Annotated in this window: 213 protein-coding genes, 1 other RNA gene and 1 pseudogene (2 of these 215 cut by a window edge); 111 read left to right on the top strand and 104 right to left on the bottom strand. The window is 34.7% G+C overall.

Going from position 1 to position 230686, the window contains the following annotated elements; translation table 11 throughout:
* On the top strand, positions 1 to 166 hold the end of the coding sequence (locus SIB89_RS01610; protein WP_412560890.1) for a fibronectin type III domain-containing protein. It extends 4226 nt beyond the left edge of the window; only the last 166 of its 4392 coding nucleotides appear in the window; its start codon lies off the left edge, out of view; its stop codon occupies positions 164 to 166.
* Positions 167 to 268: 102 nt separating this feature from the next.
* Here the strand turns inward: SIB89_RS01610 and SIB89_RS01605 are convergent, their stop codons facing one another.
* Together SIB89_RS01605 and SIB89_RS01600 are read right to left on the bottom strand one after the other, a co-directional pair.
* Positions 269 to 775, bottom strand: a complete 507-nt coding sequence (locus SIB89_RS01605) for a lipocalin-like domain-containing protein (RefSeq protein ID WP_412560889.1) — start codon at positions 773 to 775, stop codon at positions 269 to 271.
* A complete protein-coding gene (locus SIB89_RS01600; RefSeq protein WP_412560888.1) occupies positions 756 to 1358 on the bottom strand; it encodes a peptidoglycan DD-metalloendopeptidase family protein in 603 nt (200 codons plus the stop codon). The genes SIB89_RS01605 and SIB89_RS01600 overlap by 20 nt, the downstream gene beginning before the upstream one ends.
* Before the next feature lie 228 nt (positions 1359 to 1586).
* On the opposite strand from SIB89_RS01600, the gene SIB89_RS01595 reads away from it, so the two are divergent.
* The 5 genes from SIB89_RS01595 (at position 1587) to SIB89_RS01575 (ending at position 8823) form a co-directional block, all read left to right on the top strand.
* Positions 1587 to 6521, top strand: coding sequence for a PQQ-dependent sugar dehydrogenase (locus tag SIB89_RS01595; protein WP_412560887.1), 4935 nt, complete (start codon positions 1587 to 1589; stop codon positions 6519 to 6521).
* 156 nt (positions 6522 to 6677) lie between these two features.
* Complete coding sequence (gene hpf, locus SIB89_RS01590) at positions 6678 to 6980, top strand: ribosome hibernation-promoting factor, HPF/YfiA family (RefSeq protein ID WP_155087534.1); 303 nt, start codon at positions 6678 to 6680, stop codon at positions 6978 to 6980.
* 3 nt (positions 6981 to 6983) lie between these two features.
* Positions 6984 to 7430: a hypothetical protein gene (locus SIB89_RS01585; protein WP_412560886.1), complete on the top strand. Its 447-nt coding sequence runs from the start codon at positions 6984 to 6986 to the stop codon at positions 7428 to 7430.
* 23 nt (positions 7431 to 7453) lie between these two features.
* Positions 7454 to 8266: a DUF1853 family protein gene (locus SIB89_RS01580; RefSeq protein WP_412560885.1), complete on the top strand. Its 813-nt coding sequence runs from the start codon at positions 7454 to 7456 to the stop codon at positions 8264 to 8266.
* On the top strand, positions 8263 to 8823 hold the full coding sequence (locus tag SIB89_RS01575; protein ID WP_412560884.1) for a pseudouridine synthase: 561 nt from the start codon (positions 8263 to 8265) through the stop codon (positions 8821 to 8823). Before SIB89_RS01580 ends, SIB89_RS01575 begins: the two co-directional genes overlap by 4 nt.
* On the opposite strand, the gene SIB89_RS01570 is transcribed toward SIB89_RS01575, so the two are convergent.
* Both SIB89_RS01570 and SIB89_RS01565 read right to left on the bottom strand, forming a co-directional pair.
* Complete coding sequence (locus SIB89_RS01570; protein ID WP_412560883.1) at positions 8813 to 9520, bottom strand: hypothetical protein; 708 nt, start codon at positions 9518 to 9520, stop codon at positions 8813 to 8815. The two genes, SIB89_RS01575 and SIB89_RS01570, sit on opposite strands and share 11 nt — an antisense overlap.
* Before the next feature lie 149 nt (positions 9521 to 9669).
* Entirely contained in the window at positions 9670 to 11178 is a 1509-nt protein-coding gene (locus tag SIB89_RS01565) for a DEAD/DEAH box helicase (RefSeq protein WP_412560882.1), read from the bottom strand.
* Positions 11179 to 11317: 139 nt separating this feature from the next.
* Between SIB89_RS01565 and SIB89_RS01560 the strand changes: the two genes are divergently transcribed.
* A complete protein-coding gene (locus SIB89_RS01560; RefSeq protein WP_412560881.1) occupies positions 11318 to 11884 on the top strand; it encodes an ExbD/TolR family protein in 567 nt (188 codons plus the stop codon).
* Here the strand turns inward: SIB89_RS01560 and SIB89_RS01555 are convergent.
* Positions 11881 to 12258, bottom strand: coding sequence for a 3D domain-containing protein (locus SIB89_RS01555; RefSeq protein ID WP_412560880.1), 378 nt, complete (start codon positions 12256 to 12258; stop codon positions 11881 to 11883). The genes SIB89_RS01560 and SIB89_RS01555 overlap by 4 nt on opposite strands.
* 482 nt (positions 12259 to 12740) lie before the next feature.
* Here SIB89_RS01555 and SIB89_RS01550 point away from each other — a divergent pair, with 482 nt between their 5' ends.
* A complete protein-coding gene (locus SIB89_RS01550; protein WP_412560879.1) occupies positions 12741 to 14039 on the top strand; it encodes a dipeptidase in 1299 nt (432 codons plus the stop codon).
* Positions 14040 to 14109: 70 nt separating this feature from the next.
* Here SIB89_RS01550 and SIB89_RS01545 read toward each other — a convergent pair whose 3' ends face one another.
* Together SIB89_RS01545 and SIB89_RS01540 are read right to left on the bottom strand one after the other, a co-directional pair.
* Positions 14110 to 14589: an Hsp20/alpha crystallin family protein gene (locus SIB89_RS01545; protein ID WP_412560878.1), complete on the bottom strand. Its 480-nt coding sequence runs from the start codon at positions 14587 to 14589 to the stop codon at positions 14110 to 14112.
* Between the two features lie 142 nt (positions 14590 to 14731).
* Positions 14732 to 16732, bottom strand: a complete 2001-nt coding sequence (locus SIB89_RS01540) for a thiamine pyrophosphate-dependent enzyme (RefSeq protein WP_412560877.1) — start codon at positions 16730 to 16732, stop codon at positions 14732 to 14734.
* A 147-nt stretch (positions 16733 to 16879) separates the two neighbouring features.
* Between SIB89_RS01540 and SIB89_RS01535 the strand changes: the two genes are divergently transcribed.
* From SIB89_RS01535 to SIB89_RS01515, 5 genes are all read left to right on the top strand, one after another.
* The gene (locus SIB89_RS01535; RefSeq protein WP_155087544.1) at positions 16880 to 17830 is read left to right on the top strand and encodes an isopenicillin N synthase family dioxygenase; all 951 of its coding nucleotides are present in this window, start codon (positions 16880 to 16882) and stop codon (positions 17828 to 17830) included.
* Between the two features lie 83 nt (positions 17831 to 17913).
* Positions 17914 to 18240 carry a translation initiation factor gene (locus SIB89_RS01530; RefSeq protein ID WP_155087545.1) on the top strand — a complete coding sequence of 109 codons (327 nt, stop codon included), beginning with the start codon at positions 17914 to 17916 and terminating at the stop codon, positions 18238 to 18240.
* 3 nt (positions 18241 to 18243) lie between these two features.
* The gene (locus SIB89_RS01525; RefSeq protein WP_412560876.1) at positions 18244 to 19185 is read left to right on the top strand and encodes a DUF1835 domain-containing protein; all 942 of its coding nucleotides are present in this window, start codon (positions 18244 to 18246) and stop codon (positions 19183 to 19185) included.
* On the top strand, positions 19175 to 20047 hold the full coding sequence (locus SIB89_RS01520; RefSeq protein WP_412560875.1) for a nucleoside phosphorylase: 873 nt from the start codon (positions 19175 to 19177) through the stop codon (positions 20045 to 20047). Before SIB89_RS01525 ends, SIB89_RS01520 begins: the two co-directional genes overlap by 11 nt.
* A gap of 39 nt (positions 20048 to 20086) precedes the next feature.
* Positions 20087 to 20941 (top strand): substrate-binding domain-containing protein, encoded by an 855-nt coding sequence (locus SIB89_RS01515; RefSeq protein WP_412560874.1) that lies wholly within the window; start codon positions 20087 to 20089, stop codon positions 20939 to 20941.
* 373 nt (positions 20942 to 21314) lie between these two features.
* On the opposite strand, the gene SIB89_RS01510 is transcribed toward SIB89_RS01515, so the two are convergent.
* Positions 21315 to 21989, bottom strand: coding sequence for a uracil-DNA glycosylase (locus SIB89_RS01510; protein WP_412560873.1), 675 nt, complete (start codon positions 21987 to 21989; stop codon positions 21315 to 21317).
* Positions 21990 to 22097: 108 nt separating this feature from the next.
* Between SIB89_RS01510 and SIB89_RS01505 the strand changes: the two genes are divergently transcribed.
* The 4 genes from SIB89_RS01505 (at position 22098) to SIB89_RS01490 (ending at position 29245) form a co-directional block, all read left to right on the top strand.
* Positions 22098 to 24263: an endonuclease MutS2 gene (locus SIB89_RS01505; RefSeq protein WP_412560872.1), complete on the top strand. Its 2166-nt coding sequence runs from the start codon at positions 22098 to 22100 to the stop codon at positions 24261 to 24263.
* A 156-nt stretch (positions 24264 to 24419) separates the two neighbouring features.
* Positions 24420 to 26312 (top strand): tetratricopeptide repeat protein, encoded by a 1893-nt coding sequence (locus tag SIB89_RS01500; protein WP_412560871.1) that lies wholly within the window; start codon positions 24420 to 24422, stop codon positions 26310 to 26312.
* Positions 26313 to 26333: 21 nt separating this feature from the next.
* Entirely contained in the window at positions 26334 to 26756 is a 423-nt protein-coding gene (locus SIB89_RS01495; protein ID WP_412560870.1) for a thiol-disulfide oxidoreductase DCC family protein, read from the top strand.
* A gap of 374 nt (positions 26757 to 27130) precedes the next feature.
* Positions 27131 to 29245 carry a mucoidy inhibitor MuiA family protein gene (locus SIB89_RS01490; protein ID WP_412560869.1) on the top strand — a complete coding sequence of 705 codons (2115 nt, stop codon included), beginning with the start codon at positions 27131 to 27133 and terminating at the stop codon, positions 29243 to 29245.
* Positions 29246 to 29512: 267 nt separating this feature from the next.
* Here the strand turns inward: SIB89_RS01490 and SIB89_RS01485 are convergent, their stop codons facing one another.
* The 7 genes from SIB89_RS01485 to aroC form a co-directional block, all read right to left on the bottom strand.
* Positions 29513 to 30553 carry a glutathione synthetase gene (locus SIB89_RS01485; protein WP_412560868.1) on the bottom strand — a complete coding sequence of 347 codons (1041 nt, stop codon included), beginning with the start codon at positions 30551 to 30553 and terminating at the stop codon, positions 29513 to 29515.
* A 13-nt stretch (positions 30554 to 30566) separates the two neighbouring features.
* Positions 30567 to 32411: a flavohemoglobin expression-modulating QEGLA motif protein gene (locus SIB89_RS01480; RefSeq protein ID WP_412560867.1), complete on the bottom strand. Its 1845-nt coding sequence runs from the start codon at positions 32409 to 32411 to the stop codon at positions 30567 to 30569.
* A gap of 3 nt (positions 32412 to 32414) precedes the next feature.
* Complete coding sequence (locus SIB89_RS01475; protein ID WP_412560866.1) at positions 32415 to 33242, bottom strand: N-formylglutamate amidohydrolase; 828 nt, start codon at positions 33240 to 33242, stop codon at positions 32415 to 32417.
* The gene (locus SIB89_RS01470; RefSeq protein ID WP_273292479.1) at positions 33242 to 33577 is read right to left on the bottom strand and encodes a hypothetical protein; all 336 of its coding nucleotides are present in this window, start codon (positions 33575 to 33577) and stop codon (positions 33242 to 33244) included. The genes SIB89_RS01475 and SIB89_RS01470 overlap by 1 nt, the downstream gene beginning before the upstream one ends.
* 54 nt (positions 33578 to 33631) lie before the next feature.
* The gene (gshB, locus tag SIB89_RS01465) at positions 33632 to 34669 is read right to left on the bottom strand and encodes a glutathione synthase (RefSeq protein ID WP_155087557.1); all 1038 of its coding nucleotides are present in this window, start codon (positions 34667 to 34669) and stop codon (positions 33632 to 33634) included.
* A 64-nt stretch (positions 34670 to 34733) separates the two neighbouring features.
* Positions 34734 to 36176, bottom strand: a complete 1443-nt coding sequence (locus tag SIB89_RS01460; RefSeq protein WP_412560865.1) for a dicarboxylate/amino acid:cation symporter — start codon at positions 36174 to 36176, stop codon at positions 34734 to 34736.
* A gap of 82 nt (positions 36177 to 36258) precedes the next feature.
* A complete protein-coding gene (gene aroC, locus SIB89_RS01455) occupies positions 36259 to 37329 on the bottom strand; it encodes a chorismate synthase (RefSeq protein ID WP_412560864.1) in 1071 nt (356 codons plus the stop codon).
* A 205-nt stretch (positions 37330 to 37534) separates the two neighbouring features.
* Between aroC and SIB89_RS01450 the strand changes: the two genes are divergently transcribed.
* Positions 37535 to 38389, top strand: a complete 855-nt coding sequence (locus SIB89_RS01450; RefSeq protein WP_412560863.1) for a UDP-2,3-diacylglucosamine diphosphatase — start codon at positions 37535 to 37537, stop codon at positions 38387 to 38389.
* Here SIB89_RS01450 and SIB89_RS01445 read toward each other — a convergent pair.
* The gene (locus tag SIB89_RS01445) at positions 38381 to 41302 is read right to left on the bottom strand and encodes an FAD-binding and (Fe-S)-binding domain-containing protein (protein ID WP_412561868.1); all 2922 of its coding nucleotides are present in this window, start codon (positions 41300 to 41302) and stop codon (positions 38381 to 38383) included. The genes SIB89_RS01450 and SIB89_RS01445 overlap by 9 nt on opposite strands.
* 144 nt (positions 41303 to 41446) lie before the next feature.
* On the opposite strand from SIB89_RS01445, the gene SIB89_RS01440 reads away from it, so the two are divergent.
* Both SIB89_RS01440 and SIB89_RS01435 read left to right on the top strand, forming a co-directional pair.
* On the top strand, positions 41447 to 41929 hold the full coding sequence (locus tag SIB89_RS01440) for a hypothetical protein (protein WP_155087561.1): 483 nt from the start codon (positions 41447 to 41449) through the stop codon (positions 41927 to 41929).
* 71 nt (positions 41930 to 42000) lie between these two features.
* The gene (locus tag SIB89_RS01435) at positions 42001 to 43713 is read left to right on the top strand and encodes an FAD/NAD(P)-binding protein (RefSeq protein ID WP_412560862.1); all 1713 of its coding nucleotides are present in this window, start codon (positions 42001 to 42003) and stop codon (positions 43711 to 43713) included.
* A 1-nt stretch (position 43714) separates the two neighbouring features.
* Here SIB89_RS01435 and SIB89_RS01430 read toward each other — a convergent pair whose 3' ends face one another.
* Together SIB89_RS01430 and SIB89_RS01425 are read right to left on the bottom strand one after the other, a co-directional pair.
* The gene (locus SIB89_RS01430; RefSeq protein WP_412560861.1) at positions 43715 to 44488 is read right to left on the bottom strand and encodes a TIGR03915 family putative DNA repair protein; all 774 of its coding nucleotides are present in this window, start codon (positions 44486 to 44488) and stop codon (positions 43715 to 43717) included.
* Positions 44489 to 45751, bottom strand: coding sequence for a putative DNA modification/repair radical SAM protein (locus tag SIB89_RS01425; protein ID WP_412560860.1), 1263 nt, complete (start codon positions 45749 to 45751; stop codon positions 44489 to 44491).
* Between the two features lie 189 nt (positions 45752 to 45940).
* Here SIB89_RS01425 and SIB89_RS01420 point away from each other — a divergent pair, with 189 nt between their 5' ends.
* Entirely contained in the window at positions 45941 to 46504 is a 564-nt protein-coding gene (locus tag SIB89_RS01420; protein ID WP_412560859.1) for a hypothetical protein, read from the top strand.
* Here the strand turns inward: SIB89_RS01420 and SIB89_RS01415 are convergent.
* Positions 46501 to 48027, bottom strand: coding sequence for a GH3 auxin-responsive promoter family protein (locus tag SIB89_RS01415; RefSeq protein ID WP_412560858.1), 1527 nt, complete (start codon positions 48025 to 48027; stop codon positions 46501 to 46503). The genes SIB89_RS01420 and SIB89_RS01415 overlap by 4 nt on opposite strands.
* Positions 48028 to 48602: 575 nt before the next feature.
* Between SIB89_RS01415 and SIB89_RS01410 the strand changes: the two genes are divergently transcribed.
* The 7 genes from SIB89_RS01410 to SIB89_RS01380 all read left to right on the top strand — a co-directional run bounded on the left by SIB89_RS01410 (position 48603) and on the right by SIB89_RS01380 (position 54047).
* Positions 48603 to 49664: an endonuclease/exonuclease/phosphatase family protein gene (locus SIB89_RS01410; RefSeq protein WP_412560857.1), complete on the top strand. Its 1062-nt coding sequence runs from the start codon at positions 48603 to 48605 to the stop codon at positions 49662 to 49664.
* Positions 49661 to 50170 carry a DUF421 domain-containing protein gene (locus SIB89_RS01405; protein WP_155087568.1) on the top strand — a complete coding sequence of 170 codons (510 nt, stop codon included), beginning with the start codon at positions 49661 to 49663 and terminating at the stop codon, positions 50168 to 50170. Before SIB89_RS01410 ends, SIB89_RS01405 begins: the two co-directional genes overlap by 4 nt.
* 110 nt (positions 50171 to 50280) lie before the next feature.
* On the top strand, positions 50281 to 51366 hold the full coding sequence (gene gcvT, locus SIB89_RS01400; protein ID WP_412560856.1) for a glycine cleavage system aminomethyltransferase GcvT: 1086 nt from the start codon (positions 50281 to 50283) through the stop codon (positions 51364 to 51366).
* Between the two features lie 27 nt (positions 51367 to 51393).
* Positions 51394 to 52227: a sugar nucleotide-binding protein gene (locus SIB89_RS01395; RefSeq protein ID WP_412560855.1), complete on the top strand. Its 834-nt coding sequence runs from the start codon at positions 51394 to 51396 to the stop codon at positions 52225 to 52227.
* Positions 52228 to 52381: 154 nt separating this feature from the next.
* Positions 52382 to 52669, top strand: a complete 288-nt coding sequence (locus SIB89_RS01390) for a 4a-hydroxytetrahydrobiopterin dehydratase (RefSeq protein ID WP_155087571.1) — start codon at positions 52382 to 52384, stop codon at positions 52667 to 52669.
* Positions 52670 to 52893: 224 nt separating this feature from the next.
* Entirely contained in the window at positions 52894 to 53637 is a 744-nt protein-coding gene (locus tag SIB89_RS01385) for a YebC/PmpR family DNA-binding transcriptional regulator (RefSeq protein WP_273292500.1), read from the top strand.
* A 20-nt stretch (positions 53638 to 53657) separates the two neighbouring features.
* The gene (locus SIB89_RS01380) at positions 53658 to 54047 is read left to right on the top strand and encodes a VOC family protein (protein ID WP_412560854.1); all 390 of its coding nucleotides are present in this window, start codon (positions 53658 to 53660) and stop codon (positions 54045 to 54047) included.
* Between the two features lie 15 nt (positions 54048 to 54062).
* Here the strand turns inward: SIB89_RS01380 and SIB89_RS01375 are convergent, their stop codons facing one another.
* Positions 54063 to 55130 carry a tyrosine-type recombinase/integrase gene (locus SIB89_RS01375; RefSeq protein ID WP_155087574.1) on the bottom strand — a complete coding sequence of 356 codons (1068 nt, stop codon included), beginning with the start codon at positions 55128 to 55130 and terminating at the stop codon, positions 54063 to 54065.
* Positions 55131 to 55314: 184 nt separating this feature from the next.
* On the opposite strand from SIB89_RS01375, the gene SIB89_RS01370 reads away from it, so the two are divergent.
* From SIB89_RS01370 to SIB89_RS01320, 11 genes are all read left to right on the top strand, one after another.
* Entirely contained in the window at positions 55315 to 55773 is a 459-nt protein-coding gene (locus SIB89_RS01370) for a hypothetical protein (protein ID WP_336129363.1), read from the top strand.
* A 179-nt stretch (positions 55774 to 55952) separates the two neighbouring features.
* The gene (locus SIB89_RS01365) at positions 55953 to 56369 is read left to right on the top strand and encodes a hypothetical protein (RefSeq protein WP_412560853.1); all 417 of its coding nucleotides are present in this window, start codon (positions 55953 to 55955) and stop codon (positions 56367 to 56369) included.
* The gene (locus SIB89_RS01360) at positions 56366 to 56668 is read left to right on the top strand and encodes a hypothetical protein (protein ID WP_412560852.1); all 303 of its coding nucleotides are present in this window, start codon (positions 56366 to 56368) and stop codon (positions 56666 to 56668) included. The genes SIB89_RS01365 and SIB89_RS01360 overlap by 4 nt, the downstream gene beginning before the upstream one ends.
* Before the next feature lie 343 nt (positions 56669 to 57011).
* Positions 57012 to 57974 (top strand): DNA cytosine methyltransferase, encoded by a 963-nt coding sequence (locus SIB89_RS01355; protein ID WP_412560851.1) that lies wholly within the window; start codon positions 57012 to 57014, stop codon positions 57972 to 57974.
* A gap of 46 nt (positions 57975 to 58020) precedes the next feature.
* Positions 58021 to 58278 (top strand): DNA cytosine methyltransferase, encoded by a 258-nt coding sequence (locus SIB89_RS01350; RefSeq protein WP_412560850.1) that lies wholly within the window; start codon positions 58021 to 58023, stop codon positions 58276 to 58278.
* A complete protein-coding gene (locus SIB89_RS01345; protein WP_412560849.1) occupies positions 58275 to 59354 on the top strand; it encodes an HpaII family restriction endonuclease in 1080 nt (359 codons plus the stop codon). Before SIB89_RS01350 ends, SIB89_RS01345 begins: the two co-directional genes overlap by 4 nt.
* Before the next feature lie 289 nt (positions 59355 to 59643).
* Entirely contained in the window at positions 59644 to 59937 is a 294-nt protein-coding gene (locus tag SIB89_RS01340; protein WP_412560533.1) for a hypothetical protein, read from the top strand.
* Positions 59934 to 60314 (top strand): hypothetical protein, encoded by a 381-nt coding sequence (locus SIB89_RS01335; RefSeq protein WP_412560532.1) that lies wholly within the window; start codon positions 59934 to 59936, stop codon positions 60312 to 60314. The genes SIB89_RS01340 and SIB89_RS01335 overlap by 4 nt, the downstream gene beginning before the upstream one ends.
* Positions 60315 to 60459: 145 nt before the next feature.
* Positions 60460 to 61494 (top strand): DUF2268 domain-containing putative Zn-dependent protease, encoded by a 1035-nt coding sequence (locus tag SIB89_RS01330; RefSeq protein ID WP_412560848.1) that lies wholly within the window; start codon positions 60460 to 60462, stop codon positions 61492 to 61494.
* Positions 61495 to 62127: 633 nt separating this feature from the next.
* The gene (locus tag SIB89_RS01325) at positions 62128 to 62493 is read left to right on the top strand and encodes a hypothetical protein (protein ID WP_412560847.1); all 366 of its coding nucleotides are present in this window, start codon (positions 62128 to 62130) and stop codon (positions 62491 to 62493) included.
* Entirely contained in the window at positions 62490 to 62951 is a 462-nt protein-coding gene (locus SIB89_RS01320) for a hypothetical protein (protein ID WP_412560836.1), read from the top strand. The genes SIB89_RS01325 and SIB89_RS01320 overlap by 4 nt, the downstream gene beginning before the upstream one ends.
* Before the next feature lie 260 nt (positions 62952 to 63211).
* On the opposite strand, the gene SIB89_RS01315 is transcribed toward SIB89_RS01320, so the two are convergent.
* Complete coding sequence (locus SIB89_RS01315; RefSeq protein WP_412560846.1) at positions 63212 to 63583, bottom strand: hypothetical protein; 372 nt, start codon at positions 63581 to 63583, stop codon at positions 63212 to 63214.
* 219 nt (positions 63584 to 63802) lie between these two features.
* Between SIB89_RS01315 and SIB89_RS01310 the strand changes: the two genes are divergently transcribed.
* The 31 genes from SIB89_RS01310 (at position 63803) to SIB89_RS01160 (ending at position 93920) form a co-directional block, all read left to right on the top strand.
* Positions 63803 to 64309 (top strand): hypothetical protein, encoded by a 507-nt coding sequence (locus SIB89_RS01310; protein ID WP_412560845.1) that lies wholly within the window; start codon positions 63803 to 63805, stop codon positions 64307 to 64309.
* 232 nt (positions 64310 to 64541) lie between these two features.
* Positions 64542 to 65867 (top strand): AAA family ATPase, encoded by a 1326-nt coding sequence (locus tag SIB89_RS01305; protein ID WP_412560844.1) that lies wholly within the window; start codon positions 64542 to 64544, stop codon positions 65865 to 65867.
* The gene (locus SIB89_RS01300; protein ID WP_412560843.1) at positions 65867 to 66355 is read left to right on the top strand and encodes a hypothetical protein; all 489 of its coding nucleotides are present in this window, start codon (positions 65867 to 65869) and stop codon (positions 66353 to 66355) included. The genes SIB89_RS01305 and SIB89_RS01300 overlap by 1 nt, the downstream gene beginning before the upstream one ends.
* A gap of 163 nt (positions 66356 to 66518) precedes the next feature.
* The gene (locus SIB89_RS01295; RefSeq protein ID WP_412560842.1) at positions 66519 to 66938 is read left to right on the top strand and encodes a hypothetical protein; all 420 of its coding nucleotides are present in this window, start codon (positions 66519 to 66521) and stop codon (positions 66936 to 66938) included.
* Between the two features lie 149 nt (positions 66939 to 67087).
* Positions 67088 to 67906, top strand: a complete 819-nt coding sequence (locus SIB89_RS01290; RefSeq protein WP_412560841.1) for a hypothetical protein — start codon at positions 67088 to 67090, stop codon at positions 67904 to 67906.
* Positions 67907 to 68052: 146 nt separating this feature from the next.
* Positions 68053 to 68859 carry a TIR domain-containing protein gene (locus SIB89_RS01285; RefSeq protein ID WP_412560840.1) on the top strand — a complete coding sequence of 269 codons (807 nt, stop codon included), beginning with the start codon at positions 68053 to 68055 and terminating at the stop codon, positions 68857 to 68859.
* A 171-nt stretch (positions 68860 to 69030) separates the two neighbouring features.
* Complete coding sequence (locus SIB89_RS01280; protein WP_412560839.1) at positions 69031 to 69528, top strand: hypothetical protein; 498 nt, start codon at positions 69031 to 69033, stop codon at positions 69526 to 69528.
* Between the two features lie 246 nt (positions 69529 to 69774).
* A complete protein-coding gene (locus SIB89_RS01275) occupies positions 69775 to 70656 on the top strand; it encodes a DUF488 family protein (protein ID WP_412560838.1) in 882 nt (293 codons plus the stop codon).
* A gap of 3 nt (positions 70657 to 70659) precedes the next feature.
* Positions 70660 to 71481 (top strand): hypothetical protein, encoded by an 822-nt coding sequence (locus SIB89_RS01270; RefSeq protein WP_412560837.1) that lies wholly within the window; start codon positions 70660 to 70662, stop codon positions 71479 to 71481.
* A 492-nt stretch (positions 71482 to 71973) separates the two neighbouring features.
* A complete protein-coding gene (locus SIB89_RS01265; protein ID WP_412560836.1) occupies positions 71974 to 72435 on the top strand; it encodes a hypothetical protein in 462 nt (153 codons plus the stop codon).
* Positions 72436 to 72732: 297 nt separating this feature from the next.
* Complete coding sequence (locus SIB89_RS01260; protein WP_412560835.1) at positions 72733 to 74076, top strand: DNA adenine methylase; 1344 nt, start codon at positions 72733 to 72735, stop codon at positions 74074 to 74076.
* On the top strand, positions 74066 to 75031 hold the full coding sequence (locus SIB89_RS01255; RefSeq protein ID WP_412560834.1) for a DNA adenine methylase: 966 nt from the start codon (positions 74066 to 74068) through the stop codon (positions 75029 to 75031). The genes SIB89_RS01260 and SIB89_RS01255 overlap by 11 nt, the downstream gene beginning before the upstream one ends.
* 3 nt (positions 75032 to 75034) lie before the next feature.
* The gene (locus SIB89_RS01250) at positions 75035 to 76603 is read left to right on the top strand and encodes an AlwI family type II restriction endonuclease (RefSeq protein WP_412560833.1); all 1569 of its coding nucleotides are present in this window, start codon (positions 75035 to 75037) and stop codon (positions 76601 to 76603) included.
* A 413-nt stretch (positions 76604 to 77016) separates the two neighbouring features.
* Positions 77017 to 77919, top strand: a complete 903-nt coding sequence (locus SIB89_RS01245) for a hypothetical protein (protein ID WP_412560832.1) — start codon at positions 77017 to 77019, stop codon at positions 77917 to 77919.
* A 161-nt stretch (positions 77920 to 78080) separates the two neighbouring features.
* Positions 78081 to 78587, top strand: a complete 507-nt coding sequence (locus tag SIB89_RS01240) for a hypothetical protein (protein ID WP_412560831.1) — start codon at positions 78081 to 78083, stop codon at positions 78585 to 78587.
* Between the two features lie 138 nt (positions 78588 to 78725).
* Positions 78726 to 79208, top strand: a complete 483-nt coding sequence (locus SIB89_RS01235; RefSeq protein ID WP_412560830.1) for a hypothetical protein — start codon at positions 78726 to 78728, stop codon at positions 79206 to 79208.
* Positions 79209 to 79385: 177 nt separating this feature from the next.
* Positions 79386 to 79907 carry a hypothetical protein gene (locus SIB89_RS01230; RefSeq protein ID WP_412560829.1) on the top strand — a complete coding sequence of 174 codons (522 nt, stop codon included), beginning with the start codon at positions 79386 to 79388 and terminating at the stop codon, positions 79905 to 79907.
* 161 nt (positions 79908 to 80068) lie between these two features.
* Positions 80069 to 80971, top strand: coding sequence for an alpha/beta hydrolase fold domain-containing protein (locus SIB89_RS01225; RefSeq protein WP_412560828.1), 903 nt, complete (start codon positions 80069 to 80071; stop codon positions 80969 to 80971).
* Positions 80972 to 81281: 310 nt separating this feature from the next.
* A complete protein-coding gene (locus SIB89_RS01220) occupies positions 81282 to 84359 on the top strand; it encodes an Eco57I restriction-modification methylase domain-containing protein (protein ID WP_412560827.1) in 3078 nt (1025 codons plus the stop codon).
* Positions 84360 to 84742: 383 nt separating this feature from the next.
* Positions 84743 to 85381 (top strand): SLATT domain-containing protein, encoded by a 639-nt coding sequence (locus tag SIB89_RS01215; RefSeq protein WP_412560826.1) that lies wholly within the window; start codon positions 84743 to 84745, stop codon positions 85379 to 85381.
* 233 nt (positions 85382 to 85614) lie between these two features.
* Positions 85615 to 86067: a hypothetical protein gene (locus SIB89_RS01210; protein ID WP_412560825.1), complete on the top strand. Its 453-nt coding sequence runs from the start codon at positions 85615 to 85617 to the stop codon at positions 86065 to 86067.
* Between the two features lie 4 nt (positions 86068 to 86071).
* The gene (locus tag SIB89_RS01205; RefSeq protein ID WP_412560824.1) at positions 86072 to 86344 is read left to right on the top strand and encodes a hypothetical protein; all 273 of its coding nucleotides are present in this window, start codon (positions 86072 to 86074) and stop codon (positions 86342 to 86344) included.
* A 176-nt stretch (positions 86345 to 86520) separates the two neighbouring features.
* Positions 86521 to 86784: a hypothetical protein gene (locus SIB89_RS01200; protein WP_412560823.1), complete on the top strand. Its 264-nt coding sequence runs from the start codon at positions 86521 to 86523 to the stop codon at positions 86782 to 86784.
* Between the two features lie 11 nt (positions 86785 to 86795).
* Positions 86796 to 87152 carry a hypothetical protein gene (locus SIB89_RS01195; protein WP_412560822.1) on the top strand — a complete coding sequence of 119 codons (357 nt, stop codon included), beginning with the start codon at positions 86796 to 86798 and terminating at the stop codon, positions 87150 to 87152.
* A 170-nt stretch (positions 87153 to 87322) separates the two neighbouring features.
* Entirely contained in the window at positions 87323 to 88084 is a 762-nt protein-coding gene (locus tag SIB89_RS01190; RefSeq protein WP_412560821.1) for a DUF6090 family protein, read from the top strand.
* A gap of 157 nt (positions 88085 to 88241) precedes the next feature.
* On the top strand, positions 88242 to 90884 hold the full coding sequence (locus SIB89_RS01185; RefSeq protein ID WP_412560820.1) for a carboxypeptidase-like regulatory domain-containing protein: 2643 nt from the start codon (positions 88242 to 88244) through the stop codon (positions 90882 to 90884).
* Between the two features lie 192 nt (positions 90885 to 91076).
* A complete protein-coding gene (locus SIB89_RS01180; protein ID WP_273291683.1) occupies positions 91077 to 91328 on the top strand; it encodes a type II toxin-antitoxin system ParD family antitoxin in 252 nt (83 codons plus the stop codon).
* Positions 91321 to 91620: a type II toxin-antitoxin system RelE/ParE family toxin gene (locus SIB89_RS01175; protein ID WP_412560819.1), complete on the top strand. Its 300-nt coding sequence runs from the start codon at positions 91321 to 91323 to the stop codon at positions 91618 to 91620. Before SIB89_RS01180 ends, SIB89_RS01175 begins: the two co-directional genes overlap by 8 nt.
* Positions 91621 to 91759: 139 nt before the next feature.
* Complete coding sequence (locus SIB89_RS01170) at positions 91760 to 92497, top strand: DUF6090 family protein (protein WP_412560818.1); 738 nt, start codon at positions 91760 to 91762, stop codon at positions 92495 to 92497.
* A 291-nt stretch (positions 92498 to 92788) separates the two neighbouring features.
* Positions 92789 to 93568 (top strand): alpha/beta hydrolase, encoded by a 780-nt coding sequence (locus SIB89_RS01165; protein WP_412560817.1) that lies wholly within the window; start codon positions 92789 to 92791, stop codon positions 93566 to 93568.
* A gap of 1 nt (position 93569) precedes the next feature.
* Complete coding sequence (locus SIB89_RS01160; protein ID WP_412560816.1) at positions 93570 to 93920, top strand: ribose-5-phosphate isomerase; 351 nt, start codon at positions 93570 to 93572, stop codon at positions 93918 to 93920.
* On the opposite strand, the gene bshA is transcribed toward SIB89_RS01160, so the two are convergent.
* The 12 genes and pseudogenes from bshA to SIB89_RS01100 form a co-directional block, all read right to left on the bottom strand.
* Positions 93913 to 95052: an N-acetyl-alpha-D-glucosaminyl L-malate synthase BshA gene (bshA, locus tag SIB89_RS01155; protein ID WP_155087590.1), complete on the bottom strand. Its 1140-nt coding sequence runs from the start codon at positions 95050 to 95052 to the stop codon at positions 93913 to 93915. The genes SIB89_RS01160 and bshA overlap by 8 nt on opposite strands.
* 183 nt (positions 95053 to 95235) lie before the next feature.
* Positions 95236 to 98194, bottom strand: a pseudogene (locus SIB89_RS01150) (glycoside hydrolase family 3 N-terminal domain-containing protein).
* Between the two features lie 117 nt (positions 98195 to 98311).
* Entirely contained in the window at positions 98312 to 99538 is a 1227-nt protein-coding gene (gene serB / locus SIB89_RS01145; protein WP_273291697.1) for a phosphoserine phosphatase SerB, read from the bottom strand.
* A 124-nt stretch (positions 99539 to 99662) separates the two neighbouring features.
* Positions 99663 to 100148 carry an ABC transporter ATPase gene (locus SIB89_RS01140; protein WP_412560815.1) on the bottom strand — a complete coding sequence of 162 codons (486 nt, stop codon included), beginning with the start codon at positions 100146 to 100148 and terminating at the stop codon, positions 99663 to 99665.
* Between the two features lie 35 nt (positions 100149 to 100183).
* Positions 100184 to 100297, bottom strand: a complete 114-nt coding sequence (locus SIB89_RS01135) for a hypothetical protein (protein WP_412561867.1) — start codon at positions 100295 to 100297, stop codon at positions 100184 to 100186.
* A complete protein-coding gene (locus SIB89_RS01130; protein WP_412560814.1) occupies positions 100248 to 101684 on the bottom strand; it encodes a PH domain-containing protein in 1437 nt (478 codons plus the stop codon). The genes SIB89_RS01135 and SIB89_RS01130 overlap by 50 nt, the downstream gene beginning before the upstream one ends.
* Positions 101677 to 102189 (bottom strand): PH domain-containing protein, encoded by a 513-nt coding sequence (locus tag SIB89_RS01125; protein ID WP_412560813.1) that lies wholly within the window; start codon positions 102187 to 102189, stop codon positions 101677 to 101679. Before SIB89_RS01125 ends, SIB89_RS01130 begins: the two co-directional genes overlap by 8 nt.
* A gap of 8 nt (positions 102190 to 102197) precedes the next feature.
* Positions 102198 to 102980, bottom strand: coding sequence for a (Fe-S)-binding protein (locus SIB89_RS01120; protein ID WP_412560812.1), 783 nt, complete (start codon positions 102978 to 102980; stop codon positions 102198 to 102200).
* A gap of 5 nt (positions 102981 to 102985) precedes the next feature.
* On the bottom strand, positions 102986 to 103156 hold the full coding sequence (locus tag SIB89_RS01115; protein ID WP_412560811.1) for a hypothetical protein: 171 nt from the start codon (positions 103154 to 103156) through the stop codon (positions 102986 to 102988).
* The gene (locus SIB89_RS01110) at positions 103149 to 104462 is read right to left on the bottom strand and encodes a 4Fe-4S dicluster domain-containing protein (RefSeq protein ID WP_412560810.1); all 1314 of its coding nucleotides are present in this window, start codon (positions 104460 to 104462) and stop codon (positions 103149 to 103151) included. The genes SIB89_RS01115 and SIB89_RS01110 overlap by 8 nt, the downstream gene beginning before the upstream one ends.
* A 13-nt stretch (positions 104463 to 104475) precedes the next feature.
* On the bottom strand, positions 104476 to 105423 hold the full coding sequence (locus tag SIB89_RS01105; protein ID WP_412560809.1) for an MlaD family protein: 948 nt from the start codon (positions 105421 to 105423) through the stop codon (positions 104476 to 104478).
* Between the two features lie 54 nt (positions 105424 to 105477).
* Entirely contained in the window at positions 105478 to 106593 is a 1116-nt protein-coding gene (locus SIB89_RS01100; RefSeq protein WP_412560808.1) for an N-acetylmuramoyl-L-alanine amidase family protein, read from the bottom strand.
* Positions 106594 to 106703: 110 nt separating this feature from the next.
* Between SIB89_RS01100 and SIB89_RS01095 the strand changes: the two genes are divergently transcribed.
* Both SIB89_RS01095 and SIB89_RS01090 read left to right on the top strand, forming a co-directional pair.
* Positions 106704 to 109505: a putative LPS assembly protein LptD gene (locus SIB89_RS01095; RefSeq protein WP_412560807.1), complete on the top strand. Its 2802-nt coding sequence runs from the start codon at positions 106704 to 106706 to the stop codon at positions 109503 to 109505.
* Positions 109506 to 109797: 292 nt separating this feature from the next.
* The gene (locus SIB89_RS01090) at positions 109798 to 110178 is read left to right on the top strand and encodes a RidA family protein (RefSeq protein WP_412560806.1); all 381 of its coding nucleotides are present in this window, start codon (positions 109798 to 109800) and stop codon (positions 110176 to 110178) included.
* Positions 110179 to 110324: 146 nt separating this feature from the next.
* Here the strand turns inward: SIB89_RS01090 and SIB89_RS01085 are convergent, their stop codons facing one another.
* The 30 genes from SIB89_RS01085 to SIB89_RS00940 all read right to left on the bottom strand — a co-directional run bounded on the left by SIB89_RS01085 (position 110325) and on the right by SIB89_RS00940 (position 137924).
* On the bottom strand, positions 110325 to 111296 hold the full coding sequence (locus SIB89_RS01085; protein WP_412560805.1) for a hypothetical protein: 972 nt from the start codon (positions 111294 to 111296) through the stop codon (positions 110325 to 110327).
* A 294-nt stretch (positions 111297 to 111590) separates the two neighbouring features.
* Positions 111591 to 112637 carry a proline iminopeptidase-family hydrolase gene (locus SIB89_RS01080; protein ID WP_412560804.1) on the bottom strand — a complete coding sequence of 349 codons (1047 nt, stop codon included), beginning with the start codon at positions 112635 to 112637 and terminating at the stop codon, positions 111591 to 111593.
* Positions 112638 to 112915: 278 nt separating this feature from the next.
* Complete coding sequence (locus tag SIB89_RS01075; RefSeq protein WP_412560803.1) at positions 112916 to 113818, bottom strand: nuclear transport factor 2 family protein; 903 nt, start codon at positions 113816 to 113818, stop codon at positions 112916 to 112918.
* Positions 113819 to 113851: 33 nt separating this feature from the next.
* Complete coding sequence (locus SIB89_RS01070) at positions 113852 to 114508, bottom strand: DinB family protein (RefSeq protein WP_412560802.1); 657 nt, start codon at positions 114506 to 114508, stop codon at positions 113852 to 113854.
* A 223-nt stretch (positions 114509 to 114731) separates the two neighbouring features.
* Positions 114732 to 116135 (bottom strand): serine hydrolase domain-containing protein, encoded by a 1404-nt coding sequence (locus SIB89_RS01065; RefSeq protein ID WP_412560801.1) that lies wholly within the window; start codon positions 116133 to 116135, stop codon positions 114732 to 114734.
* A gap of 182 nt (positions 116136 to 116317) precedes the next feature.
* A complete protein-coding gene (locus tag SIB89_RS01060; protein WP_412560800.1) occupies positions 116318 to 117226 on the bottom strand; it encodes a hypothetical protein in 909 nt (302 codons plus the stop codon).
* 207 nt (positions 117227 to 117433) lie between these two features.
* On the bottom strand, positions 117434 to 117865 hold the full coding sequence (locus SIB89_RS01055; RefSeq protein WP_412560799.1) for a hypothetical protein: 432 nt from the start codon (positions 117863 to 117865) through the stop codon (positions 117434 to 117436).
* 260 nt (positions 117866 to 118125) lie between these two features.
* Positions 118126 to 118839 (bottom strand): DUF6090 family protein, encoded by a 714-nt coding sequence (locus tag SIB89_RS01050; RefSeq protein WP_412560798.1) that lies wholly within the window; start codon positions 118837 to 118839, stop codon positions 118126 to 118128.
* On the bottom strand, positions 118836 to 119585 hold the full coding sequence (locus SIB89_RS01045) for a DUF6090 family protein (RefSeq protein WP_412560797.1): 750 nt from the start codon (positions 119583 to 119585) through the stop codon (positions 118836 to 118838). Before SIB89_RS01045 ends, SIB89_RS01050 begins: the two co-directional genes overlap by 4 nt.
* Positions 119586 to 119589: 4 nt before the next feature.
* On the bottom strand, positions 119590 to 120279 hold the full coding sequence (locus SIB89_RS01040; protein ID WP_412560796.1) for a DUF6090 family protein: 690 nt from the start codon (positions 120277 to 120279) through the stop codon (positions 119590 to 119592).
* A 189-nt stretch (positions 120280 to 120468) separates the two neighbouring features.
* Positions 120469 to 121365: a polysaccharide deacetylase family protein gene (locus SIB89_RS01035; RefSeq protein WP_412560795.1), complete on the bottom strand. Its 897-nt coding sequence runs from the start codon at positions 121363 to 121365 to the stop codon at positions 120469 to 120471.
* Between the two features lie 20 nt (positions 121366 to 121385).
* Positions 121386 to 122168 carry an ATP-binding protein gene (locus SIB89_RS01030; protein WP_412560794.1) on the bottom strand — a complete coding sequence of 261 codons (783 nt, stop codon included), beginning with the start codon at positions 122166 to 122168 and terminating at the stop codon, positions 121386 to 121388.
* Between the two features lie 170 nt (positions 122169 to 122338).
* Entirely contained in the window at positions 122339 to 123076 is a 738-nt protein-coding gene (locus tag SIB89_RS01025) for a DUF6090 family protein (RefSeq protein ID WP_412560793.1), read from the bottom strand.
* An 11-nt stretch (positions 123077 to 123087) separates the two neighbouring features.
* A complete protein-coding gene (locus SIB89_RS01020) occupies positions 123088 to 123864 on the bottom strand; it encodes a DUF6090 family protein (protein ID WP_412560792.1) in 777 nt (258 codons plus the stop codon).
* Positions 123857 to 124507 (bottom strand): DUF6090 family protein, encoded by a 651-nt coding sequence (locus tag SIB89_RS01015; RefSeq protein ID WP_412560791.1) that lies wholly within the window; start codon positions 124505 to 124507, stop codon positions 123857 to 123859. Before SIB89_RS01015 ends, SIB89_RS01020 begins: the two co-directional genes overlap by 8 nt.
* A gap of 109 nt (positions 124508 to 124616) precedes the next feature.
* A complete protein-coding gene (locus SIB89_RS01010; RefSeq protein ID WP_412560790.1) occupies positions 124617 to 125369 on the bottom strand; it encodes a DUF6090 family protein in 753 nt (250 codons plus the stop codon).
* Between the two features lie 58 nt (positions 125370 to 125427).
* On the bottom strand, positions 125428 to 126135 hold the full coding sequence (locus SIB89_RS01005; RefSeq protein WP_412560789.1) for a DUF6090 family protein: 708 nt from the start codon (positions 126133 to 126135) through the stop codon (positions 125428 to 125430).
* Between the two features lie 32 nt (positions 126136 to 126167).
* Complete coding sequence (locus SIB89_RS01000; RefSeq protein WP_412560788.1) at positions 126168 to 126908, bottom strand: DUF6090 family protein; 741 nt, start codon at positions 126906 to 126908, stop codon at positions 126168 to 126170.
* Positions 126901 to 127590, bottom strand: coding sequence for a DUF6090 family protein (locus SIB89_RS00995; RefSeq protein ID WP_412560787.1), 690 nt, complete (start codon positions 127588 to 127590; stop codon positions 126901 to 126903). Before SIB89_RS00995 ends, SIB89_RS01000 begins: the two co-directional genes overlap by 8 nt.
* A gap of 35 nt (positions 127591 to 127625) precedes the next feature.
* Entirely contained in the window at positions 127626 to 128342 is a 717-nt protein-coding gene (locus tag SIB89_RS00990) for a DUF6090 family protein (protein ID WP_412560786.1), read from the bottom strand.
* A gap of 39 nt (positions 128343 to 128381) precedes the next feature.
* On the bottom strand, positions 128382 to 130196 hold the full coding sequence (locus tag SIB89_RS00985; protein ID WP_412560785.1) for an ion channel: 1815 nt from the start codon (positions 130194 to 130196) through the stop codon (positions 128382 to 128384).
* Between the two features lie 279 nt (positions 130197 to 130475).
* Positions 130476 to 130982: a serine hydrolase domain-containing protein gene (locus tag SIB89_RS00980; protein WP_412560784.1), complete on the bottom strand. Its 507-nt coding sequence runs from the start codon at positions 130980 to 130982 to the stop codon at positions 130476 to 130478.
* A gap of 1 nt (position 130983) precedes the next feature.
* Entirely contained in the window at positions 130984 to 131541 is a 558-nt protein-coding gene (locus tag SIB89_RS00975) for a serine hydrolase (RefSeq protein ID WP_412560783.1), read from the bottom strand.
* Positions 131542 to 131747: 206 nt separating this feature from the next.
* Positions 131748 to 132239: a DUF2306 domain-containing protein gene (locus tag SIB89_RS00970; protein ID WP_412560782.1), complete on the bottom strand. Its 492-nt coding sequence runs from the start codon at positions 132237 to 132239 to the stop codon at positions 131748 to 131750.
* Between the two features lie 198 nt (positions 132240 to 132437).
* Positions 132438 to 133454, bottom strand: coding sequence for a peptidyl-alpha-hydroxyglycine alpha-amidating lyase family protein (locus SIB89_RS00965; protein ID WP_412560781.1), 1017 nt, complete (start codon positions 133452 to 133454; stop codon positions 132438 to 132440).
* 58 nt (positions 133455 to 133512) lie between these two features.
* A complete protein-coding gene (locus tag SIB89_RS00960) occupies positions 133513 to 134283 on the bottom strand; it encodes a DUF6090 family protein (RefSeq protein ID WP_412560780.1) in 771 nt (256 codons plus the stop codon).
* A gap of 292 nt (positions 134284 to 134575) precedes the next feature.
* The gene (locus SIB89_RS00955) at positions 134576 to 135388 is read right to left on the bottom strand and encodes an alpha/beta fold hydrolase (RefSeq protein ID WP_412560779.1); all 813 of its coding nucleotides are present in this window, start codon (positions 135386 to 135388) and stop codon (positions 134576 to 134578) included.
* A gap of 154 nt (positions 135389 to 135542) precedes the next feature.
* Positions 135543 to 136280, bottom strand: a complete 738-nt coding sequence (locus SIB89_RS00950; protein WP_412560778.1) for a hypothetical protein — start codon at positions 136278 to 136280, stop codon at positions 135543 to 135545.
* Between the two features lie 230 nt (positions 136281 to 136510).
* Entirely contained in the window at positions 136511 to 136957 is a 447-nt protein-coding gene (locus tag SIB89_RS00945; protein ID WP_412560777.1) for a hypothetical protein, read from the bottom strand.
* A 226-nt stretch (positions 136958 to 137183) separates the two neighbouring features.
* A complete protein-coding gene (locus SIB89_RS00940) occupies positions 137184 to 137924 on the bottom strand; it encodes a DUF6090 family protein (protein ID WP_179343187.1) in 741 nt (246 codons plus the stop codon).
* A gap of 251 nt (positions 137925 to 138175) precedes the next feature.
* Between SIB89_RS00940 and SIB89_RS00935 the strand changes: the two genes are divergently transcribed.
* From SIB89_RS00935 to SIB89_RS00925, 3 genes are all read left to right on the top strand, one after another.
* The gene (locus SIB89_RS00935; RefSeq protein ID WP_412560776.1) at positions 138176 to 138946 is read left to right on the top strand and encodes a TIGR02757 family protein; all 771 of its coding nucleotides are present in this window, start codon (positions 138176 to 138178) and stop codon (positions 138944 to 138946) included.
* A 134-nt stretch (positions 138947 to 139080) separates the two neighbouring features.
* A complete protein-coding gene (locus tag SIB89_RS00930) occupies positions 139081 to 140568 on the top strand; it encodes a S10 family peptidase (protein WP_412560775.1) in 1488 nt (495 codons plus the stop codon).
* A 214-nt stretch (positions 140569 to 140782) separates the two neighbouring features.
* A complete protein-coding gene (locus SIB89_RS00925) occupies positions 140783 to 141121 on the top strand; it encodes a GIY-YIG nuclease family protein (RefSeq protein WP_273289848.1) in 339 nt (112 codons plus the stop codon).
* A gap of 252 nt (positions 141122 to 141373) precedes the next feature.
* Here the strand turns inward: SIB89_RS00925 and SIB89_RS00920 are convergent, their stop codons facing one another.
* Positions 141374 to 143266 (bottom strand): peptidase M61, encoded by a 1893-nt coding sequence (locus SIB89_RS00920; protein ID WP_412560774.1) that lies wholly within the window; start codon positions 143264 to 143266, stop codon positions 141374 to 141376.
* A gap of 85 nt (positions 143267 to 143351) precedes the next feature.
* Here SIB89_RS00920 and SIB89_RS00915 point away from each other — a divergent pair, with 85 nt between their 5' ends.
* From SIB89_RS00915 to SIB89_RS00895, 5 genes are all read left to right on the top strand, one after another.
* Positions 143352 to 144359, top strand: a complete 1008-nt coding sequence (locus SIB89_RS00915; protein ID WP_412560773.1) for a glycosyltransferase family 2 protein — start codon at positions 143352 to 143354, stop codon at positions 144357 to 144359.
* 102 nt (positions 144360 to 144461) lie between these two features.
* Positions 144462 to 146387, top strand: a complete 1926-nt coding sequence (locus SIB89_RS00910; RefSeq protein WP_412560772.1) for a BatA domain-containing protein — start codon at positions 144462 to 144464, stop codon at positions 146385 to 146387.
* Complete coding sequence (locus tag SIB89_RS00905; protein ID WP_412560771.1) at positions 146384 to 147637, top strand: dihydroorotase; 1254 nt, start codon at positions 146384 to 146386, stop codon at positions 147635 to 147637. Before SIB89_RS00910 ends, SIB89_RS00905 begins: the two co-directional genes overlap by 4 nt.
* Positions 147637 to 147969, top strand: a complete 333-nt coding sequence (locus tag SIB89_RS00900; protein ID WP_273289843.1) for a hypothetical protein — start codon at positions 147637 to 147639, stop codon at positions 147967 to 147969. Before SIB89_RS00905 ends, SIB89_RS00900 begins: the two co-directional genes overlap by 1 nt.
* A 2-nt stretch (positions 147970 to 147971) precedes the next feature.
* Positions 147972 to 148616: an alpha/beta hydrolase gene (locus SIB89_RS00895; protein WP_412560770.1), complete on the top strand. Its 645-nt coding sequence runs from the start codon at positions 147972 to 147974 to the stop codon at positions 148614 to 148616.
* A gap of 63 nt (positions 148617 to 148679) precedes the next feature.
* On the opposite strand, the gene SIB89_RS00890 is transcribed toward SIB89_RS00895, so the two are convergent.
* Positions 148680 to 149186: a hydrolase gene (locus SIB89_RS00890; protein WP_235898263.1), complete on the bottom strand. Its 507-nt coding sequence runs from the start codon at positions 149184 to 149186 to the stop codon at positions 148680 to 148682.
* Between the two features lie 6 nt (positions 149187 to 149192).
* Positions 149193 to 149954, bottom strand: coding sequence for an MBL fold metallo-hydrolase (locus tag SIB89_RS00885; RefSeq protein ID WP_412560769.1), 762 nt, complete (start codon positions 149952 to 149954; stop codon positions 149193 to 149195).
* A gap of 90 nt (positions 149955 to 150044) precedes the next feature.
* Between SIB89_RS00885 and SIB89_RS00880 the strand changes: the two genes are divergently transcribed.
* On the top strand, positions 150045 to 151496 hold the full coding sequence (locus SIB89_RS00880; protein WP_273289840.1) for a TonB-dependent receptor: 1452 nt from the start codon (positions 150045 to 150047) through the stop codon (positions 151494 to 151496).
* A gap of 84 nt (positions 151497 to 151580) precedes the next feature.
* On the opposite strand, the gene bcp is transcribed toward SIB89_RS00880, so the two are convergent.
* Positions 151581 to 152036, bottom strand: coding sequence for a thioredoxin-dependent thiol peroxidase (gene bcp, locus SIB89_RS00875; protein WP_412560768.1), 456 nt, complete (start codon positions 152034 to 152036; stop codon positions 151581 to 151583).
* Between the two features lie 38 nt (positions 152037 to 152074).
* Here bcp and SIB89_RS00870 point away from each other — a divergent pair, with 38 nt between their 5' ends.
* Entirely contained in the window at positions 152075 to 152737 is a 663-nt protein-coding gene (locus tag SIB89_RS00870) for an endonuclease III domain-containing protein (protein ID WP_412560767.1), read from the top strand.
* Between the two features lie 231 nt (positions 152738 to 152968).
* Here SIB89_RS00870 and SIB89_RS00865 read toward each other — a convergent pair whose 3' ends face one another.
* Positions 152969 to 153553 (bottom strand): RNA polymerase sigma factor, encoded by a 585-nt coding sequence (locus SIB89_RS00865; protein WP_412560766.1) that lies wholly within the window; start codon positions 153551 to 153553, stop codon positions 152969 to 152971.
* Between the two features lie 232 nt (positions 153554 to 153785).
* On the opposite strand from SIB89_RS00865, the gene uvrA reads away from it, so the two are divergent.
* Positions 153786 to 156575 (top strand): excinuclease ABC subunit UvrA, encoded by a 2790-nt coding sequence (gene uvrA / locus SIB89_RS00860; protein WP_412560765.1) that lies wholly within the window; start codon positions 153786 to 153788, stop codon positions 156573 to 156575.
* 104 nt (positions 156576 to 156679) lie between these two features.
* Positions 156680 to 157372: a hypothetical protein gene (locus SIB89_RS00855; protein WP_155087634.1), complete on the top strand. Its 693-nt coding sequence runs from the start codon at positions 156680 to 156682 to the stop codon at positions 157370 to 157372.
* Here the strand turns inward: SIB89_RS00855 and SIB89_RS00850 are convergent.
* Positions 157369 to 158439, bottom strand: coding sequence for a DUF3667 domain-containing protein (locus SIB89_RS00850; protein ID WP_412560764.1), 1071 nt, complete (start codon positions 158437 to 158439; stop codon positions 157369 to 157371). The genes SIB89_RS00855 and SIB89_RS00850 overlap by 4 nt on opposite strands.
* Positions 158440 to 158669: 230 nt before the next feature.
* Between SIB89_RS00850 and SIB89_RS00845 the strand changes: the two genes are divergently transcribed.
* Positions 158670 to 159353, top strand: coding sequence for a hypothetical protein (locus tag SIB89_RS00845; RefSeq protein ID WP_412560763.1), 684 nt, complete (start codon positions 158670 to 158672; stop codon positions 159351 to 159353).
* Between the two features lie 69 nt (positions 159354 to 159422).
* On the opposite strand, the gene SIB89_RS00840 is transcribed toward SIB89_RS00845, so the two are convergent.
* Entirely contained in the window at positions 159423 to 160022 is a 600-nt protein-coding gene (locus SIB89_RS00840) for an HD domain-containing protein (RefSeq protein WP_412560762.1), read from the bottom strand.
* A complete protein-coding gene (locus tag SIB89_RS00835; RefSeq protein ID WP_412560761.1) occupies positions 160022 to 160912 on the bottom strand; it encodes a YitT family protein in 891 nt (296 codons plus the stop codon). Before SIB89_RS00835 ends, SIB89_RS00840 begins: the two co-directional genes overlap by 1 nt.
* A 146-nt stretch (positions 160913 to 161058) precedes the next feature.
* Between SIB89_RS00835 and SIB89_RS00830 the strand changes: the two genes are divergently transcribed.
* Positions 161059 to 162351 (top strand): hypothetical protein, encoded by a 1293-nt coding sequence (locus SIB89_RS00830; RefSeq protein ID WP_412560760.1) that lies wholly within the window; start codon positions 161059 to 161061, stop codon positions 162349 to 162351.
* 183 nt (positions 162352 to 162534) lie between these two features.
* On the opposite strand, the gene SIB89_RS00825 is transcribed toward SIB89_RS00830, so the two are convergent.
* The 4 genes from SIB89_RS00825 to SIB89_RS00810 form a co-directional block, all read right to left on the bottom strand.
* Complete coding sequence (locus SIB89_RS00825; RefSeq protein WP_412560759.1) at positions 162535 to 163995, bottom strand: oligosaccharide flippase family protein; 1461 nt, start codon at positions 163993 to 163995, stop codon at positions 162535 to 162537.
* Positions 163996 to 164037: 42 nt separating this feature from the next.
* Positions 164038 to 165321 (bottom strand): glycosyltransferase family 4 protein, encoded by a 1284-nt coding sequence (locus SIB89_RS00820; protein WP_412560758.1) that lies wholly within the window; start codon positions 165319 to 165321, stop codon positions 164038 to 164040.
* 76 nt (positions 165322 to 165397) lie between these two features.
* Positions 165398 to 167845 (bottom strand): YfhO family protein, encoded by a 2448-nt coding sequence (locus tag SIB89_RS00815; protein ID WP_412560757.1) that lies wholly within the window; start codon positions 167843 to 167845, stop codon positions 165398 to 165400.
* Between the two features lie 74 nt (positions 167846 to 167919).
* Entirely contained in the window at positions 167920 to 168213 is a 294-nt protein-coding gene (locus SIB89_RS00810) for a DUF4834 family protein (protein WP_412560756.1), read from the bottom strand.
* A 107-nt stretch (positions 168214 to 168320) separates the two neighbouring features.
* On the opposite strand from SIB89_RS00810, the gene SIB89_RS00805 reads away from it, so the two are divergent.
* Together SIB89_RS00805 and SIB89_RS00800 are read left to right on the top strand one after the other, a co-directional pair.
* Positions 168321 to 169286: a transporter gene (locus tag SIB89_RS00805; protein WP_273289824.1), complete on the top strand. Its 966-nt coding sequence runs from the start codon at positions 168321 to 168323 to the stop codon at positions 169284 to 169286.
* 8 nt (positions 169287 to 169294) lie between these two features.
* Positions 169295 to 170467, top strand: coding sequence for a GTP cyclohydrolase (locus SIB89_RS00800; RefSeq protein ID WP_412560755.1), 1173 nt, complete (start codon positions 169295 to 169297; stop codon positions 170465 to 170467).
* Between the two features lie 3 nt (positions 170468 to 170470).
* On the opposite strand, the gene SIB89_RS00795 is transcribed toward SIB89_RS00800, so the two are convergent.
* The 3 genes from SIB89_RS00795 to SIB89_RS00785 all read right to left on the bottom strand — a co-directional run bounded on the left by SIB89_RS00795 (position 170471) and on the right by SIB89_RS00785 (position 175112).
* Positions 170471 to 171730 carry an aminotransferase class I/II-fold pyridoxal phosphate-dependent enzyme gene (locus SIB89_RS00795; protein ID WP_412560754.1) on the bottom strand — a complete coding sequence of 420 codons (1260 nt, stop codon included), beginning with the start codon at positions 171728 to 171730 and terminating at the stop codon, positions 170471 to 170473.
* Between the two features lie 209 nt (positions 171731 to 171939).
* Positions 171940 to 172977, bottom strand: coding sequence for a PLP-dependent cysteine synthase family protein (locus SIB89_RS00790; protein WP_155087647.1), 1038 nt, complete (start codon positions 172975 to 172977; stop codon positions 171940 to 171942).
* Positions 172978 to 173051: 74 nt separating this feature from the next.
* Positions 173052 to 175112: a S9 family peptidase gene (locus SIB89_RS00785; RefSeq protein ID WP_412560753.1), complete on the bottom strand. Its 2061-nt coding sequence runs from the start codon at positions 175110 to 175112 to the stop codon at positions 173052 to 173054.
* Between the two features lie 78 nt (positions 175113 to 175190).
* On the opposite strand from SIB89_RS00785, the gene SIB89_RS00780 reads away from it, so the two are divergent.
* Entirely contained in the window at positions 175191 to 175514 is a 324-nt protein-coding gene (locus SIB89_RS00780; protein ID WP_412560752.1) for a YbaB/EbfC family nucleoid-associated protein, read from the top strand.
* Positions 175515 to 175792: 278 nt separating this feature from the next.
* On the top strand, positions 175793 to 176995 hold the full coding sequence (locus SIB89_RS00775) for a hypothetical protein (RefSeq protein ID WP_273289819.1): 1203 nt from the start codon (positions 175793 to 175795) through the stop codon (positions 176993 to 176995).
* Positions 176996 to 177136: 141 nt separating this feature from the next.
* Here SIB89_RS00775 and SIB89_RS00770 read toward each other — a convergent pair whose 3' ends face one another.
* From SIB89_RS00770 to SIB89_RS00755, 4 genes are all read right to left on the bottom strand, one after another.
* Positions 177137 to 178144 (bottom strand): glycosyltransferase, encoded by a 1008-nt coding sequence (locus SIB89_RS00770; RefSeq protein WP_412560751.1) that lies wholly within the window; start codon positions 178142 to 178144, stop codon positions 177137 to 177139.
* Positions 178145 to 178151: 7 nt separating this feature from the next.
* Positions 178152 to 179183 carry a glycosyltransferase gene (locus tag SIB89_RS00765; RefSeq protein WP_412560750.1) on the bottom strand — a complete coding sequence of 344 codons (1032 nt, stop codon included), beginning with the start codon at positions 179181 to 179183 and terminating at the stop codon, positions 178152 to 178154.
* Between the two features lie 87 nt (positions 179184 to 179270).
* A complete protein-coding gene (locus SIB89_RS00760) occupies positions 179271 to 180290 on the bottom strand; it encodes a threonine aldolase family protein (RefSeq protein ID WP_155087653.1) in 1020 nt (339 codons plus the stop codon).
* A 3-nt stretch (positions 180291 to 180293) separates the two neighbouring features.
* A complete protein-coding gene (locus SIB89_RS00755; RefSeq protein ID WP_412560749.1) occupies positions 180294 to 182696 on the bottom strand; it encodes a zinc-dependent metalloprotease in 2403 nt (800 codons plus the stop codon).
* A gap of 103 nt (positions 182697 to 182799) precedes the next feature.
* Between SIB89_RS00755 and prfB the strand changes: the two genes are divergently transcribed.
* The 4 genes from prfB to SIB89_RS00735 all read left to right on the top strand — a co-directional run bounded on the left by prfB (position 182800) and on the right by SIB89_RS00735 (position 187375).
* A protein-coding gene (gene prfB, locus SIB89_RS00750) for a peptide chain release factor 2 (protein WP_155087655.1) occupies positions 182800 to 183901 on the top strand; the annotation gives its coding sequence in 2 pieces (ribosomal slippage) (positions 182800 to 182862 and positions 182864 to 183901; 1101 coding nt in all).
* Positions 183902 to 183920: 19 nt separating this feature from the next.
* On the top strand, positions 183921 to 184262 hold the full coding sequence (gene arsC, locus SIB89_RS00745; protein WP_412560748.1) for an arsenate reductase (glutaredoxin): 342 nt from the start codon (positions 183921 to 183923) through the stop codon (positions 184260 to 184262).
* A 1-nt stretch (position 184263) separates the two neighbouring features.
* Positions 184264 to 184722 (top strand): hypothetical protein, encoded by a 459-nt coding sequence (locus SIB89_RS00740; RefSeq protein WP_155087657.1) that lies wholly within the window; start codon positions 184264 to 184266, stop codon positions 184720 to 184722.
* Positions 184723 to 184840: 118 nt separating this feature from the next.
* Positions 184841 to 187375: a TonB-dependent receptor domain-containing protein gene (locus SIB89_RS00735; RefSeq protein ID WP_412560747.1), complete on the top strand. Its 2535-nt coding sequence runs from the start codon at positions 184841 to 184843 to the stop codon at positions 187373 to 187375.
* A gap of 123 nt (positions 187376 to 187498) precedes the next feature.
* Here the strand turns inward: SIB89_RS00735 and ahr are convergent, their stop codons facing one another.
* The 6 genes from ahr to SIB89_RS00705 form a co-directional block, all read right to left on the bottom strand.
* On the bottom strand, positions 187499 to 188503 hold the full coding sequence (ahr, locus tag SIB89_RS00730) for an NADPH-dependent aldehyde reductase Ahr (RefSeq protein ID WP_273289811.1): 1005 nt from the start codon (positions 188501 to 188503) through the stop codon (positions 187499 to 187501).
* A gap of 63 nt (positions 188504 to 188566) precedes the next feature.
* On the bottom strand, positions 188567 to 189229 hold the full coding sequence (locus SIB89_RS00725) for an HAD family hydrolase (protein ID WP_412560746.1): 663 nt from the start codon (positions 189227 to 189229) through the stop codon (positions 188567 to 188569).
* Positions 189230 to 189389: 160 nt separating this feature from the next.
* On the bottom strand, positions 189390 to 191297 hold the full coding sequence (acs, locus tag SIB89_RS00720) for an acetate--CoA ligase (RefSeq protein WP_412560745.1): 1908 nt from the start codon (positions 191295 to 191297) through the stop codon (positions 189390 to 189392).
* 8 nt (positions 191298 to 191305) lie between these two features.
* Complete coding sequence (locus SIB89_RS00715; protein ID WP_412561866.1) at positions 191306 to 193060, bottom strand: sodium:solute symporter family protein; 1755 nt, start codon at positions 193058 to 193060, stop codon at positions 191306 to 191308.
* A gap of 19 nt (positions 193061 to 193079) precedes the next feature.
* Positions 193080 to 193337, bottom strand: coding sequence for a DUF4212 domain-containing protein (locus SIB89_RS00710; protein ID WP_155087662.1), 258 nt, complete (start codon positions 193335 to 193337; stop codon positions 193080 to 193082).
* Positions 193327 to 194715: an alanine/glycine:cation symporter family protein gene (locus tag SIB89_RS00705; protein WP_412560744.1), complete on the bottom strand. Its 1389-nt coding sequence runs from the start codon at positions 194713 to 194715 to the stop codon at positions 193327 to 193329. Before SIB89_RS00705 ends, SIB89_RS00710 begins: the two co-directional genes overlap by 11 nt.
* A gap of 169 nt (positions 194716 to 194884) precedes the next feature.
* Between SIB89_RS00705 and SIB89_RS00700 the strand changes: the two genes are divergently transcribed.
* Positions 194885 to 195208, top strand: a complete 324-nt coding sequence (locus tag SIB89_RS00700) for a TfoX/Sxy family protein (RefSeq protein ID WP_412560743.1) — start codon at positions 194885 to 194887, stop codon at positions 195206 to 195208.
* A 10-nt stretch (positions 195209 to 195218) separates the two neighbouring features.
* On the opposite strand, the gene SIB89_RS00695 is transcribed toward SIB89_RS00700, so the two are convergent.
* The gene (locus SIB89_RS00695) at positions 195219 to 195935 is read right to left on the bottom strand and encodes a hypothetical protein (RefSeq protein WP_412560742.1); all 717 of its coding nucleotides are present in this window, start codon (positions 195933 to 195935) and stop codon (positions 195219 to 195221) included.
* A 410-nt stretch (positions 195936 to 196345) separates the two neighbouring features.
* On the opposite strand from SIB89_RS00695, the gene SIB89_RS00690 reads away from it, so the two are divergent.
* The 4 genes from SIB89_RS00690 to SIB89_RS00675 all read left to right on the top strand — a co-directional run bounded on the left by SIB89_RS00690 (position 196346) and on the right by SIB89_RS00675 (position 199925).
* The gene (locus tag SIB89_RS00690) at positions 196346 to 197590 is read left to right on the top strand and encodes an alpha/beta hydrolase-fold protein (protein ID WP_412560741.1); all 1245 of its coding nucleotides are present in this window, start codon (positions 196346 to 196348) and stop codon (positions 197588 to 197590) included.
* A 90-nt stretch (positions 197591 to 197680) separates the two neighbouring features.
* The gene (locus SIB89_RS00685) at positions 197681 to 198778 is read left to right on the top strand and encodes a heparan-alpha-glucosaminide N-acetyltransferase domain-containing protein (RefSeq protein WP_412560740.1); all 1098 of its coding nucleotides are present in this window, start codon (positions 197681 to 197683) and stop codon (positions 198776 to 198778) included.
* 50 nt (positions 198779 to 198828) lie between these two features.
* Complete coding sequence (locus SIB89_RS00680) at positions 198829 to 199281, top strand: hypothetical protein (RefSeq protein WP_412560739.1); 453 nt, start codon at positions 198829 to 198831, stop codon at positions 199279 to 199281.
* Between the two features lie 167 nt (positions 199282 to 199448).
* Positions 199449 to 199925, top strand: a complete 477-nt coding sequence (locus tag SIB89_RS00675) for a nuclear transport factor 2 family protein (RefSeq protein WP_412560738.1) — start codon at positions 199449 to 199451, stop codon at positions 199923 to 199925.
* Positions 199926 to 200133: 208 nt separating this feature from the next.
* On the opposite strand, the gene SIB89_RS00670 is transcribed toward SIB89_RS00675, so the two are convergent.
* The 7 genes from SIB89_RS00670 to SIB89_RS00640 are packed head-to-tail and all read right to left on the bottom strand — an operon-like array spanning position 200134 to position 205905.
* On the bottom strand, positions 200134 to 200682 hold the full coding sequence (locus tag SIB89_RS00670; RefSeq protein WP_412560737.1) for a 1-acyl-sn-glycerol-3-phosphate acyltransferase: 549 nt from the start codon (positions 200680 to 200682) through the stop codon (positions 200134 to 200136).
* A 1-nt stretch (position 200683) separates the two neighbouring features.
* A complete protein-coding gene (locus SIB89_RS00665; protein ID WP_412560736.1) occupies positions 200684 to 201766 on the bottom strand; it encodes an iron-containing alcohol dehydrogenase family protein in 1083 nt (360 codons plus the stop codon).
* Between the two features lie 45 nt (positions 201767 to 201811).
* The gene (locus SIB89_RS00660; RefSeq protein ID WP_412560735.1) at positions 201812 to 202429 is read right to left on the bottom strand and encodes a CatA-like O-acetyltransferase; all 618 of its coding nucleotides are present in this window, start codon (positions 202427 to 202429) and stop codon (positions 201812 to 201814) included.
* Positions 202429 to 203130, bottom strand: a complete 702-nt coding sequence (locus SIB89_RS00655; RefSeq protein ID WP_273289792.1) for an HAD family hydrolase — start codon at positions 203128 to 203130, stop codon at positions 202429 to 202431. The genes SIB89_RS00660 and SIB89_RS00655 overlap by 1 nt, the downstream gene beginning before the upstream one ends.
* Positions 203121 to 203834 (bottom strand): 3-deoxy-manno-octulosonate cytidylyltransferase, encoded by a 714-nt coding sequence (kdsB, locus tag SIB89_RS00650; protein ID WP_412561865.1) that lies wholly within the window; start codon positions 203832 to 203834, stop codon positions 203121 to 203123. Before kdsB ends, SIB89_RS00655 begins: the two co-directional genes overlap by 10 nt.
* A gap of 48 nt (positions 203835 to 203882) precedes the next feature.
* Positions 203883 to 204458: a DUF4126 domain-containing protein gene (locus SIB89_RS00645; protein WP_412560734.1), complete on the bottom strand. Its 576-nt coding sequence runs from the start codon at positions 204456 to 204458 to the stop codon at positions 203883 to 203885.
* A gap of 4 nt (positions 204459 to 204462) precedes the next feature.
* Positions 204463 to 205905, bottom strand: a complete 1443-nt coding sequence (locus tag SIB89_RS00640) for an ATP-dependent DNA helicase (RefSeq protein ID WP_412560733.1) — start codon at positions 205903 to 205905, stop codon at positions 204463 to 204465.
* 144 nt (positions 205906 to 206049) lie between these two features.
* Here SIB89_RS00640 and SIB89_RS00635 point away from each other — a divergent pair, with 144 nt between their 5' ends.
* From SIB89_RS00635 to SIB89_RS00615, 5 genes are all read left to right on the top strand, one after another.
* Positions 206050 to 206775, top strand: a complete 726-nt coding sequence (locus SIB89_RS00635) for a hypothetical protein (RefSeq protein WP_412560732.1) — start codon at positions 206050 to 206052, stop codon at positions 206773 to 206775.
* A gap of 3 nt (positions 206776 to 206778) precedes the next feature.
* Positions 206779 to 207585, top strand: coding sequence for a DUF3822 family protein (locus tag SIB89_RS00630; protein ID WP_412560731.1), 807 nt, complete (start codon positions 206779 to 206781; stop codon positions 207583 to 207585).
* Positions 207585 to 208124 carry a 16S rRNA (guanine(966)-N(2))-methyltransferase RsmD gene (gene rsmD, locus SIB89_RS00625; RefSeq protein WP_412560730.1) on the top strand — a complete coding sequence of 180 codons (540 nt, stop codon included), beginning with the start codon at positions 207585 to 207587 and terminating at the stop codon, positions 208122 to 208124. Before SIB89_RS00630 ends, rsmD begins: the two co-directional genes overlap by 1 nt.
* Before the next feature lie 139 nt (positions 208125 to 208263).
* Positions 208264 to 209031 carry a hypothetical protein gene (locus tag SIB89_RS00620; RefSeq protein ID WP_412560729.1) on the top strand — a complete coding sequence of 256 codons (768 nt, stop codon included), beginning with the start codon at positions 208264 to 208266 and terminating at the stop codon, positions 209029 to 209031.
* Positions 209032 to 209053: 22 nt separating this feature from the next.
* A complete protein-coding gene (locus SIB89_RS00615) occupies positions 209054 to 209563 on the top strand; it encodes a hypothetical protein (RefSeq protein WP_412560728.1) in 510 nt (169 codons plus the stop codon).
* 51 nt (positions 209564 to 209614) lie between these two features.
* Here SIB89_RS00615 and rnpB read toward each other — a convergent pair.
* Positions 209615 to 209944, bottom strand: an RNA gene (gene rnpB / locus SIB89_RS00610) — RNase P RNA component class A.
* A gap of 102 nt (positions 209945 to 210046) precedes the next feature.
* Here rnpB and SIB89_RS00605 point away from each other — a divergent pair.
* Positions 210047 to 211771: a DNA polymerase III subunit gamma/tau gene (locus tag SIB89_RS00605; RefSeq protein WP_412560727.1), complete on the top strand. Its 1725-nt coding sequence runs from the start codon at positions 210047 to 210049 to the stop codon at positions 211769 to 211771.
* Positions 211772 to 211786: 15 nt separating this feature from the next.
* Entirely contained in the window at positions 211787 to 212368 is a 582-nt protein-coding gene (locus SIB89_RS00600; RefSeq protein ID WP_412560726.1) for a tRNA-(ms[2]io[6]A)-hydroxylase, read from the top strand.
* Positions 212369 to 212415: 47 nt separating this feature from the next.
* On the opposite strand, the gene SIB89_RS00595 is transcribed toward SIB89_RS00600, so the two are convergent.
* The 4 genes from SIB89_RS00595 to SIB89_RS00580 form a co-directional block, all read right to left on the bottom strand.
* Positions 212416 to 212946, bottom strand: a complete 531-nt coding sequence (locus SIB89_RS00595) for a porin family protein (protein ID WP_412560725.1) — start codon at positions 212944 to 212946, stop codon at positions 212416 to 212418.
* 108 nt (positions 212947 to 213054) lie between these two features.
* Entirely contained in the window at positions 213055 to 213960 is a 906-nt protein-coding gene (locus SIB89_RS00590; RefSeq protein ID WP_412560724.1) for a Ppx/GppA phosphatase family protein, read from the bottom strand.
* Position 213961: 1 nt separating this feature from the next.
* On the bottom strand, positions 213962 to 216016 hold the full coding sequence (gene ppk1 / locus SIB89_RS00585) for a polyphosphate kinase 1 (RefSeq protein WP_412560723.1): 2055 nt from the start codon (positions 216014 to 216016) through the stop codon (positions 213962 to 213964).
* Positions 216013 to 216501, bottom strand: a complete 489-nt coding sequence (locus tag SIB89_RS00580; RefSeq protein WP_412560722.1) for a SixA phosphatase family protein — start codon at positions 216499 to 216501, stop codon at positions 216013 to 216015. Before SIB89_RS00580 ends, ppk1 begins: the two co-directional genes overlap by 4 nt.
* 311 nt (positions 216502 to 216812) lie before the next feature.
* On the opposite strand from SIB89_RS00580, the gene SIB89_RS00575 reads away from it, so the two are divergent.
* The 4 genes from SIB89_RS00575 (at position 216813) to SIB89_RS00560 (ending at position 227996) form a co-directional block, all read left to right on the top strand.
* A complete protein-coding gene (locus SIB89_RS00575) occupies positions 216813 to 224537 on the top strand; it encodes a gliding motility-associated C-terminal domain-containing protein (RefSeq protein WP_412560721.1) in 7725 nt (2574 codons plus the stop codon).
* Positions 224538 to 224546: 9 nt separating this feature from the next.
* On the top strand, positions 224547 to 225482 hold the full coding sequence (locus tag SIB89_RS00570) for a type IX secretion system membrane protein PorP/SprF (protein ID WP_412560720.1): 936 nt from the start codon (positions 224547 to 224549) through the stop codon (positions 225480 to 225482).
* A 12-nt stretch (positions 225483 to 225494) separates the two neighbouring features.
* Entirely contained in the window at positions 225495 to 227399 is a 1905-nt protein-coding gene (locus SIB89_RS00565; RefSeq protein ID WP_412560719.1) for an OmpA family protein, read from the top strand.
* A 327-nt stretch (positions 227400 to 227726) separates the two neighbouring features.
* On the top strand, positions 227727 to 227996 hold the full coding sequence (locus tag SIB89_RS00560) for a hypothetical protein (RefSeq protein WP_412560718.1): 270 nt from the start codon (positions 227727 to 227729) through the stop codon (positions 227994 to 227996).
* 76 nt (positions 227997 to 228072) lie between these two features.
* Here SIB89_RS00560 and SIB89_RS00555 read toward each other — a convergent pair whose 3' ends face one another.
* Entirely contained in the window at positions 228073 to 228567 is a 495-nt protein-coding gene (locus SIB89_RS00555; protein ID WP_273291668.1) for a CAP domain-containing protein, read from the bottom strand.
* A 232-nt stretch (positions 228568 to 228799) separates the two neighbouring features.
* On the bottom strand, positions 228800 to 229447 hold the full coding sequence (gene pdxH, locus SIB89_RS00550) for a pyridoxamine 5'-phosphate oxidase (protein WP_412560717.1): 648 nt from the start codon (positions 229445 to 229447) through the stop codon (positions 228800 to 228802).
* Between the two features lie 87 nt (positions 229448 to 229534).
* Here pdxH and SIB89_RS00545 point away from each other — a divergent pair, with 87 nt between their 5' ends.
* Entirely contained in the window at positions 229535 to 229948 is a 414-nt protein-coding gene (locus SIB89_RS00545; protein ID WP_412560716.1) for a hypothetical protein, read from the top strand.
* Here the strand turns inward: SIB89_RS00545 and SIB89_RS00540 are convergent.
* Positions 229945 to 230686 carry the 3' portion of a ribonuclease Z gene (locus SIB89_RS00540; protein WP_155087712.1) on the bottom strand. The gene runs 164 nt beyond the window's last position, so only the last 742 of its 906 coding nucleotides appear in the window; its start codon lies beyond the right edge, outside the window; its stop codon occupies positions 229945 to 229947. The genes SIB89_RS00545 and SIB89_RS00540 overlap by 4 nt on opposite strands.

Genomic DNA, 230686 nt, shown 5'->3' with positions numbered 1-230686 from the left:
TTTTAAGCTTTATGATATTAATGGAAGGATTGTTAGCTCTAATGAATTAGATATAAATACTAATAGGCAATCAATAGATGTTTCAAATTTAAGCTCTGGTATATATATAGTAGAACTGTTGTCAACTACAAATGAGAAACGAATACAAAAACTTATAATACACTAATTAAAAAAGCGTACTTAAACAGTACGCTTTTTTTGCAAAACCAATCAAATCCTCATCAATCCAATCATTATCGTTATTCTCTTTTTAGCCTGAATTTTATTTTTAATTTTTTGTACCATTCAGGCTTTTTTCCATGGGATAGGTTTCATCATAAATCACCAATTCTAAAGTATCATCTACTAACTTCATTCGATAATGTTGCTGACCACCCTCAAACCCAGGGACTTTAGCTATATCTGCTCTTGTGCTAATAATGTTGTCTTCAATAGAGTAGCTTCCAGTATTAAAAACGAGACTCCTAAAGGCATTGATTATTTCTTCATTTTCTGGTTTTGATAAATCTTTGAAAGGCTTTGGTTGCTGCATTCTGGGGTTATACATTAAAGCATAATTTTCATCAGTGAATATAAAGCGTCCATGATCATTTTCTTTCATAATATATGTGGTGTCTTTATACTCATAATGGATTTCATATAGTTTCCAAGATCCTTTAATCTTATCGACTAAGTCTTCTTGAGATATTAATACACATGGTATTAGAAACAAAAGCAACAGGATAGACTTATTTAGTATTTTCATAGCATTAATTTTAATAAGGCATAGCTTCATAAGGTTTATAAGATTCTAGACTATTGGGATTAGGGTCAGTATTATTAAAAGTAACAGGTATAGACTGATAAGGATACTCCCATCCATTAGAAGAAGTAACCACAAAATGTAAATGAGGATAGCCTGCCAAACCTGTAGCACCGCTATAACCAATAAGTTGACCTTTGGTTACAACGTCGCCAACTTCTACTTCTGAACCGTCATTCGTTATATGCATATACTGCACATAGATATCACCTGTTTTTATCACAATCAGATTATTGGGAAAGTTATAATCAACACCATTTTCAACAACATAGATAACTTCGCCTCCTATACTAGCAGTAATTTCAGAACCAATAGGCATATTAAAATTAACAGCATACTGGTCTGGTCTTCCAACACCATGATATGAAGAGCTGCAGGCGCTTAAACCAGTATTATAGGTTTTTCCGACAGGAAAAGGAAGCACAAAATTTGATGCTGCCCAATCTGGAAATAATGAACTTGGACAAGTTAAAGAACCAGAATCATCTTGCGTGCTATCATTTGCTACACAATTAATAAAAGTTAGGCAAATAAAAATGCAAAGTACTTTCTTCATAATTTTAAAATATTGACTCAATATCAGTATAATATGGCTTACTAGCACAAGCACTTTGATTGGTAACCGTTAACAATAATTATATTTTACATATAGCTTTCGCTCTTAATCCTATTTTACTGATTCCCATTTGATTACAGTCAACGTTTTTAATTAACCTTTATCGATTTGTTTGATTAGTTATTCATAATAAGATTACTTTAGTACTGCTATTAATTAATACATCTAATGAATTACTTTTCCAAAAAACCTATTGGAGTTATAAGCTTTTTTATAAAACCCAAATCAAAACGATTAAAATTAACTTTTGTAATCTTTTTTTCTCTTTTGCTGTTTGGTTACCTGCCTTATTTTACTGGCTCAGGTTTATCATCAGCAAAAACTATTGCGCCATACTCTAATGGAGTGTTTCCGCAAGCAATAGATACAGACTTAGATGCAACCTATAGAGTTGCATTTCCCAACCTTACGTTTTTCTACCCAATAACCTTTAGAATGGTCCCTAATCAAGACAAAATTGTATTAGGACAACTTAATGGTATCATATATTGGTTTGAGAATGATGAAAGCACAATGAACAAAAATCTGTTGCTCGATCTTTCTGCTGAAGTTGGTTTAGTGTCAGATGGTGGATTTTTAGGGTTGACCATACATCCAGATTTTGATGCGGCTGTAAATCCTCAAAACTATTTTTATATCTATTATGCAACTAAGAATGGAAGTGGTCAGGATTCCCCACCTTTTGGTGGATACACCAGTCAAGGCTGTTCTTATAGCGATAATGAATATGAAGGCAACTATTTAATTCTAGAACGATTCGAAGTAAATCCTACTACGATGACTTTTGTCAATAACTCCAGAACCACACTATTAAAAAACAGAATGTACGGTACTACACACTATGGTGGCGGCATGGATTTTGGTGATGACGGATTCCTATATCTCACTACTGGTGATATGGCTTCATGGAAAAGATCCCAGGATATTATAAATAATCTCGCTGGTGGAGTTTTGAGACTAGATGTAGATAAAGACCCAACAAAAAGTCACCCACCAATAAGAACCAAGCCTAACGATGCTGGTTACCCTGGTGAAATAACTGGTGTTGAATATTGGATACCAAATACCAATCCTTTCTCTGATACTTCACCTGGTTCTACAAGCAATATATATGGGCAACCTAATTTAACGACTTCAAACCCAAGTGATGTTTATGCACCTGGTGATTTCTTTGAAGAGTACTATAGTATTGGCCTAAGAAATCCTTTTAGGATGACAAAAGATAGTCAAACTGGTACTTTTTATATTGGCGATGTAGGTTTAAATAATCGTGAAGAAATAAATGTACTTGGTGTAAACTCAAATTTTGGATGGCCACTCTATGAAGGTGATATTACTGGGCCTGGCTGTTATTCAGACCTGTTCAATGGAATGGATCATCAAGGACCATTGGTTGATTTTGGGCATGATATAGTAAACTCAATAACTGGCGGATATGTTTACAGAGGAACTGGCATCCCTGAATTATTTGGAAAATATATTTGTGCTGATTACGGAGGAGGTGATGAAATATTTTCTGTAGATGTAGGTTCTGGTGATTATGAGCAAATTGGAACATTCTTACCCGAAGATATTATTTCTTTTGGTGAAGATGACGAAGGTGAACTTTTTATATTAAGACTAGGCTTTGCCACAAATATCTATAAACTGATTCATGATGATTTAGATTATGGCCCACCGCCACAAACACTTTCGCAAACAGGTATTTTTTCTGATTTAGCAACACTAGATGTCATTGATGGTTATGTGCCTTACGAACTCTATGAATCTTTCTGGTCTGACGGAGCTTTAAAAAAACGATGGATTGCTGTTCCTAATAATGACGGAATACATAGTGGGCCTAACGAACAAATCAAGTATTCTGAATATAGTGACTGGGAATTCCCACCAGGTACTGTTATAGTTAAGCATTTCGATTTACAAATAGATGATAACGATCCTTCAGTTACGAGGAAAATTGAAACAAGGGTGTCTGTTGTTGATGAAGTTGGTGAACTATACTTTTTAACTTACAATTGGAATGAAGAGGAAACCGAAGCTTATCTACAAGCCTCAAGCTTAGATGAGCCTGTTGACATTGCAACTACTACTGGAGGAACAAGAACACAAACTTGGCATTTTCCTTCAAACTCAGACTGCATCAATTGTCATAATCATGCGAATAACGGTGTACTTGGTCTAAAATCAAGATACTTAAATACCGATTATACTTATGATGAAACCGGTCTTACCGCAAATCAATTGGTAACATTGAGTCATATAGGTGTTATTGATGAATCCATTGTAGATTCTGACACACCAAATATTTTCACAAACAAATCCCTACAAGATTCAAACGCTACTTTAGATGAGAAAGCAAGGTCTTATATGGACTTAAACTGTGCCTATTGCCATAGACGCGATAACAGTATTAGAACAAATTTCGATCTAAGATCTTTTAATAATCTCGAGTCTACTGAGTTATTAACAAGTGGTATTTTAACGCCCTTAGGTATAGATCCTAACGAAGAAATAGTATTTCCTGGTGATGCCTCTAAATCTATATTACATCACAGAATGAATAGTGTAGATGTGGCCGTAATGATGCCACCAATATCAAAAACTATTATAGACCAACCAGCCGTAGATCTTATAGAGCAATGGATTAACCAGCTTGATGGCGACAGCATGGATACAGTTAATAATCCAAATCCCTTAATTAATTTAGCACTACTGCCTTCTGCAGAGTTAAGTGGATATGTTGCTCCCGGTGAAGACCGAGGCACACCGTTGGATATCCTTTACGATCCACTGGCTATGGAATACAAAGTTACCTCAAGTTTTGCTGAATATGGAATTCCATATAATGGGTCAGGTAATAATTTAGGAACAGTAGATGCTGAAAATGGATTTTATTGGCAGGTTGACTGGCCAGAGCCAAAATTTGTGAATTACATAACATTTGGCGGTTCTTATACAAATCAACCACAACCCTATACTATGTGGAGAGTAAGTTACTTGAGAGATGGTGATTGGATTACAATTGAAGAAGGTCAAGGAGGTTGGATAAATAATGATACTGGTCAGAATTTCATCAACACAGCTATTTATGAATGGGGAGATGAAAACCAAATCCCAATATATGCTGAAGCAATACGGCTACAATTATATAGTGATGGAATTCATGATTTATATCGTATTCACTTAAGAGGAAGAGGTGGCAGTACACAGTCAAGTGATGATGCAGACATAAACACAGAACCAAAAGCATCCTTGATTCAATTTAAACCGTTTAATAACCCTACTTCAATAGATAATATAGTCGTTGGTCAACAAACACCTTGTGATGCCGCTGATAATTCATATTCGCAAGAATTAATCGTAACCTATACCAATCCACCGGCAACAGGGTCTTTAATTGTAAATGGTCAATCTTTTCCAATAACTGCAAGTCCACAGGCTATAACATTGACAGGGTTGGATTCTGATAGCAATGGTGTAGAGGTTACGGCAGAATTCACGGATGGTTATAACACACTTTATAGAAGTAATAGTGTATTGTTTACAGCTCCTGATGATTGCAGTAATCTAATTGTAGGTGTTGATGAAAGTATGACTATCAATGGTGATTATACCGTCTCTTCTACAGGAAGCATTCAGATTTTAGAAGGTGGCAGTTTAACAGTTAATGGAAATTTAACTATCGACGGAGATGTGACTTTAAATTCTATATCTACCAAATATTCTAGTTTAATAGTTACAGGAACAACAACTGGAACTATCAATTATAAGAGATATGTCAATGCCTTTAACGGATCCACAGGAAACGATTTAATATCGCCTCCATTAAAAAATGAAAACTTTGGTAATTTCGCTGCGGACAATCCAAATATTTTTGAAAACCCAAGCGATCCTGACCAAAAGTTATATGGTCCATTTAATGAAGCAGCTGGTAATTATGAGATATATTCAGTTTCGGTCAATTCTGGTACAGATCTAACATCTGGTGTTGGTTATAGAGCAGCAAGGGATAGTTCATGGGATGGAACTTATGGTAATACGTTCACCTTTACTGGAGAAATAGAAACAGGAATTGTCAATGTTCCTATAACAGCATCTGGAGCTTCATTTGACGGCTGGAATTTAGTTGGAAACCCATATCCTTCGTATATAGATTTTGATACCTTCTTTGCACTTAATGGTGATGAATTGGATGTCGCTTCGTATAAAGCTATTTATGGATATGACGGTAATGCATCAGATGGTTGGACCATATTAAATAATGCTACCACAGGTAATTTGATAGCTCCAGGACAAGGATTCTTTATAAAAAGTAAATCTGGTGGAGGCACAATAACTTTTACACCTGAAATGAGAACGTCTGGAAATACTGACGATTTTATACAAGGACGAGAGTCTTCATCCGCTCATCATGGTTATTTAAGGTTAACAGCAAATTTTAATACATCATCACATTACAGTACAGATTTCTATTTTAATGACAATGCTTCCCTTGGGCTAGATCCAGGTTATGATGCGTCATTCTTTAATAATAGTGTACCTGCATTGTCAATTTACTCTCATTTGGTTGAAGGAGATTCGGGTGTTGCTCTAGCAATACAGGCATTAGAAAGTAATGCAATAAATGATGTTACTATTCCACTTGGTTTAAACGCTAGTCAGGGACAGAATATAACCATTAATATAGGAGAAACTGATTTAGACCCTTCCATCAGTGTATATTTAGAAGACACCGTTAATGACACATATACTTTGTTAAATGACAGTAGTTATAGTTTCACTACAGATACAGCTTTAAATGGTATTGGTAGGTTTTATCTAAGGTTTGAAGGAGACGCTTTAAATATTAATGAGACTCATCTAGATGCTTTAAAGATATTCACCAATCAGAATGATAGAAGCATTGTTATTAATGGACTGTTAGAGCCAAAAACTGATTTTAGACTGTATGATATTAATGGTCGTATGATATTAAATAACTCTTTAAATTCTGCAAGTACTAAGCAAGTGATTAATGTAGAACATCTAACAAGTGGAGTATATATTATTGAAATTACATCAAATAAAAACAGAAAAAGAGTACAGAAACTGGTTGTTAACTAATGTAATAGAATATTTTGATTTCAAAAAGCACGACACTATGGTCGTGCTTTTCTATTTGGTATCACTTAAGATTCATATAAGTTAATCATCTTTTTAAATAAGCTAAAAGCATTTTATTTAAATATTTAAATTTGAGTAAACCTCAAAAAAGATAAAATGGAAATTATTTATGAATATCATGATGTAGAGTCTAGTGATAGATTAGAAGCATTTACAAAGGAAAAATTGGACGTCATTAAAGAACGATATGATTTTGTAATTAGAGCAGATGTATTTTTTAGAACAGAAAACACAAGCAGTGATGAAACCGGAAAAAAATGCAGTATAAGGCTAAGCGCACCAGGTCCTCGCCTATTTGCAGAATCATCTCATGACAATTTTACTGATGCCATATCAGAAACTGTAGATGAACTCATTAGACAATTGAAAAAGAGAAAAGAAAAAATGAAAACCTATTAAATTATGGGAGTAATAAGTAGAGATAAAAATCAAATTAATTGCATTTATGCTAGTGTATCTGACTTTGGTAAACAAATACCAGGTTATCTAAAGTCTAGCGATAAAGACATACTTCTTAAGGATATTTCTAAAACAATGCCAAGCACTACGCAGTGGCATGAATTGATAGAGAATGCCAGTATTGATGCAAAAGATATTGTAGATTTTTCGCAAGTTGAAAATATATCAGAACAGTCGGATCTAGATCAATCTGGCTACGTTAATGTTATAGAAAACAACCCAAAAGCACTTAGTGGTGCCTTTATAGTTAATGGAGACAAAACTAGTTACATGAAAACCGTAACAGAAGTCCTAAAACATTTTGATGTAGATAGTGCAGGATTGGAAAAAACCTTCCATACAGAAGATCCTACAATTAGTAAAACAACAGATGACGATAAATTCGTTTGATTTAATATTATATTTAGCGCATAATGAAACAAGAAGCATTATTGCGTTATCAAGGATTTAGCAAGACTCCTCTCCTTTGGAAAGAGTCTTTTCCTTTTCCATATAAGCAACTAGACTTTAACTTAGAGCGTACCACTATTGGAGAATCTCTATTTAAAGAAAATATACGTTTAGGTAAACTGGTAGAGGAATTTACTTTTGCCCAGTTAAAACAGCACACTAATGTCAATTGGATTGCCGAGAACATTCAAATACAAAAAGGTAAGGCAACTATTGGAGAAATAGACGCCTTGTTTCATTTTAACAACCAACCCATACATTTAGAAATTGCCTACAAATTTTATCTGTATGATACATTGAGTGATTATGATAAATCGCTCTCCTATTGGATTGGTCCAAACCGAAAAGATTCACTAGTTTATAAATTGAACAAGTTAGAGAATAAACAATTTCCATTGCTCTATAACCCAAATACAAAAGCTTATATAGAGGATTATGGGCTTAAGGTTGATGACCTTAATCAACTAATCTATTTTAAAGCACAGCTCTTTTTACCATACAATAAAAGAAGCATTCCTATAAAACCACTGAATACTAATTGCGTTAATGGATATTATTTTCCATACAACACATTAAGAAGTTTTTCAAGATTAACATTTTATATTCCTGAAAAGTTGGATTGGTTAGTTGTTCCTCATAACGATGTGGATTGGGTGAATTACGAACAAGCTCAAATAGAAATTGAACAACACATCAACCAAAAGCGTTCTCCGATGGTTTGGATACGACATAACAAAGATGAAATCCATAAATGTTTTATAACTTGGTGGTATTGAAACATAGTTACTTCAAAATATATAAACCTTATGGCTATTTAAGCCAATTTGTAAACAATCAGAACAAAAGAAGAAATAAAAAGCTACTGAACGAACTGCATGAGTTTCCCGAAGGTATTATGGCTGTTGGCAGATTAGACGAAAAATCGGAAGGCTTATTGCTGCTTACCACAGATGGTAAATTCAGCAACCATATCACAAGCTCTAAAATTGAAAAAGAATACCACGTTCTGGTTGATGGTATAATCACTCAAAACACTATTGACAAGTTAACAAAAGGCGTAGAAATTTCAGTGAATGGAAAACCGTATCTCACAAAAAATTGCAAAGCCAAATTATTGAATGACACCTCACATATCGTTGAGCGTTTTGTTAGAGACAGTAAACATGGACCAACCTCTTGGTTGAGTATTACGTTGACAGAAGGAAAGTTTAGACAGGTCAGAAAAATGACGGCAAAATTGGACTTTCCAACGCTTCGTTTGGTACGAGCACGAATTGGTGATTATAAATTAGACACTATGAAACCAGCCGAAGTTATAAAGATTAGTTGTTAGAAGCTTGGTCTCCACTACTCTTGTCCTCCTCAGAAGTTTTTTCTTCAATAGTTACTTTTTCGTTGTGAAAAACAATAATGGCCTTAACGCCTGTGAGTAAGTTCCATTCTTTAGAAGAAATAACTTTTCCTTTATCATCATAAACAATAAATTCAGCAGTGTTAGGACCCGATTCTCCTTGGTTTAAAGCTTCAATTTCAATAGTGTTTTTACCTTCAGATAAATTAACCTCTACGCGTCTATAATCACTTCTTAGCAATAAATTGTTTTGAACAATGTAGCCATTAATATATATTCTTACACGGTCACCATCAGGATATTCGTGATCTCTACAAACAATATTCACAAATTTGGTATCTACGCGGTGCTCACCAAGAAACTGATCAGACATAGTTTTTATGACGCCACCCTTTTCTAAGTCCTTACTCCATCGCTTTTCAAAAATCTCACCTGGATCCTTCAGACCATCTTGTTCGGTCATTGAAAACGGTTTTTCAGACTCCTTGAATATGAATTTCTTTTTTTCTTCAGACTCACCACTAGACTTGTCTTCTTCCTTATCGAGCTTTGGAGCTACCTTTATCTTAACTGGTATGGAATCTTTCTTTATCTTAGAAGGTTCAGCCGGAATACGAATAGATTTGTTTTCCTTATCCTTAACTTCTTTTTCCTTTTCCTTTTCTTGAGAAAAAGCCATACTGCCGCATAATATGCAGAAAAATAGTAATATGAGTTTAATAGGTCTCATTTGTATATTAGACGAGTTTATGTTTGTAAACTTGTGGTACAAAAACCATACCTACTTCAAAATAAACGTATAAAACTGTAATTCCTTACAAAAAAACGTTAAAACTTACCGTTGAAACTTATACGGAGTTTACGGTTATACTCCTCAAACAACCAATCTTTATAATTCTGAGTACTGTTCATTATACAGTAACAGTATTGCTTTATACGGTAGGCTATTTCATCCTGGAGATGTTTGGTTAAATCTCGAGCATCAAAGACATCTTCACTGTTTTCAATACATATTTTTGAGTGCTGCTCAATAGACCGTTCTATAACCGTAAAGGATTTTTTACCTGAACCTATGACCTCTTTATATTCAGCTTTCACATCAAAATCCAGGGATTCTGAGTTTTTAAACTTCTCTTTTAGACTGTCTGGCATTACGTAAACAAAATCACGCTCTAGGTCTTCATCATCAACAATATTCTCTAAATATAAATCAGGATATTTAAAAATATGTTTCCAATCCACGGGTTGGCTCCAAGGTCCAAAACGTGCTATGTTATTTCCTAAATCTATAACCTGAAACGTCGTTCTGTCCTTATAAATTCTACTTCCACGACCAATCATTTGAAAATACAAGGTCAATGAACGTGTCGCTCTATTTAGGATAATGGACTCAACAGAAGGCTCATCAAAACCTGTGGTTAAAATACTAACGGAAGTCAACACAGCATCAGGTGTATGCTTAAACCATTTTAAAATATCTTTTCGCTCTTGCTTACCAGCTGTGTTATCTAAATGGCGAACATTATATCCCGCTTTTTTAAACGTGTAGTAAACTTCCTTAGAAGTGTAAATACCATTGTTAAAGATTAAGGTTTTCTTTCCTTTGGCCAATTCCTCATAAGCCGCAAGTAGTTTGGTCTGCATTAAACTATTGGTGTATAATGCCTCGGAAGATTTTACGGTATAATCACCATTAATGCCAATCTTTAATGTGGTTAAGCCCACATCGTAATGATAAACATCTGCATTCGCCAAAAACCCGTTTTTTATTAATGTAGAAATATCGTCACCAACAATTAGCTTATCGTAATTGTCTTTCATTGGTAACTTTATATTACTACTCAGAGGTGTAGCTGTAACTCCAAGAATAAAACAGTTTTCAAAGAACTTAAATAGTTTTCTGAATGAATTGTAATGGGCTTCATCAATAATAACTAAACCTACATTCTTTAATTCAAAATCCTTGTCTGAAAGTCGATTGTTTAAGGTCTCGACCATGGCGACGAAGCATTGGTACTCGTCTTGGTCTGGTAAGGTCTTAACCTTGCTGTTAATCACTTTATTCTTAACCTTGAAACCAGAAAGCACATTAGAAGTTTGTTTGCACAGTTCAATTCTATGGGTAAGAATGACCACCTTCTTTTTATGCGTCTCTATATAACGTCTAACGATTTCAGAAAAAATAACGGTCTTACCACCACCGGTTGGTAATTGGTAGAGTAGATTAAAATCGTCAGACTCTTCTTCCATCACATCAAAAATGCGATTGAGGTCTTTGATTTGGTAATCGTAAAGTCGCTTTTCTGTTATAGTTTCGTTTATCGCTTCTGTTGACATATAATTTTTTCCCTCCAAGGTTAATTTTGCAAAAATAGCATATTGTAAGGGTTTTTGGAATGAATTGTTAATAACCTTTAACAAGATTGGTACTGTTATTGTGCTTAAGAAAATATTAACATTTTAAATATTTTATATTATGAAATCATTTCGAAGACATTCTGCGACGGTCAACGCAGGATCCATGGCAGACATTGCCTTTTTGTTACTCATTTTCTTTTTGGTAACCACGACCATCTCAGCAGACAAGGGCATTTTAAGACAATTGCCACCAGATGACTGCCCAACGGGTAACTGCTCTGATGTTATCCGCGAGAGAAATTTGCTAAGGATTAATTTAAATTCTAGTCAAGAAATTTTTATTGAAGATGAAGTTGTAAAGCTTGAAGATATTCAAGAATTGGTAAAAACATTTGTAGATAACAATGGTTTATCAAATTGTGATTATTGTAAAGGAGACAAATTAGCGGAATCGTCAGAACATCCGACTGAAGCTGTAATTTCCTTGAGTCATGATGCCTTAACAAAGTACCATTTGTTCATCTCCGTACAAGACGAAATAAGCAAAGCTTTTTACGATTTAAGAAAGCGGTACATTAAGGAAACGTTCAATAAAACACCTGAGCAGATTACCGATGCAGAATTCAAAATGGTGAAAAAAGCCTATCCGTTTATTGTTTCTGAAGTGATGGTAAAACGCGATTAATGGATTGAATCTTGTATGGGAATGCAATATTCTATGTTTACCTTTCTTTTGCCCCAATTTCTTGCTTTTTTTACATCCACTCCCATATAAATATCGATGCGTTTTCGCCAACGTCTGTTCATTTTATCTTTTACAAGAAACAAACTATCGAAGCCTTCAATTTTTACAACGGTGTTATGCACCAGACCAGAATCCAATAAATCTCTAGACACAGCAATATATCTAAGACCTGGCTTAAGGCTGTCACCAAATGCGGTAATATTAGGATTAGAATTGGTTTGGTATGCCAAGGAATTATATGCAGTCGCCGTAACTTCAAACGAATTAAAAACGCACTTCTCCTCTACTTCGTTTTTACAACAAACTAAAAACATAATTAATAGTAAAGGGTACAATCGCTTTCCCATTCAATAAATATACGCTTTATAGTTAAAATTTGTTAAATCATTACCTTGTTATGCAAAGTACTGTAACATTTTAATTTACGGGTCGTCTATTAAGTACAAAACAATTAAAATCAAATCAATTAAAAAACGAGAAATCATGAGAACTTTAAACAGCAATCAATTATCAAGTACATCAACGGAAACTAAAAGTTTCAATTGGAACAGTAAAAGACGTTATAGATAATAGCGTAATTCATAAATCAGCGCTGAATTTGTTTCAGCATCTAAATCAAATCAATTATGAGAAGTTTATCTAAAATTGTCAATACATCTAACAGTTTAGATGATGACTTAGAAACCATTAAATTATGAATTGGATTAATCGCCCAATTGAGTTTAAATAAAGAAACCAATACAGTAAATGTGTTGGTTTCTTTGTTTTTGGCTATTTTTATTGAAAACTAACTCACATGAAAACCAAACTACTCCCTTTTATTTTTTTACTATCAATTTGCTTTACCAACTGCAAGTCTGAAGTCTCAGAAAAAGAGCAACTCATTGCCAATGCTAAAGAGATACATGAACGTGTGATAACACTAGATACACACTGCGATATCAACGTAAAAAACTTCACTGATTCCTTAAACTATTCCCAACGATTAGATAATCAGGTAAATCTCCCAAAGATGAAAGAAGGTGGATTGGATGTCGCTTGGTTTATTGTTTATACTGGTCAAAATTCTCTTACCAAAGCTGGTTTTGAAAAAGCTTATAATAACGCCATGTCTAAATTTAATGCGATTCACAAACTCGTTGATGAGATTGCGCCCAATGAAATTGAATTGGCCTTGACTTCTGATGATGTTAGGCGTATTAATGCCAAAGGTAAAAAAGTAGTCATGATTGGTATTGAAAACGGCTACCCTGTTGGTTTAGACATTAATAACGTTGAAAAATTCTATAATCTTGGTGCACGTTATATGTCCTTGTCCCATAATGGTCATAGCCAACTTTGTGACAGCAACACTGGTGAAAAGGATGATGAATGGTTGCACAACGGGCTAAGCGATATGGGAAAAAGAGTCGTGGCAGAAATGAATCGTTTGGGTATGATGATAGATGTATCGCATCCTTCAAAAGAGGCGATGCGACAAATGGTGGAAATAAGTAAAGCTCCAATAATTGCCTCCCACTCTTCCGCGAGAGCATTGTGCAATCACAGCAGAAACTTGGATGATGAGCAATTGGGCTGGTTAAAAGAAAATGGTGGAGTTGTACAAACAGTAGCTTTTAAATCTTACCTCAATACCGAAAAGTATGAAACGCGTAATGAAGCCTTAAAAGCAGTTGAAGCGAAAGTAATGGATTCTTTAGGCACACCAATGATAGAACGTAGCGAAGCAAGAAAATTACCTGAAGCTGAGCGAGAGGCTTACTACAATAATTATGTAACCATGAGAAGTATTGTAAGAGAGAAAGCTAAATCCATGCCTGACTTACCTCCTGCAGTTGATGTTGGAGATTTTGTAGATCACATTGATTATTTAGTAGAGAAAATCGGGATTGACCATGTAGGTATCAGTAGTGATTTTGATGGTGGTGGTGGCATTGAAGGTTGGAGCGATGCTTCAGAAACCTTTAATGTAACTTTAGAACTGGTAAAACGTGGTTATACAGAAGACCAAATAGAACAATTGTGGAGTGGTAATCTATTACGTGTTTTGAATGAGTGTGAGGCTGTGGCTAAAAAAATTCAAGCAATAGAATAACTTATTTCAGTACTTTAAAAAACAAAAGCCAGCGTTTGCTGGCTTATTTTATTAACAGTAATCTCAAAAATTAAGAAATCTTTATTTGTTTTAAAGGTTTCTTTTTGGCTTCTTCTCGTTTTGGTAACATTACCTTTAAAATACCTTCTTCGTATTTGGCTTCAATCTTATCTGTTTCAACAGTTTCAGGCAATGAGAATGTACGCTTAAATGATGAGTAACCAAATTCACGTCTCGTGTAGTTTTCATTGGTATCCTCTTTTTCTGTATTTGACTCAGCAGAAATGGATAATAATTGGTTGTCTATGTTGACATCAAAATCAGACTTTTTTAAGCCTGGAACAGCCATTTCCACAATATATTCGTCATCATTATCTAATACATTAACCGCTGGTAATGTAATACCAGTATTAAAATTTGAAACAAATTCGTTCCCAAAACTTTTGTTGAAAATATCATCCATCCAAGATGATAAACTCGGTAACGATCTAAAACCTAAACTTGTATTTGAGTCACTACCGTTGTTAGAAGTTTTAACTAAATTACTCATAAGTTTTAAAATTTTAAATTAAACATTTATTTCACTCTATTAAATGCAAAATAAATGCCATTCAAAAAAGACTGAAAAAATTTCATAAAAACTGACATTTTTTCAGTTAACTTACTTGTTAACAGATGTATATGGTGAATTTCTAATAACTCAATAAATCCCTTAAAGCACTTTCAAACTTGCCCTTTGCTAAGTACTGATCCTCCAACTGCCCAATAAAAGGAATTGGCGTTTCCATACTCGCTACACGTTTTACAGGTGCATCTAGGTGTTCAAAACACTCTTCCATAAGCATGGCAGAAATATCACTGGCAATACCGCCAAATAAGGAGTCTTCTTGCAGTATAATGGCTTTGCCTGTCTTTTTTACGGAATTTATTATAGCTTCCTTATCCAAAGGTTGTAATGTTCTTAAATCGATTAAATCCGCAGAGATATCAGAATTATTTTCTAAAACTTCTAAAGCCCAATGTACACTAGCGCCATAAGTTATAATAGAAACGGATTCTCCTTCCGTTAATAATGCTGCTTGTCCAAATGGCAAAGTGAAGTAATCCGTTGGTACATCTTGCCTTATACTTCTGTATAAAGCCTTGTGCTCAAAGAATAACACAGGATTTGGATCATTTATAGCCGTAGCCAACAACCCTTTGGCATCATAAGGAAATGCTGGATATACCACTTTTAAACCTGGCGTTTTGGTAAACCAAGCTTCGTTGGTTTGTGAATGAAACGGTCCTGCTGCTACTCCTGCTCCACATGGCATTCGTACAACAACATCCGCATTTTGTTCCCATCTATAATGTGATTTTGCCAAATAATTCACAATTGGGTTAAATCCAGAGGTTACAAAATCCGAAAATTGCATTTCAACAACTGATTTTATTCCAGCAATGGATAATCCCATACCGACTTCTACAATGGCAGATTCGCAAATGGGAGTATTGCGAACACGGTCTTTTCCAAACTGTTCAACAAAGCCTTCAGTAATCTTAAAAACACCACCATATTCGGCAATGTCCTGTCCCATAATGACCAAGTCTTTATGCTTTTCCATGGATTGCCTCAACCCTTCGGAAATAGCATCAATTAAACGTAATTCCTTTACATTTGAATTAGGTTTAATATCTTGATATTCAAATTTTTTATATACGTCATTTAATTCAATGGTTTCATTCGGAATAATGTTCTCTTCAGCATAAGCAGAGTCTAAGGCAGCATCTATTTCTACTTTAATTTCTGAAGTATATTGGTCTTCGATCTCAGCAGACAAAATCTTTTTACTGAATAGATAGCTTCTGAAATTTTCAATAGGATCTTTAGCTTCCCATTCGCTCATCAATTCTTGTGGAACATACTTTGTACCACTCGCCTCTTCATGTCCACGACGCCTAAAAGTTTTAAATTCAATTAAGATTGGTCTTGGTCGTTTTCTTATGCTTTCTGCTAATTTTTTAACCTTAGAATAGGTTTCAATAATATTATTGCCATCCAGAATGAAAGAATCCATACCATATCCTTTACCTCTATCGGCTAAATGCTTACAGTGGTATTGTTCGTTTGTTGGTGTAGAAAGTCCATAACCATTGTTCTCAATGCAGAAAATGACTGGTAATTGCCAGACTGATGCTACGTTCAACGCTTCATGAAAATCCCCTTCACTTGTACCTCCTTCTCCAGTAAATACAGCTGTTACTTGTCCATTTTTCTTTAAAAGATTTGCTAAAGCTATGCCATCTGCAACACCAAGTTGAGGACCTAAATGCGAAATCATTCCAACGATATTATAGTCTTGCGTCCCAAAATGGAACGATCGATCCCTCCCCTTGGTAAAGCCACTCGCCTTGCCTTGCCACTGGCAAAACAAACGATGCAACGGAATCTCACGTGTTGTAAAAACACCAAGATTTCTGTGCATCGGTAAAATGTACTCGCTGGGTTTTAAAGCCATGGTTACACCTACAGAAATCGCCTCTTGCCCAATACCCGAAAACCATTTGGAAATTTTCCCCTGACGCAATAGGATCAACATTTTTTCCTCTATTAATCGAGGTTTAAGCATATTGTAATAAAGCTTCAAGAGTGCTTTATCGCTCAAATTACGTTTATCGTAGTCTATATTGCTTTTGGTTATTGTGGGCATAATTGTTAGTTCAAGTATTGCATCAAATGTAAATAAAATGCGTCAAAATTGCTGTATTAGTATTTAATTTCTGAATATTTCATTTCTGATTTTTTGGTACTATTTTCCTTACCTTTGTATATTGACGAAAATTAAAACCACATAGCAATGGACAGAATACCTAGCGTAGATTTAAAAGACTTCTTGTCTGAAGACCCAAATAGAAAACAAAAATTTATAGATGAAATTGGCAAAGCCTATCAAGATATTGGCTTTGTAGCATTAAAAGGTCATTTTTTGGATGACGAATTGGTGGATAGATTATATGGAGAAGTTAAGAACTTTTTCGACTTGCCATTAGAGGTAAAAGAAAGCTATGAAATACCAGGCATTGGTGGTCAACGTGGCTATGTGTCGTTTGGTAAGGAAAGTGCTAAGGGTAAAAAGGAAGGTGACTTAAAGGAATTCTGGCATTTTGGACAATATGTAGAAGATGACGAAGAACGCAGAAAAGAATATCCGGAAAATGTTGAAGTAAAAGAACTTCCAGAATTTAATAAAGTAGGTAAGGAAGCTTACCAGATGCTTGAGAAAACTGCAAAATATGTGTTGCGTGCATTGGCCCTACATTTAGATTTAGAGGAAACTTATTTTGATAACTATATCCATAACGGCAACTCTATCCTAAGACCAATTCATTATCCGCCAATTACACAAGAACCTAAAAATGCGGTAAGAGCTGCTGCGCATGGAGACATTAATTTAATTACCCTTTTAATGGGTGCCCAAGGACGCGGACTGCAAGTACAACGTCATGATGGTGAATGGTTAGATGCTATCGCAGAGCCTGATGAATTAATGATCAATGTTGGAGATATGCTATCTAGGCACACTAACAATAAGTTAAAATCTACAATACACAGAGTGGTTAACCCACCTAGAGAGCTTTGGGGAACTTCGAGATACTCCATTCCTTTCTTTATGCATCCAATAAGCGAAATGAAATTGGATGTTTTAGATAGTTGCATCGATGAAGACAATCCTAAACAATTTGAAGATATCACGGCTGGCGAATTCTTAAATCAACGTTTGGTTGAGCTTGGACTGATAAAGAAGTAAGCAGTATATAGTGTAAAGTAAAATAGTCCATAGGATTTTTTTGACTTTACACTTTACACTTAGTAACTCGACACTATAACAGAATGGATCTACAAGACCAGTTAAAGAATTTATTTCCAGACCATGTACCGGAACCCTCAAAAGAAGAAGATGCTAAGAGTGATATTTGGTTACAGGATGAGCCTATTATCTGCAAATATGAAAAGCGAAAAGGTAAACCAATCACTATATTAGAAGGATACACTGGTGCTACAGACGATTTTAAAAAACTTGCAAAAGAATTAAAGACCAAGCTTAGTGTTGGCGGTAGTTTTAAAGATGATAAGATTATTATTCAGGGTGATTATAGAGATAAAATCATGGATATTCTAAAAGATAAAGGGTTTAAGGTTAAACGTGTTGGTGGTTGATATATGTCTAAAAAAGTACTTCATATCACAAATGGCAATACGCTCACAGACTATTTAAGGGAATTAGATTTTACCGATGATATTTTAACGTGGCAAGAAATGTTATGTGAAGGACCTACGATTCCCGCTATCGATTCGGAAGAATTTTTTGACTTAAGATCAAAATTCCTTAAAGAGTTCTATGATATTGAAGTTGATACAAACGAGCTTAAAAAAGAGTTGTCTAAACTAGATAATATTGATGACTACTCAGAAATTAATCTATGGTTTGAATATGATTTATTTTGCCATATTAATATGATTGGAGTCATTAACCTTCTGCATCAAAAAGAAATAAAAAAACCGCTTTACCTTGTTTGTAGCGGACGTGTGGATGGTGAAAAAAACCTAAAAGGTCTAAGCGAGTTAGATGCAGATCAGATAAAAGAACATTACGATAATAAGGTATTGCTCACCCAAGAAGATATTGATTTGGCTAAAGCCCTCTGGAGAACCTATTGCGGCACAGATCATAATATTTTAAAACCCTATATAGTTACCAACTCTAACTTTAAGTACATGACCAATTGCTTAAAGGCGCATTTAAAACGTTTTCCACACCAAAAAAGTGGACTCAGTGTATTAGAAGACAATATTCTTAGACTTGTAAGGGATAATGATATAAAATCCAGACACCATTTATTGGGCTACAGTTTAAATTACCAAGGCTACTATGGGTTTGGTGATTTACAACACAAAAGAATGATTGATAAACTTTCTATATTTTTTGACGAAACAGAAACCAGTATTAAACTCAATCGAAAAGGTCATGAAGCTTTACTGAGGCGTTATAATTTTGCTTCAGAAATGAATAACAACATGACCTACGGAGGTGTAAAGCGTTTAGAATTTCAATTCAATGTAGATCAAAATAAGCTAGTTAAAACCATATTGCATGCCAATTAAAGACTCAGAATTAATTTTAAATCCAGATGGCAGTGTCTATCATTTAAATCTTAAACCAGAAGATATTTCTGATACCATCATTTTTGTCGGTGACCAGGATCGTGTAGAGAAGATTACCAAGCACTTTGACAGTATTGAGTTCAGCACCCAAAAGCGCGAATTCAAAACACAAACGGGATATTATAAAGATCGTAGGATTACCGTTATTTCTACTGGTATTGGGCCAGACAACATCGATATAGTTTTAAATGAACTAGATGCTCTGGTTAATATTGATTTAAATACACGCCAACCAAAGACTGAACTCTCTAGCCTAAATATTATTAGAATTGGCACCTCTGGTTCCTTGCAAGCAGATATTCCTGTGGATGCCTTTTTAATCAGTACACATGCTTTGGATGTTAATGGCATGTTGCATTTTTACCAAATTGATGGCATTAGCAATCCTGAAATTGAAGATGCTTTTATTGCACATACAGGTTGGGATAAAAACAAAGCCAGACCAATCATTATCAACAACAGCAAATATCTCGAAAAGTACTTTGCAAGCGATGTTATCTTTAAAGGTATGACAGGTACTGCTGGTGGCTTTTATGGACCACAAGGACGTGTACTGCGATTGCCATTGCACGATCCTGGTTTAAACTCAAAACTCGATAATTTCAGTTACAGGGATTTTAGAATCACAAATTTTGAAATGGAAACCTCTGTAATCTATGGGCTTTCAAAATTATTGGGTCATGAAGCGTTATCGCTTAATGCCATAATTGCCAATAGAGCCACAGGAGATTTTAGTAAAGACCCAAAGAAAACGGTTGAAAAGCTGATTTTATATGCTTTGGAACGGATTGTTAATATATAAAACACACTTACTTTCTATTAGAAAGGATTAATTGTCAAGATGAAAAAAGTAAATATAGGAGGCGTACCAGAGCATTTTAATTTAGCATGGTACCTCACTTTAAAAAACGGCGAATACAAAGCCGAGGACATTAATCTAAGATGGCACGACTATTATGGTGGTACGGGCGATATGTGCAAAGGTTTACGCAATGGTGATATTGATATTGCCGTTATCCTAACAGAAGGTATCATAAAAGATATCATTTCCGGGAATCCTTCTAAAATCGTGCAAACCTTTGTAGAAACCCCTTTGATTTGGGGTATTCATGTAGCAGAACATTCAAAGTTCAAAACCACTGAAGACATTAGAGGTACAAAAGCTGCAATTAGCCGTTACGGATCAGGATCGCACTTAATGGCCTATATCAATGCCAAAAATAATGACTGGAATTTAGACAAAGATCTTAATTTTGAAGTTATTAAAAACCTAGATGGTGCAGTTGAAGGTCTTACCAATGGTGATGCTGATTATTTTATGTGGGAAAAATTTACCACAAAACCGTTGGTCGATGATGGCATTTTTAGAAGAATTGGAGAATGTCCTTCTCCTTGGCCTTGTTTTGTCATAGCGGTCAGGGATGAATTTATTGAAAACAATGAAGACCATTTAAAGACCATTTTAGACATTATTAACCAAACTACTCTAGAGTTTAAATCCATTCCCAGTATTGACAGAACTATTGCCAATCGCTACGAGCAAGAATTAGAGGATGTGCAAGAATGGTTATCGCTCACAGAATGGTCCCAAGAACTTATTGACAAAAAGACCCTAAACAATGTACAAGACCAACTTTTTAACCTAGATATCATTCCTAAAAAAGTCGGATATTCCGAGTTGATTCATAAACTCTAAACTTGAATTGAGCTAAAAAAGCAGCTAGTTTTCAACAATTTTGTAAGTTTTTTCAAAATATTTGTAAAATACCTTAAATCGCCAAAACACCAGTAAATACCGCTTAAATGTGTTAATTTTTGTTAAAGGTTTTAAAGTCAAATCTTACAGTTTTTGTTCATAACTTTCAGTATTTCAAATTTTTAGTTACATTTGTTTTAACCAAATCGAAGCTATTAACAATATAATGAGCCTAATATGATTCTAACCATTACGCTGATCTTATCATTTTTAGTTGCTGTTAACTTTTTATTATTGATTTTTAGTTGCAACAAGACGTCTAAACAGGTGAAGAGCAAAAAGCCACGTGTTATAAGAACTCAAAAGCCTACCACTACTCTAGTTTCCAGTCAATTACAGACTCGCCAACTCGCTGCAACAGGGAGTTAGTTTTACTAAAATGCTTATTGCCAAACCAATAGCCTCTATTTGCACTTAATGGAGAGGGATGACCTGTTTCTAAAACTGAATGTAACGCCGTATTGATTAATTTCTTTTTCTTTTTGGCAAATCCTCCCCAAAGAAGAAAAACCACATTTTGCTTTTCTTGGCTAATAAGCTCTATGACTGTATCTGTAAATTGCTCCCAACCTTTTTTTTGATGACTACCAGCTTGGTGTGCTCTAACGGTTAATGTAGCATTTAACAGTAAGACTCCTTGGTCTGCCCAAGGTATAAGGTTACCACTTTTTGGATATGCAATACCCAAATCTTGTTCAATTTCTTTAAAGATATTAATCAGTGAAGGAGGATGAGGAATACCATCATTAACAGAAAAACATAATCCATTGGCCTGCCCTATTCCATGGTATGGATCTTGACCAATAATGACAACCTTAACATCATCAAAAGTACAATGGTTAAATGCATTAAAAATCTCTGAGCCTTTTGGATAACATGTATGGTTACGATATTCATTTTTCACAAATTCGACCAAATTTTTAAAGTATGGTTTTTCAAATTCTGGTTTTAAATAGGGTTTCCAACTTTGATGGATATCAACATTCATAAACAATAAAAGTTTATTCAAAAATAAGGATTACAATACTAAAATTACACGTTAGGCATATCGTTACATTTAAACTAAATTTGCATCTTTAGAAACGAACTACAGTCCATGATACGAATTCATGAAAAGACCTTAAAGGATCTTGAGTTTTTTACGGTTTTAGAACAAATTAGTGAACATTCTATTACAGCTTTAGGAAAAGAGGCTATCTTGGCTTTGCTACCTGTTGAAGCAGAGTCTCAGCTTATACGTGAGTTGGACTACGTGAATGAGTACTTGTCTTCTTTCGATAACGATAATCGCATTCCCAATCACGGCTTTGAGACCATATCAAAGGAACTCAAACTTCTTGGCATTGAAAACACCTACCTAGAAGTTCCTAGCTTACAGAAATTGGTAAGCATATCTCTTACCGTAAATAGCATTGTTAAGTTTCTAGAAAAATTTAAGGAATATTACCCAAAACTTCATCAATACAGTCAACATATAGAAGTAACCACAACAATCATAGAACAGGTAGATAATGTTGTTGACCGTTTTGGAGATATCAAAGACGATGCCTCTCCACAATTAGCTGTACTGCGACAAGATATTAATAAACTTAAAGGGAAAATAAACAGCAGTTTTTCTTCTGCCTTGAGCAGATATCACGGGCTTGATTACCTAGATGATATCCGTGAATCTGTAGTTGAAAATAGACGTGTTTTAGCGGTTAAAGCAATGTACCGTAGAAAAGTTAAAGGTGCCATAATGGGAGGTAGTAAAACGGGTAGCATAGTTTATATTGAACCAGAGACAACGCTGCAACATACCAGAGAACTCAATAATTTACAATATGAAGAGAAGGAGGAAGTCATTAAAATTCTCAAGGAGTTAACAGATTATATCAGACAGTTTCTTCCACTTTTAAATGATTATCAGTCCTTTTTAACTAAAGTCGATGTGATTTCTGCCAAGGCAAAATATGCAAAGCGTATTAATGCCATTTTACCAGAAATTACAAACGAGCGTAATATCCATCTGCGAGATGCCTACCATCCTCTACTCTATTTAACCAACAAAGAAAAAGGTGAAAAGACATTTCCTCAAACCATTGATTTAAGTGAAAACAATAGAATTATCGTTATTTCTGGGCCAAACGCAGGTGGAAAAAGTATTACTTTAAAAACGGTTGGACTGTTACAAGTAATGCTACAAAGTGGAATGTTGATTCCTGTTCACGAGCGCAGTAGAACTTGTTTGTTTGACAGAGTGCTTAGTGATATAGGAGATAACCAATCCATAGAAAATCATTTGAGCACGTATAGTTATCGCTTAAAACAGATGAATTACTTTCTCAAAAAGGTAAACAAAAAGACCCTTTTCTTAATTGATGAGTTTGGTACTGGAAGTGATCCGGAACTTGGTGGAGCTTTGGCAGAAACCTTTTTAGAAGTATTTTACGATAGAAAAGCTTTTGGCATCATCACTACACACTACTCTAATCTAAAGCTTTTGGCAAATGAATTACCCAATATGCAAAATGCCAATATGCTGTTTAATGAAAAAAGTCTAGAGCCAATGTACAAATTGGCAACTGGCCAAGCTGGTAGTTCCTTTACGTTTGAAGTCGCTCAAAAAAACGGCATTCCTTATAGCTTAATAAATAAGTCCAAGAAAAAGATAGAGCGTGGAAAAGTACGTTTTGATGCTACTATAGCTAAGCTTCAGAAACAACGAAGTCGATTAGAAAAAACCGAGCAATCCTTAAAAGCCAACGAAAAGAAAAAACTTTCTGAAGCGGAGAAACTGGAGGAAACAAATACTAAGATCCAAAAGAAATTAGAGAGCTTTCAAGAGTTATACGATAGCAATCAACGCTTAATCTATTTAGGTCAAAAGGTTAACGACTTAGCAGAAAAATTTCAGAATAACAAGAAAAAGCGAGAGCTGATGGCTGAGTTATTCAGATTGGTTCAAATTGAAAATTCTAAACGAAAGAAGTTATCCACAAAACAAAAACGTGCTGAAAAAGCCAAGGAAAAACAGATAAAACAAGAAGCCGAAAAGAAAGTTGAAGTCATTAGGAAAAAGAAAAAAGCAGCTAAGAAAAAAGAGGTTAAAGTAGAAAAACCAAAACCTATCCTAAAAGTTGGTGACCGTGTACGCATGCATGATGGCAGAGCTGTGGGAAGTATCGATTCTATTGAAAAAGGAAAAGCCAACGTTAATTATGGTATGTTTACCACCAACGTTGGCTTAGATTTATTGGAATTGGTTGAGGCTAAAAAATAGCTACTAATTCAATATCTGGTCGCAAATCAAGTTATAAATCTAAAATTCTATCTAATATTTTTAGATTCAATATTTTTACTTTCACTATTGCAGTTTATTAAATCAGTTTTTAGTTAAATTTTATAACTACCTTAGTTAAAGCTAAATAACCATCTCATGAAAAGAACAATTTTCATTTTAATATTCGCTTTATTAACGCAATTAGGGTTTTCCCAGCACAAAGAATTAATCGACAGTTTAAAACTTGAATTAAAAAAAAGGATCACTGACGATTCCATTAAAGTCTCTATTTTAACTAGGCTTCATGAAAAGTTAATGTTTTCTAAGCCAGAAGAGTCTAAACAATATGCTCTGGAAGAACTAAGAATTTCAAAAAAAATAAACTACAAACGTGGACTAGGTGTTGGCAATTTGCACTTGGGGAACTACCACTCCAATAGAAGCGAAAATGATTCTGCCTTATACTACTACAATAAGGGGAAAGCATATTTTAAAGAGATAAAAAGTACAAGGGGAATTATCTTTACAAATCATTCAATATCTAGTATAAAACAAATTAATGGTGAACTAGATGGGGCCATTGCTCTTACAAAGGAAACTCTAAAATCCATACAAGATAATGAGGAAGATGGTAAGTCTAAAACCAAATTTATTGGAGCACAACACAGTGCGTTAGCTAATATCTATATTGAAAAAGGAAGCTATAGAATTGCATTAACAGAAGCTCTTAAAGCCTTAAAATGTTTTGAAGAGATAAATCACGAATCAAGAAAAGCAGATGTTTTAAAACAGATTGGTGATATTGAATCTGCTTTAGAAAATCACAAAGCTTCAATTGATTACTTTAAGGAAGCTATAGAAATTTATGAGCGGATTGATGATAAGATGTACGCTGCTTACGCTCATAATTCTTTAGGGATCTCCTATCAAAACCTAAAAAACTATGAAGAAGCAAAAAAACACTTTGATACAGCTATACAGTATGCTAAAACGGTGGAAGACAAACTTTCGCTTTCAAATAGCATGCATAATTTAGCTGAGTTAGAAATAATCAACTCAAATTATGTAGAGGCAAAAACGCTCTTGATGAATGCTAAGCAAATATCTGAAAAAGAAAATCTGCAATTAAGTTTGGTTAATATTTATAGTGGATTATCTCAAATCGATTATCATACCAATAATTTTCCTGCTGCTCTAAATAATAATGATAAAGCCATAGCACTCAGCAAGTCCATAGGTGCATTACCACATTTAAAAGATCTTTATAAGTTCCGATCAGAGATACTATTAAAAACCAATAGGGCCGAAAGGGCTGTCTATTACTTAAAAGAATCTCAAAAACTAAATGACAGCTTATTTAATTCTAAAAAATCACAACAAATAGAAGAGTTAAAAACCATTTACGAAACTGAAAAGAAAGAAACCGAAATTGCGCTACAGCAAGAGGAAATTAAAAGTTTAAGTCAAGAAGTAGAGATTAGTAATCTGCGAAAAGGGCTTTATTCTGGTGGTATGTTTGCCTTTGTTGCCATATCTGGCTTACTATTTTTTGGATTTAGACAACGTATAAAAAAGAATAGGATTGCTCGCGAAAAACAAGAAGAAATCTACAAACAAGAAATAGAATTCAAAAAGAAAGAACTAGCCTCACAAACACTTCATTTAGTACAGAAAAATACGTTTATTCAAGAGTTAAAAGAGAATCTAGAAAAAATCAAGGCATCTCCAGAACTGTTTAAAGTAGAGTTTAGACGTCTCGTAATGTTGCTAAAAAAGGAAAGTGCGGAAGACAAAGACTGGGAGGTTTTTAAATCCTATTTTGCTGAAGTACATAATGATTTTGATGAAAAAATTAAATCCATTTCTAATGATATCACGGAGAAAGAAATTAGGCTGTCCGCATTTATAAGAATGAATTTATCTACCAAGGAAATTGCTTCAATGCTCAACGTATTGCCAGATAGTGTTAAAAAATCCAAATACCGATTAAAGAACAAACTTTCTTTAGGCAAAGAAGACGATTTAACGCAGTTTTTAAATACTTTGTAACTTTAGGCTTATCTTTGCATTGTGATAGAAAAAGTACCTCAAAATAAGCAACTGATACTATTTGATGGTGTATGTAACCTCTGTAATAGCAGCGTACAATATGTTATAAAGCGGGATGATAAAAATGTGTTTTTGTTTGCACCTTTGCAAAGTGAAATAGGTGAATGTATAATAGATACTTTTAATATAGACACTAATAAGACGGATTCCATTTTACTTTATAATCCAAAGACCAATTCAATTAAGCAAAAATCTTCTGCGGCATTAGGTATAGCCAGGCATTTAGGTTTCCCTTTAAATTTATTGGTAGTATTTTATATTATACCACCCTTTATAAGAAATTGGGTTTATAATTATATCGCCAAAAATCGTTACAAATGGTATGGAAAAAAAGATGACTGCATGATACCGACACCAGAACTGAAATCTAAATTCATCTCATAAAAAAGCCTTTTAGCATCCATTCTAAAAGGCTTTTTTAAATTAACAACTTACTTAAAACTAATTTAATCTAAACAAAAAATTTAATTTCAATTCTATGGGTTTGAGGGAAAATAACGAATTGAGTTAATAGCACATTTTTTGTTACCATAAAGATATTTCATTATAAAACCACAGAGGAAAAAACTCGATATAAGCCCAATAATAATTGATTAAAAAGTTAAAAGTGCAGATAATATCTATGAGGTGCATTCAAGAAAACTTTGCTAACTAATTCAAATATATCTTTCACTTTATACAATTGTGCACTCACTCATTTCAGATTTAATTAAGTTTTGTTTAGCCCTAGTTTTGAGAGAAACAAATACAAAACCATTATGAAAACCTTATCCCAATTTTTATTCATTCTATTATGTGCCACATTTTTACATGCTCAAAAATCTAGCAAAATTACTGATGTTATTGTGTATTTAGATGGTGCAGAAATAAATAGAAACGCCAAAATAAACCTCAAACCTGGTACTACTGAGTTTACTTTTAACAAATTATCACCACAGATAGAAGAAAGTAGTATTCAAGTATCCGGTCTCAAAGGTGCTTCAATTTTATCCATTAACTATGGGATTAATTATTTGTCTAAACAAAAGCCAAATGACTCTATTGAAGCATTAAAAACAGAACTTAAGTCACTAGATGATAATATTCAAAACGAATTTGATTTAATAGCTGGATTTAATGAAGAAATGAGCTTAATTCAAAATAATAAAAGACTAGGTAATGAGACAGAAGTTGTAAGTATAGAACAGCTAAAATCTTTTGCTAAATATTACAGAACAAGAACGACCGAACTGAAAATGGCAATCCATAAATCGAATAAAGTAATTGAAGAATATAAGGAGGTGCAAAATGACATAAGACAACAATTAGCAGAGTTAAATGTTGATGAAAAAGTACAGACTGGCGAGATAACCTTAAAACTAAACAGTGACAAACCATTAGACCTAGATTTAAAATTATCTTATAATATCAAAAATGCTGGCTGGTTTCCTATATATGATTTAAAAGCAGAAAAAATCAATAGTCCCATAAATTTAGAATACAAAGCACATGTGTTTCAAAACTCCGGATGTGATTGGACCAATGTAAAACTGGTATTATCTACGAGTGATCCTAATACAAACAATGAAAAACCAATAGTAAATCCAAAATACTTAAACTTTATCAGTGCTTACAGTAATTACCAATCGCAACGTGCCACAAGAAGCTACAATTACAAATACAACCCTTTGGTGAAAACAGTTTCAGGTGTAGTTACTTCTGCAGATGACGGTTTGCCATTGCCTGGAGCAAGTGTTTTAGTAAAAGGAACAACTACTGGTGCCCAAACTGATTTTGATGGCAGATACGCATTAAATACTACCAATGGAAACACCTTGCAATATTCTTATGTAGGTATGAAAACCGAAGAACTCCCTATACATTCCAGTATTATGAATGTGGCATTAGATTCGGATAATACTTTAGATGAAGTCGTTGTTATTGGTTATGGTACAACTACCAGTAGAGCTTATGCAGGTACAACATCTGTAGTAAAATCTGAAGAAATTGTAAATGGTTTATATGGTGCAGCATCAGGAATAAATATAAGAGGTGCTAGTACTTTGGAAAGTAAAAGTAATATCCTATATGTAGTTGATGGTGTTCCTGTAAAAGCTAGCGCAGCAAGTAAAATTAATCCAGATAGTATAGAGTCAATTGAAGTGTTAAAAGACAATCAAGCCACTGCAATTTATGGTAGCAGAGCCGCAAATGGTGTAATAATTATTACCACTGGGAATACTTCACAAAGAAGAACTAATGAGTTAGGTGTTGTTATAGACACAGGAATAACCAATACACGCTTTGAAATTGACAAAGCATATAGTATTCCATCAGATGGTGATGTAACTGTTATAGAAATCGATAAATTCAGTGTACCTGCAAAATACAATTACTTTGCTGCACCAGTTTTAAATGAGAATGTGTTTTTAACTGCAAAAGTTGGCAACTGGGAGCAGTACAACTTGCTACCAGCAGAGGCTAATGTCTATTTTGAAGGCAGCTATTCTGGTAAAACAAATATTAATCCTGGTGCCACAACAGACAGTTTAACTATTTCGTTAGGAGTTGATCCAAATATTGTTGTAAAGCGCACTCAGAAAAAAGACTTTAAGAAGACCACATTTATAGGGAATAATAAAGTTGTTTATAAGGGTTTTGAAATTGAAGTTAAAAATAATAAGCAAGCCAATATTCAGTTAACACTTATAGATAGAATTCCTATTACACAAAACAAGTCCATAAAACTTGATGATATTGAAACTGGCACATCTGATTTTGATAAAGAAAAAGGATTATTAAAGTGGATTATTGATTTAGCATCTGGAGAAATAAAGAAGGTTGAGCATTCTTATTCTGTAAAATACCCAAAAGGAAAACGTGTTAATCTTTAACTCATTAGGATAAAGACTTAACTTATCAAAAAAGCCAATACACTCAGTATTGGTTTTTTCATGCCTACATCTAGACTACTTTAGATATAGCTTATTTTAAGTTAATGGTTTTAAGCTTAGTAATTTTAAGCCTCAAAGCGAGATGATGTTGGTTCGACCCTAGCTTCTGTTAGTTAGGAATGAGTCGGACTCTATTAAGAATTAAGTCTAACTTCTTAATAGTGTCAATGAAAATGATAGACAGAAACATTTAGCTTTGAGGTTTTTTTATAAGGTTGCTAATCTACTGTTAAACAAATAGTCGTCATACATTTCTTTGTAATACACCTTCTTTTCAATGGACTCTATTACTGGAGTGCAAAAGTCTTCATCATACATTTGATTGGAAATATTCAATCCACCAGGACTAAAAACATTGATCTCCATGAGTTTGTTACCCACAATATCCAAGCCTACTAGAAACATTCCATCCTGAACCAATTTAGGTCTTACAATCTCGGCAAGTTCCTTAATTTGATCTGTCATCTTCGCAGATTCTGGTCTTCCGCCAGCATGGACATTACTTCGAATATCTTTTGAAGTATTCACTCGTTGCATCATGGCATATTTTCCATTGACCTCTAACGGCTCACCATTCATTAAAAATACACGAGTATCACCATCAGTCGCTTCCTTTAAATATTCTTGAGCAATTACAAAACCGTCCCTAGCTATGGCATCTATAGTTTGTGTGAGATTATGCTCATTTTTTTTATCCATCAAAAACACATTGGTTCCGCCAGAACCTTGAAGGGGCTTAAGAATCATTTTTTGCTTTTGCTCCTTAAAGAACTCCTTAATCTCATCGTGGTCTCTAGATATAATAGTTTTTGGTCTTACAACTTCAGGGAAATGCTGAAAATACATTTTGTTTACAGCTCCTGCCAAACTCAATGGATGGTTGAGTACCAACACACCATTACGCATGGCAATTTCACCAAATATAAAAGCTGCATTCTGTGCCCAATCACGTACACCAATTTCATCCGCAGGATTGTTTCTTAAAAACAAAACATCCAACTCTTCTGAACTTATGCGTGTAAACTTTTCTTTCTGAACGGCTTTAAAATAGGTTTCCTGTGAGTTGAATTTTGATTCACTTATGGTTTTACAGCGCACAGATAAGTGCCCTTTAGAGGCATAAGCCAATTCGCCAACACCAATAAAATAGACATCGTGACCGCGTTTGTATGCGGCATAACCCAAACCAGGAGTGGTATAATTTGGTTTTTCGGTGGTGTGGTCATTTATTATAAATGCAAGTTTCATAGCTTTTGTTGTGTTAATTTACCAAGTCTGTAATATCCATACCTTTTCGCAATTTCTTTAACCTTTTTTGTACACTTTTGCGCTCTAAAAATCTTGGCAGTTCAGCTTTAACCAAAACTTTTCTGTATAGTAATTCTTCTATAAGGTCAATATGTGTTATGTTGAATTTACCAGTATAAAGATGCTCTAAGGCACCTCCTTTCTTTATATAGTCCATTAAATCAATGAGTCCTGCAAGGTAAACCGCATCTTTTGTAAGACCGCCTCCTCTATAAACACGCATTGAGATATAATAAGAAATACGTTCACTAAAAGAATACTTATCACGCAATAGATTGAACGTTTTGATGAAGTTTGCACCATTAACCATAGATTCCACTGCAATCACACGGCCTGCCAATAGTCGTAAACGGTTTACGGTTAATCCTCCAACCAGATATTCAGCAATTACGGCTAATCCTTCCTGTAACTGATCATAACCTTCAAAACCTTCATACATTTGCCTAAGCGGTTGGCGTCTTCCATTACAGTAAGTTAAGATATGTGTACCTACTTCATGCTGAATTAAAGCATCACATCTATTGGCATCAAAACTTATTTCGTCATTTATAAGAAGTTTTGTTTTAGACACCATAATACCAGCAACATCATTTCGTATTTCTAAGGATAAATCTAGATCTGGGAATTTGTCGTTATAGTAATCCAATTCATTTTGGGCATGCTCGGCAAATTCATAGCAACTATAGCGCTTTTTACTCTTCTGTTCTTCACGTTTTGGATAGACCGCTAAAATATGCTTGGCCTGCTCTAAGACTTTCTTCTTGATAACTCCATATAAACTCTCACCAACAAACCTAAAATTCTTTGTACCACGCTCTTCGAGCATCGTTAATTGCTTTTCAATTTCAAGTCGTTTTCCACGTAGAATAAAGGCTATGGTTGGATCATCTACTTCATCGATTGGAATATTGTAAAGTTTTCGTTTTTGCAACTCAGGATCTAATGCAATCAATCTGTATTTGAATGAAGGTATTTTATCAAACTTGTTTTTCTTAAAGTTTTTCCATTCTTCATTACTGTTTACAGGAGTTGTTCGTAACAAAAAGGACATGCCTTCACTTACTTCAGCTAGTTCTCTGTCGGATTGTAAAGTAACCTCGTCAATATTTGTTTTGCCAAGCATTAAAAAGTGCTCAAAATCGTCTGTAGTCTGTACCCTTATAAATTCAAATACAGCGCGTTTAACGGTTTCAGAAAATACCGAATAGTATTCTCTAAAAAACAAGGAATAGAGTTCGTTGCTTTCAGCATTTTTATACAAGATTGGCAAGGTCACTCCTATTACCAAGGTTCCTTTTTTCTTAGATTCATCTATATCGAAAATAGGCTCTAGGTGTTTAGGGTGCCTTTTGTGTGTGTCGTCAATTTCTACATCTATATTTGGGTAGAAGTCCTGTAAGGATTCAAACCCTTCCTTTAAAGCTGCTACAGTAGCCGGAGCTTTCCCTTTAGGGCAAGAGATATGGAAAGTATTACTTTTATCGTCTTTTTCTGGCCAAAACTCCAAAATCAAGAACGTTTCAAATTTATTTGATACAATAATTCTAATGGCTTCGAGTAAATGGGTAATATCCACATCATCACTAACAATTAGATATGAGGCTTGTGTTTTAATGATTCGGGAGAAGTAAACATCCAATTCACTGTATCTATATACACAGATAAAAGGTAATAATTTGTCTATATGAAGAAGACCGTTTTCTGGCAAAGTAGCATTCACGGGTTTTCCTTCTGATATATGGTTACATATATCCTCTATGATTGAGGAATCTATATTATGCAATTTTGTGGTTTCCATTAATTAAGAATACGAATTATAAAAATTTAGGGCATGCTCTTTTAAAAGAAATTTTAACTGTTCTTCAACAGCACTAACGACTTCTGGATAAATAACCTGATTGTACTCATCACAATACACCTTGGCAATTTCGGTAGCCAAAACTAGGGTGTTTTTAAAGTTTGTGGTAATATATTTTAAAAAATAGCCATTACCTTGAAACGTGTCGTTAATTTTAGCGGTTTGTTTGATATTATGAGGAAGTTCTATAGTTGATAGGGCTTGTCTCCAAGCTTCTACCTGGTTACCAAAGCGCTCGTTGTCAATATTGGATGTACCCAAATTCCAAGTAGGCACTTCCCTATCCCAACGTTTCCAGTTATAGCTGTGCATATCGTACACTATACAAATACCATATTTCTCTTCTATTTTTGAAATTAGAGCATGTACCACTTTATAGAAACTGGCGTGTTTCTTTAAACTTTTTTCTTTTTGTGCTTCTGGCAAAGGCTGTTTCCATAGTTGCTTTCCCCAAGCGGTTTCAAAAACTGCATTTTCAGGGTCACGGTTGAGATCATATTCAAAACGCGAATCGCAACCAGCAATGAGAATAGGATGCGAAATCACCATGTTTTTGGATTCAGGATCCTCCTCGTACCAACGCTCATATTCGGTATGGAGGCAATTCTCCCAAAGTTCTTTTCTAAATTGATGGCCATCGTGTACAGCACCACACACATAAGGTACATATTCATCAATTTTTAATGTGAATGAATAATCTTCGGAAACGGCACTAAAGGTTTGTTCTGCTTTAATTTTTGAAATAATGGAATCTATCGATAGTCGTTGCATCACACCGTTTTAAATAAGCGCTTTAATGATTTCATCATATTGCGCTCTAAAATATTAAATTCACCATCTGAGAAAAACAGTATTTTGATATCTGCCAAAAGCATATCTATATCATCTTTACTGTAATTATGTTGCTCTAGACTGACCATGATTTTTTTAATGCCCTGATAATCGTTGTCTGCATCAAATTCATCATGGATTTCCTGAAATGTTTCTCTATCTACTTTAGATATAATAACATCACGTTCTTTATTGTCTTCCTTAAAATCTGAGTTTGCGGCAAACAACAAAATGTAAGCTACAAGTTCATCTCTTGTCCAGTCGATTGTTTTCATTTATAAGTCAAAAAAATTAAAATTTACTACTAAGTGTAACTGAAGACTGCAAAGTTACGCTTCATCTACCGTTTTACGCAATCTTGTACGCCTGTCAAATGCTTGAAGCTTATCTAAGACCTTGCTTTCTAAAAAGTCTATAACCTTCTCTTCTACTTTTCGCTTATTCTTATAGACTTTATTAATATAGGTTATGCCACCTGGCGACATTACGTTAACTTCAACCAGTTTGCCTCCGATAACATCTATACCAACAAAATACAAACCGTCTTTTACCAATTTTGGACCTATTTGCCTGCATAATGCTTTTTCATCTTTTGATAAGCTATGCCTTTGTACACTTCCTCCTGCAGATACATTAGACCTGTGGTCGTCTGAACCTGGTACGCGTTTCATCGCTCCAACAGGTTCTCCGTTTAGCAATAAGATTCTAACATCACCTTGGTCAGCACCTTCTATATAATCTTGAAGAATCACATAATTAGATTCACCATCACCAGATGAAATATAGAAATCAAGCAAAGAGTTAATATTATTCATCGCTGATTTTTCAATTAAAATCACACCAGAGCCACCAAAGCCATTCAAGGGTTTTAATATCATCTTATCTGCCTTAGACTCTTTAATCTGCTTAATCAGATAATTTTTGTTCTTAGATACATGTGTATTCGGAATAATATTACTGTGTGCGTCACCAAAAGCCGCAGTGTAAAGTTTATTGTTCGCTTCACGCATGCCTTGTAAAGAATTCACAATAAACACATCGTCCTTAACCGAGTCCAAAAAATTGAGCATTATAGGATCCAATGGCGGATTTGCCCTAAAGAAAATAGCATCAAAACCTGCCAAAGGCAACATCTCTTCTCTTAGCTTTGCCTTATTATAGAATGACTTTAGCGTCGATGGCACCTTTTCCATACGACCAATAACATTACAAAAAGCGTTTGTAACACTGTCTCTAATCGTAAGGTTTGCTGGAGTACACATGGCCACACCATGACCTCTTTTTGCACATTCTTTAATTAAGGCTAAGCTTGTATCGTTCTCTGGATCAATGTTTTCCCATGGATACATTATAAAGCAAATGTTCATTTCAAAAGTTTTTTTGTTTTAATGACTTGTTTAAAGTTAAGGACTTTTACTGAATTTGAAAACCTTATGAATCTAAATCAAATGTTTCGGTTGGATCCTTTTCAGAATATTCTAACATATTTTCGCCATCTGCAATGATTGAACATACCGTGGCATCACCAGTAACATTTACGACTGTTCTAAACATATCCAAAATACGATCCACAGGGAAAATGATTGCTATCCAATAAGGATTCAATCCAACGGAACCCAAGACTATGATGAGCATTACCAACCCAGCACTAGGTACCGCAGCAGAACCAATTGAAGCTAAGGTCGCCGTCAAGACAATCGTTAATTGTTGCCCTAAAGTCAAATCTATCATGTGCATTTGAGCCAAGAAAACAACCGCTACCGCTTGATAAAGACAGGTACCGTCCATATTGACTGTTGCTCCAATAGGCAACACAAAGCTTGTAATCTTTTTATTGACACCTAGGTTTTCTTCAACACATTCCATAGTCACAGGCAGTGTAGCCGCACTACTAGACGTTGAGAACGCTAATGTCTGTGCAGGACTCATAGATTTGAAAAAACCTTTATAGGGAATTTTTTTCACAAGAATCTTTAATATTAAAGGATAGATTAAAAATACCATTGCCATCAGACCTAAAAAAACCGTCAATGAATACCAACCTAATCCTTTAAAAATCTCCCATACTTTCCCGACATCGTCACCTGCCATTTTACTCACAACACCTGCCAATAGCGCAAAGACAAAAAATGGAGCGGCTTGCATAACAAGGTCAACCATTTTGAGGAAGACTACCATAATGCTGTCAACTATAGTCGCAACAGGTTGTGATTTTTCATTTGGTATAAACAATAGACAAATACCGAAAAATATTGCAAAGAAAATAATCTGTAGCATTAGACCATTGTCTGTTAGTGATTTAAAAAAGTTTTCTGGAACTAGATCCACAAGTGGTTGTAAAGGACCATCTTCCTTAGTCTCATTTGCAGTTTCCAACTTTTTAGAAACTGAAGCATCTTTCAATTCGCTTTTACTTAAATCTGAAATCTTTTGTGCGCGCTCAAAAAACTCTGGGTCTTTCAAGTAGCTAATTCCATCTTTGATTTCTAGACCTTGACTATCTGCCCAAAGTTCATAACTAATGCGATTATCGATTCTACTTTGCTCGTCAAGCAATTTTCCTGGCTGAATAATATTCACTAGCGTCAATCCTAAGCTGACTGCTAAAATAGTAGTCACGAGATATGCTAAAAGTGTTTTCCCTCCCATTCTACCCAAACTTGATGGGTCACCAATATTGGCAACTCCACTAATGATGGAGAAGAGCACCAAAGGCACTGCTATAAGCTTTAAGAGATTAATAAAAATGGTTCCAAAAGGGTCTATCCAATTAATGGTGAATTCGCTCCAGCCCATTGTGCTCGATAGTAAAGCCCAAATGATACCGAGTACCATTCCTATTATAATTTTCCAGTGTAATGCTAGTTTTTTCATAGTATTGTTGTCTTTCGACTGCGCTCAAGATAAACTTCAGCGGTAATCTTTTAATATTTAACTTATAACGTTCAGATTAGTTCTACCAATCTTTTGTTTCCTGTCGTCTTAACAGCGTATAATCCGCCAAAACCAAAGCCGCCATAGCTTCTACAATAGGTACTGCTCGTGGTACAACACAAGGATCGTGTCTGCCTTTGCCCTGCATTTCTACGGTTTCACCTTTGCTGTTTATAGTGTCTTGTTTTTGAAGTGTGGTTGCTACGGGTTTAAACGCAACTCTAAAATAGATGTCCATACCATTGCTAATGCCACCTTGTACTCCACCAGAAAAATTGGTTTGCGTACTACCATCTTCATTAAACTTATCGTTATGGTCACTGCCTTTCATTTTGGCTCCACAAAAACCACTACCATATTCAAAACCTTTTACAGCATTTATGGATAGCATGGCTTTACCCAATTCGGCATGAAGTTTATCAAAAACGGGGTCTCCCAATCCTGCTGGTACATTTTGCAACACACAGGTAATTGTGCCACCAATGGTATCTCCCTGTTTTTTCACCTCTTGTACCTTAGCAATCATTTTCTCTGCTGTGGCTTCATCAGGGCAACGAATAACATTGGATTCAATTTTAGAAAAGTCTAAATCTTGATAAGGTTTATCAATAAAAATATCACCAACAGAAGATGTAAACGCATTAATTTTAATGCTACTTAAAAATTGCTTTGCAATGGCGCCAGCCACTACTCTACATGCGGTTTCCCTGGCAGAACTTCTACCACCACCTCTATAATCTCTTACGCCATATTTTTGGTCATAAGTATAATCGGCATGGCTAGGACGATACACGTCCTTTATATGTGAATAATCTTTAGATTTTTGATTGGTGTTTTTTATAATGAAACCTATTGGAGTTCCTGTGGTCTGACCTTCAAATAGTCCTGAAAGAAATTCGACCGTATCAGGTTCTTTACGTTGTGTGACAATTTTTGACTGACCTGGTCTGCGTCTATCTAACTCATTCTGAATGGCTTCAAAATCTAATTTTAAGCCCGAAGGACATCCGTCTATAATTCCGCCAATGGCTGCACCATGTGACTCTCCAAAAGTGGTAAGTTTAAATAATTTTCCGAAGGAATTTCCTGCCATTAAATCTTATTTTACGCTAAAGTAAATCTAATATTACAGAAACAAAAATACCAATAGCTGTTTTAAGGCTGTCATTGACATTTATTCTTATTATTCAACGTTAAATTTAGTAACATTCCCGTAACATTTTCCTCACGGAATATTAATTCACTAATTACACTTAATTAATAGTTATGTGTGTTCTTTGCAGTACTAACAATTTATTTTGAACCTAAAGCGAAAAGTAGAAATAGCGGTCATTTCTGACGTACACCTTGGTACATTTGGGTGTCATGCAAAACAGTTATTGACCTACCTAAATAGTATTGAACCTAAAAAGTTAATTCTTAATGGAGACATTATAGATATTTGGCAGTTTAAGAAGCGTTATTTCCCTAAGTCACACCTAAGTGTCATTAAAAAAATTATGGATTTTGCCGCTAACGGCACTGAAGTCATTTATATTACTGGCAATCATGACGAAATGCTTAGAAAGTTTGCTGATACTGAAATTGGCAATATTTCAATTGTCAATAAGGTAGTTTTAGAGTTGGATGGCAAAAGAGCTTGGTTTTTTCATGGGGATGTGTTTGACATTTCCATTCAGAATGCAAAGTGGCTCGCTAAGTTAGGTGGTTGGGGCTACGACCTACTTATTCTTATTAACCGTTTTGTTAATTGGTGCTTAGAGAAAATGGGAAAGGAACGCTATTCACTCTCAAAAAAAATTAAAAACGGTGTAAAAGGTGCCGTTCAGTACATTAATGATTTTGAAAATGTGGCCACAGATCTGGCTATAGAAAATGGTTATGACTATGTGGTCTGTGGACATATCCATCAACCAAAAATGCTGGTTAAGGAAAACAAATACGGTAAGACAACGTATTTAAACTCTGGTGATTGGGTGGAAAATTTCACGGCTTTAGAATATCAGTTTAAACGTTGGAAAATCTACAATTACAGTAAGGACAAGCTTTCTCCTTTTTTTGCTGATGAAGAATTAAAGGACATGGATATTAAGGATTTAATTGCAGCCATAACGATTGTAGAACAGCCGAAGAAAAAGAAGAAACTAGATTAAAGCTTCTTTAAGAATTGTTATGGGATGCTTGGCAGTTCTCCCTGTACCATCCTTTATCTGTTGCCTACAACTGGTTCCATTAGCTGCAATAATAGTATCGTCTGAAGCTTTTCGGACAGCAGGAAACAAGGTTTGCTCACCAATTTGCATGCTGATGTCGTATTTTTCTTTTTCGTATCCAAAACTACCTGCCATACCACAACAACCACTAGGAATAATGGTAACTTTGTAATTTTTTGGTAAGTTCAATACATCAAAGCTCGACTTTTGATTAGCCAATGCCTTTTGGTGACAATGCCCATGAAATTTGATCTGTTTGAATTCTGTAGTGAATTGCTCTGGTTTAATATTTCCTAATTCTATTTCTTGTTGAATGAATTCTTCAATTAAATAAGTGTGCTTTGCAATGGATTTTGCAGCGTCTTTATCATCTGCTAATCTCAGATATTCATCCTTAAAAGTTAATATAGCGGAAGGCTCAATTCCTATTAAACAAAAATCATCGTTAATAATGCTTTTAAAGTAGTTTACATTTTTGTTTGCAATGGCTCTAGCTTCTTCTAAAAATCCTTTGGATAAAACACTTCTTCCACTTTCTAATTCACTAACATAATGCACATTATAACCTAAATTCGCAAGTAAATATTTAACATCAATAGCAATGCTCGATTCTAAAAAATTTGTGAACTCATCAACAAATAAGTAAACCTCTTTTTTTGGGTTTTTCACAAGAAATGACAACCTCTTAACTTGCTTAGAAAATGATGATTTAGAAAGCTCAGGAAAACTACGTTTTGGGTGAATACCAAGCGCTACTTTCATAAAACCAGCAACGAACTTTGTTTGGAAAAGTGCATTAAAAAAACCAGGTGCTCTGGATGCTATTTTGTTGTATTTAGTAGAATTTGCAAAAAACCTATCCTTAAACTTAAAACCATTTGCTTTTTGATAATGATATTGAAATTCAGCTTTTAAACTTGCTACATCCACACTGCTAGGACATTCACTGGCACAGGCTTTACAACTTAAACACAGATCAAAAACTTCTTTAAGCTCGTTATGGTTAAATTTATTGGCCTTTTCTGAATTTGTTAAATATTCGCGTAAGGCATTGGCTCTAGCCCTTGTAGTGTCCTTTTCATTTCGTGTGGCTCTGTAGCTTGGACACATGGTGCCACCAAACTCTGGTAACTTTCTACAATCACCAGATCCATTGCATTTTTCAGCTTCGCGAAGTATGCCTTGTGAAGAAGAGAAATCCAAAACGGTTTCAATGTCAGGCTCTTGCCGATTACCTTCATATCTAAGGTTTTTATCCATAGGAAGTGCATCCACTATTTTACCAGGATTAAAAATAGCATTCGGATCAAAGACAGATTTTATACGCTTTAAAATTTGATAATTGGCATCACCAATCATAAATGGAATAAATTCTCCACGTACAATACCATCACCATGCTCACCAGACATTGAGCCGTTATATTTTTTAACCAATCTAGCGACATCAGTGGTAATCTTCCTAAACAATTCGACATCTTCAGATTGCTTTAAATCTAAAATCGGTCTAAGGTGCAACTCGCCTGCTCCAGCATGGGCATAATATACAGGGCTTTGGTTATAAGAATTCATTAATTCCGTAAACTCAGAAATGTAATTTTCCAAATCACTTAGAGCTACTGCTGTGTCTTCAATACAAGCCACCGCTTTTTTATCTCCTATCATATTGCCCAATAAACCGAGTCCTGCTTTCCGTAGTTCCAAGGCTTTGTCAATTTCCCTTCCCACCAAGACTGGCGAAGTATAAGATAAACCCAATTTTTCAGCACTGGCGATAAACTCATGCAAAGCAATACCTAAGGCGTTTTTAGTTGCTGCTTTTAATTCGCACATCAAAATGGCCTTTGGCTCACCCTGAATAAATGCTCGGTTCTGCTGCTGTTGCTTATTGTGCTTTGTAAGGTTTAAAATGGTGTCATCCATCATCTCGCAAGTATGCAGATTGTGCTTCATTAGGGTTTCCACACTTTTCATACATTTTGAAACACTTTCAAAATGAAGGGCTACCATAGCGTTTTCAGATGGTGGTAATTCATCGAGCTGCAGCGTAATTTCAGTGTTGAATGCTAAGGTGCCCTCACTTCCGGTTAAGAGTTTGCACATGTTGAATTCTGTACGTGAGTCTGATAGTACATCAGAATCTATCAATGCATCTATGGCATAACCTGTATTTCTACGATGGATCTCAGGTTTAGGAAAATTATATTCTATTTGTTTTTGAACAGCCTCAGATTTTAAGGCATCATAAATAGTACTGTAAATATGTCCTTCAAGTGTCTTTAGCTTCAGTTTTTCTTGAAAATCTGCTTTTGAGATATTAGAGAATTCGACTTCACTGCCATCACTTAGTAATGTTTTTAGACTTACAACCTTATCGCGTGTTACGCCATACTGGATGGATGTGGTTCCTGATGAATTGTTACCGACCATACCTCCAATCATACATCGATTAGATGTTGATGTGTTTGGTCCAAAAAACAATCCGAAGGGTTTTAAATAATTGTTCAATTTGTCCCTAACCACACCTGGTTGAACGGTTACTGTTTTTTCGGTTTCATTAACATCTAAAATCTTATTAAAATGTTTTGAAACATCTACAACAATACCATTGCCTACGACCTGCCCAGCTAAAGATGTACCAGCTGTTCTAGGGATTAATGAAATGTTATTTTCATTCGCAAAATGAATAAGTTCTTTTAGATCATCTTTATCTTTAGGAATGGCTACAGCAGCAGGCAAGATTCTATACACAGAAGCATCAGTAGCGTATAAATTTTTTATTAAATCGTCAGTAAGTAGTTCGCCCTTAAGCTTTGATTTTAATTTAAAATATTCAGTATCAACAAGCTTAGGCATACGTGTTAAGATAAGTTTTAAATGAGTTATAAAATTGTCATAAAAATAAGTCTTCTTATTCAATTTTAACATAATTTAGTCGTTATGTTAAGATAGAGCACTTTTTAATGCTCAATTGATAAAAAAACTTAAAACTCAATGATTATGAAAAAATTATTTTTAGCAACATTCGCAGTTTTTGTAGGATGTGCCTTTATGAATGCACAAGAAATAGCTGACAATGCCATAGGGCTTAGGTTAGGCGATGATGACGGTTTTGGTGCCGAAATTTCTTACCAGAGAGCACTTGGTGACAACAATCGGCTTGAATTGGATTTGGGTATAAGAAGCGGTAACAACTATGATGGTTTTAAATTAACAGGGCTTTATCAATGGGTATGGCAATTAGATGGTAATTTTAATTGGTATGCAGGTGCTGGTGGAGGTGTTGGCTCTTATAGCGTAGACGTACCTGGTAATGACGATTTTGACGACACCTTTCTTTTTGTAGCTGGAGACGTTGGTATAGAATATAATTTTGATATCCCATTACAGCTATCTCTAGATATTAGACCAGAACTCGGTTTTGGTGATTTTAGGGATGATGTTGGTATTGATTTAGCTTTAGGTATAAGATACCAGTTTTAAAACCATTATAATTTTATAAAATCTAACCACCTTATAACTGAGGTGGTTTTTTTATTACTTTTAGCTTCACAATGAGGAAACTAGCAATTATTGGATTAGGTCCTAGAGGTCTATTTGCTCTCGAAGAGCTTTTGAAGCAATTAGCCCAAACTAAATCCAAGATTAAAATTTTTGGATTTGAATCTACAGATTTTCCTGGAGCCGGACCTGTTTGGAATCCTAAGCAACCTAACTCTAACTGGATAAATATCACAGAGCGACTGTTGGATCAAATAAAAGAGCGACCCGAAATTAACCTATTTGGCACTACGGTTTCAGCCTTTCCTTCATACCATGATTGGTGTGATTTTTCTCTTAAAGCATTTGAAAAAGATCGTTTTCCTCCCAGAAACAAACTTGGAGAATATCTTAACCAAAGATTTGAATCCGTACATAGCGCCATAAAAGACAACCAAATTTTTGAACTTATAAAGGCTAAGGTGCAAACAATTGACTGTGCGGACGATGGCTTTGAACTAAATTATGGCGGTGAGACCTTGCAATGTCACGATGTACTTTTAACCATTGGCCACCAACCTACTAATATCTCTGACCAGCTTAAACAATGGAAACAATTCGCTAAAAACAAAACGGCATTGAAAGTCTATGAAGATACGTATCCTGTGCAACAGTTTAAAACGCTTAAAAACAAAACAGACATGTATGTAGGTATTAGAGGATTTGGACTTGCCATGGTTGATGTTATGAGATACCTCACCATTAATAATTATGGGAATTTCAAAATTATGGATGCGGACTCCTTGCAAACCTGCTATTATAAGGTCAAACCTCAAAATTTAAAAATGATACCGTTTTCATTAGACGGATTGCCACTGGCACCTAAGCCATATAATAAAATTACAGACAATTGGTATAGTCCGAGAAATGAAGAAATAGAGACGCTTAAAAATGCTATAATAAGAAGCGCACAATCTAATCCAACGGCATCAGATATTAATTTTCTACTGCAACCTTTTAGCAAAATTGCTGCTAGAGTGTTTTTTGATTTATATGATAAAAGCGTGACGCATCAATCTACCAAAAAGGAAATAGAGACATTAATTCTACATTTTCTCAAAAATGATGACTATCAACATCCATTGATACAAGATAATTCCATCGACACCTACGATCTAATACAAAAATATATCCATATGGCTTTGGGAAAAGCTCCCGTTACATTAGATTTTTGTGTTTGGCAAGTTTGGCGCCATTGCCAGCCTACTTTTTATAGAACACTGTCCCATTCTAATTTAGATGACGAACTCATGGAAGATATTATCGCATTGGATGAGGGCAGTAAACGGTTTACCTATGGTCCTCCCATTGAAAGTATGCAGCAAATTTTAGCTTTGGTAGATGCTGATGTATTGTCTCTAGATTTTGTTAACGATCCAGCAATTGAAACCATTGAGAATGGTTGGAAACTAACGAACTACAATGGTAAAACTATTTCCGTCTCAGTTATGATAAATAGTGTTCTAGACTCACCGAAATTAGTAGATGTTACTTCACCACTTGTGGTAGATATGCTTAAAAATGAATTCATTAAACCTATTCATAATGATTTAGGTATTGCGACTGAGAACGATGGTCATGTAAAATCTAAAATTAAGGACAAAACACTAACTATATCTGTATTGGGAAGATTAGCTAAAGGCAGCGTTTTAGGAGTAGATGCCGTTTTAGAATGTTTTGGACCAAGGATTAAGGATTGGGCAGCTGGTTATGTAAAACATTTATAAGCTATTCTGGTTGTTTTTCACTTAGATATTTCCAATATCGTTTTGGGACATGACGAATGTGAAGTTTCATGTTTTTTCTAGACCCAATATTGGTAGCCTTAAAATAATCTTGCCATAGTTTTTGAAATTCAAACTCTTGCTCAGAAAAATATTCAGAATCGGTTTTAGTAAAATCAAAATTCGTAGGGAAATCCATATCTATAATCTCTACTTTGTCTAGATCATAAAATAATCCGTAATGGCGTTTTATGTCATAGATCATCCATTTTTGATCCGCATAGCGCCGTTTAAAATGTTTTTGAATTAGCGGTAACACATTAAAATCGGGCTCTATATTGGCAAAGAAAATATGGTCTTTTGTTAATCTGAATCGTACAAAAGCCTCCATTCTGTGCTTTTCTCTACCTACCATTTTGGCGGTTTGCGCTACTTTTAATACTGATGGATGCGAATAGTCCTTATCAATAGGGTTACTTTTTGAAAAAGCATACTGTATATAATCCAATAGTACATCCTCGATCCCTGGCTGTTCGCTTAAAAAAGCATAATATAATTGGTATCTGCCACGAGAAGACAAATGAGATTTTAAACCTTTCCATACACGATTGGCTTTTGTCTCCTCTGTAACAATGTTCTCGTTTTCTGAAAATAAAACATTTTGATTTTCAAATTGATTTTGAATGGTGACACGTTTCAATTTTAATTCGAAAACATGGAACACTGCACTTAAAAAGCCATCAAAACTACCATCATATATGAGGTTTTTTGCTTGCATCTACCCAAAAAGACTTAACTGGTTACTCAAGCTTTTTCTGTATTTGCTTGTGGAATTTTGTAAAATCAATCCTTTGATTTTTTCCGAAGTCAAATCCCGTTTTTCAAATTGATTGCTATCACAAATAATAAAGTACTGCGCTCTATTTAAGGCCACTCCAATTTTTTTGAGATGTTCCCAATTTAAACGTCTAAATCGTCTAGCATTAATAATCTTATGCACAGATTTCATCCCTAGGCCAGGTATCCTTGCCAGCATCCGCTTATCTGCTGTATTAACATCTACAGGAAATTCGTGCAGATTACGAAGCGCCCAGCCTAATTTAGGATCAACATCCAAATCGAGATGTTGATGCTGTTCATTCAGAATTTCACTAACATCAAAGCCGTAGAAACGCATCAACCAATCGGTTTGATACAATCGGTTTTCACGAAGCATTGGCACTGCTGTTCCTATCTGTGGTAAGCGATTATCGTAGCTAATGGGCACATAACCTGAATAATAAACGCGCTTCAAATTATAATTTTTATAAAAGAAATTAGAGGTCTGCATAATCTGAAAATCGTTCTCACCACTAGCACCAATAATCATCTGAGTGCTCTGACCTGCTGGAGCATATTTTGGGGTGCTTTTTATAATTTTCTTTTCAGCTTTGTATTGAATGATTTCGTTCTTCACCTTTACCATTGGCTTTATAAAATCTTCACGCTTTTTATCTGGCGCCAATTTTTTAAGTCCAGATTCGGTAGGGATTTCAATATTAACGCTAAGTCGATCTGCATATAATCCAGCTTCACGCATCAATTCATCTGATGCACCAGGAATGGACTTCAAATGAATATAACCATTAAATTTTTCTTCGAGCCGAAGCTTTTTGGCTACAGCAACCAAACGCTCCATGGTATAATCGGCATTCTTAAAAATTCCTGAACTCAAAAAGAGACCTTCTATATAATTTCGCCTGTAAAAATTAATAGTAAGATCTACAACTTCTTGCACCTTAAAGGCTGCACGTTTAATATCATTACTTTTTCTGGTGACACAGTAAGCACAATCGAATATACAGTAATTGGTGAGCAGTATTTTTAATAGTGATACACAGCGACCATCTTCGGTGTAAGAATGGCAAATGCCCATGCCTGTGGCATCACCCAATCCTTTGGTGGTGTTAGATCTATTGCTTCCGCTCGATGAACACGATACATCGTATTTAGCTGCGTCTGCTAGTGTTTTAAGTTTTTCTTGGGTGCGTTGAAATGACAATTTGAGGACCTCCGTAATATAATTACAAATATACCAATATTTGTAGTATTATACTGCTACAATATGTAGCTTTACACTAATATATTTAGAATAAAATTTTATGGGATGCCATAAATTTTTATTATACTATTGTATATGTTGAAAAACATTACAACAATCCAAATAATACTTTTATTATCGCTAAATTTTATGAGCGCCCAACATCGTATTCCCGAGTCTATAATTAATGAAGTTAATACTGCATTATCTTTCTATCCCTCATTAGAAAATACATCTATAGAATTTAGATTCAAAAAAAACATCAAAAAATCAACCATGCAGGCTAGACCTACATTTGGAAGTTTTTTTAGAAGTAGAAAAAATAGAAAGTATGTCATATTGATTAGTGAAACTTTTAAGATTTCGGATAAGGAATTTATGACCCGTCATATCCCTACAGATATTTTTATTGGTTGGATAGGCCATGAACTTGGACATATTATGGATTATCAAAATCGCAGTAAACTCAACTTAATTTGGTTCGGGATAAAATATTTGCTATCAGATAATCACATTGTTGAAGCTGAGCGTGCTGCAGATAGTTTTGCCGTAGCTTTTGGTATGGAAGATTATATTCTAAAAACTAAGGATTTTATACTGAACCATGCTGAAATTACACAAACCTATAAAGATAGAATACAGAAATACTATCTATCTCCAGAAGAGATTATGGAGCTCGTAAAACAGCGAGATGAAAAGGCTAAAGACGATTAATCATCGTTAACAAATGTTTCCCATTCCTTAAACTTTTCTTCATCCATCACTCGTTCCATTTTTACTTGGCCGCCTTTCTTTTTGTTACGTTCGTTCCAATCATAGAAACGTTCTGGCGACACCACTTTCACCTTTACGCCATGTAGTGCTTTACTTCTCGCCACTTTATAGTTTTTATTTGCACTTTTTAGAGCGTTATCTAAAGATTCAGCTATAGCCTTTTCATCAATATTTTTTAGTTCTGAGCCCAAATACCAAAAGTGATAAAACTCATCATCCTCTCCCCTTTTGGCGCAAATAGTATACTCTGGGATAGTGGTATCATATTGTTCTTCCAATTCTCTCATGGCAGCATCCATTTTATTAACGGACAGCTGAGAGCCCACTGTGTTTAAAAAGAATTTGGTTCGGCCTGTTATTTTAATTTCGGCACGTTCTACATTGGTAAATTCTATAGTATCACCAATAAGATAACGCCAAGCACCACTTACGGTACTAATGATTAAAACATAATCTTGTCCTAACTCTACATCTTTTAAGGTTATGGATGGAGCATCTTTAGTAAGGGAACCATCTTGATTGATATATTCTGGTTGAAATGGCACAAATTCAAAATAAATACCATTATCGGTGTTTAGCTGCATGGCATCTGTTTCTGGTCTTACTTGTGTTGCTATGTAACCTTCAGAAGCTAAGTAAGTATCAATAACAGTAACAGGTTTACCCATTAGCGCATTGAAACTTTTTTCGTAAGGCCCAAAAGCTAGACCACCAGAAGTATACACCTGTAAGTTAGGCCAAATCTCGTGGATGTTATTAAGATTATGGTAATTGATAACCTCTTGAAGCATTAACTCTATCCAGGAAGGAATACCACTTAACGCACCAATATCCCAATCTTTTGCACGCTCAGCAATGCGCTGTACACGTTTATCCCAATCGTCAATTTTGGCAATCTCTTCACCTGGTTTGTAATATCCTCTAAACCAAGAAGGAATATTACTGGCACTAATACCGCTAATTTCACCTTCGAGATGTTGGTCTCTTTCTTCCAGATCGGTTGAACTTCCCAACATCATAATTTCCTTTTCAAAAAAATCGGCTGGAAGATCAAAATTCTTTAACGCAAAGACCTGCTTAATCCCAGCTTGACGAATAGCTTCAATCATTTCATCCGTTACCGGAATCCGTTTGCTAGTTTTTCCTGTGGTACCAGAGCTTAATGCGTAATATGTAGGACTACCTGGCCATGTGACATCAGTTTCGCCATCGTGAAGCTTGTACCACCATTCTTCATTGATTTTATTATAATCAAAATATGGAATGTTATCGGCAAAGGCTTTCTCTGGATCAGTGCTTTTTAAAATAGCATCAAAATTATAATGCTTACCAAATTGGGTGTCCTCTGCTTCTTTTAGAAGATGTACTAATGTTTCGCTTTGAGCTTCCTGGTGATTGACCTCAGAAGATAAAGCATCCTTTAGGTGAATTACACCTTTTATAATATTACCAAGTATTGCCATTTATTTCATTAAGGTTTAAGCTGCATATTTTCTACAAAGCTCTGCACATTCTCTACAGGACTTTTCGCAGACTTTACAGTGTTCATGATGATGTGCACCACAGTGGTCCGCACAATACTCACAAATTTCCGCACATAACAAAGCGTACTGTTTTGCATAAGCACTATCGGCTGCCATCATTTTTATACAAATATAACACGCATCGATACATTGTACGCAACATTTAGGACAATCATTAATACTTTCCACACCTGCCATTTCTACAAGACAGTTCTGACAATCCACTAAGCATTTTTGACATGCTTCAATACAAGATTTAACTATACTTTCCATATTAGAACTATTTTTATTGATTTACGTAAAATTCAGAATTCAAATTAAATTTTAATGTTTCAAAAGCCAATAATATTAACTCATAAGCAATACTTCTTTCATAAATTGAAGCGAAGCTTAACAGCATGCATTTCTAGGCAAATTTTAACACAATACATAAATAGATTGTCTCAAATCAATAAATCTTAGGAAACTATGTAAATAATCAATATTTTAAAAAGTATTAACCAATACATCGACCAATGACACTGAAACATTTTTTGAAAGGATTTGGAATTATTGCTATTTTAATTACCATAGCACCGATTTTTGCAGTGGATTATTGGTGGATAAGGGTTTTTGATTTTCCGCATGTGCAGCTTACCTTCTTGACAGCACTGGCTTTAACTGTTTATTTTATAAAATTTGATTTTAAGAATGAAGGGGATTATGCCTTTATAACCATTTTAGTGGCATGCTTTATTTTTCAGTTCATCAAATTTTTCCCTTATACTACTTTCGCAGATGAGGATATGTTAAAAGCTACCGATAATGCCAAAAATTCATTAAGTGTTTTAACTGCCAATGTTTACCAGGATAACGAAGATATGCAAGTTATTATCGATGCAATTAAGTCATCTAATGCAGATATAATGGTGTTTACAGAAGCTAACCAGCGTTGGAGAAATGAGATATATAATGCGATTAAAAACGATTATGACTATAAAGTAGAATACCCTTTAGACAATACCTATGGTATGTTACTGTATTCTAAATTAGAGCTTGTAGACCCACAATTGAAGTTTTTAGTAGAAGATGATATTCCGTCTATACATACCAAGGCGCTCACTAGGTTTGGGGATACGATAAAAATTCACACTATACATCCTACTCCACCTATGCCACAGCATAATCCAAGATCTACGGATAGGGATGCTGAAATGATGATTCTTGCCAAAGAGGTAATGAACACATCATATCCAACAATCGTTATTGGTGATTTTAACGATGTACCATGGTCTAGCACCAATCAATTATTTAAAACAGTCAGTAAAACGTTAGATCCTAGAATAGGCCGAGGAATTTACAGTACTTACAATGCCAAGAAGTTTCTGTTACGCTGGCCGTTAGATCATATTTACTGTACTAAGGAATTTAGATTTAAATCTTATGAAGTATATACTGAGACGTCTTCAGACCATTTTCCTGTGTATGCCGAATTCTCTCTCGAACCAGAACGCGCTTCTGAACAAGCACCTGAAGATGTTAGTCAAGAGGATTTAAATAGAGTTAACGAACAAATTAAAAATTTTAAATCACAATGAAAGATTGGTTTTACTCAGCAGATGATAATGTCTTAGCTATTTTACTAACAGCTTTAGGAACTTATATTGCACTAGTTCTATTAACACGTATAAGCGGCAAGCGAAGTTTCTCTAAAATGTCTAGTTTCGATTTTGCCATGACCGTTTCTATTGGTTCTATATTGGCAACAGTGGTTATCTCAAAATCAGTTTCACTTCAAAGTGGTATTGCTGGTTTAATGTCTATTTATGCCATACAAATGGGTGTTGCACACGCCAGAAAATGGGAAGTCATAAGAAAGTTTATGGATAATAAACCAACACTCTTAATGAAAGATGGTGAAATCATAGAAGGTAGCTTAGAAAAATGTAAGGTTACCATTTCCGATTTAAAGGCCAAATTGCGTGAAGCCAACGTCATACAGCTATCTGAAGCTAAAGCTGTTGTGTTTGAATCTACTGGAGATATCTCCGTATTACATGGCTCTGATGATAGACCAATTGATGAGTGGTTGCTAGATTTTTAGCAAAAAAGTATTCTTCTAAATACCTCTTTTAAGCTCCATATAATAAATATAAAACTTAAAATTTATGTAGCTTTGCGCTGTTGAAAATTATCCTATAAAACAGCGTTATCATGAAAAACACAGCATTAACCGAAACACATAAAGCACTTGGTGCAAAGATGGTACCTTTTGCAGGTTATAACATGCCAGTACAATACGAAGGTGTTAATATAGAACACGAAACCGTACGTAATGCTGTTGGTGTTTTTGATGTATCGCACATGGGAGAATTCCTCATTGAAGGCCCAAATGCTTTAGAACTTATTCAGAAAGTGTCTAGTAACGATGCTTCTAAACTTACCATCGGAAAAGCCCAATATAGCTGTCTACCAAATGACGATGGTGGTATTGTTGACGACTTAATTATTTATAAAATTAAGGATGAAACCTACCTACTGGTCGTTAATGCCAGTAATATTGAAAAAGACTGGAACTGGATTTCCTCAAAAAATGACGTTGGTGCTGAGATGCGCGATTTAAGTGACGATTATTCCTTATTGGCCATACAAGGCCCAAAAGCTGTTGAAGCTATGCAATCCTTATCGAGTCACGATCTATCGGAAATAAAATTCTATAATTTCGTTGTTGGTGATTTTGCTGGGATTGAGCATGTTATTATTTCCGCAACTGGTTATACTGGTAGTGGAGGATTTGAAATATACTGTAAAAACGCAGAAGTAAAGCAAGTTTGGGATAAAGTTATGGAAGCTGGTGCAGATTATGGCATTAAGCCCATAGGTTTAGCAGCAAGAGACACACTTAGATTGGAAATGGGTTATTGCCTCTACGGCAACGATATTGATGATACCACCTCTCCTATTGAAGCCGGTTTGGGCTGGGTATGCAAATTCACTAAGGACTTTACCAATAGCGAAGCGCTTAAAGCAGAAAAAGAACGTACACCAGAACGCAAATTGGTGGCGTTTAAATTAGCCGAACGTGGTATTCCACGTCAAGGTTATGATATCGTTGATGGTAATGGTAAAGTCATCGGTAACGTCACCTCTGGCACTATGAGCCCAAGTTTGGGCATTGGTATTGGTTTGGGCTATGTGCCAACCGTATTTTCTAAACCAGATAGTAAAATTTTTATTCAAGTACGTAAGAAAGCCATACCTGCAACCGTTGTAAAGTTACCGTTTTACAAAAAAGCTTAACCATTGTATTAGAAGGAAGATTGATTAATGAAGAAGACAATAAATACCAAACATCGCATATTAATACTTGGCGCAAGTGGTTACCTAGGCCATGCCATTTATAAGGAATTGGGCCCTTACTTTAAAACCTTTGGCACCTATCGCACTCCGAGAAGGGAATTTGAGCAGAACAAACAATTCTTTCATTATAATGTCGAAGAGGACGATGTCTATGAAATACTAGAAGTCACCAAACCCACGGTTATTATCTCAGCGTTACGCGGCGATTTTAATGCACAGACCATAGCCCATCAGCACATTGCAGAATACGCTTTAGAATTTGGCAGTAAAATCATATTTCTTTCTTCTGCCAATGCTTTTGATGCTTACAGTAAATATCCGAGTTACGAGCAAGATAAAACCCTAAGCCATAGTATTTACGGTCATTTTAAAATTAAGATCGAAAACATGCTACTGCGATTGCCAAAAAAACAAGTTGCCGTATTACGGTTACCTATGGTTTTTGGTACTAATTGTCCTAGAATTCAAGAAATAAAACAGCATATTTCTGAAAAAGAACCTGTTGAAATTTTTCCGAATCTTATCATGAATGTGACACTCGATAAAAAAGTAACACAGCAAATACACTACATCATTAACAGGGAAAAACATGGTGTGTTTCATTTAGGAAGTACGGATCTAGTACATCATGATGAATTTATAAAAAGCATCATTGCCCAATTTACAGAAACCAAGGTGAAGTTAAAGCATGTGTTTACCACCAACGAAGATCGTTATCTCGCGGTTTTACCGAAATTCAATAAACTGCCTAAGCACCTTCAGGTAACTAGTGATTTTGTTTTAGAAGAACTTTGTAAGTAGTAGTTAGTATCTAGTAGTTGGTATTTAGTATATAGTATAAAGTAGGTTGATTGAAAAATCGTGCTTCGTGCTTCGTGCTTCCTGAAAAATAAATACTTTTTAATTGTTGTAACCTTATCAGGATTTATTTAATTTTAAGCATAAATCCAAATACATGAAATTAGACGAATCCACCATTGAAAAAAAATTACTTCGCTTCCCAGATTGGGAATATCATAACAATGCCATACATGCCGAATTTGAATTTGATAACTTCAAGGATTGTTTTAGTGCCATGAGCCGAATTGCTTTTGAGTGCGAGGCACAAAACCACCATCCGGATTGGAGCAATGTTTATAATGTATTAAAAATATCGCTTTCTACGCACGATGCTGATGGTGTCACCAACAAGGACTTTAAACTTGCCGAAGCCATTGAGGCTATTGTAGAGGTTGAGGAGTAAGCCCTTTTGTCTTGCAGACATTTTCCCCTAAGGGGAAGTTACAATGCTCAGTTTGCAGTATGCAGTTCTTTAATTGAGAATAGGTTCTTAATACATTCAATATTTTTTTAAATTTGCTTTGCCTTCAAAACAACTTTAGGCATTTTAAATAACTTATAACATAACTAGATTTCCGTTCCTGCCTGCCGGCAGGCAGGTTCACGGAAACGAAAATATAATTTTCAATGGGAAGAGCTTTCGAATTTAGAAAAGCAAGAAAAATGAAACGTTGGTCAGCCATGAGCAAGGCCTTTACGCGTATAGGTAAGGACATTGTAATGGCTGTAAAGGAAGGTGGACCAGATCCTGATAGCAATTCGAGATTACGAGCGGTGATTCAGAATGCCAAGTCCGTAAACATGCCCAAGGACAATATTGAGCGCGCCATAAAACGTGCCAGTGATAAAAATCAAGGGGATTATAAGGAAGTGATTTTTGAAGGTTACGCCCAACACGGTATTGCCGTACTTATAGAAACGGCAACGGATAACAATACACGTACAGTGGCCAATGTGCGCTCTTACTTTAATAAAACCGATGGTAGTTTAGGCACCTCTGGCTCCGTTGTTTTTATGTTTGACCACACCTGTAATTTTAAGATTAAGGGTGATGACCTGGATTTGGAAGAATTGGAACTGGAACTTATTGATTACGGTGTTGAAGAAATTTTTGAGGACACCGACGAAAACGAAGATGGCGAAGAAATTACAAGCGTAATGATCTATGCACCTTTTGAGAGTTTTGGAAACATTCAATCTTACCTAGAGGAAAACAATATTGAGATTATTTCTTCTGGTTTTGAACGGATTCCGCAAGTGACCAAAAAATTAACGCCAGAACAAGCCGAAGACGTAGAAAAACTTTTAGAAAAGCTAGAGGAAGATGATGATGTACAGAACGTGTATCATACCATGGAAGAATCAGCGTAATGTGCTATAGCAGTTAATCGATGTCTAAATTTTCATTCAATCATATAGCACTTTCGGTAAAGGATGTTACTGCCGCTCTTGAATTTTACCAAAAGGTCTTTCAACTTAAGGACATAGAAAATACAGCTTCAGACTCTAAAACGCGCTGGTTAGCTTTTGATGATGACATACAGTTACATCTCATCCCAAGACCCAATGCCGACATTAAAACCAATAAAGCCGTGCATTTTGCTGTATCTACTGACAATATCAGTGCCTTTACAGAACGCTTGGACGCTTTAAAAATAGACTACTCGGATTGGGTGAACTCACCAAACAAGGACTACATCAGAAAAGACGGAGTGATTCAGGTGTATTTTCAAGATGTTGATGGCTATTGGATTGAGGTCAACGATTTTAAAGCACAATAAGCTTCTACCCTACTGTTAAAGAGAATCCAAAGGACTTGTTATTTTAGATTTACTACGAGGTGTTACTTTAGTGTAAACCTGTGTGGTCTTTATAGAATTATGGCCCAATAATTCTTGAATAAAACGCATATCTGCACCAGATTCCAATAGATGTGTAGCGTAGGAATGCCGTAACCCATGGATACCGATTTCTTTTTTTATACGCGCTTTTTTCATGGCGTTTTTAAAAACCTGCTGTAAACTAGATACAGCATAGGCACCACCATATTGTCCTTCTAACAGATATAGTTTTGGTCGGTACACTTTGTAGTATTCCCTTAGTGCAGGCAAAATACTTTTGGGCAGTGGTACATAACGATCCTTTTTGCCTTTTGCACCCTTTACGTGCACTACCATACGTTTGCTATCTATGTCATTTATTTTTAGCCCTACTACTTCAGAGACCCTTAATCCCATGCCATAAGATAATTGCAGTGCAATTCTATGCTTTAAGTTTGTGGTAACCCTAAAGAGTTTCTTTACTTCAGATTTACTGAGCATTTTTGGCAAGGTCTGTGGTTTTTTTGGCCTCGGAATATCAAAAAACATCTTTGGTCGGTGCAGTACCTGCTCAAAATAAAACTTAATGGCATTGATTTTTCCGTTCATCTTTCGTTCGCCCATTTTCTTTACTTTAATGCAATAGAGAAAATAATCCTTTAACCGTTTAGGGTTTAAATCGCCAACATAATAATCGTCGAGCAAATTGAGCAAGTGATAAAATTCGGCGAGGTATATACGTTTGGTACTTTGACTATACCTTTTTAAGGTGAGTTGTTCATTTAAATCTAAATAAGCTTGTTGATTAACCATGTGAAGTCGCTTTGCCTTTTCCGCTACCGTGTTTTGTGGTTTTAGGTTTAGCGCTTTTCTTACCGAAGGTAAATCTGGTAAGTACCATGATTTTTTTGAGGCACTCCATCGTGCTGACGGAAACCGTTGACGTAGCGCATTTTTTAGGGCTACATCGTAGTCAAATTTTACAAGGATCACTTTCTTTTGATTATGGACGGCGACGTCGAAGGTATACTTATTAAAATCCATACAGGTATTTTATATAATGTGTGGTATAAAAATAACAAATATGTTATACAATACACACGATATCATAATTTTATTTACGTCTTTGGTGCTGGGTGTTTGCAAATAATTCTTATATTCGGTAACAGAAACGTATATACAGAGTTATATACGAGTTGTGTGTAATTAGAGAAACCCAGAAACTACAATGAAATTGAAATTAATTTATTTGACTTTTATTATTGGAATATTAAATATCTCAATAATTCATTCTCAATCCGACTTGAAACTTGTAAAAAAGAAAAACGGAAAAACTGTTCACTTTACTATGGTTGACAAAACACCTTTCAAAAGTGATTGCGATGGAATTTTGGACGATAAAGAAAAAACGCAATGTTTGGAAAAAAGTTTACGTGACCAAATTTTGAATCTGATTGAAAAAGACTATGAATATTCTGGAGAAATGTATGTTTGGTTTACAGTTGATAAAAAAGGAAACGTCTCTGATATTACTACTAAAGGATATCCGAGCTCACTCGAATTCGAAAAAAATATTAAAAAAGCAGTTACGCAATTAAATCTTACTAAATCTACTTATCAAAAACGGAAAGTAAATGTAAGATGCTATACTCGTGTTCTGCCGAAAGTTATTGAACCGAAAAAATAACTACACACAACATAGTATAAAAAATAATGCGTAAGTTTATTCCTAAATTTAAAGTTAGTGCTTGTTTGCTTGCATCTGATTTTCCTTCGGAAAATCCTCGCACTCAAACTACGCACTATTCTTATACGTAACCGTTGTGCACTATTTGAGAAAATCATTACACCGAATTGAAATTAAAGATGAAATTGACAAAAGACCAATTTTTAGAAGCTGGATTTATTTTCGAAAAAGCAAACGGAAATTCTCACTCGGATTTTGAAAAGAAAATAATCGCTGAATCGGAATTGACTCAATACAAGCCGACTGAATTGGAAAGAATAATTGTTGACGGACTTAACTCTGGAATTTATAAAAACGAGGACGAGCGAGTTAGCGGATATTGGAGTCTATCCAAAATTGGAAATCGGAATTTAATTACGGAATATAAAAAATGGTTGCTAACGGAATTGGAAAATGAAAATGGAATTGCGGTCTTTCAAATATTAATCGGACTTGACCGACTTGACGAACCAGCATTTAACGAAAATCGTTCTGGACGTGGTGCGGACGAAACAGAATTGAATTTAAAAGATGCTGAAAATTATTTAAAAAAATGAATTTCGAAGATTTTAGAAAAGATATTGAAAATAAACTCAATCAGATTGCGGAATTTGAACTTCAAGAATTTCATTTTGAACCTTATAGTTTTGGCAATGGAATTCTTGCATATCGCATTAATGGGCGAATTCACAAATTTATTTTTGACGGACGAGAAAAAGAATTAACCTGGTTAATAAGCAAAACTCATCAAAAATATTTCGGAGGGAATTTGACCGAATTCAAGAAAATAGATGGACTTGAAATTAGTTTAGAACAATTAAAAAACGGAATAAAAACAGTGCACAACACCGTATAAAATTAATGGCTAGTTCTCGCCTACTTACGAAAATCCTCGCGGATTTTCTATCTGGTGTATATTTGCTAAATTAGGTGCTTAAACACGCCACTAATCTTATACAACAACGTTAGCCACAAGCTGAAAAAAAATCCGAACTTCAAAGTAAAATAATCGGAAAAGCCACCACACAAACAGCACATTTATTTTTTTTCCAACGCTCATAGCCAACGCTCTAAAAAATAAAAGAGCTGTTTTCGCCTTTGCGCTCAAATTATCCACCGCGAAATGTGAACAAAAAAACAAACAAACCGAACAAAACAAACAAATCTTTTATAACTTGTGGGATTGAAATAAATGAGAAATGCTAAAAGAAAGAATCGACATAGAAACCATTGACGGACAGTTATTTGAAATAAAAATAATTGAGCCAGACGATTCAAAACCAGCATCTTTCACTCACTATTTACACAATCATAAAAACGGAGTTTCGCAATTCTACAAAAAAGATGCTTTGTCTTTTGTAAAGCAAATTCTGAAAAAAGAATATCCAAACGAACAAATTACGCAGGAATTTGCTGAAGAGGCTTTACAATATTTAATTTTTGACTTTAATAAGTCCGTTCCTTTTCCAGCACCTGAAAAACCTAAATTCAAATTTATTGACCTTTTTGCAGGAATTGGAGGATTTCGATTGGCTTTTCAAAATTTAAAAGGAAAATGTGTGTTTACAAGTGAATGGGACAAATATTCAAAGCAAACATACAAAGCAAACTTTGGAGAAATTCCCTTTGGAGATATTACAAAAACCGAAACTAAAAATTACATTCCTGACAATTTTGATGTTCTGTGCGCAGGATTTCCGTGTCAAGCATTTTCAATTGCAGGAAGACGTGGTGGATTTGAAGATACACGAGGAACATTATTTTTTGATGTTGCAGAAATCATAAAAAAGAAACAACCTAAAGCCATTTTCCTTGAAAATGTTAAAGGATTGAGAAACCACGATAAAGGAAAAACTTTAGCTACAATTTTAAATGTACTACGAGAAGATTTAAACTATTACGTTCCTGAACCACAAATTCTAAATGCAAAAGAGTTTGGAGTTCCCCAAAATCGTGAACGAATTTTCATTGTAGGTTTTCGCAAGGATTTAGGAATAAAAGATTTTCAATATCCTGAACCAACAAATCAAAATTCAGTTTTAGACGATATTTTAGAGCAAAAAGAGGTTTCAGTAAAATATTATCTTTCCACAACTTACCTTCAAACTTTAAAAAAATCACAGAGCAAGACACGAAAGCAAAGGAAATGGATTTGGTTATGAAATCATTCCAAACGACGGAACTGCAAACGCAGTAGTCTGCGGAGGAATGGGCAGAGAAAGGAATTTAGTTTACGATGATAGATTAACAAATTTTAAACCAATTACGAATATTACTGGAAAAGTAAACAGAGAAGGAATTAGAAAAATGACACCACGAGAATGGGCAAGACTTCAAGGCTTTCCAGATAACTTCAAAATTGTGGTTTCAGACGCACAAGCATATAAACAATTCGGAAATTCAGTTGCAGTTCCCGCAATTCAAGCGACAGCGGAAAAAATTATAGAAAAACTTAACTGCAAATGATTACAGGTAACAAAGGCGAATGGAGCGAAATTTATGCTCTTTTCAAATTATTAGGCGATAAACAATTATTTCTGGGAGATAAAGACATTGAAAAATTAGAAGGTTTAGTTTATCCAATAATTAAAATACTACGTTCAGAAAATAATGGCGATTTTGAATATTCAATTAAAGACGAGATAATTTTAATTTCAGGCAACGAACAAGTATTAAAAATACCGATTGACGAATTCAAAACTAAAGCATTATTTCTTTTACAAGCAATTAAGGAAAACCGAGAAAGAACATTTTCTGTTCCAGAAATTGAGGAGTTTATGCAATCAATAAATTGTATTTCTTTAAAAGCAAGCTCGTCCGCCAAAACAGACATTACAATCGTAGTTCACGACCAAAGAACAAACCAGCAACCAACGCTTGGTTTTAGCATAAAATCTCAACTTGGAAGTCCTTCCACTCTACTCAATGCAGGAAAAACGACTAACTTCATTTACGAAATTAATTATACGCACCTTACGAGAAATGAAATCGACCAAATAAATTCCATTGATACAAGAAGTAAGATAATGGATAGAATTGCTCAAATTCAGAGTAAGGATGGAATTTTTGAATTTGTGAAAACGGAAAGACAAATATTTTCTAATAATCTTGTTTTAATAGACAGTTTACTTCCGCAAATTTTATCGCAAATCGTTTTTGATTTCTATTCGAGTGAGTTTTCGCATTTAACGGATTTAGTCAACTTAACAGCAAAGAAAAATCCTTTGGAATTTGACATCGAGAACGAGCATAAATTTTACGAATACAAAATAAAACGCTTCTTAACAGATGTTGCGCTTGGAATGATGCCATCACAAGTTTGGACAGGAAAATATGATGCGACAGGTGGATATTTAATCGTCAAGGAAAATGGCGACGTTCTTTGCTATCATATTTACAACAGAAACGAGTTTGAGGATTACCTACTAAATAACACCAAACTTGATACTGCCAGTTCTTCTCGACACGGATTTGGAGAAGTTTATGAAGAAAATGGACAGTTATTCTTTAAACTAAATTTACAAATTCGGTTTACAAAATAGCCAACGCTAAAAGCCATACACATTTGCAATTCGCACCAGCCAAAGCTAAAGCCAAAAATTGCAAAAGAGTATCTTGCCAACGCTCAATCCGAACTGAAAAGAAAATATCGGAATCAAAAAGCCGAATGAAATAAAGCCAGTGGCTAACAACGTATATAAAAAATTGCTGGTAAGCACCTAATTCATTGGTTTTTTTATATATTTATGGTTAGTACTAAACCGAAAAAATTGCGCTTATTTACACGCAACTTTTCATATACAAGACCGTTGTACACCATTTGAGGAAACGATGAAATTTAAAGATTTATTTAAAAATCCAGTTAAAAAGGAGATTAGTGAATTAACTAATAGTATTCTAAATGAACAATGGCAGAAAGAAATTTCCAAAACTAAAATTGAAAGTGCTGGAATTCAAGATGGTCGAGAAATCATTTTTGAATTTTTAGATTTTAATGAAAATGGATGTGCATATGAACACTTAACTTACGTAGTTTCTGAATTGGATATAAAACTCACTTCTGACCAAATAGCTCAAATGAATAAACTAGCGAATAAATTAAATGTAAAAAACGAAAAACAATGAGTTGGGACATTGTACTCTTTAATTCAAAACAGAAAATAAATACAATTGCGGAATTGGATGAAAATCTACTTGAACCGACTGATTTTAGCGGAATTTTGGAAAACTCATTTGACCGAATAAAAAAAGACGAAAATCATAGAGAAATAATCGGAACGAATTTTACAATTGACTTTTATATACATAATGAACTTGTGAGCAACACAATGTTGAGTTTATATGGAGAAAATGGTCTTTATGAACTAATTGAATTGTCGAAAAAGTATAATTGGCAGATTTACGACTCTGGAATTGGAGAAATGATAGACTTGGAAAATCCTGAAAAGAATGGATTTGAAAATCACAGAAAATATGTTGAACAGATATTAAAAAATAAATAAAAACGGTGTACAACACCGTGTATAATTCATTGCTAGTTATAGCTTACTTACGAAAGTCCTCACGGACTTTCTATCTGTGATTTATTTGCTAACTTTAGTGCTTAAACACGCAACGAAATCATACACAAACACGTTAGCAACAATTATGAAAAAAATCCTGCTCATATTGATAATTGGAAATTTGATTGGGTTTTCGTCTTGCAAAGAGAAGCAGACGAAAAATAAGACATTGAATACCGAAATCACATATATCGGGAAACTAAAAAATGTGTCGGACAGTATTAAAATCCAAGGAATAACAATCAAAAACCTTTTCAAAAGCCAAATTTTAGCGCATCAAAAAGCCGAATTTGATACAACAATGATTATCGAAAAGGTTTATAAACCGCACCAGTCACTTTGGGACAATTGCTACGGAGTGATTTTCGGAGAGGAAAATAGTGCCAAATTCAGTACGAAAAGCGGAATGGTGGAATGGAACAGGACAATCTATCCCAAAAACAAAGCCTTTTTTGACGAAAGGGCACAGTCGCTCTTGGAAATGAAACTTGACTCTGTTCTGGAAAATAATCTTGCAAAATTCAACCGATTGGTACCGCACAAAGTAGAATCGACAATCAGTATTTTGTTTACACCTATAACTGGAATTTTATTTGGTGGTTGCGATAATGACCAATTTTCCATTGAACTAAATTACGAGGAACAGGATATTAAATACACAATCGAAAAAGGAATTCCGCACGAATTAAATCATCTCGCTTACGAACCTTTTCGAGAAGATGACCCGAAAAAAGATTCAGCATTGAGACAAACTATTGATGAGGGTTTTGCCTGCTATTTTACTTGGGTCTTTTTTGATGGACAAATCTCAAAGTACGAAGCTGTCGAAAATATGAGCGAAAGCGACTGGAATTGGTATTTGGAAAACGAAAAACAATTGTTTACAGAATTAAGACAATATTTTGATGATGAAAGTGGCGACAACCCACTACTGAGAAATGACAAACTAAAATTGTTCGAGGATGCGCCAAAAAGTCTTAACTATTGGCTGGGTTTCCGAATAATCGAAAAATATGTGGAAAAGAATGGACAAGATAGCTGGAAAGATATTTACGAATTGAATGTTGAAAACGTCCTTCAAGAAAGCGGATACGAACAATATATAAATGAACTAAAATAACTGTTGCTAACATTGGCTATAAACAATTGCTATTACAGGCTTATCCTGAAAATTCCTGCGGAATTTTCAGATTGTCGTGTACTTGCAAAAGTTCGTGCCAATTCACGCAACTGTTCATAGCCGAGACCGTTAAGTGCAATAACTTCTTCGAAATAAGGTCAAAGTACTGTTTGCAAGAGTCGCTTCGGGAAGAAGCAAAAAAAGGTATGAGCTCTAGATGGGCTAGAGCTTCAAGTTTTGTCGATAAATCGTTAAGAGAGTTGCACTATCAGATACGAGGTTTCGTATAAAAAACTTGGTAGAAGGTCGTGGATTTTTTTGAGAAAATCAAGACCTTTTACTTTTTTCTTGAATTTCAGAGCGACTTTGCTTTTGAACAACGGCAACATATACCCGTACATATTGCATGGTTCAAAAAGCGGTGCAAACAATACTCTGGGGCTAGGACAAATTCGAATCGCGACTGCGTAAATAGAGCGCACCAGCCATTTTACGGCTTCAAATAATTGCGCTATATTTACTACACTTAACAAGGGCTATATACAATAGGGGCATATCTATTGTGAGAAATCGGTGCGGTGCTAAAATGCTGCGCATTTCTGGTTCGCACCGTCGCCAATACTGTACATAGCCTTGAACGTTGTAGCACATTTGAGAAAAATGACCCAAACACGAATTTTAGCACTTATTTTTTTAATTATTAGCTATTTAAGTTTAATTGCAATGTTTGTATTTGAAAACGAATTGCAAAACGTGGAATTTCCTTATTTCTTTATTATTTGGGGAGTTGGAATTTTGAATGCTGGATTTAATATTTATTACGGAGTAAAAACAGAACTAAAGACGTGGATTTTGATATTGCTAATAATAAGCGGAATAATTTGGATTTTCCCGCCATTATTAATAACCTATTTCGGATTTCCATTTTTAATAATTTTTTTAATAATTGGAATTTATTTACAAGTACAAAAACAGATTGAAATAAAAAATATTAAGTGAAAAATTCAACCAAATTAACTTTTCTATCCATTATTTTTAATTTAATTGTTGCTGGAATAATTATAATTTGGACTTTTAGTTTTAAAGATTTGATTGACATAATTGTTAGTCTTCCATTAAATTTGTTCGTTGGAATATTTGGTTTGTTTATTGGAGGTTATTACATATCTATTCGAATGGAAAACCTAATAAAGAATAGAAAATGGAATTCAATTCTGACTGGTATAATTGGACTGATTTTGATTCTGCTCATTGGTGTTTTAATTGGTTCTTCTGTTGGTTTTATTGAAGAGGGAATTCAGGACTTTGGCAAAGAAAATGGAATTAAAAATGCCTTGTTTGATTATTATGTAAAACCCTTATTTTGGATTTTTCTATTTGGTATAATTCCAACCGTAATTGTTGGAGGAATTTTAGGATATGGAATTAAAAAAAACGTGCTACAACACCGTATATAATTTATTGCTAGTTCTAGCCTACTTACGAAAATCCTCGCGGATTTTCTATTAGGTTTTTATTTGCTAAATTACGTGCTTAACCACGCAACAAACCATATACAAACACGTTGTGGTGCATTTGAGAAACACAATGGATAGGGAAAAAACAGAGAAATTAATAGAACAAGATATATTATTAAACTTATGGACAACATTGGGTTCTAATACTGAACTTAAAGACCCAACCGAAATATTGGAAAAGATGTTAATTAAAAGAAAGGTTATGGATTACTGCCGTCAAAACTCTTTAGAAATTTGGAATACAAAATGTTTAATTTCTTATCAATTTGAGACAAGTGAGTAGTAGATAACTCTATGAAAATCCAAGTTTCAACAGTATAGTACGTAAGACCATTTATAATAATTTCATCTGACTTGTCGTAAAACGTTTGTATAAATGATTGCATTTTATCTCGATATTTTTGTTTTTCTTCAAAAGCTAAAGATATTTTTAAACTTGATTTATAATTTTCATCATTAAGTCCATTTAAAAAATTTGAATAATTAAATTCAAAATCTTTAGTAAAAACATTGAAGTTTTTAATAGCTTCATTTAATAAACTATTAGCTTGTTCTTTTGTATAGGTTTTCATACTATCGAATTTGACCTAAATTTATAAAAATAATCTGACTGACAACCTTAACATGAAAATATAAAAACGACACCACAACAAAGTATATAAAAAATAAAGGGTTAAGTTACTTCACCCGAAAGTAGGTAACATAAAATAACACAACGTTAAATTTGAAAAGTAATTAAATTAAAATACCTTTACTTTTCATATACCAATACGTTATCTGCAAGCTGAAAAATGGAATTTATAGGCAGAGTAAATAGAAGAAAAGTTTATTACGTTCAAGTTAGAAACAACTCTGAATGGAAATCTTCATTACCTAAAAATGATTGGGTTGCATTTACCATAGCCAATATAGAAGATGAGGAATTGGTTCCACCGACCGTTAAGGTGTGTATGGATAAAAACGTTTCTTATACCTGTAGTGCTGGAACCTTGGCTCATTGGACTGAACAATACTTTGACGAAGAGATAACTGGACGAGCATTTGATTATGAAATGCGGACTAAAAAAGAATTCGATTACGAATTTTCACCGATTACCACGGCACATCAAAACTTTAGCGAAGGATTTTGGTTTGCGACCACGTTAGCTCACAATTCGCATAGCGAAATCGACAAAGTTGTCTGTATTGATTTCACCAAAAGAAAAGTAAAACGTTATTTGACAGAATTAATTGAAAAAATAAATAATGGCTGGTTACCTTCTGACGAGGAGATAGAACATGCGGAGTACGACAACTGAGGGAAAGCCAGCAGATAACAATGGCTATACGCAATGCGGGCTTAAGTACTGAACCCATTGGTCTGGGCGTGACTAGCGGCACCGCAAAATCTTTTGGATTTTGCTTTTTCATAGGACAAGATAAAACCAAAACAAAAAGATTTTTGCTAATCGCGAAGCCGAACAGTAATTGCGTGCAGCCCCGCACTGCGCATAGCCGAGACCGTTGTAGCAAATTAGAAAAAACGAACAAATGATAAATAAAATAAACATTGAAAACTTCAAATGCTACGAAAAAATAGAATTTGATACTTCAAAGGTAACTTTACTAACTGGAGCAAATAGTAGTGGGAAAAGCTCTCTTCTTTATAGTATATTAGGAGCAATTCAATCGAGAGAATTTCCATTTCAATTTTCACCAAATGGTAAGTATATAAAAATGGGAGATTTTGAAGAAATCGTCCATAATCATGATAAATCTAAACTTATAAAACTCGAATTTGAGGACGACGAAGAAAAACAAAAAGTTACTACTTATTGGAGTAATGACAAGGTTAGGAATCTACCTGTTCTTGAAAAACTTTATGCTGAATCAGAAGTTTTTAGCCTAAAAATTGAAAAAGTTAGAAAATACGACCTAAAGTTTGAATACTTCATAGATAAAGACCCTAATAGTTATGCTAGGTCGCCCGAAATGATAAAGAAAATAATGGAAATTGTTGAAAGTTCTATTAAAACTGAAAAAGAAGGAGAAGAAAAGATTAAGGGTAAATTTGAAAAAATTAAGACAAAGATTGAATTTAAATTCTCTGATTTTAATGAATTAGAAGAATTATTAAGAAATGAACAATATTATTATTTAAGTTCATTTAAATCCTCTATTTCGTCAATGTTCAACAGATTTGATGATAAAATCAATTATATAAGTTCTTTTAGACTTTATCCTGAAAGGACTTATTATGAAACCTCTAAAAAAGACTTAAAAGTTGGTAAATTCGGTGAAAATTATGAAGACCAAATAATTGCTTGGGAAACAAAAAAATCACCAGAATATAAAGAGTTAATATCTATACTTAAAGATTTAGGATTACTTCACGAAATCAAATCTAAAAGACTGGATGGTGGAAGATTTGAAATTTTAATTAGAACAAAAGCAAATGGGGTTTGGTCTTCTTTAAGCGATGTTGGATTTGGAATAAGTCAGTTCCTTCCAATAATCGTGGCTGACTTACAATTAGGTAAAAGGTCTACACTATTTATTGCACAACCTGAAATTCACTTACATCCTAGAATTCAAGCTCAATTTGGAGATTATTTGGTGAATAGAATAACTAAAGAAAATAAAAGATATATAATCGAAACTCATAGCGAATATCTAATTAATAGAATAAGGCTGGCTATAGCCAAAAAAACAATATCTCAACAAGATGTTAAAACCTATTTCATAGATAACAATGGTATAAAAGCAAAGCATTATAATTTAAGTTTTTTAAAAAACGGTCAAATTAAAAATGCACCTAAAAGCTTTTTTGAAACCTATATGTTAGATGTTATGAATATTGCAATAGAAGCCGAATAATGAAAGATATATTTATAGATAATAACGTCGCCAAGAATTTTGCAACGCCATTAGACCCACACTACAAAGATTTAATCAAATGGATAAATACCTTCGATAAAGAGCTTGTTGAAAAAGAACCTGATAAAATTTTAGATTATGCTCATTTGGTAGTTTCCCAAAAACTATTAGTAGAATATTTAAAATCATCAAGAGATTGTTCAAAACCTAATGCGATACCATCAATAATAAATCGTTTACAAATACAAGGTAGAATACAAAAAAAGACGAAAACAGAAATTGAAGATTTTCAAAAACAATATTTCTCGAAAAAAATTGAGAAAGGTTTGTTATCGAATAAAGAAGACCATTGTCATATAGTTTGCGTGTTAATTTCTTCTAGGAAATTATGCTTAACCTATGACGAAAATTTAACAACGGATTTAGAAGAGTTTCCTGGTCACAACGCTAGTGTCGAGAAAAGACCAGAAAAATTGAACTATAAATAACTTGCTACAACAACGTATAAAATTAATTGCTTGTTTCGAGCCTACTTACGAAAATCCTCGCGGATTTTCTATTCAGTTTGTACTTGCAAAGTCAGTTGCTAAACCACGCAACTAATCTTATACAAGACCGTTGTGCACTATTTAAGAAATTCATTATGCTGAAATGAAATTAACAAATGACCAGTTCGAAGAAGTAGCTTACATTTTTGAAAAAGCGAATGGAAATTCTCATTCCGACTATGAGAAAGGAATAATTTCTGCATCAGAATTGACCAAATTTAAACCGACTGAATTAGAACAAATAATTGTAGACGGACTTGAAAAGAGTATTTATGACGGTTCGACTGACCGAATCAGCGCATATTGGGCTTTAGGAAAGAGATTCAATCGGAATTTGATTCCTTTATTCAAAAAATGGTTACAAAAAGAATTTGATTTGAAAGACCCCCAGGCAGTTTATCAATTATTGATTTCATTAGGGAATATGGAAGAACCTGTTTTCAATCCTGACCGAGATGGAGGTTCTGCTTCTTGGGAAACGGAATTGAATTTGAGAGATGCTAAAGCGTATCTGAATAAATAAACAGTGCACAACAACGTGTATAGTTCATTGCGGTATGTAGGTTAAGTGAACTTCTTTTCCTACAATCAAAAACTTAGATTTCGGAATAATACGTAACTTAAAACACGCAACGAAAGCCATACACAAAACCGTTAGCACCAATTTGGAAAATGAAACAACCAAAATCCATATTTGAGAGAATAGCCCTAAAATGGGTGAAAGATGAGAATGAGTATTTTGAATCTCAAGAAAATTCTGGGGATTATTTTAAATTGGATTTAGTTGGAAATAAACGAACTGGTAATCAAATTAAAGATTGGCATCCACCTTCAACTAGAGAAATTGAGAAGATATTTGCAAATTGGGACGGAAAAAGCGAATTACATTTCGATTTACCGACAGGTGGAGCAATTAATGAATTTCATAAAAAACTTTCAGGGAATGATGTTCCCAAAACACTACCCGAAATTGGACAAATGGAATTGTATAAATCTTCAAAACTAACTGATTTTATTTCGGGAAGTTTTCTAGAACAGTATGGCTTGATGGTTAATGACAAAACCTTAAAGCTATTAACTAAATTTAAAATAGGGAATTACAACCACTTCCCCTTTGAGGTAATCCAAAATGGAGAAATTTTATCAAATTATAATTTTTTAAGAAATTCTGCTTCAATGGAAAATTACATTGATTATCAAAAAAGCAAATTTTATATTCAGAAAGGACTTTTACAGTTCGACACTAGAGAAGATGTTGACATAAATTCATTAGATGACATAAATAAACTTGTAAAGAAAGTTGCTGGACAAGATATTTACATCTTTGCATCTGAATTAACTGTCACAAAAGAATTTCCCAATTATGACTTGTTTAAAGCGGGCATCTATGGAGTTCGTGGAATTTACATTTCTGAAAAATTAAAAGAAGCTTTAAAGGAATGTAATGGAATTGAAATAAAGGAACAAAAAAGATTAAAAAACTGGTGCTAACAATGGCTATAAGTAATTGCTTGTTCTCGCCTACTTCTGAAAATCCTCGCGGATTTTCAGTTTGGTGTGTACTTGCAAAGTTAACCGCTAAACCACGCAACTACTCATAGCCGAGACCGTTGGGTGTAATTTGAAAAACAAAATCTATGAAAATATTTTTAAGCTGGTCAGGAAACAAAAGTAAACTGATTGCTGAATCATTAAGAGAATGGTTAGAACAAGTAATTCAATCAACCGAACCTTGGATTTCTACCTCAATAGAGAAAGGAAAAAAATGGTCAAAAGAAATATCGGATAGACTTGAAGAGTCTAAAGTCGGAATTATATGTTTAACCCGTGAAAATCTAAATGCACCTTGGATTTTGTTTGAAGCTGGTGCAATTTCAAAATCTTCCGATTCCTATGTTTGCACTTTTTTGACTGATATTTCCTCACCAACTGAAATAACTGGACCATTATCTTCATTTCAACATACAAGGTTTCAAAAAGATGAAGTCCTAAAATTACTGAAAACAATCAATTCAAGAATTAAAGAAAGTAAAGGAGGAAAATCTTTAAATGAAAAATCTTTAGAAGACGTTTTTGAAATTTTTTATCCAAAGTTAGAAGCTAAAATAATTGAGATTTTAGATGTAACACCTGAACAGGCAACAGAAAACCACATTAGGTCTGACAGAGAATTATTAGAAGAAATAGTTGAAAGTCAAAGAAACTTAAAGGAAAAAATTAATGATTTATGGACGAATAAAGACATTAATGGAATTGTTGAGCAATACGTGAAAAATTATGTGAGTAGCAAAGGACTTAATAGTGAATATGATATTGTTGACGAACCAAATTTGAGTGATTTTGCGGAAAAACTCGGAAAAAATCCATTGATGAGAAAACTATTTGCAAATAGTAATGATTTAAAAGAATTCGTAAAAGACAAATACGACGATTTACCATTCTAAAAAAACTACACCCAACAATGGCTATAAGTAATTGCTTGTTCTCGCCTACTTCTGAAAATCCTCGCGGATTTTCAGTTTGGTGTGTACTTGCAAAGTTAAGTGCTAACCCACGCAACTACTCATAGCCTAAACCGTTGTAACCCATTTAAAACAGGGCGTGGGAAAAAGAAAGTGGAAGATAAAATAAAGAGAAAATATCACATTGACGATTTAGTAATTGAATTACTATTGCAAGACTTGGAATACAATAAAATTAAGCCGATACAGTTTTCTTATGTTTATAATGAGCTGGGATTTGAAGGACGGTCTAAATGCGACCAATTACTAAATGTGTTAGAAGAAACTGATTTTATAAAACGAACAGATAGTAAAAATGCTGAATTGACTTTGAGCGGTCTGAATGTTAAAAATATGGGTGGTTGGTTAAAGTATCAAGATTATCTAACCAAAAAGAATAAAGTAAAAAAAGACTGGTACAAAATTATATCGATTATTGTTTCGGTTTTAGCTTTGTATTTAGGGTATCTGAATTATGATTTAAAGAAGAGCAACAATGAAAACACTCAGAACATGGAAAATCTAAAGAATGATAATTTGAATTTAAAGCAAAAGTTGGACTCTTTAAATCTAGAGATAACCAAATTGAATAAGGAATTAAAAAAACAATGACAAGCACCAAATAAACATCAATGCATTTATCCACTATACTTGACATAAAAAAAACGTGTTACAACAACGGCTATAAATCATTGCTGGTATGTTACCGTTTGCAATATTTAACCTTAACCATTGTTTGTCGTTGACCTAATTTTTAATCCCTAGCTACGCAACGACTTCATAGCCAAAAACGTTGGCAGTAATGTAAAAACATTAGGAATAATTTAATAAGCATTTTTTTAATATTAACTTTGCAAAATGTTTTATAGAAGAAAAATAATATTATCGCTATTCCAACTTTGTAATGGAAATGTAGAAAAGACAAAATTACAAAAGTTGTTATTTTTATATAGTCAAAGAAAACGAGAATCTGAATATGATTTTGTTCCGTACAAATTCGGTTGTTATTCTTACTCTGCTAACGCTGATATAGTTACGATGGTTAAGAAAGAATTTTTATCAGAATCAGAAAAAGGATATAAAAAAATAGACAAAACAGACTACTTACAGACTCTCAAACAGAAAGACAAAGTATTGTTGACAGAAACAATAGAGAGATATGGGAATATGTCGAATGAGTCTCTAATCAGACATACATATATTAATTTTCCTTATTATGCAATCAATAGTACAATTGCAAAAAAAATATTAAATGAAGATTATTATAATAAAGTTCAAAATACTAAACCAAACAACAATAAAAAATCTATATTTACAATTGGTTATGAAGGAGTTAGCTTAGAAAAATATTTAAACAAATTAGTTAAGAATAATATTAAGCTTTTAGTAGATGTTAGGAAAAATCCATTAAGTATGAAATATGGCTTTAGTAAAACCTTATTAAAAAGGTTCTGTGAAAGTTTAGGAATTACATATATTCATATACCTGAAGTTGGTATAAATTCAAATAAAAGACAAACTCTAGAAAAACAAGAAGATTACGACCTTCTTTTTGAAAATTATAAAAAAACAACACTTAAAGAAACATCAATACAACAACAAGAAATTATAAATCTATTAAACCAATATAATAGAATTGCACTTACCTGCTTTGAATCAAATATTTGTCAATGCCACAGATTACCTTTGGCAGAATCATTAAAGTTAATAGAATCTGATTTAGTTGTTGAACATATATAGTTTATGGCAAAAACAAAGGTTCTAATAACAGTTAAAACTTATCCAGCAATTTCTGGAAAATATGATGAATTAGTTTGCACAGCAGGATTTACAGAAGACGGAAAATGGATTAGAATTTATCCTGTTCCCTTCCGAAAAAAAGATTATTCAGAACAATACCGAAAATATGAATGGATTGAACTGGACTTAGTTAAAAATAAAAGTGATTTTCGACCTGAAAGTTATAGACCTTATTCAATGGATAGTGAAATAAAAATCCTTGAACATATTGATACTGCAGGAAATTGGTACTTACGAAAAAAAGCAGTTCTTAATAAAGTATATGAAAATCTTGGAGAATTAATTACTGAAGCAAAAAATAAAGATATTTGTACTTCTCTAGCAGTTTTTAAACCTTCAAAAATAAAAGATTTTGTCGCTAAAGAAGTCGATAGAAACTGGGACAAAAAGAAAATCGAGAAATTAAAAGCACAAAGAGAACAAGGGAATCTATTTGAACACCCTGAAGACCCTTTTGATGTAGTTGACAAATTACCTTATAAATTCACATACGTTCTTGAAGATAATCAGGGCAAAGAAAGTAGAATGATGATTGAAGATTGGGAAATTGGGGCTTTATATTGGAGACAACTTGCCAAATACGAAGGGAATGAAGCAAAAGCAGTTGCTGATGTAAGAAAAAAATACTTTGACGATTTTGCTATGACAAAAGACTTATATTTATTTTTAGGTACTTCACAAGTCCATCATTATGTTTCTCATAACCCATTTATGATAATCGGTACTTTTCATCCGAAAATTGAAAGACAGACAAAATTATTTTGAAAAACACTACTGCCAACAACGTGTAAGCGCAATAACTACTGAATTCCCTATCGGAAATTCATTCGTTTTAACTAACTTAGTTGCGTCAGTGGAAAAATACTAACGTTTTTCCCGTTACTGACGCTTACACAAACTCGTTGTAGCACATTTGAGAAAAATGACCCAAACACGAATTTTAGCACTTATTTTTTTAATTATTAGCTATTTAAGTTTAATTGCAATGTTTGTATTTGAAAACGAATTGCAAAACGTGGAATTTCCTTATTTCTTTATTATTTGGGGAGTTGGAATTTTGAATGCTGGATTTAATATTTATTACGGAGTAAAAACAGAACTAAAGACGTGGATTTTGATATTGCTAATAATAAGCGGAATAATTTGGATTTTCCCGCCATTATTAATAACCTATTTCGGATTTCCATTTTTAATAATTTTTTTAATAATTGGAATTTATTTACAAGTACAAAAACAGATTGAAATAAAAAATATTAAGTGAAAAATTCAACCAAATTAACTTTTCTATCCATTATTTTTAATTTAATTGTTGCTGGAATAATTATAATTTGGACTTTTAGTTTTAAAGATTTGATTGACATAATTGTTAGTCTTCCATTAAATTTGTTCGTTGGAATATTTGGTTTGTTTATTGGAGGTTATTACATATCTATTCGAATGGAAAACCTAATAAAGAATAGAAAATGGAATTCAATTCTGACTGGTATAATTGGACTGATTTTGATTCTGCTCATTGGTGTTTTAATTGGTTCTTCTGTTGGTTTTATTGAAGAGGGAATTCAGGACTTTGGCAAAGAAAATGGAATTAAAAATGCCTTGTTTGATTATTATGTAAAACCCTTATTTTGGATTTTTCTATTTGGTATAATTCCAACCGTAATTGTTGGAGGAATTTTAGGATATGGAATTAAAAAAAACGTGCTACAACACCGTATATAATTTATTGCTAGTTCTAGCCTACTTACGAAAATCCTCGCGGATTTTCTATTAGGTTTTTATTTGCTAAATTACGTGCTTAACCACGCAACAAACCATATACAAACACGTTGTAAGTAATGCGAAAATCGTGCTAAAATTGAACATTTGAACTAAAAACGCCAACGCTCAAACAGCACATTTATTTTTTTGCCAACGCGAAAAGCCAACGCCTAAAAAAAATAAAAGAGCTGTTTTTTTTCCAACGCACACATCCGAATTCTCAAGAATATTTTTATATTTGACAAAAAAAGTCAAATTATGTTGGACACAATAGTTTCAATTGGAGATACCTTAAAAGAAATACGAGAGACGAAAGGTTTTCATCTACAGGAAGTTGCTGATAAAACTTCAATTAACTACACCTCATTAAGCCGAATTGAAACTGGGAAAAGACTTCCAACAAAGCCACAAGTACAAAGTTTAGCTGAATTTTATAGTTACAGCGAAAATGACTTAATTAGACAACTAATTAGTGACAAAATAATCTATGAAGTTCAAAATGAGGATTTAGGTCTTGAAGGTTTTCATTTGGCAGAACAAAAATTAAAATATGGTTTAAATCTTTTCAATGATTATAAAAATCAAGACAAATTCCAACTACAAAGTCGCAGATATATTGGAAATAAGGCAAAATTGACAGATTGGATAATGGAAATTATTGAATCGGAAACAGAAGGAAATGGAACATTTATTGACATTTTTTCTGGAACTTCAATTGTAGCAAAATCTGCAATGGAAAAATATAAAACCGTCATTCTAAACGACATACTCTACTCTAACAATGTAACTTATCAAGCATTTTACGGTACATTAAAATGGAATTCTAACAAACTTGTCGAATTAGCAAATGAATACAATACTTTAAACTCAAAATCTATAAGAGAAAACTACTTTTCAAAAAACTTCGGAGGTAAATTTTATGAAAAGGAAATTTCAAAACAAATTGGATACATAAGACAAGATATTGAGAAAAAGAAAAAAAATAATGAACTAAATTCGAGAGAATACGCAATTTTGCTCACTTCTTTAATTTATACAATTGACAGACTTGCAAATACTGTTGGTCACTTTGACGCATATATTAAAAAACCAATTACAAAAAGACCTTTGAATTTTAAATTAATTCAGACTTCTGATTTTAAAGGAGCAAAAATATATCAAGAAGATGCGAATGAATTAGTAAGGAATATTAAAGGTGATATTGCCTATATTGACCCACCATATAATTCAAGACAATACAGTAGATTTTATCATATTTACGAAAATCTTGTACAATGGAAAAAGCCAAAACTATTCGGAGTTGCATTAAAACCTGAACCAGAGAATATGAGCAAATATTGTACTGTTCAAGCAAAAGACACTTTTAAAGATTTAGTAGAAAATTTGGATGTAAAATATTTAGCTGTTTCTTACAATAACACGTATAAATCAAAAAGCAAATCTTCCAAAAACAAAATTACGCTCGAAGAAATAACGGAAATACTTAATAATGTTGGAGAAACTAAAACTTTTGAGCAATCACATACATATTTCAACACAGGAAAAACCGATTTTAACGACCACAAAGAATTTTTATTTCTAACAAAAAAATATGACAAATAAAAACAAAGCATTTCGTTCACCCTTATTTTATGTTGGAGATAAATACAAACTCTATCCAAAAATTAGTAAATATTTTCCTAAAACGATAAATCGTTTTATTGAGCCATTTACTGGTGGAGGTTCTGTTTTCCTTAATGTCAATGCAAACGAATATTTGTTAAACGATATTGACTCAAATGTTATTGAAATTCACAACTTTTTGGAAAGACAGGCTAAAAATCCTGATTTGTTTTTCAAAAATGTATTTGAAATAATTCAAGAATACAAATTATCACATTCATACATAAAAGACATTGTTCCTCAAGAATTGAGAGATAAATGGAAAAAAACTTATTACGCAAAATTCAACAAAGAAGGCTTTAATAAACTTAAAAAAGATTATAATTCTGGTAAGGCAAATTCAACTCTTCATTTGTATGTTCTTTTGATTTATGGCTTTAACCGTATGTTAAGATTTAACTCAAAAGGAGAATATAATCTACCTGTTGGAAATGTTGATTTTAACAAAAACACTTTAACTGCATTAAATAATTATTTTGATTTAATTAAAAAAAAGAATACAACTTTTCACAATTTAGATTTTCTTGACTTTTTTGAAAACATAAATTTTCAAGAAGATGATTTCGTATATCTTGACCCACCATATTTGATTACGTTTAGCGAGTATAACAAATTATGGAATCAAGAAACAGAAGAAAGATTACTCAAATTTCTTGAATATTTAGACGAACAAAATATAAATTTTGCAATATCGAATGTAACTCACTATAAAGGAAAAATAAATGAACAGTTTTTAAAATGGAGTGAAAATCATTATTCATTTGATATAAAAAGTAATTACATTAGCTATCACGATAACTCTAATAAAGAGTTTAAAGAGGTTTTAATAACTAACTATCAACCAAATAAATCTGTATCTCAAAAAACAATGAGTGCAACAGAAATCTACACTTAATAAATGGCAAAACAAAGAATAAGAAGAAAGCCAACTCATAAACAAATGGCTTTTGAGACAGCAGTTAGGAATCCAGAAAGATATATTGATATATTAAGTGCTGTTTCTGAATTTGAAGGTACAATACTTAATGATAAAAATCTACTAAAAATAGTTTCAAAACTATATCTAAATGGTATCGTTTCAAGTAACGAAATTGAAATTACTGAAAACACAAAACTTGAAGATATTGAAGACCAAGTTATTGAAGTAAACAGCACACGAAGAGCAGATGGTGGTTTTCCAGCTGGTTACACTTCACGCTTTTGGACTTATATGCGAACACCTTCAGAATTAGGTTTTGTTTATGCTCAATACAATGAGCCTTTTAAACTTTCAGAAATTTGTAAAAAATTAATCTCATCAGAAATTGATGAACAAGAGGCTTTTTCAATACAAGCAATAAAATATAATCGTAAAAACCCTTATCGAAACGTAAGTAATGATTTTAACTTTTTCGTGTTTATTTTGAATGTTCTACTTGAATTGAGGAAAAATGGAAAATCTTTAAGCTACGACCAATTCATTGTAGCAATGTTTAGCAAAAATGGTAATGTAAAAGAGTTTCTAACATTATTAGAAAATAATAAGTTTAAAGATTATGATGCCGTCTTTGATTTTGTAAAAAACGAATATAAAGTCAACACGAAGTTTAAGACTATTACGCAAGATTATCCAGATGTTGTACGTAGAGTTTTTATAATTTCAGGTTTTATTTCTATTCGATTTACTGGAAAAAAACTAATTCAAATTAATGAAAGTAAACTCACATATATAGAAAAACTTTTGAAGTTTGATTTCAAATTAAGTGAGGAAGAAAAATCAGTTGCAATTAAATATTTTGATAAACTTAACACTCAAAATGACGAATTGTTTGAACTGATAACTTCATTTAGAAAAGAAGACGTTATTGACGGAGAGCAATATGTCAACAAAATTTACAGTATAATTAAAGATTACGGAATTAACGAAGAAATAATTGTTGAGAGTATTGAGAAAATCGGAACAAGGAGAACAGTTATTGATGAGTTTAAAGAAATTCCAGAACCTTTAAAATTAGAGTTTTTTATTTCAATTCTAATCGCACTAAAATATGGAAAAGAATATGCTATTAGACCAAATTATAAAGCCGACCATATTGGAAAACCATATTCTCACGCACCTGGAAACAAAGGAGACATAGAGATTTTCTCTAAAGAATTATATTGGTTGATAGAAGTAACATTAATCAGAAATAAAACCCAACAATTAAATCACGAAACTGCAAATGTTATTAGACATTTGTATTCAAATGAGGAGTTTGATGATAGGTTAATAAAATATTTATCATTTGTAGCACCAACAATTCATCAAGACGTCCGAGAATTCTTTGACTTTTCAATTGTAAGAGGTAAGTCAAACGAATATGATGTGAGTATTAAACCGTACGATTTGAAAGAGTTTGTAGATATAACTATGGTTAGTGATAATTTTGACGATATGAGAAATTACACAAACAATGTGATTGAAAATTTTAAAAATAATCTGAATTAAGCCAACGCTTAAAGCCATACACATTCACAATTCGCTACAGCCAACGCTACACCAAAAATTGCAAAAGAGTATGTCTTGCCAACGCTCACATTTGAACTAAATAACAAACATTGGAAAACCAAGCAGAACGTGAAAAGCACTACTTACAACAACGTGTATAAAACATAGCTATTATAGGCTTTCCGAGAGGTTTTTGTATATTTACAAAGTACGCCAAATTTTTTATTTGGTTATATTTATAAAAGAAAATTAAACATAAAAATAAAAAATTTGGCTCGTACTAAATCCGAAAAGTTAGCGACTATTTATACGCTACGTTTCATACACAAGACCGTTAGCATACATTACTGAAATCCACAATAAACATTAAAATTTTCGTAATAGATTTACAATTATTACAAACCATCAACAGAATGAAAAGAAATTTACTCGCATTTACTTTTGGAACATTATTACTGTTCAGTTGTTCAGACGGAGAAACCAAAAAGCAGTTATCCGAATTAAAAACTGAACTGGAACAGACAAAAACGGAATTGAAAAACTGTTCGACTGAATTGACTGAAATAAAGAATACAGCAGAAAACAGATTTATTAGAGCAAAAAAACTTCTTTCAGAAAATAATCTGTCTGGAGCAAAAACTGAATTTCAAGGAATTGTAGATAATTATAAAGGAACTAATGATGCAACGATTGCTTCAAAAGAAATAGCGAAAATCGATAGAACAATTGAACAAAAGAAAATTGAGGCGGAAAGAAAAAAAGCACTTGGATATAAAGTTTTAAAACCTACTACAAGAGTAAAATATGGAGATTTGTCGTTGAGATTTGACAAAATCTGGAAAGGAAAACGCTGGTCATTTGACGATTATGGAAGTCAATATTTTTTGAGAGACGCACAAAGAGGAAACAGTCATATTATGACAAGAGTTTCAGTAACGTCCGAAAATAATAATCCTTCTTTACCACCAATTTTAGTTTATCAAATGGACAATGGAGAATTGAAACTTTTAGGAACACTTGGATATAAATTTAGGAGGTGGAAAGATTATGGTTCCTATCTTGGAAATTACGCTGATTATGGCAATGATTTTGCTCATTCAAAAACAATTCCTTTCAATTGTGGTGTAGAACTATCTAATGATGATTTGAAAAGCGGAAAAATTTATGTAGTTCTAAAAAAGCAAGGTTGTTTTAATCGAACAAAAGTAGATTATGGAAATCCTGAAATCGCTTATCGAGAAAGTTCTTGTAATCCGAAACGAATTTTAAAAGTCGAGGATTTTGACAATGACTATGTACTACTTAAAAAACTATAAAAAATAACGTATGCTAACAACGTGTATAGCTCATTGCGGCTGAATTCCTAATCGGAATTCATTGCAATTTGCTATCTTTCGGTTGTGGCGGAAAATCATAGCTGATTTTCCGCAACGAGCCATACACAAGACCGTTAGCTACAATTTAACCAAACTGCATATTGAAAAAGAAAATAGCCGAATATGAAATTATTGAATCAGCAGAAAACTATAATAAAATAGTCCGAACTGAACTGAATCGAAAAACATTCGGAAAGAAATACAATCTATCTGGAGATTACCCAGATTATGGCGGAATTGATATTTTCCCAACTATTTCCTTTGCAGTTTTTAAACCAAATCTTGGTTCATTAGTAAAACTGAATTTGAATTGTGCGAATACAAACGAAAACGGGACTGAAAGTAAGTTGACTTTAAATCGTGTGAATGGCGCGACTTATAAAATGCAGTTTTGGTTTATGATTTTCTTTGTAGCCTTAACTCTGATTATAGCTTCATACCAAATTATAATTGGAAATGAAATTGGATTTGGAATGCTAATGTTACCGCTATTTGGACTTTTATATATTCTGATTATCGAACTGTTTTCTGAATTTACTATCAGCAGTCTGAATAAAAAAGTGGAAAAAATGATGGACTCTGAAAAACTAAAATATAAAAAACTGTAGCTAACAACGGCTATAGTTCATTACGGCGGAATTTCCTATCGGAAATTCCCTGTGTGTTTGCTATCTTTGGTTTACGGCGGAATAGTTCTGCCGAACCATTCCGTAACGAAACCATAGCCAAGACCGTTGTAAACAATTATGAACGAACGCGAAGACTACTTTAGAATTTCCAAAAATGGACACGTTCACACGCTGAGCGATAGAATTCCATTTAACTGGAAAGAACTATTGATTTGGACTTCTACTTCATTCATATTCCTAATTTGGTTTCTTGGAATCGGAATCGGAATTTTTGTTGCGATTTTGACCTTAATTGGATACACTTTTTACCGATTTGCTTCTTGGATTTACTACTCGGAATTAAAAATAGACGAGAAAAGCGGAAAATTAACTCGACTGAAAAAAATACTCGACCGAACTCAAAAAACGGAATTGATAAGTGAAAAATTTGACCCAAACCGATTTGAATATTCGGAATTAACTCGGAGCGGAAAAACGAAGTTCTTAATGAATTATCGAACACATAAAAACAACGAATTATTAATATTAAAAAATAAAACGGACAAAGAACAAATTGAGAAATACATTGCGGAAAAAATAACTGTTTACAACAATGTATAAAAATAATTTCTCAATTTTGGGCTTAACCAAAGGTAGTTGCAAGTTTACTACGCCTGATTTTCCTGCGGAAAATCCTCGCACGTAAACCCGCAACTATTCTTATACGAGACCGTTGTGGTGCATTGAAAAAAAACATCGTGCTACAAACAAATTAAACTAAATCGAACGGAATAACTGATGAATTTAGCGAGACATTGTGAGTTATGTGACCACCAAAAAGTTAATCTGAAACACGGAACGACTTGTGGATTAACCGACAGAAAACCTGAATTTAATAAAACGTGTGCAAAAATTACACTGAACGAAAAGTTTGAAAATAAACTGAAAACTGTAAATATCGAGTACGAGAAAATTAAGCGAACCAAAATCTTGACTTATACTTACTTTGCTGTTTTTATCGCAATCGGAATTGCCGTAATTGTTGGCGGATATTTATTGGGAAAATATGCTTTGGATAGTGGAGTTATTTCAACAGTTCCGATTATTATTATGGCTGTAGGTCTTGCGCCACTCGGTATGGCATTTGGAACTCTAAATAAATACCGTCAAGGTATTGAAAGCGCAAAAAGTAAAAAAGACAAAATTGATGAAGTGCTAAATTTATATCGAATTGATTATAATATTGACATCAAATTTGGAAAAGAATATCACGGAACTCAAGAGGTTTACGCTGATTTAAATGTAAAAGGATTGCGATGACAACGCACCACAACAATGTATAACCGCAATTACGGCGGATTCGACTACGTCCGAATCCACTCGGAATTGCTAACGTCAGTGCTAAACCGAAAATTAGAGCATATAATCCCGTAACTGACGGTTATACGAGACCGTTGCCAGCAATTAAAAAAACCGACCAAATGAAAAATAAAGTTCTATACTTGACAATCATACCAATGATGATTTTTTCATCTTGCTCAAAAGAATTGTCATCTATTGCAGATAAAACGGCTGAACAAATTTCTGCTACTTATGAAATTAAAAAAGATGTTTCATACGGAACAGATGCCGAACAAAATATGGACATCTATCTTTCCAAAATGGCAAAGTCTTACGGAAAAAATAATTACACAATTGTTTTTCTTCACGGAGGAGCATATTACTTAAGTGATAAAACTGAAGAAGAAAAATATATTGAGCCATATATAAAAAAAGGTCTAAATGTTGTTAATATGAATTATCGTCTTAAAAGGGGAATATCTCTCGCAACAAGCGACCTTTCAAATGCGCTCAATTTTCTAGAAGAAAAGAATGACACTTACAACCTAAATTTAAACAATATCATTGTAACAGGCTTTTCTGCTGGAGCTCAAATCGCCACAAATGTTGGATTATCACAAAACAATTCTTCCTTTCCTGATAAACTAAATAATGGAATCGAAATAAAAGGTATAATTAATTTTTCAGGTCCGGTAGATGATTTAGATGTCATTGAAAAAATCTTTGTTGATTTTGATTACGAACTATTTAGTAAGGCAGGTAAAGCACTTTTCCCATCAGAAGGCCATGCAAAGAAAGAGGTAGTATCTGTTTACGAACCCATAACCTACTTTGATAAAAATGACCCATCAATATTCTTGTGGCACGGAGGAAATGATAATCAAATTCCGCCCGAAACATTTGAAAATTTTACGAAAAAATTACGAGATAATAAAGATTATTTAAGTTACATCCCAAATGGAAAACACAGCCCAACTGCAGAAGAACTTGAAGATGCTTACTCTAAAATTTTTATGTTTTTGGACAATTTAAAAAATAAATAACTGCTGGCAACAATGGCTATAATTCATTGCGGTTGAATTCCTTATCGGAATTCAACGCTCATTTATTATCTTTCAGCTACGGCGGAAAGAATCCTGCGGATTTTTCCGCAACGAAACCATAGCCAAAACCGTTGTAAGTAATGCGAAAATCGAGCTAAAATTGAACATCTGAACTAAAAAAGCCAACGCGCAAACAGCACATTTGGTTTTTTGCCAACACATAATCCAACGCTTAAAAAACCAAAAGAGCTGTTCTTTGCCAACGCTCGAAAAATAGTATCTTGTGAAAGAAAAAACCGAACCAAAATAAATGCCAATATTTCAAAAATCCGTAATAAAAAAACACCTTAAAAATCTTGACCAAGAAAAGGTAGAAAAAGCTTTCCAAACATTCCGACTGAATTACAATCCAGCGAAAATTGAGCAAATAAAAACGCTGAAAGAAGAAGAATATCAAGACGGATTTTTACGTGAAATATTTGTTGATGTTTTAGGTTACACACTTCGACCAAACGAAAACTTTGATTTACAGCGAGAATTTAAAAATCAAACTGATGGAAAAAAAGCTGATGGAGCGATTTTAAAAAATGAAAATGCAATCGCAGTAATTGAGCTAAAGTCAACCAAAACAAAGGACTTAACAAAAATTACGCAACAAGCTTTTAATTACAAAAACAATCAACCTGAATGTAAATATGTAATTACTTCAAATTTTCAAAAAATTCGTTTTTACATTGACTACTCTACCGAATTTGAAGAATTTGATTTGTTTTTTCTCGATAGAGAAAGATTTGAACTACTTTATTTGATACTTCATAAAGAAAGTATTTTTTCAAATCTTCCAATTAAGCTCAAAAAAGAAACACAGTTTCACGAAAAGGAAATTTCAGAAGAACTTTATAAAGACTATTCTCATTTCAAAAATAAACTGTTCAATAATCTTATTGCCAATCATCCTGATGATGATAAGTTATTACTATTCAAAAAATCTCAAAAACTATTAGACCGATTTTTATTCATACTTTTTGCAGAAGATAGTGGCTTATTGCCACCAAATTCAATTTCAAGAATAATTAAGCGTTTTGACATATTAAAAGAAGAAGACGCTTACAAGCCGATTTACGAAATTTTCAAACAGTATTTCGGTTATATGAATATTGGTAGAAAAGGAAAAAAAGAATCCGACAATATTCCGGCTTACAATGGTGGATTATTCTACGAAGATTTGTTGCTTAACAGCTTAAATATTGATGATGAAATATTAATTGATGATTTGAAAAAATTATCAACGTATGATTTTAACACAGAAGTTGACGTAAATATTCTTGGTCACATTTTTGAGCATTCACTCAATGAAATCGAAGAAGTAACCGCAGAAATTGAGGGAACAGTTTCCGACCAAAAAAGAACGAAAAGAAAAAAAGATGGTGTTTTTTATACACCAAAATATATAACAACTTACATTGTTGCTAATACAATTGGAAAACTTTGCGTCGACAAAAGAAAAGAACTCGACATTGAAGAAATTGAATATGATGATTCATTTCTAAAAAAAGACAAGACTTTAACGGTAAAAGGGAAAAAGTTATTTAAAACTTTAACCGACTATAAAAATTGGTTGACAAACCTAAAAGTTATTGACCCAGCTTGTGGAAGTGGTGCATTTTTAAATCAAGCGTTAAACTACTTAATTGAAGAACACGAAAAAATAGACGACATAATTGCAGACTTAACAAACTCACCTTTGAGATTGTTCGATACAGATAAAAACATTTTAGAAAACAACCTTTTTGGAGTAGATATTAATGAAGAAAGTGTTGAAATTGCTCAATTATCGCTTTGGCTTCGCACAGCAAAAAAAGACCGTAAACTGTCTAAATTAAATAATAATATTAAATGTGGTAATTCTCTTTTAGCATCAGAATTTGATTGGAACAAAGAATTTCCAGGCATTATGAAAAATGGAGGTTTTGATGTTGTTATTGGAAATCCACCATACATAAAAGAGGCTACGAACAAATCAGCTTTTGACGGCTTACACGAACATTCGTGTTATCAAGGGAAAATGGATTTGTGGTATTTCTTTGGAGCTTTAGCTTTAGACATTATTAAAAAAGATTACGGTTTAATTGGTTACATCGCACCTAACAATTGGATAACTAATGATGGTGCTTCAAAGTTTAGAGATTATATTATTGAAAAGGGTAAAATTGTAGATTTTATAGACTTTAGCGATTTTAAAGTTTTTGATTCCGCAGGTATTCAAACTATGATTTACATTATGCAAAGAAGTGATAATAATGAAAATTATGGTCTTAACTTTTCCAAAGTGCTTAACAGTAAAATAAAACACGAAGACGCTCAACTATTTTTAGAAAAAATCGCTGACGAGAAATACGAGTATTTTACATCAAACATCGTTAAGAAAGAATTATTAAATCAACCAATTAATTTTATAAATGCAGAACTCAATTTGATAATTGAGAAAATTAAAGCAAAAGAAAATTTTAGTTTAGATTCTAAAGAAATTGCTTCAGGAATTGATTTATTGCAAGATTTCGTAAATAAAAAGCATAAAGAAGTAATCGAAAACGTAGAAATTGGAGATGGAATTTTTAATTTAAGTCAATCTGAATATGACAATTTGAACTTAAATCAAAAGGAAAAAGAACTTTTAAAACCATTTTATACAACAACAGAATTACAACAATACTATGGTAATCCAAAAAATAAACTTTGGATTATTTACACAGATTCGAGTTTCAAAAACAAAGAAAAAATACTTCCTTATCCAAACGTAAAAGAGCATTTAGACAAGTTTTTAGACGTTTTCACTTCGGTAAACAAACCTTATGGACTACATCGTTCGAGAGACGAAAAGTATTTTAAAGGAGAAAAAATATTTTCATTAAGAAAGTGTTCAGTTCGACCAAGATTTACTTATACAGATTTTGATACTTACGTTAATAGGACTTTTATGGTCATAAAAACAGATAGAATTAATCAAAAGTATCTAACAGGAATTTTAAACTCGAATTTGATAGCATTTTGGCTAAAGTACAAAGGAAAAATGCAAGGAAACAATTACCAAATTGACAAAACACCTTTAGAGAATTTGCCTTTAATAAATCCGAGTATTGAAACTCAAGACAAAATTGCTGATTTAGTTGACAGTATTATTTCTAACACCCAAAAAATGTCTGATTACCAAGAGTTGTTGGAAAAAGCAAAAACGGAAAACAATTTTGACCGAGAAATACAATTAACAAAAGAATTGGAGCAACTCACAGCGGAATTAGGAAAAGCAGAAAGTGAAATCAACTCGACTATCTACGAGCTTTACCAAATTGAACCGACTGAAATTGCAACGATTGAAAAGAATATATAGAAAATGAAAAGCCAACGCTAAAAAGCCATACACATTCGCAATTCGCCACAGCCAACGCAACACCAAAAATTGCAAAAGAGTATGTCTTGCCAACGCTCACATTTGAACTAAATAACAAACATCGGAAGACCAAGCAGAACGTGAAAAGCACTACTTACAACAACGTGTATAAAACATAGCTATTATAGGCTTTCCGAGAGGTTTTTGTATATTTACAAAGTACGCCAAATTTTTTATTTGGTTATATTTATAAAAGAAAATTAAACATAAAAATAAAAAATTCGGCTCGTGCTAAATCCGAAAAGTTGCGCTTATTTATACGCTACGTTTCATACACAAGACCGTTGCCAGTAATATAAACCAACCGAAAACCAAAGAATTTAATGAGTGAAAATTTAGAAACTACTTCGGGACAACAATATTTAGATAAAGATTTTAGTGTTGAACTGAACTTTAAATTTTGGACAACAAAAGGAGCTAGATTTGTTGCTAGTCATAGACTTAAATCGATAAATAAACTTTCTTCATATTCATTAGGTTTTTTATCAGCTTATTTAATAATTCTTGGACTTTTAAGTGTGTTTGAAATTGGGCCTGAATTATTGATTTCAACCAAACATTTTGCTCTAATCTCAACGAGTCTTTCAATTTTAATACTCGTCTTTAGCCAGTTGGAAGGTTCAAATGATTACCGACTACGAGCTGAAAAATTTCACGATTGTGCTTTAGAAATAAGCGAACTTTATAATAAACTACGCTATTTGAAAACAAGTTCTATGAAACAAGACGAAATAAACAAACTTTCGGAGGATTTGTCAAATGAATATTCTAACGTTTTGAAAAAATACGAAAATCATAAATACATAGATTTTTTAATGTTTCAAACTACTAAAAATGACTATTTCAAACTAAATTGGCTGAATATTGGAATTATCAAATTAAGATATTATTGGAGTACACAATTTTTATATCACATTTTGATAGTTATTCCACCGATTTTAATTTATTGGCTTATAAAATGAAAAAATACTACTGGCAACAATGTATAACCGCAATTACGGCGGATTCGACTACGTCCGAATCCACTCGGAATTGCTAACGTCTGTGCTTAACCGAAAATTATTAACTTTAAATCCGTAACTGACGGTTATACGAGACCGTTGTGTGTAATTTATACGGAAACCGATTGATGTAACATTTCTTCCATTTTTAATACAAATAATTGTAAATCAGAAAATTGGACTTTTAAAAAATAATGAAATTAGAAATACCGAATACCTTTCCGAATGAGATGTCGAATGAAGAAATCCAACGAGTGATTTCTGATTGTGCCCATAGAGCAACAGTAGTAACCAAACCTAATGTCAATGTTTCCTTAGGAGCAAATTACTATATATCAATGATTGAACTAGGACAGTCGGAACTTAATAATCGAATTCAATCTGGACTTCTAAATTTAATTGAAAAGGAGAAAAGCCAAAATAGAAAACATACATTTATCAATTGGTTTTTAACTGGACTAACAATTCTTTTGGCCATAATAACGCTCTTCATCGGAAGTAAAGCATTAGGGTTTGCAGAATCAGACCAGAAATCCGATGAAATCTGGCAAGCTGAACAAATTGAAATACTAAAAAAACAGAATCAAGAGCTTAAACAGTTAAATCAAAAATTATCCAATCAAGTAAAAACAGATTCTATAAATTAAGCATATGTACAAATCTAAAGTATGGCTTCATAAAAATTTAGAGGAGTTATCTGGTAATAGTGGCGACTTTTGGATTAGCTATACTTTTTTAGATGAGCCAAAGGCTGGTGATATTATAAAGGTAACTAATGAAATGGCTGAAGATATTGCAGATGATGAACGTTGGAAAAGGGAGTATGGGCCAGGTAATTATATTGTACAAAACGCAGAGAAGATGTTCGACCCAAAAATTAACGATGGCTTTTCTTTCTGCGTAATGACATTGAAAGTTAAATAAACTCTAGGAAAACTACACACAACAACGTGTATAGTTCATTGCTCCGAAATTCCTACACGGAATTTCTTTGCTGCTGAACAATGGTTTCTCGCCTTTTCTCTATCTTAGTCATAACGCAACGAAACCATACACGAACACGTTGTGCGTAAGTTGACCAAAACCTGAAACAGAAACCTATGTTAGAAAATTTCAAGACATATTTGATTAAAAAAGGATATAGTGAATTTACACCATCTGGAAACCCTTCAACAGTTTACGATTATATGAAACGAGTGGAAAAGATAAGGTCTAGAGAGAACATATCTATCAATGAGCTATCTGAAAACATAAGTTATTATGTAGAAAAATATGATTTCGACGGAACTGAATCTGAATTTGGAAAAAAAAGCCATAACGCATTCATAAATGCCTTAAAAAGATTTGAGGAATTTTTAAGCTAAATAAAACTTGAATGAGAGAAACTGTTGAATTAAGAAAAAAGCCAGAATTGAAAATCGTTCTGAATACAGACGAATTTGAAATCGTTGACGCTTCGGAACCTAAAAATAGCGGAACTTACTCATATGCTGAAATAAAAACTGCGGAACTGAATTCGGAGCAAACTAATTGGTTTATTTCTGTTTTAAGTATAATAGTTGACTTTTTAACTGGAAGTGGAAATGGAGGGAAATTTAGAACTAAAGCAAACTTAATTCTTAAAATGGAAAATCAGAACTTGAAAATATGGCTGAATAATGCGGATTTTGAAAAAGCGGAAAAAATAACAGAATTAATTAATGAAAAAAAACCTACGCACAACACCGTATAAAATTAATTGCTAGTGCAAGCCTACTTACGAAAATCCTAGCGGATTTTCTATTCGGTTTGTATTTGCTAAATTAGTTGCTTAAACAACGCAACTAATCTTATACAAAACCGTTGTGCTTCATTAGTCTGCGCTAAAGCTATGGACAAGAAACTATGACCAACCATTAACCAATGATAAAATTCTTTAGAAAAATTAGACAAAATTTACTTGCAGAAGGCAAAACTGGAAAGTATTTTAAATACGCCATTGGAGAAATTATGCTTGTTGTTATCGGAATTTTAATAGCATTAAGTATTAATAATTGGAATGAGAAAAGAAAGGAAAATTCAACAATTAAAACCTACCTAAAAGGTATTGTGGTTGATTTGAATAAGGATACAAAACGGTTTGATGTAATTATTAAAAACCTGAATGAGCAAATAGAAAACAATTCAAAGGTTTTTGAGAATAAAAATTATCAAACTCTTCCATTCGATTCAATTGTTTTAACAATAACAAGTTATTTCAATGATTATAAGATTACTGACCAAACCTACCAAAAATTAAAAAATTCTGGATTGGCAAATCAATTAGGGTCAAAAGAATTGAATGATGCTATCAACAATTATTATTCAGAAGACCTATATAGATTCAATTTGTATATCGACTATGACGAAAAACGTTCAATAAATGATGATGATTTTTGGTTTGTTACAAATGATTATGAAATCAATCCCGTTTTTGGTCGAAGTCAAAATCTGAATCTCTCTTTTTCGGAGAATGAAGAGTCGAGAAAGACAGCATTAATTAAAAAGATAGAATCCAACTTGGGAAGAAATAATTTAAGAAATAATATTTCAAGGAAATCAATTGGAATAAATATCACTCAAGAATTGAAAAATAAAGCGGAATTATTAACAGAAATGATTCACGAAGAATTGAATGAAAAATAACGAAAGCACAACAACGTGTATAGCTCATTGCGGCTGAATTCCTAATCGGAATTCATTGCAATTTGCTATCTTTCGGTTACGGCGGAAAATCATAGCTGATTTTCCGCAACGAAGCCATACACAAAACCGTTGGCAGCAATCAGAGAAAAAGCAAAAAATGAATAAAAAAGTAACAATCATCCTTATCAGTTTATTGACAATGAGTCAATTGGCTTTTTCTCAAAAAAACATAACAGGAAAAGTCATTGACCAAACCGACCAACAGCCTTTGATAGGAGCATTGGTTCAGCTTCTATCAAGCGGAAACGGAACGGTTACGGATGAACAAGGGAATTTTGAATTAAAAAATGTAACCGATAATGACAAAATCATCATTAAATATTTAGGTTATGACGATAGCATTATTAAAGTTAATGCACAAACAAATGACTTGGGAATAATTGCATTGCCACGTGCCAGTACCACGCTTGATGAGGTCATTGTAAGTGCATCACCTAATAATTACAAAGGTGACTTTAAAGGAAGTAATTTCCGTATCAATCCCATTGCATTAAAAAACATCAATCCGTTGAGTACAGAAGAAGTCCTGCGTACAGTACCAGGAGTGAACATTGTTGGAGATATGGGACTTTCCAACCGCCCAAATATCAGCATCAGAGGTTCTTGGGGCAGGCGTTCTAAAAAGGTACTGTTAATGGAAGATGGAACACCTTCTGCACCCGCTCCCTACATTGCACCGGGTGCCTATTACAATCCAGTCAGCGACCGTTTAACCGCTATAGAAGTGTACAAAGGGGCGGATATGCTACGCTTTGGACCGAATAATATGTATGGTGCAATCAATTATATCACGGCAATGCCTCCTCAAAAACCTGAATTGAGGGTTAAACTCGTTGGCGGTCAGCGAAATTATCAAACGGGCTTACTTTCTTATGGTGGCACTTGGAACAACCTCGGGGCATTGGTAGAAGGTGTTTACAAAAAGTTTGATGGCTTTACAGATAATTCTTCGGTAGAAGTACTGAATTTGAATGCCAAAATATTTGCAAAACTTTCTAAAAATCAGTCCTTATATTTTAAAGTAAGCGGTCAGTTTGAAGACAATCAGGCTTCTTTAAGCTCGCAAACCCCATTTACCTTTGATACCGACCCGACCCAAAACCCCTTGGATGCCGACCAATTTACAATGAGGCGTTATGGAGTGGATATTATCCACAAATGGTTGCCAAATAGTAAGCTGAGTTTCACTTCAAAAATTTATGCGACCGATTTTGAACGGGATTGGTGGAGACAGATCACGGCAAAGGTCAAAGCATCTGAGGTAAAAAATTACGTTGGAGATGTGATTTTCAACGACCGTTACAGCTATTTGAATGGAAAAACTTTTGAAGAAGAGGATTACGTCATTGTGGGCAGGGTGCTAAACGGTCGGGAAAGCACCACAGATAGTCGTTGGACGTACACTGTTTCGGGATTCAAAGAAACTATGGATTATGATTGGCAAGCCTTCGGTGAAAAACAGCATTTAGAAGCTACTATAAATCTGCACCGAGAAACTTTTAAAGACCGCTTTTTGGTTGCTGACAGCAGTCGGTGGGCAAGAAATGGAACTACTACTAAAGACCTATGGTATCGCCTTTGGTCTGTCAATGGTTTTATCCGAAATGAATTTAACATCGGCAAATGGGGAATTACCCCTATCCTTCGATTGGAACACGTAGATATGTATCGACAAGATTTATTAGCCCTTGCCCAAAACCCGAATATAAACAGTACAGAAGAAGGAAGAGAGCCGAATGTTTACACGCAATTTTTACCGGGCATTACGGTGGATTATCGCATCCGAAATGGCGAATTTTATGGAAGCATTTATCAGGGAATGATTGCACCGTCAAAAGTATTCGGTTTTTTGGTGGAGCAAGACGGTATTGTTACCAATCCACTTGCAGGGCAAAGCATCAACATTGAGCCTGAATTGGCGTGGAACAGGGAAATAGGTTGGCGAGGAAATTTGTGGAATAATCGAATTGACGGGCAGTTGACCTACTTCAACAATACCAGTCGAAATTTTTATGCAGGCGGACGAAACGAAGTGTTTGAAGAATTAGGGAAAATCAATGTTCAGGGATTGGAAGTTGCTATTGGTGCCGAACTTTTCGATATAAACCACCATCAATTAAGTCTTTTTGGAAACGTAAACATAATGCAATCCAAAGTATTGGAAGGTAGATTGGTAGATAGAGACCTTTTCTCACAGGTCATCCACAGTACCGCTACTCAAAACGAGTACATTAATAAAGTAAACACCAACCGAAGTGCCTATGATGTATATATTTCAGATGGCTCGGGAGAAGAAGTATTGCTCACAGATGAAACCATTGACCAATCGGACTTCCAAAATATTACAAAAAGCGTAATCCGATTTGGTGGTGATGGCATTTCAGATGCAGAAGCACCTTATACACCAAGATGGAACGCAAGCATTGGTTTGAATTATGATTTTGACAAATTATCCCTTGGTGTGAGCGGACATTTTGTGAGTGAGCAGTTTACAGAGTTTCATAATTTCAATCAAGAGTCAGCCGATGGAGCAATCGGAAAACTGCCTGCCTATCATTCTATTGATGCCTTTGTGAATTATGATTTTGTTTTAGGCAAAAACCTAAATACGACCGTTTTCCTCAACGGTAAAAACATAACCAATGAGATTTACCGAGCTTCTCGTTTGAATCGTGCCACATCAGGAGTATTTGGGGGAGGATTTAGGCAAATCATCTTTGGAGTGAATATGAAAATATGAAGACTGCTGCCAACATTGGCTATACGTAATGCGGGCTAAAGTGCTAATATGAAAACAATTACACTAAGCAAACTTATCGGTAAACGGAAAGTTAAGTGCCTTGAAAACCCGCACTACGCATAGCCGAGACCGTAGGACAAGACATTTGGAAAACTTACCAATTTTTGGTACTTTTGAGTAAATATTTGAATTATGAGTAAGAACACATCAATATCACTTGGAAACTATTTTGACCAATTTGTGAGTAGCCAAGTTTCAGCTGGACGATATAAAAACGTAAGCGAAGTAATTAGAGCTGGACTTCGACTTCTGGAAAACGAAGAAAGTAAAGTTATTGCTTTGAGAAATGCAATTCAGGAAGGAATTGACAGCGGAATTGCACACGATTTTGACCCAGAAAAACATCTTCAGGAATTAAAAGCTAGACGTAAAAAGAATGGCTAAATATGAACTGACTAACAAAGCTGTTGAGGATTTGACTGGAATTTGGGAATACACGGTAGAAAAGTGGTCTGAACAACAAGCTGACAGGTATTATAATTTGCTATTAGATAGTTGCCAAGACATTGCAAATAATCCTGAATTAGGAAAAAATTACGACGGAATAACCAATGACTTATTTGGACTTAAAACAAGTCGACATATCATTTTTTACCGAAAACGAATTAACCAACCGATTGAAAGCACTAGAATTTTACACGGACAAATGGATTTAAAAAATAGAATAACCGAATAAAAAAAACTACACCCAACAATAACTAAGCTAAATTCCTGCGGAATTTCCAACTCGGTGTATACTTGCAAAGTTAAGTGCCAAACAACGCAACTACTCATAGCCGAGACCGTTGTGCTTCATTATCAGAAACCGCTAACCAATGATAAAATTCTTTAGAAAAATCAGATACGACCTAATGGAGAAAAACAAAACTGGAAAGTACTTTAAATATGCATTAGGAGAAATTATACTTGTGGTAATCGGAATTTTGATAGCACTACAAATAAATAATTGGAATGAAAATAGAAAATTGGATGAAAAAAGGCAAGATTATTACAATCAACTAATAGATGATTTAAAAAAGGATAAAGCCCTCTTAATTGATAATATTTCAAAAACAGATTCTATAAAGTCAAGTTATTCAGTATACCTTGAAACTTTTAATCAAAAAGGTTTAACAATAGATGAGATGATTAATAATTTATTTAAGTTAAAGCTCTCTGCTAGTCTAATAAACTTCAATTCAAGTACGTTTGAATCACTTGAAAAATCTGGTGAAATAAAGATTATTCCAAAAGAACTTCGGAATAAAATTCTTGATTTAAATCGAAAACAAAAGTTATTAGAAGAAAGGATAAAAGGAAATGCTGAAATTCAGGTAGATTTTCTCAAGGAGTATTTTGTTGCAATAGGGTCCAAAGATTTGACAAACAGATTAATTAAACATCCCGAAATTGAAGATTATTTTAAAAATGAAATCAATCGCCCAAAAGCTATATTGGCTTTAGAATCAAATATGAGTTGGAAAATTGCAACCGAAAAAAGTAAGGACTTTAAAGAAATTCTATTAGATATCGACAACACAATGGATTTGATTAGTATCGAATTAAATAAATAACGAAAGCACAACAAAGCACTGTGGCAAAAATCCTAGCTTCTTTTTCACGATTTTTTCTAGACTTCTAAATAACATAATTCTGCAAAATACAAGCCATCAAAAATTCTTATGATTTGCTTTTTACTAACTCAACAATTTCCCTGTAGTACATAAAATTGCGAATCAGTATAGCAAATTCTGGTTTTAACACAAAGTGTTAATTAAGTCAACTTTTATAAATAATTACTATAAATTAACTGTCGTTTAGGATTTTTACCTTCAAAATTATCACTGATTCTAACTTGTTATATTATGAAAAACTTATGCTCTATTGTTCTTCTGCTCTTAATCATAGTGTCTTGCAAAGAGAAAGAAACCGAAGTAAAAACCACGTCTGAACCCGAAGCCACCACCGAAATTCATTTTTTTGCCAGTGACAGTATAAAAGTCTATGGCGATCTCTACGAAAAAGATAAGTCCGCTCCTACCCTTATCATATTTCATCAAGGAGGTTCTAATACCAGAGCTGAATATAAGTCTATAATTCCTAAGCTTAGAAAAGAAGGATTTAATATTCTTACTATCGATCAGCGTGTTGGTGGACAATATTATTATGGTGGCTATAACAGGACCGTTGCCGAGATTCCCAAAAACGAATATGGCTATTGTGATGCCTATCCAGATATGGTCGCAGCATTAAACTATGTAAAAGATTCTGGTTTTACCGGAAATACAATCCTTTGGGGAAGCAGTTACAGTGCTACTTTAGCTTTAAAGCTTGCCGATAACAACCAAAGTGCCGTGGATGGTGTTTTGGCGTTTTCACCAGCATCTGGTAATCCTATGGAAGATTGTCAACCTAATGCACATATTGAAGCCATAAAAGTACCCTTATTGTTAATGAAACCAGCCTCAGAAATGGAAAGCGAGCGTTCGCAAACCCAAGTGAAGCTTGCCAAGGAAAATGGCCATAAAACTTATGTAGCCGAAAATGGTGTTCATGGTTCCTCAATGCTCGATGAAAGCCGAATTGAAGGCAGCGCTGCTGAAACCTGGAAAGTAGTTATGGACTTTTTATCTCAGTTTAAATAACATGCCCAAAACGCTTTACCGTATTTATGTTGTAGAATTATCTAAGCGTGTATATACTGAAAACGCTAAGTTTAGAGTGGCAAACCCACAATATAATGGTGTGCTTGAATGTCTCTATGTGGGCATGACCAGTAAAACTCCCAAAGAACGCTTTGAGCAACATAAATCAGGTTATAGAAATAAGAAAGGGTATAAAATTTCTTCGAATATTGTAGAGAAATACGGTCTGTATTTAAGACCAAGTCTGTACAATCATATTGATCCATTTTTAACTAGAGATGAAGCGCTTAAAGCGGAAAAGGAAATAACATTGGAATTACGTAGAGCACGCTATGCCGTATGGTCTAATTGATAACCGATAATTTTTCTAACGTTTCTTCATAAATACGCTCATACATAGGTACTACACTATGCAAATCAAATTTTTGGGACTGTGCCTTGGCATTTGCTTTAAACGTATTTAAAACCTCAGGATCCTTTAAAATATGAATGGCATTGGCAGACATTTCATTTACATCATTTACATCACTCAGATAACCTGAATACCCATCTTCATTAACTTCTGGCAATCCACCAGTATTTGAAGATATTACAGGCACACTACTTGCCATAGCCTCTAAAGCAGCTAAACCAAAACTCTCGGTTTGTGATGGTAATAAGAACAGATCACTGAAACATAAAATTCTATCAATCTCATGACTGTTTCCGAAGAAAACCACCTTATCCTTAATACCTAGCTCTTCCACCATGCGCTCTGCTCCTTCCTTTTCTGGGCCTTCACCCACCATCATAAGTTTGGCTGGTAATTCCTTCTGAATGTTATAAAAGATTTTAATCACATCCGGGATTTGCTTCACTTCTCGCATATTACTAATGTGAGTGACAATACGTTCTTCATCATCTGCCATCATTTCGCGCTGACAATCCGTAAAATTATGCAGGTGCTTTTCTAAATCTATAAAATTTGGCACCACATGAATGTCTTTTTTAATATCAAACAAACGCATGGTATCCTTTTTAAGACTCTCTGAAACTGAAGTTACGGCATCTGATTTATTAATGCTGAATGCTACTGCAGGTTTATAAAATGGATGACTTCCTACCAGTGTAATATCGGTTCCGTGCAATGTGGTTACAATGGGCACAATAATACCTTCATCATATAGCATTTGCTGAGCCATATAAGCCGCGTAGGCATGTGGAATGGCATAATGCACATGCAATAGTTGTAAGCCATGTAGCTTTACCATATCCACTAATTTACTGGAGAGCGCAAGCTCATAGGGTTGATAAAGAAACAAGGGATACTCTGGTACATGCACTTCGTGAAAATGAACATTGTTACTCAGTAATTCTAACCGTACAGGTTGACTGTAGGTTATAAAATGAATTTCATGACCACGCTTAGAAAGCTCTAATCCTAATTCTGTGGCTACTACTCCACTACCTCCAAAGGTTGGGTAACAAACAATTCCTATTTTCATCTGGACGTTTAAATTTATGTCACCTTGAGCGCCATCGAAAGGTCTATTTTATGTTTTGGTCAATTTAGGTTTCGACTGCGCTCAACCTGACAGTACTATTCAATATAAAGTCTAAAGTTATAAGTTTTAGAAATGTTATCCTCTACTTTAAGGACTTTTTAACTTATAACGGTTGCCTTTAAATCATTCAATTATCGCTTCGTATATCAAGCGCTGAATTTCGGTTCTAATGTTTTCTCTCAACAATAAGTTTTTACCGGCTTCAGGATAAGTTCTGTTGGCCAAAAATACATACACAAGCTCTTCATCAGGATCTGCCCAAGCGTAAGTCCCAGTGAACCCAGAATGTCCAAAACTTTTCATCGATAAACAGCCACAAGTTGGACCTTCATCTCCTAATTGTGGTTTATCAAAACCTATACCTCTTCTATTATCTCGTTCACAGTAATAGCAGGTATTGAATTTGTCAATGGTTTCGGCTTTTAGATAACGCTTTCCTCCGTAAAATCCCTTCTGTAAATACATTTGCATAATCTTAGCCACATCATTGGCATTGCTAAAAATACCAGCATGGCCTCCAATACCTCCTTGCATTGCCGCTCCCATATCATGCACGTAACCGTGTACTTTTTTGTAACGATAATAGTTGTCAACCTCGCTTGGTACAATGTCCTTTAAACTAAAAACTTCTCTTGGGTTGTAAGTGGTGTAATTCGCACCCAACGATTTGTAATAACGATCTTGGGTAATCTCGTGTAAGGATTTGTCATAAAAGCTTTCGAGATAATTTTTAAGAATGTAATACGGTAAGTCGCTATAGCGATAACGTAATCGTGAAAGCAAATCGCTTTCTTTAATAGTTTCCTGTATGGAATCTTTATAGTCGCTACGCAGAAAAAGTGAATTGGTGACTTCGATATTAAACTCCTTACTACGCTTACTTCGATAATATTTTGGATCTGGTTTTTTAGTCACAGAATCTAGTGTTGCGTAATAAAATGGAACCCAAGGTCGTAATTGTGCATAATGCGACAACATTTTCCTTAAGGTGATATTCTTTTTGTTGGAGTCCTTAAACTCGGGTAGCAAATCACCCAATTTAGCATCTAGTGAAACGGAACCTTGCCCTTCCAATTCCATTAATATAGGTAAGGTTGCCAATATTTTAGTGAGTGAAGCCACATCATAAACATCATCAAAATCTACCTTGTTCTTTTTAGAATACGTATGGTAACCAAAGTTTTTATTGTAAATCACCTTTCCTCTTCTGGCTACCAGCAGCTGAATACCTGGTGTCATTCGATTATTTACGGCATAATTGGCAATAGAGTCAATACGGCTTAATTTTTCAGAATCCATACCAACGCGTTCTGGTAAACCATAGCTTAAACTCATTAAAGCATTATAAGATTCGCCAGTACCGACCGGAAAAAATGCTCCTGTACTTACAGGCAGTTTCCCTTTGGCTCCAATAGCTCCAAATATTAGTTGCGCAGATTTCTCTTGCGCGATGCTGCTATTCTGATAACTCATTACAATAGCATTGATATTTTCTATGGATCGTATTTGATTCAAGGCATAAGGTCTTGCAAAAACATCTAATACAACGGTATTGGTTCTTGCTATTTCATATAACCAAGCTAATTCTTGTTGTGAGAATTTATAATCCTTCCAAGGATTGTCATTTGATTTATGAAAACCAATTACAACGGTATTATAATTCTGTAATTTTGAAATGACACCATCTAGCTTATCCGCCTTAACATGATGTACTTTAGTGTATTTTTTTAGCTCGTTAAAGAAGGTTGAACCACTGGCATCACCTAACTCCACGTAGGCTATCTTTTTGGTTTGCAAATCACGAAAACGGTAATAAGGCCTTTTCATTTTTAACTACCGTAATGGCATTTTCCATAAGGTTTTCGTAGAGCAAATCGTCCTTAATTCGGTTTAAATCAGAGCCAAGATTATACATACCGACTGGTGAATAATCATTCAATCCGACCTTATACTTAGCCATTAATATTTTCTTTACCGAATGTGATAAGCGCTCTTCTGTTATAATGCCTTCATTATAAGCTTCAACAAACTTAGCGATGCCTCGCTTTGGATCTTCAGACATCAACATTACATCATTCCCGGCTAAAAAAGCCATTAAATCAATCTCTCCGCCTTTTGACAGTGTTTTTGTAGTCAATCCATCAACACCCTTTTCTACATAATCTGCTGCGCCTTTCATGGTAAGGGCATCCGTAAATATCAATCCATTAAAACCTAGCTCCTCTTTGAGAATATCGGTAACAATATGCTTAGATAATGACGACGGAAAGCCTCTACGAGATTCTAAACTCGGAATATTAAGATGGGCCACCATAACGCTAGACAAACCTTGTTTTATAAGTTGCCTATAAGGATATAATTCTATTGAATCTATACGTTTTTCGCTAAATGATACAGTCGGTAACGTTTTATGCGAATCGTCTTCTGTATCTCCATGACCTGGAAAATGCTTTGCATTGGCCAAAACACCTGCACTTTGCATACCTTTCATAAATGCTAATCCTTTGTCAGTGACGTTATCCCTATCTTCTCCAAAAGAGCGATTGCCTATAATTGGGTTTTTAGGATTGGTATTGATATCCACTACTGGTGCAAAATTAAAATGCACACCCAAACGTTTACAATGTTCACCGATTTGTCGTCCTGTTTGTTCTACCAATTCATTATCAGAAATGGCACCAAGGGTCATATTCCAAGGAAAGGCATACGTTGAATCCAGACGCATACTCAATCCCCATTCTGCATCCATACCAACTAACAGCGGTATTTTAGAAACAGCTTGTAACTTATTATTTAACTGTGCTTGTCTGTAAGGCCCACCATTGGAATAGATCACTCCACCAATATGTTCGTCTTTTATTAAATCAATGACAGCATTATTGACTTGGTCGCTGTTTTTAGACATCACTTGCACCATATAGAGCTGGCCAATACGCTCCTTTATGGACATGGAATTGTAAACACTATCCACCCACTTTTGTTGTTGTATGGGATCTTCTGAAAGTAATGGATTATTGGTGAGCTCTTGCGCGAAAGTAATTTGAGCACAAAGAAACAAAAGGATAAGGGACAAATGGCGCATAAAAATTCTTTTATCGTTTTTAGGTTAATTAACGAATACTATGCCAAAATAGCATAATTAACAAGAAGTAAAAAAGACTTTAGGATAGTTTTATAAACCGTGTAATTAACAGTTTGGTTAACTATCCATTAAATCAATATGCCTATCATGGTAACCCAATAGATACAGCACACCATCCAGACCAATACTCGATATGGAATTTTGCGCATTGTCCTTAACTTTGGGTTTGGCATGAAATGCAATCCCAAGTCCTGCCAAATTGAGCATTTCTAAATCATTGGCACCATCACCTACAGCAATGGTTTGCCCGATATCTATACCCATATTATCGGCAAGTTTTTGAAGATATTCCGCTTTTTTAGTACCATTGACAATATCTCCGAGATAGTGTCCTGTGAGTTTGCCATCTTTAATTTCGAGTTGATTGGCATATACAAAATCAATGTCTAATTTTTCTTGAAGATAATGCCCAAAATAGGTGAAACCACCAGATAAGATAGCCGTTTTATAACCGTAATTATGAAGTGTATCTACCAGGCGTTTAGCACCTTTTGTTATCGGAAGGTTTTCGGCAACCTCTTTTAATACATCTTCGCTTAAGCCCTTTAAAAGCTTCATACGTTTTTCAAAACTCTCGTTGAAGTCAATTTCGCCTTGCATCGCTGATTCCGTAATAGCACGCACCTCTTCTCCCACTCCTGCACGTTCGGCAAGTTCATCTATAACCTCTGTTTGGATTAAGGTAGAATCCATATCAAAGCAAACCAAACGTCGGTTACGCCTAAACATAGTATCTTCCTGAAAGGCAATATCCACATCGAGCTCTTTTGAAATTTCCATAAACCTAGACGTGAATTCAGACTTATCCTTCAACTGTCCTCTAATGGACAATTGTATGGATGCCCTAGGATATTCCTCTTCTTTCACCAAGGATGTTCTACCTGTAAGGCGCTTAATGGAATCGATATTGAGATTTTTCTCTGAAATGATCTTCGTGACCTCAGAGATTTGCTCTGCCTTTAACTTTTCACCAAGAATGGTAACGATGTAGCGATCTTTGCCTTGCATGCTCACCCAATGCTCGTAGTTTTCAAGAGATATTGGTGTAAACTTTGCGGTTATACCCAATTCGTAGGCCTTAAACAACAGGTCTTTTAGTACGGCTGCAGATTTTTTCCCTGATTTAATTTCAAACATCATCCCAAGTGACAGGGTATCATGGATATTAGCCTGACCTATATCTAAAATTTTAGCATCGTATTCTGCTAAAACACTGGTTAAACCAGAAGTTAACCCTGGTTTATCCTGTCCTGAAATGTTTAAAAGAAAAATATCTGTTGCCAAAGTATGGTGTTTGTGATTTATCGGTAGTAAAAATGGCTATTCTAACTGAAAAATAAAAATATTTCGAAATGCGAAAAGCATAATAATTGTCTTCGTTTGCTGAGAATTTGTCAACATCGGCCAATTACTTAATGAATCTACTATGCCAACTTTCGCTAGCAGGTACTTCCCAATTGTCTTTAAATTCTGCAATATTGGTCACCAGATTATTAAAAACTATGGTGTTTTTAGAAACTGAACGGTTCTTTGCCATGGTTTTAAAGTCAACCAGAGGTTTATAAGCTACAAACTCTCCTTGCTTAAAGGACACGTTCATTTTATCCATTAAATCTACGTTGTACTCCTTTTCCAATTGCTGAATAAAGTGCACGGAAGCATCAATAGAACAGCCTGTGGCATTATTCAAGTTTTGATTTAATGCAATAACTATAAAACGCTTATATACAATTTTATAACCAGCTTGTAAATATTTACCGTGAGCTGTCCATGCAGTAATAAAAGTTTCGATTTTAGATTCTAGTTCTGCAATCTCTTCTTCAGTAAATGAGCGGTTGGCTTGGTATATCCAAACACGGGATTCCTCTGGTAATGTATCAAAATCAACTAACATAATCGATGTCTTTTTCTAATGACAAAAGTACAATTTTACATCCAATCCTTGGCTTGGGATTCTACTCTAAAAAGTAGATAATCGTATATGTATTTTGCCTCAGATTCGTTGACGTAAGGAATCGTCACGGATTTTGACGCTGTAGAGATGATTACAGAAGCAATTTTCCGACGTTTTTTGAAAAATGGATTGTCTTAATTTAACAGCTTGTACCTTATGGATTTCAAGAATATTGGTAACAGTATCCACAAAACCACTACCTAGCGTTACAAAATCCTCAGAAATGATATAATATGCTTTCTTATAGGATATATAGACAAAAAGTGTCGCGATTGGGATAACAATACAATTAGCCCATAGGGCTTCATACCCAAAAAACAGAGTTGCCAATAGATTTATGGCACTTGTAAAAATTAACATTCGCAATGCCAATATTCTCATATAATACGGTCTTGGTTTGTAACGTTCACCGTTAAAACTATAGTTATCAATAAGCTTTTCTATCAAGTAATCCACCTGCGGTCGCTCTAAAGCGATAATATTGAAATTCTTTTGTTGTTTTTGGTTTACCATAGTTTGCTTAACATACAACGTATGCAAACCAAAATAGCGTTTTACACGATTGGTCTTTATGATTAAATTTTGAATGCGACTTGGTGTTAAAATTAAGGACACTTTATTAAAAAGCCCTTTGTTTATTTCTACGGTTTTTTGGTGCTCAATGACCTGAAGGTTAAAATTGACAATAATGAGTTTTACTATTGAAAACAATACGGAAATGAGCAATACAAAAAATAGAATGATAAGGTTTGTTAGCAACAAATTAGCAATCATAGCTTCATCAAGCGTGATGAAGTCCTCTACTTGATCGCTTAAATTTAAATTTTCTATAAAGTCCCGAAATTGGTAGTAAAGACCAATGACAAATGCCGCTATGATACCAAAACTCCTCAGATGATTCTGCGATAAACCTGCCAGCAACAAGCGTTTCATGGATATCTTAAAGTACACTTGTGATGGTTGGATGGGCTGTTCATCAACTTGTTGAAGATTGATGCTGTCTTTATTAAATAATTTGTCTTTGAGCAGAAGAGCCGTCGGCCTATCCAATGCGCTAATTTCAATTTCAGATTTCTTGTCTCCCGCAGTTTCAATATTTACCGATACCACGTTGATGATCTGTTGTAAGAAATTCTGCTTTATATAAACATTCTGGATTTTAGACTTAGGGATAATGGTATTATCCTTGTTGATTATGCCTCTAGATAAATGAAAATCATTCTTGGTCAGATGGAATTTAAAATTGAGATACTTTAATATTGCCACTACCAAAATGATGATAAGCAACCCAACAAAGAAAAGTGAAATTGTGGTGGTTGTAACTCCCATGAGTGATTTCTTGCGCATAAGCGAGAAACCTATGGCTAATAAAGCCACAAAGAATTTTTTAAAAAACTGAAAGAGATTAAAACCAAATATAACAAGAATCCCTTTTGAGGATTGTCGCATAGGCTGTGAAAAATCAACGTTATCCATTAATCTTTGCACTAATAAAATCGTTGATTTGTTCGGCTTCACTAACAGAAAGACCACTGATTTTCATGTCACTTCCCGACTCACCAGCTGAATAGATTTTTAAGCTTGCAAGAGCAAGGCGCCTCTCTAACCAGCTTCGGCTGACTTCTACATGTTGAATTCTTATAATCGGTACTGTTGTAAGGTAGTTAATGATTAGGCCTTTAGCATAAACGACATCGTGTTCTCTAATTGCATATTTTCGTTTTTTAAATGCCAATAAAGACACTATCAAATTCAATATGCAAAATCCTATGGCGAATAGTATGACATACTGAAAGTTATCCTGAAAGCCATCTTCTTCAATTAATTGTTTTAAAGCAAATAAGGCGCTAAAGAGGATACCGAATAAAATCAGCTTGTTAAACGCAATGATTTTTAAATACTGTTTGGAGATGGGTTTTAAATCTACAGTATCGATTTTTGGCAAATCGTCAGTAAATATTTGGGAATTAGAAAATTGCATAATTAAAACTATGAGTTTGCAATCAATTCGGCTATATCTAGTACAGTAACTTCATTTTCCTTTTCTTTGGCTTTTACACCATCGGTCATCATGGTATTACAATAAGGGCAGCCTGTAGCTATAATATCAGGTTTTGTTTCTAAGGCTTGTTCTGTTCTCAAGACATTTACATCCATGTCTCCTTTTTCAGGTTCTTTAAACATCTGTGCTCCACCAGCACCACAGCACATTCCTGTACGTTTATGACGTTTCATTTCCAAAATATTGCCATTGGTATGTTTTAGAACATCCCTTGGAGCTTCATATTCACCATTACCCCTTCCCAAATAACAAGGATCGTGAAACGTAATGCGCTTGCCTTTATAGCTATTGCCTTCTATGGTCAATTTTCCTTCACTGATCAGTTGCTTAATGAATTGCGTATGATGAACAACATCATAATGCCCACCTAAACCAGGATACTCATTTTTTAGGCAATTAAAAGAATGCGGATCGCAAGTCACAATACGCTTAACTTCGTAAGCATTGAGCACTTCAATATTCATCATGGCCTGCATCTGGAACAAAAACTCATTTCCTGCACGCTTGGCAACATCACCAGTATTACTTTCTTCCGCACCTAAAACAGCAAAATCTACATTGGCTTTGTTTAATATTTTCACGAAAGCTCTTGTAATCTTTTTGGCTCTGTCATCATAACTACCAGCAGAACCCACCCAAAATAAAATCTCAGGTTGTTTGCCTTCTGCCATATACTCTGCCATGGTTGGCACTTTTAGTTCTTCGCTCATGATATTTATTTTTTTCCTTTTGTAGAATACAAAGCTGGTATTAAACCGAAACCTCCACCTATTAATCCTCCTCCAATTAAATAATTGTATGCGTTATCTTTCAATGCTATCATTAATACTGTTCCTGAAATTATCAATGCTATGGCGACAAGCATAATTATTTGTCTTTTATTCATCTTTCCAGTTTAAACGGTCTTGTTGGTTATAAGGCCAAGGCGCTCCGTTGTTTTCTATATTGGTCATCATAGTATTCAGCTCCATTGGCGCGGCACTCTGCTCCATAACCAAATAACGACGCATGTCCATGATAATGGATAATGGATCTATACTTACTGGACAAGCCTCAACACAGGCATTACAAGTAGTACATGCCCAAAGTTCTTCTGCTGTAATATAATCACCCAACAGCTGTTTGCCATCATCTTTAAACTCACCGTTATTGGCATCAATATTTTTCCCTATATCTTCTAGACGGTCACGTGTGTCCATCATAATCTTACGAGGAGATAATTTTTTACCTGTTAAATTTGCAGGACATTCCGCAGTACAGCGTCCACATTCAGTACAAGTGTAAGCATTGAGCAATTGAATTTGGTTTAAATCCGTGGCATCACTTGCTCCAAATTTCTCTGGCACTTCCTCTTCCACTCCTTCGGCTGGTGCCGCAAAAGGATCTGCATTAGGATCCATCATAAGCTTTACCTCGTTGGTAACGGCTTCAAGATTGTTAAACTGCCCTTTTGGTGTTACACGTCCGTAATAGGTGTTCGGGAAAGCTAAAAGAATATGTAAATGTTTGGAAAAATATAAATAATTCAAGAAAATCAGAATACCAACAATGTGCAACCACCAAGCTGTACGCTCTATAATATGAAGTGTTCCTTCAGACATGCCTTCAAACCATGGTGCAATAAATTGCGAAATGATGTTTCCCTGACCCATATTCTGAAAAGGTGTATCGGTAGCATTCATGATTAAGAACAGGCACATCAGCACCACTTCAAAATAAAGGATAATATCTGCATCACTTTTTGGCCAACCTTTAAGTTCGTTAGCCATGAATCTTCTAAGCTTTATAATGTTTCTACGAATCCAAAATGCAATCACCGAAACTAAAACAAGTACCGCAAGTATTTCAAAGGCACCAATTAAAAAACCGTAAACGGATTCTGGCAATACTTTTAAACCAATGCGATGTGTACCGAAAAGGCCGTCAATGATAATCTCAATCACTTCGATATTGATAATAATAAAACCGACGTAAACGATAATATGAAGAAAACCGGCTATTGGTCGTTTTACCATTTTACTTTGACCAAGGGCAATGCGCGCCATATTTTTCCAACGCTCCCCTTTGTTATCACTGGCATCAACTTCTCGACCTAATTTAATGTTACGAATAAGTTTCCTAATATTTCTAGTAAAATAGCCAATACCCAAAACCAGGATGGCGGCAAAAATAATGTTTGGTATATACTCCATACTTAAATTGAGTCTAATTGTTATTTAACTGCTCTTCTGTAGGTTCTTCGTAAGGGATTTCCCGTTTAGACAAAATACGTCTGTATCTGGCAGGATGTAGTTTTATATCTAATAGCAGCAATTGCATTTCTTTTGAAGCAGCTTCAAGGTTATTGTATAATCCATCATCGTTTAAAAGCTTACCTAGTGTGCCTTCGTTGTTGTCTATACTCGCCATTACACCTTGAATACCAGTTAAGGTCTTATTAAGGTTCTCAACAGTTTTAGTCAAATCAACTTCTTTTAACTCAGCTGACAATTCGCTTAAATCCTTACTTGTTTTTTCAAAATTTTCGAGTACCGAAGCAATCCTTTCGTCATTATCTTTTATAACTCCTTGTATGGAATAGGATAAATTTTTGAAAGACTTTAATGTAGAATTCAGTTCGGCAATGGTCTTCTTTAAGCCTTCTTCAGATTCATCAATCACCAAGGCATTAAGATTGGTCATTAGAGTATCAGCAGAACGGATAGTGCTATCTAGATCATTACTGACTTTAGAAAAATCCTTTTCCAAAGCAGAAACGATTCCTGGTTTAACCTCAGAAGCTATAAAATCTCCTGGCTTTGCCAATTCTCCATCATTAGCATCAATAATGGCTAGCGCATTGCCTCCCATCAATCCGGTTTGGTAAAGTCTGATTTTACTGTTCTTAGAAAACTTTAATTTAGGATTAACCGAAAAAGAAACGCGTGTTTTACCGGTTTCAAAATCATAAATGATATCTTCAATCTTACCTATTTTGTTACCTTTTATGGTAACTGGTGAGGCTGAACTCAGTGCGTTATATTCAAATTCGGTGTAGTAGGTCTTTGAGTTTTCGAATATATCTTCACCCATTAAGAATGAAAATAAATATATAAAAAGTGCGATACCAGATAATACGAGTATGGCTGTTTTAACTTCTCTTGAAATTTTCAATGGGCTAAGCTTTGATTCAAAACAAAATTAGGAATAAAAATATTAATAATGTTTCTAATTAGTGGCAGATTTTAAAGCTTCGGAAACATCTATTTGTTTGCCGTCTTTAAAGGCAACCACAAAGCTAGAGGAATAGCCTTTAGTCTTGGCTTCCTCCTGTAGTCTTTTGGCTTTGTTAAAATCTGAAGTACTGCCATAAAAATACTTGTAGAGTTTACCAACCTTTTCTTTGCTCAGGTCCGAAAGTCCTTTAAAATTGTATGATTTTGGTTCTAAATCCCTAGAGCTGGCTGCAATCTGTACCTTAAATGTTATGTCTTCATAAATTAAGGGAATGTCTTCCAAGGCTTCTACCGTTTCTTTGTCTATCCCAAGAATCTGAGTTCCCACATTTTGATCTATTTCCTTTTTATAGGATATAATGGCATCTTTTATAGCATTTGCCATTTTAGATTGTCCTGATTTTGTATTTAAATAAGCGCCCTCTTTATTATTGGTTAAAAAACCAACTTCAACCAAAACGCTAGGCATATAAGTATTTCTAATTACCAGTAAACTGGCTTGTTTTAAACCTCTACTCTTTCGTTTAGCTTTTCCTATGAAGTTATCTTCAATCTTTCGAGCCAATACAATACTTTGCTCTACATAGACTTCTTGCTCAATGGTCATGGCAATTCCTGATTCAGGCGAACTTGGGTCAAATCCTGCGTAATTTTCTTCATAGTTATCTTCAAGGAATATCACTTCGTTTTCACGCTTAATAAATTCAAAATTGCGTTCAGTGTTCTTCTCTCCTAACACAAAAGTTTCCGTTCCTGAAGCTTGTGAACCATGGGCATTACAATGAATGGAGACAAACAAATCTGCATCTGCCTTATTGGCGATGTTGGCACGTTCATGCAATTCTACAAAGACGTCCTTTTTTCTTGTGTAAATGACCTTAATATCTTTATTTTCCTCTAAAGCCTTACCGACCTGCAGTGTTATCTTTAATGCTATATCCTTTTCTTTATATCCATTTCCTCTATTACCAGAGTCATGACCACCATGGCCAGCATCTAAAACCACTACGAACTTATCCTCTTGTGCCTGTAAAGGAACAAAGCATGTTAAAGAAGTGATAAATGTGAGAACTAAGGATACTATTATATATTTTCGCTTCGTTTGCATATTTAATCTAACGGTTTATAAACTCTGATTATTACACACGCATTGTTGTGAAACAGTATTTTTAAACTTTATTATTTTAATAAATTAATCACAAAAAAATAACTGTACTTTTGGCGTTTCAAAAACCGAGCCATACTTTTACAAAAATACATCTAAAAGGATTGCGTACAAATAGTCTACACATACTTTTTGCCTTGAGTTTTACAGTGTTTATCAACACTTTTAGCTTTGCCCAAGAATTACCAAAAAAGAACACTACGATTCCTGCCAATCAAAAAAAGGACTCTACTCTAGTGGCTAAAGACACAACCAAAGTAGCACTAGATTCCTTATTAAATAAACCCATTAATACTAAAGCGACGGATTCCACCGAACAGGATTCCGTAAAGCAAGAAGGCTTTTTAAAAGACATTGTCACCTACAAGGCGACGGACTATGTGGCTATAAATCAAAGAAAACAGCAAATTCGACTCTATAACGAAGCCCAAGTACTCTACGAAGACATGGAGATTAAAGCTGGTGTTATAGTGATAGATTATAGTAAAAACTTAGTATATGCTGGGCGTATAAAAGATTCCACTGGCTATTCGCAAAAACCTGTTTTTACACAGGGAGCCAATGTTATAGAACCCGACTCTATTATTTTTAATACGGATTCGAGAAAAGCTTTGATTTATAATTCCGTAACCGAACAAAGTGGCGGAACTGTTATTGCTGAGCGCACAAAACGAGAAAACGATTCGGTATATTTTATTTCTAGAGGGAAATTCACTACTTCAGAAAACCTAGACGATCCAGAGTACTACATTTTAATGAATAGAGCCAAGATCGTACCTAATAAGAAGATTGTGACTGGGATGAGCCAAATGTACATCTACGATGTACCCACACCAATAGCCATTCCTTTCGCATATTTCCCAATGACCAAAAAACAAACTTCAGGAATTATTTTTCCATCCTTTGGTGAAGATACAGGTAACGATAGAGGGTACTTTCTACAGAACGGAGGGTATTATTTTGCCATAAGCGATTATGTGGATTTGGCAGTACTAGGTGATTATTATACCAACGGAAGTTATGGACTTCGTTTAGAAAGTAATTATGCCGTAAGGTATAAGTTTAGGGGCAACGTGGCCTTTAGATACGAAAACCTTTTAAATAGCGAGCGTGGTTTCCCGGACTTTAGCCAAAGCACCATATATAATATTCGGTGGTCGCATAACCAAGATGCTAAGGCAAATCCAAATTCCAGATTTTCGGCTTCGGTAAACTTGGGTAGTAGTCAATACTATCAACAATCCATCAATCAGTTAAACCAAGCTAATTTCTTAAATAATACTTTGGCGTCTTCGGTATCATATTCCAAAACTTTTCAAGGTGAACCACAAGTAAACTTAAGCTTAACGGCCACACACAATCAAAACACCAATACGGAAGCCATAAATTTAACCTTACCGACCATGCAGGCTTCGATGACGAGAGTGTATCCATTTGCACCCAAATCGGGCACCAAGAAAGGCCTTATACAAAATATCAACTTTCAGGTGAATGCGAGAGGTGAATATCGCATTAATACAACGGATTCCCTATTTGGGAAAAGTGAAATGTTTGAAGATGCGGTGGCTGGTATGCGCTATAGTATTCCGGTGACGACTAACTTTAAGCTCTTCAATCATTTTAGTGTGAGCACCAACGCCAATTTTGAAGAGACCTGGACCTTAAAAACAGTTAGGCGTAACAATATTTTTGTTGGTGAGACTTCAGAACCTATTAACATTAACGGCTATGATCGTTTTTTAACCTACAACTTTGGAGCAAGTATCGGAACCACCTTATACGGAATGTATAATTTTGAAAAGAAAGGCAAAGACCCAAAAATACAGGCCATACGGCACGTAGTGCGTCCATCTTTAAGTTATTCCGTCAGTCCTGCTTTTGACCAATATTACGAAACCTATGATGTTATTGATGCCGATGGTACCACAATAGATCAGGTGGAATACACACGTTTCGAAAATTCGTTATTCGGAAGACCTGGCAACCGCTACTCCAGTAATATAGGTCTTTCGGTTGGTAATAATATTGAAGCCAAGGTGCGGTCTAAGGATTCTACCAAAACCGAGTCGGAAAAAATCTTCTTGCTCAATAACCTTAACTTTTCCACGGCCTATGACCTTGCAGCAGATTCGCTGAATATTAGTCCGGTTCGTGTAAATGGCGGAACCCAGATTCTCAATAAAAAGATGAACATTAACTTTGGTATGACCTTAAACCCTTATGCCTTAGATAGCAACAATAATCTCATCGACAAATTTAATATCAATAATGGTGGGAGTTTATTCAGGCTGACCTCTGCCAATATAAATATCAGCTACTCATTAAATAACGACAGTTTTTCTGGCAAGGATACGACTGACGAAGAAGATGAAGAAGCCGAAAGACGAGCTGCAACCTCTAATAGCAGAACGGATGACCTCTTTGGTAAAACACAGGATTTTGCCGATAGACGCCTCACAGATAAAGACCGAAGCAAAGGAGGTGATGACGAAGAAAACAATGAGTTCTATAATTATAAAATGCCTTGGAACTTGCGTTTGGCTTATGCCGCCAACTACACCAATACAAGGCGCGAAGACCGAGTATCGTCACACTCATTGATGTTTTCTGGAGATGTGGAACTTTCGCCACGATGGTCTGTTGGTGCATCATCAGGTTACGATTTCTTAAACAATGGATTTACCTTTACACAATTGCGTTTTGAGCGCGACTTATTGAGCTGGCGCATGAATTTTACTTGGGTACCATTCAGTGATCGAAGCTCTTGGAATTTCTTTATTGGTATTAAGTCTAACTTACTGAAGGATTTAAAATACGACCAACGTCGCCAACCAGACCGACGATTGGGTAACTAGCTCTGCTTTTACAAAAATGAACTGTCATTGCGAGGTGTCACACTGAGCGCACGCGTGTCGCTGAAGCTTTAGCGTAAGAACAGTCGAAGTGAACGAAGCAATCCCTCTACAAAAACGGAACGTCATTGCGAGGACGAAGGACGAAGCAATCTCACCACATCACTCAAACGTCATTGCGAGGTGTCACACTGAGCGCAGTCGAAGTGAACAAAGCAATCGCACCATACCATACAAATAATTTCATTAAATTTGAAACAAACAAAACACCTTCCCTTACGAAGGCACAGGCGGAATGAAAGAAATAATAAATACACCAAAAGCACCAGCACCAATCGGACCTTACAACCAAGCTGTATTGGTAGGCAACACACTCTATACCTCAGGGCAAATCGCCTTAAATCCCGTGACCATGGAATTGGTAATGGATTCGATTGAAGTAGAAACCCACCAAGTGATGGAAAATATGAAAGCGGTTTTAGAAGCTGCTGATATGACTTTTGAAAATGTCATTAAAACCTCCATCTTTATTAGCGACATGAACAACTTTTCAAAAATCAACTCCGTTTATGCCAAATACTTTGACGAAGCCACAGCTCCAGCTAGAGAAACTGTTGAAGTCGCCAACTTACCGAAGTTTGTTAATGTAGAGATTAGTATGATTGCGGTGAAATAGACGATTGCAATAAACGGTCTCGGTTATGGTTTCTTTATGACACGAGCAAAACGAACAAACCTATCCGCCAAAGATATAGCAGACAGGCTGACGTAAGCAATTATAACCATCCTAAATTTGGATTTGTTATTACTTCTTAAATCATACTATTTAACCACTTCAAATGTTTTAAGCATATTTTTACTGGATGCATTAGGTACTTCAGATATTAGCGCATAATTACCCGGCTCTAAATTTGCAGAGAAATATCCAATATTACCCTCTGGCATATCATTTACGCCACCAATAAAAGTAACACCGTTTGGAGCTGGTTCTATTAATCCTTTTGGATCAGCCCAATTCATCCAATTTTCTAACTCTTTAAGATTGGCATTTTCATCTAGCTTAACAAGATTAATATCGTGTCCAACAAAATTTTCATGTGTTATTTGGTCTTTATACAATACCGAAAAGATGTGCTTACCCGGACTAATTGAGTCATTAAAAACAATTCCATCCGTACTCGAAATGCTAATGTCTATATCAGAAGTCAGTGGTTTATTCCCTGAATCTGCATCAGTAACCACAATATCTTTTGTCATACCCATTGAAGTGTGGAACACACCATTACTCATTTTTACGTAACATTCAATAATGTATTTCCCAGGCTTTACATTAAGTGTTGTTTCTCCTGTTTGATTTGGAGAGAGTAGTCCTGAACCACCGACAAACACAACCTCACCAAACCATTCTGGAAGTTTTGAAAACTCAGCAAAGCCTTCTTCAGTTTTTCCTTCCATAATGAGTTTCATAGCACTATCAAACACTGGGGCGACTAGGTTTTCTGCATCATCTGAAGTCTTTCCTTCAGGATACTTATCTATGAGAAAAAAATGTGTTTGAGGTGATAGGTTTTTATATCGAAAGGTATTCCATCCCGAGGAAATTGTATCTGGCATTTGAAAATCCATCTCCTCTGTTATAATTTCTATAACATTTTCTTGTTCTTCAACAATAGTGTCTTGTTCTGTTTCTTTTTTATCATTTTTACAAGACTGTAAAGACAAAAATGTAGATAAAACGATGATAAACATTCCTATAAAGGAAGTTTTTGCGTAATAATTTTTAAAAGTTCTCATAATTTTATGTATTTGGTTAATTGTTATTATTGCCAATGCTTAGATAACTACCTTTCTCGCGGCAAGCTAAATGCATTGTTGTACTGTGTTACTTAATTTTATTTCCCTTGTTGTCATAACCTTCATAATTTTTCCCATAATAATTAGATAAAATTGGTTGCCATGAATAAACTCAGTTAGTGCCTGAACTTGTGTAAAGGCAGACTCTGATTAGCAATGAATTATATGTTCCTGCAGGCAGGCTTTCCGATTTTACCTTCGGAAAGTAGTTGTTGCCTTATCTGTGGTTCGTTTTTAATTAAACTTCCCTTCATCTACATCCTTAATAAATCTTATTACCGCTGGGAAAAAAGTTTCAGGATCATCAAATTGAGATAGATGGCTTCCGTTGGTGGTAACACTGCGGCCATTTTGCACTTCAGATGCCATCCATTCCATATATTTTGGATCCATGGTGTCGTGTTTAGCACCTAACATTAAAGTCGGAACTTTAATGTCTTGCAGTCTGTCAGAAACGTCCCAATCACTCAATGTGGCTTCATCGGTAATGCCAAATTCACTCGGTCCTTGCATATAGACATAAATTTCTGAGTTGAGATGTTCAAATAAGAGGTGTACTGATTTTGGCCATTCTTCCAAAGGTTTGCGTAAAATGTGCTCAGTATAAAAATGTTCCATTAAGAGTTCTTCATATCTCGGATTGGCATAATCTTTATTGGCTTCTATTTCTTTTATTTCTTTCAGGACATCACTTGGTAGTTGTGGCCCTAATACTTCTTGTGCATAGGTATTGTATTCAGGAACACTCGCCACCATATTTGAGACTATAAGCCCTTTTAAATTATCCTGATATTTCAATGCATATTCCAAGGCTAATATTCCACCCCAAGACTGCCCAAGCAAGTAAAAGTTGTCTTTATTAAGATTTAAAGCTTTTCTTACTTGTTCTACTTCTTCAACAAAGTGTTCGGTAGTCCAAAGCGTAGAGTCATTGGGTTTATCACTATAGTAGGAATCAAGCTGGTCATAATAAATGTATTCAATACCTTCATTTGGTAAGTAACCATCAAAATTTCCAAATTCTTCATGAGTTCCTCCAGGACCACCATGAAGCAACAATACACGTATTTTAGGATTATTTCCCATACGTTTTGTATAGACGTTAAAAGTGCCTTTTGGAGTTTCGATTGGAATCATTTTAATTCCACCAGTAACTTGGTCATCACTATTGGAATAGTCAAGATAACTACTCTTCTCTATTGCTTTATTACTATCCTGCTTATCGGTACAACTCATAATAAGAAGTAGGATAATAAGTGTTAAAGATGTGAAATGTTTCATGACTGTGTGAGTTTTTGATTAGTATTTTCGTTCAATAATATGAATGTTATTGCTGTCAATATCCACAATGTGAAAAGTTCTTTCACCATTTGGCATGGTTTCCATTTCTGGAAGGTCATAGTTTCTACAACGTAGCTTTAGCAAAGTAGTAATAAAGCAAAACTGTCCATACCATCTTCATATACAGGTAAATATACAAAGTTTTTATATCCCGATTAATTTCATTGTTTTTGAAATTCCGTTTTGAGTACAGCATTGGACTATTGGATTTTTCTTAATCATTCATTAGAGATATTTGTGGCCTGTCTCGCAATCATTATCCATTGGCCATGTTTATACATCCAAATATCTGTAAACCGTCTTTTTTCTATAGTCCCAGCCTTACCTGTTAAACCCGTTGGCATTACAGTTTCTAAACCCATGACTATGCCTATGTTTTCAATAATTTTTATGTTGTCAATGCTTTGTTCATAGGATGTATAATCAATATATCCTAGCTTAAGAGCTTCCATGGCCATATTTAGGTCAACCACAGTATTACTCGGCGCATTAACAATTAAATCTTTGTGAAGTAATTTTTTAATTAGGGTTGAATCTTTTTCAAGAATTCCCTGTACTTGTAGCTGTTCCATTTCTTTTATGTCGTCTATTGCAGACGAAGTACTTATGTCGTCAGTAGTCATAAACTCAGTCACTACAGAATTTTTATCAGATGCCATTTCACACGTCCAACTATCTATCCACCATCGTCCATTTTCATAATGAAGCTGAATGCTATTTAGTCCTCTAATATCGGATTCAATTTTTGGGTCCGTTCGTATTTCAAAGGCACTCCAAACTTGTGCAACATTCCCAAATTTGCTGACTTCTCTTTTAAGTTCCTTTTCGTAAAAATCCGCTTTTGGTGATAAGCCCATGGGTATATATTCCGCTTCAAGAGTATGGGATTCGGCTTTTCCATTGTCATCCAACCTTGTGATTACTGCATGTTCTGAATGTATATACTTATCGCGTTCAAATTCCCAAGGATCACTACTAGAACCTGAAACAACATCGTAATAGGCATTTATAATGGCATCTATTGATTTTACGTCGTCTCCATATTTTTCGTCGTTCGTTTGTCCAAAAACTGAATTGAAAGCAAACATTAGGCTTATGGATGTTAGAATGATTTTGTGCATATTGGGTTGGTTTATATGTTTTGCTAATCGTTTCTAGTCAGAAATTCGACTTTTAATAAATTTTATCTGTCCGTTATGATTGGACTCATGTTCACAGACATGAAACCACTTCGCATAATTGTTAGTTTCACCCAAGGTTCCTCTTTTTATAGGAAAAAAAGGCTCTGATTGCATTAGCCAACTATCGTCAAGTTCCTTGAATTTTTCGATGGTATAACTTCTCACAGACTCGAGTTTTTCTAAATAAAAAGAAATATCATTGCCTTTAATGATATCACGAGCACGTTCTCCAAGAGAGGATGCAACATCCCATTCGTCCTTAATGGCTTTATCCCATTCGCCCCACGGAATATTTTCAAAAGTATTTAATTGATAGTACTTTTCAGTAGCCGCCAAATGAAAGAGCATGGCTCCTATGGAATTGGATGTAGCGTCTATTTGAAAATCTAACTCTTCTACAGTGAGGTTTTTCACTTGCCGCACTACCCAAGCTCTCATCATGGTCATCATAGAAAGCATGGTTCCTATATGCGTTGTAAATCCCTCTTTTGGCCCAATGAGATATAAATCATCTGGATTGGATTGATATTCATTTGATGCCATTCCAACATTTGGAAGTAATAAAGCACCAGCAGTAAGCAGAGCAGATGAGCCAATAAATTTCCTTCTAGAGGTTTTCTTAAATTCCATTTGGTGTGTATTTAAATTGCATCTAACAGTTTAATTTATTGGTAGTTGCAAGGTTAGCTTCTAAAGTTAGCAAATATAACCCAGACTTAAAATTCCTGTGCTCTTATCAGTAGAGATACCATAAGCTTACCTATGCTGAGCATGTCCAAGCATCGAAGACGTTGATTAGTAAAAACAATCACATATAGCCATTCCATTATGCAGTTTTTTCACATATCTAGATTCAGTTCACTTTTTTCAATTCTCCTACATGTATATCATAACCAAGGCCATAATCTTCATATACCTTAAAGGATATGTTTTTGTTATTCTGTAGAAGCTCAAAACTAGTTTCAACATAAGTTGGTTCCCAAGATAACTGAATCCACCTTCCATTATCTAACTTAGCGAGCTTATATTGTTTTCGGTATTCTTTTTTTGCTGGATACTCGATCCAAAGTTCATTTTCTTTTAAAACGATATCCATCTTTATGATATCATCTAAATAGTAGTTTTCATTGGGTACGAATTCAAATTCTCCAATTAACAACTCCAACGCTTTATTCTTTGGCTTTTTAATACTAACATGTTCTGGTCTTATATCTTCTCCCTTAATATGGGGTGAAACTCCTATAATTTCTGCAACTTTTTGTGAAATTGCTCTTTCGTATTTTGCTTGATTTGTCAATATTATAATACTAAGAGAATCGTCAACAAAACGCAAGTATTCAGTCCCAGCCACTCCTGGGTGATAAATAATTCTTTTGCCCTGAATCATTTGAGTATTCCAACAAAAGCCATAGTGGGTTGGATACCCATTATTTAATTTATGAGAGCTCCACATCAAATCTTTACTTTTTTGAGTCAGCAGAAGATTATTAGTCATCGCATATTCCCAATGGATCATATCATCAATCGTGGCATAAATTCCTCCAGCGGCATTAAGTTCTGTGTCAATTAAACGGTAAGAATTTCGGTCGGGAATAATCTCATCATCCTTTACTGAATAGCCAGTGACTTGGTTAGGATGAATTTTAAAGTGATCCATCATGTAAGCAGATGACATACCAGATGGCTCAAAAATCATTTTTTGCATGTAATCATTAAACGACAAACCACTAATTTTATGGACAATATATCCTAATAAATAAGTACCCTCATCACTATAAAGAAAATCTTCTCCTGGCTTAAAAACTAAGGTGTCTTTTTTTGAATTCTCATAAATTTGTTTAGCGGTATAAGTGCCTTTTGCTGATCTATTGCTCCAAGCAGATGCGTTACGAGAGATAGGAAGACCAGAGGTGTGAGTCAACAAATGCCGAATTGTAACTCCTCTCCAGTTGTTTGGTGCATCAGGTAAATGTTGATGAATCTCATCATCTAAATCAAGAATTCCTTTTTCATAAAGTTGCATGATAGCCGTTGCGGTAAAATGTTTTGAAACAGAAGCGAGCCAGAAAGAAGATGAGTCTGTTACAGCTACATTATATTCGATACTTGCCAAACCGTAGGTTTTCTTTTTTAAGACTTTTCCTTTATGTGTAATAGCTAAAGCTAGTCCAGGAATTTTCTGCTCCTGCATTATATAGTCTATGTAATTGTCAATTTCAATAGATTTCTCATCAGACGTTGATGTCTGTGCTTTCACAATGAAAACGATAATTAGTGATATTAAAGTCAGAAAGCTTTTCATCTATATTGAATTTTTAAATGGCATACAACGGTTTTGCCAAAGTGTCGTCATATGCTCAAGAAACTAACTTAGCAAATAAAAACTGATAAGTTGTTAAACAAGCTTTATCTATAGTACCTTGCTAGTAGCTACCCTTTTCAATCATCCCATAATAACTGAATATCCGCAACACGCTCATGTACCTCATCTGAGAGTAATGTAGCCAGTGCAGCATCTTCTAAGGGTTCGTTATGTGTTTTTAGAGCATCCCACAGGTTTTGAAATGCTGTAACACCTACTCCATCATAAATATCTCCTGCAGCAGTATGCAATCGGCATTGATACCATCCATAATTTTGAGGAGATTGACTCGCTATTAGACCGTAATGCTCTTCAAATTCATGTAACGTCGTATATTTTAAATCCACTTTGTTGGTGGAGTTGACCACCATTTGAGGAAAAATGGTTAACGCAGGTAATAACTCAGGCTTTTTTTCAGCGATATAATTGTGAAGAAACATATTGGAAAATAATTCGCCGATCCACTTACGTTGCATGGTAAGCTTGCCTTGCTCATGGTAGGCATGTCCCAGTTCATGTATAGCCAAAAGATCAAAAAAACCACGCATACTCAAATTACCATCATTGTCAACATAGGTATTGGAAATGTGTTGAGCAAGGTCCTCTGGCAATTGATCAAGAGGCGGCAACATACTTTTCCAAAAATCATTATCATCAGAAGCCACTACAAGGGTTTCTGCATTAGGATAATGTGGCATACCGTAGACCGGGAAATGGGTGTAGGTATTCCAATCGGTTGGAGACAATACCAGTAAGGTCACCGTAGGTTTAAAATTAAGGGTTGTACTATAAAATGAAATAACGCTATCACAAAGTGCAGCCATATGTTCTGCTTCTGCAATAGCACCTTCACTATAATAGGTGTCTAAATGCTGCCCTTTCAGATGATTAAGCTTGTCATAGCTTTGACCTTGTAGAGTTATAACAGAAAGCAAAATGCTTAAACCTAAAATAAAGGTTTTACCAGGATGTTTAATTGTTTTCATCTTTCTTAGACTTTTAATTCGTGATATTTTGCTCGTCGCTAAGTATTTGTGTAACACGATGTTATATGATTTAGCAACTAATTTAGTAAATAAAAACCGAATAGAAACAACCAACGCGAACCTGTACAAGCAATTCAGCCGTAATGAACTAAAATCATTGTAGCCAGTAGTTTGTATTTCTATTCGAGCATGTATATGGCCTAAAATCTAATCAGTAACTCTGCGCCATCCGACTGCCAATCCGTTTTCCACTTCCATTCCAACACCTTTCGCAGCGACCTTTCCTTCAATCAGCCAAGAAACATCGTAGAAATCTCCTTTCTTTTCTATGACGAGGTCATATTCATCTGAAAAATCTCCATTCTCAAAAAAATAGCGAACATGATACTTTCCAACATACCCATCTTCTTTTGGTCCACCAGTTGCAATTCCAGGACCACTATAAGCGTTGCCGTAATTCCATCTTGCGAATAAAGTTCCAGGAGTATCGCTTTCTGTATATAATACAAATCCAATATTCAGCGGCTCTTTCTTATTGGATTCTTTATCATTTTGCGAAAAAGAAAAGATGGGAAGAATAGCAATAGCCAAAATCAGTAATAATCTAATTGGTGCTTTTAATTGTCGGTTTTCTGTCATGGTATTTTTTTTTAATGATTAGTATGCTGTCCAAATCACTGCCAACAGTTTTGTATAATCAACAGTTACAGCCAATTTAGCGATTATTTTCGGGTTAACAACACCAGACGTTAGCAATTCCGAGTGCATTCAGCCTGCCCTGAACACGGGCACTGAGTGTGGTCACTGAGCGTAGCCGAAGTGTAGTCGAAGCGCAATCGAGAACAGGCATTTACTTTTACCATTACTGTGCTTTCGTTATCTAGAACTACTTTTGTTTCTTACGTGTCTAAGTCGCTCAATTCTATAATTTCATTTATTACTGCGTATAATCGTTTCAAATCATTAGATTCAACAATATCAAGGTAGTAAATATGCCTTATCCTAACCCAATTTTCAAATTCTATACTTGTTAAAAAAGATAAATCCGTGTTTGGTTTTTTGAGACCAAAATCAATACTGACATGTTTTTGCATATACTTATTATAATCTTTAGCATATTCTATTGCAAAGTTTTCGTCATCTTTAAAATCTTCTTTAACAGTTTTCCATGATTGTAAAAGTGACCTTAATTTTTTATTTGAAATGATTTTAAAAGAATTGTTCTCTAATTCAGTGATAGTGCTTTCAATAGGATCGAAGGTGTAAAAATAGTAAGTTTCATAGAGGTTTTTTGAAAGTGTATCAAGATCAACGGTTTTTACATCAATTGGCATTTCATCTAATACTTTTTGCAAGGCCTCAAGAATCTTCGTGTTATTGTCATTTATTTTTGTTAGCTTCTCTTTATTTATTGTAAACTCCTCCTTGAGCTGTGTTAAAAATCGTGTTTCTTCTTTATTGATTTTTCTATTTTCATTCCAATCATTAATCTGGATAGCAATCAAAATCCCAATCACAACAAGAACAATTTCGCCAATAGCGTATTTAAAATACTTACCAGTTTTTCCTTCGGAGAGCAAGTTTTCGCGAATTTTTCTAAAGAACTTTATCATATTTTATCTAATTCTTCTTGCATAAGTTGTATAACTTCATCAGTTTGTTGTAAAAGAGATATTGTCCGCTCTTCAGTTCTCTTGATTCTCCAGTAGTGATTATTCATGATGTTTGAAAATTCAACCTGCTGTAAAATTACTCTTGGATCTATTGAAAAACGCGATTTGAAATATCGTGGGTCATCACGTGAACCCTCATAATCAACGTCATCCCAAAGTATCCATTTGTTTAAATATGAAGTAATTGTGGTAGAAAACTGTTGCGCCCATTCATTTTCCTCCCGCTCAAGATCCTTTAAATCAGAAAACCACTTACTTATTTTTCTTCTTATTTCTGCGTTAGAAATGATATTTATATTTCCAGAGTTTAGAACATCTGTCGAAATTTCACACCTTCTTGTGAAGCCTATTTCCCCAAACCAAAAATTCACTTGTTCGATTTCTAAATTTGATTTTTGAGGACCGAGTTGCATCCGAATGCTGTCACCATACATTCTCATTTCAATGATTAAATTTTTACAACTTTCTATTGCTGATTTATTAAAATTGAATTCACTGAAAAGTGATTTAATACTAGCGTTCTCTATTTTTTTTAATTGTCGATTTTCATTCCAATTATTAATGCTCAACGCAATTAGAATACCAATAACCACAAGCACAATCTCACCAATGGCATACTTTAAATACTTGCCGGTTTTACCAGTTTCCATAAGCGTATAGCGTATGTGTCTAAAGAACTTTATCATTAGTTTATTTTATGTTATTTAATATGGCATCAATTTCGTTATTGGTATCCGTTAATTGATTTTGATACCAACGCATATGCACAAAATGGTGATACATATCATCCAAGAGTGCTGAAAGTTGGGCATCACTCATGCTTTCATTAATGCCTGTTCGTCGTTCATGGCGGTATTTTTTACTAAGAAAATCCCATCGGTCATCACTGATGTTGCCATTATCAATTAAACGCGCATAGGTGGTGTTATAAAGTTTAATGAGTGCACTGGTAATAGCTTTGTCTTTAAATGAATTGATTTTATTGCCTGAAACGGCCGATTCAAAGGAACCAGAAATGGGATAAAACGTACGTTGGCTTGAAAAATATATTTTAAATAACGAATCAACCACAATGGCGTTTTCAGTATGAAGCTTGGTTGACGCCGCATTTAAATAATTAAAGACATCGAGCTTTGGTTGCTGTCTTTCTATTACAAGATCAATATAGTCCTTGTCCTTTTTTAGATCGGCTTTGATGCCTTGTAGAAATTCCTTTTCAGCATTGTGTTGCTTTCGGTTGAGATTCCAATTATTAATACTCAACGCAATTAAAATACCAATGACCACCAGCACAATTTCGCCTATAGCATACTTCAAGTACTTTCCTGTTTTGCCCTCTGAAAGTAAGTTTCGTCTGATTCGTCGAAAGAATTTAATCATATTCTTTTTCCCGAGAAAGCCGGGATCTTGTTGGTTGGTTTCTCTAAAGATATGATTTTTAATTTATTGGAATTACAAAATCATAAAGCCAACTGTTTTATATAGGGACTGTTGCAGAATCACAGACAATGGTAATCCGCCTTAGATTAAAGATAATAGATTGCAATAATCTTTACATGCCTTGGTGAGCTACTGCTTTAGTGTAATGGATTCACCGGGACTGAGCTTCTCAATACCACTCGAAAGTCTAATCCAGACGGGCTCGTTATCTAAAGGATTCACAATTTTATTATGGTCTATCTGAACGTTGTCAATGGCCAGCAAATAATTGGTAAGTTCCCCATGGCCTACAGACCAAATATCATTAGATGTTCCAATGGTTTCGCAAAAAGTAACCATGTTATCCCACCTTTCCTTATTTCCGAATTCCCACGAATGTCCCCAGACATAAAAAACCGATAATTGTTGCCTATCTAATTCCAAATAAGAATCTAGATAATCTAGAGCTTTACTATCATGACAAGTAGGATGCCATATCATATAATTGTTTGGGAGATCAAAAGTGTGCGTATCATCAACAGTTCTTCCGTTTTTAATTCCTGTAGAAGCTATTAAATTGGCAATACTATCATTGGTACTGCCAAAAGGATACGCCATACTGATAATGTTTCTCTTGGTCAGTTTTTCCAAAACCTCCAAATCCGTATGGATTTCTTCAAGTATTTCTTCTTTAGAAATTGCGGTAAAATTTTTATGCAACGCTCCGTGTGCAGCAATTTCATGATTTTTGTAAATAATCAATAAAGAATCTTTTGGCACATAGCGCTGATAAATAGTATCGCCATCTTGTTGTGGCCATCCTCTAGTGACTCCTAAGTATTTCGAATTTAAATTAAAGGTGCCAATAAGATGGTTTTTATCAAACAATGCAGCCAGTTCTATATCTTGAATAGTGCCATCATCATAACTCAATATTATTGCCTTTGTATTTCCATCTGGATAAGTAAAGCCTACAAAGCTTGGTGGTTGATGGCATGACACCAAAAGAGAAATAAATGTGATTATTATGAGTACGTTACGAGTCATTCTTATAATTGTTAGCGGGCTTATTTACGCTCTTTCTCAAATTCTTTACGAATCGCATAGATTACAGCTTCCTCTGATATTTTAGGTTTTGAATCTTGTTGACTATGTAATAGTGCCCTACGAAGTACATTAATTAACGCGCCTCCAGTAAGTTCATAATTTTCAGAAGATTGTCTAATGAACTCTTCATCAAGACTGTATTCTTTAGAAAATATGCGTTTCCAAAGCATATACCTTTCTTCTTTATTTGGCATTTTAAACGGAACTAGTAATTGAAATCTTCGCGAAAAAGCCTCATCTATATGGCTCTTAAGATTGGATGCAATAATAGTCAATCCAGAAAAATTTTCAATTCTCTGCAGAATATAGGCTATTTCTTTATTTGCATGACGATCATTGGGAGAAGGTGCTTTTGTGCGTTTACCAAAAAGGGCATCAGCTTCATCAAAAAATAAAATCCATTTATTATTTTCAGCCTGATCAAAAACTTCAGCTAGGTTTTTTTCTGTTTCTCCTATGTATTTTGAAAACACCATGGATAAATCTATCTTATAAACAGGTTTGTTGACGGATTTTCCTATTAGCGAGGCTGTTAAAGTTTTTCCGGTACCAGATGGTCCATAAAACAAAGCACGATAACCAGGTTTCAACCATTTATTAAGATGAGTATCCTTTTTAATGTTTTTCTCTAATTTTAACCACATTAAAATTTCATCAATATCGTTCTTTACGCTTTTGGGCAAAACTAAATCTTCCCAATTTAATTCAGTCGTTAATAATCTTGCTGGTGTTAAATAGTCCAAATTGTTGATTTATAGCGTTTAAGTTCTGTAAAGAACGGTTGTTGGTGTAGCTTCTAGCTTAATCACACGTTGTGTTATTACGCTGTGGACTAAAGGTAGCGAATAAGATTGAATTTATAAGTTGAAATACAGCCACAATGAATTATAGTCATTGTTGTGCTTTCGTTATTTTATTCATTAATATATTCTTTCATGTCCTGTTTTAATTTTACGGCATTATCCAAATTAAGGTTAAGTACATTTAGATAATAGCTTTGGACATCTAAAAAGGTTCTCAAGGATTGTATATATTCCTTATTGTTTTTTAATGCTTCATAATCATTTGGAATAAGCGCTCTATTTTCTTTATGCATATTGATTAATGTAAATTCTTTTCTCATAAAGGGAAGCATATATTCATGAAAATCTTTTACGACCTCATTGAAAGCACTTTTGTAGTCTGCAATTGAAGAAGTGAAATATTGACCAATTGAAGAACGAATTTTTGGGTCTTCTATTAGATCCATACCGATTGAGTTTAATGAATTATATCCGCTGATTTTAAAATCCGCTTCATCATAGGAATTTGCGGTATTAAAATATATGCCTAATGAATCGTGATATGGTTTATTCGTTTCCATTGTCTCAATTAAGATCTCTAATGCATTTACACTTTTCAGTAAACCCAATCGCCTGCTTTTTACTGAATCTAACTCTACGATGTTATATTCTAAATCGGTAAGAATTTCAATTAAAGCTAACCTTTCTTTTTTCTTAGAGTTAATTTCCTCATTCCAATTATTAATAGATAAGGCAATCAAAATTCCAATAACCACAAGGATAATTTCTCCAATGGCATATTTAAAGTACTTGGATGCTTTATTCTGATTCATGAGGTTGTATCTAATTTGTCTAAAGAATTTAATCATCAGTTGCGTTATTAGGTTTTGGATTTTATATCACGTATTTTTTTTAAGATCAACTCCAGGTCCGGCATGACTACAGTTTTATAAAATCGATTTAAATCCATATCAACGCCCGTATTCATAGTGACATAGTACAGCGATTTTGAATCCTTTTTATAGCCTTCTACATCTATCATATAATCGCCAAGTGCATCAATATCAACAACGGGGTTTTCTTTGGTTGCATTTTCCCATAATTCGGGTAGGATACTGCGTTCAAAGTATTTATAAGCGTGCAGGTTGTATTGTTGCTTAATGGTCATGCATTCGTCATATAAGAATCTCTTGTAAAAGCTGCCTTGGTCTTTGAAGGCTTTAATCAGTGTTTTAAGCGAATCGTTTTTGATGATGCTTTGCTGTCCGGTGGCAATGATTTCATCATACGTCGGTGTAAAGCTTTCAAATTCAAGAAAACGGCCGTTAAAAAATACCATACTAATGATTGAATCCTTGGAGACGGGTTGTCCTAAAAGGAATTCCTTTACAATTTTTCCTTCTTCTGCCTTAATGTTTGATAGAAAAATAAGTCTTTGCAAGGTTAGACTATCGTTTATAAATTCTTTTTGAAGTTCATCTATAAAATAGGCTTCCTTTTTATTCTCCTTTAACTTTTCGTTCCAGTTATTGATGGATAAAGCTATGAGAATACCAATAACAACAAGGATAATTTCTCCAATGGCGTATTTTAAGTATCGCGCTGTATTTTGTTCACCCATAAGTTTGTATCGTATTTGTCTAAAGAATTTAATCATCTAAATTATTTATATCTTGTTTTATACGATCCTTAGTCTTTACCATATCATCTCTCATTCTGGTGAATTGACGTAATATTCCATTTAATGGCCAGCTTGTACTAATGAGCTTCTCCATCGTTTTAGTTTTTAGTGCCTCAGGGATATTGGAAAGAATTAATTTACTTTCAATTTTGTTATCATCAACGATATATTTTGGACTAAACATACTATCCATATATTCACTTCTATTGTAGAGCTCTGCTCTAAGGACCTCATTGACCCATAATTCAGCATTTGGTATTTCGTCTCCGTACAATGCTGAAATACGATTTCTTGTTTCGATATCCGATATTTTATCTAAGCCATTAGATTTTAACGATTCATAAGGTCCCTTATTAAAAGTCAACACATAGCCATATCTTCCCACTAATCCTAAAACTTTATATAAAGAATCCTGAGGAATTTCTTTACCATTTTTGACTCGTGTCAACTCAACATAACTATTTTTAACTTTCTTGAAATAAGGAATAATAGAGTTCAACTTTTCAATATCTTCTGTCATGGCTTTATTTAATTCCACGAGCATGCTTAGTTCATAACTCCTTGATTTTTTATCTTCATTCCAATTATTGATCTGAAGTGCAATAAGAATTCCAATCACAACAAGAACGATTTCGCCGATGGCATATTTTAGATACCTGCCTGTCCGGCTGGCAGGGCGCGATGTTTTGTTTTCACTCATAAGTTTGTATCGTATTTGTCTGAAAAATTTAATCATAATTCCTGACCTTTTTAAGTAAGTCTTTGGATTGTCTATGAACACGTTCCATAAAGTAAACATAACCTCTCCAATGTGTAGTCATACGGGAAAAGGTATTTATAAAAATAGTGTTTTGGCTCATAGACTTTATATCGTAACTAAACGTAAGATCTAAAGTCTCTGGGTTAGTGTACGTGCGAATTTCGGTATTGAAAACCTCGTGTTGATTTTCGATATTACGACTCAATTTTTCGTAAACCGTTTTTACTTGTCTGGTATAGCTGTAAAACTCGGCCAGGTCGTTTCGTAGGTCAATATCTTTGATAAGGCCTAAATCCCCGCTTTCCTTCATTTCTTCGTAGGTAAGCATATCCGGTAACTGATATGTGGTCCTGGGAAACCAAAGTATACTGTAGTCTAAGGTCTTTTTTTCAGAGGTTGTTAATTCTGTACCTCTCTCAATAAGTTTTTGTGTTTCTGTTACAGCCAGAAGTATAGACTTATTTTGTTCAAGTAGTTTTTCACTCAATTCTAACGAGCGCTCTAAATCTTCAGAAATTCGTGTAATGTAATCTTTAGCTCTTTTGTTATCCTTTCTCTGCTCATTCCAGTTGTTGATTTGCAGCGCAATCAAAATACCAATCACTACAAGGATAATTTCACCGATGGCATATTTTAAATACCTGCCTGTCCGGCTGGCAGGGCGTGATGTTTTGTTTTCACTCATAAGGTTAAATCTAATTCGTCTAAAAAATTTTATCATTTGGTGGGTGGTTGGTTATAATGAAACACAAGCATTTTGTGCTTTCGTTATTTTAATTTCATTTAGTAATTTCAGCATTGATTTCATCTTTTAACTCTTCCATAAGCTCAATACTCTTGTCTATAATATTTATAGAATTGGACGCTCTACTTTTAAGTCTAGTTAATAAAAGAAGAAATTCTGTTTGTTCTAATAAGTTTTCTGGAAATTTAGAGTATACCTTTACTTCACCATTTTCTGATTCAGTATATGGTTTCCCTAAAAAAGATTTTAAAGTGGCAACATCCTTATCATAACCTTTATCAAAGTATTTAATAAAAGTTATATAAGTGGGAAATCTAAAGTCATAAAAATCTACCAAACTATTTCGTAGATTATTGTTAGAAACTTTATCAATGCCTGAAGATTTTAAAGCTTCATAAGGTCCAAGGTTAAATTGAAGATTAATTCCAGTTCTTAAATTATACCACCTTGATCTTCCGTTTTTATATAGTGTATCATTAAAAGTAGCTTTTTCATGCACTAGTCTAATGAATTTGTTTGCAGACGAATCGAGTCTCTGTAAACGAATTTCTAAACGATGAAAATAATCTATATCAGATTCTAACGCACTTTTTATTTCAGTGAGCATTTTCAATTCAAATTCTCGTTGTTTTTTGTTTTCATTCCAGTTATTAATCTGTAACGCAATTAAAATTCCAATAACTACAAGAATAATTTCGCCGATGGCGTATTTGAGGTATTTCCCAGTTTTGTTTTGTTCCATAAGGTTGTATCTTATATGTCTAAAAAACTTTATCATTTTAATTCCTGGTCTATAGCTTCGATAAGGTTTTGTATTTTTTGATCTAATTCTTCTATTACAATAATACTAATTGGTATGGGCCAATTAAGAACTTCTAACATTTCGTCTACTTTAGGATTATTTCGTAAGGTCTGTGCATCTGTTTCAATCAATTTAGTTTCTATAATTCCAGATTTACCGGGAACTACAACAGGGTCGTAAATCTCATAGAAAAGTTTGTTTCTTTCAAATAGCGATGTCCTTACAATTTCATTGATCCACTTAGATACACTTGGGATTGTATTTCCATAAATATTAGATATTTGCTGTCTTATCTCGGGATTAGATATTTTATCTAAACCACCAGAATTAATGGCGTTGTAGGCGCTAGTATTAAAAGACACTGCAATTCCGAATCCTTTTATACGTTCTAAATGGTATTGTAGTGAGTCCGTTGGATGATTCGGGTCTTCTTTCATGGCCGCTACAGTATTAACCGTGCGAACTATACCTTTAAGCGATGGCAGCCAATTATTTAACATATTACTATTTGACTGCAGTTCCTCTTTCATCTGCGCTAGCATAGAGCGCTCGTAATTTTTGTTTTTTCTAGCCTCATTCCAATTGTTGATCTGTAAGGCAATAAGAATTCCAATCACAACAAGAATAATTTCGCCCAAAGCATATTTAAAATACTTTGATGTTTTGTTTTCCATAAGTAATGATTTACGAATATGTCTAAAGAATTTAATCATTGTCCTTTAATTGTAGTTCTTCTTGGATTAGGCCTAACAACCTTAAGGCATCTTCTTTTTTGTGTTCTGACCACCCTCTATAAAAGTAGGCGTCGTTTATGGTGTAATCTAAGGCTATTTTAAATTCTGAGTTTGTCTTTAGTTGTTCATAATCAATGGGAATAGCCTCTCTTCCATATTTATAGCTTTTAAAATATTTTGGATAAATATGTTGCCTGTAATATTTAGAGTTTTCAAAGTAGTTTTCAACTTCCTCTAAGTCTTTTGAATGATCGTAATATCGATTTAAATAGAATTTAATACTGTCATTTTTTACAATATCAATACCTTTATTCAATAAATTATTGAAAGGTATATGTTCGGCTTCTTGTAAATAAGACGATGATATTAAAGCAAAAGCTGTGTCTAATCGCTTTTCGTGTGATGCATTTTCTTGAAATTTTTGTTTTATATAGTTACCATAAACCAATTGTTCATTATAGCCTTCAAATTCGGAATTCCACCTTATAGTATCGTTAGCAATACTTTTATATAATGAAGTAAGCATTTCTTTTTCAACCTTATCAATTTTGCGTTGCTCATTCCAATTATTAATTTGAAGCGCTATGAGAATACCGATGACAACCAAGATGATTTCGCCGATGGCGTATTTTAAGTAACGCGTTGTATTTTGTTCACTCATAAGTTTGTATCGTATTTTTCGAAAGAATTTGATCATTAACTTTTAGCATTTAATTTTTTGAGTTTTGCTTCCAATTGTTGAAAGTTCAACTTCAGTCTATTGAGATCTCTAATATTCAAATTTGTAGTTTCTAGTTTAATTGTAAGGACATTCCAAAGCTTATTGGAATTATAAATGGATTCAAAATCCAAGGGTTGACTACCCTCTACCAGCCCCACCTTATATCTTGGTAGCGCAATTGCAGAATAGTTTAGTGTATTTACCACAAAAGGTTCAATTAAGTTTGTGTACTGGTTGACAGTATAGTTATCCATGCTGACCATGTTTTCTAAATTTTTTTTGAGTTGAGTCAGCAAATGTTTTAATTCCTTATCCTCTACTTTACTTAACAAATCCTGAGCGATAAATTCATTAAAAACATTGAGTGAGAAATCGCCTGTCCATGCTGTTGCCATGGCACCAAGGTTTACTTGTAGCTCAGCTCTTTTTGAGAAGTCATTAGCAGATAAAATTTGCAAAGCAACTTTAAGTTGTTTTTGTAGTTTTTCCTGAACACCAATTTTAAGATTGGTTGAGGTTTCATTTGTTTTTATCTCTTCATATAAGTTTAGATAATAACTTTCCATTTTCTGCTTAAAAATCCGGTCTTGATTCCAATTGTTCAACTGCAAGGCGATAAGAATGCCAATGACAACAAGGACGATTTCGCCTATGGCGTATTTAAAATAACGGGAAGTTTTATTTTCACTCATAAGTTTGTATCGTATTTGTCTGAAAAAATTTAATCATAATTAATTCAATAGTTGAGAGATTAATGACACACTAAAGATCGTCAACATAAACCAACCAATAAAACCTTGGATAATCGCCAAATAACGAGGTAATCCTTTGATTGGGATTTCACCAAAACCTAATGTGGTAAAGGTGTTGATGGAAAGCATGAGAGCGTTGAGTATTTTTATGAAAAGGTCATACAGAATGGCAATCACAAAAACTGCAATTAATAAAAAAGATTTCCAAACTTGCTTGGATTTAGGTAAGTCTTTCCAGGTCCCACGCATCACATCAATTTGCTTTAAAATAGCTGCTGAGAATCTTGTTCCTGATACTGACCATCTATAGATTGGCATTGCTGTTGTTATAAAGAATTTGGGTATGGTTTTTTCGGCCGCCTGCATGTAATTTTTAAAGTCCTCTGCAGCCAAAAGTTCTTGTTGTTGTTCTTCTAAATACACCTCATGCATGCCAGCGTCTTTGTTCATGTATTTGGTAAAAAAACGGTACCTGTTCATGATGCGGTTTTTCCCGTGACTGTCCCACGTATTTGGGAAAAAAAGGTAAATCAATGCAAACGCTAGGATAACATATACCGAAACCACAATAGCTTTTGAGGGTTCAGTGCCGTAATCGGAAAAGAGCTTCAGGAATTGATTCACTTTCCACTTAAAATACGATCGGAAACTAGGGTTCAAATTATATTCAATTTTTAAACGTTGGGTTTCAAAGTCCTTAAGATCGATGTAAATCTGATTGGCAATTTGGCTATTATACCGACTTTTAAAGTGTTTGTAGAATTGACTTTTATGCGACATCTCTTCTCTAAATGCTTTTTCATTATATAAGCGAACCGAATCTAAGTACTTAGTTACTAATGCTGATCTTTCCTTGATTTCTTGATGTATAGGGTATTTATTAGTTGCTTGCAGACTATAATCCATAAGTCCAGAATAGTTACTGATTCCTTTCTTAAATTGTTCCAAATCAATAATATCATTTGAAGAAAATGAAACTCTTGTCACAAAAACCGTACTGGAATAGGAATTGTCAAACCACTGAAATATGTCAGTAGAACCAAGGTTCATTTGTATATAGCTAGAGTTAAATATATTATTCCTTACAATATTAAACTTGGTGTCAAACAAGCCCATGAAGATAATATCTTCATAGTCAACAAAATTTTTATCAAACCCGAAAGAGCTAATATTTGAGTTTGATAGAAAAAAGCGGTCTTTACTATTCGTAGATTTAAAAGTATTGTCTCTAAACAAAACTTGGAACTGTTCAGAACCTTCAGTACAAACCATGTATTGAAAAAAGTCAGTAAAATTTGAATAGGATATATCAATACCTGCGTCGAAAACATCAGTAAGATAGCTGTCTGAATCACAGTTTCTAGTATCTAATCTATAGGAACTATCAAATCTACAATAACGTATCGTTAGTGTATTAGTATTATAAAACTGAACAGGTTTTTTAAAGTAAATATCAAGTAACACACCACCTGCATGAGTTTTGCCATTAACTCGGTATTCAGTAGCTAAGAATTGTACATTATCTAGTTCTATGACTTTATCAATGACAATGTCATTTCTATACACATAGCTTGTATCTCTGGCTTCGTAAACGTTTTTATTGGAGATTGTAAACCGTTGATCAGTTTCAGGATTGTATTTAATCAAGGCATTATTGAGTTTAAATACCGTGTCTTGTTCTTGTTTAATCAATTCAAAAAATTCAGTGTAGGAGTATTCTTTATAAGAGGATTGACCGTGAGAAAAACTAGAAATGGATAGTACTAATAAAAGTAGAAGAAGTAATTTTTTCACAAATAGTATTGGTATGAATTAGCCTTACGTTTTTCAATTTAAGGAATTCATTTTAAATTCTTAACAGGTTAAGAACCAAAACAGTATAAAAATCTAGTTCACGTGGCCATTTGGGTATGAACACATCACACAACTTACCATGCAATAGTATGTTATATCTTATGATCAACAGCCACTGCATAAGGATTGCATGCGTAAATACCTAATGGCAAATCACTAAGAACTTTTTAAAGTGGGTGCGTACTAGTTATAGATTACATACCGTATTCGCTAGGGTTGTTATTTTTCTTTTGAATCCCAAACCATTGCAATCATTTGATAGAAGTTTCCTTGATGGAATTTATATTCTTTTTCTGTATCTACACGATGTACCAAAACTAGGTTAGATTCGGGATAAACACCGAGCATATGAATACCAACACCCGTATGGAAAAATGATTTGGTTTTTCTGGTTTCATTAGGTATCAAGACATTCCAGAGCATGCCATATCCGATGCCGTAATTTTCATTTGTAATTGAATAGGGTTTAGTAGATCTTTCAATCCAATCCTCCGGAATAATCTGCTCACCCTTCCACTTCCCTTTATTTAGGTATAGTTGACCATAAAGCGCTAAATCTTTTGCGGATAACCTAAAGTGGTACGCCGGATATTTTGATTTGTCTTCTTCAAACTGGTAAAACCCGTCCACATTGGGGACTGTCCAATTATCATCCGGATTTTTAACCGTTATATAATTATTAGAATAATCCATTCCCAATGGTTGCGCTATATGTTGCTTAAACAAATCAAAAATCGTTTTTTCCGGTTTGTTGCTCTAATATGTATCCGAGCGTATTAAAATCCCAATTGTTGTAGTAATATGCTTCATTGGGTTTGTGAGTACCACGTTGCGGCATTGCTGCCAACATCCCTTCTGAAACTGCTGCTGCGTGATGATAAATTCCAGACCTTGATTTTAATAAATCTGCTATGGTCGCTGTCTTTTCTGTTTCAGTTAGAGGATTGATATCATCAATTTTAAGTTGGCCAATTGTTTTTGTAGTATCAATGGTTCCATTTTCAATGTAGATGCCATAAAGCGAATTTAGCAGGGCCTTTCTAATGGAATGAACCAGTAATTTTTTATCTGTATTTCCCCAGTCGTATACAATTTTTCCATCTGTTAGTACCATCATAGCTTCAGAACCTGTGTTCTCTAAATAGGTGCTTAATGCATCTAATTTGGCTTGAGAAAATCCTTTTGCCGTTGGGTCCGATTTTTTTAAAACATTTTTGTTGTGATGACAACTGACTGAAATTGTAATAGTTAAAATTAGAAGTAGTGTTATGGTTATTCTGTTCATGGAGTATTTTTGCTATAAAGACGATGGCTATTAGTGATTGTTGCAAATTTGCCCAACTAGTTTCTGTATCTTTTTATGATCCGTTTAAGCGATAAAGATAGCTAACAAACCACAGCTAACAAGTCCCAGCGGACTTATGTAAGTAGTCTATAACTAGCAGTGGATTATTTACGGTGTTAGCCTTATCTGTTATTTCAGTTGTATATTTAAGTTCCAAATTTTTTCTCCCATACGCTTTTCTTTTTTTTGAAAAAACGACTTCCAATAAATCCTACCAATCCCGTAGATAAGCCAACTAAAGCATAAAAAATTCCATAAGAATTTTTAATATTGAGTAGTAATGGCAAACGTGTAAATATTTCGGCAGCAAAAGCACAATACAGTCCAATCACCGACCAGTACATCCAAGACAAATGAACTGCAATTGCATTTTTGTAACCTTTGATATACATCGGAAGCATTCCCAAAAATAATGTTACAGTACTAATGACTGCAAAAAAATGAAGAATTCCGAAAGTGTTATGAACGCGATAAATTAGAAATGCAGTTGCACAAACAATCAACATAGAGATTCCATAGATTCTTCCAGTCTTTTTATGTAAAGATGTTCCTTTAGTTTTGTATAAAATTACACTTCCGGTTATTAATGCAATTATTGCAAAAACTGTATGTATCCATCCTATAGTGTCGTGTGGCATAATTAAATATTTGAGTTAAAGATGGATGATTGCCATATAAATATCAATTTTATATTCCTGAATTGTAGAAATTGCGAGATAAAATGTAAAATATAACGGATTTGGCTATGGTTTAGTTGCGTTGTTTAGCACTTAACTCCCGCCAGTACCAACGTTACGTTCGGACGGGTTACTTATAGCCATTATTGTGTAGCGTTTTTATTTTAATTCAAACTTCTGAATTCTATTGCCTAAAATATCTCCAACATAAATACTCCCATCATTATCAATTTGAATGTCGTGATATCTTGAAATCGGACCATCATAAAATCCAGTTCTACCGAATTGCAATTGTAGATTAATATCTAAATCAAAGCGAAAAATATCAGAGCCTTTTACAATGGTATCATTATCAATCCAATAATCTATTCCAAAAAGGTGGTTTTTCTGATTATCTATCGTTACGGAATATAATTGGTCAGTTGATTGGTTTTGCCAGAGCGTGATAAAATTTCCCTTACTATCAAACTTTTGAATTCGATTATTTTCTCTGTCAGCCACATAAACATTGCCCTCATTGTCTAAATCAATTCCGTGTGGAATATTAAACTCTCCTTGCTTATTTCCGAATTTTCCCCATTCAAATAAGTATGTTCCGTCTTTTGAAAATTTAATAACTCGACTATTGCCATATCCATCACTCACGTAAAAAGAACCATCAGCTGTAACAGCAACATCTGTAGGAAGATTAAAATGTTCAGAATCATTTCCTGAAACTTTTGCTTCTCCTAATGTCATTAATAAATTTCCACTCGAATCAAATTTGAAAATTTGATGAAGTCCACAATCTGTAACCCAAATATTATCTTCTTTGTCAACTTCCAAACCATGTGGCATTATGAATAAATTGTTTCCCCAAGAATTCAGGATTTCTCCAGTTTTTGAATCTATTTTTGATATCGTATTTTCTTCAATGACCGGAAGGTGTGAAATAGGCATTGTCTCCCAAGTTCTACCAGAACGATGAAAGGCAATTATATGCCCTTCACTATCAAGTCCCAATCCAGTAGGACTTCCCAAAGTAAAATTATCAGGTAATTTAGGCCAATCATTGACTAAAACATAAGAACCAGATTTTTTGGATTCTTGATCGGTTTTGTTTTTTTCAGAGTCCTTACAGCCAAAAATCAGAAATGCAGTGAGAAAAAAAAGAATGCTATTTTGTTTAAATTCCATCTATTGGTTTTGGTTGGTTTAAATGACGTAATACGGTTTGTGTGTGGCTTCGTTATTTTTATTTTTGTTTAATTTCATTTTCAATTCCATCAATTACATTTTTAACGGTTTCAAGAATTTCGGCTTCTTCGTTTACGACTAAACTTCTATTCCAAAGCGATAATTGTAATGTCTTTAGAAGGTTGTTGTCTGTCAAAAACGTATCGTAATTTTTTATTTTTAATTTGTAAACCTTAATCGTATCTGAATGTTTAAAGCCATAGTTTGTAGGTTCATTTGTATCAAGAAACAAATACTTCATTTGATAAGGATACAATTGTTGAGTAATATTAAAACTGGTATTTTGAACACCTAATTCATCTCCTAAGCGTTTTAAATCTAGTTGAAATAAGTTTGAGATAGAAATACGAAGAGTGTCGTTTGATATTGTACCTAGACCAATATTTTTAAGATTTTCAAAAGCACTTGTTTTGGGAATTATCTTAAAATCACCTCCAGCATCTGCGAATAATCTATATATAGAATCAGAATATGATTTTTTATTAGAGATATCAAAGATAAGTTGTTGGGTAGATTTAAGGATTTTTTTATGTTCGGTAATTACTTCTTCAATATCATTTTTAGTTTGAACCAAATCACTTTTTAATTCTTTGTAAATCTGTGTCTCAAGTTTTCTTACTTTTCTATCCTCGTTCCAATTGTTAATCTGAAGTGCTATTAAAATTCCAATAACCACAAGCACTATTTCACCAATTGCATATTTAAAATACTTTCCAGTTTTGTTTTCACTCATAAGATTGTAGCGTATTTTACGAAAGAATTTTATCATATTATATTTCCCGAGAAAGCGGGAATCTTGTTGGTTGGTTATAGTTTCTATTCCGAAGCTTCAGCGTAGGTATAATGACGCACAACGGTCTCGTATAATCGTAAATTATGGCTTAAAGTTAATGATTTTCGGTTAAGCACCGACGTTAGCAATTCCAAGTGGATTCGCTTGAGCCTGCCCTGAGCGCAGTCAAAGGGTAGCCGAATCCGCCGACCGAGCCAAGCGACCGATGAACACTTTAGCCATGATACTATTTCGTGAATAAATTGCGGTTATACATTGTTAGCCACAGTTATTTTTCCTTAAGAAAGTCAATAATTGATTCTGCGAAACCTATTGAATTAAAAGTGCTCATATGGTCTCCGCTCACAAGACTTAACTTACTATTCGGTAATTCCATTTGTAATTCTTTAGGATTTCCATTGTCTAAATCCTCATCTCCACAAATCACCAAAGTCTTTATACTAATATTGTTAAGTTCAGCAATACTCGTTTCTGGCTGATAATCCTGTAGATATCCTAATATTCTAAAATCAGCATTTGCATTCTTTGCATAATTTACAGCTCCTGTAGTCATTTCATTTGGTTCGGTTCGTCCTGAAAAGACATTCCCGAAATCGATTCTCCTATTCCAATTAGGATTAGTGAAACCAATTCCCATTCCACCAAAAACTGCTTTGGTAATCCTTTCGTCTTTTGTCAGTAAGTTTGCTAATACAATAGAACCTCGAGAGTATCCAACAGCCATATAGTTTTCAGCCTCTAAATGGTTAATAAGAGCTATTAAATCCTTTACTTCTGCGTCATTTTTGTAAGCCTCTTTATTTTGTGGTTTGTCGGAACTCCCATTACCTCTTAAATCTGGAATAATTACTCTATATCCTTGATTTAATAATTGCTTTTTTAATTCAGAATTACCCCAATTTACATCTCCATCAACTATAAAACCGTGAATTAGCAGAACAAGTTCTCCATTTCCACTATCAGAATATGCGATTTTTGTCCCATCGAATGAGATAAAAGCATCCTTGTCATTCTGTCGTGATTTACAAGAGATTAGTAATAGAATGACGATAAATACTAAAATGTTCTTATTAATTCTCATTTTTTCTAATTGTGGCTAACGGTCTAGTGTATGATTTCGTTGCGTGTTTAAATACTAAAGTTAGCAAATAAATCACAGATAATTAGTCTGCGAGGACTTTCGTAAGTAAGCCACAACTAGCAATGAATTATACACGTTGGCGTAACCAATTATTTTATTCGTAAGCATAAATATTAATTGATTTACAATCATGTTCATTTCCGTAAATCATTAATGGTTTTTCAATTTCTATTCCGTCAAATGCTTTTATTCCGATTTCGTCAAAAGCCTTATTAAGTAATAAATAAGTTTTGAACTTTACACAATTTAGCAAACTTTGATATAGTTCAGTTTCGCATACTTGGTCGTAAATATCTAAATCCTCTAAAATTTCATTTATTAAAGACAATTCTCTCCATATTTTAGAATAATCCACTTTTCCAATTCCAGCATATAATTCTTCTTGAAAGTTAAATTCAAAATATTCAGGTTTTTTTAAAATCGGATAATCTCCTTTTCCAAAACCACAAAAATAGGCGCAAGGTTCATAATCATATTCTAAAAATATTATTTGATTTTTGTAACCTTTGTTTTCAGAGTCAATTTTGTTTTTCAATTTTGGAATAGAATTTAAAATATCAGTTTTAAATTCTACAATGATTTCTTTTTCATCAAATTCCATTTTTTTTGCATTCTCAAAAGCTGAAATCAATTCAGTATTCTTTTTTGCTTTTTTGAAACTTTTAATTTCCTCGTTATCAAACAAATTTGTTAAAAATCCAAGATTTACATTGAATGATTTTGGGTTTTCATTTATTAGTTCATTGAACATTTTTTCAATCGAAGTGTTCTTAATTACTTCTAAATTAATGTTGAATAAATTCGTAAGATTCGATGTTATTTCTGCGTTCATTTTAATTGGTTACAACGGTCTCGTATAACCGTCAGTCACGGGATTAAAGTTAATGATTTTCGGTTAAGTACCGACGTTAGCAATGCCAAGTGGATTCGCTTTAGCCTACCCTGAGCGCAGTCAAAGGGTAGCCGAATCCACCGACCGAGCCAAGCGACCGATGAACACTTTAGTCATGATACTATTTCGTAAATAAATTGCGGTTATACATTGTTGGCAACTGGCTTTTTTCATTCAGTCGGCATATCTCCTTGACCTGGTGGTACTATTACAAATCCATATTCCACATCATCAGGTACTTTGTACTTTTCCCAATATTCGCCACCAATTCCAGCCAACTCACCTTTTTTGTCATCGACTTCAAGTCCAGTGTCTCCGAAAAATATTTTAGCTCCAAAATCAAAAAGCATAGAGTCCGTATCTATAAATTCAATTATTTTCTCTTCATTTGATTTCAGAGTGAATTTGTCTTTTATGCTTACTGTTTTATCAGTTTCATTCCGTAAGAATATTTTATAGGACGCTCCAGTTTTTTCATATTCGGTTGGGATTATTAAAGTTTGATCACCTTTTTCGATTATTACGTTTCCGTGCTTATCTGTATACCTAGTTTCTTTTTTACAACCAAATAGAAATGATAGGATTCCCATAGTCAATATTATTGTTTTTAGTTTCATTTTTTAGCTTGTTGCCTACAGTTAGTATAACCGTCAGTCACGAGATTAAAGTTAATGATTTTCGATTAAGCACCGACGTTAGCAATTCCAAGTGGATTCGCTTAAGCCTACCCTGAGCGCAGTCAAAGGGTAGCCGAATCCGCCGACCGAGCGAAGCGACCGATGAACACTTTAGTCATGATACTATTTTGTGAATAAATTGCGGTTATACATTGTTGTGCTTTCGTTATTTTTTTAGTTCTATTCTAATTAATGCTATTAATTCATCTACTGATTTTTGTATTCCTCTTAAAGCATTTAAAGAATGAATACTCAATGTATTAATGTTTTGACATTGTAATACAAGTTCCTCGTAATTATCTTCAAATAGAGACATATTTACAGTATTGTAATCAAAATTTGAATTAACAAAAAATCCGAGTTTCCTTTGTTGAAATGGAACAAAATCAAAACTATATTGTTGGTCTATAATTGCATCTATATTCTCATATTTCTTACATTGATAGTCATATAGTTCAATGAGTGACGATTTAATTTTCTTTGATTTTAAGATGTCTATACCTTTGTTTGAAAGGATAGCGTTATATGTTCCATATTTTGGGAAGAAACTGTAGGCTCCATCATAAATGTTATAAAGAGACTTACTAATTTCTTCAATGTCCAATGAAGATTTTATTTCCAATAAATTAGAATTAATGAAACGATTTTGGTCTACTAAACTCTGATTCTGAAGCCGAATTATTTTAGCCAATTCCAAGGAGTCTGTAGTTAAACTGGCAAGTAAATTTTCGTAGGATTCACGCTCTACAATTGCCTCCTTTCTATTTTCATTCCAATTATTGATTTGTAGAGCAATCAAAATTCCAATAACCACAAGGATGATTTCTCCGAACGCATATTTCAGATATTTACCAGTATTCCCTTCGGATAGTAAGTTTTGTCTAATTTTTCTAAAGAATTTTATCATATTCTATTTCCCGAGAAAGCGGGAATCTTGTTGGTTGGTTTCTCTAAAGATATGATTTTTAATTTATTGGAATTACAAAATCTTCAAGCCAGACAATCTCGTAAAACCCTTAGTGAAGGTTACTATATATTAATTCTAAGTCAGACAGAGTCGTTAGCAGACTCGAGTAGAGTCACCCAATCCTAACCCACTACCCACACATGGCAATTCAGCAATAAACCCTTAATTTTGCAACCAAACACTACACACTATTGAAACTCAAAAAAACAGAACTCAAAACCTTTCTAGACGAAAAGGTCTATCTATACAACAACCCAAAGTTTATTGAGAGCGACCCAATACAGGTGCCACATCAATTCTCAACAAAAGAGGATATTGAGATTGCAGGCTTTTTAACCGCAACCATCGCTTGGGGAAACCGCAAAAGCATTATCAACAATGCAAAGCGAATGATGGATTTATTGGACCACTCCCCTTTTGAGTTTATAACCCAGCACCAAGAATCAGACCTAGACCGCTTTGAGGGATTTGTACATCGTACCTTCAATAGTGAGGATATAAAGCAATTTGTAAAAAGCCTACAACATATTTACAACAAACATGGCGGATTAGAAACTGTATTCTCAAAACACGCTGAAAAGGCATCCCTTCAACAGAGCATCCACCAATTTAAAAAGGTGTTCTTTGAAATACCACATCTAGAACGCACCAAAAAACACGTCAGCGACCCGTTAAAAAACTCAGCAGCCAAGCGCATTAACATGTATCTCCGCTGGATGGTAAGAAACGACAACGCTGGTGTGGACTTCGGCATTTGGAAAAGTCTCTCACCAACCCAACTCAGTTGTCCATTAGACGTCCATTCCGGTAACGTCGCCAGAAAACTGGGCCTACTAAAACGTAAACAAAACGACGCCAAAGCCCTAGCAGAGTTAGACACTAACTTAAAACAACTAGACCCACACGATCCCGTAAAATACGATTTCGCCCTATTCGGATTAGGTGTTTTTGAAGGATTTTAATTTTAGTTGTTTATCTTTAATTTTTAAAAAATAGATTCTGAAACAAGTTCAGAATGACAAAATATAATAAGAGAAAAAATAACAGTTTGTCATGCTGAACTTGTTTCAGCATCTCAAAGAAACATTTTATTCACATGAAACTAAAACTATCGTTGTTCGCACTTATTTGCACGAGTCTTTTATTCTCCCAAGACCTAAAAATCCCTGTAGACACCGCATACGTCACCACAAACACCGTGACCATAAAAGGAAAACAAGTCAATTACAGAGCAGAAACAGGCTTTCAACCCGTTTGGGATGATGAGGGCAAAATGATAGCATCGCTTTATTACACCTACTACAAACGCACCAATGACAGCAAGGGCAACAAACGACCAATCATTTATTCTTTTAACGGTGGACCTGGATCTGCTTCGGTTTGGATGCACATCGCCTACACTGGCCCTAAAATCCTAAAGATTGATGATGAGGGTTATCCTATTCAACCTTATGGAGTAAAGGATAACCCTAATTCCATATTAGATGTAGCGGATATTGTGTTTATCAATCCAGTGAATACAGGCTATTCGCGCAAGGTTGCTGACAAGGAAGGCAAAATGCCAGACGATAAACTGTTCTTCGGCATTAATGCCGACATTAAATATTTAGCCAGTTGGATGAACACCTTCACCACACGACATAACCGTTGGGAATCACCAAAATATATCATTGGTGAAAGCTATGGTGGTACACGCGTAATGGGTTTATCGCTAGAACTACAGAACAGCCAGTGGATGTACCTCAATGGTGTGATCTTGGTCTCACCTGCAGATTATAAAGTACTACGTGTTGGTGGACCATTAGCTTCGAGCTTGAATTTACCTTACTACACAGCAGCTGCATGGTACCACAAGGCCTTATCTCCAGAACTTCAAAACGAAGACTTATTAGAAGTCTTACCAGAAGCTGAAGATTTTGCCATAAACACATTAATGCCAGCCATAACCAAAGGTTGGTCATTGCCTGAAGCTGAAAAACAAGCCGTAGCCAAACAGATGAGTCATTATTCTGGTCTATCGGAAAAAGTAATTCTACAACAAAATCTAGATGTACCCAACCGTTATTTCTGGAAAGAATTGCTTAGAGACAAAACCGGCGAAACCATAGGGCGACTAGATTCAAGATACATTGGAATCGATAGGGTCGAAACAGGCACGAGTCCAGATTATAGTGCAGAGCTCACCTCATGGTTGCATAGCTTTACACCAGCTATTAATTACTACATTCAGAATGAATTGAATTTTAAGACCGACGTAAAGTATAATGTCTTCGGAAATGTAGGTAACTGGGACAGAAGCAATGATAACACCAGAGAGGATTTACGACAAGCCATGGCTCAGAATCCATACTTGAAGGTCTTAACGCAGTCTGGTTATTACGATGGCGCTACAACCTATTTTGCTGCTAAGTACTCGCAATGGCAAATAGACCCAAGCGGAAAGATGAAAGATCGCTTTTCATTTAAAGGCTACCGAAGTGGCCACATGATGTACTTACGAAACGAAGACTTAATACAAGCCAACGAAGATTTACGTGAGTTTATTAAGAGCTCAGCATCAAACGGTAAATCCGCGAAATACTGATTAGATTTTAGATTCCGAATTAAAAACAAACATATATCCTTGTCATGCTGAACTTGTTTCAGCATCTAAAACTTTAAGCAGTACAGCACATCCTAGATTCTGAAATAAATTCAGAATGACAAATTAAGTGATTATTGAATATCGATAGAAATATAGAAACAAATACTAACCTTCGTCATGCTGAACTTGTTTCAACATCTTAAATAAAGTAAAAATGCCAAAACGCTCTTACCATAATTATTGGGTCTATATTGTTACCAACAAACCAAGAGGTGTTTTATATACAGGATTCACTGGAGGCATTGACGATAGAATGGAAAAACACAAGGATGGTATTGGGAGTTATTTTGCTTCTAAGTACAGACTAAAGCGCTTGGTCTATTATGAAGAGTATCAATATGTTGAAGATGCAATTAAAAGAGAAAAACAAATAAAGAATTGGAGACGTCAGTGGAAGATTAACCTCATTGAAGAGTCAAATCCAAATTGGGATGACTTATGGCAAAGATTAGATTCTGAATCAAGTTCTGAACAACAAACCAAACCTGAGTGAATTGCATAATATGGCAATAATACCCAATTCTATTGTCATGCTGAACTCGTTTCAGCATCTTTTACCATATCATATACAAGATTCTGAAATGAATTCAGAATGACAAACTGTGGGATTACTGAAAAACGACAAAAATGTAGTAACAAATATCAATCGTTGTCATGCTGAACTCGTTTCAGTATCTCACACAAAAAAAGGCTTCCATCTCAAAATATAGAGAGGAAGCCTTTAATTTTATAATACCGTCATTAACTACCCTTTCAACCAGGCAGCCCTTAACGCCTTTTGCGCTTCAGTAGCATTTGGATCTTCAACTAAAGATTCACTCGTTGCTGTAGCCTCAGTTAAAGTGCCTTTAAGCTCCATAGCTTCACCATTGCGCTCAATGTTTAAACTATACTCCTGCCCTACTTGCCATGCAAACATACCTCCAACTACTTGCTGTGCATTTTGCAAAGTTAAATCTGTACCATTTACCTTTTTTATAACATCACCTGCTTGAACTCCTTGGGATGCCCAAAATGAATTCTTTAATGCCATAGGCGAAAAGAAAATGGTTCCTTTGTCTGGGTTTGCATCAAAAATAATGTTCTGTCCACCTGCAAAGATGTAATTTGTTGGCACTTCAGTTTCACCCATAGTTAAACCTACCATTTCAAAAAACGCGTTATAGTTGATGGGTACATCTCCTTCAACATGTGTTTTTAAGAACTCACCCACACTTGGGTAGGTCATAGCTGTAATTTCATCTATAATCTTATCATCTTCAAATGGCTTTTCTTTACCATATTTAGCTGATAATTCCTTCATTAAAGACAACATGCTTCTATTGCCATCACTTTCTTTACGCATTAATATGTCAATACACATACCGATTAAAGCACCCTTCATATAGACGTTGTAATAATTAGATGCATACGGCTCTTCCAATACGTTTTCACTCATAATTGTGAAACTCATGGCATCATCTAAATTCTTTGACGTGGCTATTTTAGACATTATAGTGTTATAGAAAGCACTAGGTTCAATCAACCCTTCATATACCTGAAAGTGCTGTGCGAAGTATTCCGTTACACCTTCGTACATCCAAAGATGCTTAGAGAATGTAGGTTGGTTATAATCAAAATAGTGTACATCTTCTGAATGTACCGATAATGGTGTTACAATATGAAAGAATTCATGCGCAACCACATCAATAATAGATGCAGCCAAACCTTCTTTACTTGAAGACTCTGGTAAAACTACTACTGTAGACGTGTGATGCTCTAAAGCTCCCATACCTTTTGGCGCGGTTTCAGAACCGTCTGATAAGTATAAATAAATATCGTAACGTGCCGTACTGTTGACGTCTCCCAAATATTCTTTTTGGGCTTGCATCATTTTGTAAACCGTCTCTTTCTGGCTTGCAGCTGTATGTACATTATTTGGTGAATAGACGCTCAAAACAATCTTAATATCACCAACCATAAATTCTTCAACATCCAACTTACCATACATCATTGGGTTATCGGTAATATCAAAATAACGCTGTGCGAAGTAACTGCTTGTTATGGATTTTCCATCTGGGCTAGACTTCATACCTGTATTTTCTAAAGCAGAAGTTCTTACAAAAGTTGCTGGTGCCGTAACATCCAATGCATATTGGTTATTCTTTAGAGAGTCGAAATATCCTATAAATCCATGAAGGTTTAATACATAATTGTCATCTTCGATATTAGTACCAGCAGGAGAAAATGGATTTTCACCTCCTATACCTCCACTTGATTCTATATCGAACGTATCATTAACATAATAGGTAAGCTTATCTAATTTAGTAGCGTCAGAAATGGTCCAAGTATTGGTATCTACTTTAGAAACTTCCAATTCATTGCCATCATAATCCAATGCCTTAAGGTCATCGACATACTTTCCGAAATCACTAACAGAGTATGTTCCCTGAACAACTCTTGGCAATCTATAAGTCACCGTTTCCGTAGTAAAACGACCAGGATCAATGGTTACTGGCACCTTGTCATCTACTACTGCTGTTAAATCTAAAGCTGTTTCAATAGGATTGTTTACCGCTAAATCATCTACTTTTGGCTTTGCTGAACCACAGCCTACCAAAATTACGCTTAAGCCAAGTATGGCTATATAATTCTTCATGTTTATCTTATTATTTTTTTTACTAGACGCACAAATCTACAATCTGTTACTATTATAAACCTAAAGGTTTTGTTAAATTCGTGCCATGTCTAAACCGCTTGTAAGCATTTTAATCCCATTTAAGAATACAGAAGGCTTTATTGCCGAATGTTTGAAGTCCATCATAAATCAGTCTTACACAAACTGGGAGGCCATATTTGTGGATGACCATTCTGAGGATGCATCGCAACAAGTTGTAAAAGAATTTGCCAACCAAGATTCCCGAATAAAACTTTACAACAACAATGGTAATGGCATCATTGAAGCTCTAAGAACGGCTTTTGAAAATTCGTCCGGAAGCTATATCACTAGAATGGATAGCGATGATATTATGTCGTCTGATCGTTTAGAAGTCATGCTGAACAGTCTTTTAAGACACGGAAAGGCGCATCTTGCTGTCGGACAAGTGAAATACTTCAGGTCAGATGGTGTTAGCGATGGTTATGCACGCTACGAACGCTGGATTAATAAATTGACTGCAACAGGAAGCAATTATTCTGAAATCTATAAAGAATGTGTTATTCCGTCACCATGTTGGTTGTTGCATCGTGATGATTTTATAGCTTGTGAAGGTTTTGAGCCCAATCGCTATCCTGAAGATTATGATTTGGCCTTTCGGTTTTATAAAGCAGATTACAAATGTATTCCTTGCGATAAAGTCCTACTCCACTGGCGCGATTACAGTACACGTACATCGAGAACCCACGAACATTACGCCATTAATTACTTTTTGGATATTAAGGTGCATTATTTTTTAGAGCTGGATTACAACCCAAACCGACCCTTAACCATTTGGGGAGCTGGAACTAAAGGTAAAACCGTGGCGAAGCTTTTGATAGAAAATAAAGTTCCGTTTTACTGGATATGCGATAACGAGAAAAAAATAGGCAAACATATTTATGGCCAAGAGCTTTTTAATTTTGATTATTTATTGCAACTAAACCATCCACAAAGTATTGTAACCGTTGCCAATGACCATGAACAGCAAGAGATTAGACAGTACTTTTCTGATAACGGCATGAAATCTATGATTGATTATTTCTTTTTCTGTTAAAATTCTCAAAAGCGCAATACTGTTATCGTTTTGCATTTTCTATATTTGAGCTTTAGACCTACAAGTTTTATAAAACTTGCTAAGTCTCCAAAAATTCGATGAATGCAGTTTAAACACCCAGAATTACTTTACGCCTTATTTTTACTGGTCATTCCCATTATTATTCATTTATTTCAGCTTCGTCGTTTTCAAAAAGTTCAGTTTACCAATGTAAAATTTTTAAAGGCGGTAAAATTACAAACGCGTAAGAGTTCACAGTTAAAAAAGTGGTTAACGCTTTTATCTCGTATGCTTCTGTTAGCTTGTGTAATTATAGCGTTTGCCCAACCTTTTATTCCAAATACAGAAGATTTTAATGAGGCTCAGGAAACGGTCATTTATTTGGACAACTCCTACAGTATGCAAGCCAAAGGTAAAAATGGTACATTATTGAACGAAGCTATACAAGACATTATCAACACCTTACCAGAAGATGAGCCCATATCGCTCTTTACCAATACCCAAACCTTTAGAAATACAACAATCAAAGCGCTTAAGAATGATTTAATACAATTAGAGCACTCACCCACTCAACTTGATTATGACGCCGTGTATTTAAAAGGCAGGCAACTATTTTCGGATGGTGGTTCTTCAACGCGTAATTTGGTTTTAGTATCAGATTTTCAGCAAAAAGCAAATAATTTGACCTTTGAAGCTGACAGTACATTAAATCTAAAATTAGTTCAACCAAAATCTACGCTTATAGCCAATGTGAGTATTGATAGTGTTTATGTTACTAATACAACTGCGGAAACACTAGACTTAAACGTAAAACTATCCAACCAAGGTGAGGCTTTAGAGAATGTAACGGTTTCATTATTTAATGATGATGCTTTATTAGCCAAAAGCGCAGTGGATATTGATAGTGATGCTAAAACCACGTTCACCATATCTAATTCTATGGCTATTAATGGTAAATTGGTTGTTGAAGACAATGGTTTGCTGTACGACAACGTCTTTTATTTTAATATAAATGATAAACCGAAAATCAAGGTTTTAGCTGTTAACGAAGAAGCAGAAGACGGTTTTCTAAAACGCATTTATACCGATGATGAATTTGAATACCAGGCGTATAATTTTAACGCTCTAAATTTTAATCTTATCCCAGATCAGAATTTAATTGTATTAAATGAGATTGAAACGATTTCAGAAGCATTAAAAACAGCAATAAATGCATTTAAAAATGACGGAGGAAGTGTATTAATAATACCTTCAAGTAATATTAATTTAAACTCTTATAATCAATTAATTAATAATTTAAATATTTCTTCTTATAATTCTTTAAATGATAATGAGAAACGAATAACAACCATTAATTATAACCATCCACTTTTGGCCAATGCTTTTTATTCAAAAGTGACCAATTTTCAATACCCAAAAGTTAGCAGTTCCTATCAATTTTCTTCAAACTCCAACAGTGTTTTATCTTATGAAGATGGGAGTTCTTTTTTAACAGGAAACGCTGGTTCATATGTATTTTCGTCTGCACTGAATAAAGACAATTCAAACTTTAAAAATTCGCCTTTAATTGTTCCTGTGCTATACAATATTGGTAAGCAAAGCCTAAAGTTATCTCAACTTTACTATTCCATTGGCCAACCCAATTCCATTGCCGTAAATGCTGTGTTGGGTCAGGATGATATTTTAACTTTATCCTCAGATGACGCTTCTGTAATTCCCCTTCAGAAAACCTATAGCAAATCCGTAGTGATGGAAACGGAAGACTATCCAAATACTGCAGGCATACTTAATGTAAAAAACAAAGACCAAATTATACAGAAACTCAGTTTTAATTACAACAGAAGCGAAAGTAATCTCAGCTATTATGACTTACAAAACATATCCAATACTGATGTAAGTAGCAGCTTAGCATCTACAATCAATGACATAAAAAGTAGCACAAATGTTAATGTTCTATGGAAATGGTTTGTTATTTTTGCACTGGTATTTTTAATTATAGAGATACTTCTACTAAAATATCTTAAATGAACGCACTCATAAAATCTGCCACTATCGTTGATTCTAAAAGTGATTTTCACAACGAAACGGTTGATATTTTAATTGAAAAAGGTCGTATCGCTAAGATTTCCAAACGCATTTCAAATCCCAATAATTACAGAGAAATAAAATTAGATAATCTACACGTATCCCAAGGTTGGTTTGATAGTAGCGTATCTTTTGGAGAACCTGGTTACGAAGAACGAGAGACCATTGAAAACGGTTTAAACACAGCTGCGCAATCTGGTTTTACTTCGGTTGCATTAAATGCCAATTCCAATCCTGTAATTGACAGTTACGCTGATATTACGTTTGTAAAGTCAAAAGCACAGAGCAAGGCGACGAGCCTCTATCCTATTGGTGCTTTAACCAAAAGCAGTAATGGAAAAGATTTAGCAGAGCTTTTTGATATGAAAAATGCTGGAGCTGTGGCATTCTATGATTACCAAAAACCTATATCCAATCCTAACTTAATGAAGATTGCATTGCAATACGCGAGTAATTTTGGCGGTTTGGTATGTTCATTTCCTCAAGAATCAAAAATTTCTGGAAAGGGAGTGGTCAACGAAAATATTAATAGCACACGCCTAGGCTTAAAAGGTAATCCGGCTTTGGCAGAGGAACTTCAAATTGCCAGGGATTTATTTTTATTGGAATATACCGAAGGTAAATTACATATCCCAACCATATCAACTGCAAAATCTGTCGAGTTGATCAGAGCTGCAAAGCAAAAGAAACTCGATGTAAGCTGTAGTGTTGCCATACACAATCTAGTGCTTACTGATGATAGTTTAGAAGGTTTTGACACGAGATATAAGGTACTGCCACCTTTGCGTACACAAAGCGACTGTGATGCTTTAATTGAAGGTTTAAAAGATGGCACTATTGATATGGTCACAACGGATCATAATCCGATTGATATTGAGGATAAAAAAGTGGAATTCGATTTTGCTAAATATGGGACTATTGGTTTAGAATCTGCATTTGGAGCACTACAGACTGTTTTTACTACTAAAAAAACCATTGGTCTATTAACACAAGGCAAAGAACGGTTTGGCGTGAAGGAATCAATAATTAAAGAAGGTGAAGCTGCGGATCTATGTTTGTTTAATCCAAATGTTAATTATCAATTTGATAAATCTGACATCACTTCAAGATCTAAGAACAGTGCATTTTTAGGCATGGAATTAAACGGGAAGACTTATGGCATTATCGCTAATAATAAAATTGTTTTAAAATAATGGATAAAAATACAATTGAAGAAGGTAAGTCCCTAGGAATTGTTGCGTATATAACGATTATTGGCGTCTTAATTGCTTTCTTTATGAATCAAGAAAAACGAAACCCTTTTATTTCTTTTCATGTTAGACAAGGGCTTGGATTATGGATTCTCTTCATGATAATGGGATATGTCGTAAGCTATTTTAATAATTGGAATATCACCTATTCTTGGTGGATATTTTTCTCTGTCCTTTTTATTTATGGAATAATTGGCGCCATATCTGGCAAAATGAACAAAATCCCAATACTTGGCAGCGTGTTTCAAAATTTATTTAAATCCATCGGACAATAAGTATGGTAGATTTACATTACATCAAAAGAACTTCTAAACTAAAGGAAAATGCACCTCTAATGATTATGTGCCATGGTTACGGAAGCGATGAAAATGATTTATTTTCTTTTGCATCAGAATTGCCAGAAGAATTATTTATCATTTCACTGCGAGCGCCCTACGCGATGCAACCCTTTGGCAATGCATGGTATGCTATAAATTTCGATGCTGAAAAAGGCAAATGGAGCGATGATGAACAAGCCACTGAGTCGGTTGATAAAATTGCAGATTTTATAGATTATGCTTGCAAAACATATCCCGTGAATCCTGAAAATGTAACGCTTTTAGGATTTAGCCAAGGTACCATTCTCAGCTATGCTGTGGCGCTTAATTACCCAACAAAAATTAAAAATATTGTGGCTTTGAGCGGTTACATCAATAAAGGTATTTTACCCGATTCAATTGAAGATAGTGAGGTTTCGCATCTCAATTTTTTCTGTTCTCATGGGTCGGCAGACCAGGTAATACCTGTGGATTGGGCAAGAAAAACACCAGATTTTCTTAAGGCTTTAAACATTAACCATACGTATAAAGAATATCCCGTTGGTCATGGTGTTGCACCTCAGAATTTTTATGATTTTAAGGATTGGCTGAAAGACTATATTTAAAACATTGAATCGTAACTAATTGAGCTTCTACTGCGCTCAATCTGACATTTATTAAGTCTTGTGTTATGCGACCTTAGGATACATAAAATACTCAACAAGCTTATACTTTAAATCGTTGTTCTCATCAATTTCATAGGTGATAAAGATTTCTCCCCAATATTCACCATCAGTAAAGTTTGCAACAATCCATCTGTGATTTAAGATTCTAACTTTATTAATTAGTAACTTAGAATCTGTCATGGATACAAATGGTACAATGGGATGGTCATCACCTTCATAATCATTCATATTATAAAGTCCTTCTTTAATCGCATTAATTAATTGTTCGGTGTTATAACCTTGTGCAACAAAATAATCCAGAGCATTGTCATTTCGATCTATGTTAAAGTAATTCAATTCAAAATTTTGCTCTTCCAAGGCTTCGATGGTTTTTTCCTGTTCTGCAATTTCAGTCTTAAAACTATCAATGTCCTTTTCGTATTTATCAATTATATTTTTAGAATTTACATATTGAAAAATAATGAGCAACGCCGAAAAAATAAACAGGTACATAAATAATTTACTCTTCATAATATCTTAAATGGTTATTTGTAAGTTATCGTATGCCAGAAAAACGTTGTCTGGCAAGTTTTGTTGTACATCATCATGAAAACCCATGTGATGGCTAATATGAGTTAAATAAGCACGTTTTGGTTTTACTCGTTCAATAAAATCCAAAGCTTCTTCAAGGTTAAAATGAGATAAATGAGGCTTTATCCTAAGCGCATTAACAACAAGAACTTCTAAGTTGCTAAGCTTATCTACCTCCATATCAGGCACAAAATTCATGTCAGTGAGATAGGCAAAATCCTTAAATCGATACCCAAATACTTGTAATTTGTGGTGCAATCCATCAATGGGAACTACATTAAGGTTACCAAGCTCAAACGGTTTGTTTTTAACTTCGTGCGTCCTAACACTCGGCACACCAGGATATTTGGCCTCGGAAGTAAAAATATAATCAAAACGTTTTTTCAAGGCTTTAAAAACTCGCTTGTGAGCGTAGAGATCAATATCACCTTGTCTAAAGAAAAATGGTCTTATGTCATCCAAACCCATGGTATGATCTGCATGCTCATGCGTAAAAACGATACCATCAATTTTAGCAACATTTACCTTGAGCATTTGTTGTCTAAAATCAGGACCGCAATCAATCACATAACTAAAATTGTCCCATTCTATCAAAACCGAGACACGTAATCTTTTATCCTTTGGATTATCACTTAAACACACAGGATGTGTGCTTCCGATTATTGGAATCCCTTGTGAGGTTCCGGTGCCTAAAAATGTAATTTTCAAGGGTGTTAAGTTTATAACAAAAGTAAGCTTATTTTTTTGTTTGCGATACTAAATTAATACCTTTGCTAAAACGATGCAAACCCAATATCCATGGAAGAAATAACGTATATAGGCGACTCGGAATTTGAAAACATTCCCTCCCTCAAGGACAAAGCCTTACGTATTAATCTCAATAAAGACATTTACGGAACTTTTGCCGAAATAGGTGCAGGCCAAGAAACTGTACGCCAATTTTTTAGAGCAGGTGGTGCTTCAGGTACCATTGCAAAAACAATGTCTGCATATGATAAAGACTTTAGTGATGCTATTTATGGTATTGAGGATGACAAGCGGTATGTAACAGAAGCTAGACTTCAAAAAATGCTCAATCATGAGGTTGACCTAATAGAGCAACGAATCGTTAGGGAAAAGCATCCAAGCAAGATCTTCTTCGCTTATGCCAATACGGTTGCAACCATTGATTTTGCAAAAAAATACAAAGGTCATGGTTGGGTTGGTATAAAATATCAGGTAGCACCAGACCAAGCTTATAATGATATTTTACTTCACATTCGCTTTAAAGAAAATGATGCGCGATTACAACAGGAGACACTTGGTAAACTAGGAACTAATTTAATTTATGGTGCCTTTTACAAATACAATCAACCACGAAAATTATTACGCTATTTATATGATCATTTAGATAAAGACCAACTCGAAATAGACACGATAAATTTCTCTGGACCTGTTTTTAAGGATGTAGATAACAGATTAATGAGTTTACAGCTCGTTAAAAACGGAATGACAGATGCTGTAATGTTTGCACCAGATGGTAATAATGTACTACCCGCTCGTGTACTGTATAAAAAGAATATCCTTGCTTTAAGAGGTAGTTTTAGACCTGTTACCAAAGTGAATATGGATATGTATGAGAAATCATACGATATGTTCATAAAAGAGAATAAGGTTGATAAGGACAATACTCAAGTCATTTTTGAGATTACATTATCCAATTTAAGAGCAGAAGGTAAAATTGATGAGCAAGATTTTATGGATAGAGCAAAATTATTATGCTCTCTAGGTCAGACAGTTTTGATATCCAATTTTCAGGAATATTATAAGCTGGTTGAATATTTCTCTCAATATTCTAAAAACCGGATGGGACTTGCAATGGGTGTCAACAACCTCATTGATATTTTTGATGAAAAATACTATCGCCATTTAAGTGGTGGAATTCTAGAAGCCTTCGGTAAATTATTCTATAAAGATTTGCGAGTATACCTCTACCCAATGCAAAATGATGATGGCAGCTTAACCAATAGTGAAAACCTTAAGGTACACCCTCGTATGAAAGAGCTTTACAAGTTCTTTAAATACAATGGTAAGGTTGTGGATATTACTGATTTTGATACCTCAAACCTAGCCGTATTCTCTAGAACGGTCCTTAAAATGATTGCAGATGGCGAAGATGGTTGGGAAGAAATGCTTCCAGAAGGTGTTTCAAACTTAATTAAGGAAAAGAGTTTATTTGGATACGAATCTGAAGAGGTGATGCACAAATAAAATTGCAAAATCTAAAATTTTTAAAGCGACTCTTTCATTAGACAAAATATTGAAAAAGTCGCTTTTTATTATTTTAACAACAATCTACTCTGAAAGAATCTGAGATGTATGCGCTTTGGTCTTCACCTTAGTAATCACATCTTCTATTATACCATTTTCATCAATAATAAAAGTGGTTCTATGAATACCATCATATTCTCTGCCCATAAACTTCTTTGGTCCCCAAACTCCAAACGCTTCAATTACGTTTTTGTCTTCATCTGCCAAAAGTGGATATTGAAATCCATACTTATTTTTAAAATTAGACTGACGTTTGGCACTATCGGCACTTACTCCTAAAATTTCATATCCTTTTGACTTAAACCTATCGTAGTTTTCATTAAGGTTACAAGCTTCAGCTGTACATCCAGGTGTGCTCGCCTTTGGATAAAAGAAAACCACTAATTTTTTACCTTTATAATCTGATAAAGAAACCGTATTGCCTTGTTCGTCTTTTGCTGAAAAATCTGGCGCTTTATCTCCTTCTTTTAAATGTGTCATAATTGCTTAAATTTGTGTTTCTGTAAAAATACAGCGAAATGACCAAACAAGAAAAGGTAAACTTTGTTATCAATACTTTGGATAAATTATATCCGCAAATTCCCATTCCATTAGACCATAAAGATCCATATACCTTATTAATAGCAGTATTGATGTCTGCACAGAGTACTGATGTGCGTGTTAATCAAATCACGCCTTTATTATTTGAGCGGGCGGACAATCCTTATGACATGATTAAATTGAGTGACGAAGAAATTAGAGAAATTATAAAACCAGTAGGGTTGTCTCCAATGAAAAGCAAAGGTATTTATGGCTTATCACATATTCTAATTGATAAACATAATGGCAAAGTCCCACAGACTTACGAAGAGCTCGAAGCCTTGCCAGCTGTGGGTCATAAAACAGCTGCAGTTGTATTGTCTCAGGCATTTGGGATTCCTGCCTTTCCTGTTGACACACACATTCATCGTCTAATGTACCGTTGGAATTTAAGCAATGGTAAAAATGTAGTACAAACCGAAAAAGATGCCAAACGCTTGTTCCCAAAAGAACTTTGGAATGATCTACACCTTCAGATTATATGGTATGGTCGTGAATATTCACCTGCTCGTGGCTGGAATTTGGAAAAAGACATCATTACCAAAACCATTGGGCGAAAATCGGTATTAGACGAGTATTATAAAAAGCAAAAAAAATCCTGATTCGTAAAAATCAGGATTCTTTTCCAACTTAATTTAGAAGTGCTTCAAACTTCAATTTATTATAATTTATAACACTTAAAGCCTTTGAGTAATTCAAAAGGAAACTCACGGTTTCATCTTTTGGATGCAGGTTGTTTTTTTTTGGGGAAGCGTTAGAGTAAATTTTTTCCATATTACCAGTTTTGGATTTGTTATATGGATTAAAAACGCACCTTAAAACACTTTATTGTATCAATTCGTTAAAACGATATTATTTTGTTCTATAACTTTACGCATATTAATAAGCGCATAACGCATTCTACCTAATGCCGTATTAATACTTACACCTGTGCGCTCTGAGATTTCCTTAAAGCTCATATCTTGGTACATACGCATTATAAGGACTTGTTTCTGATCTTCAGGAAGTTCCTCTATTACGCGTCTTACGTCTGACTCCACCTGATCTTTAATCATGCTTTTTTCAGCATTTAAGCTAGAATCGCTTAAAACAGAAAATATACTAAACTCACCAGCATTGTCAAACTTTGGCATTCGGCTGTTCTTCCTAAAGTGATCGATAACCAAATTGTGGGCAATACGCATCACCCAAGGTAAAAATTTACCCTCTTCGTTATATTTACCACGTTTTAAGGTTCTAATGACCTTAATAAAGGTATCCTGAAAAACATCTTCTGTGATGTCTCTATCATAAACCTTAGAATAAATAAAACTATAGATTTTCTGTTTGTGCCTGCCTATCAATATGGCAAGGGCGTTCTCGTCTCCTTTAATATAGTTGTTGACCAACTCTGCGTCTTGGATAAGTTCTTTTTTCATAATATTACTCTTAGTAGTAAGAAGCGGACTTCTTAGCAAGGGGTTAAAATTTTCTAAAGTAATATTATGCTATACGCAGTTGTTTTTTAAATGATTATGCTTCAAATATAACAACAATCATTCCGAAAAAGCAAAAAATATTACCAAATTTTAACATTTTATCGGAAAAAATGTTCCTTTAATAGATGGATAAGATGTAGTATCTTTGCGAAATTAGATTCTCAAAAATCCTATGAACACTACTATTTTAGACGTAAATCCGAAAGAAAACATCATCATAAAAGGTGCAAAATTGCATAATCTCAAAAATGTTGATGTTGTTATTCCTAGAAATAAATTAGTGGTTATCACAGGGTTATCTGGCTCAGGTAAGTCGAGTTTAGCATTTGACACCTTATATGCTGAGGGCCAGAGACGTTATGTTGAAAGTTTGAGTAGTTATGCGCGTCAGTTTTTGGGACGATTAAATAAGCCAAAGGTAGATTACATTAAAGGCATTGCTCCTGCTATAGCCATTGAGCAAAAAGTGAATTCAACAAACCCACGTTCAACCGTTGGCACAACTACCGAAATTTACGATTACCTAAAATTATTATTTGCCAGAATTGGTAAAACCTACTCGCCTATTTCTGGTGATTTGGTAAAAAAACATAGAGTCACTGATGTCATAGATTATATTTCAAAATTTGAGGAAGGTTCAAAACTATTATTGTTATCACCTATTATTTTAGAAAAAGACCGAACAGTTGAAAACAAATTGCAAACACTTCAGCAACAAGGTTATGCAAGAGTTAAAGTTAAGGATGAAGTTTTGCGCATCGATGATGCATTGAAGCAGAACATTAAATCAGCAAAAGACCTTTACCTTGTTGTAGATAGAATTGTTTATAAAGACGATGAAGATTTTTTAAATCGACTGGCAGATGCCATTGAGACCGCTTTTTTTGAAGGAGTAGGTACATGCATTGTTGAATCGCTTTCAGACGGAAAGCAGACTACTTTCAACAATAAATTTGAATTGGATGGCATGACTTTTCTTGAACCCAACGCTCACCTTTTCAGCTTTAACAACCCTTATGGAGCTTGTCCTAAATGCGAAGGTTATGGTGATGTTATAGGTATAGATGAAGATTTAGTAGTGCCAAATACAGCATTGTCGGTTTACGAAAATGCTATTTTTCCTTGGCGAGGCGAAAGCATGAGCTGGTACAGAGATCAACTGGTGAATAATTCACATAAGTTTGATTTTCCTATACACAAACCTTATTTTGAATTGAGTCCAGAACACAAAGCATTGATTTGGTCTGGTAATCAATATTTTGAAGGGTTAGATAGTTTCTTTGCCGAACTAGAATCTAAAGCTTATAAAATTCAGAATCGTGTAATGTTGTCGCGTTACCGTGGCAAGACCAAATGTAACGTTTGTAAAGGCAAACGTTTACGCGAAGAAGCTGGTTATGTAAAAATCAACGATGCCACGATTACGGATTTGGTGGATTTACCATTAAACGAACTGGCTGAGTTTTTTAAGAATTTAAAGCTAAACGAATACGATGCTAAAATTGCCAAACGTTTACTGACCGAAATCAACACAAGACTCGAGTTCCTCTCAAATGTTGGACTAAACTATTTGACACTTAATAGAAAATCCAATACGCTATCTGGTGGTGAAAGTCAGCGCATCAACTTAGCAACATCGCTTGGAAGTAGTTTAGTGGGATCCATGTATATTTTAGATGAGCCAAGTATTGGTTTGCATCCAAAGGATACGGAACGCTTAATTTCAGTTTTAAAATCTTTGCGCGACTTGGGCAATACCGTTATCGTAGTTGAGCACGATGAAGACATTATGAAAGCTGCCGACGAAATCATAGACATTGGCCCTGAAGCTGGTACGTTTGGTGGTGAAATCGTGGCCACTGGAGAATTTAAGGACATTTTGGTTTCCGATACCTTAACGGCAAAATATCTGAATGGGCAATTAGAAATTAAAGTGCCTGAAAAACGTAGAACATCAAAATACCATATTGATATTGTCGGAGCACGTGAGAACAATCTTAAAAATATAGACGTCACTTTTCCATTGGAAATGCTCACCATTGTTACTGGTGTTTCTGGTAGTGGAAAAAGTACTTTGGTGAAAAAGATTTTATTTCCTGCCATACAGAAGAAATTAACTGGGTTTAGTGATAAGGCTGGTCAGTTTACAGAAATGAAAGGGAATCATAGTAACATTCAGCATGTGGAGTTTGTAGACCAAAATCCAATAGGTCGCTCGTCGCGTTCTAATCCTGTGACTTACATTAAAGCCTACGATGACATCAGAGCGTTGTTTGCATCACAAAAATTGAGCAAGATTAGAAACTATGCAGCAAAACATTTTAGTTTTAACGTCGATGGTGGACGTTGTGAAACTTGTAAAGGTGAAGGCGAAGTGACTATTGAAATGCAGTTTATGGCAGATGTGCATTTAACTTGTGACACTTGTAACGGTAAACGTTTTAAGAAAGAAGTATTGGAAGTCACTTTTGAGGGTAAGTCAATTGACAATATTCTTAATATGACGATTGATGATGCTATTGACTTCTTTAAAACCTACAAGCAAGACAAAATTCAAAAGAAACTACAGCCACTACAAGATGTAGGTTTAGGTTACGTTACTTTGGGTCAGTCCTCTTCTACCCTTTCTGGTGGTGAGGCTCAACGTATAAAGCTGGCAACGTTCTTAGGAAAAGGTAGTAAAAGCGACAACGCGTTATTCATTTTTGATGAACCAACTACAGGATTACATTTTCATGATATACAGAAACTATTAAAATCTTTTCAAGCATTAATAGCAAAAGGGCATTCTATAATTGTGATTGAACACAATATCGATTTGATTAAATGTGCCGACCATATCATTGATTTAGGACCAGAAGGCGGGAAACAGGGAGGTCATCTAGTGGCTTTTGGTACTCCAGAAGAACTCGTGAAGAACGATAGTTCGATTACTGGGAGATACTTAGTTGATAAGCTTTAACCTAGATATTAGTCTAAAATTAACCTAAAAGGACAAGGGATAAATTATTTGGTTTAATTTTCATTTTGTAAATTGTAAACAGCTATTAACCAATTTTTTACAAAATGAAAACATTAACTTCCATTCTATTATTTTTTATAGTGTGCAACTTGTCTTTTGCGCAAACAGATTGTAAACCCTATGTCCCAACAGAACAAGGCACAAAATGGGAATTGACAAACTATAATGCCAAAGGGAAAATTACCGGAACGGTCAATTATGAATTGGTTGATAAAATTGTTGATGGTAATGAAGTGACCTTTAAAATAAAAACAACAACTTTTGACAAAAAAGGAAAGCAAATTTTTGAGAGCGAATACGAAGCAAAATGTATTGATGGCGTTTTTGATTTAGATATGGCCGTTAAAATGGATGGCAGTCAAATGTCGCAGTACGACGGAATGGATGTAGAAGTAGATGCTTCAAAATTTGAAATTCCTGAAATGGACGCTAGTCCAGGTACAGAACTAGAAGATGGCACTTTAAATGTAAGTATGGGATCTTCTGGTGCTATCGGATTTAAAATGACAATAGAAATAACCGACCGCAAAGTAGAAAAAAGAGAGACATTAACTACAGAAGCTGGTGAGTTTGATTGTATTGTTATATCACAAAACATCAGTACTAAAATGATTGTTAAAGTAAGAGCCTCTTCTAAAGAATGGTATTCAGAAGGTATTGGATTAGTGCGCTCTGAGTCTTATAACAAAAAAGGCAAGTTAATGGGCTATAGTGTTTTGACTAAAATGGAAAACTAGTAGAACAGAAACGCAATTACACCAAGAATTCCAAAAGATAAAGGCAAAACAAATAATAAAAATAAAAAGCTCACCAAACCGCTTTTTATAAAACTTAGAAACCAGTTTTGTCCATAAAATTTAATTATTGCTAAAAGTAAATAAATAAATGTAGAAAATGCTACAAGCCAGTCTATCCAATCTGGTATAGGCCAAAAACGGTTAACGCCAAAAATAATACTGAATACTACAAACAAAAACGAGAAATAATAAAAGCTAAAGACTAAATGATGCGAATATCTTCCTTTGTTAAAAAAGAATAGTTTTAACAAAAAGGCAAAAATTGGCAACAAAAAGAACATAGCTAAAGGTATACTATCGATAAAGGTTTGATAGATTTGACCCAAACCCATCGTTCTGTAAAACTTTAATCCTTGCTCATAAAACTTCCTGGTTAAAAAACCATCATCTTCATCCATTCCCATGGCCTTATAAAGCTCTTCATCTGTTGCGTCTTGTGCAATTAGAGAATCCAACTTTTGTTCATTAAAACTAAATGATGTCTCTATATCGTCTTTTGGAATCTTAATATTCGATATGGAGTCGAGTGCCTTTAAGCCCTCTTCATCTAAACCTATATTTACGCCATTTTCTTGAAGGGGTTTAACAAATTCGTTTACGTTAATGGAGTCTTGAGGAATAACACTATCACGTTGTGCAAGTTTTTCAGACCTATTCTCTAAAACCCTTTGCATATTCTTATCTAATTCTTCCCTACCCTCACGTACATAAAAGTTAAAAATAAAGAAGAAGATAACAGCAACAAACAAATACATCTGAGCTGGATGCAAATACAACAACCGCTTACCCTTAATAAACTCCTTAGCCAAATAACCTGGCCTAATCATTAATGGAATAAAGCTTTTTAAAAATCTTGCATCAAAGGAAAAGTAATTGCTGATTGTGTTATAGAAAAGCACACCAATAGTTAGCTCATCATTGGTTTTTTGTCCGCAATGAGGGCAAAATTGAAAACCTTCATCGTAAGGTTGCTCACAATTCTGGCAAGTGACTTGGTTAGTATCCATAATTGGTGGTTAGTCTGCTTTAAAAGTAGTAAAATTTATAATATGGTTAGCTATAATTTAGAAGACTTAGCATCAATTTTGTTACAAAGCTTGCCTTAAAATGTTTTGTAAGTGACTGTGATTAAACGATTTGTAATCTTGGCACGCTAATTGGTTTTCTACAGACATATAGCGTAAGCCTAAAAGTTCTAAACGAGTTAGAGCTAGGCAAATCTAAAAACCTATAAAATATGAAAAGGCAAGTACTTTTTTTGGCAATGGTGTTATTAGGAATAATATCAGCCACAGCGACAACAGCAGGAGATGCTGTTTTAAATGGGGAAGATTTTAAAAATGCACGCTATCGTTATGCACAACCTATTTTGTTTGTAGAACGTGGTGTAGAGTTTTTGATTTTTCCTGATGGAAGCTTCGACTTTAATACGGAAGCATTTTCTACAGTGCCAGGCAATCACTATTACAGACGTAATAGACGTGGCACAAATAGAACTTATGGAGCACCAGGCACAAGATACCATAGAGGTGAAAGAGGTGTTTTGGTACAACACGATAGATTAGGACGTGTAAGACGTATTGGTAACGTATTTATCAATTACGACAGACAAGGCAGAATTAAACGTGCTGGTTCTGTATATATGAGTTACAGAAGAGGCCAACTAAAACAGGTTGGTGGCTTACAAATTCTTTATAATAGATATGGAGATGTGATTGGTACACGAGGACAGGTAAACTTTAGCAACCAAGGTTGTGGCTTTTGTGGAATTTCTGGCTGTACTGTAGATCACTTTGATAGTCACTCTTTCGATGATGATGATTGGGACGACGATTGGGATGATGATGACGACTATTATTATTACAGAAAGAATGGTAAAGTAAAGAAGCAGAAGAAAGCAAAATTCAAAGATTTTGATTGATATGTTAAACCATTAAATTGTATTTGATGGCTATAATAACCCTGAATATATCCCCAAATAGTTCAGGGTTTATTTTTTTGAAAAATTACCAGACTGATACATGAGTTTTTCTAGGTTTTTATATTTCCTGAAAGATTTATATTGCTTACAATAATTGGTGTGATAAGTGTGGTTATTAATAAAATCCACCTGAATGTTATACCATTCCTTTGGCGTTAATTCTTTATTAAAATACTTAAGCTCTTTGTACAACAATTCACTAACCGAAAAAAAATGTTTAGTGCCTAGATATTCCAGATCGGCATCAGCTAAAATTTCTTCCAAATGGTTTTTTGGATCCTGAGGGATTTTAGTAGCCATAATCATTCCGCATACAGAATCGATCTCTTCTGTAGAAAAATGAAAACCTTTCAAATCCTTTGAAGCAATTTCACAACCAATCTCTTCATGATTTTCATGTGATTTAATAAACCCTACATCATGATACAAGGCGGCTATCTTTAACAGTAATAAATCTGATTTAGAAATATTCTCTTTTGAAGCTATGTAAATAACCTTCTCTAAAACATAGCGTGTATGTTCTATACTGTGATAAGTTAAATAGCTTGGTAGATTTTTCTCTAAAAGCTCAAATACATGAGCTTGTATTTTCTTAAAGGGTACTTTCATCAACGAGCACTTTTTCTACTTAGAATGCCGCCACCAACTTCTCTAATATTTTGTACAAACATAAATGCTTTAGGGTCTTTTTCCGCAATGGCTTTTTTAATTTTATGCATTTCCAATCTTGTAACTACCGTTACAATAATATCGCAATCTTCTTTTACTCCATAAGAACCAGGTAAATTTCCTCTTTCACCTTTGTAAACCGTAATAGCTTTATTGAAATCATTTACAATAAGCGATTTAACCATTTCAGAATTAGGAGATATAATATTTAATGAAATTAATTTCTCTATCCCATTTACGATATAATCTGAAACCTTTACCGCAGTAAAAAAGGTAATTATAGAATACATGGCTTTATCCAAGCCTAAAAAGAAAGCAATGATTAAGAAAATAGTGGTGTTGATTGCGATAATTATCTCAGCTGTTGAAAAACCCAATTGCTTATTTGTGTATTCAGCTATCACCTCCAATCCATCAATGACTCCTCCACTTCTAATTACAAAGCCTATACGTAATCCAACAAAAACACCACCAAAAGCAGCAACTAAAAAATGATCCTTTGTGATTGCCGGAACGGGAATTACATTAAGCGCTACACCTAACAGAATTAGCGCCACTAAAGCATGTACAGCAAAATTTTTACCAATTTTCCTATAGCCCATAAACACAAAAGGAATATTAAGTAGAAGCAATGGTATCCAAACATCGATATGATAAATTTCGTGCAAAAGAATTGAAATACCCAAGAGACCACCATCTAAAAAGTGATTAGGAATCATAAATCCTTTTATAGCCACAGTAGCTGCTGTTACACCTATGAGCTTCAAAAACAATGATTTTATACTAAATACCTTACGTAATTCAATGCTATTATCTTCTAAGTCGCTCATGGTAAGTTTATTTATAGATGGCTAAAGTATAAATTTTGAAGCATTTACCTTTATGATTTGTTAAATATCAGTATATCAAACAGTTAAATATTTTGGCACGCTGTTTGTTTATTACTAGATGAATTTAATTTTAAAACCCTTTAACTATGAAACGGATTCTATTTTTATTTGCAAGTATAGTGGCTTTTGGCACTACTGCATTCGCAACTACAACCACCACAACAACATCTGAGGCTGATGCTTCTATTAATAATTATGTGAGAGGTTATGGGAATTCTTTCATATTTACTGAAGGAGGCATTGAATTTTCAGTTTACAGAGACGGACAATTCGATTTTTATTTGCCTGATTATGGACCAGACGTCAGTGTTGGTATCGATACACCAGGTTTTACCTTGAGTTTTAACGCAGGTTATGACTATAACCCATATGTACAGTATGATAGATTTGGTGCAATCATTCAAATTGAAAACACACCAATTTTCTATGATTTCTACGGAAGGGTTAATCAAATCGGTAACATTTTGATCACTTATAACGGATTTAACAGAATTAGTAGAATTGGTGGATTAAATGTTTATTACAGAAACAATACATATTGGAGATGTGATGGGTTCATCAACGTTTATAATAGAGCATACGTTTGGAGACCTTGGCATAGATTTTACATTATTCCACCAGTAAATTACTGTGTTGTTAATGTGCGTCCATACAGACAATTTTACACACCTGTTAGACATATCTATTACAGACCATATAGAAACAACGTGAGATATTACAATGTTAACAATGGAAGACGTGGCAACGCACAAGTAACTAGAAGAAACACTAGTGATAGATACGTACAGACTCCAAGAAATAGAAGAGAGCGTACTATACAGAGAACGGTTACCCGTAGAAACACAGAAATCACAAGAACTAGAACTACACGTCTTGCAGAAAACTCGTCAACTAGGACATCTAGAGCAACACGTGGCAACAGTACAAGAACAACTCGTGGTGACAATGCTAGGACTACAAGATCTATAAAACGATCTGATAAAGGCACTACCACACGTTCTAATACTAGAGTGACTAGACCGAGTAATAGTACAAGAACAAAAAGTAAAACGACTAGAACACGTTCTAATGCCAGAGTTAACACTCCATCAAAAACAACACGTTCTAGTACTGTAAGAACAAAAAGAAATACTAATAATAATGTGACCAGAACACGTGGTTCTGTGTCTAAAAAAGTAGAGAGAAAAAAAAGTACTTCGGTAAGAAAACCGAAAACCAATAACTCTCGTACATATAGCAGAACGACAACGCAAAATAACAGACAGCGAAGTACAGTTCAAAATAAGAGAAAGTCATCTTCGGCATCGTCTAGATCTAAAACAAGTAGAAGAAGCAACCAAAGTTCTACCAGATCTAACTCAAGACGAAGCAGAGGATAAAAGATAAAAACATGATTTTTTTGGTTGGTTAGTAGAAGTCCCGTATGATGTATGCCTCAGAGCACCTTACGGGATTTCTCGTTAGCATTCCCACGAAAGTGGGAATCTTTTCTTTTATAAGAAACCAAAAACTAGATTAAACAGATTGCGACGCTCATACTTCGCTCGCAATGACAGTTAATGTCACTTCAACCGCAAATACTTCTTCATCTGCATATTAATATCATCTGAAACATCCAATTTATAAATCAAGATGAAATACAAAAGACTAACCATAACCGACTTTAAACCAATGTTTATTAGTGGATGAAACGGAAAGTCCCAAAAATACATGAGTCCAGAAAGTAAGATTAAAATAAAAACAATCTTTAAGGAAGACCATGTAAAAGGCTGTACGTTAAACTTAAGCTTTACAAATACAACTTTAACCGTATTATAAATTGCAACAGCCAGAAATGTTGCAAATGCCGAGCCGTCTATACCGTAAACTGGGATAAAAATAAAATTCAAAATTATAGCGATTATTGCCAAAGCGACCCCAAAAAGTAACACCATTCTGTAATAATCACTATTAAATAAAATGGCATTATTATTCCCTAAACTATTGTCATACAATTTAGCCAGACTCACAATTAGGATTACGAAAAGTCCACCTGTAAATTCTTTAGGTAGAATTTCATATAGCTGATTGATATTAAGAACAATCAATAGAAAAATAAAACCACTGATGACCAATAGACTCACAGAGCTGCGCTTGTATAGATCTTCTAAGGCTGATTTGTTATTTTCATTGAGATACTTCGCCGTTAAGGGCATCATTATTTGGTGCATTGAGCGTTGCGGTACTGCAATTACGGTTGCGATAAAAATGGCTACACTATAGTAAGCTACTTGCTCAATATCCTCTATCATCAAGCCAATCATAAACTTATCAATATCTAAAATGAGCATGGCTACAGAACCAGCTATAATCATAAGTCCAGCATACTTTAATATAGCTGGTAACTTTTCGATTTTTTGAAATTTAAATTTTGGAAACCTAACAGAATAGGCATACAGTTTCATAATGAGCATTCGCAAGACATAGACACCAACCAATGCCAAAATAAATTGCTCAACACTTAACCAGCCTAGATACACCGCAAACAATAAAATCATAATGCAAACACGATGAAATATTTCCTTCATCACATTACCAAAAACGGTTTGCAATTGCACTTTAGACCAGGCGAAGAAAATTTCAAAATAAGCCATGGCAACGGCAATAATAAAGATGTGCCACACATAATCTTTAACTATAGGATTTTCCCTAGACAGTAAAGTCCCTATGGCTTCATAAGAAAAACAACCTATAAACACAGCTGGAATAATAAAGGCCAACGGCAAAAATAACATCAAGGTTAAAAAGCTATTGATGCTGTTTTTAGATTTAAAAGACGAATAGAATTTAATAATCGCATTATGAACACCAAATGCCGTAAACGGCATCATAATGTTAGCAGCAGATAGCAAAAAGGCAACTAGCCCATAATATTGATCGGTTAAAAAGTTAGTGTAGAGAAACAGGGTATTAATGGCACCAACACCAAAACCTATATAAGTGCTTATTGTATTTTTAAAGGATTGATTTAATACGATGCCCATAGCATCACAATTTACAATTTAAAAACACCAAGTTCCAAAACTCTAGCGTACTAAACTTACCAATTGCTCTGTAAGTGCCTTTCTATGATATTTTTGAAGTCCGATACCATTCACTTCTAGGCTATTTTTTTGGTAAGATTCAAAATAGCTCATGATCTGATTTTTTAATTCCTTTTTTTGGTTGTAGTTAAAATAAGTTCCTGTATTTGTGGATGTAATGATTCGCTCCACATCAGAGTTTTTAGGACCCATCGCTAAAATTGGCGTTTCGGAAATGAGATATTCAAAGATTTTTCCCGGAATAATGGCTTTGGTGTCTTCGGAATCAATTTCAATTAACAATAATAATTGAGATTTCATTTGAAACTTTATGGCTTCCTCATGGCTTACATATCCAACTACATTAAGAAACTGTTCCAGCCCATGTTGTTTAATAGATTCTACAACATCATCACTAACCACTCCTATTAAGTTGAGCTGAAAGGCTCCTGAAAATGCTTCAATTTCATCAACCAATTCAGAAATCACTTCCCATAAAACCGCAGGATTTCGCTCTGAAAGTAATGAACCTATATGCGATAACGTAAACTTTTTATCCTTCCCTTCTACCCTTATGGAATGTGAATCGTATCCATTGGTTATAACGGTAATAGGTTGGTCAGTCTTTGACTGAAATTCATTTTTAGTATGATTACTGGTTACGATTATTTTATCCGCAGTATTTAAAACGTTTTGTTCTAAAGTTAAATGTTTGTTTTTTGAAGATTCTGTTAATTTCAACGCTTTATGATAGCCTATGGTTGTCCAAGGATCTCTGAAATCCGCTATCCATTGCACTCCAGTCTGTGCTTTAAGATTTAGACCAATGAGATGTAAACTATGTGGTGGCCCAGTGGTAATAATGGTTTTAATTTCGTTTTCACTTATATAGTTTGAAAGAAAATCAACCGAAGGTTTTACCCAATTTTTGCGAGCGTCTGGTATAAAATAATTCCCTCTAACATAGAGCATCAGTTTTTCTATTAATGATTGCTTTTTGGCTTTTGGAATTACACCAGAACTTATTTTTTTAGAACTCTTTTTTGACAACATATTGGCAAAACCATACGGTTCTTTTATAGGCTGTTTTAAAACAGTTACATTATTTGGAATTTCATCAACTAAACTCTCATCAATAATTGGGTAGTTTGGATTTTCAGGGCAGTAAACAATGGGCTCAATACCAAACTCTGGTAAGTACTTTACAAATTTTAGCCATCGTTGTACGCCTGGTCCTCCAGCTGGTGGCCAATAATAGCATATTATTAAAATCTTTTGTTTGCTCATTTCTGTCATTCCTGCGAAGGCAGGAATCTATTTAATTTATTCAGAGTGTAGATTCCTGCCATCGCAGGAATGACAATTAGTTGTCTTTCTTTTTAAAAGTATAGAATATTCCCAACAACAAGAAAATTCCAAAAACAGTTGAACTTGCCAGTGCTATAGTACTACCGGTTTCTACAACTTCTGGTTCAAACTTAAATTCTATGGTGTGGTTGCCTTTTGGTACTTCCATACCTCTTAAAACATAATTAACGCGTTGGTGAGGCATAGCGTTTCCATCTAAATAAGCCTGCCAGCCATTATCGTAATAGATTTCAGAAAAGACCGCAAAACCATCGTTTGAGTTGTTGGACTCATATTTTAAATAGTTTGGTTTAAATTCTTGTAGCTGAATAGAGGCTGTTGAATCAACTTCAAAATCAGAAGGCAAAACTCTTTGGTTTGGTTTTACTATAGCATCCTTATTTGTAAGATTAACCTTAGTATATATGGCCTCATCCTTAGTATCTAAACTATCTAAGGCTTTAATTTCAGCATTTGCATTTGATAATTGCTTCAATTTGCTTACAAACCAAGCATTACCATTAGCATCGGTATTGTTATATGGAAATATTTGACCTTGTTCTTCGGCAATGATATATTTGGTATTCAGCATATTGAGGACGTTCATATTATTGTTGTAAATATGAAACTCCATCAATTCATTATAACGGCCTAATTTCGCTGCATGGTAACCAAACAGAGAATTATGAAAATATGCTGCGCGTCCTGGTTTCCGTTGCCCTTCAGAAGACATATCCAAAACCCTAAAATGACCATCATCCTTTAATATCTCTTTATCTGCAGAAGTAGGTTGATATGGTTTATCGACCTGCAAAGCAGATACAAACTTGTCATTATTAACATATTGCTTATCAATACTTACCAAATCAAAAAGTATTAATGCAGCAAATACAACAACTACAAGAGTTTCTGATAGTTTTTTCTTCAAGAAGAAATAAACGATTCCTGCAGAGAGTAATACCAGAATTAATGTTCTTATAGTATCCGTAGTGAATAATGCTTTTCTATCTTTTATAATAGCATCTAGCAAGGGTTCTGGTATTCCTTGGTCATTTGGGCTCCTAAAATCAAACAGTGTCGATTTAAATAATAGAAAGACCAAACACAATCCTGCTGTGATAATAACCGTGTTTCTTAGTGCCTTTAATTTTTCTTCATCTTTCTGAAAATCATTGAATAAGCGTACCAATGCAAAAATCCCTAGAATAGGAATGCATAACTCCAAAATCACCTGAATAGACGTCACTGCTCTAAACTTGTTATACAGTGGCACATAGTCTATAAAGAAATCTGTAAGGAAACCTAGGTTCTTACCATAAGACAATAACAATGACAGAATAGTACCACAAACAAGCCACCACTTTAATCTCCCTTTAACTAAGAACAAGCCCAAAACAAAAAGGAAAATAATAACCGCTCCCACATAAGCAGGTGCTTCTACAATGGGTTGATCTCCCCAATACATTGGCGCGTTTTTAGAAACCTCTAAAGCTTCAATAGGTGAAGCACCCATATTAACGTAAGTCTTATAAGTTTCAGAATCCTTTCCTATGTCCTCCGAATTGCCTCCACCCATAAACTTTGGAATGTAAAGGTTAAATGTCTCAGCAAAACCATAACTGTATTCTGTGATGTAATCTTTACTTAATCCAGTAGAGACTTCTTTAGGTGAACCATCCGGATTTATAGTTAATTCGCTCTTACCACGTGTGCTTTCTTTTACGTACTCTTGGGTCGCCATAATATTGGTGGCGTTTAAGCCAACAGCCAAAATAGCAGCTACAGCCAACAATCCAACGGATTTAAAAAAGTGTGGCAATACTTTTTTTCGGTAGGCATCAATTAAATAAGCTATTCCGAGAACAATAACCAATAACAAGAGATAATAGGTCATCTGAAAATGGTTGGCAACAATCTCTAAACCTAGTGCAACAGTTGTGAGCAGAAACCCTACAATGTATTTTTTTCTGAATGTGAGAATGATTCCTGATAACACCAATGGCATATAGGCTATTGCATGTGCCTTTGAGTTGTGACCGACACCGAGAATTATAATAAGATATGTGGAAAATCCAAATGCCAGTGCGCCAAGTGCGGCCAGCTTAAAATCAACCTTTAGCGATAGCAATAAGATGTAAAACCCAATAAAGTATAGAAATAAATAATCTGCTGGTCTTGGTAAAAAACGTAAGGTTAAATCAAGTTTTTTTATATAGTTATGTGGGTATTTTGCACCTAATTGATAAGTTGGCATACCTCCAAAAGCACTATTAGTCCAGTAGGTTTCTTCACCTGTAGCTTTGGCGAACTCTTTTTGCTGCTGAGCCATGCCTATATAATGCATTATATCGCTCTGAAAAATCTTTTTGCCTTGTAGAACTGGACTAAAATAAGCTAATGACAAAACCACAAACCCAATTAAAACAAGGAGATGTGGTAAAAAACGTTTAAAGGAAAATGACATGAATATCGTCTATATAATTGAATCTGAAAAGTAGTTATTTTTTTGATAAAATTACTGCTTAATCAATAACTATATCAATCAATTTCTTCGTAATCGATATATTCTCCCACTTTTTCGTTAGAGGATTTATTCTGCTCGGGCATTTTATCTATAACCGTCTCCCCTTCGCGTCTTTTCTTCTCTTCACGTTGTTGGGACTGATTTTGAAAACCACCAAATTGTTGCCCAAATTTTTCTTCAGCTTTTTTTGCCACAAAACGCATAAGAAACGGAGCAAAAAGTCTGGTTAAAATCTTTAAACCAAACCAAATAAGCAAAATAATTAATATAGTTCTTAATAATCCCATTGCCGAAGCTTGCTGTATCATTTAAAAATAAAGTAATATTCAAAAATACAATTATTGGTATTTATAATCCGTTATTATTCCTTAAAAAAAGTATAAAATATATATATTTGAACTTAAACCAAAAGCTAATGCGAATACTCAAATCAATTTTCGTTTTAATATTACTGCTAACCTACAACTCTACACAAGCGCAATATACCGAAGTCATAAACTCTAATCGCCCAGGATTATCTGAAAGTGCTTTCTCTGTCGGAACCAATGTCGTTCAGTTTGAGGCTGGTGCTTTTACCGTAAAGGAAGAGCATGTGCCATTAAATTATGAAGTATCTGGTTTTGGATTGGATTTTTCAGTACGTTATGGATTATTATTTGAGCAACTGGAAATCTCTTTAGATGGTGTCTATCAAAATGACAATATAACCTTTAATAGCGCCTCAGTCCCTGTTGAAGACAAACGCTCTAATTTTAAAAATTTTACATTCGGCGCAAAGTATTTAGTATACGATCCTTATAAAAATGCCGAAGAGGCTAAACCCAATTTATATAGCTACCATGCCAACAGAAGCTTTCAGTGGAAATCTTTGATACCAGCAGTCTCTGTGTATGTTGGTGCTAATTTTGACACCAAGAACAATCCTTACACGGCACCAGATGTAGAAGGGTTCAGTCCTAAAGTGATGATTGCCACCCAGAATAATTTTAATGGTGGTTGGGTTTTTGTCATGAATTTAATAAAAGACAGAATTGGCTCTGATTTTTCAGACTTTCAATACATTTTTACATTAACCCATTCCTTTACCCCACAATGGGTGGTGTTTGGTGAAGCTCAAGGTATCAACAGCGATTTTTATGCAGATAACATCTTTAGGTTTGGTGGTGCGTATTTATGGACCAAAGATTTTCAGCTCGATGCCAATATAGCTTTTAACACAAAAGACACGCCTTCAGTATTTAATATTGCTTTTGGTGCCTCTTACCGTTTAGATTTTCACCAAGACAAGAAAATTGATAATGGTAACGGCAATACTGGAAATTTCAAAAAGAAAAGAAAAAGGGATAAGAAAACTGATGATTTTGACTCTGACGGCATATAAGCGACTGCATGATTACAATTAAAGAAGCCACAACCAAAAAAGACCTAAAGGTATTTGTAAAGTTTCCATTCACGCTTTACAAAGATTCAAAATATTGGGTTCCACCAATTATCAGGCAAGAGCTAGAAACCTTCGACAAGGATAAAAATCCTATTTTTAATGATGCTGAAGCTCGATTTTTTCTGGCGTATAGAGACCATAAAATTGTTGGTCGTGTGGCAGCCATTGTAAATTGGCTCGAAGTCAACAAACAGCAAATAAAAAAAATGCGTTTTGGATGGTTTGACTTTATTGATGATCTGGAAGTCAGTAAGGCTTTATTAGAAACCGTTGAACGCATTGGCAGAGAGCATCAGCTTGAGTATGCCGAAGGTCCCGTTGGTTTTTCCAATTTAGATAAAGTTGGAGTTATGACAGAAGGATTTGATAGTATAGCACCAATGATTACGTGGTACAACCACCCTTACTACATTAACCACTACTTAGAGAACGGCTATAAAATTGAAAAGGAATACTCTGAAAGTAAGTTTCCTTTCGAAAATGTAAAACCTGAGACTTTTAAAAAAGCGCAAGAGCTTATTAAAAGGCGTTACAAGCTTAAAGCACTGAAGTTTACAAAAACTGAAGAGGTCATGCCTTATGCTGATCGAATGTTTGATTTATTTAATAAAAGTTATGCCTCTCTCGCTTCATTCGTCGAAATTACAGACCTTCAAAAAGCCTATTTTAAAAGTAAATTTATAAGTTTTGTAAATCCCGATTATATAAAGTTTGTTGTTGATGAAAATGACAATCTTATTGCATTCGCCATAGTAATGCCTAAGTTTGCTGAAGCGTTACAGAAAGCAAACGGTAGGTTATTTCCAGTAGGTTTTAGTCATATTCTTAAAGCCAAAAAGAAAAGTAAGGATGTTATTTTTTACTTAATTGGAGTGCATCCAGAATATCAGAACAAAGGTGTACATGCTGTAATCTTCAATGAATATTATGAAACCTTTACTAAAAAGGGTATACAAACCTGTTACAGAACACCAGAATTAGAGGATAATGAGGCTATACACAAAATCTGGAAACATTTTGACCCTGTAGTTTACAAACGGAGAAAAAACACTGAGAAAAGACTTATAACAAAAAAAGGCTTTGCAAATTGCAAAGCCTTTTTTATATCTAAAATTGAGTAATTATTATTCTCCCATTGCTGCAATTAAAGCCGCAGACATTCTTTTATATGTTCCATTTACCAAACGATCTCTAATCGCATCAAAAGCGTCTAAAGTTTCCCTTACATCCTCTAAAGTATGTGTTGCCGTTGGAATCATTCTAAGTAAAATCATTCCTTTAGGTATTACAGGGTAAACCACTATAGAACAGAATATTCCATGATTTTCACGCAAGTCTTTTACCAAGGCCATAGCTTCAGGAATACTACCTTTTAAGTAAACCGGAGTGACACAACTTTGTGTCGTTCCTATATCAAAACCACGCTCTTTTAAACCCGATTGCAACGCATCAACGATGGTCCACAGATTCTTTTTAAGTTCTGGCATTGTGCGCAACATATCTAATCGTTTTAACGCACCAACCACCAATTGCATTTGCAAAGACTTTGCAAACATCTGAGAACGTAAATTATATTTTAAATAATCTATAATTTCTTGATCAGCAGCAATAAACGCTCCTGTACTTGCCATTGACTTAGCAAATGTTGCAAAGTAAACATCTATGTCATCTTGTACACCTTGTTCCTCACCTGCTCCTGCACCAGTTTTACCTAACGTACCAAAACCATGAGCGTCATCAACAAAGAGTCTAAAGTTAAACTTCTCTTTTAGTGCAACGATTTCCTTTAATCGACCTTGTTCACCACGCATACCAAAAACACCTTCAGAAATTACTAAAATTCCTCCGCCAGTTTGTTCTGCCATTTTTGTAGCACGCTCTAGGTTTTTTTCTAGGCTTTCTACATCATTGTGCTTGTAAGTAAAACGCTTGCCCATGTGCAAACGAACGCCATCAATAATACAGGCATGTGCGTCAACATCGTAAACAATAATATCGTCTTTTGAGACTAAGGCATCAATGGTAGAAACCATACCTTGATAACCAAAGTTTAAAAGGTAAGCAGCTTCTTTGTTTACAAATTCGGCAAGTTCGCTCTGCAGTTGCTCGTGCAAATCCGTGTGACCAGACATCATTCTTGCTCCCATCGGATAAGCTGAGCCATATTGCGCAGCAGCTTCAGCATCAACTTTTCTAACTTCGGGATGGTTAGCCAATCCCAAATAATCATTAATACTCCATGTTATAACTTCTTTGCCCTGAAATTTCATTCTGTTAGAAATCTCACCTTCGAGCTTTGGAAACACAAAATAACCTTCTGCTTGAGCAGCCCACTTTCCTAATGGCCCTTTATCTCTGTAAATCTTTTCAAATAAATCCTTCATACGCTACGGTTGCAATAAGCCTAGTTTTCTTATGCCGAATGATACATAAAATAGACTTTGAATCTTAGTTAATTTAATCTTGTTAGTGTCCGCAAAATTAGGTAATAATATTATGACAGCATAATTTATTTAATTTTACTATCCACTAAGTTTTGAACATAAAAAAACCTACCATATTTCTATGATAGGTCTATTGTTAGTTAGTTACTTTATTTTATATACTCTATGGTGGTCGAAACTTCGTTTTTACTATCAAAAAAGCCTTGATCTGCCATCCATTTATCACTGTAAACTTTACTCATATAACGAGAACCATGATCTGGAAATATGACCACAACCTTGTCAGAAGGTTTAAATTCACCTTCCTCATTAAGTTGCTTTAATGCTTGCATTGCCGCACCACTTGTGTAGCCTACAAAAAGCCCTTCAGTATTAGAAATCTCACGTGCGGTGTGAGCGCTTTCTTCATCAGTTACTTTAACAAATTTGTCAATTAAGTCAAAATCTGTAGCCGTTGGGATTAAGTTCTTACCTAATCCTTCAATTCTGTATGGGTAAATCTCCTTATCGTCAAACTCACGGGTTTCATGATACTTTTTCAATACAGAACCATAAGCATCAACACCAATAACTTTTACATTTGGGTTCTGTTCTTTCAAATATTTAGAAATACCAGAAATAGTTCCTCCTGTTCCGCTACATGCTACTAAATGCGTAATTTCACCATTGGTTTGATTCCATATTTCAGGACCAGTAGTGTTGTAATGCGCATCAATATTCAATTGATTGAAATATTGATTAATGTATATGGAGCCTTTAATTTCTTCATGTAATTGCTTAGCGACTTGGTAATAAGACCTAGGATCATCTGCATTAACATGAGCTGGGCAAACATAAACCTTAGCTCCCATAGATCTTAACATATCTATTTTATCTGCGGAAGACTTAGAACTTACAGCAAGAATACACTCATAACCTTTAATAATACTAACCATAGCTATGCTAAAGCCCGTATTACCAGAAGTTGTTTCTATTATAGTGTCACCAGGAGTTAAGATACCTTGACGCTCAGCTTCTTCTATAATGTGCAATGCGATTCTATCCTTGGAAGAATGACCTGGATTAAATGCTTCAACTTTAGCAAAAAAATCACCATCAAAGTCAGAGGTCATTTTATTTAATTTGATAAGAGGTGTACTACCTATAAGCTGTAATACATTATCAAATACATTTTTGTTTTTATCCATAAATGTTAATTTCTGTCTTCTAAACATTTAGTTTAGACACATAAAACCTTGCAAAAGTAACATTTTTTTTTGAACTAACTTGAAATACCTTCCAAATCTAAGAGAAATGCAAATTCCTCAGCATCTTCCTTAAGGCTTTCAAAACGGCCAGACGCACCGCCATGACCAGCATCCATGTTGGTTTTTAGATATAATTTATTAGAATCTGTTTTTATATCCCTCAGTTTAGCTACCCATTTAGCCGGCTCCCAATATTGTACCTGGGAATCATTAAGACCAGTTGTAACCAGCATATGAGGATATGCTTTTGACTGTAAATTATCGTAAGGCGAATAGGATTTTATATATTTATAATAGAGAATATCGTTTGGATTTCCCCATTCATCATATTCACCAGTTGTTAAAGGAATTGAATCATCTAGCATTGTTGTTACCACATCCACAAAGGGCACAGCTGCAATAATGCCATTATACAATTCTGGTGCTTCATTGATTATTGCTCCCATTAGCAACCCTCCTGCACTTCCGCCCATGGCGTACAAATGTTTTGAAGATGTATAACGTTCTTTAATTAAGTGGATAGAACATGCTATAAAATCTTTAAACGTATTTTTCTTTTTTAACAGTTTTCCGTCTTCGTACCACTGGCGCCCAAGGTACTCACCACCTCTAACATGAGCTATAACGTAAATAAAACCTCTATCCAACAAGCTTAAACGTACAGAAGAAAAATAAGGGTCTACAGTAGAGCCATAGCTACCGTAAGCATACTGTAATAAAGGATTATTTCCATCTTTCTTAATTCCTTTTTTGTAAACCACAGACATCGGTATCTTGGTTCCATCCTCCGCTGTGGCCCAAATGCGCTCAGAAGTATAATTTTCTTTTTTGAATTTTCCGCCCAAAACCTCTTGTTCTTTAAGAACTGTCTTAGTCTTAGTACGCATATTGAATTCTATCACCGAGGATGGCGTTGTTAGGGAATTGTACCCATAGCGCAACAATTCGGTATCAAAGTCCACATTGGTGCCTGTATATGCGGTATACGTCTCATTATCGAACGGTAAGTAATAGTCTTGAGTTCCGTCCCACCGTTTTATTCTTATTTCATTGAGACCATTACTTCTTTCGCTTACCACTAGGTAATCTTTAAAAATATCTATGTTCTCAATAAGGACATCCTTTCTATGTGCTATGACTTCTTCCCAATTATTTATTTTGCGATCTTCTTCTCTGCATTTCATTAACTTAAAGTTTGTCGCTTTGTCCTTGTTGGTTAAAATGTAGAAATGATTTTTATAATGAGAAATACTGTACTCTAGTCCTCTAACTCTTTTTTGAAAGACTTCAAATTTTACGTCGGGTTGGTCTGCATTAAGGATATGATACTCGTTGGTTAATGTACTATAACAAGCGATGATGATATATTTTCGGGATTTGGATTTGTACACTGTAACACCAAAAGTATCGTCCCCTTCTTGAAATATCAATTCATCATCTTTTTCTCCTAATTTATGCTTATAAATCTGATATGCTCTAAGCGTAACCTCATCTTTCTTTGTGTAGAAAAGTGTTTTATTGTCATTTGCCCAGCTTGAAGACCCTGTAGTGTGCAAAACTCTATCATTTGCAACTTCTCCCGATTCAATATTTTTTACATGTATGGTGTAATTTCTTCTCCCTGTGGTGTCAACTCCGTATGAAACCAATTTATTATTAGGGCTGACACTAATGCCTGCCAATTTAAAGTAACTATGGCCTTCTGCCATTTTATTACAATCAAATAATACTTCTTCAGGATTGTTCAACGAATCTTTCTTTCGAGAATAAATTGGATAACCCTTTCCTTTTTCAAATCTAGTGATGTACCAATAGCCGTTATACTTATAAGGCACTGAAGAATCATCCTCTTTGATTCTGGCTTTCATTTCTTCAAACAAATCTTTTTGAAAACCTTTTGTATGAGCCATTTGCGTGTCGCAGTACTCGTTTTCTGCATTAAGGTAGTTGATGACTTCAGGATGATCTCTGTCTTTCATCCAAAAGTAATTATCAACACGTAGATCACCATGCTTTTCTAAGTGATGAGGAATCTTCTTTGCAATTGGAGGTTTTACATTAGAATGTTTTGTCATTTGTTTTTAAGAAAAAATTAGTCTAAAAGTGGCGCAATTTAGTAATTTTGCATCGTATTAATTTAAAAGGCTATAACTATGTTTGGAGATATGATGGGAATGATGAGCAAATTAAAAGAAGCTCAAAAAAAAGTGGAAGAAACCAAAGAACGCTTACACACTGTTTTAATAGATGAAATAAGCAATGATGAAAAGCTTAAAGTTACTATAACTGCCAATAGAACCCTGAAATCCATAACAATTGATGACGAGCTTCTTCAAGACAAAGAAATGTTAGAGGATTACTTAATCCTAACGCTCAATAAAGCGATAGAGAAAGCAACGGAAGTTCATGAAAACGAAATCGCTGCTGTAGCTAAAGAAGGCATGCCCAACATTCCGGGGATGGATATGTTTAAATAAAACTCATACTTTTACTTTCTCTTTTCATAATTAGGTATATGCGCATGTGTATATTTAAGAAATAGTATTTTATAAATTTCTCTTCACATAAATACAATACTTTACTAATCAATTAGTTAAGGCACAAGTAAATTCCCATCCAAATACTTATTTTAACGACGAAATGCAATGTGTTTTTATTAAAACAGGAAGATTGGTATTTAGTCTAAAAATATTACTAAAAAAACGTTAAATTATATATTTGAGTTATTATTAATGCTATTAACCAATTTATAATTATGAAAAAAATCTCAAAATTTTTATTACTTGCGGTGCTAGTAATTTTTGCATCGTGTCAAAAGGAATCAACTGAAGATCAAGCTTTGGAAGAGCGACAAGCTGAGTTACGTTTTGACAAAGATGGAAACGTTGTGTCTGACGGTGAAGAAGACAAAGAATTAATTTTCAATGAAAACAGTGAAATTCTGAATGACAATACCCTAATGAATGTTGGTATGTCTAACTTAAGCACTGGTGGCTCAGTGGCTCAGGTTTACAATGTCATTGATGCAGACAGAGCACCTAACAGTAACGATGGACAACCTATATCTAATATGTGGTGGTCTATTACCGGAACAGACTATGATAGTCCTTCGTCATATTACAGTACTGTAAATGATGATAACATGGTTTTTACTGAGTATACAGACGGTTCCGCTCATTTAGTAGGAACTACGGTTTCTGGTACATGCGTAGTAGATGTTGACGTTTGGTTTATAAACAAAAAAACATGGGCTGAATGGCAAGCCATTGGTGGTGGTCACAAAAAAGAAGGTACTGCTGGTGATGCATCTAATTCTGAAGACATGAACTTCTATGTTATAGATGAAACTAGAAGTACATTAACTGCCAATGGTGGTGATTGTGATTTAACTGGTACTTTTGGCTTAACTCAAAGACCTGACCCTAACGATCCTAGCACTCCAAATTTTGGTGCTCATGTAGGTCCTGGTGGAGCTAACTACGATTCAAACATCGGAGCTCTAGGTTTAAGTACTTGGGGCTGGATAACGGATCTATCTACAGGTGAACTCCTTTACATTATGGATTTCAACTTCAGATTAGAACTTGATGAAGAAGAGTGTAATGACTGTATTGGTGATGTTACTGACCTAACTTTAAACTGGGATTGGCACAATGATTACAGAGTAAGAGTATATCAACGTTACGAAAACACATGGTGTGCTACTAAGATATTTGATAGTGTAGTTGGTGCAAATGAAAACTTTACTATCAACGGTGCTAACGCTGACGGTACTTTTGGTAAGTACGTTTACATTTATGTAGGTAACTGTTATTATACCAAGATTAAAACCAACTGCTGGTTGAATATTGGACCAGGTTACAGACGTGGAGTGATAGAAGTAGTAAGCGGACATAGTTCTCAGGGTGGAGAGTTATGTGAGTATGACCCTCCTCAGTACTGGTGCTGGTGGTGGTAGAAATATCCCTAATAAATATCCCTAACACTAACATTAACATACAGTATTAATAATACTAAGAAAAGGAGAAAATAATTTGTCTCCTTTTTTTTATACTATCTATCTTAAGTTTTTAAAACGGAAAATGGCTGTCGAAAGAAATTATTTAAGCAACGGATTGAACAACCTAAACAAAACATAAAACAAGTTCTTGTTGTTAAATAGTTTTGTCAAAATGGTATAGGTCATCCCTTTGTAATCTTTGCCAACAAAACTATCCATAGGATAAGCACCAGTAGTGGATAGCTCATTCATTACAAGCTTTACTCTGTCTATAGTTATTGTAGATTTCATCATTCTTACCATCATAAAAAACACAAAAGACTGTTGTCTCGTTCTTAAGCGTTTAATACATTTTGGATTTGTATTGTTTTTTTCTAAGTCTTCAATAATGGACTCAAATACTATAGCGGCATTTCTGTTATCATCTATAACTCTCAAATAATGTGTCGGCTCCTTGCTCTTCATGGCAGAATCTTCAACAGTTAAATGCCTATGGGCATCTATCGGAAATTTGGCTATTCTATTTGCCTTTAAAAATAATTGTGGTGTTATAATAGCATCCTCCATCCATCTATCTTCTATAAACCTGATCTTTGTTTCTTCAATAAATGTTCTTTTAATAATATACCACCAGACTTCATTTTGATATCGATTATTAGCTATATAATCTATACCATTATATATCTTAGTGCTTTGTATATTCTTAGCCTGTGGGCTTTCACTAAAAAAATTTGGGTCAGTTGTTTGTTTGGACAAAAAAGTTAATATATCCAGTGAATTATTTATTGCTTCATCAAGGATAGACTTTAAAACATTTTTAGCCAAATAATCGTCTGGGTCTATAAAGTAAATATATTCTCCTTTTGCCAAATACATACCCATATTTCTTGCACTACCCACTCCACCATTGGTTTTGGTGAATACATTAATATTAGAAAATTTTTCTTCAAATTTGAAAGCAACTTCTAAACTATTGTCTGTAGAGCCGTCATTAATTATTAGAATCTCATAATCTTCTGGTTTTAGGTCTTGTCTTAGTAAACTATCTATGCATTTACCAAGGAAATGTCCAGAATTATAAAGTGGGATGATAATACTTAGCTTCATATATACCTTAAAAGTTTAATAGTCTAAACCTGTAAAGCAACCTACATGGAAACAATATTGTGTAAAATAAAAACTTGTTATTGAAAATATAGATTAGAGTTTTATGTTTAAGAGAATTATAGCGTTCTCCTATGAAGTTTTTTATTGGATAGGCATCAATCGCTTTAAGCTTTTTAAGTATTTTATTTGTTTCACTGATTGATATTCCTGATTTAATTAATGTATAGAACATTACATATACATTAACATCGCGCCAATGCTCTACTTTATGAACTACATCATCCAATTTTGGGTCATTTTTTTTGGCAATATCAGAAGCTAATAAATTATAACGATCAAAAATCTCCATATAGTTATCAATCATTTTAGCTAGATGTTTCCTTTCATTGCTATTCATAATCGAGGTTGGCACTATTACATACCTATGAATATCTATGGGCAAATATAGCATGCGTTCAGCCATATGAAGTAACCTAAGGGTGAAAGGTCCATCGCCTAGTGGATTGTTTTCATCAAAGCTCAATGCATGTTTTTTCATAAAATCTCTTTTTATGAAATACCACCACACAGTGTTAGCATGGTATGCATTATTTGCCAAAAAATGATTACCACTTTCCACCTCTACGCTTAGCTTTTGATCATTCTTTGTGGATGCATGCAAATCTTTTCTAGGTGTTGAAATATAATCAAAACCCAAAACATCAACATCCTTTTCAATCGCTATATTAATAATTTTACCCAATGAATTATGAACAATATAGTCATCCGAATCTAGGTTGTATATATACTTCCCATTAGCTAATTGCAATAACTTGTTTCGAGTAGCGTATAGACCAATATTCTCATGAGCGTAAAGTCTTATGTTATCGTACTCGTCTGAATAGCGCTTAGCAATTTCATATGAGCTATCCGTAGAACCATCATTGAGTACAATTATTTCATAATCCTCAGTAGGAATGTCTTGATTAATCACACTGTCTAAACAGTTGCCGATGTGGTCTTCGACATTATACATTGGGATTAAAACGCTAAGTTTCATGGTATAAATTTAGGTAGGACGAAAGTATAAGTATTACACAACACCTCTAAATATTCTCGTTAATGTGTTGAAGATAAACTTTCAAAATCAGAACGCACTTAACAAATTTAGTAACTTCTTGTGCATTTGGTCTGTGTAGTCTAAATGTGTAACCATTCGTAACTTATTACTTCCCATACCAATAATATGAATGTTTTTGTCTTTCAGTATATTTAAAAATTGTGTTTCGTCAATATCATCATTCAATTCAAAAATAACTATGTTGGTTTCAATAGGCTCTACTTTCTTAATCTGATTTAATTGTGAGAGCACCTCTCCTATTTCCTTAGCTTTTTTGTGATCTTCTGTTAATCGTTCAAAATGATTATCCAAGGCATAAAGTCCTGCTGCAGCCAAATACCCTACTTGCCGCATACCTCCACCGAGAATTTTTCTTACTCTAATGGCACCTTTCATAATCTCTTTGTTACCCATTAACACAGAACCAATTGGGCAACCTAATCCTTTGCTCAGGCAAACTGAAATTGTATCAAACAACTCTCCATATTGCTCAGGATTTTCATCTTTGGCAATTAAGGCGTTCCAAAGTCTTGCACCATCTAAATGATAGCCTAAATTATGTGTATCTGCCACTTTTCTCAACTTCTTAAGTTCTTCAAAATCCCAGCAGGCTCCACCTCCTTTATTTGTGGTATTTTCTACAGCAATTAAAGACGTTAATGGACTATGATAAAAATCTGGTGGGTTTATGGAAGCTTCTGCTTGTTCTGCCGTAAACATTCCACGATGTCCATCCACCAGCTTACAAGAAATGCCACTATTAAATGAAGCTCCACCTCCTTCATAGTTATAAATATGTGCATACTTATCACAGATGACCTGTTCACCTGGATTGGTATGCAACTTTAGTGCCGCTTGATTAGCCATACTACCCGTTGGAAAAAACAAAGCTTCATCCATACCGAACATATTGGCTAAGCGCTTTTCCAAAGCATTTACTGTTGGGTCTTCTTTATATACATCATCACCAACTTCTGCCGTTAGCATAGCTTCTAACATGCTTTTAGTTGGTTTTGTAACGGTATCGCTTCTTAAGTCTATTATCATGTTCTAATTTGAATTATAATTACAAATATCACTACCAATTGGCGAACCATCTGGTATTTTTGGTGATGCCTCAATCTTAAATTTTTCTGGATGCTCATAAAATTCTTTAATCAAGAAATTGTATTGCACCTTCATTTCGTCTAGCGATAAATTTCCTTGGGCAATATTGCGTATAGCATTGTTTGCTATGGCTTTTGTCTGAAAATAGCTTTCATCATTCACAGCTAAATTCATTAAATACTTTAAAACATTTACATTTATCTGCTGTTGAATTCCCACTAAATAAGCGTCTTCAAATGTCTTTTCAAAAGTTTGTTTTATTATATCATCAATCACATCATCTAAACTCAATTGATTATTATCCAAACTCTTTTGCAGCACCAATCTATTGGCTCGCTGTGGATGTAACAAATATTTTAAGGTCATATCACTCGCAGTATTTGCTGCACTTAAAGGGTCAAAAGCGACTCCCGTTTTTCCTTTAAAGGATTCTCGAGAACGGTTATAACCAAATGCTCTAGGTGGAAATAGGTTCAATTTGTTTTTAGGAATTGCCAACTCTTCAGGATTTAAAGTATTTAAAATCACTTCTAAAGTTTCCTTTTGAATATCAACATCAATTGGTTCTACCGTGAATTGACCATCATCTTTTACAGTATAATTATAATCTAAACCTCCAATAACCTTAGTTGCCGCTTCCACCTGATAGCGATGGTAAAAATATAAGGGTACAAATACATCTTCTAAAACGGAATATGGCTCATAACTTCTAATATTATCTTCCGAAAAATTTGAAATTGCTTTTTTACGCAATTCTAAAACATTATTTAGCTCATCTGCTGCAGATTTACCGTTATCCCATAAATGTGCTAAAGCATGTGCTCCACCAGAAGCTCTTGCATCAGAATCCGTTATAAATCGTAATCCTGAATCTTGCGCTTCTTTTAATATTTGATTTAGTGCATTTTCTTCATCTGCATTTTTATCAAATTCAGAATAACTATAAGCCACAGTAACCTTATCCCAATCACCTATTCCAGTAGCGTAAGCATTGCTAAAATCAATATCTCCATTATTGAGTGAAATCTGAGGATGTGGGTAATCCATTACCGAAGCCCTATTATTTGTACTAGCCGCAAAGTTGTGTGCAAACCCTATGGTGTGTCCTACTTCATGCGCGCTCAATTGACGTATTCTTGCTAAAGCCATGTCTAGCATAGGTTGGTAATTATCATCACTTTCAGCAAATGGATTGTTCATTAAGGCTTGGGCTATCATATAATCCTGACGAATCCGTAAACTGCCTAAGCTTACATGTCCTTTTATAATCTCACCTGTTCTTGGGTCAACAACACTCGCTCCATAACTCCAGCCTCGAGTACTTCTATGCACCCATTGAATGACATTATAGCGACAATCCATAGGGTCTGCATCCTTCGGTAGCATTTTCACCTGAAATGCATTTTTAAAGCCAATAGCTTCGTAGGCTTCGTTCCACCAACGTGCACCATCCAACAATGCAGAGCGTACAGGTTCTGGTGTACCAGGATCGAGATAATAGATTATCGGCTCTTTTGCTTCGCTGATTTCAGCATTTGGGTTTTTCTTTTCTAAACGATGCCTAATGATATACCGTTTTTTTATATCCTCTTGAATTGGCGCAGCATAATCCATGTACGAAATTGAAATGGCTCCGCTTCGAGGGTCAAATTCGCGTGGCTCGTAATTATCGTCTGGTAATTTTATAAACGAGTGATGTTGTACTACAGTCACTAAAGACGACGTAGGTGCTACGCTTCGTAAGTTTTTACCTGTTGGTTGACCTTTAAAAGTTAGCATAGCCTCAAATTCAACATTTTCAGGAAATGCTTTTGTACGCTCCAACGCTAAGGCACTTTTTGAAGCATCAATTTTATAGACACCTTCTTTCCTCTGCTTTAAACGGTTAGCTACTCCATGTGTATCTTCTATTAAAAATGGTGTGAAATCAACTATGAAATTTCCTTTGTCTTCCGAGAGGATTTTAAACCCGAATAATACTGATTTGGCGAAGGCCTGTTCAATACTTTTGCGCTCTAATTCATTATCCGTATTGGCTCTGAATTTTAAATTTGGTTGAATTAATAACAGTTTGTTACCTGCTTTTTGAAAATACACCACACGTTCATTGCCCAACTGCCCTCTATCCAACCCAATATCATTGCTGCCAACACCAGATGCCAATGAGTTCACATAAAGAAATTCCTCATTGAGCTTTTCAACCTTTAGAAAGATTTTGTCTGTGCTTTCTTCGTAGTAAAAATCGAAAAAGCCTTCATAAGACTTAAGGTCTTTTTTGTTTAAAATCTGTGCATTTAACTGTAAACATGCCAGTAAGAAGATTAAAGGAAGGTATAGTTTTTTCATATTAAAAATATTGAGTCATAAAACTACGGAATTTCTAAAAAACCGATTGAAAATTATGGCACTTTAACGAGGCATATTATATTTGCAGAAATTACGACTACTTATGATTACATCAGATCAAATAAAAGATCTTAATTCCCGTCTAGACGCACTTAGACAGTATCTTTGACTTAGATGCCAAACTTATAGAAATTGCCAACGAAGAAGAGCAAACTTTTGATCCTGATTTTTGGAACGATTCCCAAAAAGCACAGAAGATTATGCGATCTATCCGTGAAAAGAAAAGTTGGGTCGAGGATTTTAACACCGCAAAAGAGCTTTATGAAGACTTAGAGGTCATCTATGAATTTTATAAAGAAGGCGAAGCTGAACTTGAAAATGTAGAGATTCGTTACGGAAAAGCCTTAACTGCCATTGAGAAACTCGAATTTAAAAATATGCTCTCCGAAGAGGGAGACAGTTTAAGTGCTGTACTTCAAATTACTGCAGGTGCTGGTGGTACAGAGTCTTGTGATTGGGCAAGCATGTTAATGCGTATGTATTTAATGTATGCTGAAAAAAGTGGTTACAAAGTAAAAGAACTCAATTTACAGGAAGGCGATGTTGCAGGTATTAAAACCGTAACTTTAGAGATTGAAGGTGATTATGCCTTTGGTTGGCTTAAAGGTGAAAATGGCGTACATCGTTTGGTTCGGATTTCCCCTTTTGACAGTAATGCCAAACGGCATACCAGTTTTGCGTCTGTATATGTATATCCTTTGGTTGATGATTCCATTGAGATTGAAATTAACCCTTCTGATATTGAAATCACTACTGCTCGCTCTAGTGGTGCTGGTGGACAAAACGTCAACAAGGTTGAAACCAAAGTTCAGTTATTGCACAAACCAACTGGCATACAAATTCAATGTTCTGAAACGCGCTCTCAGCATGATAACCGTACCAGAGCTATGCAAATGCTTAAATCGCAGTTGTACGAAATTGAACTACAAAAGCAAATGGCACAACGCGACGATATTGAGGCTAGTAAAATGAAGATTGAATGGGGAAGCCAAATTAGAAACTATGTAATGCATCCGTATAAATTGGTAAAAGATGTACGTTCAGCTCACGAAACAGGAAACGTCGATGCTGTTATGGATGGAGATATTGAACCGTTCTTAAAAGCTTACCTTATGATGATGGGGCAAAAAGATACGGCACAATAATTGCACAAAATAAACAAATATGATTACAATATACCATAACCCAAGATGTAGTAAATCAAGAGAAGGTCTTGCACTTTTAGAAGAGTCTAACAAAGAATTTGAAGTTGTGAGATACCTTGAAAACAAATTTTCTGAAGCGGAATTGAAAGTTTTAATTTCAAAACTAGGTATAAAACCTATTGATTTAGTTCGTAAAAATGAAGCCGTTTGGAAAGCTGAATATAAAGGAAAAACGCTTACAGATAAACAAATCATAGAAGCAATGGTCGCTAATCCCAAATTAATTGAACGGCCAATTGTTATCAATAAAAATAAAGCTGTGGTCGGAAGACCACCAGAGTCTATTTTAAATATCATATAAAATGAAAAAGATTGTATTAATCACCTTTGCACTATTTTTAGGTCTCAATATCTTTGCACAACGTAGAGATCGTATGGGCAATCCAGTAGTTAACCGTGAACCTACAGAGAAAGATATTGAAAACTATAAACGTAAAATAGAAGAACGCAAAGAAGAGTTTATTGCTAATTTCCTAACAACGCTTGAAGCTGATGAATTCCAAAAGGAAATCATCAAACAATATCTTAACTCTTATTTTGATGCCAAACAAGAAGTCTTAAAAGTAAAATACGAGCGAAATTTTGATCGTGAGGAAGCTGTTAAAAAACTAGATAACTCACACTTTAAAGAGCTAGAAGAACTCATTTCCAAGGATGATATGGCCAAAATAAAAGAAATGATAAAAGGAAATTTTGACGAACAAGAGGTCAAAAAAGAAAAAAAGAAAAAACGTAAAAAAAGAAAGAAGGATAAAGGATAATAGACCATTCTAATACCACTATAAACAATCCGTATTTTCCTTTAACAAAAGATTAACCTATCTCGCCACAAGTAAAAGTATTTTTGCGCATCAAAACGTAAAAACACCAATCACTTTTATGAGACAATTTATTTATTCATTTATTTTTACAGTTTTAACCTGCACGTCTTTATATGCACAAAAAGACATAAAAGTTGAAGGGAAAGTCGTTGAAGAGGGCTCAAATATACCTTTAGAATATGCTACTGTAACCTTTAAATCTAAACCAGACAATAAAATTATAGATGGAGGAATTACCGATGCTAACGGATACTTTAGCGTAGAAATACCTTCAGGCACTTACGATATTTCAGTAGAATATATTTCATACAAAGCAAAAAATTACCTTGACAAAACTATTAATGACTCCATTGATCTTGGTACAGTAAGCCTGGCATTGGATGTAGAGTCTCTTAACGAAGTTGAGATTGTTGCAGAACGTACTTCAGTTGAAATAAAGCTCGATAAAAAAGTTTATAATATTGGTAAGGATTTAACCACTGCTGGTGGGACCGTTAGTGATGCACTAAACAATGTACCTTCCGTGTCTGTGGATATTGAAGGTGCCATTAGTTTGCGTGGTAATGAAAACGTACGAATCTTAATCAACGGTAAACCCTCTGCCCTTGCAGGCTTTGGAGACACTAATGTATTGAGCCAATTGCCCGCAGAAGCCATAGAGCGTGTTGAGGTAATTACATCACCATCGGCGAGATATGATGCTGAAGGTACAGCAGGAATTTTGAATATTATTCTTAGGCAAAAAGAAACCTTAGGGTTTAATGGTTCATTTAACTTTACAATTGGCAATCCTGATAATGTTGGGTTGAACGCTAGTATAAATTACAGAACCGAAAAATACAATCTCTTTTCTAACCTAAGCTGGCGTTATTATGACGCTCCAAGAAACAGTTTTAATGATGTCACCTATTTTGATCGCGTAGTCGATGGAGAAACCATAGAGCCAGAATATCGTAGAATACGTGAGGACCAAGAAGTTGAGCGTCTTAACAGAAATTACAATGCCAATGTAGGTATGGAGTATTTCTTAAGTGAAAAGTCATCCATAACAGGTAGTATTTTTTACAGATTAGGAAGTGACGCAGATTTATCATTAAACAATAGTGAGCGTTTTAATAATGGTGTAATTGTAGAAGAAACTCTACGTCGTGAAAAGGAAACTGAAGAAGATAATAGCTATCAAATAGCAATAAATTATGTTAAACAATTTGGTGAGGATAGAGATCATAAGTTAACGGCAGATTTTCAATATGAAAATGATGCTGAAGATGGTTTTACCTTTCTTAATGAAGACTATCTAACCACAGACCAAACCGACCCTGAGCCATTTCAGATTGAACAAGAAATTACCACAGAGGATCAAAAGGAATATCTTATTCAAGCAGATTATGTGTTACCTATTGGCGAAGATTCTCGATTTGAAGCAGGTTTTAGAAGCAACCTAGAAAATGAAGTCACCAATTACAGATTGGAGCAAGAAAACCTAGAAACTGGAGAACTGGTTGTAAACGACACCATCACCAATGTTTTTGACTATGATGAAAATGTCCATGCCTTATATAGTCAATATGGTACTAAGTTTGGAAAGTTTTCATTTTTATTAGGTCTTCGATTAGAGCACACACAGTTAAAAGGTGATATCGATTCTAGATTGTCAGATGAAGAATTGGTAGAAGCTTTTGGTTTTCCAATTCAAACAAATTTCGATAATAACTATTTAGGCCTGTTTCCAACGGTAAATTTAATTTATAATCTAAGTGGCTCTGAATCCGATAGTGAAGAAAGTATTACATTAGGTTACAACAGAAGAATTAACAGACCAAGAGGCTGGTTTATCAATCCATTCCCAACACGTTCTAGTAGAACAAACGTGTTCCAAGGTAATCCTAGTTTAGAGCCTGCATTTTCTAATGCTTTTGATATTGGTTATTTAAAGCGATGGGATAAACTCACGCTAACATCTTCTGTGTACTATCAAGTTGAAACCAATTCGTTTGAGCGTGTGCAGGAAAACACAGGACAGCAAACCACGGATGGTATTGACATCATTAGAACAATTCCTATAAACCTATCTACAAACAAAAGAACTGGTGCAGAACTAGGGTTTTTGTACAATCCTAATAAATGGTTGCGACTGAATTCTAGTTTTAACTTCTTCCAGTTTGAAACTGATGGTGATTTTAATGGTGTGGATTATAGTGCTAAAAACACAAGCTGGTTTGCACGATTCAGTTCTAAAGTTACCTTACCCGCAAAAATTGATTGGCAGACAAACGCCTTTTATAGAGGTGCGAGACAAGATGCGCAATCAGATACAGATGGCATATTTTCTATAGATTTAGCATTTAGTAAGGAATTGTTCAATAACAATTTAACTGTTTCCTTAAACGTAAGAGACTTGTTAAACTCCAGAAAACGTCAATCGACAACAACGACAGACTTTTTTGAACGTTACAGTGAATTTCAATGGAGACAGCGTCAGGTTAATCTATCTTTAATCTACCGTTTCAACCAACAATTGAATAAACGTGATAGAAACGGAAGAGGTAACGGAAACAACAATGGTGATGACGACTTTGATTTCGAAGGCTAAGGTTTAGTTCTTATTTAAATCATATAAAAAGGGGCGTTTTAAAAAACGCCCCTTTTTATCTTTATGGAATTGCCAAATTCAAATAAAATTTCAATCCAACTAAAAAGTTATCTCAATAAAAAATTACGCCTTTAGCACAATTCTAAATCGTGCTTTCCCATCGTGCAGATGTTGTAAAGCCTCATTTACATTTTCCATTTCAAACTCTTCAACCGTTGGATAAATATCATGTCTCACACAGAACTCAAGCATTTTTCGTGTTAAGGCTATACTTCCCAATGGGCTTCCACCAACAGACTTTTCACCACCAATCAAACTAAAAGCTGGGATTTCCATTGGTTCTAATACTGCGCCTACCGTATGCAATTTTCCCTGTGGTGCTAATGTTGTTAAAAAAGCATCCCAATCGAGTTTAACGTTTGTGGTATTTAAAATAAAATCCAATGTACCAGCTATGCTTTCCAAATCATCAGAATTTGTTGAATCCACCACATTATGCGCACCCATTTTCTTTAAGGCTTCAGTTTTGTCTTTATTGGATGTAAAAGCCGTGACTTCACAGCCCCAAGCTTTCAAGAATTTAAGTGCCATATGGCCCAATCCACCTATACCAATTACACCTACTTTATCCGTTGGTTGTACTCCGGACAGAACTATTGGATTGAAAACCGTGATACCACCACAGAATAAAGGGCCTGCTTTAGACATATCTGTACCATCTGGTAATTTAGTGGTCCAAGACCAATGACCTCTTACTTTGTCTGCAAATCCACCATGTCTTCCAACAATTGTAGCTTCAGAATCGCTACACAAATGTTGTTTGCCGTCCATGCATTGATTACAGTGCATACATGAGGCCGAAAACCAGCCCATACCAACTTTATCTCCTTTTTCAAGGCCTTTTACTTCACTACCAACGGCTATAATTTCGCCGACAATTTCATGGCCCGGAACCAGAGGATATTGAGATTGTCCCCAATCATTATTTATCATACTTACATCACTATGGCACAAACCACAATAATGTACTTTTATATCCACTTGCTCTTTACCAATTTCTGGTAATTCATAACTATATTTTTCTAATTTTTCACCTGCTGAATTAGCAGCATATGCATTTACGTTCATCTATTAAATTTTTCGATTTCCTTAAATGTAGTCAATACCGAAGAAAACTATGTTAGATTGAAGTTAATGTTTAAAGAAGTTTGAACTATTTGAATACGCAATCTCCTCAAAGTCCGAAATCACCAAATCTGCTTTTGAATAATCCTGACCCGTAGAGTGCTCACTTTTAAAACCGACACAAAAAATATCAGCAGCATTTGCGGCTTTAATCCCGTTGGTGGAATCTTCAATAACCATGCATTCAGAGTTTTTAAAACCTGTATGCCTAGCTGCTTTTAAGAAAATTTCTGGATGTGGTTTAGATTTTTCTAAGTCTGCTCCACTGAATTTTGCGTTGAAATATTGGTTTAAGTTAAATCGCTCAAAAATTTGGTTGATGCCATGCATGGATGCTGATGACGCTACAACCAAGGTTACATCATTATTTCGGTAATCTTTAATACGCTCTAAAACACCATCTATTAGTGCTAAATCATCATCGTTTTTAAAGAGATATTTATAGTTGTTTCGTTTAAGTTGCACCAATTCTTCTGGTTGTTGCTTTAAATTGAAGTGTTCTACCAGGCGTTTACAAATATTCATTGTGGATTGCCCTGTGAAAGATTCGTACAATTCTGGGCTTACGTCAATTTTGACGTTATCAAACATTTGAAGATAGGCTTTTCGGTGTAGTGGTTCCGTGTCGATAATGACACCGTCCATATCAAATAGTACGGCTTTGAGCATTGATTAATTTGAATTTTTGACGAAGATAAAAAAGTATCCGTCAATGGAAGGACAAAGGATGTAGCAATCTGTTTAAATGATGAGACTGCTTTGTACCTCGCAGTGACGTTAGTTAATCAAGAGATTTTGGAATTTAGATTTTGAGATTTGATTTTTAGTTTCATAATCTATTCTCAATTATACTCTCAACTACTTCAGGATTTAAAAGCGTACTCGTATCGCCTAATTGATCGGTTTCATTAGAAGCAATTTTTCTAAGGATTCTTCGCATAATTTTCCCTGAACGTGTTTTTGGTAATCCATTGGTGAATTGAATTTTTTCTAACTTAGCGATGGGTCCAATTCTATCTGTAATAAGTTGATTGATTTCCTTTCTCAGATTATCATGATTTCTGCTCTCTCCTGAATCTTTCAAAGTAACATAACCATACAATGCATTTCCTTTTACATCATGAGCAAACCCAACGATAGCAGATTCTGCCACAGCTTGATGCTCGTTAATTGCATCTTCTATTGGTGCTGTTCCTAAATTATGACCAGAAACAATGATAACATCATCTACGCGACCTGTAATTCTATAATAACCAACTTCATCTCTCAGAGCTCCATCTCCCGAAAAATACATATTCTCAAATGCTGAGAAGTATGTGTCTTTGTAGCGTTGATGATTTCCCCAAATAGTTCTGGCAATACCTGGCCAAGGAAATTTAATGCACAAACGACCTTCTACTTGGTTACCCTTTATTTCTTCACCGTTTTCATCCATTAAGGCAGGTTGAATACCTATAAATGGCAAGGTCGCATAAGTTGGTTTTGTGGGAGTTACGTAAGGTATTGGAGTAATCATTATACCTCCTGTTTCAGTTTGCCACCAAGTGTCCACTATTGGGCTTTTCTTTTTACCTATATTTTCGTTGTACCAATGCCAAGCTTCCTCATTAATGGGTTCTCCGACCGTCCCTAACACTTTTAAAGAGGATAGATCATACTTTTCAACGAGTTCTGTGCCTTGCTTTGCTAAAGCCCTAATGGCAGTGGGTGCTGTGTAAAACTGATTGACTTTGTGCTTCTCTACAATCTGCCAAAAGCGTCCAAAGTCAGGATAGCTTGGTACGCCTTCAAACATAACGGTTGTGGCACCATTTGCCAAAGGACCATAAACAATATAGCTATGACCAGTTATCCAACCAATATCAGCCGTACACCAATACACATCGTCATCTCTATATTGAAATACATTTTTAAATGTATAGGCAGAGTAAACCATGTAGCCAGCACTGGTATGCATCATACCTTTTGGTTTTCCTGTTGAGCCTGAAGTGTATAGAATAAATAATGGATCTTCAGCATCCATAATTTCGGCATCGCAAACTTGATGAGCTTTATCCAATAAAGGTTGTAACCAATAGTCACGACCTTCTTTCATGTCTATATTGGAGTTGATTCTTTTCGCAACTAAAACAGATTCAATATTTGGACAATCCACTAAAGCGTCATCAACAATCCCTTTTAAATCAATGGTTTTTGCTCCACGATATGAACCATCTGAGGTGATAACCATTTTGGCATCACAATCATTAATTCTAGTAGATAATGCAGTTGAAGAAAACCCAGCAAAAATCACAGAATGAATTGCACCAATTCGCGCACATGCCAAAACCGAAATCGCCAATTCTGGAATCATTGGTAAATAAATGCAAACCCTATCCCCCTTTTCTATTCCTTTTTCCTTTAAAACATTGGCAAACTTGCAGACACGCTCATGCAATTGTGTATAGGTAATATGTTCAGCCTGTTCATTAGGATCATTGGGCTCGAATAAAATCGCTGTTTTCTTTCCTCTGGCTCTAAGGTGTCTATCCAAACAATTTTCCGTGATGTTAAGCTGAGCACCTTCAAACCATTTTACTTCAGGTTTTGTAAAATCCCAACTTAAGACATTAGACCATTTTTTTCTCCAAACAAAATGCTCCTCGGCTATCTCTTCCCAAAATTGTTCTGGCTGATTAACGGATTTCTTATAGACCTGGAAATACTCTTCAAACTGTTTAATGTGATAGTTACTCATAGTAATTCTTAATGCTGTATGTCTTCTTTTGCTCCACTAGGTATTCTTATATCTTCAACAATATCTTGAACCTCTTGTGATGGTGCTTTTGTAAATTTCATTATTGTGATTGATACTATAAAATTAAGCATCATAGCGATAGTACCAAAACCTTCAGGAGAAATACCAAACCACCATTCGCTTTTATCTGGCAATTCCGCATCAAACCAACCTAATTTATACTTCATCATATACAACAGCATACTCACAATACCGACTAGCATACCTGCGATAGCTCCCTCTTTATTCATACGTTTGTAGAAAATCCCCAGAATAATGGCAGGGAAAAATGAAGCCGCAGCTAATCCAAAAGCTAAAGCCACAACTGCCGCAACGAAACCAGGTGGATTAATTCCAAAATAGCCAGCAACGCAAACGGCGCCAACGGCAGATAGGCGCGCTGCAACAAGTTCTCCTTTTTCAGAAATTGAAGGCTTAATAATTTTTTTAATTAAATCATGAGATACAGAAGATGAAATCACTAGTAGTAGTCCTGCTGCGGTAGATAAAGCTGCAGCCAAGCCACCAGCAGCAACTAATGCAATCACCCAATTCGGAAGGTTTGCAATTTCAGGATTTGCTAATACCATGATGTCTCTATCTACATATAATTCATTATTGTTTTTAAGGTTAGGTTGATTAAAATCCCATTTACCATCATCCCCCTTTAGAAATGCATCACCAGCTAAATATTGAATATTACCATCTGAATTTTTATCGGTAAATACAACTAATTCTGTTCCTTCCCATTTCTTAAACCATTCTGGTACTTCTGCATAAGGCTGATCAGAAACCGTTTCAATCATATTGGTTCTTGCAAAAGCCGCTACAGCTGGTGCAGTTGTATAGAGAATAACAATGAGCAATAAGGCTATACCAGCAGATTTTCGAGCATCTTTTACTCTTTTTACCGTAAAGAATCTTACAATTACATGTGGCAAACCTGCTGTACCCACCATTAAAGCTAAGGTAATTGCAAATATGTCTATTGTTGATTTTGATCCTTCGGTATATTCGGCAAAGCCTAGCTGAGTGCTCAAACCATCTAGTTTATCCAATAAATACATTCCTGAACCATCGTTGAGTTCTCCTCCAAATCCTAATTGTGGAATCGGGTTGCCTGTCATTTGAATGGATATAAAAATTGCAGGAACCATAAAGGCAAAGATGAGCACACAATATTGTGCTACTTGCGTATAGGTTATACCTTTCATGCCGCCGAGAACTGCATAGAACAAAACAATGAGCATTCCTATGATGACTCCTGTGTTAATATCAACTTCCAAAAATCTTGAAAACACTATACCCACTCCACGCATTTGCCCAGCTACGTAAGTAAACGACACTAACAAGGCACAGAATACGGCGACAATCCGAGCGGTTTTAGAATAATAGCGATCACCTATAAAATCTGGAACTGTAAACTTTCCGAATTTTCTAAGGTATGGTGCCAAAAGTAATGCTAAGAGTACATAACCACCTGTCCAGCCCATGAGGTATACAGCTCCGTCATAACCAGCGAAAGAAATAATACCTGCCATAGAGATAAACGATGCCGCACTCATCCAATCCGCAGCAGTAGCCATTCCGTTTGCCAAAGGTGAAACACCTCCACCAGCAACATAAAAATCTTTTGTGGATCCCGCTCTAGACCAAATAGCAATACCAATGTAGAGTGTAAATGTTATGCCGACTAAAATGTAGGTCCAGGTTTGTACATCCATATCGGCGATGAGGAGTAGCTTATTCATCGTAGCCGTATTTTTTATCGAGCTTATTCATTAATCGAACATAAACAAATATGAGAATCACAAAGACATACATAGATCCTTGTTGGGCAAACCAAAAGCCGAGTTTAAAACCACCTATCTTAATTTGATTTAACTCATCTTTTAATAAAATGCCTGCACCATAAGATACCGCAAACCAGATTGCCAGTAAAATGATAACATATTTGATATTATCTCTCCAGTAGCCTTTAGCGTTCTCCCTATTCTTCATGTTTTGATAATTTTTGGCGTTTAGTGTAGGCTTTCAATTCTTTTATCACTTTTGGAGCTAATATTATCGTTGCTATCATAGTTGGTACAGCCATTAATGCAAAAACACCATCTATGAGATTAATCATCATACTTAAACTTGTAGTTGCTCCAAGTATAATACTCAAAATATAGAAATAATTGTAGTAGTGCTTTTTATCTGCACCTAAAAGAAACGACATGCATTTTGTACCATAATACGAATAGGAGAACAATGAACTCATACTAAAAACGGTAATACATACCAATAAAGCATACTTACCATAAGTAGGCATCACATTGCCAAATGCCGCTGCAGTAAGACTCACTCCATTATCTGAGGTTGTTTCCCAAACACCTGTTGTTAAAATCGCTAAGGCAGTTAGTGTACAAACCACCAAAGTATCAATAGCTGGTCCAAGCATAGCAACTAAACCTTCGCGAATAGGCTCGTTTGTTTTTGCAGCACCATGAGCCATTGGAGCTGTACCAATACCAGCCTCATTAGAAAATGCTCCGCGTTTTATTCCATGCAAGATTAAGGCTCCCAAAACTCCACCTAAAAAAGTATCATTTTTTGGATAGTAGTTGGCTGCAAAGGCATCGGTAAAAATTAGTTTTAAATAATATAGTAATACATCACTATGCAATACCAAAATAATTATAACTAGTACAAAATATAAAAGTACCATCATCGGTACCAAACGCGATGCTACTATACCGATACGTTTTATGCCTCCTAAAATTACCAGAGCCGTAATACTCACTAAAGCAAAAGCTATATAGAGATTAGATGAAAAACCTACTTCTACTCCATTAGGGATTAACAAGATATCATTAATGGCTTGCGTTAATTGGTTGACATTAAATACGGGTAACGCACCTATTAAACCGCATAAACTAAAAAATACAGCTAAGGGTTTCCATGATTTTCCTAAGCCTTCAACAATAAAATACATTGGCCCTCCTTGCACCTCACCTGCGCTATCTTTTCCTCTAAATAAGATCGCTAAGGTTGATGTAAAGAACTTAGTACTCATACCTATTATGGCACTTACCCACATCCAAAAAACTGCACCTGGCCCACCTATAGAAATAGCCACTGCAACTCCTGCTATATTTCCCATACCTACTGTTGCTGATAGAGCTGTTGTCAATGCCTGAAAGTGTGAGATTTGCCCAGGATCATTTGGATCATCATATTTTCCTCTAAGCACACTAATAGCATGACCAATGTACCTAAAAGGCAAAAACTGAGAACGAATCAATAGGTAAAGACCACCACCAATTAATAAAATGAGTAACGGTAAACCCCAAGCTAAGGATGAAAAATCTTTGAGTAATTGGTTGAGAAACTCCATAGATTATAAATGTACTAAACCCAATAAAATTATAGTAGATTGTTTATAATTATTTTGAGTTGCCTAGCCTAACTCATTGATTTTAAATGCGGAAAAACTTAACTTCGTTTACGAGTGCCGAACTTGTTTCAATATTGAACGATAGGCACAAGACCTAAAAACAAATCCAGTGGGAAATATAGGAGATAAATTATCAAATGAATCTACATTACAGTTAGAGTATTTAGTCTCACAACTTAGTGATATGTCTGATATAACAATAAAGAAAATGTTTGGTGGCAACGGTATTTTCTGTAGTGGAAAAATGTTTGGGACAGTGGATTCTAAAGGTCTATGCTGTTTAAAAGCTAATGAAACATTATTAGAAGAATTTGTCACAAATCAATCAACAAAATATTCTCAGATGCCTTATACCTTCATTCCGATAGAGGTTTTAAATGATGCTAAAACACTAAAAATTTGGGCTGAGAAATCAATATCCCAAACTATATAATTTACGAAGTTTAGCCTGCCATCTTTGGGTTTCTGCTATTTATGAGCCTCTTAGTTAAGCGCTTGTATTTTTCATCAATCAGATCATTTTTGTAAATGAATTTCTTTTTCAAATTTGCGCGCTTCCAGCTGTCTTTTGTCGTTGCATTTTCTTCAATCAGTGATTCAACCAAGGGAAGGCTTTCTTTTAGATCCTTTAAACGAATGTAAGTGATATTCTCTAACAGTGCTGTTTTTTCCGTAAAATCGAAGTAAAACTTAACTAGCTTATCAATAATTTCTTGATTTTTTTTGCTGTGAACTCCAATTTCAAAATCCCGCAGGTTTACGCCCACTTTTTGTTTCCAAAAATGCTCAAGGGGAATATCGAAATGAAACTTTAGCATATTAGGTTTATTCCAATAATTAATTACTGAAGTCACCCAAGAGGAAGGAGATCGTAAGACACAGATATAGTCTAGGTCTTTGGCAATTTTATGATTTACCAGTTCTTCGACATAAGCGCTCCATGATCCTGAACATTCTAATTTTAGGTTTAAGTAATTTAATCGCTTGGTGAAATACGTATCGAAATCCTCATCTAACGATTTATAAGTTGTATAGTGGATGGGTTCATGTTTCGCAATGTTTGAGCTAAAGCAACTCGACAGATAAGTGGTACCTGTTTTATAAGGTGAAATGCAATACACCGTTTTTTGGTTGGCCTTTGCATGATTATGTAGCTTCATCTTAGATAAAATAAACTTGCTTTGCATTTCTCTTATAAATTTGCCGAGAGGGGTTTTGAGCAAATAGAATTTAATTTTGTCAGAAGTTGTCATATCTTCACGTTCTTTAAATCAACGCCAAATAACAATACAAATTAGAGTAAGGTTTGTATTGAATTATTAATTTGCACAACCAATCAAGGTAAAAGGTTGTACTAACGGCATTAATTGTTAATAGGGATTCCTATTTAACTAAAAAATGCCTATATGACCTCATTTTATCGACTAAAGTAGGTCTATACTTGATATAAGGTTAAAATTTTAAAATATTTAATCATTATTTTTATAGGCTTTGTCCTACACACAATACGCTTAAATAGGGATAATTGAAGCATAAAACGTTGTTAATTTGTATAAATTTTAAGTAATCAATGAGACATATAAATAAATACTACGCCTTGTTTTTTCTGTTTTTTCTTGTCGGTTATTATGCCCAAGGACAGAATAACCCTAATCGACAAAGAAGTATCATCATAGATAGCATCTTCTCAAAGACATTAAATGAACATAGACAATTTTTTGTGCAATTTCCTAAAGACTATGATGAAAAAAGTGATAAGAAATATCCTGTTGCGATAATTTTAGATGGTGAGTTTTTGCTTCCGACGGTCAATAACTTTCAAGGCTACTATAGTGGTGGGTTTACACCAGAAATGATATTGGTCGGAATATCTAATCTCAAAAACAGAACTAGGGATTTGACAACATCAACCATTACGGAAAATTATGGGATGCCATATAATAGAGAAAATGGTGAAGCCAGTAATTTTATAAAGTTTATTGAAGATGAATTTATTCCGCATATAGAAAAAATCTACCCTGTTACAAATTACAGAACTTTAATTGGTCATTCATATGGTGGTTTATTTACTATTTACACCTTTTTATACCATTTAAATTTGTTTTCTAACTATATCGCTATAGATCCAAGTTTAGATTGGGATAATCAAAAATTGGTTAAAGCATCTCAAGATATTATTGCTAATGAAAATTATGAAGGGAAGTCATTATTTATGTCATTAAATGGTCAACTTCATATGCAAAAACCAGAAATTACAATTGACAACGTAATGCAAGATGATTCTGATTTTACGTCATTTCCGCGATCTAATATTATGCTGAAAAACATTATTGAAGAAAATGAAGGTAATGGTTTAAATTTTACATGGAAATTTTATCCAAGGGATTTGCACGGCACGATTCAATTTCCATCAATTATGGATGGCTTAATATCAATATTTCAATGGTTTCAAATGGAAAACACTCAAAAGTTTAATTCATTTGAAACTTCTACAGAAGAATTGCAAGCCATAATAAAAAACAGAGCGGATAAACTTTATAAGAATTTTGGATACCAAGTACCACCTTATCCAGAAGATCTCCTTATTGTGTTAGGAGATATGAGTACGGACATGAAAAAGAATGAAAAAGCAAGAATGTTTTATGAGTTTGCCATTGAGTATTACCCTTTAAGTGCAAGAGCTCATACATCAATGGCTGAATATTATGAAAACAATAATGATTATAAGAGTGCATTAGAATATGCTCAAAAAGCTTTTAGCATAGATTCTAATAACTATTTAAAAAAGAAAATAGAGCGCCTCAAAGGGTATTAGTATTCTTAGATTCTACAATTAAGACATCATAGCAATTAAAACATTATAGATATTCCAAAATTATATCTTTGTATTTCAACCAATCGTTAATTGAATAAAAATCGTCTTTATTTTATAGATGCCGTAAGAGCATTCGCCATTTTAATGATGCTACAAGGGCACTTTATAGATACCTTGCTAGATATATCATATAGAGACGAGTCCGATACTGCCTTTAAGGTTTGGAAATATTTTAGAGGTATTACAGCACCGACCTTTTTTACCATTTCGGGTTTAATATTTTCTTATTTACTAATTAAGGCCAAGAAAAGCGGAAGTGCAGAAAAACGTATGCGCAAAGGTTTAGTCCGTGGCTTTATGCTAATTGGTATAGGCTACTTATTAAGAGTCCCAATTTTTGAGTGGTTGTTTGGGATATTCAATAGTTATTTTTTGGTCATTGACGTGCTTCAGTGTATAGGTCTATCCCTTATTTTAATTGTTATTATTTATAGATTAACCTGCAAGAAAACTTTAGTGTTTTCTATTTTAATGTTGCTGTTTGGCTTGGTAATTTTTATCACGGAGCCAATGTATAGACATTTAGAATTACCTCATATACCTAAATTGTTTTCTAACTATTTAACCAAAGATTATGGTTCTATATTTACCATTTTACCTTGGTTTGGTTATGTTGCCATTGGTGGCTTTATCTCCACATTGTTTTATCGTTATTTAGAACGACCAAGGTTTAAATTGGCAACTGTTTCTGGTTTTTTTATCGTTGGTCTAGGTTTAATATTTTATTCTTCATGGTCTTTTAATGAGCTCTATTACTTATTGGATATCAAACTTTTTGAAGATGTTGCTTATTACAACTATCTGTTTACCAGACTTGGCAATGTACTTATTCTGTTTGCTTTATTTTATTTGGCCGAAAAGTATGTTAAACAACCACTAATCTTAAAGATTGGACAAAAAACACTCTCTATTTATGTTATTCATTTTATAATCATTTATGGAAGTTTTACAGGTGTTGGGTTATATCAACTTATAGGTAAAACCTTACTGCCATGGCAGGCTATTACTGGTGCTTTAGTGTTTTTGGTTTCAGTATGTTTTATATCATTTTATTATGTAAAAACCAATGCCTTTGTCTACTCTGTCTTAAGAAAAGTTGTAGATAAGATTAAAACCTACAAACATTAAAAGTCTATATGTTTTCCTTACCTTTATTACAATCAATAATTTAGTGTTTTATGAAATGTAATCTTTATGTAGTTCTATTGATTTTATTGCTATTAACCTCATGCAATAGGATAGCCAATAAAACAAAAGAAGGCATTAACAAAGGTGGTGAAGTAGTTGGTGAAACTGCAACAGAGTTTTTTGAAGGTGTCTCAGAGGGTGTTGATAAAACACTGGAATGCGATATTAAATTATCTAAAGACCTAACTAGTATTGGGCTAAAAACAGGTGTTTACAATGTAAATAGTGGCTCTAATGGTAATAACAATCAACTCACTTTATATTTGATTTTCGATAATGCTATCAGTGAAACAATAGTGGCCAAGGCATACAATAAAAATGGTCTTGAAATAGGAAGGGCAAAAACTATTATAAATGGAAATGCAGGTGATGCTGGTTATTATGATTTTGAGTTTGATACAAGAACAGATATAGGTTTTAGAAATAAAATTGTTATTGAATAAAAAAGGCTCCCTAATTAAAGGAAGCCTCTTTCTCTTTCATAGCAACTAAATCAATCAATCAAATTTAAAACCTTAATTGCTAGTATATAGTATCATTTATGACACTACAATTATATATACGAAAATTTTATAAGGTCGGTTTTTAATTTTTAAAATGATATGAAAGAATGAACCCTTTAATCGAGACATTCTATAAAGCATTTAATAATCTAGATGCAAATACTATGTGTTCTTGCTATCATGAAGACATCGTTTTTGAAGATCCTGCATTTGGAAGACTGGAAGGCGAACGCGCCAAAGCCATGTGGCAAATGTTGTGCGAATCTCAAAAAGACAAAAACTTTAAGGTTGAGGTCTCTAATATAAACTCAAACGACACTGAGGGTTCTGCACACTGGGAAGCGTATTATATTTTTAGTAAATCGGGCAGAAAAGTCCACAATAAGATAGATGCGCAATTCGAATTTAAGGATGGATTAATCATTAATCATAAAGACCATTTTAATCTACATAGATGGGCACGACAAGCTTTAGGGTTTAAAGGCTTGGTCATCGGTAGAACCCGATATTTTAAAAACAAATTGAAAGCGCAGACCAATCGTCTTTTAGATAAGTATATAGACGAAAAAAAGCTATCTCGTTAGGACCTAGATAGCTTTTTTTAAATTGCAATGTTTCTTTTTAGGGACTTAATAGTTTACTTTATGTTTCATTGCATTATATATAAATCAAATCTTATGCCAAAAAAATTTATATCTACTTAAATTTAAAAAAAAGAGCTCATTTTCACTATTCAATTATGCAAAAAGCAAAAAAAGTGGATAAAACCAATATCAAAGCCGTTTTTATCGATTAACTGTAGGCTTTAACCTTGCCTTCTACACCTTCATAAAAGGACTTCATATACTTAAAATCGGCATCAATATCATCTGTTGGGTAAAAAGGTTCTGACACTTTATTCTGTTTGTTTTTAAAGTCTAACGTAAACATCATAATAGGTACTTTAGCTTCCTTTGCTATATAGTAAAATCCGGTTTTCCATTCTTCAACTTTCTTGCGTGTACCTTCTGGTGCCAACGCCAATCTAAATTCTTCCTCCTTTTTAAAAAGCTGTGCAATGGTCTGTACTTTATTTTGACCTGGAGTACGGTCTAAGGCTCTACCTCCTACGGCCTTAAAATAATAACCAAAAGGCCATTTAAACAATTCCTTTTTTCCAACGAAGTTAACTTTTAAACCCACAACTTTTCGTAATAAAAGAGCGATAGGGAAATCGTACCAGCTCGTATGTGGTACCGCTATGATTACTGCTTTCTTAACAGTATCCTTAGAGAAGTTTGTATTGCCGACAACTTTCCAACCTAAAACCTTAAAGTATATATATTTAGCCAGCCAACGCATCTTACATTAGTTTGTAAAGCGTCATCAATTTTTCTCTGGTGATTTTGTTTTTCCAGTTTTTACCAATGGCATTTTCCCATAAGGGTTCTAGGCTTAAGGCAACATCAATCATAATATTAAGCTGTTGTTCATCTAAATCTGCACAAATGCCTTGAGGCAATTCAATATTATGCTTCGCCTTCATTTTTTTAAACATGGCTACACCTTCAGGATAAAATTCCTCTAAGTGATCAAAAACAATACAATTTCCAATACCATGTTTTACACCAAGTAAATAACCCAACCCATAGCTAAGGGCGTGTGCCACACCAACTTGAGAATAGGCTATACTCATTCCGCCATGCCATGATGCCATCATTAGCTTATCCTGGGAATCTTTCTCACTTAAATTATCCCCAAGAAATATATCTTGGCAAAGCTCAAAAGCTTTCTCACCATAACTTTGGCTAAAGGCATTTAAGTACGTTCCATTAAGCGATTCCACACAATGTACAAAACAGTCCATACCAGTATAAAACCATTGGTCATTAGGAACATCCTTTGTCAACTCAGGATCTAATATGACCTGATCAAATGGTGTATAGTCGCTGTTAATACCCAGCTTGCGTTCTGGACCAGTTAAAATTGTAGTACGGGAAACCTCTGCACCTGTCCCAGAAATTGTAGGAATGCCAACATGGTATATTGCAGGATTCTTTATTAAATCCCAACCTTGGTAATCCTTGGATTCTCCCTTATTTGTTAACATTAGGGATACAGCCTTGGCGATGTCCATAACAATACCACCTCCAATACCAATAATACCAGATGGCAATTCGTTGTGCCCAAGAATAATATCTTCAACATATTGATCTATTTGAGATGTTTTAGGCTCCTCCTTGGTAGGAACATAAACGATTTTATCCTTGTAAGACAATGTAATTCTAGAAGTTAACCAATGATTGCCTTTAAAAACATCATCAACATAAAATATAAATGGTGCATTGCGTCCTTTTCGCATTGGCGCTAAAATTTCATCTAGCTGATTGAAACTTCCGCGTCCAAAAACAACTCTAGACACCATTGGATAATTCTTATATATCATTTACTCTTTAATCTTTAGCAAAAATAAAAACAAACTTCGTATTAACTAAGTATTTAAATAAAATTGAAATTTTTCTGCAAAAAGTCCGACATGATAACCATCAACCAAGGCATGATTAACATGAATGGACACATTCATTATTAACTTTTCGTTTTCTTCTTTAATCTTAGAAAAAGCAATTTCTGGCACTGACTCTAAATTACCAGAATTGGGTTCTTTATGCCCTGTGAAATGAAACCATGGCAACGCCGAACAATGGATACAATCCTGACCATTGACAGGTGGATATAAATCATCAGAACTTTGAATGCGTGCTTTTTCTCTATTGTAGTTGTCAATAAAAACATTTAAATCTTCATCATAATTTATAAACGAAAATCCGAATGTATGATCCTCTCGAGCTATTGTCGCAGAGGCATGAATCACTTCAAAATCAACAACCTGATTATCTATGATACGATAACGAAAGTTATCGACTGCGTTTACTGCCTTCATACAATCGTGCAAATACCTTGTAAAAAAACTGACTTTATTCTTTTTTGAAAATTGACGTGCTTTTGTGACATCAAAAGGGATAACAACACCAAAATATGGATCCTTTAGCTGTACAAAATGATTGTAAAGATGTTTCCTATTCCAAGATTCTGTATCGATAATCTTCATTATAGCAACTCTAAAATATTGGTTAATTGCTTTACAGTTTTGTAACCTTCACCATTAGCTTCCTTAGTTGTCACTTCTTCGTGTTGCCATGTAGTATGAAATGGCACATGAATAGCTTCTGCACCTATATTGATCAATGGCAGAATATCGGATTTTAAAGAATTACCTATCATTAAAAATTCTGATGGTTTTATTTCTAAATGCTTTAAAAGCTTCTCATAATTTGCCTCTTGCTTTTCGCTCAACACTTCTATATGATGAAAATATTGGAGTAACTGAGATTTTTCCAATTTTCGTTCTTGGTCTAACAAATCTCCTTTAGTAGCCACGATAAGTTTATATTTTTTAGAAAGCGCTTTTAGCACTTCCTCTACTCCATCTAATAGCTCTATTGGCTTATGTATCATATCCTTACCCAAATCGAGCATTTTACCAATGATCTCATTGGATACTTTACCGTTAGACAATTCTAAAGCCAATTCAATCATAGAAAGCATAAAACCCTTAACTCCGTAACCATAGGTTGGAAGGTTTTTTATCTCCATCTTAAATAGCTCTTGATCAATCTTATTAGGTGTTTCGTAATGCGATAACAATCTACCAACCTCTTCCTCAGCTTCTCTAAAGTAAGTTTCGTTTACCCAAAGGGTATCGTCTGCATCAAAACCTATGACTTTTATGTTTTTGTAATCTATTTCCACAATCGTTTTGCTCTTTCTAAGTCTTCTGGTGTATCTATCTCCACTCCTTGCACTTCGGTTTCTACCATTTTAATTTTCTTTCCGTATTCTAAATAGCGAATACATTCTATCTTCTCTGTAGCTTCAATAAAGCGCATTGGTAGTACGGTAAAATCTAACAAAGCTTCTTTTCTAAACGCATATATTCCTTTATGCTTAAAATAACGTGCTCCTGCTTCCTTATCTCTTGGATATGGAATAGGGCTTCTGGAAAAATACAGTGCAAAGTTGTTCTGATCTACAATAACCTTTACTGTATTTGGATTTTGGATTTCATCCCAATCTGTAATTTCAACCATTAAGGATGCCAAGTCTATTTCCTTTTCCACATCATCCTTAAACACTTCTAAAACCTTGTGCAGGCTTTCGCGCTCAGTAAAAGGTTCGTCGCCTTGCACATTCACCACAATATCGCAATCTACATCTGCGACAGCTTCAGCTATTCTATCGCTTCCAGACTCGTGCTCCTTTTTGCTCATTATGGCCTTTCCTCCATTATTCACAATTTCATTGAAAATAATGTCACTATCCGTCACCACATAAACCTCGCTAAAAAGTTCTGTAGCTACTGTAGCTTCATAGGTTCTGAGAATTACGGATTTTCCTGCTAAATTCTGCATTAATTTACCTGGAAAACGAGATGCACTATAACGTGCAGGAATCATGGATATAATCTTCATATATCTACTTTATCAGTATTCAAAAATAAGGCTTTAAGATGATTTTGATTGTTTAGACTTTAACTTTTTATATAGTTTAAAAACAATATAAAAAATGAACATTACCAATATAATAGCCAATACAGGAAGGAATATGGAAACAATCGACATTACAATTGATGTCCCTGTTTCTACTGTTGAAACTACCGGATTACCGATACCTGCTGTAGAAACCGTAGAACCTAATCTAGTTGCTCCTGCTGAGCTTTTTATGGCTGCTGCTGTTCCGCCACCTGCTATAATAGCTAATGCCCAAGTAATTATAGGACTTAAATCTGCTACTGTTGAAACCATAACTGCCGTACCTGCTATAGTTGCCAACGGAATGGCGATAGCATCCAAAACGTTGTCCACTACAGGAATATAATAAGCCAATATCTCTACCAAAGTCGCTATGCCAAAAGTAATCACTGCAGTTGTACCTCCAATCCAAGACCACGATTCATTGAGTTCCCAAACATTAAAGTGTGCTGCTAAACTCAACGCAAACAATGGTAAAAAGACTCTAAAACCAACTGACGCAGCAAGTCCTATGCCTAAACAAATACTCAAAATAGTTTCTATCGTCATCGTTTTAGTTTAATTCATTTTCTACAAACATGTCGTCTTTAAAGCCAATTAAATAGAGCTGTTCTTTAGCTCGAGTTACTGCTGTATATAACCAGCGAACATAATCTTTATCCATTCCGTTGGGAAGGTATGGTTGCTCTATAAAAATAGTATTCCATTGCCCTCCTTGAGATTTATGGCAGGTTATTGCATAAGAAAACTTAACCTGCAAAGCATTAAAGTACTTATTATTCTTTACTCCCAAAAATCGTTTATAGTTAGATTTTTCGTTAGCGTAATCTTTTGCAACTTCTTGGTATAGTCTATTGGACTCTTCATAACTTAGTGAAGCACTTTCTACATCAATAGTGTCTAAAAGCAATACCGTCTCAAAAGGTCGCATGCGTGGATAATCTACCATCTTCACTTTTACCTCTGCGAATTTAAATCCGTATAATTCTTTTATACTAAATATTTCTAGGACTTCAATAATATCGCCATTAGCAATAAAACCTGCTTCTGTGGTGGGTTTAACCCAGAAATAATTATTCTTAACCACCATTAAATAATCACCAGCTGACAGTTCACTATCATTAAACAAAATACGTTCCCTGATTTGCTTATTATATAGGTTAGCACGTTTATTACTCCTTACAATTATGGCGGTTTCTTCATAGCCTTCGTTACTATAGGCATCATTAATGGCATCCATAATTTCATAACCATCAACTAACCTTACGATGTCTTTGTAAGGGTTAACATTGAATTTAAAACTGTCATAAAAACTGGTTTCCAATACTGCTCTAAGCTCAGTAGCATTTTCTAAAATACCAGAGTCTTGTTCTTGTCTTACAACTTCGTCGAGTTCAATTCCCGTAACGTCTTTATTAAAATTAAGACTGAGTTTGTCAGCGTCTAAAGCGGGACTCAAATCAGACTTTACTGGTGGTAATTGGGCTTTATCACCAATAAGCAATAGTTTACATTGATGCCCAGAATATACATATTGCATTAAATCATCTAATAATGACCCATTTTCAAATAACTTAGAATCCGATGGTACATCTGGTATCATAGACGCTTCGTCAACTATAAATATTGTATTTCTGTGCTTATTGGGTTGCATTACAAATTTTACTCCACCGCCTTTATCTTTCTTTGGGTAATAGATTTTCTTATGAATTGTAAATGCTTCTTTTTTAGAATAGTTTGAAATTACTTTAGCTGCTCTTCCTGTTGGTGCCAATAAAACGGCACTTTTTTTTGTCTGCCACAAATGCGTAACTATAGTACCAATTATACTGGTCTTACCAGTACCAGCATAACCCTTTAATAAGTAAATGGAATTAGATGATTTGTCAAAAACAAATTGCGACAACTGCATCAGCACCTTATCTTGCTTGGATGTTGGCGTAAATGGAAACTTAGATTTTAATAGAGAATAAAACGCGGAAGCATTAGTAATCATAAAGAATTAAATATATAGCAAGATAGCATTATTATATATTCATCAATCATGCTTTTTGATATTTTCAATGATTTTTATTTAGATAATTTTTACCAACAAAAAAAAATTGTAGATTTGCGATAGACCTAATTAATATACTTTAACATGAATGTGATTATTTCAATTGTAGTTATTATTTTATTAACCATCGGTATTGTATGGTTAATTGACAAATTTGTACCTAAGAAATTAAAACCCGTTATTAACATAGTGCTTTGGGCATTAATAATTTTTCTTGGATACCTTACATTTATGTCAGTATATGAAGAGATAAAGTTTAATAAGCTAAAAGTTAAACGTTACGCCGTTGTTATAGATCGTTTAGTTGATATTAGGGATACACAATTGGCATACAAAGAAGTTAATGGAGAGTATGCTGGTGATTTTAATAAACTTATTGACTTTGTAGAAAATGGTCAAGTACCAATTACCCAAAGACGCGATACTTTAGTATTGGATGAAGAAAGAACACGTGCTTTTGGTGGCGTAGAAACCATGAAAACTATTACATTGATAGATACCTTAAGCTATTACACTGTTAGGGATTCTATATTTAAAGGTAATAATCGTTATAAAAACATGGCAGATGTAGGTGTTGGTAAGCCAGGTGCCAAGTTTAAGCTAGAAGCTGGTAAAATAGATGACATCCCTGTTTTTGAAGCCAGTGTCGATAAAGCCATTGTTTTATATGACCAAGAAAAATATCTTATTGAAAAAGAAAAGCAAGCAGTTTCAATAGCCGGTGTAAAAGGTGAGACTGTAAAAATAGGCTCAATGGAAGAAGTAAACACCAGTGGAAATTGGGGTAAAGATCTTTCAATTAAGGAATAAATTTTGAAACAAAATAATATTAAAGAACTGTCCATTCAAGTAAATTTGAATGGGCTTTCTTTTTGCATTTTAAACAGAACTTCAAATACAATTGAATTTCTTAACCATATAGCTTTTAAAAATAAGCTGACTCCTTTTGATGCGCTTAATCGTCTTAAAACCGAATTGAGTTCTAACACTGTTTTTTCCGATGAGTTTGATGCGGTTACGGTTATTCATCAAAATGAATTATCTACACTTGTGCCAAAAGATTTATATGACGAAAACCATAAGGCCGATTATTTAAAATTTAATGCCAAAATCCTAAAGACAGATTATATAACACATGATGAGATTGTAGTTAATGATGGTGTGAATATCTACATTCCCTATGTAAACATCAATAATTACATTTTTGAAACCTTTGGTGAGTTTGTTTACAAACATTCCTCTACCCTTTTAATAGATACGGTTTTACAGAACAAGAAAACGAAAGATGCCCCTGAAATCTATATTAATGTAAATACATCAACTATTGAAGTTTTAGTTGTAAATAAAGGTCAACTGCAATTATTTAACGCTTTTGAATATCACAGTAAAGAAGACTTTATCTATTATATCTTATTTGTTTTTGAGCAATTAAAACTCGATGCAGAAACCGCTAAAATTTATCTTTCCGGTAACATAGAAAAAGATGATGAGCTTTATGGTGTAGTTTACACATATATTAGACATGTAGAAATCATTACTGTTGATTTTAGCTACAAACTTTCGGAGGCCATTAAAAATGAAAAACTTCATCGGCACTTTTTAATTTTAAACTCATTTTAATGCGCATTATTTCTGGTTTATATAAAGGCAGAAAGATACAGGCTCCAAAAAAACTGCCTGTTAGGCCTACTACAGATATGGCAAAGGAAGCGCTATTTAATATCTTAAATAATCAATATTATTTTGATGAGATTTCTGTGTTAGATTTATTCTCTGGCACTGGTAATATAAGTTATGAGTTTGCCTCAAGAGGGACAGAACAGATCGTTGCTGTTGATGCTAATTATGGCTGTATAAAGTTTATTAATGAAACAGCAGAAAACTTTGAAATGCCTATCAGAACTACAAAAAGTGATGTTTTTAAGTTCTTGGAAAATTCTAAACAGCAACATACCATCATCTTTGCAGATCCACCTTATGATTTTGAGGTTGAATTGTTCTCTAAAATTCCACAGCTAGTATTTCAAAATAAGTTATTGGAAGACAATGGAAGTCTTATAATAGAACACTCCAAACATACAGACTTAAGCCATCTCGACCACTACTCACATTCAAAAAGTTATGGTGGCAATATGTTTAGTTTTTTTCAAAATAATTGATTTTCAGTATTGTAGGGCATTTCCTAATTAAATATATTCACTACATTTATAAGCCTTTGCAGATTTCGCTGCATTATTTCTACATGTATTATTTATGAATTGTTATGGTTTAAAAGCTATTAACCAAAACCAAACAATTATGAAAATTTTTAAAAAAGGGATGTTGGCCCTAATGACTGTTGTATTCGCATTCAACTTCTCCAACGCTCAAGACGAACAACCAACCATGTTCGCTGTACACACCGACAATGTCAAATTTAACATGATGGCCAAGTATGAGCAAATGGCTAAATTATTAAAAGACAGCTGTGAAGAGTACAAAGTTAAAGGTGCCAATTGGACCACTATAAGTGTAGAAGATGGTCGCTATGTGCACGTAACTCCAATAAAAAGCATGGCAGATCTCGACAAAAATCCAATGGGAAACTTAGGAGAAAAAATGGATTCAGAAAAAATGAGTGAAATGTTCGACGAAATGAACGACTGTTATGATTCTCACAGTGATGCCATTGTTTATTATTTACCGGCACTATCTTATATCCCAGAAGGATATAGCACCGAAGGTAAAAATCATAGAGAGTATCATTTTTTATATTATGCGCCAAAAGATGGTAAAGAAATGAGGGAAGCTATGACTAAAGTAAAGGAGATGTTTAAGACTAAAGGTGTTAAAAATGGTTACGAAGTATATCATAGCGGATTTGGTAGTGAAGAAAGCTACTTTATGGTTGCAATTGCTGGTGAAGACGACTTAGCTATTGCTCAAGGTGGTAAAGAAAACGATGAACTATTAGGTGATGATAAAGATGCTGTCTTTTATAAGGTAATTTCTCTTACTACAAAGTATGACCAGGTTGAAGGTACAGTAAGACCAGATTTGAGCTATTATTCATCAGATGAAGACTAATCAATACCTAAAAACCATTCAAATGAAAAATTTATTAGTTATTGGGTTGTTTCTTTTAGCGATGACCTCTTGTGAAGAACACAAACAACAATATTTTGCAGAATCAGACGAGACTAAAACTTTGGAAGCAGGTATTGCTGCTTACGAAGATGGAGATTGGGCAACATGGCGTGGTCATTTTGCTGATACAGCAAAAATCTATGTCAACTCTAAAGAACCCGTGACATTAGATGCCAGAGTTAATGAACTAAAAGCAATGACTGGTGCTTTTTCTTCTTATGGCTTTGACAAAGAAAAGGACCATATGGAAATGGTAATTGATAAAAACGATGAAACTTGGGTCTATTATTGGGCAACACACAATGGCTCAATGACTAATGGTACCAATTTGTCAATACCAGTACATTTAGCGGTTCAGTTTGTGGATGGTAAAATTACCAAAGAGCATATTTACTTTGACGGCACCGAGATGAACGCTGCAATAAGTGCCATGCAAGCTGAAGCTGCGAAAGAAAGTGAATCTACCGAATGATAATCTAATTTATCAATAAAAAAACCTTCTTACTTAAGAAGGTTTTTTTTATGTCTAAGCAAATCTATAAGCCGAATTCTGTATACTTTTCTTTTTAAGAAAAGATCCTTATCATTTATCTGCGTTTACTGTTACCAGCAAACTTTAGCTGCCTACCCTCCAACAATCGAGCGTGCCGCCCTCAAGCGTTGGTTTACATGACATTGCACCACATAGAGTTTACCTGGTTTCACTACAGCATTACCTGTACATACTTTCTGTTGCACTTTTCCTAACCTCACGGCTGGTGGCTGTTAGCCACTATGTTGCACTATGGTGTTCGGACTTTCCTACCTTGTGCTGAAGTAAATTCAGCATAAGATCGATAAGGCGATCTACTTGGCGTAAAAGTACATAAATTGTTAATAACTCATATTAAATTCTAAGCTTCATAAATGGCTATTTAGAGGTTATTCTTAAATTTGTATTTCAGTTAATTTTTCAATGGAACATTTCGTAGTATCGGCCCGAAAATATAGACCACAGACCTTTAAGGATGTTGTGGGTCAGCAGGCTATTACAAATACATTGCTTAATGCCATTGAAAACAACCACTTAGCTCAAGCCTTATTATTTACAGGTCCTCGTGGTGTTGGTAAAACCACCTGTGCTCGTATTTTGGCAAAGATGATTAATAGTGATGGTGATACTAAAGAGGACGAAGACTTTGCCTTCAACATCTTTGAACTAGATGCTGCATCAAACAACTCCGTTGATGATATTAGAAACCTAACGGACCAGGTCAGGATTCCGCCACAGGTCGGTAAATACAAAGTATATATCATTGATGAGGTACACATGTTATCTGCTGCTGCATTCAACGCGTTTCTTAAAACGCTGGAAGAGCCGCCAAAACACTGTATTTTCATTTTAGCGACAACAGAGAAGCACAAAATCATACCAACGATATTATCGCGTTGCCAGATTTTTGATTTTAAACGTATTACGGTTACCGATGCCAAAGAGTATCTTAAATATATAGCTGAAGAACAAGGCATTAATGCCGAAGATGATGCATTGCACATTATTGCACAGAAAGCAGATGGAGCCATGCGTGATGCGCTTTCAATTTTTGACAGAGTTGTTAGTTTTTCTGGTAAAAATCTAACCAGACAAGCTGTAACCGAAAATCTTAATGTACTCGATTACGAAACTTATTTTGAAAGCACAGATTTAATCCTGGAGAATAAAATACCCGAATTACTTGTGCAATTCAACACCATACTGTCTAAAGGATTTGATGGTCACCATTATATAGCTGGTTTGGCGTCTCACTTTAGGGATTTAATGGTTTGTAAAAATCAGGCAACCATTGATTTGTTGGAAGTTGGAGAAGAAACTAAACAAAAGTATGTAGAACAATGTCTAAAAACCTCCGATTCGTTTTTAATGCAAGGCATACAACTGGCCAATGACTGTGATTTAAAATATAAAACCAGTAAAAATCAACGTCTGTTAGTTGAACTGACACTTATGCAATTGGCCTCTATCACTTATGATGGAGAAAAAAAAAACAGTAGGCATTTCATAATTCCTGCTTCTTATTTTAAAGCTAAGGGCATTAAGCCTATTCCTGTTGATAAAACTTCAAAAGGGGAAAAAATAGCACAAGAGCAACCCACAGTTGAAAAAATCACACAAAAAGAAGAAACGCAAACTGCTGTCGCCGAACCTGTAGTTGTACCAAAAATTTCAATAGATAAAGCTAAGAAGACAACCTCTGGTCTATCTTTAAAAAGCATAAAGGAAAAGAAAGAACATCAAATACGTCAATTAGATGTTATTATTGATGAAGATGACTTACCAAAAGAGCCTGTTGATCAAGAAGCATTGACTAAAGCTTGGAATGCCTATGCAAAGTCTATAGATAAAAAGGGTGAAAAGATTTTAGCTTCCATTTTACAAATGGATAGCCCAAAATTACAAGGTACCACCATTCACCTTACCTACTCTAACAACACTAACAAAATAGAGCTAGAACGCGCACAATATCCTTTATTGGCACATTTAAGGAAAACGCTTATGAACTTCGATTTACACCTAGATATAAAGGTCAATGAAGAAGTAGCTAAAAAATATGCGTTTACACCAAGAGAGAAATACGAAAAATTAAAAGAGAAAAACCCGAACATAGAGTTACTTAAAAAAACCTTTGGTTTGGATGTTTAAGTTGAAAATAATAAAATGCTAGGCCTAAAATTACCAACAGACCCAAGATGGGTTAATATCGTAGAAAAAAATATTGAAGATATTTTAACCGACCATGCGTATTGTGAGCAAAAAGCTGCAAGTACGGCAATTTCCCTTATCGTAAGTTTTCCTGAATATACTGAGCTGGTACAAGAAATGATAGATTTAGTCGAAGAAGAAATAAGCCATTTTAAGATGGTGCACGACTTAATTCTTGAACGCGGTTGGATTTTGGGTAGAGATAGAAAAGATGACTATGTTATTTCCTTGTTGAAATTCTTCCCAAAAGGTGGTAGTAGAACTACACAATTAGTACACAGACTTTTGTATGCTGCTCTAATAGAAGCCAGAAGCTGTGAACGATTTAGATTACTATCGGAAGAACTGGAAGACAAAAAACTGGCCAAATTCTACAGAAAACTAATGATCAGTGAAGCTAATCATTATACCATGTTCTTAAACTTCGCACGACAGTATGGCGAACGCAAAGAAGTGGATAAAAAATGGCAGCAACTTCTTGATTATGAAGCCGAAATAATAAAAGGTTTAGGGAATAAAGAAACTATTCACGGATAAAAAAAAAGCCTCAACACAAGTTGAAGCTTTATTATAAGGTTATTCCTTTAAATCTTTATACCAAAACCAAATTGCATCACATGGTTTTTGGCTTCCAAGTCTGTTAAATCTTCATCAAGTATATTAGTTAAACCATAAGAAAATCTAGCATCAACAAAAAGTTCGCTAGTAATCATATACTCTGCTCCAATAACTCCAGAAAATGCAAATGTTGAAAAACCGTCGTTATTTTTCCAGGTTTTTAAAGCTATCTGTGGTCCAGCCATAAAAGACAAACGCTCTGATGTAGAAAGTTTCAACAAAATAGGCATTTGGATATAATCTGCTCTTATACTTTCATCCTTTCCACCTTCAGCAGACCATTGCAATTCTGTTGTTAAAGAAACGTCTTCCGATAGGCCAAAATCCACAAAACCAGCAAAGGCAAAACCATTACGGTGTTGGTTAACAAAAGTTGCGTCTGGTTCAAAATCTAGGTTAGATACATTCAGTGCTCCCCTTACACCATACTTTACATCTTGAGATAAACATATAGTAGTAAAACACACCAATACTGAGGCAAATAATATTTTTTTCATAATCATCAATTTGAGACTGCCAATATAGATTTAAATTTTCGAATTTTGAATAAATTTATTGATTTTTACCGACAATCAGTTAAATTTTGTAATATTTTTCATTCAAAATTATACAATTACACTCGAAACGGTTTCATAATATATACTTTTTATAATACCATCAGACAACCCGATTTTGGGTACATATATATCTTTTGCTCCGCTCCATTTCATCGCTGATAAGTATATTCTGGTTGCAGGAATAATAACATCGGCCCTATCTTGATTGAGGTTTAATTTAGTAATTCTTTCTTCATAAGAATAACTCTGCAATGTCTTATAATAACTTGTTAAGTAGAAATAGGTTAACGGTTTTCCTAGATCCTTTCCGGATATCTTGAATATCTTATTGATATTACCGCCAGAACCTATTAGCTCAATTTTATAGTAATCTTTAGTATTATCCTTTATCCAGTTTTCTAGTTCAACCCAAGTTTCATTTTTTACAATATCATTGAGCAATCTTACTGTACCTATCTTAAACGATCTCGATTTTATCTTTTCGCCGTTGTGAATTATGGAAAACTCAGTACTACCTCCACCAACATCAACATATAAATAGGTTTTGTTAGGATCTATAAATGTATGTAAATCCGTTGCCGCTATAATAGCAGCTTCTTCTTCACCATCAATAACATCTATGTTAATTCCGCAGGTGTCTAATATTTTCTGTGACAAAGGTTGACTATTATTAGCTTCGCGCATTGCAGAAGTGGCACAAGCCTTATACCTTACCACTCCATGAGATTTCATTAACAAACTAAAGGCTTTCATCGTATCTATCATACGTTCTTGGTTGTATTCTGATATGCTACCATTCACAAAAACATCCGCACCCAATCGAATTGGTACCCTCACCAATGAGTTTTTCTTGAATACTACGTTTTCATTATCTTGCTCAATGATATTAGATATTAGTAATCTTACGGCATTAGACCCGATATCTATCGCAGCATATTTCTGAATCTTCAGCATATTATCCTTCTAATTTGTTTTTATAATAGTTATAGGTATCAAATTGCGCTCTAATTTTTGGTTTATTATTCCTGCGATATGTATTATCTTGAGTTTCATTAATAATACGCGCTTTAACATTGTCTTGCCAGCATATTTCAAATAATTCCTGCAACTCTACCTTTATATCTTTATCATAAATCGGGCAACTTACTTCTACTCTATTATCTATATTTCTTGTCATCCAGTCTGCTGATGAAATATAAATTTTTGGATCCTCGTTATTTCCAAAAATATACAATCTCGTATGCTCTAAAAACTTATCAATAATACTGATGATTTCAATATTTTCGCTCATACCTTTAACTCCCGGAACCAAACAACAAAGCCCTCTTACTATCATTTGTATTTTAACTCCTGCTCTGCTAGCTTCGTAAAGCTTATCGACCATTTTATAACTGCTTATGCTATTCATTTTTAATTTGAGATAAGCTGGTTTACCATTTTTGGCATTCTCAATCTCTTTGTCAATTAATGCAAAGAACTTTGACTTGGTGTAATGAGGTGAAGTAATGATGTGTTTATATCTATTAACCTTATAGTTAACCTCAAAGAAATTAAATACTTTATTTAAATCCTTTAATATTTTTTGATTGGCAGTTAGTACTGTGAAATCCGTATATATTTTAGCTGTGGATTCATTAAAATTACCTGTACTAACAAATCCGTATCTTACAACTTTGTCTCCTTCCTCGCGCTCTATAACACACATTTTGCTATGCACCTTTAAACCTGGTACACCAAATAACATATTGACTCCAGCATCTTGCATTTGCTCTGCGTAATTAATATTTGCCTCCTCGTCAAATCGCGCTCTTAATTCTATAGATACAGTAACTTTCTTACCATTTTTGGCAGCATTGATTAGAGAACTAGCAACGTGAGAGATTTGGGCTAATCTATAAATAGTTATTTTTATTGTCCTTACCTTTGGATCCAAGGCAGCTTCTCTTAAAAACTTTACGATATAAGAAAATGTGTGATAGGGAGTATAGATTAGATAATCCTTTTTGGCGATAGTTTTAAAAATACTCTCTTCAAAACTAAGACCTTTAACGGGTAAGGGTACAATTCTCTCATAGAGCAAATCTGTACGGCCTAAACTCGGAAAATCCATATAATCTCTACGATTGTGATAGCGACCACCAGGTATTATACTATCTTTTTTATCTATTGACATACGATCTAACAGAAAATTAAGCGTATCACTATCTATATTTTTATCATGTACAAATCTTACAGGGTCACCACTTTGTCTATCTTTTACACTAGCAGATAACTTATCAATAAAACTCTTACTGAGGTCACTATCAAAATCTAACTCACCATCTCTAGTGATCTTAATCATGTGGGCAGATATCGTTTCATAATCAAAAATGTTGAAGATTTCATTAAGAAAGTGACGAATAACATCATCTACTGTAATGATATAATTTGCATCGCCTTTACTTGGCAACACAATAAATCTATCCATCGTTTTAGAAATCTCTATAAGCGCATACTGGTCTGGTCGATTTAAGTTAGACATTTTAACGGATAAATATCCTGCACTATCCTTTAGTTCTGGTAAATCAATGTCTTCATTCAATACAATAACAACCAGAGCTGGGCTAATTTCTTGGTAATAGTAATTCTTTATAAAATTATGTTGCTCAGCATCTATTTCAGTTTCATTAATGATAAAGATGTTCTCTTTTTCTAGCTCTTGCTCAATCTCATTTAATATTTCTACACTTTCACTCTGTTGATCAATGACAACTTTGGTGATTTCCTCAAGTAATTCCTCGGCTTTTATACCTCCAAGTTCACTCTTACCACCTTTGCCTGCATCAAAAATTCGCTTAACGGTTGCGTAGCGTACTTTAAAGAATTCATCTAAATTATTAGAAAAAATTCCTAAAAACCTTAAGCGTTCAATTAATGGTACATCTTTATCTGCAGCTTCTTGTAAAACACGAGCATTGAATTGCAACCAACTCAATTCACGGTTAATATATACGTTTTTGTCTTTTGTCATTTTTTCAATTCCTTGGGAATAATTACGAGTTCAGTGGTTCCTTGTTTAAAATCTTGCCAATTATCAATGTCAAAATTAAGCTTTACAAGTCCACTAGTAGGAAGATTATCAATAAATCTGTCCCCAAAAATATTGACTATTGATGTAAAAGCATGATTATGACCAAAAATCATGGCACTATCAATAGTATTAGGAAGTTTTTTTATAAAATTAATTACACCTTCACCACTAAAATCATACAAATCCTCATTAATAGTAAAAGAATTTTCTGACAAACCAAAAACATCAATAAAAATCCTACATGTAGATAGTGCTCTATTCGCAGGACTCGTAAAGATTTTTTCAGGCACATCATTAGACTCAAGATATTGATTGGCAACTAATTTAGCATCATTTACACCTCTTGATTTTAAAGGCCTTTCGGCATCTGAGACATCATATTTCCATGAGGATTTTCCATGCCTAACAAGTACTATTGTTTTCATATTTTTCCGTTTAAAAGCGATTTTTATCGATAAAATGTTGCATAATTCCGTTTTAACGAGTATTTTGCCCCTTTAACTCTAATGTTTGTTTTATACTTTAGTTATAAGTTCTTTTGTTTGTGTAAAATTAATGTAAATGACCCCAAATCAAAAATATATTAATCCATTCAATATTTCATTTACCTTAATAATACTTCCCTCTATTTTTTTGCAATTAACAAAACATGCAATGTTGCCAAATTTTTAAATGACTAATATTGGTCATTTTAGATTTAGCCACATTATGGACATTATAAGTTATTATGTACAATATGAAAAACAAATACAATTGTATTTCAGGCATAAGTATGGCTAAAACGCTCATAGTAGCGGTGTTAGTTATGCTTCCATACGTGCTATTAGGTCAGCAGTCACCTTCTATTCAAACTGGCGTTACTTTTCAATGGTCAGATAATCAAGGGCTTAATTTAAACCAACCAGCTACGATACAATCTGTGAGCATAGACGGAACCGTATATAACACTTTTGTTGTGCCTACGAGCTACGAGATGACTCAATTAGGCGAAGATGGACATAGTTCCAACAGAATAAGGCGAAATGGTGCTTTTGTTGGTGGTAATAGTGGTCAAGCTAATTGGGTTCAGAATGCAACTGCAGCTTTTCAAGATAAAAATTTGAATCATTATTTTAATTCAAGTAATAATGGTGAAGATTTTTGTTCAGATTTCGATGAACTAGAAGATATCGAAGAAGACTGGGAAGATGGTGAGGGTCCTCAAAAACAAACTATCTTTTACAATCCAGCTATTCCATCCAATGAAGGTGGTGTATTGGCCGTCACTGAGCGTGGTGGCAACAATTGTTTCTACATAGAAGTTTGGGGAATACCCGTTGGTGGAGGTCCAGAACAAAAATTAGGTGAAACTTTTGTCAGAAATGTAGGTAATTATACAGGTTGCCTTTTCGCTCCTCCAATTGCTGGGTCTGATTACTGGCAATCCGGACGATGCAATGAAAATGGACAAACTATCGGAGTTGGATTATTTTATTTAAACGATATCGCTCCTACAGGTTCGCGAATAACTAAGATTGAATTTGTTGCTGCTACGCGAGACCATGGAGATGGGAAATTTTTTATACTTCAAAAGTATGCTGTTGATCAGAATGAAACGGAATGTGTAGATGAAAAATTTAGTGGCGATTTAAACTATAATAACAATGTACCTAATAATTCAACTTACAGTTTAATTTCTGGTCCTACACCTGCTGGCCTAAACTTCAGTCTTGATTCAAATGGAATGTATTCTTATACACCAATGCCAGGTTTTACTGGTGATGTAACATTTGAATATGAAGTATGTTTACCTGCACCAAATAATACCGTTTGTGATTCAGCTACGGTTACAATAAATTTTGTGGATTTACCTCAAGCTCCAGAAGCTAATATAAGTTGTGGTTCTGTTAATGATGATTTTACTCTGTCTGTAACTAACCCTTTAGGTGCTGAGTTTGAATATTCTTTAAATGGTGGGACATTTCAAACTTCTCCAGATTTTACTAACCTCCCTGAAGGTTCATATACTATTACTGTAAGAAATACATTTACCGTATGTGAAAACACCAATGCAACACCATTTGTTTTAGATAACTTAGAACTTACTGGAACTGTCACTGATGTTTCATGTTTTGGTGATAGTACAGGTGCGATTGATATAACTGTATCTGGTGGTAATCCTCCATATACATATGCATGGAGTAACTCAGATACTACTGAAGATTTAGCAAATGTAGAAGCAGGAACTTATACTGTCACCGTTACTGATGCCAATGGTTGTACAATATCTGATGATTTTACAGTTGAGCAGCCAACTGAGGAGTTAACATCAATGGTTAATTCTAGCACGGATATTCTTTGTAGAGGAGATGCTACAGGTGCAATTGATATATTAGTTAATGGTGGCACAGCTCCTTACACCTATTTATGGAATACAGGAGATACAACAGAAGACCTTTCGGGTGTAGTTGCTGGTAATTATTCAGTGACCGTAACAGATGCTAACGGATGTACTTCAACAACCCAAATAACCCTAAATGAACCGTCAGCAGACTTAGAAGGTTCTATAACAAATATAAACGACGTTGATTGTTCTAGTGACGGTGATGGTAGTTTTACAGTTAGCGCAACAGGTGGTACAAGTCCTTATCTATACTCTATTGATAACGGAGTTAATAATCAAAATAGTGGACTATTTGAAAATTTAGATAATGGAACTTATAATGTTTTAATTACTGATGCTAATGACTGTACAACTACAGTTACTGCTGTTATTGGTGTTAATGATGTGGAATCACCACAAATATCTGTCCCTAGTACAATTAATTTAGAAGGATGTTCTACTTCGGATATTATTGCTTCGAATTCTGTTTTTGAATTTAATGATTCAGGTTCAGGCGATGTTCAAAGTACATTTGCAAGCAACCCAAATTATAATGCTTCGGATGATTTTAATATAGCTTCAATAACGTATATTGATGTTATCACTTCTACCAATAACTGCCCTATAATAGTTCAACGTACGTTTACTATAACAGATAACTGCGGCAACTCTGCTTCAGCTGTTCAAAGTATTACTGTTGATGATACAACACCTCCAACAATTACCGCTCCTGCCGATGTCACCATTGAGTGTACCGACGATGAGTCCTCTGCCAATACTGGTGTGGCTACGGCTTCCGATACTTGTGGTGATGTCACCATTACCGAATCTGACGTTGAGACGGCCGCTTGTGGAAACACGAAAACAATTACACGTACTTGGACCGCTACCGATGCTTGTGGAAACACGGCTTCCGATACACAGACCATTACCGTTGTGGATACAACACCACCTACGATCACGGCTCCTGCCGATGTCACCATTGAGTGTACCGACGATGAGTCCTCTGCAAATACTGGTGTGGCTACCGCTTCGGATACTTGTGGTGATGTAACTATCACTCAGTCTGATTCTGAAGTTGCAGCTTGTGGGAACACTAAAACCATTACTCGTACTTGGACAGCTACCGATACTTGTGGGAACACGGCTTCCGATACACAAACGATTACCGTCGTGGATACAACACCTCCTACGATTGACAGTTCAAACTCTGAAGATATCATTATCGAATGTGGTGTAACACCTGATGGTACGTTAGAAGCATGGTTGGATAACAATGCTGGTAATACAGCTACCGACACTTGTGGTACTATTACCTGGTCCAATGATTATGGTTCCAATACTGATGTTGATTGCGCCAATGGTGCTATTACCGTAACCTTTACGGCTACTGATGAGTGTGGCAATGCCTCTAGTACAACTGCGACATATTCTATTGTGGATACGGTTGCGCCTGTATTGACTGTTCCTGCTGACATGACCGTTGAATGTACGGAAAGTACAGAGCCATCTGAAACCGGTACCGCTACTGCAACGGATGATTGTGCGTCTCCTAACATAAGCTTCTCAGATTCTGAAGTTGCGGCTTGTGGAAACACGAAAACAATTACACGTACTTGGACTGCTACCGATGCTTGTGGAAACACGGCTTCAGATACGCAGACCATTACCGTTGTGGATACAACACCTCCAACAATTACCGCTCCTGCCGATGTCACTATTGAGTGTACGGACGATGAGTCCTCTGCAAATAATGGTACGGCTACCGCTTCGGATACTTGTGGTGATGTGACCATTACTGAAAGTGACGTAGAGACTGCCGCTTGTGGGAACACGAAAACGATTACACGTACCTGGACGGCTACTGATGCCTGTGGGAACACGGCTTCCGATACGCAGACCATTACCGTTGTGGATACAACACCTCCAATAATTACCGCTCCTGCCGATGTCACTATTGAGTGTACGGACGATGAGTCCTCTGCAAATACTGGTACGGCTACCGCTTCGGATACTTGTGGTGATGTGACCATTACCGAATCTGATTCTGAAGTTGCGGCTTGTGGCAATACAAAAACCATTACACGTACTTGGACCGCTACCGATGCTTGTGGGAACACGGCTTCCGATACACAGACCATTACCGTTGTGGATACAACACCACCTACGATCACGGCTCCTGCAGATGTCACTATTGAGTGTACGGACGATGAGTCCTCTGCCAATACTGGTGTCGCTACCGCTTCGGATACTTGTGGTGATGTCACCATTACCGAATCTGACGTTGAGACGGCCGCTTGTGGAAACACGAAAACGATTACACGTACTTGGACCGCTACCGATGCTTGTGGAAACACCGCTTCGGATACACAGACCATTACCGTTGTGGATACAACACCTCCTACGATCACGGCTCCGGTTGATGTCACCATTGAGTGTACCGACGATGAGTCCTCTGCCAATACTGGTGTGGCTACGGCTTCCGATACTTGTGGTGATGTCACCATTACCGAATCTGACGTTGAGACGGCCGCTTGTGGAAACACGAAAACAATTACACGTACTTGGACCGCTACCGATGCTTGTGGAAACACGGCTTCCGATACACAGACCATTACCGTTGTGGATACAACACCACCTACGATCACGGCTCCTGCCGATGTCACCATTGAGTGTACCGACGATGAGTCCTCTGCAAATACTGGTGTGGCTACCGCTTCGGATACTTGTGGTGATGTAACTATCACTCAGTCTGATTCTGAAGTTGCAGCTTGTGGGAACACTAAAACCATTACTCGTACTTGGACAGCTACCGATACTTGTGGGAACACGGCTTCCGATACACAAACGATTACCGTCGTGGATACAACACCTCCTACGATTGACAGTTCAAACTCTGAAGATATCATTATCGAATGTGGTGTAACACCTGATGGTACGTTAGAAGCATGGTTGGATAACAATGCTGGTAATACAGCTACCGACACTTGTGGTACTATTACCTGGTCCAATGATTATGGTTCCAATACTGATGTTGATTGCGCCAATGGTGCTATTACCGTAACCTTTACGGCTACTGATGAGTGTGGCAATGCCTCTAGTACAACTGCGACATATTCTATTGTGGATACGGTTGCGCCTGTATTGACTGTTCCTGCTGACATGACCGTTGAATGTACGGAAAGTACAGAGCCATCTGAAACCGGTACCGCTACTGCAACGGATGATTGTGCGTCTCCTAACATAAGCTTCTCAGATTCTGAAGTTGCGGCTTGTGGGAACACGAAAACAATTACACGTACTTGGACGGCTACAGATGCCTGTGGGAACACGGCTTCGGATACGCAGACTATTACCGTTGTGGATACAACACCTCCAACAATTACCGCTCCTGCCGATATCACTATTGAGTGTAACGACGATGAGTCCTCTGCCAATACTGGTATCGCTACAGCTTCGGATACCTGTGGTGATGTGACTATCACTCAGTCTGATTCTGAAGTTGCGGCTTGTGGGAATACGAAAACGATTACACGTACCTGGACCGCTACCGATGCCTGTGGGAACACGGCTTCCGATACACAGACCATTACCGTTGTGGATACAACACCTCCTACGATCACGGCTCCTGCCGATGTCACTATTGAGTGTACCGACGATGAGTCCTCTGCCAATACTGGTGTGGCTACCGCTTCGGATACTTGTGGTGATGTGACCATTACCGAATCTGATGTTGAGACGGCTGCTTGTGGCAATACAAAAACGATTACACGTACTTGGACCGCTACCGATGCTTGTGGGAACACGGCTTCCGATACACAGACCATTACCGTTGTGGATACAACACCTCCTACGATCACGGCTCCTGCAGATGTCACTATTGAGTGTACCGACGATGAGTCCTCTGCAAATACTGGTGTGGCTACGGCTTCCGATACCTGTGGTGATGTCACCATTACCGAATCTGACGTTGAGACGGCCGCTTGTGGAAACACGAAAACGATTACACGTACTTGGACCGCTACCGATGCTTGTGGGAACATAGCTTCGGATACACAGACCATTACCGTTGTGGATACAACACCTCCTACGATTGACAGTTCAAACTCTGAAGATATCATTATCGAATGTGGTGTAACACCTGATGGTACGTTAGAAGCATGGTTGGATAACAATGCTGGTAATACAGCTACCGACACTTGTGGTACTATTACCTGGTCCAATGATTATGGTTCCAATACTGATGTTGATTGCGCCAATGGTGCTATTACCGTAACCTTTACGGCTACTGATGAGTGTGGCAATGCCTCTAGTACAACTGCGACATATTCTATTGTGGATACGGTTGCGCCTGTATTGACTGTTCCTGCTGACATGACCGTTGAATGTACGGAAAGTACAGAGCCATCTGAAACCGGTACCGCTACTGCAACGGATGATTGTGCGTCTCCTAACATAAGCTTCTCAGATTCTGAAGTTGCGGCTTGTGGGAACACGAAAACAATTACACGTACTTGGACGGCTACAGATGCCTGTGGGAACACGGCTTCGGATACGCAGACTATTACCGTTGTGGATACAACACCTCCAACAATTACCGCTCCTGCCGATATCACTATTGAGTGTAACGACGATGAGTCCTCTGCCAATACTGGTATCGCTACAGCTTCGGATACCTGTGGTGATGTGACTATCACTCAGTCTGATTCTGAAGTTGCGGCTTGTGGGAATACGAAAACGATTACACGTATCTGGACCGCTACCGATGTCTGTGGGAACACGGCTTCCGATACACAGACCATTACCGTTGTGGATACAACACCTCCTACGATCACGGCTCCGGCTGATGTCATCATTGAATGTGGAGAGGATGAGTCTAGTGCCAACACAGGAATAGCTACTGGCACCGATACGTGTGGTAGTGTGATTATTACTGAAACTGATATGGAATCTGCTGCTTGTGGAAATACAAAAACGATAACCAGAACGTGGACCGCTACGGATGAATGCGGTAATTCTACGTCTGCTGTTCAAACAATTACGGTAGTGGATACTACACCACCGACATTTAATGAATCATTACCTGTTGACATAGAAGTGGAATGTGATGCTATACCTGAAGCAGCAACCTTGACTGCATCTGATATTTGTGGTGAGGTTACCCTCTTATTTAATGAGAATACTATTGCTGGAGCTTGCATAGGTGATTATATTATTGAGCGTACTTGGAAATTTACGGACAGCTGCGCTAATGAAATTGAGCATACTCAAATTATAACCGTACGAGATACTACTCCACCTGCTTTGGTTACACCTTTTGATGAAAATATTACAGTAGCTTGTAATGATATTCCTGAAGTTCCAAACTTAGTATTCCAGGATGAATGTTCTAACGATATAGATGTTGTATTCAATGAATCATCTACTCAAGCAAATGATTTTGAGGATTATGAAATTATTAGAACTTGGACTGTAACTGATGATTGTGGTAATGTCGCTGACTTTACTCAAACTGTTTCAGTAGAAATAAGCAATGTTATAGAAGCCTCTGATACAACACGCTGTATTTTAGATATTGAATTCGATTTATTCGATTTACTTTCTGGTGATTTTGACATGAACGGAACCTGGACTGTAGAATCTGGAGATGCAACTATAAATGGAAGCTTATTTGACCCTTCTACAGTTACAGTAGGCAACTATGTGTTTAAGTATTCTATAACGGAAGGGCCTTGCCCTACAGAAGCTGAAGTTACTGTTGCCGTTGATGACGAATGTACAGTATTACCTTGTAGTGATGAAAACAACGTTATTATATCCAAAACAGTAACGGCTAATGGAGATAATCATAATGAATTCTTTACAGTCACTGGACTTGAATTCTGTGGATTTACAATAGAAGTAGAAATATTTAATCGTTGGGGAGCAAAGATTTACGAATCTAGAAATTACCAAAACGATTGGAACGGTGATGCACACGGATCATCGGTAGGAAATTCCGGAAAAGTCCCAACCGGAACCTACTACTATATAATTAATTTTAGAGATAGTGGATTAAAACCATTTGCTGGTCCAATCTACGTAGCAACAAACAAATAAACTTGACCGATGAAGTTACCTAAATTATTAAGTATTGTAATATTTATCTTGGGAGTGTCTACTGCTTTTGCACAGCAGCTACCCCAATTTACGCAATACATGTTTAACACCATCTCTATAAACCCTGCCTATGCAGGCAGTAGAGAAACATTCAGCGCTGTTGGTTTACACAGAAGTCAATGGGTTGGATTAGAAGGTGGTCCTGAGACACAGACTTTATCCATTCATACTCCGTTGAGAAATGAAAAGATTGGTTTAGGATTGTCATTTATAAATGATGAATTGGGTTATGAAAACTTTTCATACATATATAGTGATTTTTCATATACCATTCAAACTGGAGTAAACTCTAAATTAGCTTTTGGATTAAAAGCCGGGTTTACGCATTACAATTTAGATGAAGAGCTACTCAACGACCCATCTGTAGTAAATGACCCATTTTTCAATGATGTTTCTAATCGTTGGAGTCCAAATGTTGGTGCTGGTTTATATTGGCATTCACAACGTTGGTATGTCGGTCTTTCAGCACCAAGAATACTTAACACAGATTATAATAATGGGAGACAAGGTACAATAGATTATGTCGCATTAGAACGTATTAGTTATTATATTACTGGTGGCTATGTTTTCGATTTAAGTGAAACGACAAAATTAAAACCTTCTGTATTATTAAAAGCGACCAATGGCGCTCCATTATCCTTTGATGTTTCCGCTAACTTTTTATTTAACGAAACCTTTTGGATTGGTGCAGGGTATAGAATCAACGAATCTGCGGCTGCAATTGGTGGTATAGCAGATTTTCAAATTTCAAAACAAATGAGAATTGGCTATGCCTACGAGTATCCAATTTCAGATTTAAGACCTTATACAAGTGGTACGCACGAAGTGCTGCTTATGTTTGAAGTATTTAAAAGTAAACGTATAAAATCACCTAGATACTTCTAAAAGAATTGTGTTATGAAGACAAAGATTATAACTTTCATATTTATTTTAGGCTACTCAATTTCTTATTCGCAAACTAAGTTGGCCGATAAGTTTTTTGAAAACTATGGTTACATAAAGGCCATAGAGCTATACGAAAAAGCGGTTGAAAATGGTGACAATAGTGCGCATGTACTAACGCGTTTAGGAGATGCTTACTATAATAATTCAAATTCTGAAAAAGCAGCTTATTGGTATGGAGAAGCCTTGAAAGAACATAAAAATATAGATGCCGAATATCTTTACAAATACATTCAATCACTAAGAAGTATAGGTAAATATGATGAAGCCGATAAATGGTTTAAAGAATTAAGTGCTGCACAGCAAGGCGATAGCAGGTTGAAAGGATATAATCCTGATGAAGTAGATTTGTACGCCAAACTTACCACTAAAAATAAGGTTATTGTAAATATTGAAAACCTTCCATTTAATTCTGAAAATTCAGACTTTGGAGCTTACATTTTTGACAACACCTTATACTTTGCATCTGCCAGAGGTGATGATAATAAAGTATACAGCTGGAACAAAGAACCATTTTTAGATTTATTTGAAGTACCTCTTACGGACGATAACGGTGTAATTACCTATGGTTCATCTGCAGAGATTTCATCTAGCGCTATTAATACAGAGTACCATGAAGCTTCTGTAGCTATTACCAATGATGGCAAAACTCTTTATTTTACCAGAGACAACATTAACAAGCGTAATAAATTAAAATACGATAACAAAGGAACGACACACCTTAAGCTTTATAAGGCAACTTTAGAAAATGATCAATGGTCTAATGTTGTAGAACTTCCTTTTAATGATGATGTGTATTCTACTGGGCATCCAGCATTAAGTCCAGATAATAAAACACTTTACTTTGTCTCTGATCGCGAAGGTGGTTTAGGACAATCAGACATTTATGCTGTAAAAATCAATGAAGACGGCACTTATGGCGAACCTGAAAATCTTGGAGAAAAAATTAATACAGAAGGACGTGAAATGTTTCCTTTTGTGGCAAAAGACAATACACTTTACTTCTCGTCTGACGGCCATTTGAACTTAGGTTTATTAGACATTTTTAAGTCCGATATTTTAAAAGGCATACGCACAGAACCTGAAAATATGGGATCGCCATATAACAGTGGTTATGATGATTTTGCATTCTTTATGGATTCAGAAACCGAAAAAGGTTATTTCTCATCCAATAGACCAAATGGCAAAGGTAGTGATGACATCTATAGCTTTAACGCACAACAATGTAAACAATACATTGCTGGAGTAGCAAGAGATAGTAAAACCAATATTATACTAACAGGTGTTATGGTGCGCTTAATTGATGAAACCGGAAAAGTTGTAGAAGAATTTTTCACTAAAGACGGTGGTGAATATACCTTTACTGTAGATTGCAACAAAACTTATTCTGTAGTTGGTAACAAGCCAGACTATAAAGAAGACCAACTAGCAGTGACAACGGCTTCCGATAATGAAAAAGTCAATACTGTAGATTTAATGTTAGAACCTCTGATTATTGATAACCAAATCGTTATTAACCCTATTTTCTTCGATTTTGACAAATGGAACATTAGAACAGATGCACAATACGAACTTGAGAACATAGTAGACGTAATGCGCAAACACCCTAACATGGTAATTAAAATTGAATCTCATACAGACAGTCGTGGTGGTGACAGGTACAACATGAAACTTTCTGACAGACGTGCAAAATCCACAAGAGATTATATTATCTCTAGAGGTATTGATGCAGATAGAATTGAAAGTGCAATAGGTTATGGTGAATCACAGCTTTTAAATAAATGTGCGAACCGTGTAAAATGTACTGAGGAAGAGCATCAGTTAAACAGACGTTCTTACTTCTATATTGTAAAAGAATAATTTTACCCTCAAAATTACTTAAGTAAAAGCAAGCTCTAACAGGCTTGCTTTTTTGGTTTATCTTTACAAAATCTAAACATAAAGTATTAATAGCATGACAAAAAAATTCACTCTAATCCTTTTAGTTCTTGCAATATTTTCATGTAAAAATTCAAATAGAGAGAATCAACTACACCAAAAGGAATTGGAGCTATCGGAAAAAGAAGCAAATCTTAACGAACAAAGAAAAAAGTTAGACTAAGAGAAGAATTATTAGAATTGAATTCTGTTGTTATAAGGAATCTTATTTTTTGTGAAAATGACAAGTTCACTATTAAAGTAGATCATTTGGAAAATAATAATTTAAGGTATACTTCATGGAATAAACCAGGCTCTACAATAGATAAACCTGATTTAATTCTATATAATGGAACGGTGGTAAAACATGGAACGGGTGGTGGGTACCATTTTATCTTTAAAAATGGACAATGGGAATACATTATAGAGAATAATCTAATGGGTGAAACTGACGAATCAATGGGGATTTTTTTAAGGCTATTAAAGAATAAAGAGGAAAAACTTTATACCAAAATGACAAACCTGAAAAAGAAACTATAGTTAATATAAATAAACTAAAAAAAGCCACAACTTTCATTATGGCTTTTTCTTGCTATTAATCAACTTTTATTGCGGTTTAACGCTTAATGAAGATATTGGTAAAATACCACTTCCCTTCACTATTCTGTTCGGCTGAGATGTCAAAATCTGTATAATCGCCTTCAATATTTTCTTTGTGACTTGGACTGTTTAGCCAAGCATTAACGACTGATGCTGCAGAGCTAAACCCATAAGCTACATTCTCAGAAACAATGTTAGCATTAGCATTAAGCTGTAAACTCTGCTTTCTCTGAAAAAAGTTATCATGAGATACATTTTCCTCTTCTATCATATAATCTGTATGTGTAAACGCCACAGCTTTAACCGTACTGTGGTCATTGAGCGGAGATAAGCCTTCATTAATTCTATAAGCATTAATGAGCTCCATGATTTCAATTTCAATCTGTTTTGCTTGTGGTGCCACTGGCACTTCTATAGCATTGATTTGATCATCAATACTATCTGTTGAGCAAGATGTAAAGCCTAAGAGGGCAACAATGGCCATAAATGGCAATAGTTTAGTCACTTTCATAAGTAGGTTAATTAGGTAATTTAGATTTGGGGTCTAAATTGTTTATTACTTACATTGGTTATTTAAATAATTGGGGCAATTAAATAACCAACTCATTTCATTGTGAATATACATTATTATTCGAATTTATACGTTTATAAGCGTTATAATTCGATAAAATGAATTATTTTGTAAGAATATTAGAATAAAAAGTTAAGAGAATTTGCATTTCATCGATAATGCAAAAGGAGAATCAAGGTGATAATCTTTCAATCTTCCAATCAAAGTTTGATTGTAATTGATAACGGATTCTATCGTGTAATCGGTTAGGTCTACCTTGCCAAAATTCAATTTCAACAGGCTTTACCATATAACCTCCCCAATATTTTGGTCGTTCTATGTCCTTACCTTCATATTTAGCCTCAAGTGCTTTTAGCTTATCCTCAAGTTCAGATCTATCCTTAACAACTTCACTTTGTTCTGAAACTATTGCACCGAGTTGACTTCCACGAGGACGTGATTCAAAATAACCATCGCTTAGATTTTCGGCAATCTTCTCTGCCCTTCCTTTAATAATGATTTGGCGCTCGGCTGCTTGCCAAAAGAACGATAGACATACATTAGGGTTGGCATCTATAGCTTTTCCTTTTTCACTATTATAGTTGGTGTAGAAAATAAAACCTTCGTGTGTGTACTTTTTAAGCAGCACTACTCTACTCTTTGGGTAGCCGTCTAATCCTAAGGTAGAAATTGTCATGGCATTGGTTTCACCGACATTGAAGTGTGTATCAACTTCTACAAACCAATTTCGGAATAACTCCATTGGATTAACAGGTACATTATCCAATAATAGTTCCCCTTTTTCGTAAGATTTTCTGTAGTTGCCTAAGTCTTTTTCCATATATGTACGAAGTTAGTTCAATATTTTGTTTCTGTCAAAAAAAGTGTAGATTTGAAAACCATCTTAAAAACCTAACTAAATTACTAAATGAGATTTGAAGACTCACCTCACTCAAAATCAATTGCTTACGATAAAATTGTTTTAGATTTTGGTTCTTATTATCTCTGTGGCGATTTCTTTATTATGGAAATCAATGAAGGTGAACATTTTAACGGGGAAAAGCTAAATACCCTATTGGATTCGCTTAGAGCTTATTACGGTACACATAAAACTTTAGCGTATATCGCAAACCGGGTAAATGCATATTCTATTGACCCTGTGCTTTGGTCTTATTTTGATAAAGATGATAGTATTTTAATAGCAACTTGTATTGTTAGCTATAGGGATTCTACATATATGAGCGCTAATATTGAAAAAAACATCGCTTCCATTCCTATGAAAAGAGCATTTAGCTTGGGCGAAGCTATTAATTGGGTACAGAATTTAAAAGAATTTAATTAAAACTCAAAAGACTTACCATCTTGTGCCAAAAGCACATTATCAAACTCTTCTTTGGCTTCTGACTTAAACTCATCATAACCGTTATATCGCGTTGAGAAATGCCCCAGAATTAAAGTTCCCACATTCGCTTTTTTAGCTATAAGAGCAGCTTGTCTGGCAGTACTATGCTTAGTGGGTATGCAAAGGGCTTCGTTTTTATCTATGAATGTAGATTCGTGATACAAGACCGAAACATTCTTTATCAATGGTATAATGGCTTCGTTATAAACTGTATCACTACAGAAGGCATAACTTTTTGGTGGTATAGGATCCTTGGTTACTGATTCGTTTTTTATAAGAACTCCTTCTTCATTTTCGACGTCAAAACCTTGTTTTAACTTACGATAATAAGCCACATTAATGTTAGCTCTTAAAACAGCAGCAATATCTAATTTGCGTTCGTTTTTCTTTTCCTTGAACAAAAATCCGTTGGTATAAATACGATGAATTAATGGAATGGTATGTACTTCCACATTGTCATCCTGATAAATCAGTTCGGATTTTTTTGATGTCAACTCATGAAAAATCAAAGGATAATTAGTCCATGAATCCGAAAGCTTTAACTGGAGGGTAATGACCTCTTTTAAGCCTTTTGGTCCATAAATATGAAGTGGAGTTTCTCGTGTTAAAAGCCTAAAAGTACTCACCAAACCAACCAAACCAAAATAATGGTCGCCATGAAGATGTGAAATAAAGATG

This window comes from Winogradskyella sp. MIT101101, from assembly GCF_047126865.1.
GTDB classification, from domain to species: domain Bacteria; phylum Bacteroidota; class Bacteroidia; order Flavobacteriales; family Flavobacteriaceae; genus Winogradskyella; species Winogradskyella ouciana.
Note: the sequence above shows the minus strand (reverse complement) of the source record. Positions and strands in the feature narration are given on the sequence as shown.

What these genes read in the sequence shown, in the direction of transcription:
- SIB89_RS01605 (WP_412560889.1), bottom strand. Translation starts at nt 775, where the DNA reads ATGAAGCTATGCCTTATTAAAATTAATGCTATGAAAATACTAAATAAG.
- SIB89_RS01600 (WP_412560888.1), bottom strand. Translation starts at nt 1,358, where the DNA reads ATGAAGAAAGTACTTTGCATTTTTATTTGCCTAACTTTTATTAATTGT.
- SIB89_RS01595 (WP_412560887.1), top strand. Translation starts at nt 1,587, where the DNA reads ATGAATTACTTTTCCAAAAAACCTATTGGAGTTATAAGCTTTTTTATA.
- hpf (WP_155087534.1), top strand. Translation starts at nt 6,678, where the DNA reads ATGGAAATTATTTATGAATATCATGATGTAGAGTCTAGTGATAGATTA.
- SIB89_RS01585 (WP_412560886.1), top strand. Translation starts at nt 6,984, where the DNA reads ATGGGAGTAATAAGTAGAGATAAAAATCAAATTAATTGCATTTATGCT.
- SIB89_RS01580 (WP_412560885.1), top strand. Translation starts at nt 7,454, where the DNA reads ATGAAACAAGAAGCATTATTGCGTTATCAAGGATTTAGCAAGACTCCT.
- SIB89_RS01570 (WP_412560883.1), bottom strand. Translation starts at nt 9,520, where the DNA reads ATGGCTTTTTCTCAAGAAAAGGAAAAGGAAAAAGAAGTTAAGGATAAG.
- SIB89_RS01565 (WP_412560882.1), bottom strand. Translation starts at nt 11,178, where the DNA reads ATGTCAACAGAAGCGATAAACGAAACTATAACAGAAAAGCGACTTTAC.
- SIB89_RS01560 (WP_412560881.1), top strand. Translation starts at nt 11,318, where the DNA reads ATGAAATCATTTCGAAGACATTCTGCGACGGTCAACGCAGGATCCATG.
- SIB89_RS01555 (WP_412560880.1), bottom strand. Translation starts at nt 12,258, where the DNA reads ATGTTTTTAGTTTGTTGTAAAAACGAAGTAGAGGAGAAGTGCGTTTTT.
- SIB89_RS01550 (WP_412560879.1), top strand. Translation starts at nt 12,741, where the DNA reads ATGAAAACCAAACTACTCCCTTTTATTTTTTTACTATCAATTTGCTTT.
- SIB89_RS01545 (WP_412560878.1), bottom strand. Translation starts at nt 14,589, where the DNA reads ATGAGTAATTTAGTTAAAACTTCTAACAACGGTAGTGACTCAAATACA.
- SIB89_RS01540 (WP_412560877.1), bottom strand. Translation starts at nt 16,732, where the DNA reads ATGCCCACAATAACCAAAAGCAATATAGACTACGATAAACGTAATTTG.
- SIB89_RS01535 (WP_155087544.1), top strand. Translation starts at nt 16,880, where the DNA reads ATGGACAGAATACCTAGCGTAGATTTAAAAGACTTCTTGTCTGAAGAC.
- SIB89_RS01530 (WP_155087545.1), top strand. Translation starts at nt 17,914, where the DNA reads ATGGATCTACAAGACCAGTTAAAGAATTTATTTCCAGACCATGTACCG.
- SIB89_RS01525 (WP_412560876.1), top strand. Translation starts at nt 18,244, where the DNA reads ATGTCTAAAAAAGTACTTCATATCACAAATGGCAATACGCTCACAGAC.
- SIB89_RS01520 (WP_412560875.1), top strand. Translation starts at nt 19,175, where the DNA reads ATGCCAATTAAAGACTCAGAATTAATTTTAAATCCAGATGGCAGTGTC.
- SIB89_RS01515 (WP_412560874.1), top strand. Translation starts at nt 20,087, where the DNA reads ATGAAAAAAGTAAATATAGGAGGCGTACCAGAGCATTTTAATTTAGCA.
- SIB89_RS01510 (WP_412560873.1), bottom strand. Translation starts at nt 21,989, where the DNA reads ATGAATGTTGATATCCATCAAAGTTGGAAACCCTATTTAAAACCAGAA.
- SIB89_RS01505 (WP_412560872.1), top strand. Translation starts at nt 22,098, where the DNA reads ATGATACGAATTCATGAAAAGACCTTAAAGGATCTTGAGTTTTTTACG.
- SIB89_RS01500 (WP_412560871.1), top strand. Translation starts at nt 24,420, where the DNA reads ATGAAAAGAACAATTTTCATTTTAATATTCGCTTTATTAACGCAATTA.
- SIB89_RS01490 (WP_412560869.1), top strand. Translation starts at nt 27,131, where the DNA reads ATGAAAACCTTATCCCAATTTTTATTCATTCTATTATGTGCCACATTT.
- SIB89_RS01485 (WP_412560868.1), bottom strand. Translation starts at nt 30,553, where the DNA reads ATGAAACTTGCATTTATAATAAATGACCACACCACCGAAAAACCAAAT.
- SIB89_RS01480 (WP_412560867.1), bottom strand. Translation starts at nt 32,411, where the DNA reads ATGGAAACCACAAAATTGCATAATATAGATTCCTCAATCATAGAGGAT.
- SIB89_RS01475 (WP_412560866.1), bottom strand. Translation starts at nt 33,242, where the DNA reads ATGCAACGACTATCGATAGATTCCATTATTTCAAAAATTAAAGCAGAA.
- SIB89_RS01470 (WP_273292479.1), bottom strand. Translation starts at nt 33,577, where the DNA reads ATGAAAACAATCGACTGGACAAGAGATGAACTTGTAGCTTACATTTTG.
- gshB (WP_155087557.1), bottom strand. Translation starts at nt 34,669, where the DNA reads ATGAACATTTGCTTTATAATGTATCCATGGGAAAACATTGATCCAGAG.
- SIB89_RS01460 (WP_412560865.1), bottom strand. Translation starts at nt 36,176, where the DNA reads ATGAAAAAACTAGCATTACACTGGAAAATTATAATAGGAATGGTACTC.
- aroC (WP_412560864.1), bottom strand. Translation starts at nt 37,329, where the DNA reads ATGGCAGGAAATTCCTTCGGAAAATTATTTAAACTTACCACTTTTGGA.
- SIB89_RS01445 (WP_412561868.1), bottom strand. Translation starts at nt 41,302, where the DNA reads ATGCCTAAGCTTGTTGATACTGAATATTTTAAATTAAAATCAAAGCTT.
- SIB89_RS01440 (WP_155087561.1), top strand. Translation starts at nt 41,447, where the DNA reads ATGAAAAAATTATTTTTAGCAACATTCGCAGTTTTTGTAGGATGTGCC.
- SIB89_RS01435 (WP_412560862.1), top strand. Translation starts at nt 42,001, where the DNA reads ATGAGGAAACTAGCAATTATTGGATTAGGTCCTAGAGGTCTATTTGCT.
- SIB89_RS01430 (WP_412560861.1), bottom strand. Translation starts at nt 44,488, where the DNA reads ATGCAAGCAAAAAACCTCATATATGATGGTAGTTTTGATGGCTTTTTA.
- SIB89_RS01420 (WP_412560859.1), top strand. Translation starts at nt 45,941, where the DNA reads ATGAGCGCCCAACATCGTATTCCCGAGTCTATAATTAATGAAGTTAAT.
- SIB89_RS01415 (WP_412560858.1), bottom strand. Translation starts at nt 48,027, where the DNA reads ATGGCAATACTTGGTAATATTATAAAAGGTGTAATTCACCTAAAGGAT.
- SIB89_RS01410 (WP_412560857.1), top strand. Translation starts at nt 48,603, where the DNA reads ATGACACTGAAACATTTTTTGAAAGGATTTGGAATTATTGCTATTTTA.
- SIB89_RS01405 (WP_155087568.1), top strand. Translation starts at nt 49,661, where the DNA reads ATGAAAGATTGGTTTTACTCAGCAGATGATAATGTCTTAGCTATTTTA.
- gcvT (WP_412560856.1), top strand. Translation starts at nt 50,281, where the DNA reads ATGAAAAACACAGCATTAACCGAAACACATAAAGCACTTGGTGCAAAG.
- SIB89_RS01395 (WP_412560855.1), top strand. Translation starts at nt 51,394, where the DNA reads ATGAAGAAGACAATAAATACCAAACATCGCATATTAATACTTGGCGCA.
- SIB89_RS01390 (WP_155087571.1), top strand. Translation starts at nt 52,382, where the DNA reads ATGAAATTAGACGAATCCACCATTGAAAAAAAATTACTTCGCTTCCCA.
- SIB89_RS01385 (WP_273292500.1), top strand. Translation starts at nt 52,894, where the DNA reads ATGGGAAGAGCTTTCGAATTTAGAAAAGCAAGAAAAATGAAACGTTGG.
- SIB89_RS01380 (WP_412560854.1), top strand. Translation starts at nt 53,658, where the DNA reads ATGTCTAAATTTTCATTCAATCATATAGCACTTTCGGTAAAGGATGTT.
- SIB89_RS01375 (WP_155087574.1), bottom strand. Translation starts at nt 55,130, where the DNA reads ATGGATTTTAATAAGTATACCTTCGACGTCGCCGTCCATAATCAAAAG.
- SIB89_RS01370 (WP_336129363.1), top strand. Translation starts at nt 55,315, where the DNA reads ATGAAATTGAAATTAATTTATTTGACTTTTATTATTGGAATATTAAAT.
- SIB89_RS01365 (WP_412560853.1), top strand. Translation starts at nt 55,953, where the DNA reads ATGAAATTGACAAAAGACCAATTTTTAGAAGCTGGATTTATTTTCGAA.
- SIB89_RS01360 (WP_412560852.1), top strand. Translation starts at nt 56,366, where the DNA reads ATGAATTTCGAAGATTTTAGAAAAGATATTGAAAATAAACTCAATCAG.
- SIB89_RS01355 (WP_412560851.1), top strand. Translation starts at nt 57,012, where the DNA reads ATGCTAAAAGAAAGAATCGACATAGAAACCATTGACGGACAGTTATTT.
- SIB89_RS01350 (WP_412560850.1), top strand. Translation starts at nt 58,021, where the DNA reads ATGGGCAGAGAAAGGAATTTAGTTTACGATGATAGATTAACAAATTTT.
- SIB89_RS01345 (WP_412560849.1), top strand. Translation starts at nt 58,275, where the DNA reads ATGATTACAGGTAACAAAGGCGAATGGAGCGAAATTTATGCTCTTTTC.
- SIB89_RS01340 (WP_412560533.1), top strand. Translation starts at nt 59,644, where the DNA reads ATGAAATTTAAAGATTTATTTAAAAATCCAGTTAAAAAGGAGATTAGT.
- SIB89_RS01335 (WP_412560532.1), top strand. Translation starts at nt 59,934, where the DNA reads ATGAGTTGGGACATTGTACTCTTTAATTCAAAACAGAAAATAAATACA.
- SIB89_RS01330 (WP_412560848.1), top strand. Translation starts at nt 60,460, where the DNA reads ATGAAAAAAATCCTGCTCATATTGATAATTGGAAATTTGATTGGGTTT.
- SIB89_RS01315 (WP_412560846.1), bottom strand. Translation starts at nt 63,583, where the DNA reads ATGAAAACCTATACAAAAGAACAAGCTAATAGTTTATTAAATGAAGCT.
- SIB89_RS01310 (WP_412560845.1), top strand. Translation starts at nt 63,803, where the DNA reads ATGGAATTTATAGGCAGAGTAAATAGAAGAAAAGTTTATTACGTTCAA.
- SIB89_RS01305 (WP_412560844.1), top strand. Translation starts at nt 64,542, where the DNA reads ATGATAAATAAAATAAACATTGAAAACTTCAAATGCTACGAAAAAATA.
- SIB89_RS01300 (WP_412560843.1), top strand. Translation starts at nt 65,867, where the DNA reads ATGAAAGATATATTTATAGATAATAACGTCGCCAAGAATTTTGCAACG.
- SIB89_RS01295 (WP_412560842.1), top strand. Translation starts at nt 66,519, where the DNA reads ATGAAATTAACAAATGACCAGTTCGAAGAAGTAGCTTACATTTTTGAA.
- SIB89_RS01290 (WP_412560841.1), top strand. Translation starts at nt 67,088, where the DNA reads ATGAAACAACCAAAATCCATATTTGAGAGAATAGCCCTAAAATGGGTG.
- SIB89_RS01285 (WP_412560840.1), top strand. Translation starts at nt 68,053, where the DNA reads ATGAAAATATTTTTAAGCTGGTCAGGAAACAAAAGTAAACTGATTGCT.
- SIB89_RS01275 (WP_412560838.1), top strand. Translation starts at nt 69,775, where the DNA reads ATGTTTTATAGAAGAAAAATAATATTATCGCTATTCCAACTTTGTAAT.
- SIB89_RS01270 (WP_412560837.1), top strand. Translation starts at nt 70,660, where the DNA reads ATGGCAAAAACAAAGGTTCTAATAACAGTTAAAACTTATCCAGCAATT.
- SIB89_RS01260 (WP_412560835.1), top strand. Translation starts at nt 72,733, where the DNA reads ATGTTGGACACAATAGTTTCAATTGGAGATACCTTAAAAGAAATACGA.
- SIB89_RS01255 (WP_412560834.1), top strand. Translation starts at nt 74,066, where the DNA reads ATGACAAATAAAAACAAAGCATTTCGTTCACCCTTATTTTATGTTGGA.
- SIB89_RS01250 (WP_412560833.1), top strand. Translation starts at nt 75,035, where the DNA reads ATGGCAAAACAAAGAATAAGAAGAAAGCCAACTCATAAACAAATGGCT.
- SIB89_RS01245 (WP_412560832.1), top strand. Translation starts at nt 77,017, where the DNA reads ATGAAAAGAAATTTACTCGCATTTACTTTTGGAACATTATTACTGTTC.
- SIB89_RS01235 (WP_412560830.1), top strand. Translation starts at nt 78,726, where the DNA reads ATGAACGAACGCGAAGACTACTTTAGAATTTCCAAAAATGGACACGTT.
- SIB89_RS01230 (WP_412560829.1), top strand. Translation starts at nt 79,386, where the DNA reads ATGAATTTAGCGAGACATTGTGAGTTATGTGACCACCAAAAAGTTAAT.
- SIB89_RS01225 (WP_412560828.1), top strand. Translation starts at nt 80,069, where the DNA reads ATGAAAAATAAAGTTCTATACTTGACAATCATACCAATGATGATTTTT.
- SIB89_RS01220 (WP_412560827.1), top strand. Translation starts at nt 81,282, where the DNA reads ATGCCAATATTTCAAAAATCCGTAATAAAAAAACACCTTAAAAATCTT.
- SIB89_RS01215 (WP_412560826.1), top strand. Translation starts at nt 84,743, where the DNA reads ATGAGTGAAAATTTAGAAACTACTTCGGGACAACAATATTTAGATAAA.
- SIB89_RS01210 (WP_412560825.1), top strand. Translation starts at nt 85,615, where the DNA reads ATGAAATTAGAAATACCGAATACCTTTCCGAATGAGATGTCGAATGAA.
- SIB89_RS01205 (WP_412560824.1), top strand. Translation starts at nt 86,072, where the DNA reads ATGTACAAATCTAAAGTATGGCTTCATAAAAATTTAGAGGAGTTATCT.
- SIB89_RS01200 (WP_412560823.1), top strand. Translation starts at nt 86,521, where the DNA reads ATGTTAGAAAATTTCAAGACATATTTGATTAAAAAAGGATATAGTGAA.
- SIB89_RS01195 (WP_412560822.1), top strand. Translation starts at nt 86,796, where the DNA reads ATGAGAGAAACTGTTGAATTAAGAAAAAAGCCAGAATTGAAAATCGTT.
- SIB89_RS01190 (WP_412560821.1), top strand. Translation starts at nt 87,323, where the DNA reads ATGATAAAATTCTTTAGAAAAATTAGACAAAATTTACTTGCAGAAGGC.
- SIB89_RS01185 (WP_412560820.1), top strand. Translation starts at nt 88,242, where the DNA reads ATGAATAAAAAAGTAACAATCATCCTTATCAGTTTATTGACAATGAGT.
- SIB89_RS01180 (WP_273291683.1), top strand. Translation starts at nt 91,077, where the DNA reads ATGAGTAAGAACACATCAATATCACTTGGAAACTATTTTGACCAATTT.
- SIB89_RS01175 (WP_412560819.1), top strand. Translation starts at nt 91,321, where the DNA reads ATGGCTAAATATGAACTGACTAACAAAGCTGTTGAGGATTTGACTGGA.
- SIB89_RS01170 (WP_412560818.1), top strand. Translation starts at nt 91,760, where the DNA reads ATGATAAAATTCTTTAGAAAAATCAGATACGACCTAATGGAGAAAAAC.
- SIB89_RS01165 (WP_412560817.1), top strand. Translation starts at nt 92,789, where the DNA reads ATGAAAAACTTATGCTCTATTGTTCTTCTGCTCTTAATCATAGTGTCT.
- SIB89_RS01160 (WP_412560816.1), top strand. Translation starts at nt 93,570, where the DNA reads ATGCCCAAAACGCTTTACCGTATTTATGTTGTAGAATTATCTAAGCGT.
- bshA (WP_155087590.1), bottom strand. Translation starts at nt 95,052, where the DNA reads ATGAAAATAGGAATTGTTTGTTACCCAACCTTTGGAGGTAGTGGAGTA.
- SIB89_RS01140 (WP_412560815.1), bottom strand. Translation starts at nt 100,148, where the DNA reads ATGTTAGTTGATTTTGATACATTACCAGAGGAATCCCGTGTTTGGATA.
- SIB89_RS01130 (WP_412560814.1), bottom strand. Translation starts at nt 101,684, where the DNA reads ATGGATAACGTTGATTTTTCACAGCCTATGCGACAATCCTCAAAAGGG.
- SIB89_RS01125 (WP_412560813.1), bottom strand. Translation starts at nt 102,189, where the DNA reads ATGCAATTTTCTAATTCCCAAATATTTACTGACGATTTGCCAAAAATC.
- SIB89_RS01120 (WP_412560812.1), bottom strand. Translation starts at nt 102,980, where the DNA reads ATGAGCGAAGAACTAAAAGTGCCAACCATGGCAGAGTATATGGCAGAA.
- SIB89_RS01115 (WP_412560811.1), bottom strand. Translation starts at nt 103,156, where the DNA reads ATGAATAAAAGACAAATAATTATGCTTGTCGCCATAGCATTGATAATT.
- SIB89_RS01110 (WP_412560810.1), bottom strand. Translation starts at nt 104,462, where the DNA reads ATGGAGTATATACCAAACATTATTTTTGCCGCCATCCTGGTTTTGGGT.
- SIB89_RS01100 (WP_412560808.1), bottom strand. Translation starts at nt 106,593, where the DNA reads ATGCAAACGAAGCGAAAATATATAATAGTATCCTTAGTTCTCACATTT.
- SIB89_RS01090 (WP_412560806.1), top strand. Translation starts at nt 109,798, where the DNA reads ATGAAAGAAATAATAAATACACCAAAAGCACCAGCACCAATCGGACCT.
- SIB89_RS01085 (WP_412560805.1), bottom strand. Translation starts at nt 111,296, where the DNA reads ATGAGAACTTTTAAAAATTATTACGCAAAAACTTCCTTTATAGGAATG.
- SIB89_RS01080 (WP_412560804.1), bottom strand. Translation starts at nt 112,637, where the DNA reads ATGAAACATTTCACATCTTTAACACTTATTATCCTACTTCTTATTATG.
- SIB89_RS01075 (WP_412560803.1), bottom strand. Translation starts at nt 113,818, where the DNA reads ATGCACAAAATCATTCTAACATCCATAAGCCTAATGTTTGCTTTCAAT.
- SIB89_RS01070 (WP_412560802.1), bottom strand. Translation starts at nt 114,508, where the DNA reads ATGGAATTTAAGAAAACCTCTAGAAGGAAATTTATTGGCTCATCTGCT.
- SIB89_RS01060 (WP_412560800.1), bottom strand. Translation starts at nt 117,226, where the DNA reads ATGAAAACAATTAAACATCCTGGTAAAACCTTTATTTTAGGTTTAAGC.
- SIB89_RS01055 (WP_412560799.1), bottom strand. Translation starts at nt 117,865, where the DNA reads ATGACAGAAAACCGACAATTAAAAGCACCAATTAGATTATTACTGATT.
- SIB89_RS01050 (WP_412560798.1), bottom strand. Translation starts at nt 118,839, where the DNA reads ATGATAAAGTTCTTTAGAAAAATTCGCGAAAACTTGCTCTCCGAAGGA.
- SIB89_RS01045 (WP_412560797.1), bottom strand. Translation starts at nt 119,585, where the DNA reads ATGATAAAGTTCTTTAGACACATACGCTATACGCTTATGGAAACTGGT.
- SIB89_RS01040 (WP_412560796.1), bottom strand. Translation starts at nt 120,279, where the DNA reads ATGATTAAATTCTTTCGACGAATCAGACGAAACTTACTTTCAGAGGGC.
- SIB89_RS01035 (WP_412560795.1), bottom strand. Translation starts at nt 121,365, where the DNA reads ATGACTCGTAACGTACTCATAATAATCACATTTATTTCTCTTTTGGTG.
- SIB89_RS01025 (WP_412560793.1), bottom strand. Translation starts at nt 123,076, where the DNA reads ATGATTAAATTCTTTAGACAAATTAGATACAACCTCATGAATCAGAAT.
- SIB89_RS01020 (WP_412560792.1), bottom strand. Translation starts at nt 123,864, where the DNA reads ATGATTAAATTCTTTAGACAAATACGATACAAACTTATGGGTGAACAA.
- SIB89_RS01010 (WP_412560790.1), bottom strand. Translation starts at nt 125,369, where the DNA reads ATGATAAAATTTTTTAGACGAATTAGATTTAACCTTATGAGTGAAAAC.
- SIB89_RS01005 (WP_412560789.1), bottom strand. Translation starts at nt 126,135, where the DNA reads ATGGAACAAAACAAAACTGGGAAATACCTCAAATACGCCATCGGCGAA.
- SIB89_RS01000 (WP_412560788.1), bottom strand. Translation starts at nt 126,908, where the DNA reads ATGATTAAATTCTTTAGACATATTCGTAAATCATTACTTATGGAAAAC.
- SIB89_RS00995 (WP_412560787.1), bottom strand. Translation starts at nt 127,590, where the DNA reads ATGAGTGAACAAAATACAACGCGTTACTTAAAATACGCCATCGGCGAA.
- SIB89_RS00990 (WP_412560786.1), bottom strand. Translation starts at nt 128,342, where the DNA reads ATGAGTGAAAATAAAACTTCCCGTTATTTTAAATACGCCATAGGCGAA.
- SIB89_RS00975 (WP_412560783.1), bottom strand. Translation starts at nt 131,541, where the DNA reads ATGAACAGAATAACCATAACACTACTTCTAATTTTAACTATTACAATT.
- SIB89_RS00970 (WP_412560782.1), bottom strand. Translation starts at nt 132,239, where the DNA reads ATGCCACACGACACTATAGGATGGATACATACAGTTTTTGCAATAATT.
- SIB89_RS00965 (WP_412560781.1), bottom strand. Translation starts at nt 133,454, where the DNA reads ATGGAATTTAAACAAAATAGCATTCTTTTTTTTCTCACTGCATTTCTG.
- SIB89_RS00960 (WP_412560780.1), bottom strand. Translation starts at nt 134,283, where the DNA reads ATGATAAAATTCTTTCGTAAAATACGCTACAATCTTATGAGTGAAAAC.
- SIB89_RS00955 (WP_412560779.1), bottom strand. Translation starts at nt 135,388, where the DNA reads ATGAGAATTAATAAGAACATTTTAGTATTTATCGTCATTCTATTACTA.
- SIB89_RS00950 (WP_412560778.1), bottom strand. Translation starts at nt 136,280, where the DNA reads ATGAACGCAGAAATAACATCGAATCTTACGAATTTATTCAACATTAAT.
- SIB89_RS00945 (WP_412560777.1), bottom strand. Translation starts at nt 136,957, where the DNA reads ATGAAACTAAAAACAATAATATTGACTATGGGAATCCTATCATTTCTA.
- SIB89_RS00940 (WP_179343187.1), bottom strand. Translation starts at nt 137,924, where the DNA reads ATGATAAAATTCTTTAGAAAAATTAGACAAAACTTACTATCCGAAGGG.
- SIB89_RS00930 (WP_412560775.1), top strand. Translation starts at nt 139,081, where the DNA reads ATGAAACTAAAACTATCGTTGTTCGCACTTATTTGCACGAGTCTTTTA.
- SIB89_RS00925 (WP_273289848.1), top strand. Translation starts at nt 140,783, where the DNA reads ATGCCAAAACGCTCTTACCATAATTATTGGGTCTATATTGTTACCAAC.
- SIB89_RS00920 (WP_412560774.1), bottom strand. Translation starts at nt 143,266, where the DNA reads ATGAAGAATTATATAGCCATACTTGGCTTAAGCGTAATTTTGGTAGGC.
- SIB89_RS00915 (WP_412560773.1), top strand. Translation starts at nt 143,352, where the DNA reads ATGTCTAAACCGCTTGTAAGCATTTTAATCCCATTTAAGAATACAGAA.
- SIB89_RS00910 (WP_412560772.1), top strand. Translation starts at nt 144,462, where the DNA reads ATGCAGTTTAAACACCCAGAATTACTTTACGCCTTATTTTTACTGGTC.
- SIB89_RS00905 (WP_412560771.1), top strand. Translation starts at nt 146,384, where the DNA reads ATGAACGCACTCATAAAATCTGCCACTATCGTTGATTCTAAAAGTGAT.
- SIB89_RS00900 (WP_273289843.1), top strand. Translation starts at nt 147,637, where the DNA reads ATGGATAAAAATACAATTGAAGAAGGTAAGTCCCTAGGAATTGTTGCG.
- SIB89_RS00895 (WP_412560770.1), top strand. Translation starts at nt 147,972, where the DNA reads ATGGTAGATTTACATTACATCAAAAGAACTTCTAAACTAAAGGAAAAT.
- SIB89_RS00890 (WP_235898263.1), bottom strand. Translation starts at nt 149,186, where the DNA reads ATGAAGAGTAAATTATTTATGTACCTGTTTATTTTTTCGGCGTTGCTC.
- SIB89_RS00880 (WP_273289840.1), top strand. Translation starts at nt 150,045, where the DNA reads ATGGAAGAAATAACGTATATAGGCGACTCGGAATTTGAAAACATTCCC.
- bcp (WP_412560768.1), bottom strand. Translation starts at nt 152,036, where the DNA reads ATGACACATTTAAAAGAAGGAGATAAAGCGCCAGATTTTTCAGCAAAA.
- SIB89_RS00870 (WP_412560767.1), top strand. Translation starts at nt 152,075, where the DNA reads ATGACCAAACAAGAAAAGGTAAACTTTGTTATCAATACTTTGGATAAA.
- SIB89_RS00865 (WP_412560766.1), bottom strand. Translation starts at nt 153,553, where the DNA reads ATGAAAAAAGAACTTATCCAAGACGCAGAGTTGGTCAACAACTATATT.
- uvrA (WP_412560765.1), top strand. Translation starts at nt 153,786, where the DNA reads ATGAACACTACTATTTTAGACGTAAATCCGAAAGAAAACATCATCATA.
- SIB89_RS00855 (WP_155087634.1), top strand. Translation starts at nt 156,680, where the DNA reads ATGAAAACATTAACTTCCATTCTATTATTTTTTATAGTGTGCAACTTG.
- SIB89_RS00850 (WP_412560764.1), bottom strand. Translation starts at nt 158,439, where the DNA reads ATGGATACTAACCAAGTCACTTGCCAGAATTGTGAGCAACCTTACGAT.
- SIB89_RS00845 (WP_412560763.1), top strand. Translation starts at nt 158,670, where the DNA reads ATGAAAAGGCAAGTACTTTTTTTGGCAATGGTGTTATTAGGAATAATA.
- SIB89_RS00840 (WP_412560762.1), bottom strand. Translation starts at nt 160,022, where the DNA reads ATGAAAGTACCCTTTAAGAAAATACAAGCTCATGTATTTGAGCTTTTA.
- SIB89_RS00835 (WP_412560761.1), bottom strand. Translation starts at nt 160,912, where the DNA reads ATGAGCGACTTAGAAGATAATAGCATTGAATTACGTAAGGTATTTAGT.
- SIB89_RS00830 (WP_412560760.1), top strand. Translation starts at nt 161,059, where the DNA reads ATGAAACGGATTCTATTTTTATTTGCAAGTATAGTGGCTTTTGGCACT.
- SIB89_RS00825 (WP_412560759.1), bottom strand. Translation starts at nt 163,995, where the DNA reads ATGGGCATCGTATTAAATCAATCCTTTAAAAATACAATAAGCACTTAT.
- SIB89_RS00820 (WP_412560758.1), bottom strand. Translation starts at nt 165,321, where the DNA reads ATGAGCAAACAAAAGATTTTAATAATATGCTATTATTGGCCACCAGCT.
- SIB89_RS00815 (WP_412560757.1), bottom strand. Translation starts at nt 167,845, where the DNA reads ATGTCATTTTCCTTTAAACGTTTTTTACCACATCTCCTTGTTTTAATT.
- SIB89_RS00810 (WP_412560756.1), bottom strand. Translation starts at nt 168,213, where the DNA reads ATGATACAGCAAGCTTCGGCAATGGGATTATTAAGAACTATATTAATT.
- SIB89_RS00805 (WP_273289824.1), top strand. Translation starts at nt 168,321, where the DNA reads ATGCGAATACTCAAATCAATTTTCGTTTTAATATTACTGCTAACCTAC.
- SIB89_RS00800 (WP_412560755.1), top strand. Translation starts at nt 169,295, where the DNA reads ATGATTACAATTAAAGAAGCCACAACCAAAAAAGACCTAAAGGTATTT.
- SIB89_RS00795 (WP_412560754.1), bottom strand. Translation starts at nt 171,730, where the DNA reads ATGAAGGATTTATTTGAAAAGATTTACAGAGATAAAGGGCCATTAGGA.
- SIB89_RS00790 (WP_155087647.1), bottom strand. Translation starts at nt 172,977, where the DNA reads ATGGATAAAAACAAAAATGTATTTGATAATGTATTACAGCTTATAGGT.
- SIB89_RS00785 (WP_412560753.1), bottom strand. Translation starts at nt 175,112, where the DNA reads ATGACAAAACATTCTAATGTAAAACCTCCAATTGCAAAGAAGATTCCT.
- SIB89_RS00780 (WP_412560752.1), top strand. Translation starts at nt 175,191, where the DNA reads ATGTTTGGAGATATGATGGGAATGATGAGCAAATTAAAAGAAGCTCAA.
- SIB89_RS00775 (WP_273289819.1), top strand. Translation starts at nt 175,793, where the DNA reads ATGAAAAAAATCTCAAAATTTTTATTACTTGCGGTGCTAGTAATTTTT.
- SIB89_RS00770 (WP_412560751.1), bottom strand. Translation starts at nt 178,144, where the DNA reads ATGAAGCTAAGTATTATCATCCCACTTTATAATTCTGGACATTTCCTT.
- SIB89_RS00765 (WP_412560750.1), bottom strand. Translation starts at nt 179,183, where the DNA reads ATGAAACTTAGCGTTTTAATCCCAATGTATAATGTCGAAGACCACATC.
- SIB89_RS00760 (WP_155087653.1), bottom strand. Translation starts at nt 180,290, where the DNA reads ATGATAATAGACTTAAGAAGCGATACCGTTACAAAACCAACTAAAAGC.
- SIB89_RS00755 (WP_412560749.1), bottom strand. Translation starts at nt 182,696, where the DNA reads ATGAAAAAACTATACCTTCCTTTAATCTTCTTACTGGCATGTTTACAG.
- arsC (WP_412560748.1), top strand. Translation starts at nt 183,921, where the DNA reads ATGATTACAATATACCATAACCCAAGATGTAGTAAATCAAGAGAAGGT.
- SIB89_RS00740 (WP_155087657.1), top strand. Translation starts at nt 184,264, where the DNA reads ATGAAAAAGATTGTATTAATCACCTTTGCACTATTTTTAGGTCTCAAT.
- SIB89_RS00735 (WP_412560747.1), top strand. Translation starts at nt 184,841, where the DNA reads ATGAGACAATTTATTTATTCATTTATTTTTACAGTTTTAACCTGCACG.
- ahr (WP_273289811.1), bottom strand. Translation starts at nt 188,503, where the DNA reads ATGAACGTAAATGCATATGCTGCTAATTCAGCAGGTGAAAAATTAGAA.
- SIB89_RS00725 (WP_412560746.1), bottom strand. Translation starts at nt 189,229, where the DNA reads ATGCTCAAAGCCGTACTATTTGATATGGACGGTGTCATTATCGACACG.
- acs (WP_412560745.1), bottom strand. Translation starts at nt 191,297, where the DNA reads ATGAGTAACTATCACATTAAACAGTTTGAAGAGTATTTCCAGGTCTAT.
- SIB89_RS00715 (WP_412561866.1), bottom strand. Translation starts at nt 193,060, where the DNA reads ATGGATGTACAAACCTGGACCTACATTTTAGTCGGCATAACATTTACA.
- SIB89_RS00710 (WP_155087662.1), bottom strand. Translation starts at nt 193,337, where the DNA reads ATGAAGAATAGGGAGAACGCTAAAGGCTACTGGAGAGATAATATCAAA.
- SIB89_RS00705 (WP_412560744.1), bottom strand. Translation starts at nt 194,715, where the DNA reads ATGGAGTTTCTCAACCAATTACTCAAAGATTTTTCATCCTTAGCTTGG.
- SIB89_RS00695 (WP_412560742.1), bottom strand. Translation starts at nt 195,935, where the DNA reads ATGAAGCTACATAATCATGCAAAGGCCAACCAAAAAACGGTGTATTGC.
- SIB89_RS00690 (WP_412560741.1), top strand. Translation starts at nt 196,346, where the DNA reads ATGAGACATATAAATAAATACTACGCCTTGTTTTTTCTGTTTTTTCTT.
- SIB89_RS00680 (WP_412560739.1), top strand. Translation starts at nt 198,829, where the DNA reads ATGAAATGTAATCTTTATGTAGTTCTATTGATTTTATTGCTATTAACC.
- SIB89_RS00675 (WP_412560738.1), top strand. Translation starts at nt 199,449, where the DNA reads ATGAACCCTTTAATCGAGACATTCTATAAAGCATTTAATAATCTAGAT.
- SIB89_RS00670 (WP_412560737.1), bottom strand. Translation starts at nt 200,682, where the DNA reads ATGCGTTGGCTGGCTAAATATATATACTTTAAGGTTTTAGGTTGGAAA.
- SIB89_RS00665 (WP_412560736.1), bottom strand. Translation starts at nt 201,766, where the DNA reads ATGATATATAAGAATTATCCAATGGTGTCTAGAGTTGTTTTTGGACGC.
- SIB89_RS00660 (WP_412560735.1), bottom strand. Translation starts at nt 202,429, where the DNA reads ATGAAGATTATCGATACAGAATCTTGGAATAGGAAACATCTTTACAAT.
- kdsB (WP_412561865.1), bottom strand. Translation starts at nt 203,834, where the DNA reads ATGATTCCTGCACGTTATAGTGCATCTCGTTTTCCAGGTAAATTAATG.
- SIB89_RS00645 (WP_412560734.1), bottom strand. Translation starts at nt 204,458, where the DNA reads ATGACGATAGAAACTATTTTGAGTATTTGTTTAGGCATAGGACTTGCT.
- SIB89_RS00640 (WP_412560733.1), bottom strand. Translation starts at nt 205,905, where the DNA reads ATGATTACTAATGCTTCCGCGTTTTATTCTCTATTAAAATCTAAGTTT.
- SIB89_RS00635 (WP_412560732.1), top strand. Translation starts at nt 206,050, where the DNA reads ATGAATGTGATTATTTCAATTGTAGTTATTATTTTATTAACCATCGGT.
- rsmD (WP_412560730.1), top strand. Translation starts at nt 207,585, where the DNA reads ATGCGCATTATTTCTGGTTTATATAAAGGCAGAAAGATACAGGCTCCA.
- SIB89_RS00620 (WP_412560729.1), top strand. Translation starts at nt 208,264, where the DNA reads ATGAAAATTTTTAAAAAAGGGATGTTGGCCCTAATGACTGTTGTATTC.
- SIB89_RS00615 (WP_412560728.1), top strand. Translation starts at nt 209,054, where the DNA reads ATGAAAAATTTATTAGTTATTGGGTTGTTTCTTTTAGCGATGACCTCT.
- SIB89_RS00605 (WP_412560727.1), top strand. Translation starts at nt 210,047, where the DNA reads ATGGAACATTTCGTAGTATCGGCCCGAAAATATAGACCACAGACCTTT.
- SIB89_RS00600 (WP_412560726.1), top strand. Translation starts at nt 211,787, where the DNA reads ATGCTAGGCCTAAAATTACCAACAGACCCAAGATGGGTTAATATCGTA.
- SIB89_RS00595 (WP_412560725.1), bottom strand. Translation starts at nt 212,946, where the DNA reads ATGAAAAAAATATTATTTGCCTCAGTATTGGTGTGTTTTACTACTATA.
- SIB89_RS00590 (WP_412560724.1), bottom strand. Translation starts at nt 213,960, where the DNA reads ATGCTGAAGATTCAGAAATATGCTGCGATAGATATCGGGTCTAATGCC.
- ppk1 (WP_412560723.1), bottom strand. Translation starts at nt 216,016, where the DNA reads ATGACAAAAGACAAAAACGTATATATTAACCGTGAATTGAGTTGGTTG.
- SIB89_RS00580 (WP_412560722.1), bottom strand. Translation starts at nt 216,501, where the DNA reads ATGAAAACAATAGTACTTGTTAGGCATGGAAAATCCTCATGGAAATAT.
- SIB89_RS00575 (WP_412560721.1), top strand. Translation starts at nt 216,813, where the DNA reads ATGAAAAACAAATACAATTGTATTTCAGGCATAAGTATGGCTAAAACG.
- SIB89_RS00570 (WP_412560720.1), top strand. Translation starts at nt 224,547, where the DNA reads ATGAAGTTACCTAAATTATTAAGTATTGTAATATTTATCTTGGGAGTG.
- SIB89_RS00565 (WP_412560719.1), top strand. Translation starts at nt 225,495, where the DNA reads ATGAAGACAAAGATTATAACTTTCATATTTATTTTAGGCTACTCAATT.
- SIB89_RS00555 (WP_273291668.1), bottom strand. Translation starts at nt 228,567, where the DNA reads ATGAAAGTGACTAAACTATTGCCATTTATGGCCATTGTTGCCCTCTTA.
- pdxH (WP_412560717.1), bottom strand. Translation starts at nt 229,447, where the DNA reads ATGGAAAAAGACTTAGGCAACTACAGAAAATCTTACGAAAAAGGGGAA.
- SIB89_RS00545 (WP_412560716.1), top strand. Translation starts at nt 229,535, where the DNA reads ATGAGATTTGAAGACTCACCTCACTCAAAATCAATTGCTTACGATAAA.